This is a genomic window from Methanomicrobium antiquum, assembly GCF_029633915.1.
Taxonomy (GTDB): domain Archaea; phylum Halobacteriota; class Methanomicrobia; order Methanomicrobiales; family Methanomicrobiaceae; genus Methanomicrobium; species Methanomicrobium antiquum.
The window spans coordinates 1-230686 of sequence record NZ_CP091092.1 but is presented as its reverse complement, the minus strand read 5'-3'; the positions used below and the strand labels follow the sequence as shown (position 1 = coordinate 230686).

Below are 230686 nucleotides of genomic sequence, written 5' to 3'. Positions count from 1 at the left end.
AATCGGCGTTTCAATATATCCTTCAATAAAAACTCCAAAAAAACTTTTTGACCTTGGTGTATGTGAGGTAAAATTCAATCTTGAAACGGCAACTGATGAACTTTTTGAGGAGATTTGCAGGCCTTCAAAAGGGAAAAACAGCCCTGACAGAACTGATCTTATAAAGGCACTCTCTGACTCTGTTTTAATCTTTGGAAAAAACCGGGTTTTTTCAAACGTAATCCTGGGCCTTGGTGAGACCGACAATGAAATGGAATCCTGCATCAGAATGCTTTGCGAAATGGGAGTGATTCCGGTAATAAGACCCCTTACACCATCAGGAGAGCTTGCAGACTATAAAAGACCATCAGCAGAGAGAATTTTAAAAATCTCAGCTTTTTTAAAGGAAGAACTCATAAAAGCCGGCCTTGACACTACAAAAGCGCTTACAATGTGCACCAGATGCACAGGATGCGATCTTGTGCCGGGGAGGGATTTGTAGATGAAAGGTGAGATGATTCTTGCAGAAGCGGTAATAAAAGGCTCTGATACATGCTATGGAGTTCCCGGATACCCTGTAACAGAATTATGCAGATATTCACGTGCGGAATACACAGTGAATGAAAAAACAGCTCTTGAATATGCTCTTGGAGATTCACTCTCAGGGCTTAGATCTGTTGTAATCGTTAAAAACGCAGGCATGAACGCACTATGCGACCCGCTTGTAAATGCAACAACCCAGGGTCTTTTGGGAGGTGTAGTGATAATTGCCGGAGATGACACAGAAGTTGTTGCATCACAAAACAGACAGGATTCAAGATATTTTGCTGAAATATCCGAGTCCCCACTGATTGAGCCGGATGAATCAAACTTATCATCAGCAGTTGAATCTGCAATGCAGGCATCAGAGCGGTTTTCAAGAGTCTGCATAATTCATGTTGCATCAAAAATTCTTGAAGCCTGCATCGAAGATGAACATTTTCCTTTTAGAAAAAATGGAATTGGAAACCTCACACCTCCAAATCTTACCATGAAAGGGCGGTGTGAATACGCTGATAATCTGACAAATGAGATGTATGAATGGTCAAAACCGCCGTTTATCTGGCCGCCCTGCAAAGATTTAGTAAAATTAAACTCACCCTGCAAAACAACAGAGCAGGATTATTCAGGAAGGGATTTTTTAAGCGAACATCAGACTGCCTGCCCGCCAAAGATAACAAAAGACCCTGAGACCTGCGAAAAACGTAAGTTTTCCCGGACACTTTGCAAAGAATGCCCCTTTAAAACTCTTTTTGAAATCATAACAGATTCAGGTGAAATGGCAGTTATTGATACAGGATGTTCACTTCTGGCAAAAAATCCGCCATACGGATTTGGACTTGCAAACTACGGACTTGGATCATCTCCTGCTGTTGCGGCAAAGAGCACAAAGATTGCACTTATAGGAGATTACGCAGTTTTGCATTCGGCAATCAACGCATTATTTGATATTTATGATAAAGAAATTTCACTTCTCTGCATTGTCATCAATAACAAAAAAATGGCAATGACCGGCGGACAGAGCATTCCTGACATCACAAGATGGCTAAAACCATTTTGTCCTTTAGTAACAGACGCAAATGACCCTGCATTAAAAAATATTGTCAGTTGTGCAATTGAAGAGAAGAAAGACTGTTTTAAAATTATTGTTGTAAACGGCATCTGCCCAAAAGGTTGTGAGCATGAAAAAATTAAATGTTGAAATCTGCGATGTGACACTTCGTGACGGCGAACAGACACCCGGAGTTACATTCACATGCGATGAGAAATGTGCGATTGCAGAAAAGTTAGACGGAATTGGTGTTGAAGTAATAGAGGCTGGTTTTCCAAGCGTTTCTGAAAACGAGAGAAGAAGTGTAAGGACAATTTCAGAACTTGGGCTTAGTGCAAAGACATGCTGTCTTTCACGCTGTGTCAAATCAGACCTTGATTCTGCAATCGACTGCGGAGTTGACCTTGTAAGCATCTTTTTTGCAACATCACCCCTTCACATCAGAATTAAGTACAAAAAGACAAGGGATGAGATGCTTTCTCTTGCACTTGAAATGGTTGATTATGCAAAAGATCACGGAATTGCAGTTCGCTTCTCAGCCGAAGATGCGTCAAGGACAGAAATCTCGTTTTTAAAGGAGATGTTTAAGAAGGGGGCTGAAAGAGGCGCATCCTACAGCAGTTTTGCAGACACTGTCGGATGCATGACTCCGGTTGAGATGTATGAAACTGTTCTTGAACTGAAAAAAGATTTAAAAAATCCCCTCTGTGTGCACTGCCACAATGATATGGGATTTGCATCCGCAAACACCTTTACAGCCGCACAGGCAGGCGCATTTCAGCTCCATACAACTGTAAACGGAATCGGAGAGCGTGCAGGAAATGCAAGCCTGGAAGAAGTCCTTGTAGCCCTCCGGATGAAAGGAGGCGTTGACCGCTATGACCTTACAGGCCTTAAGGAGATTTCAAAGCTGGTTGAAAAAACATCAGGAATCTGTGTTTCAAGAACAAAGGCTGTTGTCGGCGAGCATGCTTTTTCACACGAGAGCGGAATCCACATCGCCGCTATTTTAAAAGACAGAAACACTTACGAATTTTTCCCGCCGGAGATGGTCGGAGGAGAGCAGAAGTTTCTTTTGGGAAAACATACCGGAAGAAAAGGGCTTGAGCATATTCTAAAGAGTATTGGTTGTGAATTAACATCTGATCAGGTAACATGGACTCTTGAGAGAATAAAGACAATCAGCGAGGGAAAATGCAGTATAACACAGGATGTTCTGATGTCTGTTATAAAATCCGCAAAGCAGGAGAAATAAATGAACCGGACAGTTAAAAAAGAAGACCAGACGCTTTCTGAAAGAATACTTGGAGATACGCCAGGATCATATGTTGACAGGACAGTTGACAGGGCTTTTGCACATGACGGTACAGGCATTCAGGCACTTGTTGCATTAAAAGGCTTTAAGAGTCAGAAAATTGCAGACCCTGAAAAAGTTTCAATCATATATGATCACATTGCGCCTGCAAACAACACAACAACCGCAAACCTCCAGCATTCACTTCGTGACTTTTCACTTCGTGAAGGATTCACATTTTTTGATATCGGAGAAGGCATCTGCCACCAGATAATGAGTGAGGGAATATGTATGCCGGGCGAAATCGTTGTCGGTGCAGACTCTCATTCATGCACAATGGGTGCACTTGGCGCTTTTGCAACAGGTGTCGGCGCAACAGACATGGCAGGCATCTGGGCGACAGGTGAAACATGGTTTCGTGTTCCTGAGACGATTGAAATATCTCTTTCAGGAGAGCTTTGCGGCTTTGCCAGTCCAAAGGATGCCGCTCTTATGTATATAAGAAAGCTTGGAATGGACGGTGCAACATACAAGGCACTTGAATTCACAGGCGAAGGAGCAGGCAATATTCCTGTTTACGGTCGTCTTACAATGTCAAACATGGCAGTAGAGACAGGTGCAAAGACAGGGCTTTTTTACTCAGATGAAAAAACAAGAGAATACTTAAAAAGCTTTGGAAAGGTGGCTGAAATTCAGACTCCGTGTGACTGTTCATATGAAAAGTCAGTTGATATTGACTTATCAGACATTGTTCCAATGCTCGCTGTTCCACACCGCGTTGACAATGCAGTGCCTGTTACAGATTATTCAGGAACAAAACTGGACCAGGTGTTTCTTGGAACATGCACAAACGGAAGATATGAGGATCTTTTAAGTTTTGCTAAGATTGTTTCGAAAAACAAGGTACAAGTCAGAACAATTGTAGTTCCGGCATCAAAAGATGTTTTAAAAAAGGCTGTTTCAACCGGAATTATATCAGATCTAATTGAAGCAGGATGCACAGTCTGCCCGCCCGGATGCGGGCCGTGCCTTGGCGCACATATGGGTGTCCTTGGCGAAGGTGAGGTTGGTATTTCGACTGCAAACAGAAATTTCAAGAACAGAATGGGCGTTGGGGCAGAATACTACCTCTGCTCTCCTGCAACCGCCGCCGCAAGCGCAATTAAGGGAGAGATTACATCGCCGGAGGAGATTTTATGAAACAGTCAGGCCATGCCGTAGTAATAGGCAGTGATGTTGATACTGATATGATAATTGCCGGGCGCTATCTCAGGACAACAGACAAGTCGGTCTGGGTTGAGCATGCGTTTGAAGACTATGACAAAACAATCGCAAACAGGCTCAAAGGCTCGGTTATCATTGCCGGAAACAACATTGGATGCGGCTCATCACGCGAACAGGCGGCAACAGCACTTAAGGAAGCGGGTGTTTTGGCTGTTGTCGCACCATCATTTGCAAGAATATTCTTTAGAAACTGCGTTAATTTGGGTCTTTACGTGTTTGAGTGCGAAATCCAAAACTGCAAAGACGGTGATATCATCTCATTTGATCCCGAATTATCATATGTCGAGGCAGGAGATGAAAGATTTGAGGCCAGGCCTCTTTCTGATAAGATGAAGAAAATCTTATCAGCAGGTGGTCTTGCAGGTTACCTTGGTGAGAAAAAATGATTTTTCCGCGGCAGTGCAAGGAAGTAGGATTTGCAGACAAAAAACCTTTTGGCGACCTTGTTTATTTTTTAAGCCGCTATTTAATCAAAAAAACAGACTCCGGTTTTGAAGTGCTTGAAATAGAAACAAAAGAGGGTAAAGGCCTTCTTAGGGAGATTGAATCAACAAAAAAGCTTGCAAAAGAGGAAGAAACATACCTGTACCCAAACCCTGTCCTTCTTTTTGACCGCACAAACCTGATTAAGCTTGCAAAGGAGTCTTTTGATAAAACTGGCAGACGATGCACAATATTTCGGGGGTTTGACGAGCATATGACATTTGTAATCGATGCTGACTTGTCTTTGCTTCTGAAGATTTATGTGTATGACGCAATGCCCCCGTGGCCAAATCTTTCAGAGATTATAAAAAATCTTGAAAAGACCGGCATTTTTGGTGAACTTGAGGTTGAATTCGAACATATCGTAAGAGACATCCGCGATTCTGAAGCATCGGTTTACCCGTGCAGGGCAGGAGGATTTGATATTACTCTTGACGAGGACAGACTCAACGGCGGTGAAAAAGTCGCCGGATGCCTAACTGCGAGGCAGTTTTTAGCTGAATGTTATCAGGGCGATTTTGAGATTGAAAACATATGTCCGGCTGACAGGGCGGCACTTGAAAATAAAAGCCCGTATATTGCAAGATGCTGCCGGGCGGAAAGGTGCGGGCCGGTGACAGAAAAAAACCAGACAGGATTTATTGTTCACTGGGGGGCATCTCCTAAAATAATATCCGATGCTGTATATTCGCTCTGCCGGATTTACAGGGAAAAGCAGTGGAAATAAATATATTTCTTGTTGAATTTTAATAAACGCAATTAATTAGGAAATTTTGATAAAATACAGATTTAGAGGTAAATATGAAAATCGCAGTATGTGAGGGAGACGGAATAGGCCATGAGGTAATTCCCCCTGCAAAGGAAGTTTTGAAGCACTTTCTGCCGGATGCAGATTATTTTGATGTATTTGTCGGATATGACAAGTGGAAAGAGACCGGGGAGTCGTCATCAGATTCAGATATAGCACTGTTTAAGAGTTCTGATGCTATTTTGTTCGGCGCAATTACAACCCCGCCTGTTCCCGAATATAAAAGTGTAATTCTAAGAATCAGACAGGAACTTGATCTTTACGCAAATCTGCGTCCGGTTAAGGGAAGCATATTTGGGCAGGATTTTGATATAATGATTGTCCGTGAAAACACAGAAGGCCTCTACTCGGGAATTGAGGAGATTGGAGAAGAAAGGTCAACAACACTTCGCGTGATTACAAAGCACGGCTCAGAGAGAATTGCAAAGATGGCATGCACTCTTTCAATAGAAAGGGGGCATAAAATGCCGCTTGTAATAGGAAACAAGGCAAACGTTTTAAAATCCGATGTTTTATTCAGGGACTCCTGCATTAAAACCGCAGGTCTGATGGGAGTAAAGACAAAACCGATGTTTATTGACGCTCTTACTTTTGATGTCCTGATGCATCCGCTCTCTTATGATGTCATTGTTACAACAAACCTCTTCGGAGATATTCTGAGTGATGCCTGCGGTTATTTAACAGGCGGCCTTGGGATGCTTCCAAGCGCAAATATTGGTGAAAAAAACGCATTTTTTGAGCCGGTTCACGGAAGTGCTCCTGATATTGCAGGACAGGGAATTGCAAACCCTTCAGCCGCAATCCGTTCAGCCGCAATGATGCTTGACTATTTTGGAATGAAAAAAGAGGCAGGAATTGTAGAGGATGCTGTAATAAAAGTCATTTCATCGGGCGTCAAAACCCCTGATCTTGGTGGTAAAAACTCTACAAAAGAGGCAGGGGAAAAGATATTAGAATATATAAAAAAGATTGATTCTACATGAAAGTTACTTCGTAGCTTAACTGAAACTGTTGCATGATGAATGCGTTTTTCATCACACAAAAACAATGAAAGTTTATCCTAAATCTTAACTTTCACAGCAAAATCAGGGAGGGAAAAATACGCCGGAAACAATAAAAGACGAAATAAAAAGAACAGATGTTATAAATCCTGCAACAGGAGAAGTTTTGGGAAGCATTCCTTTATTTTCACCTGATGATGTGAATGCCTCTGTTGAATCTGCAAAATATGCATTTTCAAAATGGTCAGAGAAAAGCGCCCGGGAAAGAAGTATTGTGCTGTTTAAAGCCGCATCTTTGGTAAGGGAAGAACAGGACAGACTTTCAAAACTTCTGACATCAGAGCAGGGCAAAATTCTGCCGGAGGCAAAAAACGAGATTCAGGGTTTTGCAAACGTTCTTGAGTTTTATGCTTCAATAGCAGGTGCCGTTTTTGGTACAGCCCTTCCAAAGTCAGACTACGGATATTCCTTTACAAAAAAAGAGCCTATTGGAGTCTGCGGAGCAATAATTCCGTGGAACATGCCTGTTCTAATCATGGCATGGAAAATCGGTCCTGCAATAGCATCGGGATGCTCAATTGTCTTAAAGCCCTCACAGAAAACTCCTCTTACAACGATTGAGATTGCCGGCATTATGAAAAGGGCAGGACTTCCAGACGGCGTTTTGGAGATTGTCACCGGAAGGGGGGATATTGTCGGAGGTGCGATTGCAAAGAGCAGGGAAATTTCAGCACTCTCCTTTACAGGCTCTGCATCAACCGGCGCTGAGGTGGAAAGGCTCTCCTGCGGGACGAGAAAAAGGCTAACACTTGAGCTTGGAGGAAGTGACCCAATGGTTGTCTGCAGTGATGCCGATATTGACCTTGCCGTATCAGGCGCTGTTTCAGGACGCTTTTACAACTGCGGGCAGACATGCACGGCGGTAAAAAGACTCTTTGTCTTTGAGGATATTTATGACTCATTCCTCTCAAAGCTAAAAGAAAGAACAGAAAAAATTTCAGTTGGAAACGGACTTTTAAAGGGAGTTATGATGGGGCCGTTGAACAGCAGGGAAGGCCTTTTATCGATTGAAAAACTTGCAGATGAAGAGGTTGGAAAAGGTGCAGATATTATATCAGGCGGAAAAATTATTTCTGGCGGGGATTTTGATAAAGGAAATTTCTTTGAGCCTACAATAATCGCAAATCCGGACTTTCAAAGCCGCCTATTAAGAGAAGAAGTCTTCGGACCCATCCTTCCTGTTGTGCCGGTAAACTCTCTTGATACTGCAATTGAATATTCTAACAACACGGAGTTTGGTCTTGGTGCGTCAGTCTGGACAAAGAATCTTAAAGATGCATATGCCTTTTCAGAAGGCGTTGATGCAGGAATTGTCTGGGTAAATAAGCACTTGAAAATTCCTCCGGAGGTTCCTTTCGGCGGTGAAAAGTCAAGCGGCACTGGAAGGGAGAACGGAATCTCTGCACTTGAACATTATATGCGTGAAAAAACAGTTATCATTTCGCCTTAGAAAAATGACCTCATTGCTATGAATTCTGGATTATGATGACCTCATTACAATGACAGAAATGTTATTAGTGAATTGTTTAGACAGGATTATGAGTATCTGATTATTATTACCGGATTGTAAGAACAGGGTTACAATGACAGAGATATATGATAAAGTTACAGAAAAGGTCAAAACCTTCATTGAAGACTCAGAGGCTTCAGTCTTCGGATTCTGCGATCTTGGGAAGATCAACAATCTTCCTTTTCCTAAATTAACAACAGGAATATCTCTTGGAATCAGTTTAAATCCAAAAATTGTTCTGTCCTTGAAAAACGGACCGGATAAGAGTTATGTTTCCGAGTGGGAATCGGTCAACAAAAGACTTCACTATCTTTCCGAAAGTATCTGCCAATTTTTAAGAGAGGAGGGCTATAATGCAGATTTTATACCGGCTTCAAAAACGATTAATGACCCGGACAATCTTTTTGCCGAATTTCCCCATAAAACAGCGGCAACCAATGCCGGCCTTGGATGGATAGGAAAATGTGCCCTTCTGATTACAAAAGAGTACGGACCGGCATTAAGGCTGATTACAGTTTTTACCAATGCCCCTTTATCCTGCGGCATTCCGGTTACAAAATCATATTGTGGGGATTGTGAAGAGTGCAAATTAGCCTGTCCGGCAGGTGCTGTTTCAGGAAAAGAATGGTCACCGGAGATTTTCAGGGATGAATTCTTAGACAGCCACAGATGTTTTGAATACAGCAGAACAAGAGGAGAAAGTGCAGGCTTTAATCACGGAATCTGCGGAATCTGTGTTGCTTCATGCCGGTGGACAAACAAATATCTTAAAAGAGAAGGTCTTCTTTAATTAAAAACGTCCATGAAACTATATTTCATACAGCAGTTTCATGTCAGTTACGAACTGACTTTAATTTAAAAAAAGCATTTTCAGAATTTGAGGAGTTTAATGAGTTTAAATGCAGGATGCCATGTTTCAATCGCAGGCTCACATGAAAAAGCGGTTTTAAGGGCAGAAGAAATCGGATGCAGTACATTTCAGATTTTTACAGGAAACCCACGCGGCTGGAGTGCAAAAGAAATAGATTCAGATTCAGCTGAAAAATTCATTTCGGCTGTAAAAGTCTCAAAAATAAAGCCTGTTGTAGCACATATGCCATATCTTCCAAACCTGGCAACACCAAAGCCTGATCTCTACAAAAAATCCGAAGATGTCTTAAAACGGGAAATAAGACGCTGTGGTCTGCTTGAAATCCCGTATCTTGTTACACATCTTGGAAGCCATCTTGGAGAGGGAAGAGAAGACGGGATAAAAAGAACTGTTGATGCTTTAGTATCGGCGCTTGAATCAGAAGATAAAGACGTTTTACTTCTCCTTGAAAACACATCAGGAACCAAAAATTCAGTAGGCGGAACTTTTGAAGACATAGGAGAAATTCTTGATAAATGCAGTAAATTCGGTTTCAATAGTGATAGAATCGGGACATGCTTTGACACATGCCATGCCTTTGCCGCCGGATACAACCTTGCATCAGAAGAGACTTTTTATGAGATGATTGATGATTATGAGAGCTTAATCGGCCTTAAAACTCTGAAAGTCATTCACTTAAATGACACCAAAAGTGAGTGCGGAGGAAGGCTTGACAGGCACGAACACATCGGCCTTGGAAAAATAGGAGATGAGGGCTTATCAAGGGTTGTAAACCATCCGAAACTCTCAAAACTACCTTTTATTCTTGAAACTCCGGTTGACGATCGGCGTGGGGATAGGGAAAATGTCGCTCACGCAAGGGAGCTTGTGGGTGATATTTATTGATAAATATTGATAATTTTTAACGTTTTTATCAGATTTAATTGAAAAAATACAACCCTAGCATCTAGTTTTTTTAATAAATCACTAATGAAGATAAATAAAATTTTGATAATTATTAAAAAAAATTAAAGGTATTCTCATTAGATCTGATAACCCCTATAAAACTTCAAAAATGAAACATGTGGATGATTTAACATGCAAAAAAGCTGATTTAAGACGGAACAAAATTATAAAAGTTGAAAAGTTCACACCCTTATTCAGACTATAAATTAAAATTCTCTTCAGACTATAAGATATATTAATCAAAAGGTGCGGACATGAAACAGGTTGACCCAACAAAAGCAATTCTCACAAAAGAGGAGGTAATATCAATTCTGAAAAAAGAGATGCCTTACTTAAAAGAGCACTTTAACGTCTCTGAAATTGCTCTTTTTGGATCATATGCAAGAGATGAAGCAGACATTAAAAGTGACATCGACATTCTGGTTACATACTCCAAAACACCGGGAATGATATCCTTTATGAAACTTGAAAATTACTTAACAGATCTTTTCGGTGTCAAAGTCGATCTCGTCCTAAAAAATGCACTCCGCCCAAATATTGGAAAATCTGTTTTAAATGAGGCGATGTACGCTTGAGAAAAGAGAGAAATCATCAGGATTATTTAGATGACATTCTCCAGACTATTGACAAGATAGAACTTTTCATCAGAGATATGGATTTTGATTCTTTTTCTAATGACGATAAAACAATTTTCGCTGTTGTCAGAGGCCTTGAGGTAATAGGAGAGGCTGTAAAAAATATTCCTGAAAATTTCAGAAAAAACAATCAATGTATTCCATGGAGCGAAATTGCCGGAATGAGAGACAAACTTATTCATGCATATTTTGGAGTGGATGTATCAGTAGTCTGGATGACAGTCACATCTGATCTCCCTGATTTAAAAGAAAAAATTGAAACTCTCAGGAAATAATCCTGAAATATAATATCACCCACTCACTCATCCATTCCGGCTTTTTAAGCTTAGAGAACAAAAACAGAATTGAAATTCATAACTATCATTCCCTAAAAGCATTCCTGCCACATACAAGCAATCCTAATCACAATTTTAAATTTCAAAACTGTCCTTTTTTAAAAGATCCAAAATAAGCATAAAGCAATAAAGCCTAATATAATAGTAAACATCCAAAAATATGCCGGATTATATTCTGCAAAAAATTTTGACTTTTCTTTGAAAGCCAAAGACTGCAGTTACATATTTAATCCACGGGTTATGTAAATCTCGGAATATAAAAGATAAAAAAATCAGATAAAAAGAGCAATACTGTGATTGGTAAATTAGAAGGTGAATGGATAATCTTAAAAGATGATGAAATTTCCCTGTATGAACATGGAGGATACGGAAGGCCTGAAGGCGAAACCTTAAAACTTGCACCCGAAGAGGCACTGTATCTAATAGGAAGAAACAAAATAAAAGTTGAAAATTATACATTTACAAGTCTTTTATCATTATTCTGTAAAAATTCCGCATTTCTGCGAAAGTTTCTCGTCTACCGTGACATCCGCGAAAGAGGATTTGTCATACAGGCAGGGCCGCATGATTTCAGGGTTTTTAAACGCGGTCAAAAACCGGGAAAAGGAACATCCTACTACTTAATACGGGTTTTATCCGAGCGTGACATCGTCAACTTCGAACGAATTATTCAGGAAGCTAAAAGTGCACACAACATGAGAAAGATTTTTTTGCTCGCAGTCGCCGATGACGAAGAAGAAATTACCTACTACGAAATAAAAATAAACACTCCTCCTGACGGCGGAAAACCTGAAATAAACGAGAAAATAAAAGGCACAGTCTATGCAAACACCGTTTTAATAAAAGCTGAGCCTGACTCAGTATTTGAATCATCACTCTACGGCAAGAGATTTGATAAAGAACATCGTGCATTATCTTCGGTTGAATCACTCTACCTCATAAAAAGAGGCATAATTGAACTTGAAAGCAAAAACGCATGTGAAGAATTTTACAGATGCGCCTTAGACTCAGATCACGAACTTAAAGAAAAACTTGCCGTATATACAGACCTTCGAAACCTTCATAACATTCCAAAGACAGGCTACAAATTCGGGCATCATTTCAGGGTTTATTCAGGCGGAAAAATGCATTCAGAGGTTTTGGTACATGCATTAAGAGAAGGTGAAACAATGCCGATGAGTGTCATATCACGCTCAGTCAGGCTTGCACACAGCGTTCGCAAGAAGATGCTTTTTGCCTGTGTAAATAAAGACTCTATACAGTACATCGAATTTGCAAGAATGAAATTATAAAATATACGTTTGGGAAAAACATGCAGTCAGAGATTAATCCATGGTCCGCAGGCCGAAATATTGATGCAGAAAAATTATATAAAGAATTTGGCATAGAACCTGCAACACCGGTAACAGAAAAAATAAAAGATAAACCTGCATTTTTCAGAAGAGGCATTGTCTCCGGCCAGAGAGATTATGCGGCTATCGCAGATGCAATTGAAAAAAAAGAGAAATTTTATGTGATGACCGGCTTTATGCCCTCAGGACACCCTCACCTTGGTCACCTGATGGTCATGAAAGAGGTTGCCTGGCACACTCAGATGGGAGCAACAGGCTCAATTTCTATTGCTGACAGAGAGGCTCATGCAGTACGCGGCATCTCATGGGATAAGTGCAAAGAGTTTGGAAAAGAATACTTAAAATGTCTTTTTGCACTTGGATATGACGGTAAATACTACTACCAAAGCGAAAACAACGCACTAAAAGACCTTGCATTTGAAAGTGCAATAAAGATTAATTTCTCTGAATTATTCGCAATATATGGATTTTCCCAGGAGACTGCACTTGCACATGCAATGAGTGTTGCAACTCAGGTCGCAGACATATTATATCCGCAGACACAGTACGGCCCTGCACCAACAATAGTTCCTGTCGGAATTGACCAGGACCCGCATATCAGGCTCACACGCGATGTCGCAAACAAAATGAGGATGTTCACCGTCCTTAAAACTCCGAAGGGCGTTAGCATCCGCTCCAAAAATGCACCTGAAAAGGCAATGGATAAAATATGCTCTGCATTTAAAAACTGCAAAAGATATGAAGGGCACATAGATGTCGAAGGAATAAGTGTCACAGAGGCAGAGGAGACTGTCAGAAAAATAGAGACTGAATGCGGCGGATACGGCTTTTTCCTTCCGGGTGCAACATATCATACATTTCTCCAGGGGCTTCAGGGCGGAAAAATGTCATCATCTATTCCTGAAAGCCTATTTTCGTTTGACGAATCGGAAAAGGATTTAAAAAAGAAGATCATGAACTCCCTGACCGGTGGACGTACAACACTTGAAGAGCAGAAAAAACTTGGGGGAGAACCTGAAAAATGCTCAATTTATCTTCTCAACCTCTTTCACATGACAGAGGACGATGATGAGTTAAAGGAAATGTGCCGTGCCTGTAAAGCAGGAGAATTAATGTGTGGAACCTGCAAAAAAGAGACTCTTGAAAGGGTCAAAGAATTCTTAAAGGACTTCAATGAAAAGATGGATGAGGTATCACATAAAGTGGAGGAGTGATAAAATTGGAGCTTACATATAACGAAAAAAGACTGCTTGCGGTTTTAAAACCGCTGAAAGATGCAGAGAATGCCAGAAAAAAAGCGCTTGAGCCAATAAGCGAGACTGTAGCTGTCATTAGGGAAAATGACAGTCTGGGAATAAATCCCCTCCGTGACATACTAAGCATGCTTGAGGAGACAAAAAACATCGCCATAACTCCGGTTAAAAAAGCACTTGCACTCTTAGAAGAGGCCACCGGCGATGCAATTGAGCCTTTGTTTGATCTGGACAGGCCCGATGTCAAATATCTCGCAAAGATAATGGACACAACAGAAGAGGCAGTCGTTCAATATGCAGGACTTCTTCAGACAAGAGGTCTTGCAGACCTCATAAAAAAGACCACAAAGCATTACATATTAACAGAAGAAGGTAAAAAATGTGCAAAAGAAGGCCTTCCTGAAAGAATACTTTTTGAATCTTTTGAAAAGAATATCCCAATAAAAGAGCTTCAGGCACACCCGCAGGCAAAGCTTGGAATAGGATGGCTCAGGAAAAAAGGCTGGATTACAATAAAAGACGGAATCGTTGAGAAAATCTCAGACGCACCTTTAGGTGAGGATGAAATAGCACTTAAAAAACCTTCTGCAGGCAGTCCCGGAATTGACGAGCTTCTAAAGAGAAAACTCATTGAAGAAAGAGAAGATACAGAGTTTCGTATCGCAATAACAACAGAAGGTGAGATGCTTGTATCAACCGGACTTGATCTCAGAATAGAGGCCGGCACACTTACATCCGAGCAGATAAGAACAAGCGAATGGACTTCCCTGAAACTTAGAAAATACAATGTAAACACTCCTCCAAAGCGTATTTTCGCAGGAAAAAAACACCCATATCAAAGTCTCATTGATGAGATGAGAGAGATTCTGATAAGCATGGGATTTACTGAGATGTACGGCGGAATTGTCCAGAGTTCATTTTGGAATTTCGATGCACTCTTCCAGCCCCAGGATCACCCTGCACGTGAGATGCAGGATACCTTCTTTTTGGATAAAACAGAAGAGCTCCCTGATAACTATGAGGCAATAAGAGATATACATGAGTTCGGCGGAGATACATCCTCCACCGGATGGGGAGGGGAATGGAAAAAAGAAAAAGCTGAGCAGTGTGTTTTAAGAACACACACAACTAGTCTTTCAATTCAGTATCTAAAAGACCACCCGGATGAAGCTTTAAAGGTGTTCTGCATAGGGCGTGTATATCGCCGTGAGGCAATCGATCCTACACACACTCCTGAATTTGAACAGCTTGAAGGAATAGTAATGGACACAGATGTATCATTCAGACACCTGATGGGATTTTTAAAGGAATTTTATCACAGAATGGGATTCGAAAACGTAAGATTCCGCCCTGCATACTTCCCTTACACCGAACCGTCAGTTGAACCTGAGGTCTATGTCGACGGCCTTGGATGGGTTGAACTTGGAGGTGCGGGAATATTCCGCGAAGAGGTTACAGCGCCGTGGGGTGTGAAATACCCGGTCCTTGCATGGGGTCTTGGCGTATCACGTGTTGCAATGCTTAAGATGGGCTTAAAGGACTTAAGACAGCTTTACAAGAGCGATGTTGACTGGGTCAGAAATTACCCGGTTTACAGGAGGGAGGATTAAAAAAATGGCAATTATTACACTCCCCTATAAATATCTTGAAGATCTGACCGGAGTTTCAAAGGAAACTCTTATAGAAAGACTTCCGATGATAGCGGCTGATATCGAAAGATATGAGGAAGAAAGTTTTGATGTGGAGTTTTTCCCTGACAGGCCGGATATGTTCTCAACAGAAGGCGTTTCACGTGCAATGAGAGGTTTTCTTGGAATTGAAACCGGTCTTTGCAGATATGAAGTGTCTCCATCCGGAATTGAGTTTTCCATTGATGATAATTTAAAGGATATCCGCCCGATTTTAGGATCTGCTGTTATCAGAGGGATTAATTTCACAGAAGAGTCGATACAGAGTCTGATGGGCCTTCAGGAGGCTCTTCACTGGGCAGTCGGACGCGGCAGAGGAAAGGTTGCAATAGGTGTTCATGACCTTGACACTGTAAAAGCTCCATTCTCATATATTGCATCAGAGAGAAGCAGAAAATTTGTGCCACTTGATTTCGACTATGAAATGACAATGGATGAAATTCTAACCGAACATCCGAAAGGCCGCGATTATGCTCATCTTGTAGAGGAATTTGAGAGATTCCCGCTTATTATTGACGCTGATGACAATGTACTTTCATTTCCGCCCATCATAAACGGAGAACTTACAAAAGTAACAACCGATACCAAAAATATCCTCCTTGACTGCACAGGAACAGATGAAAAGGCTGTAATGGTGGCTGTAAACATTATCACAACGGCACTTTCAGAAGCAGGAGGAAAGGTTGAGAGCGTTTGTGTGAACGGACAGGACATGCCTTCACTTACACCGTCAGAGCGGACAGTAAGTGTTTCTGAGTGCAACCGCCTGTTAGGATTTTGCTTAACTGCAGAGGAGATGGCAGGGATGCTTGAAAAGATGCGTTTTGGCGCCGAGCCTCTTTTAGAAGACAAACTTAAAGTCCAAATACCCTGTTACCGTGCGGATATTATGCATGACTGGGATGTATTTGAGGATGTAGCTATTGCATACGGATTTGACAATCTTGATGCAGAGCTTCCCGATACATTCACAATCGGAAAAGCACACCCGCTTCAGAAAAATATGAGTGCTGTAAGGATAATTCTTTCAGGACTTGGTTTTCTTGAGATGATGCCATTCACACTTTCGAATGAAAGAGTAATGTACAAATTCATGCAAAGGGAAGTGCCGGACTATGTTCTTCCTGTAATGCATCCGATATCTGAAGAACAAACTGTTGTCAGAACAGATATTCTGCCTCTTATGATGGAAACCCTAAAGATCAATCAGCACAGGGAATGCCCCCAGAGGCTTTTTGCAGCAGGTGATGTTGCACACAATATAGAAACATTCCAGAAAGTTGCCGGGGTATGTATGCATACAGATGCCGACTTCTCTGAGATTTATGCTGTCTTTGACGCATTTATGCATGAACTTGGATTAAACTATACTGTAAGGGAATCCGATGACAGGGCCTTTATTGAAGGACGGCGTGCTGATATATATGTAAATGATATCTATGCTGGTGTTTTTGGAGAGATTCACCCACAGGTGATTTTAAACTTTGAGATGGATCTTCCGGTATCAGGCTTTGAGCTTGATTTAAGAGTTCTTCTAAAGGATAACCAATAATATTTTAATTTTTATAATATCTTTTTAAAAAGGTTTTTTTGAGTTTTTTTTAATTTCTTGTGACACTTTTTTTTGATTTCCCCGTTTTTCCAATTTTTTTTTATGTTGTTTTCCAAGGTTGTTTTCCAAGGTTGTTTTCCAAGGTTGTTTTCCGGATTTTTTTGGTGTTACCTTTTTGTAAACAGGTATTATTAAAGGCAATAAATCTCTTATTATAATATGCGGAAAGAAAAAATATGACTGAGATTACACCGATAGGAATTGTTCGTTCGCCTTACAAAAAACATGGAGATGCACCAAGGCAGGGCCGCGAAAACGAAGATAATGAGATGGAAATAGAAATTTATGAAGAATATTCAGCAGGAATTGGAGATTTTTCAGGAATCAGCCACATAATTATTCTTTTATGGTTTGACAGGGCTGACAGAAAAAGGCTGTTTGACACACCCCCCGGAACTAATAAAAAACGGGGTATTTTTACAATAAGAAGCCCTAACAGACCAAACCCAATCGGGTTTGACATTGGAAAAATAAAGTCGGTTGAAGGTAATAAAATAATTGTAAGCGGACTTGACGCACTTGACAACACACCGGTTGTTGACATAAAACCATATGTTCCGTCAATTGACTGCGTACCTGATGCAACTGATTTAAGGGACAGATCAAAAAAGGCAGATTTGAAAAATTAAATAAAACCAAAATTAAGAAAAACATTTTCTTAAAAACGTCCATGATAATTTTTTTCATGCACTGGTTTCATGTAAGTTACGAAGTAACTTTCATGTAAAACGCACATGATGAGCTTTTTTCATCACACAAAAAAGTGATGATAAGTCTATCAGGGATTTTAGATTTCATAACAATTCAGGTTATCTTGTCTTTATAACTGTTCATCAATGGATAATATTTTGTCTGTACCGGTCAACAAATTAGACATACAGGTATCAGAATGAAAAGAAATACTTTTTATGCAATTGTATCTTTGATTGCCATTGCTGTAGCACTCATATTCTGGTGGGGTGTAAATTATAACAGGCCGCCCGGAATGGAGGTAGTTACAGGTTCAATTATCATCGCGGCTTTTGCAATATATCTTCTCAGACAGAAAATAGATGATGCTGTTATATCCGATGAGATGATCTCTAAAATCAATGAAAAATCTGCTCTTAGATCTCTTCAAATCTTCTGGGTAGGCTTTTTTGCCTTCACAATCTCCGGACTTTCGATGGCTATGGGTGTTGACAACCCTCATATGAGAGATATGATGATTAAAGGCTCTGTTTCACAATTGATATTTCTGGCATCTATTCTTCTGATTTATGCGATATTCCGGATATACTATTCTGATAAATACGGAGGATATGAAGCAGATGAAGAATCGGATTAAAGTTTTTCGTGCAATGCACGATCTTACACAGGAAGCGCTTGCGTCCGAAGTAGGTGTTACAAGGCAGACTATCCTTGCAATTGAAAAAGGGAAATATGATCCTTCACTTGAACTTGCATTTAAAATTTCAAGGCGATTCGGAGTCATGATTGAGGATATTTTCACATATGAAAATTAAATTCTTAAATTTTCGGTAATTTTATCTTTTGCAGGAGATTAAGCAATATAAGATATATACATCAATACAACAAATGTTTACCATCTCGGAATTTTTTGTTTTTTCATTTCTAATCGGACTTACAGGCGCTCTTGCCCCCGGACCTACACTTATAGCCACAATCAGATCATCGATTGAAAAAGGGTGGACAGCAGGGCCTGAAATCACACTGGGGCATATGGCAATAGAAGCTTTTTTTGCTATTGTAATCATATTCGGACTTTCGGGACTATTTTCTTCATACACAAAAATAATTGCACTAACAGGGGGAACTGCACTTCTTTTTTTTGGAATATTAAATATAAAAGAGGGATTTAACGCTCCATTTAATGTTTCAGGTGGAAGGGTTTCAAAAAGCCCCATCGCCGCAGGGATAATCACTTCTGCGGCAAATCCCTATTTCTGGCTATGGTGGCTTACAATTGGAAGCGGATTTTTGCTTGACGGAATAAAAGGAGGTATTTTAATGGCCGGAGCATTTTTGGCAGGACACTGGCTTGCAGATTTTTTATGGTTTTCTTTTGTCTCTTTAGGTATTTCAAAGGGAAGGACAATAATGCCGGAGAGAATTTACAGAAAAATTATATCAGGATGTGGTGTATTTTTGGTAATATTCGGGATTTACTACATAGTTTCTGTAACAGGATTCTATTGAGAACAAAAATGATGGAATTACAGATCTGACGAAAATAAAAAAAACTAAAAGTGCATCTGTTTACTTCATCCATATAACCGGTTTGTTATATCCTCGTATCCTAAGCATTTAATTCATTTATATATGCACCGGAGAAATTATTATTCAGAGTGTCAGAAAAAACAATTCGCTTATTCTGATAAAACCAAAAAGTTAAGCGGGTTTTTTCATGGCATTTCAAAAAGACATGAAACAATTGTTTCATATAAAAAAGCATTCCAAAAACCTCCTAAATAAAATTAACCCCTGGCCGAAACGACAATTTCAGATAGCATCCTTCATCATACAGTGCAGACGAAGAACTCCAAAAAATTCTGGTTAACACGACAAGCCCAGAATCAGACAAAATTCAAAATATCCATGTGAAAGTCAGGTTTGATTAAGCCAGTTGAAAATTTAATTGAGAGAATATCCAAAAAAATCCAAAAAATCAAAAAAAACATTTTAGAGAAAACATTCCGAAAAAACGTTAATGAAAATATCTTTCATCAACGTTTTTTTTATGATAAATATCAGTTATAAAATCTGAATTTTACAATTTTTTTAATTTTTTTTCCCATATCTATTTATTTAATTCCATTTTATCCTCTTTTCATTTTCTTGTCCGGTTTAACCATCCGGTTATATTCATGTATGCGAAACATTTTACTCATTTATATATGCACCGGAGAAATTATTATTCAGAGTGTTAAAGGTGAAACCATTCGCTAATTTCAGATAATTAAGCCAGATAAAATTATCGGGGAATTTGAGGTTTTCTTTAGCATCTCGAAGATATTCAGGCAGAATATACATTTTCTGTCAGAATTGCCAGTTTAAAATCATTGGAAATCTCCAGAAGAACTCCTGAAAAACCCGGATACTACCACAAAACCGGAATTATATCTGCATAAAAGTTACTTTTTAACTTTGTAACTTTGTAAGAAAACTTGTATGAAATATAATTTCAGGAACGTTTTCATATTAAATGCAGGTTGAATAAATCTTTCATAAAAAATAGATGACCAGAATAAAGACCAAAGTATACTCCTAACCAGACACAAAAAGAATAAAAAAGAATAAAAAAATCAAACACCAAAAAAAGGTTAAAACCAAAAATTAAAACCAAAAATTAAAACCAAAAATTAAAACCAAAAAATTAAAACCAACCCTAAAAAAACCTGAAAAACCAACATCCAATCCTAAACAGGGAGACTATTTGGAAAATATCTCCCTGATAACCAAACCTATAACCACAAAACTTTCATTTTTTCTTTCTTTTATCATATTTGTACTGTCCTGTGTTTTATCATATTTTTTATTCTCAAATTTTTTTTGGCTCTTCGCTGTTTTGAATGAGTGATATTTAATAAGTTGGATCAGCAATTCAGCCAGAAATCCCAGGAAATTGATCAGTTAGATTAAGGAATGCGTTATAATCCTGCTGAAAAATCGTGTGATTCAGTAGAAGTTGTAATAACTACCCACACGATCTGACGAAGAACCTTTTTTTTCTTACTTTTCTTTATTTTCTTTTTTTTATTTTCTTTAATTTCTTTAATTTACTATATTATCTTCTTTATTTACCAATTCTGTCTTTAAAAGCAACAAACAGACTTTAAAAATATATCTACATAATTTGCACATTATAAACAACAACATATAAATCATAATTAAATTCAGAGATAAATACTGAAAAAAAGGAAAAGAAAAATTACTTTTTCTGTAGTATATATGCACTATACACACGGAGGAATCGGATTGGGAAAAAAAATTAGTTCGGCAGAGGCTGAAAAAGAAAATGGAAACCACATAACATCGCCTGAAATCTCATTTGAGGTGATTGTTCTTTTTGTCTTTGGTATAATGATGCTTCTTTTCGGAGCACTTCTTTTTAAAATTCATACAGGCGAACTACCATATACTCCTGACAGCACTTACGGTCTGTTTCTTGTAATTGTATCCCTTCAGATAATTGCGCTTGGAAGAACACCTTTTGGTGATTTTAAGCGCTCATGGATTTTAATAATCCTCGGAATTTTCACAGCCGCCATAGGGATGACAGCGTGCTTCATCCCCGGATACCTCTCGAATATGGTAAGGATTCTTGCAGGATTATTACTTTTTACAGGCGGAATTGCACTTCTTCTTCAGCTTTTCATATCAAAAGAAAAAGCAAAAATCTGGATTAATGTTTCAGGAGTGCTTAGGCATCTGACTCTTTCATCAGCCCTTGTATATTTCTTATCAGCCGTGCTTGGATTTATAACACTTTTTCCATTATTTACAACAGACACACTTACTGCTGTTATGCTCCTGATATACGGACTATCATATTTTTACCTTGCAGTCTGCATACACAAAACGAACATAAAATACAAAAAAGAGATTCAGGAAATAAAAATATCTGATGAAAACAGTGAATTTAAGAGAAAAAGCGGTGTTTTTTCCGAGGCTGAAATCCCGCTTTCGGTTGCAGTTATAATTCCGGTTGGATTTTTGCTTTTACTTCTTGGATTTTTATTATTTCCGGTTAGTACAGGATTAATTCCATTCTCCCCTGACGGACAACTCGGTCTTTTGATGGTTGTAATGGCAATTCAGATGCTTGCCCTTGGCGAAACTCCTGCAGGGCAATTTCAGCGTTCCTGGCTTTTAATGATAATCGGAGTAGTATTTGCCACAATAGGAATTTTCTCATGCCTGGTACCGGGGATTCTTACAGGAATACTTCAGGAATTAATAGGTGTATTAAATATCGCGGGTGGTGTTATACTTCTTCTAAAGCGGTTTGGCCCTGCCATATCAGCCGGAATTAAGGGGAGGCGTTCAAAGGTGATATCAGAACCTCTTCCACCTGTTCTCAAAAATCTGGTTATTATTCAGACAGTCCTGAATTTTGTATCCATCGGATTTGGTGCTTCAATGTTTATGCCCGGAATCGTGCCCGGTGAAGTAATCGCCGCAATACTCATAATTAACGGAATTTTAATCTTTGCACTGGCATCTCTGGTTTTGAAAATAGATAAAATTCAAAAATCAGGTGCTTTTTAAGACTTAATAAGAATAAATTGCAGATAAAAGATTTCTCCGTTTTTTATCCACATTTTAATAAATTTCTTTTCCACAAATTCCTTTGCTCACCATGTATGTGTACACGCATGTGTATAGCTTTATTACCAATAACACACATTTAAATAATTATGTGTGGTGAAAGCAGGCATATGATGCAGAAATGCCCTCTTAGCCTTTGCCATGTACCATGCAGTCATAAAAGCACGAATCAAAAAGAACTATCATGCAAAACGGCATCAGAGTCTTTTGTTTATCACTGCTTTGACTTTTTCTTTAACTTTAGCTATTACTTTAGCTATCAGTTCTGGTTTAGACAGTAGTTTTTCTGCACCAGATTGATTTTTCTATAAATTGCCTGACTTTTTAGAGGGAAGCTTTTTGGTGCAGTGAAAACTCTGTAATTTTACTTAAATCTCAGTTAAAATTTTTAAAATTCTAAAATAGCATCCGAAAAAGAAACAAAAAAAACAAACCCAAAATTAGCATCCAAATTAATCAGCATCCAAACCGGATGAAAAAATCATAAAAAAAGAAAATAAAGAGAGTTAAAATGCGAGGAAAAGAGATAAGACTTGAACGTATAATGAAGCGTGATACATCAACGACAGTAATCGTCCCAATGGATCACGGAGTATCGAGCGGGCCGATTCCAGGATTAATCGACCTTGAAAGAAGTGTTGACCTTGTGGCAAAGGGCGGTGCAAATGCAGTAATCGGTCATATGGGACTTGCAATGCACGGACACAGAAAGGGAGGGCCGGATATCGGACTTATCCTGCATCTTTCAGCAAGCACTGACTTAGGGCCTGATCCAAACAACAAAGTCATGATAAACACAGTCCAAAACGCACTTAAAATGGGTGCTGACGGTGTATCTATCCACGTCAACATAGGGGCGGAAAACGAGGCCAATATGTTATCCGACCTAGGAAACGTCGCAATAGAATGCATTGAATGGGGTATGCCTCTTCTTGCGATGATGTATCCGAGAGGCAAAAAGATAAACGGTGATAACTTAACAGAATCAGTAAAACTTGCCGCACGTGTGGGATCAGAGCTTGGAGCAGATATCATAAAAACGATTTACACAGGAGACCCTGATTCATTTAAGGAAGTAACACAAGGATGCCATGTGCCGGTTGTAATCGCCGGAGGCTCTAAAACAGACATCCTTTCAACAATGGAGTTAATTGAAGGTGCAATGCAGGGCGGCGCCGCCGGTGTTTCAATTGGAAGAAATGCATTCCAGCACAAATACCCCGATAAATTCGTTAGAGCGGCTTGCATGATAGTTCATGAAAGAAGAACGGCACAAGAGGCAATTGAAATTTTAAAAAACGGAGATTAAAAAAATAAATTTGAGGACAGGTTTTCGAAATGATTGGAAAAGCAATAAGACTTGAGCGTATAATGAACAGAAACACCGGAAGAACGGTAATTATTCCGATGGATCACGGATTTACTCTTGGACAGATTGAAGGGCTTGGAGATATGCCAAAAATTATCGGCGAAATCTCAGACGGAGGTGCAAATGCGATTGTTCTTCATAAAGGAATGGTAAAGGCAGGCCACAGAAAGCACGGCCGCGATATCGGGCTTATTGTGCATCTGTCTGCAAGCACCGCCTTAAATCCCGACCCAAACGACAAGGTGATTGTATGTTCGGTTGAAGAGGCAATTGCGCTTGGCGCCGATGCAGTCTCAATTCACATTAATTTAGGTGCACCGCAGGAGTCAAAGATGATTGAAGAGGCAGGGAGAATATCAAAGGAATGCACTAAATGGGGAATGCCTCTTCTTATCATGATTTACCCGAGAGGAGAAGGAATCGACCCGCGGTCTCCTGTTGCAATAGGCCACTGTGTAAGAGTTGCAGAGGAAATTGGAGCAGATATAATAAAGACATCTTACACCGGAGACCCTGAAACATTCAAAAAAATCACTTCAGCATGCTCAGTTCCTGTAATTGTCGCAGGCGGAGAGAAAGGAGATGACATAGAGACATTAAAAAGTGTCCGTGATGCAGTTAAAGCGGGATGTGCAGGCGTTGCTCTTGGAAGAAATTCATTTCAAAGAGAAAATCCAAAGGAATTCATAAGAGCATTATGCAGTGTCGTCCACGAAGATAAAAGTCCAAAAGACGCACTCAGAAAATAGAAAGAAAAGGTCATGTTTGAAGTTGAGATTTTAAAAAAATCTGAATTTCAAATCAGGATTGTGCAGATCTGACTTTTTAATTCTGGATCTATGAGTATTGATCTGAGAATTCAGGTATTTGATTTGTGATTTAAGATTTAAGATGAAAATGGAAAAAATATGAAGAAAGAATTCTGGGTAGATCTTCGTGACTACGATAAGGATGCCGCAACAACTGCTATAGAAAGCGGCGCTGATGCAATAATAACTGATGACGGTGAAAAAATCAGAAAACTTGGGCGTATAAAAACAATTGGAAAAAACGGCGACCTCATCATTGGAAAGGACGTATTTGAGATTGAAATAAAAGACAAAAAATCCGAGGATTCTGCTGTAAGCCTCTCAAAAAAAGGATACGTCATAGTAACAACCACTGACTGGACAGTAATTCCCTTAGAAAACTTAGTTGCTCAGTCAGACAGAATAATTGCCGGTGTGGAAAATGAAAAAGAGGCGGCAATGGCACTTGGAGTCTTAGAAAAGGGTGTTTTTGGAATTGTTCTGAAAAGCAAAGATCCAAAAGAGATTAAGGCAGTATCAAAGCTTGTGAAAGAAACATCAGGGGAGATGGAGCTTTCAGTATTTACCATAAAGTCTGTGTCGCCGGCAGGCATGGGTGACAGGGTGTGTGTTGATACATGCTCTCTGATGCATGACGGTGAAGGCATGGTTATTGGCAATACATCCTCATCATTCCTATTAGTGCATGCAGAAACTCTAGAAAACCCATATGTTGCTCCAAGGCCGTTTCGGGTAAACGCCGGCGCAGTCCATGCATACGCCATGATGGCTGACAGAAAAACCTCATATCTCTCAGAGATAAAATCAGGCGACCGTGTATTAATTGCAGATGCAGATGGAAAAACAACCGAAGCTACGGTTGGAAGAGTCAAGATTGAAAGAAGGCCGCTTCTTTTAATTGAAGCAGAATCCAATGGAAATACATTGTCACTTGTTCTTCAAAACGCTGAGACAATAAGGCTTGTTAAAGAAGACAAAAAGGCAGTTTCAGTTGTTGACTTAAAACCAGGTGATAAGGTGCTTGGACGGATTGAATCCGGCGGACGCCACTTCGGCCATGCGATAAAAGAGACCATACTTGAGAAATGATTTTTTATGAACAGCGGAATTGTTGCAGGAATAATCGGCGGTTTTGGCGGAATGGGCCGACTCTTCTCAGGGGTTTTTGAAAGAGCTGGCTTTGAGGTCATATGTTCGGGCAGAAACACTCCTATAAAAAACGAGGATATTGCGGCAATGTGTGATATCGTCATTGTTTCTGTTCCAATCCACGATACTGTCAGAGTAATAGAAGAGATTGCACCGATTATGACAAATGAACAACTTCTCTGCGATTTTACATCAGTCAAAAAAGCTCCTGTTGATGCAATGCTTAAATCATCTGCAAAAGTAATCGGTCTTCACCCGATGTTTGGCCCTTCTGTTTCAGGAATAAAAGGCCAGACAATTATTGCATCGCCAAAACGCTGTGATGAAAAGACAAAAGAGATGCTCTTTTCAATTTTCAGAGGTGAAGGTGCGGCGATATGTGAAATGGATCCTGAAGAGCATGACAAAGTAATGTCTGTTGTCCAGGGGCTTGTTCATTTCACAACCCTTTCAATTGCAGAGACGATAAGAAACACACAAATTCCACTTGAAACACTCATCCCGGTTATGAGTCCGGTATACAGAATGGAGATGGGATTAATCGGGAGAATACTTGGGCAGGACGCATCTTTATATGCAGACATTCTTCAGATGAATCCTGAGAATGAAAAGATAATTTGTTCATTCTCAGAATCTGTTGAAAAATTAAGAGAGATTGTAATGTCTAAAGACAAAGAGAAATTTGGTGAATTTTTCAGCAAAAATACCAAAGCCTTTGAATCCTACATCCCAAGAGCAACAGAAGATACAGACCTTTTGATAGAAGCTATGGTGAAGAGAAAATGACTCTTGCAGTGCTTGGACCAAGAGGCACATTCTCATGTGAGCTTGCAGAAAAAATAAAAGAGGCTGATGAAGAGATTTTACTCTGCTCTACTATCCATGATGTCTTTGTTTCAGTAACAGAAAATCAAATAAGAGGGATTGTTCCGGTTGAAAACAGTGAAGCAGGAGGAGTTGGCGAGACACTTGACGGCCTTATGCAGACTGACTGTAAGATTACAGCAGAGTATTACATGCCAATCAGGCATTTTTTTGCATCCGAATATGGCTTTGATGAGATAGAGGTTGTATACACTCATCCACAGTCGCATGAACAGGCATGTGAATTTCTTCGAAGTCTTAGAGATATCAGCATAATTCACACAAGCAGTAATTCACAGAGTGCAAAAGAGGCAAAAAAAGCTTTAAATTCTGCGGCAGTTACCACCGAGAGTGCGGCGAAGTTATATAACCTGCCTCTTCTAAAAAAAGATATACAGAATTCTCAAAACAATATAACAAGATTTCTTGAAATTTCATCCGGCATTATTTTACCGGACAAGCCAGATAAATGCAGTATTGTCATCATTCCAAAAGAAAATCGTCCCGGCCTATTATATGGAATTCTGGAGATTTTTGCAAAAAACGGGATAAATCTTACAAGAATTGAATCCAGACCTTCAAAAGAGGGTATCGGAAGATATGTCTTTTTCATTGACTTTGAAACAGACAGAGGATGGCAGGACATGGTGAAAAATCTGAAAAAGATTACCGGCATAAAAGAGCTTGGATGCTATAAAAACAGGAGTTTAACAGAATAATGGATATTAATATCAAAAAAACAGGCAACATTTCAGCAGAGTTTACAGCACCTCCTTCCAAAAGCTACACACACAGAGCTTTGATTGCCGCCGCACTCGCAACCGGGATTTCTGTTATAAGAGAGCCTCTGATATCAGATGACATTCTGGTCACTATTGAGGCTCTGACAAAGCTGGGTGTTGAGATACAAAAAGAAAACAATATAATTACAGTTAAAGGAACGGCAGGTGTTTTGCCCGATGTTGGAAATGTCACAATAGACTGCAGAAATTCAGGAACATCACTTCGCCATATGACAACCTTTTCTCTGCTATCTCCTGGAAAGATTACACTTACAGGCTCAAAAAGGATGATGGAGAGACCAATTGACGGTCTCTGTGATGCTCTAAAGCAGGCAGGTGCAGAGATTGAATTTATTGGAAATGAAGGTTTTCCTCCCTTCAGAATATCCGGTGAATTTGAAGGCGGAAGAATTGCCGTTGACGCCTCAAAAAGCAGTCAGTTCATATCATCAATCATGATCTGTGCTCCGTATGCCAACGCACCTGTTGATATTTTACCAAAGGGAAGTGTTGCATCACGCTCTTATGTGGATATTACAACTGATGTTATGAGAAAGTTCGGCGGGGATGTATATCTTACTCCTGACAAGACGTGGCATGTTTCCCAGTCTGTTTATGATGCAATAGATTATACAGTTGAAGGTGACTATTCATCTGCCTCTTATTTTTTTGCAATAGCGCCCATATGCGGAGGTAAAATCAAAGTAAACAACCTAAATCCTAACTCTGTTCAGGGGGACAGGGCATTTTTAATTGCATTGGGAGATATGGGATGCAGTATTGTAAAGGATGATAATTCAGTCACGGTTGAATGCACAAGAGATATAAACGGAGTTGAAATTGATATGTCATCTTGTCCGGACATAGTACAGACTCTTTGTTCCGTTTCAGCATTTGCCAAAACAAAAACTATAATCAGAGGAATTTCACACCTGAAATATAAAGAAAGCGACAGAATTAAGGCAATTGAAAATGTGATTACATCTTCCGGATGTATTTTTGACAACGGAGAGAATTCTCTTTCAATTACACCAAAAGATCTTCGCGGATTTGTTTTAGAACCTCACGATGATCACAGAACAGCTATGTCTGCCGCAATTATTGGTCTTGGAACGGGGGATGTGACAATTAAAAACTCAGAATGCGTCTCAAAATCTTTCCCGGAATTTTGGGAGGAGTTAAGGAGGGCTGGGTTATTAGAAGATTAGTTCTTACAGGATTTCGTGGCTCAGGTAAAACAACGGTTGGAAAAATACTTTCTGACAGGCTAGGTACAGAATTTTTTGAAACCGATCTTATGATTGAAAAGTCCGCCGGAATGGACATTCCTGATATTTTCTCCAAATATGGAGAGTCTCATTTTAGAGAGCTTGAAAGATGTGTCATAAAAGAGCTTCCCATTTCAGACTGCGTTGTATCAACCGGCGGAGGGGCTGTTCTTGATGATGAAAACGCAAAAAATCTAAGGAAAGACTCCTATGTAATCTTCCTTGATGTTGATACAAAAACATCTTTTGAGAGAATTTCAGGAAGCACACGACCTTCGCTTACAGGCTATGATCCCCACGATGAAGTAAAGATTCTGATTAGGGAGAGATTTCCACAATATGCCAGAACTTCTGATATCTGCGTTGATGCCGCAAAAAAACCTGATGAGATCTGCACTGAGATAATAAGCAGACTTTGTCTGAAAAAGGGAATAGCAGATTGCGAAACAAATGATGATAATCTCCATTTAAAAACAATCAAAGAAGTTTTTTTTGATGTTTCAATGCCAGACAGGAAAAAAGAAGAGCTTTTTTCTTTTGTTGAGCAAAACCCGGCAGGGCATATCTGTGCAATTGCCGGAAATCCTTGCAATCACAGTAAAAGCCCGATTATTTATAATGCACTTTTCAAAAAATACGGAATATGTGCACACTATACATTTCTTGGGAAAAATTCTGCAAAAGAAACAGCCGATGCCTATAGAAAAATAAACCTTCGGGGATTGAGTGTTACAATTCCCTACAAAGAAGAGATTATTCCATATCTTGACAGACGCGGAAAACATGCAAAGGCGCTTGGTGCTGTAAATACGGTTGCAAACTGCTGTGGATACCTGCTTGGATGCAATACCGACTGGGTTGGTGTTTTAAGGCCTTTGCAGGAGGCCGGCATAAATCCAAAACGGGCGGTTATTCTCGGTGCAGGAGGTGCGGCAAGAAGCGCTGTTTATGCTCTTAAACGAACAGATGCTGAGATTTATATTCTTAACAGGACAAAAGAGCGGGCAAAAATCCTTGCAGAGGAGACAGGATGCAGATATAATACACCTGATAAAATTTCATCAGTAAACCCTGATCTTATTATAAACGCAACCTCTGTTGGAATGAACGGAACTGACAGTCCGGTTGCTGACAAATCAGTTTTAAAACCGGAGATGACAGTCTTTGATCTTATCTACACACCGCTTGAGACACAGCTTTTAAAAGATGCCAAAGAGGCAGGATGCCGTGTTATTTATGGAGATGAAATGTTTATTCACCAGGCCGCAGAGCAATTTTTCAGAATGTTTGGAATAAGGATTTCTTCATCAGAAATTCGGGAGATTTTGAAATGAACACTTTTGGCAGGTACTTCAGATGCACTTCATTTGGAGAGAGCCACGGATGCGCACTTGGAGTTATAGTTGACGGATGCCCCCCTGGTGTTTTCTTTTCAGAAGAAGACCTCCTGCCCCTTCTTGAAAGACGAAGGCCGGGTTTAAGCCCTCTTTCATCACCAAGAAATGAACCAGACAAACCGGTTATCCTTTCCGGAATTTTTGAGGGTAAAACTACCGGAATGCCGGTTGCAATGGCGGTTTTTAATACCAATCAAAAGAGCGGGGATTATGATTCAATAAAAAATCTCTTCCGACCAGGCCACGCTGATTATACCTTCCAGGCTAAATACGGCATTCGTGACAGTCGTGGCGGAGGCAGGAGTTCGGGAAGAGAGACTGTTTCAAGGGTGCTTGCCGGCGGGCTTGCAATGAAGTATCTTTCAGGTTCTGGAATTTCATTTAAAGGAAAGATTCTGGAAATACATGGAAACAACAATCCTGAACAGTTCGAAGAAGAGATTTTGTCTGCAAAAAACAACGACAATTCTGTCGGTGGAATTGTAGAGATTACAATTTCAGGATGCCCTCCCGGACTTGGAAGTCCTGTCTTTGAAAAAATGGATGCTGTCCTTGCATCAGCAATTATGTCAATAGGTGCTGTAAAAGGCGTTGAGATTGGAGACGGATTTTTGTCTGCAAAAAAATATGGAAGTGAAAATAACGACTGCATGGGAAAAGACGGATTTTTATCAAATCACGCAGGGGGAATTTTAGGCGGAATCACAAACGGCGAAGAGATAATTATACGATTTGCAGTAAAACCAACACCTTCAATTAAAAAAGAGCAAAAAACAGTCTCACTCACAGGAGAAGAGACTTTAATTTCAACACATGGAAGGCATGACCCGTGCATTGTTCCAAGAATTGTTGTTGTTGCAGAGTGCATGGCCGCAATTTCAATTGCAGATGCTTTACTTGCACAAAATGCTATAAAAATGCAGTAAATTCAACCGGGATTTACCAAAAAACGTTCATGAAATCATATTTCATGCAACTTTTCATGTAAGTTACGAAGTAACTTTCATGTGATATTTTAAACAAAATTTTATTCTGCCCCGCAAAAAATTGTTTATTCTCCTCTTTTCCTGTAGATTACATGCTCCATTATAAGAACAGTAATTACACCCATCACAAATCCGTTTGCTAAAACAGGCTGCAAAAATAATGGAAATTCATCTGCTATATAACGTGGTAAAGCTGATGCGATAGCACCTATAATTACCGGAAGGCCTACAATTATTCCGGAATCAAAATCAAATAAACCTGCCTTCTGACTTTTAAAAAATACATGAACTGAAGCGGAAAACTGGGCTGTCAGAACATATATTAAGAGGCATCCGATGACAACCAGAGGAATTGCGCAGATTACTGATGCGGCCTGAGGAATTATCCCAAGAATAATCAGAATTATAGCCGCCGGAATCAGCGTCCACCGCGATGCTGACCGATTGTCAAGAATAATTCCCGCACTTGTTGAATAGTTCACTCCGCCAATAACTCCTGATAATCCGGAGAGTGCATTTACAATTCCGGTTGCCAAAACACCTCTTTTTATCCTGCTACCAATCCCTGTTCTGCCATTCTTTAAGGAATCAGAGCCTAAAACCTCAGACACTCCCTGAATCGAGCCAATATCGTTTATCAACAGTGCAAAATAGCATACAATAAAAGAGAGCAAAACTCCTGGCTCTATTTCAAATGACCCGATAAAACCTGTAAATACTCCGGTCTCAGGTAAAGATGAGATAATTGAGAATTCATGCGGAAACAAGAGAAAATGAAGACCTGTCCCTAAAATTATAACCCATAATAAAAGAGTGGTCCTGAAAAATCCCTTCAGAAAGTGATTTGCCGTAAAAATAATAAATACCAGGGCAATTGCAAAAAGAACAGATTCAAGCGGAGTTGTTCCCTGACCGGCGGCGGTTAAAAGACCTGTTAGTGTCGGAATCATTGTAAAGACGATGAGCATTAAAACAACCGCGACAACACGCTTTGTAAACAGGCGCACAACATGAGACAAAAGACCTGTTGTTCCAAGAATTATACCTATGATACCTCCGATTGCAATTGAAGTATAAACTGAGTCTGTGGAAAATGACTGCGAGGATATAATTCCAATCAAAAGAACTGTTGCCGGCCCGAATACCGCAGGAAGGCGATGTCCGGCAATTACCTGGATGAAAACTGCAAATGCAGTTAATAAAAGAAGTTTCTGGACATAGTAAACCTGTTCTGAAAAGTCTGTAAACTGAAGCCCGGCAACGACCGTTCCTATTATTACAACATATGAAAGAAGTACAGCTGCCCACTGAATTCCGGATGATACCATATAATTTTTTGGCGGCACCTCTTCAGGCCCATATATAAAATCCATCTCTGCCTTTTTTATTAGTGATTTTTGCTCTGATAAGTTTGCCGCTTTTAACTGTTAAAAACAGATTACCTGACCGATTAAATTATGTCTAATTATATCAGATCTTATCAATTTAGTCTGATTTAATTAAAGATAGAACAATATGGATTTTCCAAAGACAAAGAAGAGAAATGATTTTGTTTGTGATTCTGTTTTTGTTGGGATAAAAAAGAAATAAAAAGATTTATGCAGATTTATTATTCTGCCTATTATTCTGCCTTTTCGCCACCCAGCATTCCTTTTACTGTAAGACCGGATATTATCAGAACAATACCCCATGCCATGTTAAAAAGTGCAAATACCTGGATTACAACTTCGGTTGCCATCAGCGGATATACAAGGACGTAAAATCCCAAAATTACTGCAATAATACCTGCAATAAGAAGAAGAATCTTGTAACCCGTTCCTGCATTTCCTGAAAATGCCATGAATATGTTTGAAAATCCCGTAATAAATGCCCATATGGCTATTAAATATGTAACCAAAAACCATGCGGAAAGAAGACTTGAGATTACAAAAAAGCCAATTATTACTCCAAGTATTCCAAGAATAATAAGCGCCGCAGATGCACCTGCACCTTCCCTGCTTTTTATGCCCTGAATTATTGTTATAATACTGTATATTATGACCATAATTCCGATGAATTCACCTACAAACAGGACAAAAAACGGCGTCCAGGCAAATGCAACAAAACCCAGAACTATTGCCAAAAGCCCCAACAGGACGAAAGTCCACCATTGAGGTGTGAAATTTGTGGCACATCCTAAAAATGAACCCTCAACAATTTCCTCACTCATATTTTTTACCTCCAAATCCGGTATTATTCCGGATAATCATGATTATTAATCATCATCATAAAAAGACTTTCGTACATAAACTCTCAAAAATCAGCCTGTTTTAAAAAAGATTCATGAAAAGCCTGCTTAACTGACTTTGGCGCATAAAAGTCTTATGAAACTGCGAACAAAACAGTTTTGAGGATATTTTTAAAAGTTGCAATATCCCGAAATTATTTGACACCCAGATCATTCATTATTACCGGATTGAATTCTTCAAAAGAAATTTACTCAATATAATATCCGTAAATTCTTTGCTTGTGACCGGAATCAGTTTGTCCCATAAAAGAGCCGGAACTGTCATAAACATCAGGAATCTCATCTTCCAGTACATATTCATTATTGTCATACAAAACAAGCTCCCCTTTATTTGTCCACACTTCTTTTGGATAAACCAGATATAATTCAACGTAAAGCGAATTGGGAGGCTCAACAGGTAAAAGCGGCCCGAAAACCCTTATTTCCTGAGAAGAGTTCTCATAAATATTTCCAACATTTATTGTTTCTTTCCATGAATCAGAATCAAATCTGCTGTATTCCCCATAAGCTCCGTCAATATTTTTCTTAATTGTAACATCTGCCAAAACATCAAATTTAACATTTTTTAAGGAGTGTCCGGCGTTGTTTAGCAGTAAAAGATCAAAATAAAACCTGTCACCTTCTATTTTTAAATCAGGAGTGTAATACGATTCATATTTCTCCAGACTGAGAATTGTATCTTTATCTGTGAGTTTGTAGCCTGAATTTAAATCAGAGAGATAGTCATTTGGTATTATCCATTCTCTGTCTTCTTCTGAATATTTCACTTCAGGCCCGTAATACTCATGACCAGAGATAACCCCCGGGGAATAAGCATAAATTGTATCCATAGGATGAGCCCTGATGAGCGGTCCGCAGGCCCTGCAGTAGTTGTCAGGAAGTGTTGCCTGAAGAATTATACTTCCGGCAACAAAAAACAGGACAAGAACAAACAGAATCTGAATTAATGATACCTTATCAGTGATTTTTTTCATGAATCAGTCCTCTCCCGTTATGTATGTAAAAAGATAGCCCCCGTCAGAGGTCTGAAGAATTTTTACATCCTTTAATCTGCCCTTTAAAATTCTTACCGAATCTGAGCATCCAGAGCCCATATTGGATTCGCAACTATCATATCCGCATCTTTTCATCAAAACTTCCCTGTCATCTGATAAGAAGCAGTCAGAGATAGAGAATAAAGTGTATCCTCTTCCTGAATCGTCAAAAACCACCTGCTTTATGTGGTCATCTCCGCCAGATATATCACAGTATTCACCGTTTTTACGATATATTCTGTAATACTGTTCATAATCATAAGGGCGGTCTTCGAATCTTAAAACATCGTCGGTGATTATCACCGGATTTTTGTCAAATTCTGATAAGGAGACAAATGTGCCATGAGTGCTTCCGATTATCTTTTCACTGATAATTTCCAGATTTTCATCAAGAGTTACGGCCATTAATTCTCTGGATGAGCTGTTTTTAACACAGATAAGATAACCTCCTCCGGACTCATCTGAAAGGCTTAAAATTCCGGATACAAAAACCCTGTACGGACTGTATGTATAACCGGAATCTCCATAAGAGTGAATTTCAGAGAAACTGCCATTTTGAGTCATCATGCAAAAATATTTTCCAAAACGCAGGAATACAAAATCTCCGCCTGAGTATATCATCTCAATTGGGCCTGAATAACGCTGATATTCTTTTGGAATTTTATAGTGTCCTGATACGTTTCCTGAATAATCAACTTTAAAGATATTGTTCAATTCATCAGAGAGAAAAAATCCATATCCGGGTATTTCTGCTGAATGAGCAATGTATGCATCGTTTCTTAAAAATGGAGCAGCTGTTTGAAGATGACCCTTTTTACCAAGATATGCTAATTTCAGATTGCTTCCGTGTCTTGAGGGCTCAAAACTTATTACTGCAAAACTTTTGTTTTCCATCTCATGAACATAAAACGCCTTATCAGCCGTTGTTAAAAGAGGCTCTGTTTCCCATTCGATATTTCCAAGACTGTCGGTTTTTATAAAGGACGCTTTATTCTCATCAAACTCGCCGTATGTTATCACCTCAGGCTCAATGAGATGAACTGCTGAAAAGCTGAAAAAAAGTGGAACAAATAAAATTAAAAGTGCTAAAAGTCCAAAAGCCAGTAAATCCTTTTGAATTTTGGATTCTGATTCATCAGTATTCAGTCTGATTTTTTTAATTTCCAACAGGGCAGTATAAGAACCAATAAATCCGCATATAACTCCGATTATTGCAAAAGGAACAAAACTTCCAAGTGCAATCGAAAGGGTACGGAAATATCCAAAAGAACCAAAAGCCGTTAGTGTGATAATAAAAACAGGAAGGAATATTATAAGTCCGGCTGTAAAAATTCCGCTTAATGCTCCATAATAACTTATTTTTTCAGAACTGCTTATTAAATCCCATTCTGAATCAATATTATCCGGATTTTCAGATTTTTGTCCGGAATATTTTTTGTAAACAGCAGTCTGCCCGAAATATCCTGCGGAAAAGTGGAAGAATATTACCAAAACCCATGTCTGGATATAAAAAATGCCGTATAAATGATAAAGGGTTGGAGAATTCCAAAACGCCATTGCCAATATATAAAACAATACAAGAGATAAAAATCCGTAAAAACCCCATTTAAACGTTGTTTTGATGACTCCGGATATTGGGAGAGTGTTATTTAAATTTTCATTTTCCATTAGAATTCCTCAAATCATTAAAAAACCTTAAAACTCCAGTTGCCTTCCCTTTCAAAAAGGGAGTCGATTTTTATTGTACAACCGCTGCAGTCTGCCGGCAGTGGATCTGTTTTAAGACTGAATCCAACCGCATCCCCGTCCCATCTCCGGCCACAAAATTCAGATGTGAAATTCTCCGGGTTTCTTCCGCAGGCATAAACTTCCCCTATTGCCAGAGGGTCAGGAGGTATGTTTTTTACTGCTTCGGGCGTTGCCGCATCTTTTATGAACATTGCATGGACAACAAAATAATAAAGCGAATATTTGCTGTTGAATTCAACTGATTCCAGTTTAACATTCAAATCACCGTCTCTTACAGAAACAGACGGATAAAAGTTTTTCACAAGCGCCCCTATTTCTTTCACATCATCAGGGCGGGTGTCATTTAACATTTCAGGAAAAACCGGCGTTACCATTGCACCACCAAACATTCTGTGATAATATAAAGATCCGTTTTCAGCGACAACGACTGTAACTGTCTTTCCTGCCCGCCCGGGCGGGTCTTCGAGCATAAATACAAATTTGTAGAGTCTGGTTTTGTCCTCCCTCGTTACTATTTCAATTTCGGGAGCCATTAACTCTTCATCTTCTGACTCTTCAAGAAGAAGCGGGTCATTAAGAGCAATTACAAGTGCTTCATCCTGTGTTACCTGAGTATCGCCGTTTTTTATTTCTGAATTGCCGATACATCCGGAGGTTATAACTCCTGATATAATGAAAAACACTCCAATAATTAAATAAATACCTGAATTATTCAATAAAATACTCCCTATATCCCCTTTTTCAACCTAATCAGTAACTCTGGTTTTTATCTTATTTTATATATGCTATTTTTATATGAAATTAGTATTATTTCGACTACTGTTTATTCTCTTCAGTCTGAAAGACTGATGGCGTGCCGGTTTTTCTAAATTTTAATTTTCTTTTCAGATAAAACGAACAAATTATGAACCCTCTCTTTTGAGCCCCATCTGTTTACCATACAAAAACCGCATGGTTTTCGTAACAACCATTGTATGAAAGTCAGATCCATGTCGGATTTTTATCATCAGATTTATGTGCTTTTAGGTTTTACACATTTAATAGTTTAACAAAAGTAAAACTGGATTCAATAAATATTCAATAAAGAAGGTAAACATAATGAAATATTCGGGGATTTATTTTGTATTTTTATTTATAGGTGTAATTTCAGCTCTTTTTACCTGCCCTGTAATAGCAACCGACATTGCGGAACAGGGTGTGAACCAGGCGGCAAAAGTATCAATTGACACTTTAAGTAATGGAACTTCATGGAATGATTATAATATACTCTCCTATAATGGGTCTATTACAGGCGCTTCAGATACACTTGAGTGGGATTTTGGCGACAGTACCTCTGCCTCAGGTACGTCCGGTTCACATACATATTCAATAGCAGGCACATACACAATCACTCTTTCAGCACAAAGCAACAGCTCTGCCACAGATACAGAAACAATAACGATTACAGAGCCTGAGCTTGTCGCCTCAATGGAATACAAATGGGATGGAAAAACCAACAAACTCACATATAACAGTACAACAACCGGTGCAACATCATGGTCATGGGATTTTGACGATAGCAGTACTGATTCAACAACAGAAAACGGAATACACACCTATACCCAGCCGGATGAATACGTAATAACACTGACTGCAAAAAGCCCTGCGGGAAAAACAAGTTCATGCACAGAGACAATTGACTTAAGAAAAGTAATGGCTTATTTTGAGCCGGATAAGACAAGCGGCAGTTCGCCATTAACTGTTAAATTCGAGGATGACTCTACAAGAAATCCAAAAACAAAGGATGATATCTTAGAATGGGTATGGGACTTTGATGACGGAAGTTCAGATGTTATAATAAAAAAGGGATCAGACCCTGATGTAGAGCATACATTTACTAAAGAAGAGGAATATGAAGTTAAACTTACAGTCGATGACGGAGAAGATACAGATTCATACTATGTTCTAATCAAAGTCGATGATGACTCTGCACCGACAGCCGATTTTGAATTATACAGCGATGATTATGATGATGAGGGAAAAGCACCCCATATAGTCAAATTCAAAGATATATCAAAACCCTCAAAAAAGACAAACAGTACTATTGATGAGTGGGACTGGGAATTCATCAATGAAGACGGAAAAACCGTTTACGATTCATATTCACAAAATCCTCCTAGCTATACTTTTAATCAGCCCGGAAAATACACAATAAAACTTACAGTTACAGATAAAGACGGAGCTTCAGACACCGAGATAAAAGAAGACTTTATTGAAGTAACACTTGGTCTTTCAGCAACATTTTCAGCAATAACAACTTCCGGATACAAGCCCCTTACTGTCGCCTTTACTGCATCTCCAGGAAGCGACAATGATTATGCAATATCAAAATATTACTGGGAATTTGGAGACGGATATACCGATTCAACAACATCGAAGACTGCATCGCATACATATACAATTGCAGGAACATATACTCCAAAGCTGACAGTAACAGATACCAAAGGCTATACATATACATACAAAAAGGATAATTACATCACGGTAAAAGACATATCACAGATTACTGCGGCAACCACACAGGCAACAGCTGCACCAACAGAGAGTCTGACGGAACTAACTGATAATTCAAACGGTGAAAAAATATTCGGACTTCCAGGAACAGAATATTTCAGGGATGAAATGGAGAGATTTTATAGCTTTTATGAAGAATACCTAAGCCTTTTTGCAGGCATTTTTGGTATGAAATAAAGCACTTATTAAACAAATTTTAATCCAAACTTTTTTTTATAGTCACTAACTGTTTTTCATATAAATATTCTTCATATAAATATTATTTCCCGATTTAATTTGAGATTTAACCCGCAATTAAATTAATGAACAGATAATATAATAATAAATTATACCAGAATAATGAAATCAAATAGAGTTTTTTTAAAAGCGGCAATCTGATTAAAAGGTACCTTTAAACCCCAGCCAGATAACAGAGTGTCTAAAGACAATGACCATTAAATTACAGGATATTCAAAATGAGAGATAAGAAATACTTAAAATACATCGCTTTGGCGTTAGCTTTAATCTTTTTAGCCTTATTAGTGGTTGCGGTTTTAATTCCAGCCACCAGCATCTATCAGGAGAAAACTGACAAATCACCTGAAAAAAATCTCACAGATATTTCAGAAAACTCCGGTTTTTGTGGAAAAATAAATATTCTGGCAACGCCTGACATCCACAGTCATTTATTCTCAATGAGTGAAAATGACACAGGTTCAAGAATTGGCCGGATAAGTGCTCTTGCAGACAAACTCGGCGAAGATAATCCTGATACGCTCTACCTCTTCGCGGGCGATTTGGGAGAAGGGAATTTCTACAACAAATATAATGGAATTCCGGAGATTACTGCCTATACTATGGCCGGCGTTGATGCGGCTGTCCCCGGCAACCATGCCTTTGACTATTCAGCGGATTTTTTTAAATTCTGGGCTTTGAACTCCTCATATCCTTTAATCTGCGCAAATATTGATTTTTCAGATACAGCTTTAAATGAAACAGTAAAGGATTACACAATAGTAAATGCAGGATCTGCAAAAGTAGGAATTTTTGGAATAATTACACCACAGCTTGAAAAATATGTGACAGACACGGACGGAATTTTTCTGTACAAAGATACAAAGGATTTATCAGAATCGGTTGTAAAAAAGCTTCAACACGAAGGCTGTGATGTAATAATTGCCCTAAGCCACCAGTACGGCGATGAAGATGAAGAACTGGCAAAAAGTGTTTCAGGAATCAGCCTGATTGTCGGCGGCCACGATCATTTGTCATGGAATAAAACTGTTGAATCAAGAGACGGAAATCAGACTCTTATTGTTCATTCAGGAAAATACGGCGAGGAAATATCCAGGATTTCGATTTCGTTTGAAAACGGCACTCAGACGAATACCAATATTGAAAGATATGAGATTACAGAGGATTTGCCGGACGATTCTTCTGTAACATCTTATGTCATGCCATATTATTACGAATACACAGAAAGCCTCTCAGAGCCGGTCGGTATAACAACAGTTCCACTTGATGCAACATATGAGACTTTAAGAAACGGAGAGTCAAATGCAGGTGATTTCATTACCGATACTATTACAAAAAACATCTACGGTTCAGAGATTGCACTTATTAATTCAGGCTCAATACGTGGAGACTACACCATTCCGGCAGGTGAAATATCATACCTTACCTTAACAACCCTGCTTCCGTTTGAAAACATGATTGTAAATCTTGAAATGTCAGGCAGTGATATAAAAGATACTCTTGAGAGGTCTGCATCAGCACTAAAAGGTCAGAATGATGAGTTTGAAAGCGATGAGAGGACACCCAAAGGGGGTTTTTTACAGGTTTCGGGTGTGCATTTTTTAATAAATACAAATTCTGAGCCTTTCAGGTCAGACCCGGTTAACGGCAGTGTGTTATCATATGGAAACAGGATTGAAAACTTATCTGTTGTTACTGATGAGGGCATAATTCCAATTGACTTAAAAAAGACATATACTGTTTCAGTAAACAATTATCTGGCCGGCGGCGGTGACGGTTACTCAAATCTTGCAGAAATTGCCGATGACAGAAAATACAATACGGAGATTAACTTAATTAACCTTCTCGCAGATGAGATTGGGACAAATTCACCAATTACCCCTGTGACTGACGGGAGGATTGTTGTTTTTTAGGATTATTTTTTTCTGAATCTCCCCTGATTACCATATTTTTTTCGAAATATATTAAACCTTTAAAAATTAAAATGAAGAATGACAGAGGGGAGTAAGGCTATGATAACACCGGAGGCAAAAGCAAGGGAAAATATTGATGAAATGCTGAATGCCGCCGGATGGGTTATTCAGGACAGGGATGAGTTAAATCTTAGTGCAGGTACAGGTGTTGCAGTAAGAGAGTTTCCCCTAAAAGAGGGGTTTGCGGACTATCTGCTTTTTGCCGGCAAAAAGGCGGTCGGTGTTATTGAGGCAAAAAAAGAGGGAACAACTTTAAGCGGGGTTTCTGATCAGTCACAGAAGTATCTTACAGGCAGACTTGACAATATCCCGAATGAACTCGGATTTTTACCTTTCGGCTATGAAAGCACCGGAAAGGAGACTTACTTTCGTGACCTCAGAGATCCCGAGCCGCGTTCAAGAAGGGTATTTTGGTTTCATAAGCCCGAGACACTTCTGGAATGGATGAAACAGGAGAAGACCCTTCGTGCAAGGATGAGGGAGTATCCGCCTCTTGTGAAAACAGGTCTTCGCGAATGCCAGATTGAGGCAATTACAAACCTTGAACACTCTTTTGCAGAGGATCATCCCCGTTCACTTATTCAGATGGCGACAGGTTCGGGAAAGACCTTTACCGCTGTCTCGTTTGCATACCGGCTGATTAAGCACTGCAACGCAAAGCGTATTCTGTTTCTCGTTGACAGAACAAGTCTCGGCACCCAGACACATAAAGAGTTTCAGAAGTATGTGACACCTGATGACGGGCGGAAATTCACCGAGCTTTACAATGTTCAGCCTCTTTCGGGGAAGAATATTGATGATGTTTCAAAGGTCTGCATCTGCACAATCCAGAGGCTTTATTCACTTTTAAGGGGCGATGAGGGTTACGATCCGGAGTCGGATGAATTTTCATCGTTTGAGCAGGGCTTTTCAAACGGAAAACCTAAGGATGTCGGTTATAATTCTGAAATTCCGATTGAGACCTTTGATTTTATTGTGACTGATGAGTGCCACCGCTCGATTTACAACCTGTGGAGTCAGGTTCTGGAATATTTCGATGCACACCTAATCGGACTTACTGCAACTCCCTCAAAGCAGACGCTCGGGTTTTTCAACAAAAATCTGGTGATGGAGTACGGATCAGAGAGAGCGGTTGCAGACGGTGTCAATGTCGGGTTTGACGTATTCAGAATTGTTACCGAGATTACAAAGGGCGGAAGCTCGGTTGATGCCGACCTCTGGGTTGAGAAGAGGGAGAAGCTTTCGAGGGATAAGAAATGGGAGCTTTTGGATGAGGACTTTTCATACACCGAAAAGCAGCTTGACCGCGATGTTGTTTCTTATGATCAGATAAGAACTGTAATCAGAACTTTTAAGGAGAATCTGTTTACAAAACTTTTTGTGGGAAGGAGTGAGATTCCAAAGACGCTTATCTTTGCCAAGAGCGATTCGCACGCCGAGGATATCGTTGAGATTGTCAGAGAGGAGTTCGGACGCGGAAACGAGTTCTGCAAGAAGATTACATACAAAACCGGCAGAAAGCCTGAGGATATGATTCGTGAGTTTCGAACCTCTTATAATCCCAGAATTGCGGTTACGGTTGACATGGTGTCAACAGGGATTGACATAAAACCGCTTGAGTGCCTGATTTTCATGCGGGATGTGAAATCTCAGGTCTACTTTGAGCAGATGCTTGGCCGGGGCACAAGAACGGTTGACTTAACCGATCTCCATCAGGTGACAACCGATGCACCGCCTAAGGACAGATTTATTGTTGTGGATGCGGTCGGCGTCTGCGAGTCGTCGAAGAATCCGGCGGTTGTAATTGACAAGAAGCCGGGAATTTCGTTTAAGAAACTCCTTGAGGCGGTTGCGGTCGGAAACCATGAAGACGATTTGATAACAACGCTTGCGACAAGGCTTGCAAGGCTTGACCGCCGGATTTCCGACCGTGAACGTGAGGAGATTTTTGAGACTGCAAATCTGCCGGTGAAGTCCATTATAAACTCACTTTACGCATCGGTTGATCCGGATGAGGTCACAGGCCATGCAATGGAGATGTCTGCGACAGAAAATCCGACAGAATCCGAGATTGCGGGTGCAAAAGAATCTCTTGTATCGGCGGCCTGCGAGCCGTTTGACAACCCGAAGCTTCGGACACTTCTTATCGATCTGAAGACAAAATCCGAGCAGATTTTAGATAAGGTATCAGAAGACCGTGTGATTGAGGCGGACTTCTCAACGGATGCGAAGGAAAGAGCAGTTATAACGGTTGCAAACTTCAAGCAGTTTATTGAGGATAACAAAGATACGATTACAGCACTTCAGATTATATACAGCCGTCCGAAATCCGAGAGGCACTTAACCTACGCACAGATAAGAGAGCTTTCCGATATTCTTTCAAGACCTCCGTACGGGTTTACGCCGGACTCCGTCTGGAAGGCGTATGAGCAGGTTGAGAAAAACCGCGTCAGGGGAGCAACTCCCCAGAGGATGTTGACAGACATAATATCGCTTGTAAGATTCACCCTCGGATGCGACAAATACTTAGAGCCGTTTTCTGAGACGGTTGAACACCGCTATGAGAGATGGCTGAGAGAAAGAGAAGAGGACGGCCAGAAATTCTCAGACGAACAGATTGAGTGGCTCAATATAATTAAGGACCACATAAGTACAAGCGTTGAAATCGGCCCGGACGACTTTGAATACAACCAGAGGCTTATGCAGAAGGGCGGTCTTGTCTCTGCATACCGGGCATTCGGGGACGAATTAAACAGTATTATGAGCGAGATGAATGAGGTTTTGGGGGTATAGATTATGGGTAACAAAAAAGGTTTAAATTATTCAAACTGGTCTATTGACGAAAATTTAGAAGGAATGAAATTTTTCGCAGAGATCCAAAATGAAATGTTATTTCACTACACTATTGATTCATACAGAGCATACACATTCAATTCACATACACTAATTAATGAATTAAATGATGTCCTAAAAGAAGTAATAAATGGATTTATCGATGCAAAAGCCCTCATTCCAATAATAGAAGAAATTAATAATTCAACAAAAAATGATTTTGTAATCAGAGCAATTCTTAATAATAAAAGTAATGTCCTTTCAAAATTATTAGAGACAATTAAAAATCTGGCATCTGAATCAAACCGTCAGGATTACTACAAATTTGAAAAATATGTTGTGGAGTTGGAGAGTTTCTGCTCATTTTTAGATTATCGATATTTTGCTGAACTTAAAAGTCAAATCGTGAATATAATGCAAAACCCTAAGGAAAAAGATAAAATTATTCAATTATCGCAATATTTAATTCCGGAACTAATTTTCGCAGGTTTTTCAAAAGAATATATTTATTCAAAAAATAAGGATTTTTTCTTTGGCCAAAACTCAATAAATAATATTTCACAGATTAAAGATTTTATAAAATTTTTTGAAAATCAGGATAAATATTACGAAGTCTCTTTCAAAGTAAACTCTGACTTTTGTAACTTTACAGATAAGTTGCTTGAAGGATTTAAAATATATATATCTAAAGAATGCCCTAAAGTAAATACTCCTACATGGCATTATAATGAATTTACGAGATTGAATGAGGGATATTCTCATTTTCTGACAATCAAAGAAATTATAGCTAAAGATCCATATTCTGCTCGTACAGATGGAGAAAAATATCTTGATCAACTTTTTGATTTTATCAGATATTTTATTCATGACTCTAAATGTTCTTGGGATAACTATGGACTATGTATTTTTCATGAAATTAATGATGAAGAAAATAAAGACTTTTTTGTCGCAAGGCCTTCAATTTCTCCGATGTTAAAAATAAAAGATGATAAAGATACTAATGAAGCCCTAATGAAAAGTATCCGTTTGTTTGTACATTTGGATAGTACCTCAATATATCGTTTATATAATTCATTAAATCTCCATTCTTGTGCCATTTCTTCAGAAACGCCAGAGAATCAATTAATAAGTTTGTGGACTGCCTTAGAAACACTACTTCCACCTCCAGGAAACAGTAAAGCAAGAATTACTCATTTTGTTTCCACAATGTATCCTATCCTCGGAAGAGATTACATAATAAAACTAATAACTGATTTAATTAGAAATATCTACCTATACTTGGAAAAAGATAAAGTCCAAACTTTATTTTCTTTAGTTGAGACAAATTACCCAGAACTATATAGTGAACTGCAACCTGTTGAAAAATGTTCCCTCCTCATCATTTTGTACAATAACGATTCCAACATAAAAAAAGAAATTAACGAAGTAATAGGCGACAATGTCTTATTGAGAAACAGATTTTATGCAATTTCTCAAATTCTAAAAGATACAAATTCCATTAAAGAAAAAATTGAAAGTCATAACAATCGAGTAAAATGGCATTTACAAAGAATATACCGTGCAAGAAATTTAATAACTCATAAAGGGGAAGGACTGGCATATGTCTCTGACTTACTTGAAAATACTCATAATTATTATCATACAATAATTGATCTCATTATAAAAACACAAAAAGAGCACAATAATCAATTCAAAAATATTGGATCTATTTTTAATTTTATTAAAATGGAACATGAATTACATCTTGATTCTCTAAAAGAAAAACAAGATATCACCAAAGAAAACTATAAAAAATACGTCCTTGGAGAAGAATGAGGTTCTTTCGGCATGAGTGATAACATCCAAATAAAAATTCCTCTAAATTGGGAATTAATAAGCATAAAAGAATCTATAAACAAATATCCTTTAACTGGAAAAAAATTAAACCAGAAAGAATATGAAAAAGAAGGTCTTTTCCCAGTTATTGATCAGGGCCAATCATACATAGGAGGATACTCCAATAGAAATGACTTGATCATTTCATCAGAAAATCCATTTATAATTTTTGGAGATCACACTCTTAAAATAAAATTCATCAATTTTGATTTTATTGCAGGTGCAGACGGAGTTAAAGTATTTCAGGCGAAGAAATTTTTTTATCCAAAGTTGTTTTATTACTTTTCCCAAGCAGTAAAATTTCCACACAAAGGATATGCAAGGCATTTTCAATTTTTTGAAAAGGCTGAAATCCCCCTCCCCCCTCTCGCCGAACAACACCGCATAGTCGAAAAAATCGAAGAGGAGTTCACCCGGCTTGACGCAGGCGTCGCGGCTCTTAAACGTGCAAAGGCGCTGATACCAAAATACCGGCAGTCTGTTCTGAAAGCTGCGATGTGCGGCGATTTGACAAAGGAGTGGCGGGCGCTGCATCCGGATGTTGAGAGTGCGGAGGTTTTGGTTGAGAAAAAAAGTAAAACATATGGATCTAATCAAAATTTATCTGAAAGAAGTAATAAATTTGACATTAATAATAAATTACCAAATAAGTGGGTATTAGCAAATTCAAAGGAAATTGGAATAATAAATCCAAAAAAGAATCTAAGTAATATTAAAGATTCAGATATAGTGTCATTTATTCCAATGAAATGCGTTTCAGAGTTAAGTGGTGAAATTGATCTTTCAGAACAAAAACGATTACAGGAAGTAAAAAAAGGATATACTCAATTTATCAATGGCGATATTCTTTTTGCTAAGATAACTCCATGTATGGAAAATGGTAAAGTTGCTCTTGTAAATGATTTAATTAATTCAATTGGTTTTGGATCTACTGAGTTTCATATATTCCGCTTTAATTCAAGATTAAATCGAAAATTCTTTTTTTATTATTTAATTCAAGAAGGTTTTAGAAGAGATGCTAAAAGAAAAATGACGGGATCAGCAGGTCAATTAAGAGTACCAAAGTCCTTTTTGGAAAATATTATGTTCCCGCTCCCCCCACTCGAAGAACAGCACGAAATAGTCTCTGAGATTGAGAGGAGGTTTTCGATAATTGATGAGATGGAAAGGGTTGTTGAGGAGTCTCTTCTGAAGGCTGAAAGACTCAGACAGTCCGTTCTCAAGAAGGCATTTGAGGGAAGGCTTGTAGAACAGAGTCCTGATGATGAGCCGGCGGGTGTTCTTCTTGAGAGGATAAAGGCGGAGAAGGAGTTGCGGGCGGCTGAGGGGAAAGCTAACGGGAAGAAAAAATCAGCCGGGAAGAAAAAGATAAAAAAGAAAGAATCAGAGTGAGAATTTATGAATGAAAAGTTTTCAGTCGTTTTTGAAGAGGACGGATGTTTTGTTTCAAAATGCCCGGAAGTCGGAACAGTCAGTCAGGGAAGAACCAGAGAAGAGGCTTTAAAGAATTTAAAAGAGGCAACAGAGCTTTACCTTGAAGAGTTTCCGGCTGAAAAAAAGTGATCTTTACTGATTGATGCTTCTTAAAAAACGTTCATAAAAGATTATTAAATTCTTCAACGCTAAGCCCGGCGTCTTTTATAAGTTCCCTTTCAGTACCTTTTGAGACAGGGTTGTGATTGGGAATGATAAGAATATCCTCACCTCTTGACATTACAATATGACTTCCTTTCTGCCTGTCAATTTGATAACCTATTTTAGAAAAAACCCTGATCATATCCTTTGCAGAGACAGGAAGAAGCCGTTTGGTTGTCATACCGCAATATCAACAACTGTGGTCTTTGGCTGGTCAATCAGTTTTCTGGCTTTTTCATTCGCAACTTCAAGATAAAGGCCAACTGCCTCATGGATATTATTAATTGCCTCCTCCCTTGTTCTCCCCTGTGAATGACATCCCTTCAGGGCAGGACAATGAACAGAATATGTGCCGTCATCCTCTTCTTCCAGAACAATTTCAAGTTTCACTTTGATTCACCTGTACTGGTATTAAGTTTTTAAAAATAATATGATTTTTGCTCCCGACGGAAAAATAAAAGAATGCTTTTTCAGGATATGTTCGCAGGGACGAACAAATGTTCGTATATACGAACAATAATCAGGGCTTTATCAGAGATTCTGGACAATAAATACAGCATTAATACAATAACCATTTACCATCAGATGATGACAGAGAGTTCTTTTTTTTATCCGGATTAAATCAGGATTAATTAAATGCAATAATTATTTTAAAAATTGAGTGAAATTTAGTTATTTTCTGAGAATCTCTTTTGCAGTCTCAAACGTCCTGCCGGCTGTATCAACTACATCCGCTGCTGCATCCTTATCATATGTTGAGTTGTAATCAGCAGCCTCCCGAACCCTCATTGCATTTGAAAAACCTTCCGTCACATCAGAGTCAATTAAACCCTTATCAAGTAAAAGAGCCTCTGTTGCAGAACGAAGACAGGAATGACTCTTTTCACGATACCCTTCTGCAAACACAAGAGCTCTTAAAGAGTGAAACTGTGAGTAATAACCCTGCACAATAGCCCACTTGAAATTCTCTCTCTCAAATGAATCCCTTGCAGATTCAAGATCCTTTTTTGCCTCTGCTATCTCCTTGGATACAAGAGCAGGATCTTTTTTAATCCTCACTATCTTTCCGGTTTCAAGACATCTTTCAAATCGCGATCTCATCCTCATCCTTCCTTAAAAGAGTTTTTCCCTGCATCACCCTCTCATAAAACGGCTTATCATTTCTTTTAAGCGCCCGGAATTCATCAGGTGACAGAATAATTGCTGAAAGCTTTCTCTCTCCGATGAACTCAAAACGATTCACAACCGATGATACAGCTTCTTTCTCATCAGTCTCAATTAAAAGATCGATATCACTCTCAAAGGTATCATCACCCCTTGCACAGCTTCCAAAGAGAATTACCCGCAGGGCGTTTTCTTCAAGCCCGGATAAAAGTTCGCGCAACTCAAGAAGTGTAATAATTATTTTCATCTCACGCAGAACAGAACTTTCCATATTTGCCCGGTAAGTAACCATTCTGCCTTTTTCTTTTCTAGTTAAGATACCTTCACATTCAAGTTCCTTCAAGGTCTCGCTGACAGGACCAAGAGACAGATTCAGCTCCTTTGAAAGCTCCCTTACATAGAAAGACTCATTATATCGTCTTCCAAGAAACCTGATAAGTATGAATGATTTTTCCGAACATATGTTCGCCATAGAGAACATTTGTTCGTATATACGAACAATAAATATAAGAAACTATCCTGCAATAAAAATATAAGATAATAATATCCGGATGATATCAAATCCGGCACCATAAAGCATTCACAAAATACAAAATAGTCAGGGAAATATGGCATCCGAATCTTCCGCACTTGTGCAAAAACTATGGAATTACTGCAACGTACTAAGAGATGACGGCGTAAGCTACGGCGATTATGTCGAACAGCTCACATACCTTCTCTTTTTAAAGATGGCAGACGAGCACAAAAAGCCACCTTTTAACAAACCCTCAACAATACCGGATGAATACAGCTGGGAGACGCTTGCATCAAAAGACGGCGATGACCTTGAGATTCACTACCGGCACATCCTTGAAAATCTCGGAAAAGAAGCAGGACTCCTCGGCGTTATATTCAGAAAATCACAGAACAAGATACAGGATCCGGCAAAATTAAAGCGGCTTGTTGATCTAATCGGAAAAGAGACATGGGTCGGCCTTGACATGGACGTCAAAGGTGAGATCTACGAAGGACTGTTGCAGAAGAACGCCGAAGACACAAAAAGCGGTGCAGGCCAGTATTTTACTCCAAGGTCTCTGATTCAGGCGATGGTTGAGGTTACACAACCAGAACCATGCCAGACTATAGCAGATCCCGCATGCGGAACGGGCGGATTTTTTCTTGCAGAACGGGATTACCTCGTTAAAAACTATAAACTCGACCGGGAACAGTCGGTTTTTCTGAAAGAGGAGACATTCAGCGGAACCGAAATTGTTGACAGCGCCGCCCGACTCTGTGCAATGAACCTCTACCTGCACGGAATCGGGACAGACAAAAGCCCTGTCAGTGTCGCAGACTCACTTTTATCAGAACCGGATGACCACTACGACCTCATCCTCACAAACCCCCCCTTTGGCAAAAAGAGCAGCTACACTGTGATCAACGGCGACGGCAAAGCCGAAAAGGACAAGCAGACTTATGAGAGGGATGATTTCTGGGCGACAACGTCAAACAAGCAGTTGAACTTTCTTCAGCATGTAAGAAGCATGTTAAAAATAAACGGAAAGGCGGCTGTTGTTGTTCCTGACAACGTCTTATTTGAAGGCGGTGCGGGTGAGGCAATCAGAAGAAAGCTCCTTGCCGAATGCGACGTTCACACACTTCTCCGGCTTCCCACAGGAATCTTCTACGCTCAGGGTGTTAAGGCAAACGTTATTTTTTTTGAACGAAAAGCCGGACGCGAAGAGCCCTGGACAGACACTCTCTGGATATACGACTTAAGAACAAACATACACTTCACCTTAAAGGAAAATCCGCTATCCTTAGAAGACTTAAAGGACTTCATAAAATCCTACAACCCGAAAAACCGTCATGAACGAAAAGAGACAGAACGGTTTAAACCGTTCAGATATGAAGACCTGATAAAACGCGACAAGGTCAGCCTTGACATATTCTGGATAAAGGATGAAAGTCTTGAGGATACCGAAAACCTCCCCGAACCTGACATCCTCGCAGGCGAGATTGCAGAGAGTCTTCAGACCGCAATAGAACAGTTCTCAGGAATATATGAAGACCTAAGCGAATAAAACTAAAAAAATACTTTTTTCCAAAATCTGACAGGAGAATTCTGTTTATCTGATATTTATCGGGGATTAATAACCCCTGTAAATTTTACTGCGATGCCCTGCCTCAATCACATGAATCACCATAACATTGTCCTCAATGTTCAGAATGACCCTGTAACTTCCCACACGAAGTGAATAAAAAGGGGGATTTTTATTACCTTTTAATTTTTTAACATGATTTTTTGGATTATCTTCAAATGACAGAGATTTTAATTCAAGACAGATCTCTTTTGCGTCATTTTTAGGAAGCTGTGCGAGGTTTTTCTTCGCATGGTTTGTGACAAGAACTCTATAAACCATATCAGTTAAGTCCCAGTTCTTCTGCGACCTCTTCAAGTGAATAAACCCTCCCTGCCTTAATATCAGCCAGGGATTCTTCTATTCCTCTTATTGTCGCGTCGCTTAAAGGCTCATCATCCACTGCGGTCTCCACAAGGCGCCTGATTACATCCTCATACGACTCCTTAGGATGCACCTTTAAATCTGTAAGTCTATCCCTCATATCCGTACTGACCCGGATTGATGTAACGCCAGACATATCCAAATATATTCACACATACATAGATATAACTAACTGCCATATATAAGAAAACTGCACTTTTCAATATAATCTATAACAGCTATCCGGCCGGTTGAGAAATCACAGGAAAATTTCATGTTAAACCATAGAAAAGAAAGTGATTTAAAAATTCAGTCTAAAGTTTTGAAATACATCCTGTGCCTTTGCATTCAGGACATATACCGGAGCCAGTAATATCACTTCTTCTCCCTGTCCCGTTGCAGGACATACAGCTTAGATAAGGCGTTTTTACCTTAACCCCGCCATTACCCTTACAGACAGGACACCTCCCTGCAATCATATCATTCCCGGGAGATATTCCTGTCCCTTTACAGTAATTGCATATTAATATCTGGCATAGCGCCTCCGGTTCCTTTCTTTTCCCTAAAACACCAGGTACCTGCCCGATATCACGAATTAAAGGCAGGCCACATGCAGGACAGATACTTTCATTATGGGCAATTACTCTTCCGCATCCGGGACAATACAACATAACTTATCAAATTTATCTGATGGTTTAATACAAAATAATTTTTTTTATTTTTGCATCTCCAAAATATCAAAAAAAAAGATTATGGTTTATTATTAAATCCGGGGCGAGACGTACATATCAGCACCTTCTTCGTCAGCTACAAAAGTGTAAATGACCCCGTCTTCCACCCAGCCGTTGTAATAATAGCCGTTGTCCGTGTAAAAGACAGAATTGTCCGGGTACTGTTGTAAAAATCCTATATCAGTTCCATTATTGACATTGATGTATATGCCGTTGCCCGTCTTAAGAAGAGACCAGGCATAATCAGAGTAGTCTTTCACAAATCCATCAGCAGAAATTTCGGCATAATACTGATCTTTATAGTCACCTGAAATATCCGCAAGCTCAGGAGAAACGGACTCTGAGACAGTTGTTCCTGATATTACATAAACATCAGTAAATGCCCCGTCCTCATTAATCCAGTTCCAGACAAGTTCTTCCCCGGATACTGCAATCTTTCCAAAATCGCCTTCTTCATCATAAGAGACAGCATACAAAGCATTTTCATCAACAGCATATGCAGCACCGACAAATTCGTATTCGGTGAGGACATTATCAGCCATAAGGCTGTAGCTGCCATAGAAGACCGGACCGTCCATCTTTACAATAGTCATATTCTTTGAACCGGATTCAGTCCGGACAACATCCCAGGTGCCTGTAAGATCAGGATATGAAACAGAGGATGCTTCTTTGCCGTCCTTTACAATAGCATATGAATCTGCATAAAGAGAACCATCCAGGATACCGGCAAATGCCATCCTAATCTCCGAATCAGAAATAATCTGCCCGTAAATCTGCCAGGGTTCCGTGGAATTTTTTGCAGAATATGATGTCAGCATTGATCCTTTTTTGTTATAAACAGCATAATATGACGTTCCGAAGCTGTCAGTCAAAGCAAACAGACGATCATTCTGACCGGAGATAACTGCTTTATCACTGAAAGGCTCATATGAGAAACCATTATTTTTAGAATATTCCACAAAAGAGACTATCGAATAATTGCCGTTGAGATTGTAAGATAAAGATTCTGCAGCATACAGCCCTGTCATATTCAAAAGGTCTTTTTTATCCTGCACCTGTTTGGTATCTTCAGTTATGCAGCCGGCTGCAAGAACAGAGGCAGTCACTAAAAATACAATTGTAAAAAATAAATTTTTTCCCATAGAAAAATACCACCATCACCAAAGTGATGATTACTTATCAATCATTTTATGATAAAAACCCATTGGACTGGCTGTTTGTAAAAATTTTACCTTTCGGAGATGAGGATAGCTTATTACAACTGTAATTCAAGGCTAATGTCTGTTCATCCTGTTTTTTTTAAAATCTGAATCAGATAACCCATACGCTACATTAATTTCCAAAGAGTCCCCTAAATAAAACAAATGGCACTAAAAACCCTGATAATAACTCCCGCCGGAGAAGACAAAATCTGGGACAGGGACGCAAATTTAGATGCAAATCGCCATATAAAAGCAGAGAATGCATTTACAGGCAGATTTGCACAGAGATGCCACGAATATTCAATAAAGTTCTACCCCGAAGACAGAGTAATATTATCTCCCAAATACGGATTTGTTCTTCCACATGAAGAGATTTTAAACTATTCTGAAAATACATTCAAAGAATCAAAAATTGAATATGACACAATCGAAATAAATGCCGAGTCAGACGGCCTTTTAAATTATGAAAGAATCATTTTTCTTGGAAACCGAAAGGAGCATTCAGAATACATACAAATTGTATCAAAAATCTTTTCTGATAAATGGGTTGAATATCCGCTCTTAGACTCAGAAAATACAGAAGAAATGCTCGGACGCTTAATTGATTCAATAACGAGAAATTCACCATTAAGATTCAACAGGATAAAACCTGAATACATAGAAATTACAGGTCTTTTTGGAAAATTCAATCACAAAATACCAATAGACGATTCAGAAAACATCTCGATTATAACAGCACCAAACGGATATGGAAAGACAACAATTCTAAGGCTTTTGCGTGCAGTCTTTCTTGGAAATCTAAGAGAAATTAAAGACATCCCATTTGAGAATTTAAAAATCATATTCAGCCTGGATGAACAAAGAAAAAAACAAAAATCAGGTGAAGAATCAGTTTTATCAGATCAAAATTCACCCCAGACAAAGCCCGCCTCAACAGGACTGTCTCAAAACATCCCTTCAGTGGATATTCAGTCAGATAATAAAAAACGCACACTGTCCATCAAAAAAAGCCTTGGAAAAATGATAGGAAAAAAACTTCCTCTGGGAGATATGTGGTCACTTCATTTTATTTCTGAAACACCTGACGGAGATGAGATTGAATACACTGTAAATCCGGACAACTTCGATGAAGAAGAGACATCATGGGAGCTTTCAAGAATAATTCCTCCCGTTCCTGTTAAATTCATATCAGCTCAGAGATTGTGGCAAAACGCCGAGAGCTGTGAAGGACGCGAGGGAGATCTTTTGGCATGCCATGCCGGCGGCGTCAGGCGAAGCTATGAACTCACAATTCTAAACTATTCAGAGGATATTATGCGGCGGATTCAGGCGATGCTTAGCGATTACGCCGCAAGCACCCAGCAGCTTGATGCAACATACCCCTCCAGATATATGGAACTGTGCTATAAAATGGAAAGAGAAATCCTTCCTCCTGCACGGACTATAACTGAAAAACTTCTAAAAATCCGGCTTGAACAGAAAAAATTAAAAGATCTTGGATTTTTGTCATACAATCCAAAAGTCTGGGATGTTTCTGAAATCCCGGAGGCAGACATTGAAGGCGACACAGGCGTTTTAGCTGCTCTTAGCCTGTATATTGATGACACCGAGAAGAAATACCTAATCTTTAGTGACCTCGAAAAGAAAATCGACCTTTTACTACAGATAATAAACTCGCTCTTCCTAAACCTTTCATTTGAAATACGTGCTGACAGGGGCTTTTATTTTATGGTATCAGACCATGAGCAAATAGCGCCTGAAAGGCTTTCCTCCGGTGAACAAAATCAGCTTGTGATGTATTACGATCTTATATTTTTCACAGATCCCGGTACTTTGGTACTTGTTGACGAGCCTGAAATTTCACTACACATTGTGTGGCAGAGACTTTACCTGGAATACATCAAAAAAATTACAAACATCACAGGCTCAAATTTCATGATTGCCACCCACTCGCCTCAGCTTATTCACACAAACTGGGAGTATACCGTTGATCTCTCAGGAGAAGACGGAGAAGGAATTGATGGTTAGAGATAAAAGAAGATTTGGAAAGACCGCCAATAACTATAAACTCGAAGACATCTGGGCAGATTCAGAGGAAATAAGCGGCACAATCCAAAAGATGGAGACTAACTATCCAACACTTAAGAAAAAGATATTTGTCATCACAGAAGGGCCATATGACTATGAATTTTACTCAAGATTCTTTTCAGTCGACATATGCGAGATCAGGTTTGCAAACTCCAAAAAAAATGTAATCAGTATCTTAAATAAAATCAATGAAAATATGCCAAATAAAGCGTCTGACTCAATTATAGGGATAGTTGACAGAGATTTTTCTTTTTTCACAAACAACTGCGAACAAAAAATGGAAAGTGAAAAAGACCCCTCCTTTTTTATTGAAAATCTGTTCATGACAGATACTCACGATATTGAAACAATGATAATCTCAGAAGACTTAATAAAAAAAATCCTTGACTATTACAAAACAAGAACAGCAGGAGGCAGTTTTCAAAGGAGCATGCTTTCTGCTGTAAGGCAAAAAGACATCTTAACACAGCTTGTCGAATCCTGCCGGCTTTTAGGCCTTTCACTTTATGTAAATGAAAAATACGGCCTTAACATGACATTCAAACACATAAACTGCAAGAAAAAAAATGCCTTTTTAGAATTTACAGACACTTCTGATATTAGATTTGACGAGGAGAAGTTCTTATCTTTAATTTATAAAAGAAACACTGACAAATTTGATAAATTTAAAACTGCACTTTCTGCCGAGCTTTCCGGAGATACCGACTACTTCAGCCATCCTATGCAAATCTGCCGCGGACATGACTTAATTTGTGTTCTTTTGGCTGACATAAACGCAAACTACCCTCAAATTTCAGGTGAAAAGGTGCGCTCAAGGGATTTGGAAAGGCTTTTTCGGAATTTTTATGACAGAAATGAATTTTTCAGGACAGAATTGTTTAAAAAAATAAAGAAATGGGCAGATGATAATAAAGAAGATATAAGAGAGCCTCTTTTCAGGAACAGCGAAAAAAAACTGAGAGAATATTCCTACTCCTGACAGGTTTAAATCCTCTCACACAATTCTGTCAGGAAAATTCAAAAACCAGGCAAAAAGTTTTTTTCAGATTAAACCGTTAATCTTTTATGGGATTTTGGTTTGCGTCACTTATAGGATTTATTGCAATGGTCATCTTCTCAACATTTCTTGGACACTACGGAGGAGCTTTTGGCCTTGCAGGACCATTAATCGGAGGGTTCACCGCCGGCATTCTTGCAGGTGAAGGTGTATCAAACGGTGCAAGAGCTGGATTTTGTGCAGGAATTTTCGGCGGAATAGTAATATCTCTGTTGATTTTAATATTTGGAACAGTTCTATTTGGATTTGCAGGATTTATGGCAGGAGCATTAATTGATCTTGTAATTTTAATTGTGCTTTCAGTGACTCTTGGAATATTAGGACTTATTGGCGGCTTTATAGGCGGCCTGTTAAACAAAGGATAACAAAAAATTGTGATCTCTCCTAAGAGGATTATTACAATACAAATCTTTTTTAAAGAAAAAGGATATGATTAGCATATACACGATATGCTTCCAACAAAAAAGGATTTAAAAGAATATGCAAACTGCGACAATCTCAGATTCGTTGTGCATGAAAAACAGGCTAAATCCAACAAATTTGTAATAAGGCTTGAAAAAGACGGAGTTTTAAACTGCTGGACCCTTCCGTCAGGCATGCCTGAAAAAGCAAGTGAGAAATGCATCGCAGTAACAGACAGTGAATGCAAAACACAGATGCTTTATTTTGACGGCGAACAGGAAGGTGCAAATAAGACACCTGCGAAACTTTCAATAAAAGACTATGGAAAATATGAAATTCTTCTCTGGGATGATTTAAAAATTGAAATCTTACTTGAAGGAAAGGAATTTTATGGAAGATATATTCTTGTTAAATTTGAAAAAGCAGGGCCAAAAACATGGCTTATTATGAAAGCCAAATAAATTTCGATTTTTTTATTTCTTTTGGTTTTTATATTCCGACCATCCGCACTAAAAATCCACACATTTCACAATATTCGACCGCAAGATCCTTGTACTTTGAGGGAATAACCTACAATATGCCCTTCATTGACGGTTTTGATGACGAATCAATCCTTTCCGTTGGCCATCTTGGCATCGTAGCCGGAGCCTACGACTCTCTTGGTATCGCGAATATAATCGACAATGCAATACCCAAGACCCGAAACCATAATCTCACCCATTCTCAGGCCGTGAAAGCTATGGTGATCAATGGTCTTGGATTCATCGAACGCCGTCTTTATCTTTTTCCGGAATTTTTTGATGATATTGCCGTTGAAAGACTATTTGGGGAGGGAATTTCCCGAGAACAGATAAATGATGATGTATTAGGCAGAACACTGGATGCTATTGCAGAATATGGTCCAACTGAGTTATTCAACGATATCGTAGCAAATTGCCTTATTCCAACAGAATATGGCTCGCATTGCATTCACGTCGATACCACTAACTTTAGTGTGACAGGCGAATACGAATCCGATTTCAACACAGAAGGAATTCAGATTACCTACGGTCATCCGAAGGATGGCCGATGGGATCTCAAGCGTTTTGTCCTTGGCATGGCATCAAATCAGCATGGTGTACCATTATTTCTCCAGACTTTTTCCGGGAATGAATCGGATAAAGAGACACTCCGAATCATTATTGAAAAACTTCAGAACAGTCTCAAATCAGGCGAAAAAGTCTATCATGTAGCTGATGCTGCATTTTATACCGAAAAAAATCTCCAGACTTTAGGTCAGCACACTTTCTGGATTAGTCGTGTACCGGTTATCATTAAAGAGGCTAAGGAACTGGTCAAATCAGATTGTCAGTTCATACCGTGCGATGATAATCGCTATTCATATAGTGAATCTTTCAGTGAATATGCAGGAATCAGACAGAAATGGGTGATGTACCATTCAAAACCAATGCATGAACAACAGAGTAAAACGTTTGATAAGAATCTGGTAAAAGAACTGGAAAAAGCCAAAACATCTCTTCGAAAAGTCTGTGCACAGGAATATGCATGTGAACCTGACGCACGCATTGCAGCAGAGAAATGGTTAGAAAAAAATCATAAGTATCAGTTTAGCGAGCTTGAAATTCTCATGATTCAAAGGAAAGAAGAGAAAAAACGAGGTAGACCAAAAGCCGGTGAACCATTAGTTAATTCATATAAGATTACTGCTGATATCGAATACAATGACAGCGTAGTCGAGCAGGAACGCCAAAATCTTGGACGTTTTGTTCTGGCAACGAATGACACTGAGATGTCTGCCGATGAATTGCTCAGGAATTATAAAGCTCAAGGAACAGTTGAGAGAGGATTTAGGTTCCTGAAAGACAAGTCGTTCCGGGTTGCTGAGGTCTATTTAAAGAAAAATTCGCGGATTCAGGCTTTGGCTATGATCATGGTATTGTGTCTTTTTATTTACTCTATGACTGAGTTTCGGCTGAGAAAGATGCTGGTACAGTCTGGTGAAACAGTCACCAGCCAGACAAAAAAGCAGACACAAAGACCGGCATTGAAATGGACATTTTTCCTGTTCAGGAGGGTGAGGGAGTTCTCATTTGTTGAGGGTGATAAAAGAATAAAACGAATTACAAATCTGAATGATGAATTGAAAAAGATATTGCGGTTATTGGGGGGAGAGTATGAAAAATACTATTGTTGAAGAAATACCTGCGGAAAGTCGGATATTGGTTTTTTTGGATCTTTTATTTTATATCTGGTTTTATCTTTTGTTATCTCTAACAGCATAATTATTTCTAAAAGCACAAATATCCATGAGAAAATAAAGAATTGGTTCATTTAGTTTTTGTAAACGCTTCATGAACGTTTTTATAAAACATAATAAATAGACTTTTGATTCAATAACAACAATTAATATCAACAAATTATGCACACCTTAAAAAACAGAAAAATACATTTTGAAACATACGGCTGTACATTTAATTTTGCCGACACTGAAAAATTAAAGGAAATTGCCTTAAGACAGGGCTGTAGTATTACAAAAGACGAAGATAATGATTTTGATACAGTAGTCATCAATACCTGCACTGTTGTTGCTCAGACTGAAAGAGCAATGCTAAAAGCAATAAATGCATATCCCGACCGTGAAATATACGTAACCGGATGCATGCCGGTTGTTCAAAAAGAGCTTTTGTTATCAGTAAGACCAGATATTCACATAATTCTTCCGGAAGATATTTATAAGGAAAATGACCGTGCAGGCGCAATCGCTGATAAAAACACAGGAGTTCTTCAAATTGGAACAGGATGTCTTGGAAGATGTGCATATTGTATAACCCGAAAAGCAAGAGGACCGCTTAAAAGTTTTGATGAAGAAAAAATTTTAAAAGAAGCAGAAAATTTAATTCGTGAAGGTGCAACGGAAATTCAGCTTACAGGACAGGATGTAAGCGCTTATGGATTTGATAAAAAGACAAATCTTTCAAAACTCTTATACAGTTTAAATGAACTTGACGGAGACTTTTTTGTACGTGTTGGAATGATGAATCCCGCAACTGTTATTCCAATTTTACCAGAGCTTGTTCCGCCATTCAAACTTGAAAAAATCTACTCTTTCGTCCACATGCCGGTGCAGTCGGGATCAAACAATGTTTTGATGACAATGCAGCGAGGCTATACATCAGCAGAGTATGAAGGTATTGTATCTAAATTCAGACGTGAAATTCCGGATGTGAGGATTTCTACCGACTTCATTGTCGGATATCCGACTGAAAGAGATGATGATTTTGAAAAGACACTTGATCTTTTATACAATACTCTGCCGACAAAGGTCAACATCACCCGCTTTTCAGTTCGTGAAAATACCCCTGCCGCATTGTACAAAGACATGCCTGACTGGATAAAAAAGAACAGGTCACGGGCTCTGACAGATGCCGCAAATAAAATATACGATCTTCAAAACAGCAAAATGATCGGAAAAAAAATGTCTGTTGCAGTAACCGAGAAAAAAAAGGAAGGAACAGTTATTGCAAGAGACAAATCATACAATAATATAGTAATAAAAGAGGACATTCCCCTTGGAAAAACGGTGAATGTTGTCATAAAATCCCACAACAGGCACTATCTTATTGCCGAACTGATATGATAGAGGCACTAAAAACGTCCATGATAATTTTTTTCATGCTAACTGTTTTATGTAAGTTACGAAGTAACTTTCATGTAAAACGCACATGATGAGCGTTTTTCATCACACAAAAAGTGATGATAAGTCTATCAGGGATTTAAGACTTTCATAACAAATTAACAAAAAACATCCCGTTTCATCTCTTCCTTTTTTTATATTTTAAACGCATACATCTATTCCAATGGATATAATAGAGCAGGGTTTTGAAAAAATTTTAGCAGAGATTGAAGAGCAAAAATCAAAAAAAGAAGAGTTTTCAAAAGAGATTCTTGCAGAAAAAACTGCCCTTCTTGAAAGGATGGGACAAAAAGCCGCACCTCTTGCAAAAACTCTTGGAATAAATATTTTAGTCCAGGCCAAAATAGATGCACACGGAGAGTTATTTGAAAAAGTCTTTACAGACAAAAAAATGTTCATCCTTGGAAAAACAGAACCAATGCCTTACCGGCCTGACGATATGACAAAAAAAGTGGACAATCAGTTCTGTGTTTTATCAGAAGATGGCAGATTCTACGAGATAATGTACTCAAACACAGAAACCATAACAGATGCCTACACTCAGGAGATAAAACCTAAAGAGGCACTTGACATTTATGGCACTGAAATTATTTTTATGCTTTACAAAGCATTTCAGCAGTACTTAACTGAAGAAAGAGAGCTCGTATCTGCGCTTGAGAAAACAATTGTGTTTATTTTCAGCGACAAAAAAGAGTGAACGTGGAATTTTATTCTTTTTTTTCTGTCTTTTTCAAAGAGAAAAATAAGCAGACGGGAACTTAAACCCCATAATTATTCCTTTTATCTTTATTTACTGAATCATGTATATAACCATACGGTTAAATGATGGTATTTATTTTAACTGGTTCATATATATGCTATTTTATCAAAAACTCCACTGCAATACTGCCAGAACCGGTGTAATTTTGAAAAAAATTGTTTCACTCCAAAAAAACTTTCAAAAAAAGATTTGAAAAAATGAATTTGAAGAAAAATATATGTACAGATATATATTCATGAATTCAGGGCATCAAAGTGATTTTTCACTTAAGTCACACCCGTGATTTGGTATGAAAGTCAAAATTCCTGATAAACTTATCATCACTTTTTGTGTGATGAAAAAAGCTCATCATGGGGCTTTTACATGAAAGTTACTCTGTAACTTACATGAAACAGTTAGCATGAAAAAAATTATCATGGACTTTTTCATAGCAAAACACTGATTTTCATAGCACATAACATTAAAAAAGGCAGTATAGAGCAATTCTGTGTGAAAGATATGATTGAGATAAAAAATCTTGTTAAGGAATACAATGGTGTAAGGGCCGTTGATGAATTATCCATAAATATCTCCGGAGGGGAGATATACGGACTTTTAGGTCCTAATGGCGCCGGAAAAAGTACGACAATCCTGATGCTTACAGGACTTATCCTGCCGACATCAGGTGAATGCAGAATCGACGGGGTTGAGGTTTCAAAAAACCCAATTGCTGTAAAGAAAAAAATCGGATATATGCCTGAGGATGTAGGCTTTTATGCAAATCTCACTGCATTCGAAAACCTATCGTTCTTTGGAAATCTCTATGGTCTCCCGCAAAAAGAGCTTGAAGACAGGTGTGATGAACTGTTAAAACAGGTTGGTCTTTACGGTGTTTCAAAAACGGTTGGAGGATATTCAAAAGGGATGCGTCAAAGACTTGGAATTGCAAAGGCACAGTTAAACGATCCAACAGTAGTAATACTTGACGAACCAACTGCAAACCTTGATCCACAGGGCGTTTCTGATTACAGGAGAATTATAAAGAACATTGCAAAACAGGATAAAACAGTCCTTGTATCGTCCCACATTCTCTCTGAAATCTCCAAAGTATCCACTAAAATAGGTATTCTTCAGAAAGGCCGCCTGGTAAGGGAAGGCTCATGGGAAGATTTTTCATCAGGAATCGAGATGATGAATCTCTCAGAAATAAGGATAAATGTTGAGACAAAAGACCCGATGCCTGAAATCTCACATCCGAAAATAATCTCTGCAGAGTACAAAAACGAGAATAAAACTGCATTAATCACTGCAAAATCAGATATTCGTGAGGATATATCCGGATTTTTGTATGACAAAAAAATCATTCTTAAAAATCTCTCACTTGACTCAACAACACTTGAAGATGCAATTCTTACCTACTACAATACAGGAGTGTCTGAATCATGAAGAAAGATGCTAAATCAAACGGACTAATTGCAATTTCAAAAAAAGAGTTCAACGATCATATCAGAAGCAAAAAGTTTTTGATAATCTTTGCAGTTATTATGATTGCGACAATTACAGGGATGGCAAGCGGCGCTGTAAGCTACAATGAACAGATAAAATCATATTCTGAGAATATGGCAATATCTGAAGATTCAGCATATTTAAGCTCATACTGGTGGTCAAAGCCATCTGTGATGACAATATTCAACAGTGTCGGAGCAATTGTCGCATCGTTAGGAGCAGTTCTCGGTATTGCGATGGGATTTGATCTAATCACTCGTGAAAAAGAGAGTAAATCACTAAAAATTCTTCTGTCGCACCCTATATATCGTGACGAAGTAATAAACGGAAAAGCTATTGGAGGAATTACAGCTCTTGTTCTGGCACTTTTAATAACATTTGTTGTTTCTATAGCACTTCTTTTGATATTCAGTATTATCCCTGATTTTACAGAGATTCAATACATTATGCTCTTTGGAATATCGGCATTTCTAATGATAATCTCATATTTTGCGATCTCGCTTTTCATGTCAACAATATCAGAGAACAGCGGAAATGCACTTGTATATACTTTAATTATATTCATTGTCTTAACAGGCCTTTTCCCGATGCTTATGTCAGGTGCAGTAATGGACATAATTGCCGGAGATTCGCCTGAACCTCCGACTGAATCTATGATAAAAATGAGAAGTACACATGTATCTGGTTCAGGTTCTTCTTCAGTTGTTGTAACATCAAAATCAGAAAGTGTTGAAAGCTCTGTTGAATCATCAGATTATTACGATCCTTACGATACAGAAGAATGGAGAAATTACGAAGAGGAACTTCAAAATTACTGGCAGAAAAGACAGGCAATATCCGACTTTTTCAACCTGTTGTCGCCGACTAACAACTTCCAGTACATCTCAACATATGTGACATATCCACAAATTTACAAAAACATGTATTCAATGAGTTCAATAAGAGTTGATGAGGGAGGAGCAGAGCCGGAAAAGGCAGGAATCGGAGATCTATTAAGCGATCTTATGAAAAACATAATTGCACTGATTGCATTTCCGGCAGTGTTTTTGGGACTTTCCTATGTAAAGTTCATGAGAATGGACATCAGATGAGGAATTTTAAGGAGAGTTACTTCAGGCGAGACTAATAATCCTTCCAAGGGTGAATTTATGATATTTAACAAAATAAAAAATAAAACCAATTCCTTAAAAAGGAAAAACCTTTTTAAAAGCTCTGCATCAGCACTTCTGATTCTGATGCTCTTTTTAACAACTGTACAGCCTGTCGCGGCAGATGAATCGGAATCCACATACCAGGGAAATTTTCAAATCACATGCAAATTCCCCGGAAAGGTGATAGAGGCAGGTGAAACAATAAAATACGATCTTACAATATCAAATATTGCCGGCACTGATTATGCCAAAAAGATTCGTGTAGATACATTCAAAGGAGAAGAAGACTGGGAATTTAAGTTTCTTTCAGGGGATGTCGAAATTGACAGAATTGCACTCTCAAAGGGTCAGTCAGAGACTATCCAGTTAGAGGTTAAAACTGCAGGAGATACTCCTGTTGACACATACCAGTTTCGTGTTTCAATAGATGATGCAAAAATCTGGCTTTATGTAATTATTGACAAAACCCATGCCGGCGAAGACGGGGTATTAAAGCTAGAGGTTGTAAATGAGCAGGGCGAAAAGATAAAAGGAGCTAAAGTATCGGCATTTTTAAAGAGAAGTTCAAGTCCGGAAACATCTGTTTATTCAACTGCTGACGGACAGGTGCGAACAGAACTTGATCAGGGAACATACAGGCTTGTTATTGAAAAAGACGGATATTTAACACGTGAGAAAGATGATGTCCGGATACAAAGCGGTTACACTGAGGATGTTGGAACACTGATGCTTGAGAGGAAAAATTACGGTCTTGACATTGATGTGAAAGCTCCGGTAGTAACAGCACCGATTGGAGATAAGCCTCTTTTTGAGATTAAACTTTCAAATGTCGGAAAAAGCGATGATTCTTTTATGCTCTCATACGAGGATATGCCGGACGGCTGGTACGGACGATATAAAGAGACATCTGATTCAAAAAGCGAGCTTTCAGAAGTATTTATCAGGGCAGGAGAAGACAAAACAGTTTTCTTTGAGGTAATTCCGCCCTACTCTGTAACAAAAGGTGATTATGAATTCAGCTCCTCTATCAAATCTTCAGATGGATCTGTTTACGAAACAGGACTTAAATCAACAATCAAAGGAAGCAGTGATCTCCAGGTATTCTCTGACAAATATCTCTATGAGGTAACTAAAGGAGATACCATCGAAATTCCGGTTAAAATCCTAAATAACGGAAACGGAGTTGCGCTTACAAATATTAAAGTTGAGGTATCGACTCCTGACGGCTGGAAGGTTACAACATCGCCTGAGACAATCCCCGGAATTTCTCCGGGAGAAAGAGAGGTTGTAACACTAAAAGTAGTTCCTCCATCAAACATTGCCGCATCGGAGTACAAAATAACTGTAAAAGTGCTCTCTGATCAAGAGGAGGTTTCAGACAGTATAAGAGTGGTTGTAAAAGAAAGCTCTTTAATTGGTGTTCTTGGAATTCTTATGATAATTATTGTCGCAGGCGGAGTATTTTACATGTACAGAAAGCATGAAAGAAGATGAGATATAAGCGATAACGGATATAAAAGACAAAAGATAACTGATAAGACGCTGAAAAACTAAGACACTAAAACCAGAGAAATCAATTAAATCAATTAAATCAATTTATAGAATCTATAGAACAATAAATTTAAAATCAGGTAAATAACAGGGTTTTTCCTAAAAAACCCCCACCTATAAATTCATAATTTTTTTTCTTCACCTTATTACTATTCATATTTGTACAATCTCCATTTTTTACTTTTTTTCCAAAAAAACGGATGATTAAAAAAATGTAAAAAAAAGGATGATTAAAAAAAATGTAAAAAAAAGGATGATGCAAAATAACCAGATGTGAAATGAATGAAACCTGAAATGTCTAAAGAATAATAAAAACACTCTTTTAAAAACGGTTATGGGCCCGGTGCGACTCGAACGCACGACCTCCCGGTTATCAGCCGGGTGCACCACCGACTATGCTACGGGCCCTCTAATGCTGTTGCCTAAATAAGTTGACTTTGGGTGTTATTATATGTTGTGGAATTGTTTTACTTAAACAAAGAGATGAGAAGACAAATCAGACTTAATTTTGCAAAGTATTAATTTCGCACCGCACGGGTTTATTTATTATATAATTCTAAAATTAGAGATAATTATAGATTTGATTCAGAAAAATTGTAATTTTGTAATTTTTAAAACGGTCATTTGTCCTTCATTTAAAAATCAAAATTCTACATTTTAACGCACAGGGAGCGCAAATATCAGATGAAAATAATACATACATCAGACTGGCATCTTGGAAAAAAACTCTATGGAAGAAGCAGATATGAAGAATCAGAACTCTTTTTGGAGTGGCTTGTAGATACAGTTGAAAAAGAGTCTGCAGATGCGCTGATAATATCAGGAGATATTTTTGACACAGTATCCCCCTCAAACCGTGCACTTGGTCAGTATTATAATTTCTTATACAAAATCTCTGCTTCATGCTGTGAAAATGTTATAATAACGGCAGGAAATCACGATTCACCATCCCTTCTGAATGCGCCAAAAGATCTCTTAAAAGCTTTTAATGTTCACGTAATCGGAAATGCGGCGGATAATTTATCTGATGAAATAATAGTTCTGAAAAATAAAAACAATATTCCTGACGCTGTTGTCTGCGCAGTTCCTTATCTTCGCGAAAAAGACCTAAGAATGGTAAATCAGAATGAAAGCACTGATGATAAATCTATTAAGATGCTAAACGGAATCAAGGAGCACTATTTTTCAGTGGTTTCACTGGCAGAAGAAGTTTGCAAAAGTAAGTACAGTCAGGAAAAAATCAAAAAAGACGATAAAAAACGTCTGCCTCTAATAGTCACAGGCCATCTTTTTGCATCCGGCGGTGTTACCCTCTCAGGCGATGGTGTCCGTGAAATTTATATCGGCAACCTTGAAAGGGCCGGATGCGACATATTTCCAAGCGGAATTGATTATCTTGCACTTGGACACCTTCACGTACCACAAAAAGTGTTTGGGTTTGACAACAAAAGATATTCAGGATCACCTGTTCCGGTCGGATTTTCCGAAGCAAAACAGAAAAAAATGATAATATCCGTTGAATTTGAAGATGATAAACAGGTAATAAAAGAAATTTATGTTCCTAATTTCCGAAGACTCCTTACAATCTCCGGAAACCTTGATGAGATAAAAGATGAAATTCAAAGCCTTAATTTTTCATTATTTTCAAATTCAGACCCTAAACTCACACATTCTAATATAACACTTAAACCATGGGCTGAGATAATTTATACAGGAAACACAGCATCCGGAGATATTCGCGAGGAAATACTTGAGATAACAAATGAATCCTCAATAGAGGTTTTAAGAATCAAAAATGAAAGTCTTTCAACCGGAATTTTAACAGACAATTTAGAAGGAGATTCTCTTGAAAGCCTGACAGAGCATGATGTTTTTCAAAAGTGTCTTGAAACATCCAAAACTCCGGAAGAACTCTGGCCTGAATTAAAACAGACATTTTCTGAGGCTCTTTTACTTCTGCATGAAGAGGATTTATTCAAAGATTAAGGAGATTTATCATGAAAATACTAAAACTTCGATTTTCAAACTTAAATTCACTTTACGGAGAATGGAATATTGATTTTACCGAATCTTCCTATTTAAATGATGGAATCTTTGCAATAACAGGCCCGACAGGCTCAGGCAAAACCACTATCATGGATGCCGTCTGTTTAGCACTTTACGGAAGAACTCCAAGACTTGGCATAATTTCTCAGGGCACAAATGAGATAATGTCGAGAAAAACAGGAGAATGCTTCTCAGAAGTTCTCTTTGAATCATCAAAAGGAAAATTTCTGTGCCACTGGAGTCAGAAAAGATCATATCTTAAGCCTGACGGAAACCTTCAGACTCCAAAGCATGAGATCTCAGATGTGTCTTCAGGAAAAATATTAGAGTCATCCTCTAAAAGAATGGTCTTAAAGGCTGTTGAAGAGGTGACAGGAATGGATTTTGAGAGGTTTACACGCTCTGTAATGCTCGCCCAGGGAGGTTTTGCTGCTTTTTTAGAGGCAGAACCGGCAGAAAGATCTCCTATACTTGAACAAATTACCGGAACAGAAATCTATAGCAAAATTTCTGTAAAAATCCATGAAAAGACAAAAGAGGAGAAGGACAAACTTGCAGTCATCAATGCCGGAATTGATGCAGTCGCACTTTTATCTGATGAAGAGAGGGAACTTCTCCTACATGAAAAAGCAAATAATTTAAAAGACGCAAAAGAGGTTTCAGAAAGGATTAAATCTTTAAATGAATCCTTAAATCTGATTTCAAAGATAAATGAACTTAAAATTGAGCTAAATCAACTTGAGATAAAAAAGGCAGATGCTTTAAAAGAGAGTGAGGAATTTGAGTCAGACTTTTTAAAGCTTAACAGGGCAAAAAAAGCGGCAGAGATTGAAGGTGTCTATCAGAATTACAGGTATGCCGCGGAACAGGCGGAAAAAGCTAAAACTGAATATGAAAAAGCACTTCGTGAGACTGATAACCTAAAAAAAGAGATAGAAATATTAACAAAAGATCTAAATTCCGCCGAAGATACCTTGAATTTAAGCAAAAAGGAATTTTTATCTGAAAAAGAAAAAATTGAAAGAGTCAATTCTCTTGATAATAAAATTTCAGCAGAAGAAAAGGCATACTCAGATTATAAAAGAAGATGTGAAAGCTTAAGAGATAAAAAAGAATCTTCAAACGAAGCTATAAATAGACTTAAAAAGTCTCTTGAAGAAAAAAATAAACTTCTTTTAAAATGTCTTGATTATCTTCAGACAAATGCCCGTGATTCAGAAATATCAGAAATTTTAGGCACCATAAAAATAAAATTTTCAAATCTGTCAGATTACAGTAAAAAAAGAGATGAAGCAAAAAAACGACTCTTTGAGATAATCGCCAATAAGAAAAAATGTCTTTCACTTTTAAAAGAACATACAGAAGCACTTGAAAATCAAAATAATGAATGCCAAAAAGCAAAGGAAACAATAAGAGAGCTTGAAGAAAAACTAACCGATATTTTATCCGGCAAAGATGCAGATTCAGTTCAAAAAGAAAAAATTGAGCTTGAAAGGATATTGTTCTCAATAAACAACCTCTCAGAGCTTAAAATAAAAGAGAATAACTGCATATCACAGATTGATAATCTGAAAGATAAAAACAAAATTCTTGAATCAAAGAGAAATACCATAGTTGCATCTTTAGAAAATATTGAAAAGAGTATTTCAGCAGAAGAGAGAATACTAAAAGAGCTTGAAGATAAGCGGGTTTTAGCTGCTAAAATTGAAAGTCTTGAAGATGAGCGAAAGAATTTGAAAGAAGGCACACCCTGCCCTCTCTGCGGCTCAAAAAAACACCCCATTCTTGATAATTCAACAGAAATTCCTCTCATTTCATCGGATGAATTCAAAATACAAAAAGAAAAAATATCCTCTCTTAATGATTCATATTTAAAGGCAAAAGAAGAGACTGCAAATATAAAAGCAGAGATTTCTCAAAACGAGAACAGAATTTCAGAATATGAAACCCTTATTGCAGAGATTCACTCAGATACAGATTTGGAAATTTTAAAGTCCGGAGATTGCCATGACGATTTGCGTGACAAAACTTCAGAATATTATAATGAAATAAGTGAAGGAATTTCACAAAGTCTTCAGCTGATAAAATCAAAAATTGAGAAATCAGAAGAACTCAAAAAACTGCTTTTATCTTCGAAGGAGAATTTGTCGTCATTAAAAGACTCATATTATAAATCAGAACGAGATTACAACAGTGCAAAAAACAGTTTTGAGGCTCTTGAAAAAGAAGAAATTTTCATCTCAGATGAAATTAACCGGTTAAAGGAAGAAATTTACAAAGAATCAAAAAATTTAACTGCTCTTTTATCAGGATTTATCAGACTTCCACAGGTAAACTATTCTCCTGAAGAAGACAATAACTCTTTTGGGAGCAAAATTGAATTAAAAACCAAAAAATCTGAGAAATATGATTTAGAAAAATCTGATTCAGATAAATATGAGTATAAATCTGAATCTTTTTACATTTCTGAATCTGAAAATTTCACTTTTAACGATTTTTTAGCTTATTCATTGGATATTTTAAATCAGCTTGAAGAAAGAAAAGAAAATTACAAAACCAAAACTTTTGATAAAGAAACCCTTTCAAAAGAGATTCTTATTCTTGAAAAAGAGGCTGAAAATACATTAAAACTGCTTGAAGATACAAACGAGGAGATATCAAAAGTCTCAGACGTTTTTTTAAAGACGAAAAAAGAACTTCAAAATCTTAGAAATCAGCGTGAGATACTTTACGGCACCAAAGATCCAAAAGAAGAAGAGATAAAATTCTCAGATAAATTACAGAATGCACAGGAATCATTTGATAATATTAAAGGTCGCATCCAGACACTGCAGGGCTCACTTAAATCAAAAGACAGGCAGAAGGACGAACTTTTTACTGAAAAGACAAGGTATTCCTCAACACTGATGGCAAAAGAGATGCTCTTCTCAGATGCTGTATCGGATGCCGGATTTGAGACTGAAACGGAATTTTCAAAGGCTCTATTGCCACACGAAGAAATAAAAAATCTTGAATTAAGAAGAGATGAGATTGAAGGAAAGAAAAAAAGTATTGAAACAATGCTTTCTCAAAGGCAAAAAGAGCTGATAGATAAAGAAAATAATAACAACACAGAACAAAGTTTTGATGAGATTTCAGCGGAAAAATCCTCTGCTGAAGAAAATTACAAAAATTTGCTATCAAAAACCGGAGCAATTGATTCAAGGATCTCTGAAAACGATAAAAAAGTGGCGGAGCTTTCAGAAAAACTATTGATCAAAAACAAGCAAAAAGAGATCTGCAACAGATGGGAGCGTCTTCATTCACTAATAGGCTCTGCTGACGGCAAAAAATTCAGAAATTTTGCCCAGGGGCTTACCTTTGAGATAATGATAAAAAATGCAAACCGCTGTCTTGAGTCTATGAATGACAGGTACCTCCTCATCCAGAATCCTGAAAAAAACCTTGATCTTTGTGTCATTGACAACTACCAGGCAGGAGAAATCCGGTCAACCAAAAACCTTTCAGGAGGTGAAAGCTTCATAATCAGTCTTGCACTTGCACTCGGACTTTCAAATATGGCAGGAAGAAATGTGAAAGTTGATTCACTCTTCTTAGACGAAGGTTTTGGAACATTGGATGATGATTCGCTTGAAACTGCAATTGACACTCTGGCAGGACTTAAACAGGATGGAAAATTAATAGGGGTTATTTCACATGTTTCTGCAATAAAAGAGAGAATCCCCACAAAAATTGAAATCTCAAAGAAAAACGGCGGAAAGAGCACCCTGAAAGGCCCGGGATGTCAGTCACTTTGAAAAATCGTACATATCAATTAAATAAATCAAAATTAATCATTCTTTTATGCCCGCTGAACTTATGCTGGAGACTGATGCATATTCTCTTTTGAGATCTGCAGATATTGACGTTCCAAAACATCGCCTCGCAAAAAATTGCACTGAGGCGGTTGAAGCTTCAAAAATTACCGGATTTCCTCTTGTTATCAAGATATCATCTTCTGATATTGCCCATAAAAGTGATGTAGGAGGAGTTGTAACAGACATCTGCGATGAAAAAGAGCTTATTTTTGAATACAACTCCCTATTAATGAGAGTTAAAGAGCAGGCACCAGACGCACATATAAACGGGGTTGTTGTTGCCGAGCAGATTTCAGCCGGGACTGAGGTTTTCATTGGCGGGACATTCGATCCATCATTTGGAAAGGTGATTTCGTTTGGAACCGGTGGAACTTTAGTTGAACTTTGGAAGGACGTCTCATTCAGGCTGACTCCCCTAAATGAAAATAAAATAAAATCAATGATTGAAGAGACAAAAATCTCCGCTGTTTTGCACGGATTTAGGGGCACAGCACCCTTAAACATGGATGCTCTTATAAAAATTATAAAAAATCTCTCAAAGCTCTTTGAAGAAAATGACAGCATTATTTCATTTGACATAAATCCGGTTGTTCTTAGCACTGAGCGTGCAGTATGTGTTGACGCACGCTTTATAACTGACATAAACTCCAAAAAAAAGGAGAGAATTTTGCCTGCAAAACCTCTCCACGCTGATGTTTTCAAACCAAAATCAATAGCAGTTGCAGGTGCATCTCCGGTTGCCGGAAAAGTCGGATATTTTGTGATGCAAAATCTTTTAGAATTTAAAGGAGAGGTATTTCCTGTAAATCCCGGCCGTGAGGAAATATTTGGGATGCGGGCTTTCAAAAAAGTTTCAGACATAAAAAAGTCGACCGGGAAAACTCCTGACTGGCTGATAGTTGCTGTTCCTGCAGTGGCTGTATTGGGTGTAATTGAAGATGCAGGAGAAGCAGGTGTTAAATTTGCAGTCATAATATCTGCAGGGTTTAAGGAAACCGGAGAAAAAGGCGCTAAACTTGAAGAAGAAATTATTAAAACGGCTAAAAAATATAACATGCGCATTGCAGGACCAAACTGTCTCGGAGTAATGATTCCTGATATGAACCTTAATGCAACATTTGGTCCTGCACTTCCAAAACCAGGCCCTGTCGGATTTATATCTCAAAGCGGAGCTATAATATCTGCTGTCGCCGATAGGGACATCACCGGAAATGTAGGGCTTTCTGCCATAATATCAGTTGGAAACCAGTCAGATCTTTCATTTTCTGATTACATGCATGCACTGGCAGAAGACGGGAAAACAAAGGCTGTTGTCCTCTATATAGAAGAGCTTGTCTCAGGACGGAGATTTTTGGAGGACGTTCAAAAAATAATCCATAAAATACCTGTTGCCGCAATAAAATCAGGGAGATCAAAGAAAGGAAGCGCCGCCGCCCGTTCACATACAGGCTCGCTTGCCGGAAGCTGGGAAGTATATAAAGAAGCCTTCAAAACTGCAGGAATCGTAACTGCTCCATCAATTACAAGAGCTTTTCAGACAGCCGGACTTTTAGCATCGGAAGGATGGCCAAAGGGAAACCGTGCAGTTGTTGTTACAAGTGCCGGAGGGTTTGCGGTACTTTCTGCCGATTACGCAGAAGATAACAATATCGAATTAATCGAACTTGACAATTGTCTAAAATCCGAATTAAACGCTGTTTTACCCTTTGGGTGGAGCGGAAATAATCCTATTGATATGGTAGGCGATGCAGGTGATAAAAGATATGCCCAGACACTTGATATTTTAATCCGACACCAGGATAAATGGGATATTGCATTTATTGCCGCGGCACCTGTAACCTCAATCGATCCTGTAAGGCTTTCAAAAGAGATCGTCAGGTTTTCAAAGCAGACTGAAAAAATGGTTGTAGGCTGTTTAATCGGCGGAGACAGTATAAAACCGGGACTTAAAATTCTGAATGAATCAAATGTTCCTAACTTTTCCGAGCTCTCAGATGCATTTTCAGCAACAGGAGACTGTATCAAAGCCGCCCGTGAGGCCGGATTTTTCTCTAACGAAGATATTTAAAACCCAGATAATTATGCATGAAATCTTAATCTAAAAATCAAATTTATTTTTCATACCAGATGTTCTTAAGAATTATCTTCAAAGAATTCAATTATAAAATTTCATTAATAAAAATAAGATTAAGATAAATTATTGAAAAGATAGTTACATATAAAGATACACATAATCCGGACATATGGTTTTATCCTGATGTCCCATATTTGAAAAACTTAAAAATACATATATATCATTGTATTTGTCAATATCCTCCAGGATTATTTTTAAAATTCAGGGTGAGGAATAAACTAAAAAGGAGGGGTCGTAATTATATCACAGACTAAAAAGGACAAGAAAAAAATACTGATTGTTGAGGATGACAATCTGATTGCCTCATTAATTGAGAGCTTTCTTGTCAAAAAGGACTATGCTGTCGTTGGAAAAGTCTCAAGTGGAGAAGATGCAATTAACATGGCAATAAAGCATCTTCCAGACCTGATTTTAATGGATATTCAGCTTGATGGAAAAATTGACGGAATTTTAGCAACAAAATATATATCCTCAATGTTTAAAATTCCAGTGCTCTTCGTATCCGGCGAGGAGAATGAACAGACTTTTTCAAAAGCCGCAGAGGCATCTCCTGCCGGATATATCATAAAGCCCTTTACTGCAAATGACATCTACTCAAACATTGAGATTGCCATAAAAAATTCAAGACTAAAAAGGACTTCAAAAAGCAATTACGAACTTCCTGCGATTCTAGCATACAAATCGATGTCAGAAAACGATGCTTATTTCCTGTTGGACGATAAAGGACGCATAATTTTTTTTAATCCATATGCAGAGCATATGATTAACAAGACAATATCCCAGGTTGCCTTAAGTTCGATAAACAATTATCTTGCATTTTATGATATCCAGACCCGTGAACCTATACCGGACACTTTCAAAAACGCTGTCAGAGAAAGCAACTTCTTTGGAAGAAAAACAAAAATTGCAGTCAAACTTGCAAAAGGAAATTTCCGCCCTGTTGTTGTAAGCTCATTTGTAGTAAACGATTCTTTTGAGAATCATCTTGGTACTTTGTTTAAGGTTCACTTAAAGGCAAGAGATGAGATGTAAATAAATATAAATATAGTTGAAAACTATTTTTAACTAATCATGTTTTTTGAAAATTTCAGTGATAATGGAATTTTGACTGACAAAAAAGGTCAGAAACAAACTTTTCTATTATCACTTTTTGTAATGCTTATTCTGATATGTGTGCCTGCATCTGTTATGGGATGCACCATATTTGTTGTAACGCCGGATGCATCGACAGATGAAACAGTGTACATTGGCCACACAAACGATGGTGTCGGAAAAGACTGGAGAAATATAGATGATGTGGTGTTAACCTACATTCCTTCAGCCGACCACGAAGCCGGTAGCAAAAGGATTGTCTACTTTGATCCAAACAGCGGCTCTGATGCCGCCGGAAACAAAGGAGATAATTCTGATCTAAGCGTACTTGGCTCAATTGAACAGGTTCCCCATACTTATGCATACTACACCGCATCATACGGTATGATAAACGAGAAAAACCTGATGAGCGCGGAATGCACAGATTATGCAAAATATGAACCAAATGCTTTGGAAAACAAGAGGATGTTTTATTCATCCGAGCTTTCAAATGTCGCACTTGAAAGATGCACTAAAGCTAAAGAGGCAGTATCACTTGTAGGAGATCTTATCGACAGATACGGCTACTACGGAACAGGTGAAACTCTGATTTTTGCTGATGAAAAAGAAGCATGGGTCATAGAAATGTGCGGAAATCCTGCCGAAGAAACAGGGGGTCTTTGGGTTGCTGAAAAAATCCCGGACGGAGAAATATTTGTTGCCGCAAATGAATTCAGGATTCGTGAGGTTAAGAAAAACAGTCCTGACATGATGTATTCAAAAAATCTCTTTTCTGCGGCAGAAAAGGCAGGATGGTGGAGTCCGGCCGATGGGGAATTAGACTGGCTTAAAACTGTAAGCTATGGAGAGTACTCACACCCTTACTATTCTCTTATGAGAGTATGGAGACTTGAAGACAAGCTTGCACCATCGCTTGAATTATCTCCATATGTTGAAAATTCATACACAAAGGATTATCCGTTTTCGATAAAGCCTGATGAAAAAGTAGACTTTAAAACCGCCATCAACATGTTTCGTGATCACTATGAAGGAACAGAATTTGATTTAACAAAAGGCGATGCCGCAGGGCCTTTTGGAAATCCCTACCGCTATCTCGGACCACATGATGCCCATACAGATTTTCAGAATGAAACAGAAATGGAAGTTCGTCCGGGTGCAAATGTAAGACCGATATCAGCAATTTTCTGCTCATACAGCTATGTTGCACAGATAAGACCTGACCTTCCTGATGAGCTAAAAGGCGTTTTGTGGTTCGGACCTGCGGTTGCATACGAAACCGTATATGCACCTATATATGCCTCCTCAGAGGGTGTTTCTGACTCATATACAAAAGGTAGTCGTCTTAATTACAATTACAACACTGCCTACTGGACATTTGATCTCCTGACAAACTGGGCGATGCTGAAATACAATGCTATGACAGATGATATTTCACAAGAGCAAAAAAGACTTGAAGAGGAATCATTTGCGAAATTAAAAGATACAGATGAATCAGCTAAGAAATGTCTTGAGAGCGGCGATTCTGACGGTGCAACAAGTGTAATATCAAATTTCACTGTAAGCCGCGGCGATGAAATCATCTCTGACTGGAAAGCATTAACTGCAGAAATGATTGTAAAGTATTCAAACGGACTTGTAACAGACCCGGTAACTGAGGATGTTTCTGAAGGAGGTTATCCTGATGACTGGTACAATGAGACAGGATACCAGTACGGGCCAAGAGTCTATCAGTTTGATGAACTTAAAGAAACTGACGGCCTTTCATATACAAACAAAAGTGTATGGGTAAAAAAAGACTCCACGTTTGAAGAGATTTTAGAAGACATCTAAGTTTGGAAGAGTTTAAACAAACAAATTAATTTTTTCATTTTTTTTTCTATTTTTTTAATCTTTTTTTTTCAATTTTGATAATTTTTTTTGGTTTTTATACCATTCTTTTTTTATTTTCCAGTATTTCTTTTTTCAAATTTTTTGGTATCTGTCAGATTTTTTTGACTTTTATCCCGTTCTTTTTTATTTTATTCAGCCTGTAATTTTTTTCAATTAAAGCTGAATCCGGATAAATCTTAATCCGGATAAAGCTGAAAAATGAAACTATTTTTAAAATGAAATATTCTTAGAGATTGCCGGATAAAAAACCGGTTATATCTTCTTTTAGGTGAGTTTTGAAGTACAAAACTGCAAGAATTGAGACAATTATTGATCCTGCAAGGACAAACATCATATCAAGCATCGTATCATCAAGTCCGTGCTGCATTGGCCCTGCAAATGAACCTCCGGTAATTTTGTCAACCAGATATTCATATATCTCCCAGAATCCTGCAAGAGCCATCCCGAATATTATTGTAAATCCGACTATAAACAGCGTCCTAAGATTCATATTCCAGTATTTATCGAGGAAGACCACTCCTAAAAATCCAAGCATGGCAACCGCAGTTCCGGATACAAGATGTGCAATTTTATCATAATACGGATAGAATGTGATGTAATATCCCTGTATGTATCCTGCTGTGTGAAACCAGAGAGCCATTGCAATTAAAAGATAAACAAACCAAGGAAATGTTACATTTTTCCTTCTTGCAACAACATAAGGTATCAAAGTTAAAAAAAACATCAAAAGTCCGGTAAACATAGCCTCATACTGACCGGAAAAAAAAGCATAAACTACATTTATTCCAATCAAAAGCTGAAAAAAATAGGCAAGATACATTCCGTATTTTTCATTCATAAATCATTATTTTACAGTCCGTCTTAATGAAGATTATTAAAAACATAAAAACATAAAAACAAGCCTGAAAATTAATTCTTATATTTAAATCGTAAAAATAAACCAGAATATTAATTCGTATATTTAAATCGTAAAAATAAACCATATAATTATCTTTAAAATTATATTTTAATTAATAAGGATAATTCTGCCCGGCACTTTTTTTTAAGATTATCAAATCTTTCTCATCTCATTAAATTCATATCATCTCATTTTTACATAAATTTGTTATGAAAGTCAAAATTCCTGATAGACTTATCATCACTTTTTTGTGTGATGAAAAAAGCTCATCATGTGCGTTTGCTATGAAAGTCAAAATCCCTGATAGACTTTCATCACTTTTTGTGTGATGAAAAAAGCTCATCATGTACGTTTTACATGAAAGTTACTTCGTAACTTACATGAAACAGTTAGCATGAAAAAAATTATCATGGACGTTTTCAATAAAGAGAATTAATGAATAGTTGTTTTTTAACCATAATAATATCATATATTTGTTTAAATGCTGATTCAACCACAAATTTAAAAGCAATTTGAAGATAAAAATAATTTAATGGAAGATTTTTTAATTTGCCGTCTTTTTGAAGGCATTCCAAGACAGGGACCGGGGGACAACGAACACACAGAAAAAGCATTCCGGATGATTCCTAAATTTCCAGAAAATGCAAAAATACTTGACATAGGCTGTGGAAAAGGAATGCAGACAATAGCACTTGCAAAACTCTGCCCGGAATGTCATGTAACAGCGACAGATATTTACCAGCCGTTTTTAGACGCACTTTCGAAAAATGCCAAAGAAGAGGGCCTTTCAGAGAGGATAACAACAATTTGTGCTTCAATGGATAACCTGCCGTTTGAAAAAGAAGAATTTGATATTATCTGGGCGGAAGGTTCAATATTTATAACAGGGTTTGAAAACGGAATTAATTACTGGAAGAAATTTTTAAAGCACGGCGGGTATATGTCAGTTTCTGACCTTGTCAAATTTAAGGAGGTCCTTTCAAAAGATGTAACTGATTTCCTAAACCAGTGTTCACCTGACATTTTAAATGAGGAAGAGACACTTTTGACCATTAAAAAGGCAGGACTTGAGACAATTGCAATGTTTAAACTTCCTGAAAATGTCTGGCATGAAAGTTTCTACAATTACATGAAAGAAAACAACAAAATTCTAAGAGAAGAGTATAAAGACAATCCTGATGCACTTTCAATTATTGATTTCAATGATCTCGAAATTAACGTTTATTCAAAACACGCCGATGAATACGGCTATACTTATTTCATAATAAAAAAACCCTAAAATTTTGTGATAAAGACGACTTTATCACAAAAGAGCTGACTAAATTAAGAATCTCTCTTTTTTAGAGCAAAAAAGGATATTCTTAGAACTTTTGGACAAATTGTTTTTCTCAATTTTTGCATAAAGAATCATCAGTCACATTAAATGCCACCAACTTACAAAACATTCTTCAGGTTATGGTTACGCGTTACATGCTTGGAAACGAGGCAATAGCACATGCCTGCTGTGAGGCAGACCTTGATTTTGCAAGCGGATATCCGGGTACGCCCTCCTCTGAAGTCATAGATACATTAAGGATTCAGAAAGAGCGTGATTTTTATATTGAATGGTCGGTCAATGAAAAAGTTGCCCTTGAAAATGCACTTGGGGCTTCATGGACCGGGGTCAGATGCCTTGTCACAATGAAGCATGTGGGCTTAAATGTCGCCGCAGACCCTCTTATGACAAGCGGCTATACAGGGATAAAAGGCGGAATGGTCATACTCTCAGCAGATGACCCTTACGCTCACAGCTCCCAGAACGAACAGGATTCAAGAAATTACGCAAAATTTGCAAAAATAATCTGTCTTGATCCTGCAAACGTCCAGGAAGCTCATGACATGATGAAAATATCTTATGAACTCTCAGAGGAGTTTTTGCTTCCTGTCCTTTTCCGCCCGACAACAAGAATATGCCACTCAAAGAGCAATGTAGAACTTTCCCCATCCGGAGAGGAGCACAGAACAGGACAATTTGAGAAGAATCCGGCCCAGTATGTGGTAATTCCGGTGCATACAAGAGTTCTTCACAAAAAACTCAATGAAAAACAGATCTCACTCTCAAAGAGGCTTTTGGAATTAAACCTAAACTTCGCCGAAATCAGAGGTAAAACTGCTGTTATCGCAGGCGGAATTGCCGCAGAGTATGTAAAGGAAATTATTCCGGATGACGTTTCATTTGCAAAAATAGGCGCATACCCGATAAACAGGGAATGGCTTTCTGAATTTGTAGAAAAACATGAAAAAGTCCTGGTAATAGAAGAACTTTCTCCCGTAATTGAAGAAGAGACAGCACAGGTTGCATGCAACGCGAAAATATTTGGAAAAATAAACGGTTGCGTTCCACACGAAGGTGAACTTGATCAGGCATCTGTTGCGCTTGCATTTGAAAAAGCAGGAATTAAATCAAAGAAATCCTTTGATGGAGAGATCCAGCCGGTTACAGGGCTTCCTCCAAGACCGCCGATTCTTTGTGCAGGATGTGCACATCGTGCGACATTTTATGCAATGAAAAAAGTCTTTGGCAAAAAGGCAGTTTATCCATCCGACATCGGCTGTTACACACTTGGAATCCAGCTTGGAACAGTTGATACAACTATATGCATGGGTGCTTCAATAACGGTTGGAAGCGGAATTGCACACTCAGGTGATGATTCTGATGTCGTGTGTACAATCGGAGACTCAACTTTCCTTCACACCGGAATTCAGGGTCTTTTAAATGCCGCATACAACGGGGCAAACATGACTGTTGTTATTCTTGACAACAGAATTACTGCGATGACAGGCCATCAGCCAAATCCCAATACAGGACTTACAGCAAAAGGTGAGGTTTCTCCTGTAATCTCAATTGACTCCATATGCCGTTCATGCGGCGTCTCATTTGTCGAAACAATAGATCCTTATGACTTAACAGCGATGCTCAACACTTTCAAAGCCGCAAAAGAGACAAAAGGAGTAAAAGTAGTTATTTCACGTCAGCCCTGTGTCATTGCGGCAAGAAGGCAGGGAATAAAAAGAAGAGCCTTTTCAGTAAATACAGAAGCCTGCATCGGATGTGGTGCCTGTGTTAAATTTGGATGCCCTGCAATTGAGTTTTACGATGAAAAGGCATCTATAAATGAGCTTTGCTCAGGATGCGGAGTCTGTGCAGACATATGTCCGAAAGGTGCTATAACACAGGAGGTTTCAAAATGACCAATAATCCTGATGAAAGTTTTGATTTAATGATTGTGGGAGTTGGAGGTCAGGGAACAATTCTTGCCTCAAATGTTATAGGAGAAGCATGTCTTATTGAAAGGCGCGACGTTCGTTCTGCAGAAACTCATGGAATGGCACAACGTGGAGGTTCGGTTGAAACCCACATCAGAATTGACGGGAAATACGGGCCGCTCATATCTTTCGGATGCGCTGATCTAATTATCTCCTTTGATCTTTTAGAAGCCCTCAGATATCGCCACTTCCTAAAACCAAATGGTACAATAGTCTCTGCCGAAGGAATTGTTGTTCCTGTGTCAGCCTTTCAGAACAATCTTGAGATTTTATCTTCTGACCAGATTAAAGAGAAGTTATCAGACGTAAAACTAATAACAATTGATGCAGAAGATACAGCACTAAAAGCAGGAAATATTCTTACCAGAAACATTGTTATGCTTGGCGCCGCATCAGGTTTTATTCCCTTAAAGAAAGAATCACTTCTTGAGGCTGTAAGAAGGCTTGTTCCAAAAAAGACAGTAGAAATCAATGAAAAAGCATTTATTCTCGGTTGTGAAACAGGAGAGAGATTAAAGTAAAAGATAGAGGGGCTTTTTTTTAAAAAACGTTTATGAAACCAGTGCAGGAAATATAATTTCATGGACGTTTTCAGGGAAATTTTCTTTATTTTTTACAAAAAGGCATAAAAATAAAATTTAATTTCTATATTGTTGAAATACAGAAATAATCTTTTATAATCATATAGATTACAAACGCTTAAAAAAGAGAATACAAATATAATTCTTTACGAAAAAATGTCAGAAAAATTAGTTTATGGAGGAGCAATTCTTTCCGGAGGAAGTTTAATAATATCAGGACTGCTCATAGCACTCATGATCCTGGTAAAAAATGAAGGCAATAGTCCGGGAGATTTCATATATATTCTGCCATTAATGGCATTACTTTTAATAGCAGGCGTTGCTGCAATAATATATGGTTCACGCGATGAAAATACAAAACCCTAATCAATCAACTCAAATACTCAGAAAATGTCCATGAAACAAATGTTTCAGAGAACTTTTCATTTAAAACATTTATAAAATTATATTTCATGTAACCGTGCATGAACTGAGAATTTCAGGAACGTTTTTTTGAAAAAAAGCAATCAGGCAGTTTTTCTTTAAAAAAATTTAGGTAATTAATATATAATATCTGCAGTTATTTTTTATAATGTCTGTATTAAAACTCTGTCTGGCCCAGACAAATCCGGTATGGGAAAAACCGGAAAAAAACCTGTCAAAATTTTTAAGCTATACAAAAGAAGCATCAAAAAACAATGCAGATATAATCATTTTTTCCGAACAGGCCGCAACAGGATGGAATCCGCTTTCAGATAAAAACATATCAGATGAAAACGGACCAATTCCAAAGGCATTCTCCGCCATTGCATCTGAATTTAATATCGGAATACTGGGTGCTTTTCGTGAAACAGGTAAAGATTTAGAGAAGCCAAAAAACACATCTGTCTTTTTTTCAGATTCCGGAGAAATTCTCTCAAAATACTCTAAAATTCATCTTTTCAATCCGGGAGGTGAAAACAAATGCTTCTCACCGGGAGATGTTCCCTCTTCTTTTACTTATAAAGGAGTGAAATTCGGTCTTTCTATCTGCTATGATCTCCGGTTTTCTGATCTTTTTACATACTATGCAAAAGAAGGCTGTGGATGCGTTTTTGTTCAGGCAGCATGGCCAAAACTCAGAATGGATCACTGGAGAACTTTCATTCACTCAAGAGCAATTGAGAATCAGTTCTTTATTGCTGGGATAAATACAACAGGCAAAACACCGGTAGATGAATATTGTGGAGGCTCAACTTTAGTCGGACCATCTGGAGAGACTGTTTTGGAGGCTGACGAAAAAGAAGGGCTTTTCTATGGAGAAATTGACACACAAATTGTTTTGAATAAAAGAGATATTTTTAATTCACTTTCAGACCGCAGGGATGATTTATACATAGAATGGCAGAAAAAATAGATCTTTAATTATTATGAGAGGTGAGCAGCATGTATTTTACAGCCTCCTTTCAGCAGTAATTTTTCTTCCCCTTATTGCAAAAACCGGTGATCCTTTATTTCTACTGCTGATATCAATCGGAATTTTTATAGGCTCACTTGCACCTGATGCAGATGCGGCAGACTCTGCAATAATGCACGGGCTTTCAGGCGGACGCGGAAATATCAGGACATTAAGGCGGCACACTGTTCTTGTGCTTCCGTTTTTTGGATACCTCATCAGATATTTTATTTATTTTCCGGTATCGCTGTTTGTTTATATAGTTACATTCGGAAGGGTAAAGCCAAAACACAGAGGACTTTTACACTCGCTGTTTGGGATTATCACTGCATCTGCTCTTCTTCTTATTTACATAACAATAATTTCCGGCCTTTTTTCAAATCTTCTGGAGCTTTTTATCAGGGGAGGTTTTTCAGACACAAATGCGGGTGCCATAACAGGCATAACAGGCGGTGTTTATGAAACTTCTCCTGGAGATTTTTTTTCCAGCAGGCCAGAGGCAGTTTTTTGCACTGGAATTTTAGCCGGCGCTTTTCTTCATCTTCTTGAAGATTCGTGCACCCACAGCGGAGTTTTTTGGCTTTTTCCATTTAAAAATACGAAAATTTCAGGCACAATAATCCCAAAATCCAAACGAAACTGGCTGATTGTTTTAGTCCTTGGAACAGCCGCTTCAGCGTCTCTTTTCGCAGGTATTAACTATCAAAGCCCTGAGCTCTATTTAAAAATACTTCCGGCATTAATCTTTATTCTGGCCTGGATAGTTGTCCTTTTTATCTCCGGTTCACTTAAGAGATAAACAGGTTTTATCCATCATCTATAACTTCTCTAAAAGCACAAATTCATAATCATGTTTCGTCTTGTCTGTGTAAACTGTGGCGCAGAATACGACCAGAATGAGATAATATACAGATGTAAAAGCTGCAATCATCTGCTGACCGTAAAATACGACCTCGATTCACTTGAAATATCCCGCTCCGAATGGGAGAAAAGACCGCTTCGTCTATGGAAATACAAAGAGCTTCTGCCTGTTCAGGGAGAGCCTGTTTCACTTCAGGAGGGTGGAACGCCACTTTACCATCTCAAAAGAATTGGTGAGGAATTAGGACTTAAAAACCTCTATGCAAAGCATGAAGGAATGAATCCGTCGGGTTCGTTTAAGGACAGAGGTATGACAGTCGGCGTTTCAATGGCGCTTCAGCTTGGAATGAAAACTGTTGCCTGTGCCAGCACAGGTAACACCTCCGCAAGTCTTGCTGTATATGCGGCGAAGGCCGGAATACCGGCTGTTGTTCTTTTGCCGGCAGGAAAAGTGGCTCTTGGAAAAGTAGCGCAGGCACTTATGCACGGCGCAAAAGTCATTGCAATCAGAGGAAACTTTGACCGTGCACTTGAGATGGTGCATGATCTCTGCATCTCTGAAGGCCTGTATCTTCTAAACTCAGTAAACCCCTATCGTCTTGAAGGTCAAAAGACCATTGGTTTTGAGGCAGTTGATCAGTTGGGCTGTGTTCCGGACAGATTTGTACTTCCGGTCGGAAACGCAGGAAACATATCAGCGGTTTACAAAGGTCTTTTAGAGTATCAGGCTTTAGGATTTACAGATTCACTTCCAAAGATGACCGGAGTCCAGGCAGAAGGATCAAGTCCTGTAGTTGAGGCTATAAAAAAGAACCTTGATGTGCTTATTCCGGAAAAAAACCCAGAGACAATTGCAACCGCAATAAGGATTGGTGCACCTGTGAATGCTGAAAAAGCATTAACTGCAATAAGGGCTACAGGAGGCTGTGCACTGTCTGTCACAGACGATGAGATTCTTGCAATGCAGCGTGACCTTGCAAGAAAAGAAGGAATAGGCGTTGAACCTGCATCAGCCGCATCTGTAGCCGGAATTAAAAAGATGGCAGAAGAAGGCCTTTTAGATGCTGACGAAAAAATAGTATGTGTGGTTACAGGACACCTCTTAAAAGATCCTGAAACTGTGATAAAACAATGCGAACCTCCAACCGAGATAGATCCAGATTTAGAGTCGCTTCTTGCAGTATTGCGCTGATATTATTATCAGCCCTTCTGGTTTTTTCCGCATCCGGACTGAATGCCTCATATTTTGTATATGATAATGCAACAGGCTATCATGCCGCTGTTGAAATAACTGACTCAGAAAGGCATGATTTTATAAAACCCGGAATTTTGGGAGAAAAAGTGCCTCTGGAAGTGTCAAACATTACACTTCTTTATGAAAACCAGACTTCTGCAGAATTTAAGAATATCGGGAGGAGCATTTCGTTTGAAAAGGGAAATTATACCGTTGTTTTTGATGCAAAAGTGTCTAACAAAAATTTCCAGGCTCTATTCGGGACGAATTATAATATAACGCTTCATCTTCCGCCGGGTTATGATGTGAGAAATCCGCTTCTTGGAATGGTCAGCAGTGGAGGCAATGTTGAAACATCCGAATTAAACGGAAATGAAACAATAATTATCGAATGGACTAAAAAGACTTTTTGTGAGGCCAGGTTTTACGATGATTTCCAGTTAGAGCTTTTAATAATATTTGGTACATTCTGGATGGCCATTGCTGTTATATTCCTTGTTCCTTACATTATGACACGTAAAAAAGAATAAATATCCTGAATTTTTTCCCCTAAATTTTTTAAATTTCCTTTATAATCAGTCCTCGCCCGTATAATCAGTTTTAAAAAAATTTACAGACTTTAGATTTTTTTAGTCTCAAAAATAAAAATCAATAGTTATATTTACTATTCTTTTTACAATAAGTATGTATGGATATTATTAAAGGTTCTTTTCGTATTACTATCCTTACAATAGTGCTGATTTGCATTACAGCTTTTGCAGGCTGTGTTGACAATTCAAAAGAAACATCAGGTGATATTTCAGGAAATAGTGATGTTATATCAGTTACTGACAACTTTGGAAGAGAGATAGTTGTCCCTTCAGATGTCAAAAGTGTCTTGTGCTCGGGTTCCGGGTGTATGAGATACCTTGTATACCTGCAGAGTCAGGATCTGGCAGTCGGTGTTGACAGCATTGAAAAAGAATGGAGAGAGATAGAAGGAAGGCCTTATGCTCTTGTACACAGGGAAAAATTGTATGAACTTCCGCTCTTTGGCGAATATCGCGGCAAAGACGATCCTGAAAAGGTTATTGACATCTCACCAGACCTTGTATTCAAAACAGGCTCAACCGGCACATCCTATGGAACAAGCGGTGCCGAGGCAGACACACTTTCAGCGAAAACAGGCATTCCTGTTGTGGCATTTCCATATGGATCACTTAAAAATCAGGCTGAAAAGGATGAGTTTTACTCCGGTCTTCGCCTCATGGGAAAAGTGCTTGGAAAAGATGAGCGTGCAGAGGAGGTAATTTCTTATATAGAGGATATAATGGCAGATCTTAAATCACGAACCAAAGGAATACCTGAGGATGAATTTAAAAGAGTATACGTTGGCGGAGTTTCATCTGCAGGGGCTCATGGAATTATATCAACCGAACCTGCATATCCGCCGTTCTTATGGGTTAATGCAGATAATGTCGCATCCGGCCTTGGCTCAGCACACGTTGATGTTGCAAAAGAGGCAATAATTGACTGGGACCCGGATTACATATTCATAGATGTCTCAACAATCCAGATGGAAAACAGCGGTGCAATAGGTCAGCTGAAAAACGATCCTGCACTAAAAGGCCTCACTGCAAAAAAAACAGGTAATGTGTACGGTGTTCTTCCGTACAATTTCTACAATGCAAACTACGAAACAGTATTTTCTGATGCTTACTTTATCGGAAAAATACTCTACCCTGAGCGTTTTTCAGATATAAATCCTGAAGAAAAGGCAGATGAAATCTACACATTCTTCGTAGGCGAGCCTGTACTGGATGAACTGAATTCACAGTTTAACAATACCGGCTTTTCAAAGATTGATATCTGACAAGAACGATTAAGAGCTTTAAAAGCGGAATAAAGAGCTTTTACTCTTAAATTTTTTTGATTTCAGAGTTTTTGATAAACAATAAGTTTCATAAGGATTTAGAAATAAGTAATTTTATTTATTTTAACATAGAAAATAGATCAGAAATAGTATGATAAAATAAAATTTTCGTAACCATAGCAAAAATTCAGATATTAATTTAAATGATACCAAAATAATCCTGAAATTTCAGGAAAATTCGAAACGGAGAGAAATCAGCTTGCATCTTGACAACGGAAAAATCCCTGAGGATTATTTAAGATATACCCATAAAAAATTGTGCTGGATAATCGGAGGGATTGTCACATTATTCTTCCTTTTGATAATTTCAATATCACTTGGAGCAGTATCCATACCACCAATAGAGGTCATTATGACACTTCTTGGTCAGAATCCGGGAACAAAGGCTGATTCAATCATATGGCATGCACGCCTCCCACAGGCCTTAACAGCTATAGTTGCAGGAGCAGGTCTTTCAGTTGCAGGCGTTGCCATGCAGTCGATTCTCAGAAACCCGCTTGCATCACCTTTCACTCTTGGAATCTCAAACGCCGGTGCATTTGGTGCGGCGTTTGCAATAATTTTCCTTGGCACAGGAACACTCACCTCAACCACTGCAGGTGCAGTCATAATAAACAATCCATATCTTACAACAATTTCAGCTTTTGTCTTCTGCATGCTTGCAACAATTGCAATTATTGCGATTGCAAAGATTAAGGCATCATCTCCGGAGGTTGTAATCTTATCAGGTGTTGCTTTGTCTTCTTTGTTCACAGCCGGCGTTATGTTCCTTCAGTACTTCTCTGATGACTCACAACTGGCGGCGGTTGTTCACTGGACATTTGGTGATGTTGGAAGGGCAGGCTGGCCTGAATTCTGGCTGATGTCTTTTGTAACCTTTGCTGCATGCATCTACTTCATCTTAAACCGCTGGAACTACAACGCCATGGATGCCGGAGATGAGACAGCAAAGGGTCTTGGTGTAAATGTTGACAAATTAAGAAACGCAGGAATGATTGTCGCCGCACTTGTAACTGCAATACTTGTTTCTTTTCTGGGCGTAATCGGATTTGTAGGGCTTGTCTGTCCGCATATGGTCCGCCGCATAATCGGTGATGAACAGAGATACTTAATCCCGGGCTCAATTGTTATGGGAAGTCTTCTTCTGCTCGCATCTGATACTGTAGCCCGCCTTATTATGGCGCCATACGTCCTTCCGGTTGCAATCTTAACCTCATTTCTGGGAGCGCCGGTCTTCATATATCTTCTAATAAAGGGGTATCACAGATGATTCTATCAGTTGACGAACTTCAGTTTATGTACAGGAACAAAAATGTGCTTGACAACATAGCCTTCTCAATAACAGAGGGCGAAATTGTAGTCATTTTAGGACCTAACGGTGTCGGCAAAACAACGCTTTTAAAATGCCTGAACAGAATTTTAGTTCCAAAGCAGGGCGTTGTAAAAGTAGCCGGCGACTGCATATCCTCGCTTGAGGTTATGGAGATTGCAAGGCGCATCGGATATGTTCCCCAAAGGGTTGAAACCGGAAGGCTTACCGGATTTGATGCGGTTCTTCTTGGAAGAAGACCTCATATCGGATGGGACATAACCGATAATGACTTGAAAATCGTTGATGCGGCGTTTTCAAAGTTCATGATTGACCACCTCAGGCTGCACTACATTGACGAAATGAGCGGTGGTGAGCTTCAGATGATTGCAATCGCCCGTGCATTTGTTCAGGAGCCAAAGATTCTGCTCCTTGACGAGCCGACAAGTGCACTTGATTTGAAAAACCAGGTGGAAATTTTAGATAAAATCAGAAATATCGTGACAGAGCATAATATTGCGGCTGTAATGACGATGCATGACTTAAATACCGCTCTTCGATATGCCGACCGGTTTATCTTCCTAAAAGACAGATCGGTTCACGCCTACGGCGACAGAAGTGTTATAACAGAGGCTGAAATAGAAGCGGTTTACGGACTTCCTGTGTCAATCGGAGAACTATGGGGAGTGCCGTGTGTAATCCCGCAGTACCTGTGCAGTGCAATTCCTCCTGACAAAACTGATGAATTTTCAGAAATCAACCCGTATGAGAAAAAAGACGGCGTTTTAATTTGAAATTTCTTTAATACCCTTATAAGATAGCCGTAAAAATTAATTTTTCTGCTTTTGTACTGAATAAAGGCAGTGAATAATCCCGTTTTCTTTGCACTCAGTCTTTAAAAGCTCAAACTCCATAGAAACTGTCACATTTTCAAAGAGTTTTCTATAATTTTCTCCGGCAATTTCAGGATATATCAGAAGGCTTAACTTTGACGGGATGCCTTCGTTTATCAAAACTCCGTTTAAGATGCTTCCACTATCAGATATTAATCTTTTAAAACCAAACCTTTCCCCAAGTTTAACAAGAGCAGTTTTAAAGTCAATTAATGTTATCAGAATCTCTTCAGACAGAAATTTGAAAAAAAAAGATGATATTAATATATTAAATTTATTAAGACGATTCTTTGATAATTAATATTTTTCAGTGGTGATGCTCTTTTCCTTCCTTTTCCTCCCATGGAGAAAGGCCCTGCTTTATCCGGTAGTCGTTTATTGCCTTGTGGATTGCATCCTCTGCAAGGACAGAACAGTGCACCTTCTGCGGCGGAAGCCCTTCTAACGCCTCGACCACAGCCTTGTTTGAAAGCTCCCATGCTTCTTCAAGAGTCTTTCCTTTGATAAGTTCGGTTGCCATGCTTGACGATGCTACTGCCGCCCCGCATCCAAAGGTCTGAAATTTCACATCTTCAATAATGTTGTCAGAAACTTTGATGTAAATCTTCATTATATCGCCACAGGTTGGATTCCCTTCCTCTCCAATCCCGTCAGCATCCTCTATTTTTCCCTGATTTCTTGGGTTTTCAAAATGATCCATTACTTTTTCGCTGTAATCCATAAAAATCACATCTCCTAAATATTTATTTTCCTCTTGATTTTTGTTTATTTAATACTGCCTTTAATACTGCCCCGGTCAGGATTTCTGCCGAAAAACCGGATTGCTTTTTTTATTCAGTCCGAAGTTCATCAGGTGTTAAAGGCGACATATTTCTAAGCTTTTGTACAACCTCAGGAACTGTTTTCAAAACATATGATACATCATCATCCCCTGTCATATCACCGATTGTAAGCCTAAGTGATCCATGCACAATCTCCTGCGAAAGACCACAGGCAGTAAGGACATGCGAAGGCTCAAGGGATGATGAGTTGCACGCACTTCCGGTTGATGCACAGATTCCCCTCCTGTTAAGCATTAAAAGAATCGATTCTCCTTCAATAAATTCAAAGACTATATTGACATTGTTTGAAAGACGCATTTTCGGATGACCGTTGAGATGCGAGTACGGAATCTTTAAAAGGCCGTCAATTAGCCTGTCCCTAAGTTTTATCAGGCGTTTATTTGTCTCTTCCATCTCAGAAACAGACAGTTCCAGTGCAAGTCCAAGACCAACAATTCCCGGCACATTCTCAGTTCCGGCACGCCTCTTTCTCTCCTGATCGCCGCCGTGCATTAAAGCATCAGTCTTCACTCTTTTTCCGATGTAAAGCGCTCCAGTTCCTTTTGGCCCTCCGAATTTATGTCCTGACATTGAGAGCATATCGATGTTCATCGCCAAAACATCAATCGGTACATGACCTACTGCCTGTACAGCATCGGTGTGAAACAAAACCCCGTTTTCGCGAGCAATTTTACCAATCTCTGCAACCGGCTCGATAGTTCCGATTTCGTTGTTTGCAAACATTATCGTGATTAAAATAGTATCATCACGAATTGCATCTTTGACATCTTTTGGGTTTACAAGTCCGTATTTGTCAACAGGAAGATATGTGACAGAAAACCCCTGCTTTTCAAGCCAGCGGCATGTGTGTGACACGGCATGGTGCTCAATTGAACTTGTTATGATGTGCATACCCTTATCGCGGTTTGCAAAAGAAACACCCTTAATCGCCCAGTTGTCAGACTCAGTTCCGCCGGATGTGAAATATATCTCCTTTGGCTGTGCACCAATTGCCTCTGCAACCTGAATGCGGGCTTTTAAAACCGCTTCGCGTGACACCTTTGCAAGATCATAAAGAGAAGACGGATTTCCAAAGTTCTCTTTTAAAAAAGGCAGCATTGCTTCAAAAGCCTCGAATCTTAAAGGTGTTGTTGCGGCATTATCCATGTATATCATACGCTTATTCTGATCCATTTTTTTCCTTGTCCAGTTTTACTATTTATACAAAAAAATAACTTCTGATAAAATATCTTTTCTCAAACATTTTTCCTCCGGGTTTTGTAATTAAACCTAAGACCTGAAATAAAAAGATGCAAAAAAGATATTGCGAATAAGGGCATCATATCTGTCTTGCGAAAGACGGGAAATAGTGGAATACTAAAAGGAATAAATTCAAAGGCGGTAACAGAGATGATGCGAAAGATAATCAAAATTGATGAGAAGAAATGCAACGGATGCGGGGAATGCATACCTGACTGTCCTGAAGGTGCATTACAGCTCATAGAGGGAAAAGCAAGGCTTGTAAGTGATCTCTTCTGTGACGGACTTGGGGCATGCATTGGAACCTGCCCACAGGGTGCAATCACAGTAATTGAGCGTGAAGGAGAGCCCTATAATGAAAAAGTTGTTATGGAAAATATCGCACGTCAGGGTCAGGCAGTTATTAAGGCTCATCTCGAACACCTCGCCTCTCACGGCGAGAAGGATTACTACAATACAGCAGTTGAATATCTAAATCAGAACAAAATCCAAATACCTGAGCATGAAAACACCGGAATAAGCGACTTCGATAAACCTACAGCAGAGAGTTTTTCAAAAGATCAAAATATCCAAAACAGTTCATGTCCGGGCTCTTTTGAAAGAACACTGAAAAGAAATGGAGCTGTCAGTTCTGTTAAAAAAACTTCACAGGAAAAAATAAATTTTGCTGAATCAGAACTTCGCCAGTGGCCGATACAACTGAAGCTTTTAAATCCGTCATCAACATTCTTCGATTCCGCCGATCTTTTAATAGCCGCCGACTGTGTATCTTTTGCATACGGCAGTTTCCACCCTCAGTTTTTAAAGGGAAAAATTCTGATAATATTCTGCCCGAAACTGGACTCAGATATTGAAGGATACATTGAAAAACTTGCAGAAATATTCTCAACTCATGAGATAAAATCAATAACAGCTCTTCACATGGAAGTTCCCTGTTGCAACGGCATCCGGATAATAATCGACAGGGCTCTTAAAAAGGCAGGAAAAACGATTCCAATAGAGGATATTACAATAAATATCAACGGAAGTATCAGGGATTAAACCAATAGGCAGTCTTAAAGTTTAAAAATGAATTCAACAGCAAAGGAAAAATACGAATTTTTAAAGAAAATTCTAAGCTCAAAGGAAAAAATCGCCGTTGCATACTCAGGCGGTGCTGACAGTGCACTTTTATCTGCAATCGCCGCATCACTTCCGGGGACTGATGCAGTCGGAATATTTCTAAATAGCCCGCTTGTTCCAGAAAGAGAATATGAATCTGCAATAAAAACAGCAGAAGAGATAGGAATTTTGCTTATTGTCGTTGATTTTGATCCTCTCTTTATAGATGGATTTTCAAAGAACCAAAAAAAACGCTGTTACTTATGTAAAAAAGAGATGATGAAAATAATTAAAGGTACAGCAGAACAAAACGGGATTTCTGACATTGCCGACGGGCTTAATGCATCTGATATTTCAGAATTTCGCCCCGGAATCCCGGCATGTGAAGAAGAAGGTGTCTGGCATCCCTTTGTGGACGCTGATATCACAAAAAAAGACATCAGGGAAATATCACGCTCACTTGGATTTTCCTTTGCAGATAAGCCTTCATCAGCCTGCCTTGCATCAAGGATTCCCTACGGCGATTTGATTACGGCTGAAAAACTTAAAATTATAGAATCTGCTGAAGAAGTACTCTTCAGCCTCTGTCTTTCAACTGTAAGAGTAAGAGCTCATGGCGATATTGCAAGAATTGAAACTTCTATTGATGACTTTGAAAAAATACTTAAAAACAGGGAATTAATAGCAGGAGAATTTAAAAAGCTGGGCTTTTCCTACATCTGCCTTGATGTTGAAGGATTCAGAAGCGGAAGTCTGGACAGACCTTAGTTTTGTTATAGCCGGACTTTAACATTATATCACTCTCTATCGCTTCATATTACCTGATCTTCATATTACCTGATATTTGTAATTTCAAGGGTTACTTTTTTTTGAGTTTCTGAATTTTTGCAACTCATCGCAGAATTCACCAAGATAATCATCCATTGAAAGACTGCCCTCCTGGAATGTGCAGTCCTCTTCTTCAATAACCCTCTGAATTTTTTCAACAGAGGGAAGAATCAGGTCAATTGGAACACCCGACTTTTCAGCGCCTCTTATCATTGACTCTCTAAAAAGCCCGAGACAGTAGGCAACACGGTATTTGTAGACATCTTTTGTTTTTTCAAGGTATGCGGCAACCCTGTCGGTCTCGATTCTTAAAAAATCATCCCTTATTTTTTGATCATTGACTTTTCCAAGCATGTATTTGTAGTGGGCATAAGGATACATCTCCTCAAGCTCGCCGGGTATTACTCCGCATGTTCCAAAGACAACAATGTGATACATTTCAGGCGGCAGAACCTGCGATATTATCATCCGGATTAACTTATGACTCGGACTCTGGCTGTATGGTTTTTTTACAGCACATGGCAGAAAGATTGCAATGTCTTTTTTTTCAACCTCATACTCATCAATAATAAACCTGTGCGACTTTTCAAATTCAGGCAGGTAAAAGGGAGGATCGGTTAGTAACGGCTTTTTATTATCGCCATCTGGTGTAGATGTGCTCGTTTTCGAATTGTGATTTCCTGATTCATCCCGTTTCATATATGCTCCTTTATCATTTAGCCTGTCGTTAAAATAAATCAATTCATGAAAAAAGCTTTTGCAGTAAAGACAACTCATAACATTGAAATTTTTTTACAAACTGCTTTGAGACTCGTATTAATGACTTATGAAAACAAATAGATAAACCACCATAATACAGGATACTGACAAAGCATGAAAAAGACCATAATTACCGTTGTCGGAAAAGATGCGGTTGGAATAATCGCAAAAGTCTGCACATATTTAGCAGAAAACCAGATAAATATCGAAGATATCTCACAGACGATTGTTCAGGGGTATTTTAACATGATGATGATAGCAGACGCTGAAAAATCCACAAAGTCATTTGATGAGATGTCATCAGAACTGGAAAAAATCGGCGATATGATCGGTGTTAAAATCAGATGCCAGCACGAAGATATCTTCACAAAAATGCACCGCATCTGAATATCTGAAATTAACCAAAATTAACAGGAAATTATAACAGGGGATTTTAAATGGTCAATATTTTCGAGGTCTATGAGACAAACAAGATGATTGAGCAGGAGAAGCTTGACGTAAGGACAATTACGATGGGAATCAGCCTTCTTGACTGCATCGACTCTGACCCCGACACCCTAAACAAAAATATTTACAACAAAATTAAAGGCAAAGCAAAAAACCTTGTCTCAACAGGAAGGGAAATTGAACGCGAATACGGAATTCCGATTGTCAACAAAAGAATTTCTGTAACCCCCGTCTCCCTTATAGGAGCAGGTGCCTGCAAAACACCGGATGATTTTGTAGAAATTGCAAAAACGCTTGATAAAGCGGCGGCAGACACCGGAGTTAACTTTCTCGGAGGCTACTCGGCGCTTGTCTCCAAAGGAATGACACTCTCTGATGAAAACCTGATACGCTCAATTCCAAAGGCGCTATCATCCACAGAGAGGGTCTGCAGTTCGGTAAACATCGGCTCAACAAAAACAGGAATCAATATGGATGCCGTAAAGCTGATGGGAGAGATAATTAAAGAGACTGCTGAGGCTACAAAGGATACTTATTCATTCGGGTGTGCAAAACTGGTTGTGTTCTGTAACGCTCCTGACGATAATCCGTTCATGGCAGGAGCATTTCACGGCGTTACAGAAGGAGACGCTGTAATAAACGTAGGTGTATCAGGCCCTGGTGTTGTAAAGCGTGCACTTGAAAAAGTCCGTGGAGAAAACTTTGAGGTTTTGTGTGAAACTGTCAAGAAAACGGCGTTTAAGGTAACCCGTGTCGGCCAGCTTGTAGCACAGGAGGCATCTGAAAGGTTAAATGTTCCTTTTGGAATTGTCGATCTCTCCCTTGCGCCGACACCTGCGGTTGGTGACAGTGTTGCAGAAATCTTAGAGGAGATGGGCCTTGAATCAGTCGGCGCTCCTGGAACAACCGCCGCACTCGCACTTTTAAACGATCAGGTGAAAAAAGGCGGAGTTATGGCAAGCTCTTTTGTCGGCGGACTTTCTGGTGCTTTTATTCCGGTTAGCGAGGATCAGGGAATGATTGACGCTGTAAACAGAGGAGCATTAACACTTGAAAAAATGGAGGCCATGACATGTGTATGCTCGGTAGGTCTTGACATGATTGCAATTCCCGGAAGTACTTCGGCATCGACAATATCAGGCATAATTGCAGATGAGGCTGCAATCGGGATGATAAATCAAAAGACAACTGCAGTCAGACTTATTCCGGTTATCGGGAAAGACGTTGGAGATACTGTTGAATTCGGAGGTCTGTGGGGGCATGCACCAATACAGAGTGTAAACAGATTTGACTGTTCTGACTTCATAAACCGCGGCGGAAGAATTCCTGCACCGATTCACAGTTTCAAAAATTAATTTTTTTTAAAACCTGTTTTGGTATTCATACAGTTTCTGCTATCTTAAATCTCATTCATTGTGCCGGATGAATCCGGCAGTGCCAAAATAATTTGATTCTGATTTTGGCAAAAGCCCTCTGAAATGCCAGAATATGACCGCAATTATAATGTAGATTACTGCACAGGCCCAGCCAAACTCTCCAAGCATCATCTCAGAGGTCTGTGTAGGAATTGTTAATGCAGGATAGAAAATCTGAATGAAATAATTCCATAACCCATGGAATAAAATTGCAGTGAAAATACTGCCTGACTTCAGTCTGAGCCACGCAAGAATCAGCCCGGCACCCATAACAGAGGGAACAAAAACCATAACTGAATACCATAAAGGCCCTGCACCATTGTATGTTGAAAAAAATATGAGCGGGAAATGCCAGACAGTCCATATTGCGCCGGATATCAGTGCAAGTTTAGTAAACCCTGTGCATTTGGCCATTTCAGGAACAAGAAGACCTCTCCATCCAATCTCCTCTCCTGCGGCCGCAAAGAGATTGAATAAAACTGCAGTGAAAAAAACCGGAAAAAACCCTGTGCTAAAGATAATTACAAAATTATCATAGTTAAACTCTGCAACAGAAAAAATCCATGCAGAGCCAAACATTAAAAGTCCTGCACCTATTGGAAGTACAACTGATAAAACCAGCCAGACAGGTTTTCCAGTGCAAAATCCAAAACCTTTCAGATCACGCTGAAAAATAAGACGCGTTGCAATTGCAGAGATGCCGGGACACCACATTGTAAATATTGTGAAAAAGTATGCATTCTGGTAATTTCCGGCAGAAGTATACAAAGTAGTAAAGTACCATCCAAAAGTGCTTAGAATAAGAGTTAAAACTAAAAAAAGAATGATTTTTTTCTTTGCACTGCTCTCAAAAGGATATTTATCTTTGAATGAATCTGCTTTTAAAACTGACATAATCCTGATTAGAAATATGAACCCTTGTTTTCGAAGGCTTCTCTTCGTTCATGAGCCATTTTAAAAAGATGCTCTTCAACTTCATTGCTTCCCAAAACATATCCTTTCCACATTTCCGTGTAAGGCTCCTCCGGCACAATTATGATTCCCTTTTTCTCTGAAACACGGTCAAGAATATAAGATGCCGCTTTGTCTGCCGGATATGCATCATCAGGTATTCTTAATTCCCCACGGGCTACTCCGTCAACTCCCTTGTTGAATATTGCGGTTGCAATATTTGCCGGGCAGATTACGGAGAAGAAAAGGCCTTTTTCGGCATATTCATACTTTAAGCACTCAGTCATTCCTGTAACTCCGTATTTTGTTAAAGAGTATAATGCCTGAAAAGGAGGCGGAACGATTCCTGCAATAGAGCCTGTATTGACAATGTGACCTGAACCCTGTTTAAGCATATAAGGTACTGCTTCTGAGACACCATAGATGACACTCCAGATGTTGACATCTATTATTTTTTTCCAGTCCTCATATGTTGCCTTATCAAACGGCATTGTTCCTCCGACACCTGCGTTGTTGAACAAAACATCTATTCGTCCGGCTTCTTTTACAACACCTGAAATTCCTGTTTCAACATCTTTTTGGACTGAAACATCCATGATAAGCTCTCTGGCCCGATCTCCGTATATTGAGAAGTCATCTTTTGCTTTGGCAATTTTTTCAGGACTTCTTCCTGCCAGATAAACAATTCCGCCTCTTTTTAAAATTTCGGCTGATATTGCATAGCCGATTCCTGAATTTGCACCTGTTACAATGCAGATTTTATCTTTGAAATAATCATTGTCTGTCATAATATACCCTCTTTCCTTAACTTCTATTGCTCTTTTTTTTAATTCCGGTCTGATTTTGATTTTTCCGGTTTTTTACTCAATCACTCTTGCACCGGTTGCATGCAGGAAGGTATCTCCTTCAAACAAAACCGAATTTATTATCTTTTCAACCGGAAGAGCCGCAATGCTGTTTATGATGTAGTACTGCGAAGGATTTTGCATAGGAGTCAGGCTTGTCCATTTCAGGCTTCCTCTTCCTTCGATAGCACTCTCGACCTTCATTCCCTGCGGATAAAGGATAAACTGACTGAGTTCTGCACCGGGCGCTCCGACTTTGGGGATATATCTCCAGCCTATTGTGTTTAGTGACGAAAATTCTTCTTTTATGGCATCCAGATTTTCGCCCTGAATCTCTTCTTCTGCTAAAAAGTCAAGATTTAAAAAAGTATTTCCCTCATAACTGGCATTTGTGGCATAATGGGGCTTTTGTATGTGGAGATCCTCAATATCGGCATAAATTTTAGGAATGCCTGTCTGTTCACGTCCGCCAAGAATCGGTGCTGTTTTGTTCTCCCATACAACAAGAGTGTATGAGCCTTCAAGAGTGTCTTTTTTGCCTGTGAAACGGACAGGCGATGCAATGTTAATTAGGTTGTACATTCCACCCTGCATCCAGTCAATCTCTGTAAATTTGCTAAAGACAACCTGCACTTTTGGCGACAGAAGCTCAAATTCCTCTGGAATATACTGTTCAAGAAGTTTTTTTTCGGTTTTGTAGGTAAGTGTAAGGGTTGTTGTTCTCTGATGCACAACCCTTTCCGGGTCAAATCTGCCGCCTCCAAAATGTGCAGGCATAAGATATGTTGAATCATTGCGCAGTTTGAACATGATATAATATGAAAATATAATTTAAATAATATATAGTTTTTTGATTGTTTTTAGTTCCTGAATTATTGTTTTGGGTTTTGGTTTGGAAGTTATTTCGCTTACAAGAACTGTTATCAGCGATCTGCAAAAATTAATGTCTGTAAAGACTTAAGTTTCATCATATGTATGAACAAAAAGAAGCAGAGCCGGCATCTGATTTTTTAGCTGAAGACAAATTTGCCTGCGAAGCAGGTATTGAATTAATAAAAGCAGAAAATGGCATTGCCCGTGTTTCAATGAAAATTGAGGAGAAGCACAAAAACAGTCACGGAACAGTCCACGGCGGTGTTGATCAGTGTCGTGCGGCAATTGACTTTGCAGGCTCTGATTTCAGGCTTCTATCAGTCTCCCGCCCGGGATTCCTCGGTACACCGCTTGAAAGCGGAAAGTCTCTTGATGAACAGGCAGATCTTTTTGCAGCAGTTCTCGACGAGCTTGGGATAGATAAAGTTGCGGTATTCTCAATATCTGCCGGCGGTCTTGCAGCATACACCTTTGCAGCCCGCCACCCGGACAGGATCTGGGCTCTTATTACAGCTGATTCAATAAGCGGTTATTATGATCTGCCGGAAACAGCAGGACCGGTTGCCCAGATTATCTTCCTTTCCGATCCCGGACAGAAACTCCTGCAGAAGATGACAAAAGCAAAGCCTGATTCATTCATAAAAGAGATCTTCAGGAGCGAGGCGTATTACACAAAGGAGCAGATGAAAAAACACCTTGATTTTGTCTTAAATGACCCGTATGCACACGAATTCGTTACAGCTTTCATGAATACAATGTATCCCTACAAGCCCCGCAAAGCAGGCACGATGAACGACGTAGATATCAGCCGGACTATCCGCCACCTGCCTGTTGAAAAGATCAAATGCCCGACACTTGTTGTACACGGAACACATGACGCAGACGTAAAGTTCTATGACGGCGTCTATGCCTATGAACATATCAAAAATGCAGAGCGTATCTGGGTTGAAGAAGGCTCCCACCTTTGCTTCTGGATAAACCCTAAGTCAAAAGAGGTACAAAAATACGCTCTTGACTTTCTAAAAAGAAATATACCCAAATAATTTTTAAAATTAAGTATACCCCGGTACTAATATCCCGGGCATACCAGGGGAAATTTTTTGCAGGCTCTATAAAATCACTGCTAAAATTTACCCGTTATAATGATGGAAATCAAAGGTCTTTTTAAGATATTCCTGTTTTCGATGCTCGCTTCCCTTAACAGGCGGCTTTAAGTAGCCTGATTCAGGGGTTTGTTTTGCAGGGCAAAACGGGCACAGAGCAGAGTCAACATCGCCGGATTTATCCCTTACAGGGCAGTAATACACACCATCTAATAATGAAACGGCATCACCGCCAGGAAACGGCATTCCAACAGGATGCGGCGGAACTTCTAAAACATAAATTGAAAATCCGGCAAGAAGATATTTTAAAAAGCGGATGCGGCAGATTTCCGGATTTACATCACAATTTTTTGCACATTCACGGGCAGTCATCACCCAAAATTCTCCTGCCTTTTTAGAAAGTTCATCTTTCATCGGCGAAAATCCGCCCTGCTGGCTTAACAGGCGGATTTTTTCCCAGGTTTGATACAGATACTCCCTTATTGTTTTTTCAAGCTTTTTTTTGTAGGAAACATCTATACCCCGGACACTTTCAGAAAAGTTCCACTCCATCCGTTTAAGATCTCGCTGAGTGTAGTTTTGAACAATTTTGGAAATCCCCGTGCCTAATTCGCCGCGTGTGTGAAGGTTTGCAAGCTTTCTGCACTCATCACTGATGTTTAAGTCAGCCATATCTTTTGCTCCGTAAATTAAAGTAAACGAAAATTTTTAGATTCTTAAGGATTTTTTTTAAATTACCCGGTTACTCATTTTTTAAATTTAAAATAATTTCTTATATCTTTTTTAGATTTTACCTTCTGACTGAAATATTTTTCCGGAGATTTGAACTGATAAAATTAGCGGGAAACTAACAACATAATTTCCTTATTTTTTTAAAGAATTATCCTTTGCATCTGAAAATTTGTCTCTGAAACAAAAATTGATAAATCCTGTTTTTTTAGACATTATCTTTTTTTGCACCTTCAATCAGGTACCTTTTGGATAGTTACAGATGAATGATACTTTATGGCCGGTATCTTGTGTGCGGTATCTTTTTCGTCTCGGACGTTTACAGATTGGACATGGACATATTACTTCGCGACAGATTCACTGAATCGTGGGAGAAGTATTTTCCCGGTTCAGATCTTCCGGTTTCAATTGAATTTAAAGACAATGCAGATGATGGCGAACTTGTAGAGACTCCCCGCGGGTGGAGGTGTATAATCTGCCAGATTGCAAAGGCAAGAAGCGGGGATTCAATTGTATTCACAGAAAAATCAATAACCTGCGGCGGCGGTCTTCGGTATTCAGGATATTCAGATTCGATTCATTTAAACTTCAGGTATTTCCTCTCATACGGAAAAAAAGGCATTGTAGATGGTGAAAGATACAAACAAACGCCTGAAATTGTCGATGACTGGGAAAAGCAAATCCCAAAATATCCGCCGCATAAAAAATACCTTCACATAAAGCGATGGGACAAACTAAAAGAAAACGACAATCCCGAAGTTATTGTATTTTTCGCCCGCCCTGAAGTTATGAGCGGTCTTTTCACACTTGCAAATTATGACCAGTCGTCACCCTTCGGTGTAATCTGCCCGATGGGTTCCGGCTGTAGTTCAATTCTTCTCTACCCCTGGCTTGAACAGCAAAAAGACGAGCCAAAAGTCGTTTTAGGGATGTTTGATCCCTCTGCAAGAAAATGTGTTCCAAATGATATATTCACAATGGCTTTTCCAATGAAGAGATTTGAGACAGTAATCGGATTTATGGATGAGAGTTTCTTAATAACTCCTCAGTGGAAAACCGTTTTGAAAAAGATTCAAAGAAGTACAGAGATTAACAATAAAAATTGAGAATTTATTACTTTTTAAAAAAAAGGCTTTTATCAGAATTCCTCTTTTTGAAAAAGAACACATCCTCCACCGGAATCAGTTAAAATACCGTTATTCTCCCTTATCTTTCGCAGAAGTTCAGAACCTAAAGCCTCAGTTAATGACACTTCCTTAAGATTTGTGTCTGAAAAAGGAGCCGCAGGGCATGCCTCAAGACTCCCATCCGGACTTACGTGTAAAAAACCGCCTCCGGCGGCAAGACACATGCCAAAATTCTCCTCATCTCCGGGAAAACTAATAAAGACAGCAGGAAACATCTCCGAATACTTCCTGATTTTTTCGCCAAGAAGTGACTTCTGATCTTTTGTTAAAGAAAGATTTTTTGTTTTGTCATCTATTTGCGCATACTCAACAAAAACAAAAGCCAAAACGCCTCCTGAAACCATATCTCTGATGAAATTTTCATCTGTTATAGAATTAATATTTTCTGCTGTTACAGTCAGAGAAGAACCAAAAAACATTCCTCTTTTGGAAATACTATGACAGGTATCAATGAGCTTTTTATATTCTTCTGTTCCACAAAAAACGTTACTTTTATCAGGAAAATCCTCAAGACACAGCATGGGAACGATATTTTTACACTTTCCAATTATTTTTGCCGCTTTTTCATCTATTAAAAGACCGTTTGTGAAAACCAAAAATAAAATTTCCGGATTCATCTTTGCAAGCTGAAGGATTAAAGGAAGTTTAAGCAATGGTTCGCCGCCTGAAAATAAAACGGCTGAGACACCAATTTTTTTTGCCTGAGATATTGTGCTTATAATTTCATCATCAGTCATATCCGACCTTTTTTGGAAGGAGTCACATTCATTAATATTGCACCCCTTACATGTCAGATTGCACCTCGACTGAAGTGAGAACATAATAACACCCGGGACGACAACACCCTTTTTTTCATATTCAGCACGTATGCCTGCCGCTCTTTTCTGGTGATATGCTATCTTCGCACCGGTCAGAATAAGGCCCGGATTTTTTGAGGCAATTTTTTGAGCGTTTTTTATTGTTGCCTCAATAACCCCGTCAAAAATCTGCCTATATGATTTATTATTTTTTGAGTCACTCATTTCTTAAAAATTCCTTTATATTTTTTTATTATCTGGTAAAAGTTTTAATCAGGTCCTTTTTTTAAATTCCGGTAAAAAATTTGTTTTTATCTTTGTTTTTACTTTTTTAAACCTTTTTTTACTAACCATCATCTGTTAAGAAGGATATTTAATGCATCAGGATTTGGCTTTTCACCTAAGAAATTCTCAAGAAGGACATCTCCGTCCTCCATATTTCCCCTTGCAAGAATTTCTTCTCTAAACTTCATGCCGGTTGTCCTGTTTGTCATGCCGGATTTTTTGAACTCATCAACAATATTCATTGAATATACCTTCGACCAGAGATATCCGTAGTATCCGGCATCATAGTCTGCCATTACATGACCAAATGATGCTGAACTTCTGATTCCGTCAGGAAGTTTAAGACCGTTAATGTCCTCATATATTTCATATGACATTTCCATTGTGTTAACCGGCCCTTTTGTTGTATGGAATTTCATATCCCTGAATGAATCAGCAAGAACACGTGTGTAGGTATTGACATTTTCAACATTTCTTGTCGAAACTGCATCTGCTAAAAGGGCGTCCGGGATCTTTTCAGACGAATTATTATAATGCCCTGAGATTGATTTTAAAATTTCAGGATCATATGCCCACTCCTCCATTGCCTGTGACGGAGTTTCAACAAAATCCATCTCAACCCCAAATCCTGAAAGTGATCTGTAAGGCGTATCTGTCAAAAGGAAGTGCATTGCATGGCCTGTTTCGTGAAAGAGTGTACTTATCTCATCAATTTTCAAAAGTGACGGCTTATCTGAACCGGGACTGTTGAAATTTCCGATTATCAGTAATACCGGCGGATTATAAGAATCACCTGAAACACTTCTGCCTTTTAACCCGGCCGCACAAAAATGATTATATTTTAAATCACGCGGGAATAAGTCAAGATAAAGATACCCAATTACATTTCCGCTCAGCTCATCTGAAACCTCATATACATAGACATCAGGATGCCAGACATCAATATTTTCTGATTTCCTGAAATTTACACCAAACAATTTTTCATAGGTTGCAAAAATTCCGTCTAAGACTCTGTCAAGCGGGAAATATTCCCTGACCTTTTCTTCATCAAATGAGTAATCCTCCATCTTTTTGATGTTTAAAAGATAGTAGACATCCCACGGGAAAAGTTCTTCTGAATCAGGAAACGTCCGCTTTTTAATCTCCAGAAGTTCGGAATTTTCATTTGCGTTCTTTTCTTTTAAGGTATCTTTAAGGGCATTTAAAAATTCCATGACATTTGATGAGTTCTTAGCTATCCTGCCGTCTGTTTTATAATCAGCCCAGGATTCATATCCAAGCTCTTCAGCGATATTCTGCCTTAAGACAAGCGCCTCTTCAAGAAGTAAAGTATTCTCCTCTCCCTGCTTTGTGAAGTATGATTTATACATTATAAAGCGTGTATTTTCAGAGTCCGCATAAGTCATAACTGCATTGTAATCAGGAGACTTCATTGTGACAATGTAATCTTTGGCAGGCGTTTTTTCAAAGGATGATAATGATGACTCGGGAACACCTTTTAATTCTTCTTTTGAAAATACAAGCTTTGTATCATCGTTATTTAAATTAGCACTAAATCGTAATTCAAGAGTTGAAAGCTCTTTTCTCATCTCTGTTACATGTGCAAGTTTCTCATCTGAAAGGAAAAGTCCGTTCTTCTCAAACTCACGGATTATAACATCATACAGCCGTTTTTCATCGGAGTTTGACGGTGTGACGCTTTTTAGAGCATCATAAAGATCACGCCGGCTTGAAACATTAGTCAGGAATCTGCTATATCTCTCTTCACACTCCATCCCCTCCCCTGAAATTTCAGAGTCAGGATAGACGTACCCCATTATATTAAGCGGCTGTACACAGTCATTAAAGTCAGAAATTGTTTTTTCATAAGCAATCATTGTATTTTCAAACGTTTTTTTCTCAGGCGGAATCTCTACAATTAAATCCAGGGATTGTTTGGTTAAATCCTCAGCGGAATTGTAAAAAGATGTTATTTCACCCGGGTTATAATGTGCCTTCACCGGATTTTTTATACTTTCATTCATCAGATAACCTGCTGTTAGAGAATCAGTTTCGTTATTGCCCGGTGCATCAGTGCATCCTGCCGCAGAAAATATTAAAAATATTACAAATATTGCATATAATGTCGCTTTTAATTTGGATAACTTCTTCATAAAAGTCATGAATTCTCAACATTATTCAATTGATTAATAAAAATATAAAGAGATGCAGTCTTGCAAAAGATGAATTTATTGTGAAAATACGGGATTTATTTTCTCTTTAGAGAAAAATACAGCTTTTTTTAAAAAAACGTTTCATGAAACTAAGGTTTCATGCAACAGTTTCATGTAAATCACAAAGTGATTTTCATAGCAAACGCACATGATGAGCTTTTTTCATCACACAAAAAAGTGATGAAAGTTTATCAGGAATTTTGGCTTTCATAACAAATCAGATGCCGCCTGCTGATTTTATTGCTGTGATAAGCTCATTTATTTTGGATTCATCTTCTACATCATCTTTGTTAAAGACAATTTGTTTTTTAACTATTACACCTTTTTTTGAAAGTGCTTCAGATAACTTTGTAAGGGTCTCACCCTCCTTACCACCGCAGGTTGCAAATATTACAGCCGGCTTTTCACTACAGCCAAAAAGCGCCTCAACCGCGGCATTAACAGCCGGAGTTGCACGAAATGCCCAGACAGGTGTTCCGATTACAATTACATCTGCATCAGATACATCTATTGTTTCAGACTCAATTAAATCACATTCGCCCTTTCTTGCCCGCATGCACCCGGTAGTGTATGCAGAAAGCTTTGAATAGTTTTTAACCGGCTTTACTTCCACAATATCGCCGCCGACTGCCTCATGCACTTTTTCAGAAACACCCCGAGTGATGCCTGAGTACGAATGATAAATTATTACCGCCTTCATAGTTTAACCACTTTTTTTTATTTTTATAATTTCATCGGCAATAAATATATAGGATGAGTCTGGATGAAGTTTTCTTCATCCTAGTCATACACTTTTACATGAAAGTTACTTCGTAACTTACATGAAACAGTTAGCATGAAATATAATTTCATGGACGTTTTTAGTGATAAACAGAACAGATTTTCAGAATGAATTTGGCATATCCTGAATGAATCTGAAGATATTTTTATATACCTGTTAAGTTATTATAGGTCTTAAATGTGCATTTTCAAAATTCATTCTTCTTAAAGTCTGAACTATTGCACATGACAGGGGATTTTTTTATGGACACAATTATTGATGAAAAGAATAAAAACAATCTGTTTATTCTTGACAACACTGCAAATCCGGCACCACTCGGACTTTGTGCTTTTGGAATGACTACTATTCTTTTAAGCGTTCACAATGCAGGAGTGACTGCACTTTCAAGTGCAATTGTTGCTATGATGCTTATGTACGGTGGTCTTGCACAGGTCATTGTCGGAATTATGGAATGGAAAAAGGGAAACACATTCGGCCTTATAACTTTCACAAGTTTCGGATTGTTCTGGATAACATTTGCGATGATTTTGATATTGCCTCTTTCAGGTTTTTCGGCTGCACCGACCCCCATTGACCTTGGCGTATTTCTCGCGGCGTGGACAATTCTGGTTTTAGGGCTTTTTATATGCACATTTAAGATGTTTATGATTCTTAGAATGACATTTGCACTGCTTTTAATTGTATTTATCCTGCTAGCTCTTGCAAACTTTACAGGAATTACGTACTTCCATCTCTTTGCAGGATTTTTGGGTATAATTACAGGCATTCTTGCGATGTATTTGGGAATTGGTGCAGTGATAAACGACATTTTTGGAAGAAGGATTCTTCCGGTTTAATCAATTTTTTTAACTTTTTCTTTTGAAATATAATTGCTGATATTGCGTCTTTTAAAAAAAGGATTGAAACTGGTATAATATTATTAAAGGCTCTCAGAATAAATTCCGGAACCTACAAGCCATTCATCACCGACAGGCTCAACATAGCAGAGTTTTAAAGCGTTTTTGCCGGTATCAGGATTTAAGTACTCAACATAAACAAAACCCCCGCCGGATTTTGCCTCAGATATTTCCCATTGTATTATTTTTACACCATAGGTGTCTTCAAAGTCATACCTGTTTTCGCCGATTAATTCAGGCTGATGCGGCAGAGCAAGTGTTTTTCCGGAATAGTCGTATGCGAAGATGTAGTTTTTACCGTCAGCGAAACTCATGTTTAAGTCGTTGAAATCAGCTGTGGCTTTTTCGACTCCGTTTTCAAGTGCATAATCACGAGCGGCTTTCACACGCTTTACAAGCTCGTCTTTTTCCGTATCATTGAAACTGCATGGAAATTCCGGCATGTAAATCCCGGCTCCAAGGTACCAGTCATCACCGGCTGGAAGCACATATGCAATCTTAAACTCCTCTTTGTATCTGTGAGATGGATTCTGATAGACATAATAAAGTGATCCTCCGCCGGATTTGGCGATTTCTGCCGATGCATCTATGAATTTAACGCCGTTTGAATCAGTAATTCCAAAACGCTTTGTTCGAAGTAGCTCCTTTTGGAACGGAAGTGCAATTACAGTTCCATCATATTCGTATGCGAAGATGTATAATTCACCATCAACAAAAGAGCCTTCCCTGTCGTTGAAATCCATAACTGCCGAACCTTTTTCACTCTCTTTTGCATGTCTGGCTGCATTTTGGACAAAGGATTTCAGGTTTTCAAATCTCTCACTTATATCTTCTGCAACTGCTGTCTGCTCTGCAGTCTCTTCAAGACCTGAGTATGTCACAACAACCCTCCACTCTGCACCGTCAATTCCGGCCGTTGTCCATACAGCTGTTTTTGAAACCTCCTCTTTCCAGTCGCGATCAGAAAATGTGTATTCACAAACTCCTGTCTCTTCAGATAAGATTCTCTTTAAAACAGACTGAAGAGTGGAATTGTTGTAGATTTCATCTGTCAGGAGATTGTTTCCGACTTCCTCTTCTTTTGTATCGTAAATGAGTGTCCCGTCAGCCTGTGAAACCCATACATCATAGGGCTTTTTACCAACAGCGGGCTTTACCTGCCTTAATATGAATTCATAGGGGCTGTATGTGATGTCAGTGTAGCCTACATATCTTCCGGACGGTGAAAATACCGGAGCACTTTGTGATATGCCTGTAAATCCTTCAGCCATTTCAAAGACATCGCTAACTATTGGCGTCTTTTTTTCGTTTGCTGTCAAAACCTCTTTTTGCCAGCTTAAATTCATCCCAACAGTCTCAGCATAATTTTTGGGAACGGCTGTTAAAACAACACCTTCATCTGATATGACAAGGGACGAAAATGCCCAGGGGAAATTTAAAAGATTTTTTAAAAGCGCTTTTTCAGCCACATCCCCTGTTAAGCCGGTTTCTGTAAGAGTCTTTGAATTATTTAAGATACCTGACCTGAGATCTATTAGCCCTTTATTAATTGATGACGAAATCTCCTCAGAGACTGCTTTCATATCATCTTCAACAGCATTTTTTGTTTTTGAATCTGAAACATCCATACTTAAATCCTGCCCGGTGCATCCTGAAAATACCGCAAAAACAGCAAGAATAAAAACTGCCGACAAGACAGCCATAAAATTAAATTTTTTCATAAAACCACTCCACCCGGATTAATTAACCAGACAAATAACGAATAATTATTATCCAGCGTTGTTGTAATATCTGAATTTTACTGATATAATATTAGCTGATATCTTTCTGATTTTTTTTGGGGATTTAAAAAAGTCAGATTCAAAAAAATAATCTTAAAAAAACAATTGGAAATTTAAGCAAAATGCCAAATTAGGCACATTTGCTTTACAAGGAATCCGCTTCTGAACTGTTTAAAGAAATGGCAGGACCTGTGTATATTCCAGAGCCCAGCCACCATTCATCATCTATTTTAACCCCGTACACCAGTTTTGATTCAAGTGTTAAGTTATGTTCCGGATTTAAATAATTAATAGTATTAAACCCGCTTCCGTTATTTACGGATTCGATACATTCTTTTAGAAATATTCCTGTATCTCCCTCATCCAGACGGTTTAATCCCACCTTTTCGGGATTTACCGGGTGTGCAAGAGTTGTACCATTAAAGGTATATGCGTAGATGTAGAGTTCGCCGTCAATAAACGAGCCGTTTGGATTGTTGAACTCTGAAAGTGCCTCTTCTTTGCCGTGTTGTTTTACATATTCAGCCGCACTGCAAACGAAGGCCACCAGTGTTTCATTTGACAGATATTTCTCAGAATTGTAGGTTTCAGAACTTCTATTTTCATCAGTTTTTATGATAACTTCGCTTTTAGGAGAATCAGTCCCTGTGCAACCAGCGGTTATCAAAAACAGGCCAAAAAGTAAAATTGAAATGCATAAAAATGCCGTAATTTTCATTATAATATATGGATTTTTTCTGGAGATAAAAACAGATCATTCTTCACTCTTTTTCGCAATTTTTAATCGTGATTTAAAGAGGATTGTGCAAATTAAATCTCATTACGCGGCTTATCTTTCATCTTTATGTAACAGATCAAGTGAAAAAAATAGTTCATACCGGGGGATTTGGTTTTGAAGTGTTTTTTTTATACCCGCTTAGTAACATTTATCGTATTTGTGATGAATGATTCAATAAATATGTGGGGGGCAATAAAAATATGTCAACAAATCCTGTTGGAATAAAAGGATCAGCCATGATTGAAAAGCTTGCTCAGGCGGGTTATTTTTTCATTCTTCCTGATCGAGATTACATTCCACTAATCGTAACAAAAGCAAAAAATAAAAATGATCATCCTGAAATTCTGGGCCCTGTTACTTCATTTGTAAAGAATCCAAAGAAAGAACTACCCTTTATTCGAAAAGATGAACCTAAATGGAACATTGCTGACTCTTATGAGGACAAAGATAAGGCTTCAATCGAATTGTCTACAAATGAACTACTCAGTAAAGTTCTTAAAAGCGTTTTAGGAATCAATATTACTGCCAAATATTCAGGATTTGATTCCGTTAAAATTTCTTTTAACAAAGTAACATCTGACAGTATATATCAGACAGAATTAATGGATTATTTAAACGAAGGATTAGTGACAGATAACCAAAGTATTAAACGATTATGTGATAAATCCGGCAAATGCTTTGTTATTTATGATACATTAAAAGCTCAGGATTTCTCAATTAGTTTCATAAACAAAAAGAAGACTGCGACAGATAATGAAATAAATCTTTTTCTGAAAAGTGCAGGTGTATCCAGTCTGGGCGATTTTTCAGAGATATATAACGGTTCAATTATTTATTCAGGAACAGAGCCTCAGACATTCGCTTTTAAGGGGATTGGATTTTTTTTAATTAAAAATTTTTTATCTTCAGGCCATCATGTTGAATTCAGGAAGAGAACAAGAGGTCTTTCTGAAGAGATTGAAACTCCAAAAGAGACTTCAGCTGACTCTTTTATGCACAATAAAACTAACAGGGATAATTCAGGCATTCCTGCACAGGAATCTTATAAAATTAATACTGAGCCAAAAATTAATTTTAATGCATTTGAGTTCATATAATTCATATAATTCATATAATAAAGACCTTATAAGTTCCAAAAATTTTTGACCAAAAAACTACAAAACCCCTCTCTCTTTCAATTCAAAAAAACAGCGTGCACATGCTCTCACATCAGCACCGGCATCGTGTGCACCGTCAAAGGACTCACCAAAGAGTATCTCATGGAGTTCGGAAAGCCTTGGTACCTTATACCCCCCGTTCTTCCTTGGAAGTGCACAAAAGTCCTTAAAGGGATGTTTTCGCCATTTTTTCCTAAGAGGGTATTTCATAATTGAATACTACTGCTTTTTTCTCATTTATTAGATTTGAAATGTCAGTCTTAAAAGAATCGTTGATGTAATAATGAACCCTTGTTCCCACTCTTTCTTTTTTTAGAATATTATCATTGGTAAGTCCTGTTATATACCAGCTCACAGATGGTGCGGAAATTTTTATTACCCCGCTGAGCTCTTTTCTTGTAATTCCCGGATTTTCATGAATTATTTCAATTATTCTTTTTTCGGTTGGATTTTTGGAATGCATATAAACAATCTTTTCTTTCAACGAATATGTGTTTGAATTCTGAAAATAGCCTTTTCCTCTGGAAGTTTGTTTGTACACAATCAGACTATAACTGAGAAGTTTTTTTATATGATATTCAGAGTTTTTGTTAGTAAAACCAGTCAGTTTTTCAATTTCACAAAGCTGAATGCCAGGATTTTGTAAAATTGTATCATAAACTTTTCTTCGTGATTCATTCTCCAGGATATCTTTCTTTTTTATTTTGGAAAGCCCATATATAAACGAAATTTTCCCTGATAAAAATAATTTAACAGTATAAAAAATGGATGAGATTAATCCTATAACAATAAGGATAAGGATAATCATAATCGGAAGTTCCCAGTACCCAATCTTCTCCGGTCCGGGGCCTTGCAGGAAGTCATAATCGCCCGACAGATCTCCAAAATATATATTAGTATAATCCGGCGAAATTCCATACGCCGGTTCGACGACATATCCTCCTGTTTCTATTGCTGAGACGACTCCGATAAATCCTGTAATAATTATTAGCAGAATTCCTGTAGTCAAAATCAAAGTAATTTTTCTTTCCCTGCCTCTCATGTGAACTACCTTAATACATTAAATAAATAAACGGCTGTTTATCTTCTGTTTTTTCGGCTTCTATAACGACATACCATTCTCCGCTTTCGACACCTTCAGGTCTTGAAATTCTGAGGAATAACCTGCCGTTAACCAATCCGTCGGATTCGTCATAATACGGCCCCATTATGCCGTCAGGTGCAAAGATTGTTAGTTTAAGCCTGCTTTTAGTATTCATCCAGTTTAGATCTATCGTGAAATTTTCGGTTTCGCCAGGCATTTGTTTATAGAAAGGGATCGATTCGCCTTCTCCTATCTCATTTTTCATGTAACCGAGGACGACATAACCATTGCCTCCTATAAGAGCAGATTCAAGCCCGTATTTCTTTTTTTCCGATTTATTCAGTGCACTAAGATTTACAGGACCGTTTTCGTCCCAGATGTTTGCGCCGTATGGAAGCCCGGGATATTCGTCTCCACAGTATTTTTGCAGATTATAAATTTCCGTGGTTGTTATATTTTTTTTACAGAGTTCTTTTATTGTCAAATTTGGCTCATCTCCACCTCCTGTCAGTTTTTCTGCTGCCACTGCATAAGAGAGGAGCATAACTATGACAATAAATATGGAGAACCCTGTTTTTACCGATTTTCTACTGATAAATATCATTTGCATGCCCTTTTAATTTTTTTTGGAGAATAATGCCTTCAGTCTGGTTGTCATATATAATAAGAGATATTTATAGTGCGGGTTATATATAGGCATTATTCCGAAACAGTCTACATTATAATCTCAAACTGTTTTTTCCTTTAGATCTAAAAAAAGTTGATGAGGATTCTGTCAGGCGACAATCCCCATGAATTCTGTGAGGCTTTTAATCAATTCTACCGGGACTTTGAAAGGTGAATTATCATATATTCCTGCGGCCAGGCCATTGAGGAAATTTTCCCCGCTGACATCTCCATAGCTCTCAAGCCTCTCTTTTGCTCCTTCGGCATCGTTGTTGAAACCGAGAATGATATAACCGCTGTCATCGACGATTACACCTTCAAGACCTAATTCATCTTTTTCTTCTTCGCTGATTTCATTGAGGTTTACCGGTCCGTTCTCATCCCACACATTCGCTCCGTACGGAAGTTCAGGGTGGTCATCCCCCCAGTATTTCTCCATCTTTGAGAAATTTTCAAATTCTTCAGGTGAAAAATTTTTCTTTAACATTGCATACTCTTCCGGAAATACCAGTTCCCAGAATTCCCCCTCAGTCATCTTCTGCCCGTATATCTCCTTTATTAACTCCAGCTGACTTTCGTTTGCATCGGCGGATACAGAAGATGCACCTGCGGTTCCTGATACCACCCAAATCAGTAGCAAAAACGATATCGCTGCCGTTATTTTAATTCCCATATTTTTCATAACTCTTCATCTCCACTTTTTGACTTCTGAATTACCTGCACACAAAATGCCTGTAATTCTCAATCCTATAGTAGGACAGGAGCTTAAATATGCATTATTCCGAAAGTGTCTACATGCTTTCTGAATTAAAAAAAAGTAAAGATTATTTTTTATTTTTCCCGGGAGGCTGTAAGAAAAAGACACCTGCTGTTAAAAGTGCAGATATAGGAATTACAGAAGACAACGGAGTTTCAGCCTTTCCTGAGTCATTATCATTTGAGTTAGTAATCTCAGGTTCACTTTTCTCAACCGGATTTATGTATGAATTGAGATCAATAAACCAGATCTCGTATTTTGACGGATTGTATCCCGTATATTCTTTCGGGTATGCCCTAACCAAAAGCTGACCTTCATCAAATTCAACGATATCACCAACCGCAAATTCATCGTTTCCAGAGATCCTGACCTCTTTCTTTTCTCCGGTTGGAATCTCATACAGGAAGATCCTTTCTTCATTCTTGTAGATCAGATAATCGCCATCGACGGCATAAGAATACAGCCCAAATGATAGGTCAGCTTTGGAGTCTAAAGCAGTATTTTCAAGCGTACCCAGATCGGTTGCATAAAGAGTACATTGGAACTTATCTTTATCAACATCGGTTGTTTTTATGCCCTTGGTCCAGACAAAATAATTATCCGAGAAACAATCCTGATCCACATTTATCTGTTCATTTGAAGAGATGTCGGTTGCGTCAGGAATCTTAATCTCTTTAACAGGCCCTCCTGTAAGTGCAGGTTTAAGATCAAAGACTGCAATGCCATCTTTTTTAATTCGATCACCGGGCATATGAGAATACAGACTTTGGGCAAGAGTTACAACTTTATATTTTCCGAATCCAATCAGATCGCTGATGTCGGTTCGGTTATCAATTGCAATTAATTCATCACTGTCACTAGAATAGATACGTAATTTGTCTAAAACTGAAAAAGATTCCGGATCATACCATGAATCCTTCATCAGAACCAGATTATTATCAGCAAGCAGATCATCAATACAGTGATCTGAGAGATACTCAACATTTTCATTTTTTAGACCATCATATCTGAATAATCCTTTTGGAGAAGCACTGGTACCTGTAGTTGTGGTTTTATGTATGTTTAGAGAATAATAAGCAATTCCATTTGAAATATCAAGACACTGGATCTCCATCCAGAAGGAGATCCAGTTATCATTTTCTTCTGCAATCTCTGTAGTATCAAATGATTCTATTTCCCCGGTTTCACTATTCCATATATATACAAAAGGATCTTTGTCTTTACTGTATGCAACCTCTCCTTTACTAAGTCCCAGATGAGAAAATTGATCGGTTGAAGGATAAGTGAAAACATCACATGTACCAGCGTCGATATATGTGTAGCTTGTGTTAATTACTGGGTATTCCTCTGCACTGACGGGAATTGCAATAAAAAAAAAGAGAACTACTATTGAAAACATAAATGTAATATAATTGCAGTGCACCTTTTGGGATACTAAATTTTTTTCATGAAATTTAGACACTTTTATCATCTGTTGAATGATATGTTTCCCTTTTATATACTGTTTATTCCGAAAGTATCTACACAAAATGGCCATTTTGAAATACAATTCCTAATGGCATAATATTTACATGGGAAAGCAGTTGTCAAAAATAAAAATATTCAGATCCTCTGAAACATATATTTTAATAGTTATGGAGGACCTATGTGGCCCTCCATTCTATTTCAATGAACTATGCTTCAATTGAGCTGTTTCTAAAGACATTCAGTTTAACTGCATGCTTTATTTGCTCAAGATTTTTTACTGGTTCTATGGTTCATATTCAAAATGGCCAAAGTCTTCCGGGAGACCAGGTGAAACCTGAGTATGATGGATTACTTGATGACCCAGTTACTTTTGACTGATACAGCGTACCGGTTTGTGGATAATTGAATGTATCAATAAGAGATTTCGTTGATTCTCCTACACCAGTCCATGAATTACTAACTGAATCCACAAGACTGCCATCTCCATATAATCCAACTGTAAGGGACAGTGTTGTAGATACGGTTCCTCCAATTACTTTTCCAGAACCTCTATATCTAATTGAAGATCCAAGATTCTGAAGATCATATGCATAAAGTTCAAGTCCACCCTTACTTTTCAGAACTGAAGAAAGCTTGCCTAGAAGATATTCAGGATTATCTAATCCCTGTATGACATATCCACTTTTATCTGTCTTCAAGTCTTCAAGCCCGAATCTGCTCTTCTCTTCATCTGTGAAAGATGTCAAAGAGACGGGGCCTTTTTCATCCCACACATTCGCTCCGTACGGAAGTTCCGGATGGTCGTCTCCCCAGTATTTTTCCATATTACTGAAATCTTCAAATTCTTCAGGTGAGAGATTCTCTTTTAGCTTAGCATACTCTTCAGGGTACACAGTCGCCCAGTATTCACCTTCAGTCATTTCCTGTCCGTAGATCTCCTTTATTATCTCAAGCTGTTTTTCATCTGCATGGGCAGATATGGAGTATGCACTTGCAACTCCGGTTCCTGCCACTAAAAGAAAAAGAAGACAGGCAATAAAAGAAAATTTAATTGTTCTTGTATTCATTTTTTTCCTCGCTTATTTTTTACCTAATATCCATGAATTCTGCAATTTTTGATCACATTCACCCAGCAGGATTTTAAGAAATCTCTAGTCTTTTTTTTCATTTTTAGGATTCATGATATCGGTATAAGTGTGAATCACACCTGCGACGGGCAATCTCTTATTCTCTAATAAAAAGAGAACTGATTATCACCCTTTTTGCATAAAAATTTGATTTTTATAAGCAGTGCCGGGTATGTGGTCTACGTTAATGCGATAAGATATAGATTACAATAAGCATTATTCCGAAAGTGTCTACATGCCTGCAAAATCTTTTTTTCTCTGTAGAGACTTTCGGAATAAAGGATATATAAACTGAAAATATTACTTTACCTAATGAAGATATTCAAAATTCCAGTTGACAAATATAATCCCCCAAAAAAAGGGTTTATCTATTTTAAGTTAATTTTAATCTTGATTACTATAACTTTTTTATTGACTGCGCTCCCTGCAACAGTCAGTGCAGAGGAAAACCCGGTAATCAACACCAGTTACTCATATGTCGACAAGGATGTCTGCAATGTCTTTAATTACCCTTCTCTTGACAGGATTTCTCATATGGGGCTTAGCAAAGGAGAGGTTGCATACAGTAAAACTGATAATGATCCTTTTGTTTACATCTGGAACAGCACTACAGGAGAAACAAAGACATTTGACACCGCAGTAATTGCAGAAGAAAAAAAGAAAGATGACTGGATTTCATTCTGGATGGATATTGATTGTCTTGACATATCGAATGGTGTAATATATTACTCTCTTGCAACACATACAACTACACCTAACGGCACAGCAGCTATCACCGAAGGGTTATTCAGCTTTGACGGGACGGATAATCTGAAAATAATCTCCAGACATTATATTCTGGATATACGGGCAGATAATGATCTTGTTTTGATCAGAGATCTATCATGGTACGATTGGGAAGAATTCACTGATCTACACCGTTTGCGCATATATTCAAAAGATGACAAAAAAATAACAACCATCTATGATAAAAGTACTGATAATGCTCTTGGATTTGAAGATTACAATATTGCAGTAGCTGCAATGAGTTTGGATTATGATTTACCAAATGTAAGAATTCCCGAAGATGGAATAACAGTCTTCAGATTGTCACCTAATTTTACAGAAGAATCCGTAAAGTCAGTTACTATTCCATCATCGACAAATTATTCGTACCTGGAAGGAAACATGGGAATTAACCAGGACTGTTTTTCAGGAGATATACTAATATGGCCCAAATACATCAGGGGGTCGGATGAATATGGTCAGAGCACCCTTTATGCAACTGATATCAACACACTTGAAGACACTTATATTGACGAAAAACAGGGGACATTCGAAGCCTATTCATACGCCGTTGACGGGAATTACCTTGTTTACAAAAATGATGGCCAAATCTTCCTCTACCACATCCCTGATGGAAATAAAAAAGAGATCATAGTCTCCGGGAATGACGAATTTGAGGTCGGTGACATCGTTGAATTCGATGAAGGGCAACTTCTTGTGAGAGCATACCCGAAAGAATATACAGGATATAATCCGTCAAAATACGAGATCTGGTTTATTGATCTTAATTCATACATAAATCCGGTTGAGGAAAGTGAGACAGGAACTATTGCACAGGATAATAAAGGCAATGCAGAAAAAAGACAGAGCCCAATTCTTCTTATATTACCGATATTTGCGATATTTGTAGTTTGTTCAATCTTTGTTAAATCATTTAAGAAAAATTAACAAAAAACTACAAAACCCCTCTCTCTTTCAATTCAAAAAAACAGCGTGCACATGCTCTCACATCAGCACCGGCATCGTGTGCACCGTCAAATGACTCCCCGAACAGAATTTCGTGCAGTTCGGAAAGCCTTGGCACCTTATACCCGCCGTTCTTCCTTGGAAGTGCACAAAAGTCCTTAACCGGTTTCGGCCTCATTGTGCAAATCCCTGTCTTTTCTGAAATTTCGTTCTTCAGACCATAACGAAAGAGTTCTGCACACACAACCGGATAGTCAAAAGAGAAGTTATGGGCAACAAGGCACTCTGACTTTTTTGCTTCAGCGTTAAAAGAAGCGAAAACCTCATTACCGGGAAGTCCTTCCATAAGTGCCCTTTTCTTTGTTATTCCGTGAACCCTTACAACATTCAGAGGAATCTCAAAGTCCTCCGGATAAATAATCCGACTGTAAGAGCTTATCTCTTCTCCTTCTTCTGAATATCTTGAAAAGGCAAGCTGAACAACCCTCGGCTGAACAACCTGATTTTTTAACGGCCCCTGATAACAGCGTCTTGGAAGACCGTTTGTTTCGACATCGAAGAAGAGGTACATTTGTAGTTTATTCTATGGTGTTAAGGGTATTGTAGGTTTTTGTATAAAAAGAGGGTATGATTTCCTGGCATAAAAAACTCATTTCAGGATACTACACATCAGAGCCTGCATCGAAATTTTAAAAAACAATTGGATTAAACAGGCGATGAAACTTTTAATCAGACTTCATCTTTTTAAAAAACTGAATAGAAAAATAGGTATCCGTTTAATTAGGAGTGTTGGTTGATAAACCGGATAATTTTACTGTTATTTTAGAAGAAAAAGACTGTGGTCTTTTTCATAGACCCGCATTTTCACTATGGTATTGTAGCGGTTTTAAAGGACTTCTTTATTTTTTAATTCGGTCATTAAATGGTGTAAATGCTCATCAAGATTTTTCAGGTGGGCCCCAAGTTCATCAATGTCCCTTCCAACATGCTCAAGGTCATCATGAATGTGTTGTGCTTCCTCACTGATATGCTCAAAGATCTCATTTGTCATAACTGATCCTCCATGAATTTTTAAGATAATTCACTCATCTTTTGTCTGCAACAGATTTTCTCTTTTTCCTGTCACAATACCATATTTCAAGTTTGGTCAATTAATATTGGCTCCTAAAAATTTTAGGAAAATGAAGATAATTTAAAAAATCTTCACCAACTCATTTACCCATGAATATCATGGATATAGGGAAAAATTACTCCCAGTTCTCCCCACTGAGATCTTCTGTAAATAAAGGATATGAATTATCAGGAACAACGGATTTTGTTCTTTCAAATGCCTCATGAACAGAATTATGGATGACTAAAAGATTAATATCGAAAGGGTACATCTTTGCAAATCCGTTTTGAATATTTTTGTGCAGTCTTGGAGGTATGGTATCATAGCTATACTGATTATTCTCCAAATCTGAGTGGGTCGGCAGGAGAATACCTAAGAGTCCGGAGCGGGGATTTGATTCTGTCTGACTGATGCTCGCCTCAATTTCAAGGTCAATATGCTTCTTCTTCCAGGTATCTTTTCCAACTAAAACAACAGTAACGACTGAATCCTGTAAGATTTCATCCCGTATTTTTTGTCGGATTGCATCGGCAGCGGCATTAACATCAGCTCCATTATCAACATCCGAATCAATATTTTTTTTATCAGTTATATCGGATATATCCGTTATCGGAGCTGAATCAACGGTTGAAATTTCTGAACATGCTATTATTCTTTCAAATTCATCCCGGTATTTTTGATCATTTTCATGGTCATAGCTTACAAAAATTTTGTAGTCCTTTATTGCCATCAGTTAGAATTTATGTTTTATAATTATTATATTGCTCAGCCGGATGGGTGTTTTTTAGAGATAAAAAACTTCAAAACTTTCTGTACACACTGCTTCTATGACCTGCCTCAACAACATAAATTACAAGTAAATCGTCAAGAACAGTCATGACAGCCCTGTACTGGCCTGCCCTGAGAGAATAAAAATGCGGGTTTTCAAATCCCTTTAGCTCTTTTAAATAGAGTCTTGGATCATCCTCTTCCGATAAAGCCTTTAATTTAGAAAGAAGCATGAATACTGTTTCCCGTGGCATTTTTTTAAGTGAATGCCCTGCTGATGATGAATAACGAAGCTTCCAGACCATCAGGCGTCCTTCTCTTTTTTCGTTTTTTTGCCGGTGGGGTATTTTTCTTCCGGCGTTTCGCAAACGCCTGATTCCAAAGTGGTTTCGGAAATACCGAGGTCTGCGAGGATTTCTTCATGTGTATAGTATATTCCTTCCCTGTATTCTTTAAGCGATTTTTCAATCGCCTGTATTGTCTCTTCACTTAAAGGTTCGTCATCGGCATTCGCATCAATAAGCCTTGTTATAACATCGTCAAAAGACTCCCGGGGATGCTTTTTCAGCCTTGAGAGACTCTCACGGGTCTTCTGTTGAATCCTGATTGATGTTGACTGCATACATATTACCACACATGCATACAGCATATAGTTTTGGTCTGCATAATAACAGCAGAAATTAAACACAGAATTTAAATATGGGGATTTTGGCATTTTTATCGATGAAAACCTTCCTGAGTTTGTGACATAGCTTTTTAACATATTTCAGAAAGTCACTTTCATTGAGATTTATTTTTTCAGGATTGATCCGGCAAATAAATCATGGAAGTGGCGGGAATTAGAAAGAGAAATTTGGTTCAAATCAGGAGAGATAATTTTCCGGTAAAAGTTTCAAACTGGTGAAAACGTTTCAGAAAAATTTTATTTACTCTCAAAATAGATTTCCCCACAAACACAGGGGAGGTGAAAATCTATGGGAAAAGGAGGCGGTGGAGGCCGCAGTGCAAACGATGACCGGTCTGATTCTATGAATCCAAATAACGATGCATACCATGCAGCAATGGACAATCATTCCGACCAGTTAAACCCCAACAATGAAAGATACCAGGGGGATGATGAAAAAGAGGTTTAAAATCTTGACCTTTTTTTAATGAACATATTATATTATAATGTGAATAAAATTAATGAAAAAGAGTTATTATTTCAGATATTTCTTAAAACACGGATAACAAACAGGCTTCTCATAAGAACTCTTATGGGATGGAACATCTTCTCCACAGATATGACAGAACTTTTCAGCATATTTTTTATCGCTATATTTTGCCCAGACAGGGTAGCACTTCTCACATAACGGTTTATCCGAATTAAAAGGCATCTCTTTTCCACAACGAATACAATAGCCTTTTTCAGGCATTACATTCTTTTTTTGTGCTGACTTTGCCGATGTGGACTTGGGTTTTTCACTCTTTTTTACTATTTCAAACTCATATTCATGACTTTCACGATGAATTCTTTTTGCCATTTCATCAATCTGCATGAACAATTCAGGATCATCTTCCTTAGTAACGAGAACACCAATCTCTGTATTATTTACCTGAGAGTAGGCATATAGATTCATCGAACATATTATCGCAGATTTATGATTTAGATAGCACTTTGCATGTAGATTTGGAAGTGTCCATAATGTAACTCCAGTCATTTCCTGCAAAAAGCTTACATCCTGAGGATTGTGATTCTCACCCTCCCGGACAATCACTGTAATTGGTGTTCTGAAATTCACCAAATCCTGAATATCAAGCTTAAACTGGTTTGCAATCTGAACATACGGAGTGATGAGCAGCAGTTTTTCTTCCTTGCTTCCCCTAATCAGTTCCTGAATTTCACTTGTTATCTTTGCAGTTGTATCGAGTAATTTTACCATGATTTTCCCCTTAATTATTAGTTATATATGTGAGGTTTACTTATATCAGGCTTAAACGTATCTAAATAAAAAAAATTAAAGTTGAATTGGATCTACTTATAAATTCTCCACTAATTTCCCATTTTCTTTCAATTTTTTTATAAAAAAAGAATATTTTCCAAATAATTGTGGATTTTGTTTTTTTGTAAAATAAAATCCAGGATTTTCACTTCTTTTTTCCATATATGGAAGATAGTGAGAGACAAAAGCTCTCGAATTTTGAGATTCATCTTCCACAAAATCTAAAAAAACGCCATTTAAAAGAGGAATGTAATTATAGGTATATAACTCCATCTTACCTAAATCACTACTTTCATTTAACTCTTTGATAATTATTTGTAGACTTTCAATACTTAAATGAACTTTATTGATAATATCATCATTATCAGGAGTACAGTTTTGATAAGCTGATGCAGATTCAGACTCTGGATCTAGTAAGTATAATTTTATATTTACTCCTTTTTTCATAAGACTAAGAATAGGTATTTTAAATTTTGAATCAGGAACTGAAGAGAATTTAGTTGTAAATGAATGAAATGTAGCAGCCACTTCGATAATTTCCTTTTCCGCTTCCTGATAAAAATTTAATTTTTCATCAGGAGGCCTACGACCATCCTCATAAAAAATAATCCCTGATTTAACTATTTCTGGAATTTTTTCCTCCCAAATCTGGATCAATTCTGTCTTATAGAATTCCTGATCATTTTTCTTAAAAATAATCTCATAAATTAATTGAACTGCGAAAACCGTAGAAATAAAAATACCCAAATTATAAACTATATCTCCTAAATCACCTGATAACGGAGCAAGCCAATAAGCAATTGCAAATCCAATTACAATAATGATGATCAATAATAAAATTTCAAATTTCTTCCAAATTTTTTTAGCTTCTTTATAATAATCCATCAATTCCACAAAGAATATATTTCATCCTACAAAGATATAATTATTATATTAGATGTACTCGGACGAATATTCCAGTAAGCAAGTTATTGTTCTATTAAGCGGGGGTATAGATTCAATGGCCTGCGTGCATTATTACATCAATAAAGGTTTTAACGTCACAGGTTTTTTTGTTGACTATGGACAAGCGGCAGCCAAAAATGAATTAAAGTGTTGCAATCAAATTGGATCTCATTTCAATATAAAAATCAAAAAAGCTAATTTTGTCCATGAAACTGCTTTTGAATCTGGGGAAATTAAAGGTCGGAATTGCTTTTTAATAATTGCCACATTATTATCTTTTAAAAATTTTACAGGACTCATTTCAATGGGAATACATAGTGGTACTTCTTACTACGATTGTTCAATTCAATTTGTTAATGAAATCCAGACAATTATTGATGGTTATTCAAATGGTACTGTAATTCTAGACATTCCGTTTCTAGAATGGAACAAAAAATTGATTATTGAATATTGTAATCTTCATAAAATACCACTAGAAATGACTTATAGCTGTGAATCTGGGGGAGATAACCCCTGTAATAAATGTCTTTCATGTTTAGATAGGTTGAATTTTTATGAAAACAAGAATTTTGGACATTAATTGGAATGGTCTTACAATTGGAACAACTCCATTACTTGTTCCTTCATTTTCTAGCCAAGCAGGTACCATTGATTCAAAAAAACCTGAGGAATTACAAAATTCAATAAATAATTCTTTATCATATATTTCGGATGGCCTTTTAATAAGTGCATACGATCTTCATTCATTTTATGATCATCATTCATCTGATGGCCTTGAAATTGATTTTTCAAATTTAGATTTTGTGATTATTGACAGTGGAGGATATGAATGTTTATCTGAAAATGATAGTACAGATAACGGAACTCAGAAAAACCTTCCAAATGAATGGAATGATATATTATTTACCCATACTGTCGAAAAATTTCTAAAAAATATTGAATTAATAAAATCAAAAATTCCTGTTATTCTTGTTAGTTTTGATCATCCAAGTATTCCAAATGAGGAGAAAACATTCTTAAAACAGATATATAATGCTAAAAATTCATTTAAAGGAAAAAATGTTGTTAAAAATTTTCTAATCAAATCTGAAAATAATGATATAATTGAAATTGACAAATTACTAACATATTCTGATGAGTTTCAATATTTTGATATCCTTGGATTTACTGAAAAAGAACTTGGAACTTCAACACTTCAAAGAATGTGTAATATTGCAAAAATTAGAGAATGCTTAGATAAAAAAGAATTAAAGATACCAATACACATTTTTGGAAGTCTGGATCCAGTTACAACACCATTATATTACATGGCAGGTGCTGATATTTTTGATGGACTTTCTTGGCTCAGATATTTCTATTATCAAAATTATTCAGGATATAATCACAGTTTAGGACGTTTAAAGTGGGGTATTGAATATCCTGATAATAATTTGATTTATGAATCGCGCAAAGAGAATTATGCTTATTTAAAAAATTTAGAATTAGTTTTAAGAAGATTGCATAAAACTCAATCTTTTGAATCTTTTAATGAATTAAACATGGATCCTAAATTTTTTGAGGAAAGTTGTAAATTATTTAAATCTAAAATTACAAGGTGATAATTATGGGTGGCGGTGGAAATTCATATAATCCGGGAAAAAATATCAGTAATGGAATCAAGAAAACAAATGAACAAACAGATAACAATGATTTTGAAAGGCAAATTAATGAATTAATTAATGAAAAATTAAAAAAATATAATGACCGTGATTCTCAAATTGTTAATGAACATCTTGATGAAATATTCTCAATAATTAATTCAGAATTTGATGGATCTATCAAATTAAAATTTGGAGGATCTGTTAGTAAACATACATATGTTGAGGGTCTAAGTGATGCGGACATACTTGTACTAATTAATAATTCTGAATTATCCGATTATTCACCTAAACAAGTAATACAACTTATAAAAAGCAAATTATCTTCTCATCTATCTAATGTTCAAGAAATCAGAGAAGGAAAGTTGGCCGTTACTGTTAAATTTCAAGATGGTACTGAAATACAATTACTACCAGCTCTTCAAAGCAGAAGTGGATATAAAATACCAGAAAGAAATGGAAAATGTTGGTCAAATGTTACACGTCCGGATCAATTCGCTTCGAAATTAACCCAGATTAATCAAAAATGTGGCAATAAAGTGATTCCTGTAATTAAACTTATCAAAGGAATAAATGCAAATTTACCACCTAATCAACAATTATCAGGATATCATATTGAATCCCTTGCAATTGAAATTTTTAAAAATTATCCTCGTGACCAACCCAATACTCCAAAAAATATGCTAAAATATTTCTTTGAGCAATCTCAGAAACGTATTATCACGCCAATTAAGGATAAAACAAATCAGTCTATTCACGTAGATGATTATCTGGGAGAAGCAAATTCCAATAAAAGATATGAGTCAAGTTATGTGTTAAAAAGAATTCATAGTAAAATCTCTCGTGCAGATTCATCAAAATCAAAGGCTGAATGGGAAGATATTATTGGAGATGTATAATGGATTCGAATTTAGTAAAAAAATATTTTTTTGTAAAAAAAATTGTTATTGAAGAAGGATATAATGATGAAATTATTTGGCAAAAAAATATAATATTCCAACAAATATCTGAAAGTGATTTTTTACGTGAGATCAGCTGGGTCATTCTATCCTCAGGCATGAGAGAGAAAGTTATTTCTAAATATTTCCCAATTATATCAAATTGTTTTTATAATTGGATTTCAGCCGAAAAAATCACTATTAATAAAATTTCATGCTTGGAAGAAGCATTAAAAATTTTCAATCATAAAAAAAAGATTGCTTCAATAATTGCTGCCGCTGAATTAATTTTCAAAAGAGGATTTGATTGGTTTAAAAATGAAATTGTGAAAGATCCAATAAATAAATTAAAAGAATTTGACTTCATTGGACCGATTACAGTATTTCATCTGGCAAAAAATATTGGTCTAGATGTAGCAAAACCGGATAGACATCTAGTAAGAATTGCATTAAACGAAGGATTTGATGATGTTCAAGAGTTTTGTAAAAAAATATCAAAAGTGAGTGGAGATAGTGTTCCTGTTGTTGATGTAGTATTATGGCGATATGCAACAATCGAACCGAAATATCTGGATATTCTTAAAAAAATAAGGTTTGTTACATAATATGAATGAAAATGAAAAAATCCTTGCTGAATGTGACAAAATTAGCAAAAAGGCTGAAATTAATAGAGAAATACTATCTAGAAGATACATTCATTACAATAATCTAGACAATATATTCACATTTTTAATAATTACTTTATCAGCATTAATTGCAACAATAGCAATGATTGATACAGAAATAATCTGCTTATTTATAAAAATCGATACAGCAATTGCCTTGAGACAAATTATTGTGATTTTAGGATTATTCATTTTAATTTTCACATTATTAGATAAAATATGGGATTTTAGAGAGAGAAAAATTACATCTGAGAAGGGAATTGACTTACTTACAAATTTCCTCAGAGATATTCACCATTTTAGGAAAACTAAATGTACAGATTGTGAAGAGGAAAAAGCTCAAAATGAAATGAAAAAATATATTGAAAGATATTCTCAAATTCAACAATATTTACCCATATTGGAGGATGGAGTTGAATTTCTCAAAGCTAAACAATATTATATGCTAAAAAAAGAAGCAAGCATAAAAATTGATGAAAATCCTGAATTAGATTTGAGTACATATCACAAAAAACTTAAAAAATTAATGAGAAGATGGTAAAAAAGATCTAAAAATATTTTTTTCTTTTTTATTTACTAAATTCAACAACTTTAGAACTTTCTCAAACCCCATCCCCGACAACCCTCAAAACTTCCCTTGCATCCTCCTCCTTCTGGGAGAACGGATGCTCCTTTAAAAAACGCGTCAGACGCTCGAAAGACTCACCCGAAATCTCCCCGGCAGTCCTTGCATCCTTCAAAACCCGTCTGTAAGTCCTGTTCGGGTAGTAAATTCCCGATGCAGTCCTGATTAAAATATCCCGCTCGTCTCCGGTGATAACGCCTCCCCGGACTGCTCTTTCAAAATTAATCCTCATATCAACAAGTGCATCTGAAACAGCCTCGTTTGAAAAAGGATCGCAGGCAAGTGCCACTTCGTCATCACTCTCAATAATTCCGTCACGGTACATCTCATAAATCCTTCCCACACCTACCATTCCAAAGCTGTCAAGCTCGCATGCCCGAAGAGCACCCATCGAAGATGAGCCGTAAACATAAATCTTTGACTTTAAAGCCGCCATAATTTCGCGGTGGCCCACAGAGCAGTCCTGGAAAAAAAGGCCGTCAATAATGCAGATTGCCTTTGGTCTCTTTGCTACTGCAACTGCAAGGTCTCCACGCTTAACAGGCGGCCGGTATTCAGCAACCGACTCCGGCAGAATCCTCTTTGCCTTTTCAATGCTCAGGCTTGGACCTAAATACACGATTACGTCTTGCATTTCTACACCTCTCACCAGCCCTTTCGCTGTCAATTGAAAATGTCTCAAGGCCGGGGACTACCACACGTACAACCTTAATGTCAGCATCAACAATACTTAAGTCACTTACAATAATCCTAGAAACTCCGCTCTTCTCCTGAAGCTTTTTTGACACATAACTGATATCTGTTAAGAAATCATCAGATTCAAACATTGGCATCTCTGAAAAATCCTTTGACTCTGAAGTCTCAAACCACTTTTTGTTAAGCCGCTTTGTCCTGTCATATCCAAGCTTCTTTCGAAAGTCAGCATCGGTTGTATCCTCCCGTGCACCGTGAATTTGTGTCGCACGGGACTGGGCCACCTCTGTAATCGCCCTTAATGCGGCAACGACAGGGGAAAGACTTGTGCCCATTCCGATGCATAAAAGAGAGGGATCTTTTAGCTTTACGTCATCCGAAACCGCCGCAATTGTAGGAATGCCATTATCAGCCGTAATATCCCTGAGAGTGACTTCAACGCCGTTATCCTCAAAGAGTGAAATTACTTTGTTAAGATTTGGATCTGTGATATTTTTAAGAACCGGCCCGGAAAAACCTGATGCCTCAGCAAGAGACCAGGCATCTCTTTCTATAACCTCACACAATCCATGAAGCACCGCTTCTTCAGGAGTATTTCCAGATGCAATACCGTTTGTGCTTGTCCTGAAAAAACGGACAGCACCATAAGGCACCGGATGAAATACGGAATGTGCAGGCACCAAAACATCCTCTTCTGATATTATATCAAAACCCTGATACCATGGAATTTTTGAATCAGGGTCAACGCCGGCAGGAAGAATCAGAGTGGACGGATTTACAGCCTTTTTCTCTCCAAGTGAACTGAATCTTTCATAGACAAGTTCCCTGTCATTAATCTCTGCTGAATACCTCTCAATTCCCTCCATAATTGCAGAAACTCTTGCAGAACTCTCAGTCATCCCTTTTCCGTTGTACACCGATATTGCACCATCGGCGGCTCCGGGTCTTATGCATGAAAATACAAAAATTCCAAGCCTGTCAAGACCGGTTATATCTGCAACCCTTGTAATACCGCATTTTTTTGCAACAGGCTGAATAATCTCAAGTGTCTCTTCAGGCTTTCTCGCCCTTTCGCTCTCGCCGGAGTATCTTTTTTTGCAGTTTTCAAGCCTCATGCGTGCCATTGCTCCCCTCCGTCTTTTATGATGTCTTTTTTCCATATTGGGACATAACGCTTGATTTCTTCGAGAATATACCTGCATCCGTCAAATGCTTCTGCTCTGTGGCCTGCACCTGCAACAATTACAAGAATTGTCTCTTCCACCTTCAAAAGGCCGTTTCTGTGAATAATATCAACGGAAGTTAAGGAAAACTTCTTTTCAGCCTCATCTGCGATATTGTAAAGATCAGATAAAGCCGCCTCATCAAAGGACTCAAAATCAATCGCCTCTATTCCGTCATCACGGACAGTTCCGACAAAAACAACAAGACCTCCGGTCTGTGGCCGCTTTGCGTCAGAAATAAGCTTTGCAATATCTATATCATCTTTTGTTATCGCAATAACCATTTTTTTTATCCTCCTGAAACAGGCGGGTATAATACAATACCATCCCCATCCTGAATTATAATATCATCTGCATCGCCGGCTGAAATCCTCTTTTTGTTGTGCATCAAAAGAACACTGTCAAGAATTTCTTCATCAGAGTCAAACAAAACCTCATATCCCCCTTCTGTCTCAGAACAAAGCTTTAGAAGTGCATCTTTTACTGAAAAATCCCTACATTTATCTTCTGATATCTCAAGCTTTCTTAATCCCCCAAAAGTCTCCTTAAATCTTGCAAAAACAGTAATTTCTATTGACACCATATTTCTACATTACTTTAGTCCTGAGCAGACATGACATTTTTCATTTCTCAAAAGCGGAATCTGATCAACAGATGCAGTCCGTCCATCCCATATCAGAAGCTTTCCTCCAAGAGAGGGCTCATATCCTGCCAAAATCCTTACAGCTTCATTTGCCTGAATACTTCCTATAACACCTGCTGTTGTTCCAACAATTGGAAAATTTCCGGATGGTGTTTTGTCGAAGGGAAATATGCACTCATAACAGGGTGTTTTTCCAGGCATTATCGTTGTTGCCTGACCGTCCCATCCTGAAACTGCACCATGAATCATAAAAATGCCGGTTCTCACTGCCTCGCGGTTTAAAACCCGTCTTGCCTCAAAATTGTCAAGGCAGTCAATAATAAGACTGCAGTCTTTTGTAATTTCAGATATATTATCATCAGTAACCGCTTCAAAGATCCCTTCAATCTCAACATCAGGATTCAGACGATTTAGTGTATCTCTTGCAGAATCTGTTTTTATATCTCCTAGTTTTGATAAATCATGCAGAAACTGCCGGTTTAAATTTGAAAGAGAGACTGTATCATTGTCTGCGACAACAATTTTCCCGACACCTGCAAGTGTAAGATATACCAGGACCGGACTTCCAAGACCGCCTGCACCGGCGATGAATACTTTTGACTCATAAAGCCGTTTTTGTCCTTCTTCTGATAAAAGCAAAACCTGCCTTTCATACCTTTCGCTGATCATCGGGATTTTCCTTTATTCATTCTTATACCGGAACAGGAATAATTTTTATCATCCGGACTTTCATGTGAAACGTCCATGAAATAAAAACATCCATCAAAAATATATTTCATGCAACAGTTTCATGTAAGTTACGAAGTAACTTTCATTTAAAAGCATTCATGAACTAAAAGATGAAATAAAAATTCCAGCCACTGTTTCAGGAAAATTAAAAGAGTAATATTTCATTTCAACGGAATTTGGTTACAACTGCAATCTGTTATAGCAATTTATTGTAGAATTAATTATAGCAGTCATAATATTTCCTGTATATGCTTGAGTACTTCATTTAACTATTCCCATCTGCAATAAATATATATCTTATATGCCTTGATGATATGTATAAATCAGGCAGATTTATTTATGTTTAAAAAAATTAAAAAGATTATATCATAAACTGCCTTTTTGGATGTGAATAAACAGATGTTCCACATTTCTACAGTATATTTTCTTGCCGGTATCCTGGGTGCAGTTTTGGTCCTTTTGGTACTGACTAAAAATACTTCCAAAAAAGTAATACCATTTATAATTCTGATTTTTGTTGCATCATATTATTCAATATTATATGGAATTGAGCTTACACTTCAAAGCCCCTTACTAATACTTTCTGCAATAAAATTTGAATACATAGGAATAGCACTAATTCCACCATTATGGTTGATATTTGTCATTACTTACATAAGGCGGGATAAAATGCTGAAATTGCCGGTTTACGCCGCGTTATTTGCAATTCCTGTAATTGTAATACTGGTTTCACAGTCGCCGGCGATGATTCCGCTCCTTTATCAGAATGTTGGTTTTGCATTTTATAAGGATCTTTTGCTGATATCAATAACCCCGGGTCCTATTTATCTTTTGAATTTTTCATACTTTGTGGTTACTTTCCTTGCCGGGATTCTGATGCTTTTTGACTATTCAGGTCATGCACATGGAATAATAAACAGGCAGATAAAAATTATAACATTAAGCGGCCTTGTTATACTATTTGCATTCATATTCCAGGTGTACTGGTTTGGACCGGCATACAATCTGGACGTTACCCCGCTTGCCTTTTTATTTACACTGCTTATGGCTTTTGTAGCCCTTTTTCATTACAGGCTGTTTTCTCTTGTTCCGGTTGCATACGATTCTGTGTTTAAAAAGCTCCCGACAGGTCTTATTATAACAGATAATTTAGGAGTTGTTGTTCAGTCAAATGAAATTGCTAACGAAATTCTAAAATCCGGGAAAAATCCAGTTGAAGGGAAAATTTTAGGCGAAGTATGTCCTGAATGGGATGAATTTACCACATTCATAAAAGGGGCCTCAGAAGAGACATCAAAAGATTATGAAGATGAAATAATCCAAAAAACAGACAAAAAAAACAGGATATTCCATATCCAAAGAACAAACCTTCAGGACAGACGTGGAGTTACTGAAGGCTCAATTATTACACTTTATGACATAACAACTCAAAAGGAAGCTGAGATTACAATTAAAGAGAGTGAAAAAAGATTCAGGGAACTTTTTGAACAGTCACCTGTAGCATATGTGGCGCTTGACATCGATGGGCGAATTACCGATATAAACCCGGAATTCACCCATATGACAGGATATACAGAGAAAGACATTATAAATAAATATTACAACAAATTTGTTCCCGAAAAAACATATGAACAATTAAAAGATCAATACTATCAATATCTGGATACCGGATATATCTATCTGGATTTGGAAATTTTTTCTAAAGATGGTAAAAAACTGATAGTTTTTCTTTCATCCCGAATCCAAAAGGACATAAGTGGAAAACCTGTCAGAATTCATGCAATTTTGCATGACATTACAGAGAGGAAAATGACAGAGACTGCACTTTCACAGGCAAATAAGAAGTTGAATCTTCTCTCAAGCATTACACGCCACGATATTCTAAACCAGATTACGGTATTAAAAGGGTATCTTGAGTTAACAGATGATTACATTAAATCCTCTGATAATCCGGACCCTGTTCTTGTTAAATACACACAAAAAGAAGCAGATTCAGCAGAAAACATATCACAGCAGATTGAATTCACTGCTGATTACCAGGATATAGGAGTCAACATGCCAATATGGCAAAATGTCAGCCAGACATTCAGCGACTCTCTTACAGGTTTAAACGTAAAAGATAAGCAGATATCTGTAAAAACAGGAAAATTGGAGATATATGCTGATCCCCTTCTTAAGAAGGTTTTTTACAACCTCGTTGAAAACACTTTAAATTACGGCGAAAAAGTTACTAAAATAAATTTGTCTGCTGAAATAATCAACGATGGATTGATTTTGAAATACACTGATGATGGCTCAGGTGTTCCTAAAGAGGAGAAGGAGAATATTTTCTTAAGGAAATACTTCAGGCATTCAGGACTGGGACTCTTTTTATCAAGAGAAATTCTGTCCATCACAGAAATAACTATTAAAGAAACAGGTGTTTTTGGAGAAAATGCAGTATTTGAGATATTTGTTCCAAAAGGCAAATACAAATATGAATAATAAAACACAGGCACCTCACAGGTAAAAAAAAAGGCAAGCATGCAAAGATTATAACAAATAAAAAAAACAGATTTTTCAACAAATTCTTTTTTTAGAGTTTTTTTAGTTTGAACATTTATATACTGTCCCAAACATCTTTCCTGCCCTGATTTTTTTATTCATTTCCTTTTCATCCGGACTGTTTTTTCTTCTCTTTCCTGAGACAGAACTCATTAAACTAAAAATCCAAAATATTCTATTTGTTAAAAGAAACTCATGAGAATAACAATAAATAATGCAGATGTTACTTTGAGAAATCACTGTATTGCAAATGTATTATTATCACCAATAGTCATACTAAGTAAAACCGACAAAATCGGATGCGTGATAATTATGGAATTAAAAAAGAAATCTAAAAATGTTAATAAAATCAAAACCAAGCCAAAATTTGCCAGACTGTTCATTCCGGCAATTTTGCTAATCCTGACAATCCTTGCCATATCGCCTGCAAACGCGGCGATAAATCAAATTTATAAGGGAGATACGGTATTTATCGGAGAACAGGGTCTTTTTTTAAACAGCGGTGTATTCTACTCATCCGGAGGAGTGACTGACACACAGCTTGCATATTTCAAATCCGGCAATCCGGCAACAGATTCGCCAGAATATACATTAACGCCGTCTCCAAACAGCTTTTATGTCTCACCTGCTGATTTCAGGGGAAGAGAAGGCACCTGGTATTCATATCCAAACGGCTCACTAAACAGTCATTCGGCAATCTATGTCCAGTACCCAAGTCTTGGTCTTAAACTTTATGCGTACCGGCCCGGCGGGGAGAGTTTTGATATAACATATGGAAAAATCGTCTCAGGAGAAGCACTCGACTTCAGGATTGATTCAAACCTATATCCAATTTTTACAAGACAGGGTGTAACTTCGTCTGACAAAGGAGTTGATGTGAAAGTAAAAACACCTGATGGCGCAACTCTCACATCACTTTATGACTGCTCTAAAAATCTTGTGAAAATTACCGGAATTCACCCGCAAACATCATCTTACTTCGCACCGTCCGGAACTCTGACCTGTGTGTGGGATACTGGAAATTCAGCATACAACACCGGAAGTTACACAATATGGGCGGAGTGCAACGTAAACGGTATGATGGACAACTTAGGAGAAATTACAGGTGCAACAATTACAAGTCCGATAGGAACTGTTCAAAAGACAGAAACTGTAGAGGCAGGATTTACAAAAACACCAACCATGACACAGACACCTTCTCCTACAAAAACCAAGACTCCTGAAAAGACAAAGACTCCGACACCAGTTCCTTCTGCAAAAACTCCAACGCCAACAATAGAGAAAACAGCTGAGCCAACCGCTGTACAGACTGAAATTACTGAAAAGACTGAAACTGCAACAGATACTAAAAAGCCCGGAGAAACAGCACAACTTCCACAGACGCCGCTTGGACTTTTAGGAGTTTTTTCAGCCTTAATTATAATATCAGCAATTGAAATTTTAAAGAGAAGATAAATAAAAAAGAAAACTGAATGAAAAATTTGGTTTCTATTTCCTTTTCTTTTTCTTTTCTGTTATATTTCTGTTATCTTTCTGTTATTTTCAAAAATGACAGGATGCAGGTATTATTTTCGTCCATAAACTTTAAGTTGTCACCTGTAATTCTATAATATTTAACATCTTCAAGATGACCAAGATACGCTGATTCTGTTTCCATAACACCTTCTTTAGTGCAGTGCATCTTTGTTGAACCAATACCTGAAAAACTGATTTCTTTAAAGGTTTTTATATCGTTTACTTCAGTCAGACTCATAAAGTATCTGTTGCATCCGGAATTTCCACCTGCAGTATCATTGTCAAACAAAAGTGTAACAGAAATGTTTTCTGGAATTTTTCTGAGAGATTCGTTTGAGAACATTGAATCAAGTTTCCATTCGTAATCTTTTATGCTGAATTTTTCAAAGATCAGTATTTCCATATTTTTGTTATCAAAGAAGGCAAGAGTGTCTTCATTGCATTTAAAGACAGAAATATTCTGTAGATTTTTTTTGAAAACCGACTCTGTATATGCGACATTATCATCAAGAGCCCTCATCATAGTTGTTGTATAAAGACCTGGAACTATTTTATCATCATTAATTTCATATTCCATTGAGAAGGAGTTGCATCCTGAATTTCCGTAAAACATCTCTTCATCTGCAGATATTGTAACAGATACATTTTCGGCTATTACTTTTTTGTTCAAGTCAGAATCATAAAATGAAGTTAAAATCCAGTAATTATCAAAAAGTGCTGTTTTATTCATAAAGTCTTCTTCCAGGAATTTTTCATCAGAAATTAGAGTTTCGTTGTTTTTGTTATCATTATTACTTCCGCTTTCAATACATCCGGCAGTTATTATTAAAACGATAACTAAAGCAAAAACTCCTGCGCATTTTATTAATTTTGAAGTATTGCGATTATCGGTTTTTTTGATTTTATCTGTTTTATTATCTCTTTTATTTTCGAAAACAAATTTTAATGCATTTGAAGTTTTAAAGACACTTTTTTTGTCAATTTTTTTGTTAGTGTCCACATCCTTAAGGATATATTTTTCTTTCATATCAATCAGTATGAGATATGATGTTGTATATTAAATAAAGAACTTTGACTTCAAAAATTTTCGCAGTTTATAAGAGCTAATTTTACAAAAAAAGCCCATAAAGCAAATTTACGAATTTGTGGCTTATAAATTTTCATCACAGGTATCTGACACTGTGTTATCTGATACAGGCCGGATGATAACGCAAAATATGCAGCTAATATCAGGACATTATTCCTGAATTATGGAATTAATAAAATTTAATCAAATTAGCCAAACCTTGGGATTTGCTATAAATACAATCAAAATAATTTTCATCTGATGAATTATGGGATTAAGTATCCAGATAATTGAGAAGATTGCGGCACTTATGACAGCCGCTTTTGGACTTGTTGCCGCTCTTGCATGGAACAGCGCTATTCAGGCATTTTTTAAAGAGATTTTTGGAGACACAAGCAGTCTTATTGCAATGTTTACCTATGCAATAATTGTGACAGTAATTGCTGTTATCGCGGCAATATGGATTGGAAAGCTGGCTGAAAAAGTTAAAGAGGAAGAAAAAGCTGAAGAGAATACTGTTTAGGACAACTGATAATCAGCCGGAAAAACTCAAAAAAAATCAAAAAAAGGAGATTTAGAAAAAAAACGTTCATGAAAAAAAAGTTTTCATGCACCGGTTTCATGTAAGTTACGAAGTAACTTTAATGTAAAACGCACATGATGAGCTTTTTTCATCACACAAAAAGCCTGATAAGTTTATCCGGAATTTTGACTTTCATAACAAATCAGAGATAAAAATAAAATTTGGAATTGAGATTGCTATTTAGCTTTGAGGTTTAGCATTTTGAGTCAGCTATTTAGTTTTGAGATTTAGATATTTAGCATTTTGATTTCTAATATCTAATTTTCTCTTCTTTTAAAGATCGCTATTAAAACCGCAGATATTCCAAAAACGGCTAAAAATGGCGTCATCGGAGACTCCTGCGGATTTATGGCAAGCATCTTTTCTGCTTTTTCCTTACTCGCAAGCGCCAGGATATTTTCCGGATCAATCTTTAATGCCTCTTCTGAGGCTTTTAATTGTTCTTTATAGTCACCAAGTTTTTCATATGCAGTTGCAAGGTTAATCCAGGCTTCAAAGTAATTTTTATCAATCTCAAGCGCTTTTTTGGCAGAATCAATTCCCTCCTCATATCTTCCAAGCGAAATTAAAGCACTTGATTTGCATACCCATGCGTCAGCCTGATTTGGATTGAGTGAAGTTGCAGTCTCTGATGCCTCAAGTGCTCCTGAAATGTCTCCTTTAACCAGCAATATTCCGGCTTTTGATACATATGCAAGAGTAAATTCAGGGTCTATTTCCAATGCCCTGTCAAGCATTACGAGAGAATCATTGTAATTCCCCTCATATGCAAGATCAGTTGCCTGATTGTAGAGTGCAATTTTATTGTCTGCAATATTCTCAATAGAGATAGCTGTTTCATTTTCTGCCGTTGCAAAGCCGCAAAGTGCGGATGAAACTATTAATGCAAGTATCAGGTGTTGTATTTTCATATGACTTCTCCATTAATTATTTGCCTCCCTTATTGAAAAAAATAAGTGTTTTAGAAATATTGAGTGAAGTAAAGTTCATTATAAATTCAGGAAAAAAGAAAATCAGGGGGATTTTTGTATTCAACTTTTCTTTTTAATATTATATTTTATTTTTATAGTTTATTATGCCGGTTTTTTTGTTTAATTCTTTTAAATTTTTTAAATTTTTAAAATTATTTCTTTGGTTTGATATCTATTCCATATTTTTCAGCGTTCTTATCAGCGATTGCCTGAATCTTTGCAATCTCCTCTGTGTTTACCTCAGGCCTGAAAAGATGGCGGAATCTTTTCTGTGCTTTTAGGTAATCATCGACAGGAACACGTTTTACCTTCCTTGATTTTTCAAGTACGCCGTCAACAATCTCATAGTTTACCCACAGACCACTGTTCAGCGCCATCTTTCCAATCTCCATTGTCTTACAGCCGTCAAAGCCCCAGCCTGTACAGCATGGTGTATGAACCTGAATGTAACAGGGTCCCGGAGTTGCGATTGCACGTTTTACCTTGTCCATTAAATCCTTTGGTGTTGAAACAGAGGTTGTTGCAACATACGGACTTCCATGTGCGACAAGAATTGCAGGAATATCTTTTTTAGGTCTTTTATTTCCGGTTGAATACTTTCCTGCCGGGCTTGTTGTAGTATCTGCATCATATGGTGTTGCACCTGAACGCTGAATGCCGGTGTTCATGTATGCCTCGTTATCATAGCAGATATATGTGACATCATGACCACGTTCAAACAAACCGCTTATGCATAAAATTCCGATATCAAAAGTAGCACCGTCACCGGCGATAACCACTACTTTTTCATCATCTCTTCCCTGTCTTTTAAGCGATGCCTCAATTCCTGATGCAACCGCCGCAGAATTCTGGAAGAGCGAATGTATCCATGGTGTCTTCCATGCTGTCTCCGGATACGGTGTTGAAAAAACCTCCATACATCCTGTTGCTGTTGCAATAATTGTCTTGGGACCTGCCGCACGGGTTATCAGCTTTGCGGCAAGTGCAGGACCGCATCCTCCACATGCACGATGTCCGGAATCAAAAAGTTCACAGGTATTTTCTGCCATTTATAACAACTCCTCACGAAGACCAAAGAAACAGTCATTTCTGCCCTGGCGTGCCCATTCAGCAAGCTGTTTTATATCCTTTTTCCTTATGTCACGACCGCCAAGACCGCCTACATATGAAAATACAGGTGTTCCTGACTTATAGACTGCATCCTTTATCTCAAGGCCGACTGCGCCGAGCATTCTTGAACCGATGTTTAAATTCTTCTCAAGAACAGCTATCTGGGAAACGCCTTTTAGTGCTTCTCTTACATCCTCTGCAGGGAACGGGCGGAATGAACGAATCTTTAAAAGACCAACCTTTTCACCTGCATCTCTCATCTCATCAATTGCATCCTTAATTGTTCCGCAGATAGAGCCCATCGCAACAATTGCAGTATCTGCATCCTCAAGCCTGTAGCCTTCCACAAGACCTGAATAGTCACGTCCAAACTGTTCCTTAAACTCGCGTCCTGCCTCACGAAAAGCTTTTTTTGCCCGCACCATTGCCGCGTTTATCTCATATCTGAACTCCTGATAATAATCAGGTGTGGCATACATTCCAAATGACATAGGATTTTTGCAGTCAAGCTTGTAGAGCGGATCAAATGCCGGAAGATATGCATCAATCTCTTCCTGGGAGGGGATATCAACAGGCTCAAATGTATGAGACAGAATAAATCCGTCAAAGCAGACAAATGCCGGCAGAAGAATATCATGCTTTTCTGCAACCTTATATGCAAGGAAATGAAGATCAGATGCTTCCTGTGCATCTTCCGCATAAAACTGCATCCAGCCGGAATCACGCAGGAATAACGAGTCCTGCTGGTCATTCCAGATGTTTAGGGGTGCTCCCATTGCACGGTTTGCAATGGTCATTATTACAGGCTGTCTCATACCTGCAACATTGAATACAACTTCAGCCATAAATGCAAGACCCTGTGATGTTGTTGCGGAGTATACCCTTGAGCCTGCGGCGGCCGCACCAAGACAGGATGAAAGAGCGGAAAACTCACTTTCCACACAGATGTATTCGCCGTCAAGGTCACCTTCTGCAACCATCTCTGCAAGCCGCTCAACGATATGTGTCTGCGGTGTAATCGGGTATGCAGATACCACCTGCGGGCGGCAAAGCCTTACTGCCTCTGCGACAGCGTGTGATCCTTCTGTTATCTGAAGCATTATTTCTCCTCCTTTTTCATCTCAATTGCATCTTTAGGGCATTCCTCTGCACAAAGACCACATCCTTTGCAGTAGTCATAGTCAACAACAGGATAACCGTCCTTATCCTCATCAATACATACTTCAGGGCAGAGAAGCATGCATGTGCCGCATTTGTTACATTTTTCGTTGGAAAACTCCGGTTTGAACACACGCCATGAACCAGTTTTATTATCTCTTGCACGACCTGGCGCGCTGGTTGCTCCGGGATTAAGCGGCATTATATATCTCCTCCCTTTACTTTGTTGTAGGCTGTTTCCGCGGCTTTAATATTCTTTTCAGCGAGAGCAGAAGGGAATCTTTCCTTTAATGCCTCTTTTAATGCGTCTAATTCTATCTCTCCGGTTGCGGCGGCAAACGCACCCATAAGAGTTGTATTTTCAATAGGAAGTCCAAGGACTTCAAGCGCAATTTTGGTTGCGTCAATCTTTATGACCTTAATTCCCTCAGGAATGTCAGGAATATCTTTTTCTGTATTGATTATTGCAATGCCGCCTTCTTTTAGGCCGCCAAAGACATCCACGTCCCTGATTAACGTGCTGTCCTGAACAATTATGTAATCAGGCTCATATATCTGGCTTCTAAGCCGGATTTTTTTGTCATCAAAACGGACAAATGCTGTGACAGGTGCTCCTCTTCTTTCGACACCAAACGCAGGAAAAGCCTGCGAATATATATTACTGTTGAATGCAGCCGTTGCTATGAGCTCAGCAGCTGTTACCGAACCCTGACCGCCTCTTCCATGTATTCTAAGTTCTCTCAAAAAAATCCCCATTTAATTTATAATGATTATTTATTAAGAATTTTCGTTATGTCGAAAATAATTTTTTAGAAAATACGATATATTCAAAGACTATTTAAAAAACAGCACTTATATTTTCGTTCAATGACGAAAAAAAGCTTTCTTCTAAAAACTTTTATTATTATGACAGCAATGATTAAACAATGGAATTGAGTACAGAAAGATGTAATCCTGAAATCAGCAGGGTTTCACCTCTCACAAGGAAAGAAATACTTGAATATCTGAAGAAAGTTCCCGGCTGGACGGTTGTTGAGAACAGACTGCAACGCACATATGAACAGGAAGATTTTGACGGATGTGTTTCCTTCATAAACGAGCTAAATGATCTCTGCAAGAGAGAAGGCCATTTCCCTGACCTTAAAATTGAAAAAGAATCTATACTTACAATCTCATGGTACACCTACTCAAGCGGGGGCATCACAAAAAATGATTTTATAATGGCCGCAAAGATAAATCACAGCGAGAGATTCAACTCAAAATGATTCGTAAAATTAAAATGCAAACTTGCATGCAATAAAGATATCAGTCACATATAGGGCATGTATAAGGCATATTTTCTGCCTGTGTGAATAAAAATCGGGATTGAAATATCCGAATTAAAAAATTCAGTATTAAAATATTCAGTATTAAAATATTCAGTATTAAAATATTCAGTAGATTTTCAAATTCAATTCAAAATTATCAATTTTATCTAATATTACTCAATTTACTCAATTTACTCAATTTACTCAATTTACTCAATTTTGCTTTTAAAAAAATTCAGAGAGAGAGAGAGAGAGAGAGAGAGAGAGAGAGATAAAGAAATAAAGAAATAAAGAGAATCTCGATAATAAAAAAGATTCGATAATAAAAAAGATAGAAAAATGATATTAAAGCTGAAATGCCGAGATAATTCTCGCTTTAAGATTCTCTTTTGGATATGCGCCTGCAAGCCTGTCACAAATTTCTCCGCCGGAGAAGAAAAGCAGAGTTGGAATCGCAGTTATCATTAATTCATTTGTGATAGAAGGACTTTCATCAGTATTGCATTTTGCAAATGAAACCTGACCACAGAATTCCTCAGAAAGTTCCTCAATCACAGGTGCAACCCTTCTGCACGGCCCGCACCATTCCGCCCACATATCGACAACCACGTGTTTGTTAATCTTTACAAACTCTCTGAATGTGAGGTCATTTATAGAAGTGACACTGCAATCCTCATCTTTCATAAGTCTTTTTTCAATATCCAAAAGCCTCTGTTTTCGAAGTTGTGATAATTCATCATCCAAAATATTTGTATCCTCTGCATCATCTGCAAAATTATTGTCTGCCATTATTATCTGATTGGTAAAATCAATTTAAAATGTTTATGAATGCATCTCATTCAGACTTTGAAAAAAACTGACTCAATAGCCTATATTCATAAAAAACTGATTAAAAACGCTGAATCTCCCATACAGTAATATCACAAATTATATACGTTTTGGATACAACCTAATATAGCACACGAAGCGAGGTGGGGTAGTCAGGAAATCCCGGCGGGCTCATAACCCGTAGATCGATGGTTCAAATCCATTCCTCGCTACTAAAAAGTGGCTTTTTTGTTTGAGTTTTTTAAAAGTTTATTTGAGCATCGTTTGTTTAACCATTCATTTGAGCAGTTATTGTTTTTAATCACAATGTTGCAGGAGTCTATAATGGCAATTATGATTTTATCACAAATGTAGCCAATTATGGTTTTACATCACAAAAGTTACTATTTTTGATACATTTTTCAATGCACTCTTTTATCACTGTCTCATGTAAAACCAGTAAATGTTACAACAGGCAATAGCACAAAAAATATTGAGAACTCTTTTTTTTAATTTTTATTTTACATGCCAAAAAATATCTGATTTTTCATGTAAGTTACGAAGTAACTTTGATGCATAATAAAAATGTATAATAAATTTGGATTTTTGTAATTAGTTTTTAATCAGAACTGCGATAAAAGATACGAATTAGCTTCTTTGTATCCTCATTCAGCTCCTCCGGAATATCTGTCATTACAAGTGCAGGGAGAGCACTACTGCGCGCATAGTTCTTTGCCCCCACCTCAATCAGAGAAACTGCTGATATATCTTCATATTCTGCTGTAACAACAGCTGTTCCAATATTAATCGCAGTGATAGTTCCAAATCCGTCAATTATTGCAACTGTTTTATTAGAAATACTCCATTTTGGATTTATCAGTCTTGTCTGTCCGGACGAATCCTTAGCCGCCGCAACAAACTGCATGGTATCACCGGGGATAAAACCTGCCTCATTTGGAACAATCATTAATTCTTCAAGAGGATACTCCGATATTTTCGACTGGATTACACCATATTCAGTCTTTATGTCCTCAGCATAACGGTTTGAAACCTTAAGGCTCACATCATACATTCCCGGCTTTTCGTAGATATGAACAGGATTCTGCTCTGTTGAGAATGTTTCATCACCGAAATACCATAGCCAGGAGTCAGGATCTCCGGATGAAGCATCCATGAATTTTACAACCGGATGTGCATCAGTTGAGGTTTCATCATAGCTGTAGACAAACGCCGCACCAGGCGCTCCACCCACATCAATCAGATTCTCCTTTATCTCTGTGACTTCACCGTATTTGTTTGAAAGTGTCAGGCTTACTGTGTATTGTCCTGCATACCTGAAGATATGATACGGATTTCTAAGAACAGAGCCTGTTCCATCACCAAAGTCCCACATCCTGCTTTCAATATCACCTGATGAAACCTCGTGGAATCTGGTTGTAAACGGATACAGGCCTTTTGTCTCTTCAAATGTGAAATCAATCTTTGGTAGTTCTCCGATTATTATACAGTCAGGAATTGTATAGAGATCTGTTCCAAATTCGTTTGTGACCGTCAGTGAAACATTGTATTTCCCCGGATTCATGTAAGTATGAACCGGCGCTGCTTCTTTTGATGTTTGCCCGTCACCAAAATCCCAGAGATATTCAACAAAATATCCGGGAGTCAGTGTCGATGCTCCAAAAAACATAACCTCCAGAGGGGCAAGACCGTCTGTCACCGAATCTCCGGTAGAAAACGAAATTTCAGGCTCAGCGTGAGAATCAATAACAAACGAATTTATATTTGAGCATGAAAATGCTTTATCAGTCCAGATTAAATTATATCCGTCTATTTTTGGATATACCTGATCTCCCTGTTTTTTGCACACCACTGCTGATGTTTTGGTGATTAAATCATAGAGATATATATCAGAATCACCTGACCTGCAGTCTTCATATACAACAATATCACCGGAAATATACGGATGCTTTATGTCCCACCCGTTTCCTGATAAAACAGTCTTTTGCCGGCTTTTTATATCAAGAATAACAACGACTAAAAAGCCATTCCTCTTCTCATCCCAGACGATTTTACCATCAGAGACACAAAAGTCTGAATTGAAATTTTCCTCCAATTCTTCAGGCACTCCTCCGGAGACTGCTCTTTTGTATAACACGTCCTTTTCCACCCAGAAGACATATCCGTCATTTACCTGCAAAGATTTCTTGTCACTCGTCTTAGACTCCCAAAAAAGACCCTCGCCACCGTTTTTTACGTTTTTCAGAAAAATATTTGTAAACCCAAAGTAGCGCCCGTCAAGCCATACAAGATAATCACCGGATAAATCCGGCATTCCCTGATTTGCCGGATAATATGAGGCATAAAGATATTCTTTGGAAGAGAGATTATACATCACAATCTGTGAAGGGGAATTGATTGTTGTCTTCGTACTCCAGACTAAAAATTCGTCTGACATTGAAGGCAAAAACTCAGTATATCGTGATTTCGATATTTTTGTATCATCACCCATTTTAAGATTATGTAAAACAAGCGTCTGGTAATATCCGTCTATTTCAACCCATGCGGCGTTGTTTCCAGATATTTCGGTATTTCCGCGGATTGTGCAGTCCGTTGTTATATAACCAGTATTTCCGGGCACTGAATACTCAAGTGCAAAACTGTGCGGCACGATGATGCATATAGATATAAGCAGAAGAAAGAGGCGTAATACTGATCTGGTTTCTGGCATTTTTATACTGCTCCGGATGAATTCTCTGAAACTCTGAAATTATGAATTTTATAAATTATGAATTTTATAAATTATGATTGTTGAATTTTTATTTTTGATTCTTTTATAATTTTGAATCTTTTTGAATTAATAATTATTTTCTTTTTTACAATTCCTGACTCAATTTGAAAGTTTTCATAATCAAATAGGATTTCAATATCAGGCAGTTGTAGATGTATTCTATAATTATACACCTTTCTCTATAAAACATTCATGAAAAAATGTGCCCGTTTCCTTTTTTATGAAAACGCTTATGAAAACATAATATTTCATGCCTCATTCAGATAAAAAAAGTTTTAAAAAGATTTATGAAAGTTTTTCTGAAAGATTTATATCCGGGTTTATCATCTTTTCAACCTGATATAAGTCTATTTTATTGTCTCTTCCTTTCCAAAAGTCTTTAAATCAGACTGATATGTTCCTGAGATAAAATCTATGTGTCTTGTGCATGCTTTTTCATTGCCAATCTTTAGAGGATATACACCTGTCAGGCATCCTGTGCAGAGATCTTCAGGTGCATGTCCTGTTGCACGGATTAACGCTTCAATTGAGATATGGTGAAGAGAAGTTGCACCTATTTTTTTGCAGACCTCATCACATGAATGATTGTGTGCAATAAGCTCCTCTCTTGTTGGCATATCAACGCCAAGATAACACGGCGCTTTTATAGGGGGTGAACCAACTCTGATATGAACCTCTTTTGCACCATTGTCCTCTACAAGATCAATAATTCTTCTTGAGGTTGTTCCTCTGACAATTGAATCATCGACAAGGACTACAGACTTATCTCTCAGATGCTTTTTTACAGGATTCAGTTTGATTCTGACTGCGTTCTCCCGGGCCTTCTGATTAGGCATAATAAAAGTCCTGCCGATGTAGCGGTTTTTGATTAAACCCTCACGGAAAGGAATACCTGAACTTTCAGAATATCCCGTTGCATGTGCTGTTCCGGAATCAGGCACAGGAGATATAATATCAGCATCAACAGGAGCTTCCAGATGCAGGGATTTTCCAATCCTTCTTCTTACATCATAAACAAGTTGTCCGTCAATTACAGAATCAGCACGTGCAAAATAGATATATTCAAAGATACAAAAACCACAGCAGGATGCCTGCGCAATCTGGACACATTTTATTCCTTCCTTTGAGATTGTTATCATCTCTCCGGGTTTTACATCACGAATAAACTCGCCATTTAAGGCATCCACTGCAACTGACTCAGAGCATACAATATAGCCTTCCGGCGTCTTACCAAGACAAAGCGGACGTATTCCCAGCGGATCACGAAATGCGTATATCTTGTCATCTATTAAAACGACAACAGAATAAGAGCCTTCAAGCCTTTTCATGCATGCCAAAACAGCGTCCTGCATGCTACTGGAATGCCTTAATTCGTCAACGATTATGTTGCCTATAACCTCGGTATCTGTAGAAGTGCAGAATATCTGTCCTCTTTCTTCAAATTCACGCCGCAAATCCTGAGTATTGGTCAGATTTCCATTGTGTGCAATGGAGATTTTTTTCTTTTGAAACGTAAAATTGAAGGGCTGAATGTTTTCCGGTATTTTTTCACCAGTTGTCGGATAGCGCACATGGCCTATGCCTGCATTACCCAAAAGTCCTGATAAACTATCAACATCGAAAACTTCGGCAACAAGCCCCTGAGCCTTGTGTTTATGAAGAGCTTTGCCGTCAAAAGTGGTAATTCCCGCACTTTCCTGCCCCCTGTGCTGAAGAGCATAGAGGGCATAATACAGCGGGTAAGAGACGCCGCCAGCATCGACAATGCCAACGATTCCGCACATAATTTTAGTGGGTTGGGTTGATTGATTTCTTGGTTACCCAGTTGTACTTGCGCATTTTGCTTGATCTGCCAAAGCCACATGCAGAGCATACCTTATGGCGTTTGTGGTATGACATCTTTCCGCATCTTCTGCAGACAATGTGTGTCTGTGTCTGCCTTTTTCCCCTTGAGGGAGTTCCTTTGCTCATTTTTTATCACCTTATTTTAAAAAATCCGAGTGTATTATCAGTTTACTGATGGTGAGATGTAAATTACATTATCACCGCGGACAATGAGAGTGCCTGCTTTTGAAGTAACACCCTCAAATTCCTCTTCTGCGTTCTCAAGTACAAGATTCATATGAATATCGTAGCCCTGAAGGACTCCACGGATTTCTCTGCCGCCTTTCAGGCTTACGATAACGGGCTTTTGATTAAGAGCCTTATCTAAAATTTCCAACGGTCTTTGTGTCATGAGATTCCCTGCTTTGTTTGATGAGGATTACTATAATTGCGAGTGTAACATAAATAAATATAGCGCATCATAAAAAAAGAAGGAATGGCTTTGGGAATTATTATTCCTTTAATGCCTTAAAAAGGAGAGATTAATGGGTAAAATAACTGTCAGAAAAAGATACGCTGTCAGAAAGTCAAAATTATCGAAAATTTACGGGAATCTTTCAGAAAATATTGGGGACTCCGCAGATCTTTTCAGGTCAGACAGAGTTGAGATTGTTGAGACAACAGGTGATGCTGTAATCTACCTGGTGGACAAAAAACCACATCTGATGGAGATAGAAGGCGAAATTTTTCCAACACTAAAGGGGTGTGTTGAAAAACCGTTTCCTGAAAGGCATGCTGTGGTAGATACCGGCGCAGTTGCATTCATGGCAAAGGGTGCTGATCTCATGCGGCCAGGTATTGTAACGGCAACTGAGGACATAAAAGCGAATAAACCTTTTGTGATAGTTGATGAGAATCACAAAAAGCCTCTGGCAGTCGGAATCGCACTCATGGACTATGCCGCAATGATTGCTATGGAGAGCGGAAAAGTAGCCAAAAACATCCACTATGTCGGTGACGACATCTGGAATATCGAAATCTGAAAGATTTTTTATCATATTATATCATCATCAATCTGTTTTTGATGCATGAATTTGCCTGACAATGGATACAGTTAAATAAATTCAATCCACAAATTTTTCACATGGTAAAAATTTCATCGCTCTTCAAAAGGAATAATCAGGCTGATGAATCAGACTACATGGAACTTGATCTTGCATCTATTGAAACTTCAAATTCCAGCGGTCCTGCTTCAATGTACGTCAAAATAGCGACAATAAACGAAATTCGCGACACTCCAAGAATTAAGGACGAAGTGTACAACGGAAACATAGTAATTGTGGATATCGGACGCTTAAAGATGGATAAAATCACCTATGAACGTGTTTTAAAGGATTTAAGAGAAGTTGCAGCAGATGTTAACGGTGATATTGTAGGTCTTGGAGAGCAGAAATACGTTGTAGTAACCCCGATGTCAGTTAAAGTCTCCCGTGAGAAGATTGGAGGAGCCTGAAATTGCGGCGCGTGATAGTCGCACCCTGTCCACTTTGTAAAAAAGATATTCATTATATATACCAGACAGAAAGAATTCCATATTTTTCAGAGGTTTTGCTTGCAAACGCCGTCTGTGACTGCGGATTTCGTTCTGTTGACACTTTTGTAATTGGTGATGGCGAACCTGTCAGGTATACCTTTAAAGTTGAAGAGCCGGATGACCTTTTTGCCCGCGTTATCAGAAGCAGTACTGCATCAATGGAAATTCCGGAATTTGGGATTTCAGTTGATCCCGGACCTTTGTGTGAGGCATTCATATCAAATGTTGAAGGAGTGCTGATGCGTTTTGACGGTGCACTTGACACTATTTTTTTAAGTGCGGATGAAGAGGAAAAAACCAAAATAAACGCATTAAAGAAAAGAATTGCCGATGCCCGCGAGGGTAATGAAATATTTACACTAATTGTTCAGGACCAGGATGGAAACAGCGGAATTGTGAGCAAAAAGGCTGTTAAATCAAAACCAGTTCCGGATGAATGAACTGTTAAAAATAAATAAATAAAAAAAATAATTTATAATAAAATACTTCTGCAAAGGTGCTTTTTTATGATCCCCCGCTTTTTTACAAAAGAACTCCAGGAAAAAATTGAAACTCTTGAGAAAAGAACTGCAGAGCTTGAAAAGGAGAATGAAAAACTCAGAAAGCGGCTCTTTAAAAGAAAGGAGAAAATAGAATCCCAACCGGCCTTATACCAGGAGACTGCTGAAGAGCTAAAGCGGGCAAAGACTGTAATTGAATCACTGGAAAATAAGATACAGGCTCTTACAGATGAAAAAGACAATAAAAACCAAAAAACATCCATTCAAAATTTTTCTCTTTCAAAAAAGGAGTCCCTTGACTTTTTAGAGAAAATTCAGACGATAAAAAGTCAAAGCAATACATTTTATTCTGTATATCTTACTCCAAACGAAACAGAACTTCTCAGAAATTATGCAGGCGGAGATATTTTTGGAGATGAGATTATAGATTTTGCAGACGGGATAAAGTCAGAGACCGGACTCATCGGTTTTTTTGACTCATCACCCTTATCAGTTGCCTGTTTTTTTTCATCGCCGCCATTTCCTCCAAAAAAATCAGAGATCTTTAAGGACAGCATTTTTCTGACAAAACAGGCAGAGGATATTTTTTCAAAAAACCGCCAGACTGCCTTTATACTTGCACATGCAGGTGAATCAGTCATCGGAATTGCATCAGAGTCCGGACTTATCAAGTCTGAGCTTATAAAAACCGGCGTTAAGGAGAAGCACTCAAAAGGCGGATGGTCACAGAAACGTTTTGAACGCTTAAGAGAAGAGGATATCCGCCGCCACATTGAAAAAGCTGGAGAATCATTCAAAGAGCTCCTAGCAGAGTATAAAGGGATAACTGACGAGATTATAATTTCAGGCGATAAAAAAACCGGTTTTGATATTGCCGGATATTCAGGAGATGAATTCAAGGATATTAATCGAATTTACAGGCATTTTGATACAAAACCGGACAGATATGCAGGAGAAAAACTTGCAAAAGATATTTGGTCGGCAAGATGGTACAGGCTTTGAATCAGGAACTTCTCAGAACTGTTGTAAACCATATACAGGTTTATATAAGATATTTGTCCTGAGATAAATCACTTCTTTTCCTAACTAAACGTCCGGATTCTTACAGGATGAAAATTGAAGTTTTAATTAAAAACGTCCATGAAATTATATTTCATGCAACAGTATCATGTCAGTTACGAAGTAACTTTCATTTAAAATAATAGATGAATTTTAATTGAACAGGTTTTAACTGAAAGGTTCTCCTTTAAGCCAGATTCCTTCTTCTTCCCTTATTTTTCCAACAACCTTTGCATCAGATACAATCTTTAAAACCTTCTCAGCTTCAGATTCAGGAACAACAAAAACATACCCCATTCCCATATTGAAGGTCCGGTACATCTCATGGGAATCGACATTGCCTGCCTCCTGCATCCATTCATATACAGGCTGGGGTTTAACCGGACTTGTTATGTCAAACCCGAATTTTCCAAGACGGGTTAAGTTTCGAAGACCACCGCCTGTGATATGGCACATGCCGGAAACCTCACATTCTGCAGTTACCTTGAGAACTTCGCTGTAAATCCTTGTGGGTGTTAAAAGCTCCTCACCAAGAGTCTTTTTCCAGGGCATCATCATATCATATGAACCACAGTCCTCAACAATTTTTCTTGCAAGCGTAAGACCGTTTGAGTGAATACCGCTTGAAGGAACTCCGATTATAAGATCTCCCGGCACAATTTTGGCGCCGGTTATTATTTTGTCCTTCTTTTGTATTCCAAGGCATGTTCCTGCAAGATCAAGCCCGTTTACAATTCCCTTAAGTGTTGCAGTCTCGCCGCCGATAAGATTCATATTGGAAAGCCTTGCACCCTCATTTAAGCCCTTTCCAATCTGTTCCATCTTAAATGTCTCCACATGTTCGGTTGCGATATAATCAACAAATGCAACAGGCTCAATGTTCATCACATAAAGATCATTGACATTCATTGCAATGCAGTCAATTCCAAGCGTTGACCAGTCCTGCATGACATCCGCAATAAGCATCTTTGTTCCCACACCATCAACTGCAAGAGCAAGAGCATAATCCCCAAACTCAACAAGACCGGCAAAGTGACCAAGATTACTGCACATCTCAAAGCTTCCCTTTCTGCGGAATGTAAGCATTTTGACAAGTGCTTTTACACCGTCAGCCTCCAGGTCAATGTCAACTCCTGCATCACGATAGGAATGACCAGCCTTAGGCTTTTCCTGCACATCTTTTACATATTCACTCATTCTGAATCCTCCGAAAGCATAAATTCGTCATGAAGAACACGGAGGGCTTTTCTTCCATCATCATGCTTTACGACAAATGATATGTTTACTTCAGATGAACCCTGCGATATCATCATGAGATTTACTCCTGCCTTTCCAAGTGCTGTAAAGACTCTTCCGGCAATACCGGGAGCGCCTGCCATTCCAACACCTACAACCGCAACAGCACTGACATCACGGTCATATGTGACCTCACGTATATATCCGCCCTGCTGAACGCGGTTAAGGGCAGTAAGTGCGTTATTCAAGTGATCATCATCCACAATTAACGAGATATTTGACTCTGACGATCCTTGTGATATCATCATGACATTGACCTGACTTTCAGCAAGTGCTGTAAATATCGAACGTGCAACACCAGGTCTTCCAAACATCTGTGCACCGGCGAGATTAATGAGTGATACCTTGTCGATGAAGGTAATTGCCTTTACAACTCTTTCATCACGATGCTTATCAGAAAGTACACAGCTTCCGGGCAAATCAGGTTTGAATGTATTTTTGACTCTTACCGGAATTCCTTTCTGCATTGCAGGCTCGATTGTTCTTGGGTGGAGCACTTCCGCACCAAAGTATGAAAGCTCCATTGCCTCAAGGTATGAAATCTCAGGAATTACTCTTGCATCCTCAATTATACGCGGATCAGATGTCATAATTCCGTCAACATCAGTCCAGATCCATACCTCATCCGCATCAATTGCGGCTCCGACAATCGCCGCAGAATAATCAGAACCCGATCGTCCAAGAGTTGTAACAATACCCTCTCCGGTGCATCCCATATATCCCATTATAACCGGAACTCCGTCCTGCATCAGAGGAACAACCCTTGACTTGATTCTCGGACTGCTCTCAGGAAGAACATGGGCGCATCCATGGTTTGTGTTTGTCAGTATTCCTGCTTCACAGCCATTTAAGGGAACGGATGAAATTCCCGCCTGCCTTAAAGCCGCACTTACAATCTGGGCGGAAAGCCTCTCTCCAAACGATATGATATAGTCTTTTGAACGCAAAGTGAGCTCGCGCAGGTTGTGTACTGCTGTCAGGATATTTTTGAGATTTTCAAGACTTTTGTCAATCTCTTTCATGACAGACTCAGACTCGTCTTTTGCAACCGCATCAAGGACTTTTTTGTGTTTTGACCTAAGGGAGTTGACAAATGCATCAACAGGCGGATTGTCTGATGACTTTTCAACTTCTGATGCAATGGCATGGAGCTGATCAGTAACTCCTGACATTGCAGAGACTACAAGGGCAATTTCATTGCCTTCACTGCTGTATTTTTCTATTATTGACACAACTCTGCCGATGATTTTGTCATCACCAACAGATGTGCCTCCGAATTTCATTAAAATTCTCAATTTAACTCACTCTGCCACGAATATATTCTTGATTTTTGCATACCAAACACACATGAAACATTACCTTTTTTCACGAACAGTGAAAAATCACCTTAGATGAAACACAATTACATGAAGAATTAGTTTCATGAACATTTTCTTATAATAGTGTACTTTTACAGTATTAATGTAGGTATCCGCAGTTTCATTATGAAACAGATTATGAAAAATTCCAGAACAAAAAATGAAAATGAAGATTTATCCAAAGGTCTGATTTCACTCTTACTCTCACCATTTATTTATCTTATTCCAACTCTAATCTTTCATTAATTATGCTTGCGGATAATATGACAGACTGTCATGTCCTTGTAATAGGAAGCGGTGGTGCGGGTGTCCGTGCCGCAATTGAGGCATCCAGATACGGAGAGACCATAATTGTATCAAAATCCCTTGCAGGAAAGGGCGGGTGCACGACAATGGCTGAGGGGGGCTATAATGCAGTTATTAACTGTGAAGATTCCTGTCCGCTTCATGAAGAGGATACACTAAAAGGCGGCGGGTTTTTAAACATTCCAAAACTTGTTGAAATCCTTGTAAAAGAAGCACCTGAAAGAATTGCTGATCTGGTCAGCTGGGGAGCTGTTTTTGATGTAACACCTGAGCGTATGCTTGCCCAGCGTCCTTTCGGCGGGCAGAAATTCCCGCGTACCTGTTTTGCAGGGGACAGAACAGGACATGAGATGATGATGACTCTGATTGAAAGGGTAAGACAGGGCGGCATTCAGATCATGCAGGAGATTACAATAATTGATCTCTTAAAAACCGAAGATGACGGTGGACGAGTCTGCGGTGCAGTCGGACTTAACAGGCGCGGAGAGATGGTAATAATAAGGTCTGATGCCGTGGTTTTGGCAACAGGCGGTCTTGGCCAGATATATGATGTATGCACAAACTGCGCAACAGGAAACGGGCAGGGCTATTCTATTGGATACAGAGCCGGCGCAGAATTAATAGACATGGAGATGGTCCAGTTTCACCCAACCGGACTTGTATATCCGTACGATGCAAGAGGACGACTTATTACAGAGGCAGTTCGCGGAGAAGGCGGAATTTTAAAGAATATAATAGGCGAGCGCTTCATGAAAAATTACGACCCCAAAAGGATGGAGCTTTCAACAAGGGATATTGTTTCAAGAGCGATTGCAACAGAAATTCTGGAAGGCAGAGGAACAGAAAAAGGCGGCGTTTATCTTGATGTTTCGCATCTTCCTGCAGATGTGATAGAAGAGCGCCTGCCTCTTATGCTTGAGCAGTTTCTAACCATCGGTGTGGATATTAGAAAAGAGCCAATGGAGGTTGCTCCAACCGCTCATCACATGATGGGAGGTATCAGAATCAATACAGACTGCCAGACATCAGTTCCCGGTCTTTTCGCATGCGGAGAGGTCACAGGAGGCATTCACGGGGCAAACCGTCTTGGAGGAAACTCCCTTGCCGATACACAGGTGTTTGGAAAACGTGCCGGAGAATTTGCCGGAAAATCACCTGTACTTGAAAAATCAATAAATCCAACACAGATTGAAAAGGAAAATAAAAGACTCAAAGGCTTCCTGAGCGGAACTGAAAGTATTGCCGTGATTAAAAAAGCCCTGAAAAAGACAATGTGGGAGAATGCAGGCATTTTCAGAACAGAATCAGAACTTAAAAAAGCGCTTTTGGATATTGAAAACTTAAAAGGGAAGATGCCAAAAGCAGTATCTAAGGAAAATCTTGCCGATGCCTGCGTACTTGAGGATATGCTGACATCCGCAGAGCTTGTTGTAAAAGGCGCACTATTAAGGGAAGAATCCAGAGGAGCCCACGTTAGAAAAGACATAAAGACAGAATGGACACCGGACAAATCACCTTTTGGCCATACTTATCAGTCGCTTAGCAGATCAGGGATTGAAAAAAAGGAGGTTTTTTAGATGAGTGACCCAAAAACAAAGGATATAACTGTTTTTGTATCGCGGTTTGACACCTGCAGGGATGAAAACACACTGCCTGTACTTAAAGAGTACACCGTATCTGTACACGAAGGGGCAAGGGTTTTAGACGTTCTTATCGCAATCCGCGACACAATTGATTCCACACTTTCATTTCGGTACTGCTGTGGTGCAGGCCAGTGCGGAAGCTGTGCTGTTCGTGTAAACGGCGAGCCGAAACTTGCCTGCATGACAGAGGCAAAAGACAAAATGAAAATTGAACCTTTGGATCTTCCGGTTGTAAAAGATCTTGTTGTGGATATGCCGGCGTTTTTAAATGAGATGCCGGGCCTTGTTCCCTCCAAAACAAAAACACTTCCATCAAAAGAGGATATTGATAAAATAAAGCCCATTCGCGACTGCATCGAATGCCTCTGCTGTGTTTCAGTCTGTCCTGCAATGGATGTGACAGAATTTGAAGGCCCTGCATTTATGCGTCAGGAGATGAGGCTTGCACTTGACCCGCGTGATGAAAGAAACAGAATAAAGCTCTGTGTTGAAGAAGAAGGTCTTTTCACCTGCACCAGCTGTCAGGCATGCTGGAAAGTCTGTCCAAAAGACATAGAAATTCCGGGAAAAGCTATTGAAAAACTGCGTGAGCTTGCAAACAGGGAAGGCCTGACACTTCCCCGCCACCAGGAGGTCGCAAAGCTTGTTGAGGATACGGGAAGAAGTGTTGAAAAGATAAAACCCTCTTTTTTTGAACAGGTACCAAAGGTAATCGAACCTTACGGGGATGTAAAAGCTGAGATCGGCTTTTTTGTCGGATGTATGTACAACTTAAGGCTTCCGGATACAGCCCTTGATGCAATTGAAGTTTTAAGACGAAACGGAATCAGGGTCATCGTTCCAAAAGAACAGGTCTGCTGCGGGTCGCCTTTAATCCGTACAGGCCAGACATCATATGTCTCCGAGCTTAAAAGGAAAAACATCGAGTGCTTTGAGAAGAGAGGAATTAAAACTGTCCTGACAATGTGTGCCGGATGCGGCTCCACTCTAAAAAACGATTATGAAACACCTTACAGGGTTATTGACATAAACGAGCTCTTAACAGAATATGAAATCGAAAAGCCTGAAAAACTTGATATTAAGGTTACATACCATGACCCGTGCCACCTGATGAGAGGTCAGGGGATAACAAAAGAGCCCAGAAAAGTTTTGAAAATGGCTGTAAAAGAGTTCATAGAGATGCCCTCTAAATGTTGCGGGTCAGGAGGAGGAGTAAAATCAGGAATTCCTGAAGAGGCAAAGGCTCTTGGAGATGAGAGATCAGATGAGATTGACAAAACCGGATGTGATGTTGTAATAACATCATGTCCGTTCTGCGAGTTTCATATTCAGTCATGCACTGATAAGCCTGTAAAAAACATAACAACCCTTCTGCTGGAAGGCTACAAAAAGAAGGATGAATTAAAAAAAGCAAAAAATAAAAATAATAATTAAATTAACGAACCCCCGGATAAATGAACCTGATTAAAACTCAAAAACAGATCCGCATCCAACTTCAGTGACACTCAGATATTTCAAAAGCGCTGCTTTTGCAGTAAAATCAGTGCAGTGACAGGGATGAATATTTCTAATCCCTGACTTTTTTAGAAATTCACCGGTTTTAGAAATCCTTTCATAACCGGCATCAAGAAGATGAAATCCGCCGATTATATCAATAAAATCATCTCTTCCGGAGACCTTTTTGCCCTCTTTTAAAATCGAGCATATTCCACTGTGAGAACAGCCTGTAATTACAGATAATCCGTTTTCGCCAGAATAAAGAAGGGCTGAATCGTCAGGTGAGAAGTCAGGTGTTAAATTTCCGGATGAATCCTTTGAAACACCTGCATATGATAAAGGCTCAAAGGATGTTTTTTCGTTTATCTGACCGAGAAATAAAAGATTTTCCGTCAGCTCATATGGTTTTTCTGTAAGAATTACATCTGAAAACTGAGAAGCAGTCTCCTGTTTCAAAGGCGAGCCTATATTTCCAGACGGCTCTTCATAAACATTGCGGAATAAAAGCGGATGTGCAATCAAAGTAGGTTTTTTAAATGAAAATCCTTCTTCTTCTGCTTTTTTATACATCTCTTTTAAGTGAACCAGTCCGCCAGTGTGATCGATATGTCCGTGTGAGAGAACAATATAATCAGTGAATAAAAGGTTGATTCCAAGAGCTTTTGCATTCTTTATAAAAACATCCGAATAGCCGGTGTCAAACAAAATTTTTTTGCCTGAATCCTCAATAAAAAACGATAATGCAGGCTCTCCTGTCAGATAAACATCTGTTATTGTATTATTATCGCAAAGTACTGTAAGCTTCATGACAAATATCTTCTAATTTTCTTTTTTTAGAGTCACTCTTCTGTTAAACTGCCGTTTTCTTTTTGAATGGTCTCGTTTTCAATTCTCTCCTGGAGGCCTTTTGTTGCATAAATGGACTGAATTATCGATGAGAACTCATCTGAATATTTATTGTCCCCAAGATTTAGCTCATACTGGAGAAGTGGAACTGCCGGCTCTCCTATTTTTATAAGAGCAATTGCCGCAAGCTCTTTTGAGTTTTTGGTGCCGGTTTTTACTTCTTCAATAAGGGCAGGTACAGCTGTTGTTCCAAATGCGGAAAGTGTATTGCCTGCCCATTTTGTCTCCTCATCATCTCCGGATGATAAAAGCCTGATAAGCGGGTCAACCGAAGGCTCGCCGATATACAGGAGTGCTACTGCCGCCCATGTGGATGCTGTCTGATCCCCTTTTGAAAAGACTTTTGTAAGCGGAATTACAGCAGGCTCACCTTCTGCTATTAAATTCTCAGTTGCCTTTTTTTTATCATCAGATGTGCCGGAAAAAAGGGAACTGATGTTTTCTGATATAGGAGTATTTGCATCTTCAGTTCCTGTGCATCCGCTAAGGCATACAAAAAGGGCCAGAACAGTTACACAGAATATTGCAGTAAATCTGAAATTCATATTTATCATTAAGAAATTTTGCCTTTGGCAATAATAAACCAGTGGTCATAACCCGTAACTGTAAATCCTGTACCTGTAAATTTCTTACAGGGAGATTATGATAAGTGAGGTTATGATAATTTAAGGAGAAGATACAAAGAATTCCGGTTTAACCAAAAGGTTATATCCTTACACCAAAATGATAGTGAATATTAATATGAACTCAGAATAAAATGTGAGCATTATATCCCCAATGCTTCTGACTGCGAAAATCAGGTTTCAGGTTTATATCAGCAGTTCTAAAGGAATGGTAAAAGTCTATGGATTACAGTGCTGTTTCAGTTGCCGGAAAAAGAGTTTACAACGAAGATTCATACATCGCGGCGCAGATAGGCAAAGGATATCTTCTTGCAGTCGCAGACGGCCTGGGAGGTCATGCGGCAGGAGATGTTGCATCAAATATTGCAGTGTCAACCATTCGCAGAATTTTTTCAGAGAGGTATTTTGAAGGGATGGATGCTGATGAAAAAAAAGAACTTTTAATTTTCGCATTCAAAGAAGCGGATTTGGAAATAATCAAAAATGCAACAGGAAATCAGAAGGGCATGGGAACAACACTTGTTGCGGCCTTTGTTGAGAACGACTGTGTTATTGCCGCAAATACAGGTGATTCCAGGCTTTATCATTATGATTTTGGGTTAAAACAGATAACTATTGATCACTCGGTTGTCCAGGATCTTGTTTCAAAAGGACTTGTCGAAAAAAGTGCGGCAAGATTCCACCCAATGAAGCATATCATCAATCACTCCCTTGGCGGCGATTTTACCGTTGATACATTCTGCTTTAACATAAAAGAAGGTGATGTTTTACTTCTTTCAAGCGATGGTCTGCATGACTATATCGACTGTGGTGATATTGAGAAGTTATTACAGAAAAAATCAGCCAACACAATTGCAAAAGAGCTTATAAAGTCTGCTATGCTGACTTCAGATGATAACATAACTGCCGTTGTAATGATGATATAATAAAAACATCCATGAAAATATATTTCATGCAACAGTTTCATGTAAGTTGCGAAGTAACTTTCATAAAAAACATAAAAAAAGTAAAACATAAAAAAGTCCATTTCAAACAGATATAAATTTTCAACGGTTAAATACCTGATATTTACAGGATCCAAAAAAATGTTTGAAAAAAAATCTTAAAAAAAATGAATGAAATAACCACTCTGTTAATTGTTTCAGGTAAAGATTCGGCAGGAGATACAAATGACTAATAACCAAAATGAGAATACAATTGCAATTTCAAGCGATCCGGATTTTTACGAGGATCTGTCTGATTACTTAAACGTCCTTTCAAATCCGACACGACTTCGGATTTTAAAGTTAATTGAGCATCACCCAAAAGAAGTCAGAGAGATTGCAAAAGAGATTGACACAAGCTACGAGAATACAAAAAAACATCTGGATAAGCTTTTAAACACCGGCGTTATTAAAAAAGAGGCAGGAATGGGCAGACAGACTTCAAAAGGCTCACTTCCGGTATGGAAATACTCTTTAATTCCCGGTGGAATGGAAGGAATTATCAGAAATTTAAGCATATTCAGCAACATTGACATAAGACTTGGAGAGGATGAACTAAACTCCAAGTTAAAATCAGTTCGAAGCATGCTTGAAAGTGAAAACAAAGGAAATATTCCTGTTGTTATTATTCTCGGAGGCGATGATGACGGTAAAGTATGGCCACTTAAGGAAAAAGAGATTAGAATCGGCCGTGAAGATACATCTGCACCTGAAATCCTAAAGACTGCAAAAGAAGACTCTGTCATTCTCTCATCCGGTTATGAGGCTGTAACAAGGGTCACAAAGCCTCACGGGAAGTTCATACAGAGAGGAAATAACTGGTTTTACGAAGACTGTAAAAGCACCGGCGGAAGCTACATAAACAACAAAAAAGTCCAGCCGGGAGGCGAAAATCAACTTAAAAACGGCGATATGCTGGACTTGGCGAGAGGCGCAAAAGGTGCACGTATGATCTTTAATTTTACCTGATATGGGAATTATTTTTGCCTGAAATGAAAACTTTGAACTTAAACCAAAACACATCTAAACTTTTGAGGCAGAGTATAATTAAAAGCCCTGACAGGTCAGGAGGAAAGAATAATGACTTCGCAAAATTCAGCGGTTGCTATCAACACTTCAGTGACAATAAGGCTGATTTTGCCGTTCTTTTTTCTTTTTTTACTTCTTTTATCATCACTTGCAGTACCGGTCTTTGCAGGCGAAATAAGAGTTGGTCAGAATATCTATCCGACACTTCAGGACGCAGTTGATTCTGCAGAACCGGATTCGACAATAATTGTCACAAGCGGCGAATATTTTGGAAATATCGTAATTGACAAACCCGTTTCTCTTATCGGAGTTGATTCAGACGGCAAAAAACCTGAGATAATAACCACCGCCGGCGAGTCAGGAATCAGAATAAATGCTGACGGAACAACTATCGAAGGTTTTGTAATAAGAGGCGATTCAGAGTGCGCAATCCTCGTAAATTCTGATAATAACATCATAGCTGACAATGAAATATTAAAAACACCTGTTGGAATTACACTTTTTTCATCAGCAGGAACCTCAGTTTCAGGAAATACAATAAAAGGGCACAGAATCGGACTTTTCATCGATGATTCCGCAGATTGCGGAGTTTATCTTAACAATTTTGAAAACACAATCAACGCAAAATCCCTGTCCCGCTCAATTAGATGGTCAACTTCAAGCATGATTTACATCTATTCAGGAGAGAATTTTACATCATCGCTTGGCAACTACTGGAACGACTACTACGGAAAAGATGAGAATAACAACGGAATCGGAGATTTAGTCTATAGTCCTTACAACAGTCAGTTATCCGGCGGTACACAAAATCAGCTTTTTTTAAACAGCATCAACCTTCAGAACCTTGCAACAGGTGGAAGCAATTACTGGCAGAATTTATTTTATACATCAAATTTCCTGACGGACGAATACCCGCTTATTGAACATAATTCAAATTACAATCCTCTTGCACCTGCCGGAACAGCCATAGGAACATTACCAACAGATTCACCTGTACCTCCGGTAATCACTGATACGAATATAAACAACACGCAAAATAACACTCACATCCCACATATCCGCCCCCCTTCTCCGGCAGAATTTCCTGAGATGAATCTGACAAACAATACAGCACCTCCAAAACCCGGTTCTCTGGTCCAGCCGCAGAATGTCTTTTCACTTCAGTCGCCATTTGAAGTTGTATTTTTAATGCTGATAATTTCCGGTGTCGCGGCCGGACTTTTAGCCTTTGCAGGCGGGTTTGGAACACTTTATCCTGTCAGGAGAACAAGAAAAGTTGAGCTCTTTTTCTTTGAGGGAGGATACTTTGCCCTTGCAACAGCTCTTTTGTATACAATTATATCATATACTTCAAAGCTGATTTACAACAATGTTGATTTTGGCTACATTCAGATTATATTCATTCTGATGACAGCGTTTTTGATTGCATCGTCAGGAATTATATGTCTCGGCATTATAAGATCTAAAATGCCGGTTTTCTTAAACAGGCTTCACCCAAAATTTGCCGCTGCAACAACTTTTATGTTTTTCATCTCGATATACACTGCACCGCTTGATCTTGGACCAATTACATCAATTGCATATCCTGCGGCTCTGATTCTTTCAGTATTCCTGCCTGTCGTTTTCAGCCGGCTTTTCAAGGACTCTGAGAGCCTGTGGGTGAAAAACTATGATGACAGCTATAAAATTTACGGAAACGATAAGACAAAAATCTCTTCAATAAATCAGGATTCAACTGTAATATTTCCGGATGAAGACTCAATACTCTCATCAGGTCTTGGAAGTTCATATTTTCCTGATTCATTAAAAGAGAGATACCAGGATGTTGAATTCATAGGAAAAGGCGGTATAGCACGGGTATTTAGGGCTAAGAGACGGTCTGACGGGAAAGTTGTCGCAGTTAAAGTGCCGATTAATTTTGATGAGATAACAGGCCGTCTTTTTATGAAAGAGATGAGAATATGGGAGGATTTATCGCATCCAAATATCGTTAAACTATATTCGGTAAACATCCTTCCTGTTCCTTTTGTTGAAATGGAATATGTATCACGTACAGTCTCTGATTTAGATCTTCCATTATCACAGAAAAAATCACTTGAGATTATATACGGAATTGCACAGGGTCTTTTGTATGCACATGCCAGAAATATTATCCACAGGGATATTAAACCGCAGAATGTCCTGATTACAGAAGAGGGTATTCCAAAAATTACTGACTGGGGTCTTGGAAAAATCCTTGGAGACGGAAATGACACTACAACTATAGGATTTTCCCTAAATTATGCAGCTCCCGAACAGATTTCGCCAAAGAAATTTGGAAAGCCGGATAAGAGGACTGATATATACCAGATGGGAATCCTCTTTTATGAGATACTTGTTGGACAAAGGCCTTTTTTTGGCGTCGGCGTTGCAGAGATGAGTGATGAGATATTATACAGGACACCTATGAAGCCGTCAGAAAACAGAGAAGAGGATTTTATTTTTGATGATACAATAATGAAAATGCTTGCGAAAAACCCCGGCGAGCGCTATAACGACATACATGAACTTTTAAAAAGCCTTGAGGAAATAAGAAACAACCTTAATCGTGAGGAGTAATCCAAAAAGGAATTATATTATTGGAATAATCTTCATAGGAAAAGATTATCAACAGGGAGATTCTCCTTAGTAATTATTGAGCTGCTGTGAAAGTCGGGATTTCAGAAAGATTTTCATCTTTTTTTGTGTGATGAAAAAAGCTCATCATGTGCGTTTTACATGAAAGTTACTTCGTAACTTATATGAAACCGGTGCATGAAAAAAAATATCATGGACGTTTTTAAGAGAAATAAAGAAGACAATAACCTCTTTTTTTGTTAACCTTTACTGATATATAACCCGGTGGTTATACGAATGAAAGATTACCATTTTATCCTTTTATATGGACATGAATTGATTTTGATATAAGGATGGCAAGGGAGCATCTGACAGATGTTTTCCCAATGACCCGTCTGAGAAAAATGTGTGTCGGCAGAGCATAATGCCGGGCACTGATTCAGGAAATGGCAGAATAGTCGTCCTGAATTATCAAACCGGAGGTGATGCACAGACATTGAAATCGAAAGAATCATCAAATCAAATTATTGCAATTGATTCGACAGACCAAAATCAGGTAGGATCACAATCCAAAATCACCAGACATAATACAACCGACGCGGATGTAATCTAAAACCGCTCCTATAATATAAAAGTCTCCTGCAAATTAAAATTTAAAACCAGGCTAAAAACTCGACTCCAGAAATGCATGAAGAGATTCATGCAAAAAAACCAGGCAGATTTTGCAGGAGATTTAAATCCAATAAACCTGATAAAAACAGCTAAATGATAAGAGCCATAAAAACCAGAAAAAAGCCAGATTAATTTTCATAAACAAAAAAACAGTGATTATAAATTTGTCCATTAATCAAAAAAAAATTAAAAAAACAAAAAAAGAAATCCAAATCTTTTTTTGTTCAGAGTAAAAAAGAATTTAAACCTCTCTTCTCTAAAACTTTAAAAATCTGTTGAATATGATTTAATCTGACTAAAAAGCCACTTTATTTATCAGGATTTTCTTTTGTTTAGTATTTAAATTGTTTAATATTTTTTCTATTTAACCTGCCGGTTATACGAATGAATAAAATCCATATATTTCATTTATAACGTTTATCCACAAAGAAAAGACACAAAAGTCAATAAAGATTTTTAAAATTTGAAATAAAGTCAGAATAAGATTTAAAAAAATCAGACATAAAGTCTTAAAAATTACTTAAATTTTAAAAATTACAAAAAAAGGTTTAAATTAGTGAAAAATATGTGCATCAAAAAAATAGTAAAAACAGGATTTCTGCTGTTTCTCATATCAGGGACAGTTATCACTTCAGGGTGTACAGATAATGCACAACAGGCGTTTTCGAAGACTAACAGTCAGCAACTAACACCTTCACCGGATGAAATGCCCGATACCGACTATGAAATTTCTTTTATGAAATATGTCTTAAATGAGATGAGAAACCATGGAAAAGACATCAGCATTCCTCTTGAAACCTACCGTATAGCAAAAGCACAGGTAAGAACAAAAAATTATGAAGGATTTTTGGATTCAGTTCATCTCTTTTATGAACAATGCAATCTGATAATGGCAGATGCATACGAGATTGAGAATTTAACATCCCAAAAACAGTCAGACTGAGATAAATTAGGAAAAAGGATAAATTAAAATATTATATCCGATTTAATCTCATTTTTCGTCTTTTTTTCTGGTTTTTAGTATTGGGATTTAAGTTTAGTATTGGGATTCAATTATTGACTGACGAGATATGTATATGCACTTAAAGCCGCCTTAGCTCCTTCTCCCGCCGCAATAATAATCTGCTTTCCTTCAACATCAGTCACATCACCTGCCGCAAAGATACCGGTTCTCGAAGTTCTTCCGTTTTTGTCTGTCACAATCTCGCCTGAATTATTGAGCTCGATAAATCCATCTAAAAAATCCGTGTTTGGTGTATTTCCGGCCGCGATAAACATACCTGTAATTTTCAGCTCTTTTTCTTCGTTTGTATCCCTCTCTTTTATCACAACAGACTCTAAGCTTTTATCGCCGGATATTTTTGAGACCACATAATTTTTGTATATGCGGATATTGTTTATATTTTCAAGCTGTTTTATGTAAGTCTCATCTGCACGTATTTTGCTTCTAACTATCAGGCTGACGTCTTTTGCGATTTTACTCATCTCAATTGCGGTTGTTAAGGCATGATTTCCCCCGCCTACAATTGCCACATCTTTTCCCCTGTATAAAGGCCCGTCACAGGTTGCGCATACACTAATTCCCCGGCCGATGAACTTGTCCTCATTTTCAACGCCAAGCCAGCGGGGTTTTGCACCAGATGTCAGAATTACTGCTTTTCCCCTGAATCTCTTATTTGATGATGTATCAACTGTAAATATTTTATCCTCATCAACAATTCCTGTAACACTTCCAAGCTCAATTCTGACATCACTTGTCTTTATCTGCTCCTCAAATTTCTGCATGAGATCTCCGCCTGTTACCACCCTAAATCCCATATAATTTTCAACTGACCATGATTCAAGCGCCTGCCCGCCGATGTTTTCCGTAATAATCATACAGGACAAAAATTTTCTTGAACAGTACATTGCCGCAGTAAGACCTGCCGGCCCGCCGCCGATTACCAAAACATCATATGTGTCGGGTGCATCTCCGCTTCCGAAAATCTCATTTAAACGCTCAGTATCAAAACCAATTATGACCTCACCGTCAATTACAGTTACAGGAACACCATACTGACCTGTAAGCTCAATCATCTCCTTAGCCGCGTTTTGATCTTCGCCAACATCAATACTCTTATATGAAATGTTGTGCCTGTCTAAAAAGGCCTTTAAAAGGCGACAGTACTGACAGGCTTTTGTCGAATATACTTTTACATCTGTCATGATACTGCTATAAATTTCAATATTATTTAAAGATGGCTTATCATTTTTTATTCCGGAATTTTACATATCTTAAATTTTCATGTCTTAAATTTTCATGTCTTAAATTTTCATGTCTTAAATTTTCATGTCTTAAATTTTACATACCCTTAAAATTGACATCCGAATATTCAGGAGAGAATTTAGGAGAATGTTTAGGAGAAGATTTTGATTAGGATTTTTGTGAAGGATTTAAGAGAATCCACGGAATTATCTAAAAAACCCGGTTTTGTAAGTAATAAAAATGACTAAATTATTAATAAAAAAATTAAACAGGAAGACTCTTCGCCATATTTCTGATCACCCTAATTTGGAATTGATTTGTCGCGATGTACACAACATCCCCGGGAGCCGGAGGGGCCTAGCCCCCCTCCGGTGACCTATCGTAAGCGGGGTGGGTTTAAGGGAGGGGCCTGTCCCCTCCCTTGCTAATAATCGATTAGCTTTGATTGTCTTCCAGTCAAGACCAGTAACCTAAGAAACTGATGAAATCTTCCAGATCAATAATCTTAAAGCCCACAAATGAAAACATAGATGTGAATGTAGAGATACATTCCCTACATTTGTAATGTTTATTGGACATATCATCACAATTTGAGGTTATTCTCTAAGTTGTTTTTCTTTTTGGATAGTCCTAACTTTAAGAAAAATGGAGAAGAACCAACAGGAAAAGGATAATTTATTCAATTTCCTTAAACATTCTTGCAGGAACACCACAAATCGGGCATTGCTCAGGAATCTCATCGAATTCAATATTTCCACATACAGGACAGAGGAATATCTTTTTGACCTTTAAATCATCACCGTTTGATACAGCCTCAAGAGCCTCTGTGTATTTTTTGGCATGTACTTCTTCTGCCTTCATTGCGTGAGTAAATACAGTCTTTGCTTCAGATTCTCCTTCTTTTTCAGCCATCTCCACGAATGACGGATACATTGTCTCAAACTCATCTGTTTCCCCTTCAACAGATCCTTTCAGATTCTCTTCTGTTGAGCCAACCTTCTGCATCACAAACAAAAGTCTCTTCGCATGAATTGCTTCTGCCTCTGCCGCGGCCTTAAATAGTTTAGAAACGTTTGTAAAACCTTCTGCAGCAGCTTTTTCTGAAAAATTAGTGTATTTGCGGTTTGCCTGTGACTCACCGGCAAATGCATCTTTTGCATTATCCATTGTTGTCATTTATTTTTTCACCTTTTATTACGAGAAATAAGGATTTTATTCTATAAATGATTTTACATGAAAGTTACTTCGTAACTTACATGAAACCAGTGCATGAAAAAAATTATCATGGACGTTTTACCTAAAAAAGAGGTTCATACAGCAATTGTTTCATGAAAGCTTATTGATAAATATGAAAAGGTGTGCTGTAATGATGAGATAATTATTTATTTCAAAGGAGTTTTTCATTAAAAATATGTTGGAATTTAAAAGATTTTTGGAGGTTAAAAGAGGTTTGGAGTTAAAAATGAATCTGAAGATTTGTTTTAATCCTCCAGAGTTGAAAGATCTCCCGGATCTACTCCCATCTCCTGTGCTCTTAAAACACGCCTCATTATCTTGCCGCTTCTGGTCTTTGGAAGTGACTGTACAAACCGGATGTCAGACGGCATTGAAATCGGGCCAAGCGTCATCCTGACATGGTATTTAAGCTCGTTCTCTAACTTTTCACCTCCGGTAAAACCCTCTTTTAGTATTACATATGCAACAATCAGGTTTCCTTTCAGATCGTCAGGAATGCCTACAACCGCAGACTCAGATACAGCCTTATGATCAACAAGGGCTGACTCAACCTCGGCTGAACCAATATTATGCCCGGACACAATTATGACATCATCAGATCGGCCGATAATCATAATATAGCCATCTTTATCCTTAACAGCCATATCACCAACCGTGTAGCATCCGGGAATGTCATTCCAGTAATGCTCATACCTTTCCCGGTTGTTCCAGACATCTCTCATCATCGAAGGCCATGGCGCTTTAATTACCAGTTTTCCTTTTTTGCCCGGCTCTACAGGATTTCCCTCATTATCTACTATATCTGCAACAACTCCGGGAATCGGTTTTCCGGCAAATCCGGGCTTCATAGGCTGGCCTACAATAGTTGTTATCATATGCATACCCGTCTCGGTCTGCCACCATGTATCAACAATTGGAAGTTTGCTTTTTCCAATGACTCTGTAAAACCACTCGAAAGCCTCAGGATTCAAAGGTTCTCCAACAGAGCCTAAAATTCTCAGACTTTCAAGATTATATTTGTCAGGCCATGATTCTCCATACTTCATAAACATCCTGATAGCTGTTGGCGCAGTATAGAGGATGGTAACACCAAAATCCTCCACCATCTCCCACCATACTCCAAGATCAGGATAATCAGGAGTTGTTTCAGAGAACAATATCGTTGCTCCAACTGCGAGAGGTCCGTAAACAAGGTAGCTGTGTCCTGTAATCCAGCCCGGATCTGCCGTGCACCAGTAGACGTCAGAATCTTTTATATCGAATACGTACTTTGAGGTGTAGTAGGTGCCGACCATGTATCCACCGCAGGTGTGCAGGATACCTTTTGGTACTCCTGTTGTGCCGCTTGTGTAGAGGATAAACAGCGGGTCTTCTGCATCCATAATCTCAGGATCGCAGTGAAAGCTCTCACCTTTTATCAGGGAGTAATAGTCAAGCTCCATCTCGGCGTAAAGTTCGATTTCAGGCTTTGTTCGTCTGTAAACAATAATACGCTCAACAGACGGCGCATTTACTATTGCCTCATCAACAATGCTTTTTAAATCGATTCTTTTACCGCGTCTGATGCTGACATCGGCTGTTATCACCAGTTTTGCCTCGGAATCAACAATTCTCTGATGCAGGGAATCAGATCCAAATCCGGCGTAAACAATTGTATGAACAGCACCTATTCTTGCACAGGCAAGAATTGCAATTATGTGCTCAGGAACAAACGGCATATAAAAGCAGATACGATCTCCTTTTTTTATACCAAGCTTTTTTAAACCGTTTGCAAACCGCATTACCTCCCGGAAAAGCTGACGATATGTAAAAACCCTTTCACACCCGTCATCTCCTCTCCAGATAATGGCTACTTTGTTTTTTCTACTGTTGTTTACATGCCTGTCAAGACAATTTGCCGTAATGTTTAATTTTGCTCCTGAAAACCATCTGGCATCGGGATAATCCCATTCCAGAACATTATCCCATTTTTTATCCCATTCAAGCTCTCCTGCTATGTCTTCCCAGAACTTTTCAGGGTTTTCTACAGACTCCCGGTATACCGTCTCATAATCCCCCATCCATCTGTAATCACGGTATGAGGAATCAGGGATATACACCGGGGCCTTAAGGTTTACTTTTTCTTCATTCATTGTTTGCTCCCTCATAACCGCATAGTGGTTTTTACACTATTAATCATTAAGAATTATATAGTTTACGGTCGAATAACTTTTCGTTAAATGTCGAAGAATATAGGTTTCACTGAATATACTGATTTTTCTTATCGTCTCAATCAGGCGTATTTCAGATTGATTTGATAGCTTTAAAGCCATAAAAATACCTTGTTTAAAATCATACACAGGACAATACATTAACAATTCTTACAGCTTTTATTAAATCCCGGAGGATAAAATCGTTAAAACTAATAATAATAGAGAAGATATCAGAATTTCAGAGAATCCGGGGTAGATAATGCCAAGAATAAAAACAATAAAAGACACACTCGAACAGGACAGACCCCGTGAGAAGATTTCAAGGCTTGGCCCGCAAAGTCTTAAAAACCGGGAACTTATTGCCGCTATAATCGGACGCGGCATTCCCGGAAGAGATGTCAATGCAATAGCATCAGACATTGAAAAAGTACTTGACGAAACCGATGGAAAACCGGACTTGCAGGATCTTTTAAACATCGGCGGAATGGGTCTTTCAAAAGCATCACAGATTGTTGCCGCATTTGAACTTTTCCGCCGTTACTCTGATGAAAAGATAATCAAAGTGACATGCCCTGAAGATGTGCTTCCAGCCGTTAACTACCTTAAAGGAAAAACGCAGGAATATTTCATCTGTATGACATTAAACGGCGCCGGAGAAATAATCAAAGACAGAATCATAACTGTAGGACTTTTAAATCACAGTCCGGTTCATCCAAGGGAAGTATTTGCCGATGCAATAACTGACAGATGTGCTTCAGTGATTCTTGTTCACAACCACCCTTCAGGCAATCCTGAGCCCTCATCACAGGATATAGATGTTACAAAAAGACTCTGCGAGGCCGGTGGAATTCTTGGAATAGAAGTTTTGGATCATCTGATTGTTGCAAACAGAGGATATGTAAGCTTTAAAAAAAGAGGGCTTATTTAAGACATAGATTTTAAATAAAAAGGATTTAGACTTTTTTATTCATTCAAAGGCTGATATTTATCCTTGTCGGTTATTATTGCAGAGCACATCTCAAAGGCTGTATCATATGCCGCCTGCAAAACTTCAGGACGTGTTGTTATATCCTTAATATTATCCATATCATTTTGAAGAACCTCACCATAAAGCGGAGCGTCAATTATATCACAAAATGCATCCATTGTAAGCTTTATTCCATCAAAATCGTTTGGAATATTCATCCCGCCAATCGAAAGAAGAAGTGTCTTTCTCCATTTTTTCTGCTCCTTTGTAATGACAGGCATATGGCGCACATATTTTGCCATAAAATATACCTGAAATCTGTCCATAAATGATTTCAGTGCACCGGGAACTCCCATTGTCATTACAGGCATTGCTACAATAAAGCCGTCAGCCCCTTTAAATCGCTTTAAAAACGGTGAAAAGTCATCATTTATCATACAGCCCTCATTTTTTTCACAGTAAAAATGCTCCATACAGGGTGAAAATTTAAGAGAGGGAACATCAACCCTTACAACATTGCATCCGGCGTCTTTCGCACCGGAAATTGCTTTTTCTAAAAGTTTCCCACAATTTCCATCCGGAATCGGACTTCCCATAAGTGCAATAATCTGACAGGTCATAATTATTTTTATCAGAATCTTGAAGAATTTATAATTAACCCGATTTTTTTGATCTGACAATCCAATCGTATAATTATACTATAAAACTGACAGGGTCAAAACAAATAAATAGATACAGCCTAATGAAAGTCTAAGGTGAGAACGATGAGTGAAACACCAAAACAAGTTAAAGCCGGAGACAAAGTCGGCAAAGGTAAGTACGTTTGTGTAGACTGCGGTCTTGAGTACGAAATAAACGATTCCCAGCAGGATTTACGAAAATGTCCGGCTTGTGCATGCGAAATGTACAACTGCTTCCCCATCACTCATATAAGAACAGACATCAAAACACCGGAAGATGCAAAAAATCCTCCAAAAAGATAAATAAAATCTTACTTTAAAACAGGGGGTATATTGATGACGAATGTAAGTCAGGAAGGCGAAATTTTTGTCTGCGAAATTTGTGGGAATGTAGTTGAAGTAAAAGAGGCCGGCGGCGGCGAACTTGTATGTTGCGGCGAGCCTATGGTTCTTGAAACGGAGTGATCAAAAAATGTGTGAAGGAAGTATGGATGAACTTGGAAAAAAGATTGGAAAAGTGCCTGTTATTTTCAAAGAGCTTGAAAAAACAGATCCTCTGATGCATGAGAAAATTCTTGCATTTGACCATCTTGTATGGGATGACGGAGCACTTACAAGACAGCAGAAAAAGATAATTGCAATCGCAATTGCCGCGGCACTACGTGACGAGCATGCTGTCTATGCACAGATTGCCGGTGCAAAAAATCTCGGTGTCAAAAAAGAAGAGATAGATGAAGGTCTTCGAGTCGCATTCCTCCTTGCAGGAATGCCTGCGTATGTATACGGCAAAACAAAGCTTGAGGAAGCTTATAAATAAATCTAAAATTTGACAGAGGGAAGGGAAATGTGTATGGATATGGAATATTGTGAATGTGCAGAAATACGCTCAATGCCAATCATAGGTGAGCCTGCACCTGATTTTGAGGCAGTAACCAGTCAGGGTCCAATCAAACTTTCAGATTACAAAGGAAAATGGGTTGTTTTATTCTCACACCCGGCAGACTTTACGCCGGTGTGTACAACAGAGTTCATGGCCTTTGCAGAGATATATGATGAACTTGTAGCATTAAACACTCAGTTAATCGGACTTTCGATTGACAGCGTTCACTCTCACATTGCATGGGTCAGAAACATAAAAGAAAAGATGGGTGTCGATATAAAATTCCCGATAATTGCAGATTTGAGCATGAATGTCGCAAAACTCTATGGAATGATTCATGAGGCACAGAGTTCAACTGCGGCAGTCCGTGCGGTATTTTTCATCGATCCTGAAGGTAAGATGAGGGCAATGATTTATTATCCGCTCTCAAACGGAAGATACATGCCTGAGATTGTAAGAATTTTAAAGGCATTCCAGACAAGCGATGAGCACCATGTTGCAACACCTGCAAACTGGCAGCCGGGCGACAAGGTAATTGTTCCTGCACCTGCAACCCAGAAAGAATCTTATGAGAGGCTTTCACAGGGCTACGAATGCAAGGACTGGTATCTCTGCTTTAAAAAGGTTTAGTTACAAAAAAAATTGAAAAAAAAATACCAAAAAAAATACCAAAAAAAAAATCGTTTTTCATAGGCATTTTCATGAAAAACGTTCATGAAATTATATTTCATGTAAACAAATGATTTTTTTTATGCTTTAGATTTTGTTTGCCCTTCAGACTTCACAGATATCTGCTAATTTCAGACTTTATACATCTGAAGTTTTTCCGGTGCTTTTTCACCAGACATGCGTGGAATTATGTGGATGTGCATATGCATCACTTTCTGCCATGCGGCATCTCCGGCATTGATGATTATGTTATAGCCGTCAGGAGAGTATTCTTTATCCAAAATTTCCCTGCATAAAGATACCATATCCCACATTGAATCACGCTCGGATTTTTCTGCATCAAAATAATATGAAAAATGTCTCTTTGGAATTACCAGAACATGACCTGGAAGAACCGGAAAATCATCTTTTTTTGCATAACATAATTCTGACTCAGCAATGACTGATGCCGGGTCAGGACTGCAGAAAGGGCATTTGAAATTACTCTCTGGGATATTTTCGGGAGTCTTTTCCAGGACATTTTCTGAAGGTTTATGATTTGAGTTTTCTGAATTTTCTGTTTTTTTAGACAATGCCTTATTTTCCTCAATTTTATTTCGATTCATCAGTTATTTCCCCAGTTTTTATCAGTGTCAGAATTTTGACTTTCATAACGGAAAAAAATTATTATTGCATAAAATTTTTTTAGGATTATTTGATTTTTACATGCCAAAACACATTTGAAAATGAAATATCACTACTCATCAATGTATTTATATTAATATTTACTAATTAGCAAACTGGTTATGAAAATAAAAGTTCTCGGATTTGCAACAAGTCCAAGACGGCATGGAAATTCTGAGGACCTGTTGGAGTTTCTTTTAGAAGCAATGTCAAATGAATCAGATGTAATAACTGAAAAAATAGCTTTGTCTGATTATGACGTAAAACCATGCCGCGGATGCAATGCCTGCGAAAAAAAAGGAGTTTGTGTAATAAAAGACGACATGCCCGCACTTCTTGAAAAAATAAAAGAGGCTGACATTGTTGTTTTATCAGCGCCGATTTACTGTATGAGTGTTTGTTCGCAGGCAAAAGCCTTAATAGACAGGATGCAGGTTTTTCGCTCGATTAAATATGTACTTAAAAAGCCCGTTGTCCCTCCGGAAAATAAAGGAAAAAGAATGGGGATTTTTTTATCAACAGCAGGACAGGACTGGGACACTGTTTTCGATGCCGCAATTCCGGTTGTAAAATGCTTTTTTCATCTCTGTGAAATCACTGAAAAGAACACAGAATATCTCATGATTAACAGTGTTGATAAAAAAGGTGAAATAAAAAAGCACTCTGATGCAAAGATTTTAGCGGAAAAATTAGGAAAAGATGCAATTTTAAAAATCAGGGATTTAAAGGTGAAATAAAAATGGTTAAAGTAATAGGAATTACAGCAAGCCCGAAGACTCATGGGAATACAGAAAAGCTCCTTGAAAGCTTTCTTAGAGGAGCAGAGAAAGAAGGAGCAGAAACTGAGAAGATAAAGTTAAAAGATCTTTTATATACAAGCTGTCAGGGATGCAATAAATGCCACAGAACAGGAAGGTGCGTATTAAACGATGATCTAAAAATACTTCTTAACAGAATCGTGACAGAAGCAGACGTTCTTGTTCTGGCATCCCCGATTTATTCTATGACAATTACTGCCGAGATGAAGGCATTCATCGACAGAGGACAGTATATGTGGGCAAGAAAATTTGTGCTGAAAAATCTCTCATTTGATGAGGAGCACCTAAAGACCCATAAGGGAGTTTTTGTATCAACCGCCGGTATGAACAGAAAAGATGTCTTTGATGCTGCATTTCCTGTTGTAAGAGCGTTTTTCAACGATGCAGGATATGAATACACAACAAATATCACTGCAGAAGGAATGGATAACTTCGGCACGATTGAGCAAAGACCGGATAAATTAAAAGAAGCAGAAGATGCCGGGCGGGAAGTGGTATTAAGCCTTAAAAATGCAGTCAAAAATTAAATAAAATCCTTAATCATAATAAAGAAAATTATTAGATAAAATCCATAACTAAACTAAACAAAATCTTTCATAAATAAAATAGAAGATGAATTTAATAAATAAACAAAATGAAATTATGGATAAAATTCAAAAATAAAATTTACACCAAACATCTTTTCAGGCGCTTTCATTATTTACAGTACTTTTTATATATCAAATCTAATGATAATAGATTATTTAATTCAAATAAAAGACTCTTTAAAAAACGGGTCCGATTAAAAGAGGAGTGTGAATGAAATGAAAGTAAAACGAGTTTTAAAAGACAGGTACATGATGATTTTTCTGCTGGGAGTCTTTATGCTGACAACCGCAGTTTTACCGGCGGCGGCAGAATCAGATACAACAACTATTGCAGGCATTGTTGAAAAAATAAATCCGGATGAAAATACAATTGAGATAAAAACTGAGCGAATCTGGAACGGCGAGTCCTGGACAGGTGTTTCTGTAACCTTCGTTACAAAAGAATACATCACAGGAACAGTTCCCGATAAAAGGATATTTGATCTCATTTTAAAAGGAGATCCTGTTCAGGCAACTTTCACCGGCAATGAAGATATTTTGGTTGACTGGCTGTGTATTGGAGCTGTTTCAGCAGGCGGTTCTACAGGAAAATACTTGTCATACGCTGTTGGAGACCCAAAATATGTCATATCGCCGTTTTTCAACAACTTTAAAATAAACTATGATACATTTGCTGACTGTAGCGACTGTTCAGGTATGGTATGTGATTCAAATTACGCTGATCTAGAAGTCTCACAGGGATGGAATGAGAAAAATTATGCATATGACTATACAATTACAACAGGAGAAAGGCATGTTTTTACAAGCCCTGAAGGATGTGAATCCGAGTTTTCAGTGACGTTTGTATCAGGCGAAGCCTCAGCGGCTAAATGCACCAGTTACCCTGCATCTGGAGACAATGTGCCAAAATCGGTTTTTATACTTGAAGTGGTTCAGAAAGGAACAGTTTTTGATATGAAACCAACACCACAGATAACACCGACTGAACAGACAACTGTTCCAACACCTCTTCCAACACAATCTCCGGGACTTATGGCACTTACAGCACTCTTTGGAATCTTTGCCGCAGTTATTTTGACTGCAAAATACAAAAAATAAAAAATTAAAGATAAAAATTACAATTTTTTTTTGCTTCTTTGCTTTTTTTTCTTTTTCCCCGCTAATTTAAAAGCCCCAAATGGTCTGCTCTTTTAGTTTTTTAGTTTGTTCTGTGGGTATGTTCTTTTAGTTTGCTCTTTTGGTTTTTACCGGTTTTATTCTTTGATTTGTTATGAAACAATCCCTGAAAAATTTGTTTCATGAACGTTTTGTAAAAAAAAAAGATGATGAAAAATTAAAATAAAAAATCTTTCTGGAATTTTTCTGACCAAAAATTTTACTTTACAGAATAAAGTTTAAAATTGTGTCTAAAACTCCCCCATAGTTGTATGAAACAAGAAGTATTGCAAGTGATATAATTATCATAACTGCAAACACCAAAGGATTCCACGACAAAACCTTTCGCCCGTCAAGGATGCTCACAGGAAGAAGGTTGAAGAATGCAATCATAGAGTTTACAGAAAGACCGATTGTTCCTGTGATAAACAAAAGAAATGCCAGAATACTGTCTGTACCTGCATTGTATCCAAGAACCGTTCCTGCAACAATCAAAATGAAGAATGGAATGCACAATATGAGATTTGTGAGCGGACCTGCAACTGAGATCAAACCATCCTCCTCTTTTGTCATCGTCCTTCCCGGCTGGGAGTAAATAACAGTTGCACCAGGTGCTGCAAATACAACTCCGACAAGCGCCGCTAATGCAACTGCGACAAGAAGCATCTGATTATCTTTGTGAAACTCCGCCCAGTAGCCATATTTCATCGCCATGAACTTGTGGGCAAGTTCGTGAAGCAAAAAGCCAACTCCTACTGTAAAGAGCGAAATCCCAAAAAATAGCAGAAATGTAAACGGAGTTATTTTTCCGCTGCGGACAAATATAAGAGTGAATGCAATGCCTATTGCAACCCACCCGATAATTAGATCATTTCTCTCCCTTACAGGAATTTTGGATAGTATTGTCTGACTCATCTATAATTAATATTGAAACTTCGGCATTCTTAACTCTTGTTGGATGACTTCACAGAATAATTATGAAATTTATTATGTTGACTCTTCGCCATATTTCTGATCACCCTAATTTGGAATTGATTTGTCGCGATGTACACAATATCCCCGGGAACCGGAGGGGCCTAGCCCCCCTCCGGTGACCTATCGTAAGCGGGGTGGGTTTAAGGGAGGGGCCTAGCCTCCCTTGCTAATAATCGATTCTCTTTGATTGTCTTCCAGTCAAGGCCAGTAACCTAAGAAACTGATGAAATCTTCCATATCAATAATCTTAAAAGCCCACAAATGAGAACATAGATGTGAATGCAGAAATGCATTCCCTCCATTTGTAATGTTTATTGGACATATCATCATATTTGGAGGTTATTCTCTAAGTTGTTTCTCTTTTTGGATAGTCCTAACTTTCAGAAAAATGGAGAAGAACCATTATGTTAAGAACAATTCTAAGCCTTAATATCTCGAAGAAGTCAGATGATTTTAAAAGAAGCCATACAAAACCATATCAAACTACATAATCTCCCTCAATCTTTTTTAAGTCGCAGATGAGAATAATTCAGCAATGAATCTTAAGAGTGCACGCGAAGAGATAGAAAAAATAGATCTGGAGATTATCAGTCTGATAAAAAAAAGAGAGGAATGTGCTCATCTAATCCACAACGCAAAAAAAGCTGATAATATTTCTGTTGTTGATAAGAATCAAAGAGAGACTGTATTAAAAAGAGCAGAAGAAAAAGCAATAACTGAAGGTCTAAATCCCATTTATGTCAAACAAATCTTTTCCGTTTTAATTGAAATGAACGAAGAAAAGCAAAAAAGTCTCTAAAGACGTTTCATATTTCTGATGCTTCGCATCTTAATCATCATATCTTCATATCTTCATATCTTCATATCTTCAATCGTGCAGTTATCAAAATGTCATTGTTTTCAGAAGAACTGCTCTTTAATTCACCTTTTCCCAAAAAAACCGCAGATATAACAATTTCTTTTTTTAAACTCTCCGAAAACTCCCATAAAACCACAAAATCTAAAACTGATCCGTCCTTTCTAAGGGCTGTAAAAAAATCATCCCGTATCGGACATTTTTTCCATACAACTGCAAAAAGCTCTCCTGAAATTTTTTCCCGGTCAAGCGAAAATAGTTCTGAAAAGCTTTCATTTACAAGTTTTATCTCAAAATCAGGATGTGTCAAAACACACATTCCAACCGGGTTTTTAAAAAACAACTCTCTGAATATGGCACAACCGTCATTTCTCCCCGAAAATACCCCCGGGATTAGTCCTGGCATGAAAAAAGATATCGACCTGCTTAAATTAAGACTTTTCCACTCCATATTCAAAATAACTTCTAACTTAAGAATAAAACGGCAGAGATCTGCCAAAGAAAACACCTTGAAAAATTACAATAAAAACCTCCATGAAATTATATCTCATGCAACAGTTTCATGTAAGTTACGAAGTAATTTTCATGTAAATTGAAATGAAATTTGAAATTTCTACGTTAAATGTAAAAATTTAGAATGAATAAAGTAAATTTCAAACACACACAAAGTCTCAAAAAGTAAAAAATTTAAGAATCATCTGTTTTTTTATGTTTCACCCTTATGAATCATCGTTCCGATGCCTTCGTCAGTAAAAAGCTCTAAAAGAAGAGTATGATCCTTGTTTCCATTAAGAATATGTGCATGTTCAACGCCGTTGGCAAGACATTTTAAGCATGCCTCAAGCTTTGGAATCATACCGCCAACAATAACTCCCTCATCAATGAGTCTGTTTGCCTCATCAACTGTCAGCCGGTGGTATGTCCTTGTTCTCTGGGCATTCATAACACCGTCAATATCAGAGAGATTGACAAACTTATAGGCATTAAGGGCAATTGCAATATCTCCTGCCGCTGTATCTGCATTGACATTTAATCCGTTTCCTTTCCTGTCAATTGCAATCGGAGATACAACAGGGATATATCCTCTGTCCAAAAGACCGATAAGAAGTTCAGGATTTATCTCCTCAATATCTCCGACATAACCTAAATCAACCTCTTCCTCCTTATCGCCGACAAATATCCTCTTAAGACCGGTCTTTTTGGCAAACATCAGATTCCCGTCCTGACCTGCAAGACCGACACCTTTCCCGCCAAATTTCGCAATCAGTGATACAATCTTTCCCCTGATTTTTCCAACCAGAACCATCTGGGCAATCTCTAATGTATCATTGTCTGTTATGCGAAGACCGGCTACGAATTTCGGCTCTTTTCCCATTGCCTTCATCTTGTCTGTAATCTCAGGGCCGCCGCCGTGGACCAGAACAACTCTTAGCCCAACGTAATGAAGAAGAACAGTATCCTGAATAACTGTATCAAGAATATCAGGATCTATCATCGCATGCCCGCCAAGCTTCACGACAATTGTCTTCCCGTGAAACTTTTGGATATAAGGCAATGCCTCCATCAAAACATCAGCGCGTTTCATGTGGTATACTTCCCATTGATTTCTACATATTTTTCTGTCAGATCGCATCCCCACGCAAGTGCAGACTCAGAACCACAGTCAAGGTCAATTATTATTTTTATTTTTTTGCCCTGCATCATACTCTTTGCTTTTGCAAGCGCTGAAGGATATTTTTTGTCATCAGCAAGTATTTCTCCCCTGCTTGCAAGAACTACAGTTTCATCTCCGTCTGATATGCTTACAGAAGCATGATTTGGATCAAATAAAACTCCTGCACGACCTGCGGCGGCAATAAACCTCCCCCAGTTTGGATCTTCTCCATAAACTGCTGTTTTTACAAGCGGCGATCCAACAACCGTCTTTGCAACATCAGCCGCATCTTTTTCAGAGGGTGCGTTTACAACCGATACCTCAATAAACTTTGATGCACCTTCGCCATCCTCTGCAATCTGCTTTGCAAGTGAGATGCAGACCTCTTCAAGCGCTTCGCAAAATTCTTTAAAATCAGCCTTTCCGCAAAGACCGGTTGCAGTTAAAAACGCACAGTCATTTGTTGATGTATCTCCGTCAACCACAACACGGTTAAAGCTCCTCTCAGTCGCAACTGTTAAAGCCTTTTGTAACTCCTCTTTTGATAATTCAGCATCGGTGTAGATGAATGCAAGCATTGTTCCCATATTTGGGGCAATCATCCCGCTTCCCTTTGCAATACCGGCGACTGTAAACCCGGGTTTTTTGCATATCGCAGATTTTGGGAAAAGATCAGTTGTCATTATAGCCTTTGCGGCGTTCTCTTCAGCCTTCTCATCACCTGCAATCTCCGGTGCAATCCTTTTGCACTGGTTCTCTATAATATCGATGTGCATGAATCGTCCGATAACGCCTGTGCTTGCAACGCCAACCCTTTCAGGCGCTGTATTAAATGCCAAAGCCGCAATCTCACACATTTTCTTCGCATCCGCTAACCCCTGCGTGCCTGTATAGACGTTTGCATTTCCTGAATTTACGATGATGCCGTCTAAATAGCCATTGTTCATTCTCTCACGCATAAGAATAACAGGTGCCGCCACAAGGAGATTTTTGGTGAAAACCGCTACAGCTGTCCCCTTTGCTTTTATTAAGGCAAGTCCAAATTTGCCTTCTTTAATTCCTGCGGCAGACACTCCTTTAACTGCACAGATACTGTTCACTTTTAATCACTCTCTTAATTTAATCCCTTAATCACTATCTTCTTCTGACTTTGACCTTTTCATGCTGATTCCACGTATAATATCCTGTCTTGTCACAATTCCGACAAGCCTGTCGTTGTGCATAACCGGAAGACGTGCAATACCCTCATCAAGCATTAATTTAGCACCTTCTTCAATATCGGCACAGTCTTCTATAGATACAACATCACTGCTCATAATTTCAGATACCGGACTTTCACCAATATCAGAGAGTGCTTTTTTGGTCTTCTCCCAGTTTACAAATTCCCTTATAGGAACTTCGATTATCTCAAGCGGGGATGGAAGCCACAGATCATCGCTGATATCGCCGGTTTCAAGGAGTGATAAGATATCGGTTTCAGTCACAACACCGACAACACGTTCATCCTCCATTACCGGAAGACCTCCTATTCGAAACTTTCTTAAAACTCCTGCGGCCTCACTAATTTTTGAATCCAGCTTCACAGTGACGGGATTTGGGGTCATTACATCTTTAATCTGCATAAATTTCAGTCTCCGGTTCATTTTTAAATCCTTTTCAGGTGGTTTTGAATTTTTTTTCATCGTTTTGTTTGATCTGATTTGTTATGTTGGATTTTCTGGTTTTTATCAGGTTTTGTCTTTTTGTGTTTTTCTGTTTTTTATTTTCTGTGTTTTTGATCTTGTTTTTGTTGGTGTCTTTTTCAGTTTTTTTGTGTTGTTTGTTTTATTTGTAGTGTTGTTTGTTTAACGGATTTTATTTACCGGCAATTAATATCTCCTGTAAAGAAAATCCCTTGCAACACATCCTGCAATCTTATTCTTATATCCGATGAAAACTTTAAAGGAAACTCCAAAGAACTTATTTCACGGGCATAAAGGCGCTGTCAAAAGGCCGTCTTTTTCATCAAATCCACACATTATATTCATGTTCTGTATTGCCTGACCGCTTGCACCCTTAACCAGGTTGTCTATTGCAGATACTGCCACAACTCTTTTTCCATCACACTGGACATTTACATCGCAGAAGTTGCTTCCGCGAACTCCTGCAAGAGTCGGGTTTTGAATCCTGACAAAAAACTCATCTCTGTACATGTCATTATAGAGCTTTTCGACCTCTTCCTGCGACATCGGTTCGTCAAGAAGTATGTGTGCGGTTGTCAAAATCCCTCTGTTAACAGGCAGAAGGTGCGGTGTAAAATAGCAATTTGCTTTTGAGCCAAGACCTGCCGCCTCCTGTTTCATCTCCACAAGATGCCTGTGATTTGTCCATTTGTAAGCTGAAAATGTGTCTGCTACATTGGTGTACTGGTTTGTGGAAGACGGACTTGTCCCTGCACCCGAAACTCCGGTCTTTGAATCATATATTATTGTATGTGCGAATTTTGCAACCGGTGCGGCCGCAAGTGTTGCGCCTGTAGGAAAACAGCCAGGATTTGCTATGAAATCTGCTCCTTTTATCTCATCTCTGTGAAGTTCACAAAGACCATATGGTGCTTTAAAGTATGCAGTATGTGAAACACCATACGTCTTTTCATAAACATCCTTTAAAAGACGGTAATCAGCACTTAAGTCAACACATTTTATTCCTCTCTCTTTTAGAATACCTGCATAGTTCATTGCCGCAGTATGAGGAACTGCAAGAAATACAAAATCCGCGTCAATGTCATTTACATCAGGGTTTGTAAATGAGAGAGAGCATAAACCTTTCAGACCGGGATGAAGGGAAGTAAGCGGTTTACCCTCCTCCTTTCTTGATGTAACTGCCGTTACTTTTGCTTTGGAGTGACTAAGCAGAAGACGGACAAGATCTCCTCCGGTATAACCGGATGCACCGATGATTGCAATATCCATAGAGAATAGTATTGTAATCTGTCTGAATTAATCCTTTGTGCCGAAACGCATGTAAAGCCGGTTTGCAAGCGTTTCTATGGTTTCGCGGTTGTAAAGGCCAAGCACCAGGTCTTCATCAAGACCGGATGCGCCATACCGGGCACCAAGCCATGCACCGCATATAAATCCGATTGTGTCGGTATTTCCCCCAACACTTACTGCAATATTTAAAAATTCAGGATCATCTCCAAAACGCTCAATTAGGTAATATGCCATAGGAAGTGTCTGATAAACAGATACATCATTTCCAATTATTGATAATGCAGATTCAGGCCCTAATTTTTCTTCTGCAATCCTGAGTGCGTTTCCGGTCTTCATTCCAAGGTCGTTGTCCTCTAAAAAGGCATTTTTCTGCGCCTCATGCATCGGATTTTCATTGCCGTCAATTACGGAGCGTATAAGTGTTGCAAATGATATTGCCGCGGCATGTGCCGCCGGGCTTGTATGAGTTACAGCACACGCTTTTACAAGCTCTTCTCTTAACTGCACAATATCTGAATATACAAGTGCAAAGGAAAGCCCAAGGGAAATACAGCCGGAGGTTGTCGAGTTGCATCCGGAAACCCTCGTTTTGTCAGCCATATGCCGGCATGCCGTATAGACTGTACCATCAACAAACCCAAGCTTTTTTTCATCACAAAGCTGTTTTAATTTTGAAGCATATTTTTCAGGAGTGAAATTTCCGCTTACGAAAAGCTCTCCGGCCAAAAGTGCAATACGGGTGTCATCTGTATATTCTCCGGCATTTAAACCGGCATTAGGATGATTTTTTGGAGCTTTTTTAAAACCATAACGTCTGCGCCCGACTGCAGGCGGTGTTGTTTCATACGGCATTCCAAGGGCATCTCCGATTGCAGCACCAAGCATGGCACCCCTGTATTCATTTTGCATTGATTTTATTATTGAAAATAAACAGAGATTAAATCTTCTAAGAAATTCTTCATGAAACTTATCTGAAAGACATTTCACGATTTTTTTGCGCAATAATGTTTGCACATACATATTCTTTACAATATTTTCCAATAAAATTCAAAATTTTAAAGAATTTCGTAAATTTTCGAGAAATTTTCATGCCATAATGAATTTTTCAATTATTTAATGGCATAATTATGTATATAATTGAAAAAAAGATCTAAGTGACATTCTGAAATTTAAGAATATATTTAATTACAATAAATATGAGTAAAAAATTGATCTAATTTACAATTGGTATGATTGGAAAATTTATGTAATTTAAAATTAATGTAAATAAAAAAATAATATAAATTAAAATTAATAAACTTAAAAATTCACATTCCCGGGTCTTATTTATGTTACATATTCTAATGGTTGATGAAGAACCTGAAATTCTGGAGCTTGCTTCAATATATCTTCCAAAATACGGGAGTTACTCTATTGACAAAGCATACTCCGTAAAAGAGGCGCTTTCTTTTCTTAGTCATAATTCATACGATGCTATTATCTCTGATTATGAAATGCCTGAAACTAACGGACTTGAATTTTTAAAAATAATCCGTCAAATTGATCAGTCAGTTCCGTTTATCATATTTTCAGGAAAGGGCAGGGAAGAAGTAGTAACAGAAGCCTTCAGAAGCGGAGCTGACGGTTACGTTCAGAAAAGCTCAAATCCATGGTCGCAATATGCCGAACTTGATCACCAGATTGACATTGCATCCAAAAAGAGAAACGCCGAACAGGAACTCCGGATGAAAGAATATGCAATAGAGATGTCCTTTAACGCCATTATGATGTTTGATGAGGAAAAAAAGATAATTTATGCCAATAAAGCCGCAGTAAAACTTCACGGTTATGATTCAAAAGATTCTGTTATCGGAAGAGACATTGAAGAGCTGTTTTTCTTCGGAGAAGAAGAAGGAGATACAGGATTTTTCTCTTCTCTTCAAAACAACAGATGGTATTTTGGAGAACTGGAAGGCAGAAAAGGGGACGGGAAGAGAATTAATATCGAATTATCGGCTGTAAAAATCTCAAATGAGATTAAAAAAGAAATTTACTACTTCATCTCATATGTTGATATAACTGAAAAGAAAAAAGCAGAAGACGCGCTTTTGCAGTATTTAACAGAAGCCGCAAGGAGGCTTAAAGAACCCTTAAATCACATTTGTAGAAACATCCTTGAAACAATTGATGAAATTGATAAAATAGATGAGGTGAATCAGCCTGAAAAAACAAAACTGAAACTTTCTGTTCAAGTCAAAAACACCCAGCAGATAATTGAAAATTTAAAGGAGCTTAATAAAACAATTTCCAATGGTTTTGACTCAATTCCAGAGGATTTTAAAGACTTTATTTCAAGGTGAAAATTGTCAGATCTAAATAGTGCAATGGATAACTGCGGCAAAGGCCGTATAATCCTCTCAATGACTTCGGCGGAAAAACTCACAGATGCAAGCTATGATATTGTTAAAAATGCAGTTAATGCCGGACATCGCACTATTGTAATTACTGTAAACAACCCATCGCCCCTGATAAAGGATCAATACAGAAAACAAGGACTTGACATATCAAACATCTTTTTCATAGACGCAATCACAAAATATGCCCTTGGAAGCCTCCCTGAAGATATTGACAATGCTGTTTTTGTAAGCAACCCTTCAAATCTGACAGATATTGGAATAATACTTACAGAGATGCTTAAGGGAAATGCGGACGAAAAAACATGTGTTGTTGTTGATTCAATAAACACAATGCTTATCTATCTGCCGACACCTACACTCACCAAATTCATACATTTTCTCTCAAGCAAATTAAGACTCATGAAGTGCTGCGGATATTATCTTACTGTAAAAGACGGAATAGATCCAATGCTGATGATGCAGTTAAAAACATTCTCTGATGAAATTATTGAGATTTAATCATAAATCAATTAATAAAAAGTTGGTTTGTCAGATTCTGTTTATATTTTCAATTCTTTTTTATTTTTTATTCTGTTTATGATTCCTGCTCTTAATCTTCCTCTTCTTCTATGGCATCAAACTTTTCCTTCTTTTCCTTTTTCTCCTTCTTTAATGCCTTTTCAAAGCACTCTGACGCTTCTTTGTATTTTCCAAGTTTTGTAAGGCAGATTGCTTTTCTGTAGGATGAGGCAGTATCGTTTGAATTTAATGACAAAACCTTATCATAAGACTCAATTGCAGATTCATGCTTTCCTAGATGCTCAAGTGCAAGGCCTTTTCCATACCAGCATCCGGCGGAATCTGCACCATACTCTATTGCACGCTCAAAGGATTTCCCGGCGTCATTGTACCTTCCAGTGTTTATCAGAAGCATCCCGCGTGCACTCCAAAGGGCATGATTTTTATGATCTGCACGTATTGCCTCTTCATACCCTGAAAGTGCCTCTTCATACTGTCCGATACGCTCATGGGCGGTGGCATTCAAAAGAAGTGCTCCAGAAAGCTCCGGTTTTTCTTTTAAGACACGTCCGATAAATCTTATAGACTTGTCATATCCGCCCATGTGCATCTGGGCCTGTGCACACTGGAAGAAACTTTCGACGTCGCCTTCGGAGTTTTCAAGAACCATTGAATAATTCTGAAGACTCTCTTTGTATTTTCCGGCGTTTATGAGAGACTCCGCACATAAGATACGGGTTGCCTTGTCATTTGGCTCAACCAGAAGCGCTTTTTCATAGCTTTCTGCAGCATCAGAATATTTGCCAAGCCTGAAGAGCAAATCCCCTTTTATGCGGTTTGCTATATAATTTTCAGGAGAGAATGCAATTATGTTGTCGCATGCTTCAACGCCGTCTTCATATCTTCCCATAAGAGACAGAATTTTGGCAAGTTTTATCCATGTGCTAAGATCTTTTTCATTATCTTCTAAAACGGCGGCATAATGTCCTGCAGAGAGCTCAAAATCGCCGGTCTTTTCGCATAACGATGCAATTTCAAGCCTTGCGGAAATATCATTCTCTTCTGAATCAAGGAATTTTCCAAATTCTTTGATTGCCTCCTTTGTTCTTTTAGCGCCTGAAAGAGAAAAGGCATATCCGCGCCTAGCAACCTTGTTTTCAGGTTTAAGCTCAAGAACAGATTCAAAAGCATCACATGCACCAGTGAAATCTCCGATTTCAAGTAGAAGAAGAGCCTTGTCCAGAAGAATGGCACTGTCATCAGGACTAAGCTCTGATGCTTTCACAAAGGATTTTTTCGCCTTTTCATAATCTCCTGATCTCCAGAGGGTTATTCCAAGTTCTCTCCATCCAAGTGCATCTTCGCGATTTGCCCTTACATGATGCTCAAAAGCTTTTGCGGCCTCTTTGTATCTTCCAAGAAGTTTTAAACCGTTTGCAAGCGAAAGTGCAATCTCTACTCTTTCAGGGTCCATCTCATATGCGGCATTATATGCATCCACCGCACCTTCAGAATTTCCGGTCTTCTCATAGATTTTTGCCTTCTGGCACAAAAGGAAAGAGTCTGCAACATCTGCATTTTCAAGGTTTTCTATTGCAGAGACAGCATCCTCATATCTTCCTGTCTTGTCAAGGATTGTGATGAAATTTCTCCATGCATTAACATCACTTCCTCCTTTTGCCATTATAGGCTCCAAAACTTCAAGTGCAGAGTCATAATCGCCGGCCATCATCAAAATATCAGCTTTCTGCGACCTTGTTGAATCATCGTCAGGTGCAAGTGACAAGATGTTGTCCATTGCCAAAAGTGCTTCTTCGAAGAGTCCGAGTTTTAGTTTTGCTTCAGTAATCTTCTGCCAGACAGATACATTTGAAGGATCTTCAGAAAGTACCTTCTCAAAACACTCAATTGCCTTTTGGTTTTCTGAAAGGTGCATTAGAGCCGTTCCTTTCTTTTCCCAAAGCGAAATTTCGTCAGGGAATTTTTCAAGCACATGAGATATGGATTCAACAGCACCGCCATATTCACCAAGGCTTAAAAGGGTATCTGTACGGTTTCTCCATGCGTTCATGTTCTCAGGATTTGTTTCGACAACCTTTTCAAAGCATAAAAACGCATCCTCAAATCTGCCCAGATGCATAAGCGCCTCACCCTGCATCTCAAGCATCCTTGTCTCCCTTACATCAATATTTAATTTTGATTCAATCTCTGCGGACTGTTTTTCAAAGAGACTTAGGTCAATGTTATTGTTTATCCAGTTTACACTTCCGCCGCCTGCACCTCTTAGTACATGGCTAAAGCTGTTCATCGCATCTGCATATTTTCCAAGTTTTGAAAGACACATTCCTCTCTGATACCAGGCTTGAGGATTATCTGGTGCATATTTTAAGATGTTTTCAAAACAAAATGCAGCTCTTTCGTACTCACCCAGATGCTCAAGAGAAGTTCCCATCATGTGCCATGCGGAAATATCGGCAGGATTTTTCTTGACAACAAGTTCAAAGGCATATACTGCCTCTGAGTATGCTCCGCTCCACAAAAGATTTACAGCACGGTTGTAGCCTGAGACAGCATCTCCTGATGTCTCAATGCCGATATTTCTGTATATTTCTGCGGCTTCCCCGTATTTTCCAAGCCTTTCACAAAGTGAGGCTTTGTGATATATTGCAGAGATGTCAGAAGGGCTTGTCTTTATAGCGGCATCATAAAAACCAAGTGCATCTTCAAACTTTCCAATTTTTTCAAGCACTTCTCCGGTTTTTATCATAACAAAAACGTTTGAGGAGTCAACTGCAAGCACCTTTCCGAATGAATCAATTGAGTTGTCAAAATCCCCAATCCTCATATACAAAAGACCGAGTCTTTCACGAACAGAATTGTTGGAACCATCTGCCAAAAGTATTTTTTCACAGCAGTCTGCCGCACCGGAGAAATCGCCCAGATTTTCAAGAGAATCAGCTTTTTTGTATAGTATATCAACTATTGAGGGGTCTGACCCAAGTATTTTATCAAAACACTGAACAGCACTTGTAAAATCCCTTGCATAGTAAAGAGAATTGCCAAGTGCCTGCCAGGCATTCAAATCATCCGGTGATGCCGCAACGGCTCGTTTAAAAAATCTCTCTGCGTCATTGTACTTTGCAAGATACATTAAGGCCATTCCGGCTTTGAAGCACAATTCTCCATTTTCGGGTTCAATTTCAAGCGCCTTTTCATAGCCTTTGAATGCTTCCGAATACTTTCCCTGGTCAAAAAGGTTTGAAGCCTTTTCAATCCAGGGATTTGGATTGGTCCCCTGTCCTATTATTTTGTCAAAGATTGCCATATTTAAGTGCAGACTCCTTAAAGTTTTTTTATCTTCCGGATTTTATCATTGTATTTTAGGCAACATAAATATTGGCGCCCAAAATATATGCTAAGTGTTTATTCTTATGAAGAAAAATAACTTGCCTTAAATATTTCTTTTTTTGGATGATATAATATTTATAAAACAGATTTTTAAAAAGACTAAAAATGTTTTTAAAAAGAAATTTAAAGAGAATGGGATTTTTAAGTGTTAATATTCGGGATGGATATTATATTTTAAACATTCATTAACAAATTTACCATGAAAACTATCATGAAACAAATGTCACACACAATTTTTTATGTAATTCACAATGTGATTTTCATACCAGATGCGTAAATTAAAAGCATAAACAGGCAGGAACAGACATAAATAAAAATTTTATCAAAATCTTATCAAAGTTTTATCAAACTCTTAAAACTGAGCCGTGCCATGATGGATGTTTGCCGGAAAAAAGAGGCCTGTCCGGGGGGAATTAGAAAGACCTCTTTTTAGGGGGGGGGGAATAACCGGCACCATTTAAATTTTTATCATCAGGATAAAGTTTCTTTTGAATTAGTGAACCTAAAAATCCATTAATTGATGATGGGGTTTTGGGGGGGATTGATCATAAGGGATTAACGGACTATTGTTATTGTGGTCAATTCAATCTCAGATCCTGAAATGATAGAAATGGCAACATCCTCATGCACGGAAATAATGTTGATCTATTAATATATAATATTTGCCAACATGATAATCTCTGCAGAAGATCAACATTGAATCAGAACATATAAAGGAAGCTTAACATTATTTATTTCATAATTAGAATAATATATATCAAATATCTTTATTTAATCCTAAACTGATTGCAGTCAACGATATAATTGTAACAATAATATAATACTTAAATTCCGCATTTTTATATAAACGTTAATAAAATATAATTTCATAAAATTTATATTTGAAAATCACGCTTTGGATCTAAAAAACGTCCATGAAAATCAAATCATGATTTTCATTAAACATTGCATGAAAAATTTGTTTCATGAACGTTTTTTGATAATAAAGGTTCATCACAAGTTTTTTCATGCACCTGTTTGCATTGAAACAGCCTGTGAATATAATATTAGAGATGAGACGAATTTGGAAGAATAACACCATTTAAGAACTTAGCATCACAAACGACCTCACCTTTGGTGCTACAAATGAGACGAATTTAGAAGAATAACACAATTAAGAACTATTATTGTATTAGCCGGGAGATATAATGAAAGATATAGCATCAGTTGGGAGATGTTTTTTTAATGGACTGGCACGGCAAAAACCTAAAAGAGATTCTTGACCAGACAAAAGAGTCGAATCACTTAAACGAGCTTTTAGTAGCACGCTCAAGAAACAAAAAAGGTGCATCGGCAGATGAACTCTTAAACAATGTAATTCACCCGACACTCGAAGATCTTGAGTTTTATCTCAGGTATTATATTAACAGTGATACAGATGAGGCTGAGATGAAGAAATTAATCTCCTCATGGATAAAAGGACAGCTGAAAAAAGAAGAGAGCGGTTATCAAAATTAGTTCGTTTGCTAAAAAATTTTGATTTATTATTAGATCCGGTTTGTTATTTTCATAGATTTAATTTTTCATGGATTTAATTTTTCAGGGATTTTAATTATCATATAACGTGCCATAAGCATAATCATACCAGAAATCAGATTTTTCGGATCTTTTTTACTTTTAATCAATTTTTAGTATTCAGGCTTTTTTCAGAGTTACAGTGATTTTTAAACCTTCACTGAAATCATCAGAATTTACATCCTCTGCTCTGATGCTTCCACCATACATATCTGCAATAAGCCAGCAGGTTGGAAGACCAAGACCTCTTCCTTTTCTGCTGTTGCCCTCAGGCTGAAACCTCAAAAACAGGTTTTGTTTTTTGTTGTCCGGAATGCCCGGGCCGTTGTCTTTTATTGATATTTCAACAGATTCATCCTTAACTTCAGAAGAAACGTCAATCTTTAAATTGTCTTTTTTAAATGCAACGCTGTTTTCAAAAACATACAGGAATAAAAATTCCAGAAATTTTCCCCCCAAAACTCTATGACCACCGGGCTGATAATTAATATCCGCGTCAATCTTTGATGCCGCTTTTTTTATTACCTCATCGAGGCTTTGTGCAAAGAAAGTTTCATCATTTCTGTGAATGTCTCTAATAAGTACGACTTTGTCAATTATACTACTACTCTGTTTTATTCCGGCCATCATCTTCTCAAAATATGGCCTGTCCTCGTCAGAAACTGTGTCATACAATAATTCTGCAAATCCCTGTGCCGCAGTATTTGCATTGTTGATGTCATGCGCAAGTATATCGATGTAAAGATTAGCCTCCTTATTTCCCTCTTTTAAGGATTTATTAAGCTCAAACAAGTCGTCTGCAAATTTTTTCTCAGAGGTTACATCAGTCAGATTTATAACAATTGTACCGTCAGGAATTTTTGATGCAGAAACCAGTGCATGATATACTTCTATTCCGTCAGGAGAAAGTATAAATTCACGATTTTCAATTGTTTCTTTTGAATCAAAGATACTTAAAAACCTTTTACAGTCCTCATCTCCTCCACAAACAGAGGATATATTTTCAATAGATTCAGAAATATCCCAGTCCTTTAGTATATCCTTAAACTTATTGTTCATCTTGAGAATTTTTCCGGATTTTTTTTCAGCGACACAGATTCCGCTTTCCGAGTAGTCAAAAATGCTTTGGAATTTTTTCTTTTCGTTTCTGATTTTGTCAGATATTATTGATACTACAATTGCAACTGATATGAATACATAAAACTGCATTGTAGCAGAAAGTATGGCATAAAAATCCGGATATACAAGAGAATATGTAAGAATCAGATATAATGCGGAGATTAATGTTGCAATTATAGTTCCTTTATTCGGATAAAAAAATGCTATTAAAATTACGGGAAAATAAAAAATATGTGAAAGAACCATAACCGTGCTTTCAAAGATTATCTGAAAGGTAACCTCCATTATCAAAAAGAGCACAATTACAATAATTACCGAGATATATTCTGCAAGTTTTTCATTAAGAGAAAACCGTTTTAAAAAAATCTGATTGTTATTCCCGGATGCCATTTTAATAATCTATATTTCTCCCATATGAATATAAGTTTTGCACAACTGAAAAAAATAAAGCGATGAATGCATTTACCATGAAAATCGAATCATGATTTTCATGAAACATTACATGAAAAAATTGTTTCATGAACGTTTTTTGAAAAAATGCAATAACAGCCCATTTTTTCATCTCAGCCATCACTCGTGCATTTAGGATTTATTGGATTCTTCATCAGATTCCGCATATTTAATAAGACTGCATATTCCGTCTGTTGAAGGATGAATCTCCAAAAAACTGTCAAAGTCTGATGTTTTAAGATTTCTTTCCATTAAATATGCAATATAGGCGGCAACAACAGATGATGAAGGAGCACCAAGATACATTCCCTTAACAGAGCCTGATTCACCATCAACTCTTATCATACTTTTCCCTGTGTTTTTGTCAGGAACTGACCAGAACGAACCAGGCCCTGCAGGTGTCGGAAATACAATATCTTTTAAATTTCCAAAATTTATTCCTTTATTTTCAGCATTTTTGCCTTTTTCATCATCAGACTCCTTAAAGCAGAAAGAATGCTCATAAAAAAGCTTAACCGACTGAGGAAGATATTCTGGAATTTTTGGAATTTCTTCGCCAAGAATTGATTTTGCGGCGCAAATCCCCTGCATTCTGGCAAAAGGCGTTAAAAATACCCTGCCTGTAACATCTCCCGCCGCAAAAACTCCCTTAACATTTGTCTCGTAATTTTCATCAATTATTATCTCTCCTCTACTGCCAATAGAGAGACCTGAAATTTCCTCAGTTCCGGGTATAAGGCCGGCGGCAAACAAAACCGCAGAACACTTAACCTCGTAGCGACTGCCTCCGTTTTCAAGCACAACAGAGGTAACTTTTCCGGATTCGTCACCTTTTATCTCCCTTAAAAGAGTGTATTCGCGTATTTTGACTCTTTGTAAATCTTTTAAAACTCCCTTTCTAAAGGGTTCAGGCTTATCTCTTAGAAACTCACTTCTTGAAACTATTAAGACGTCTGATCCAAATGAAGAGAAAATATAAGAATATTCAGAAGAGATAACGCCTCCACCAACAATAACTATTCTTTTTGGAAGCTCACCCAGATTCATTATTGTATGAGGAGTATATACGCCGGATAAGTTGTTTCCGGGAATTTTTGGCATAAAAGGGACAGAGCCTGTCGCAATAAGAACACTTTCAGACTCTAATTTCCGGCCGTCAACAAAGACTGTTTTTCCCTCTATTACAGCTTCACCGGTTACTATCGAAATTCCGAAATCTTCTGTTTCCTTATCAATTATTTTTGAAATAACCGACTGAATTTTATTCATCTCAGACCAGACCGCAGGAAGGTTAACTTTTGGTGCAGTATCAATGACTGACAGTTTTTGAAGTTTTTCGGACTCTTCAAGAAATTTTGCACAGTCGTTTAAACCGCAGATAACCATACAGCCCTGATGAAGGCACTGGCCGCCAAGACTGCCCCTTTTTTCAATCAGGCGCACTTTTTTTCCTGCTTTTGCAAGATATATGGCGGCAAATCTACCTGCAGGGCCGCCTCCGACAACAGTTATCATGTAATTCTTATTTTAGCCGTAATTTTTTTGGTTTTTCTTATGCATTTTTTTTATGCATCCTTATGCCGCTTCAGAGAAGTTCTACTCCATCATCCAGAGGTTCTCTTAAAATTTCCCCGGAATATGCCTCAATCTCAATTATTCTGTCTCCCCTTATCTGTATTACAGGAAGATAGACCAGTTCAAGACTGATGTTTATGTTTTCGCTGTCAGGTGCCACTTTAATATCCTCATAGGATATTGTATCTCCTTCAGATTTGCTAACGCGGACCATCTTTGTCAGTTCTTCTGATATCCTGTTTTTTATTGAATCACGAAGATCATTTTTCTTAACACCTGCGTCAAGGATTTTTGCTCTTCCCGGCACATTCTTCCTCTCTGGTGTAATTTTTTCAAGATCTTCTGATTCAAAATCGGCTTTTTTACCGGATAATGCGTTTATAAGGCCGGTTTCTGTCAGGTTGAAATCAATGACATGAGATTTGAAAACCTTCTCGCCGGTGCTATTTGCAGTGTAGAGATAATGCGGGATATAGACATTTCTTATCTCACCTCTTATTCCGGAGATCTGCTTAGCCCTCTCCTCAGAAATTGTCTGTGGAATGCACAGGAGTTCAGGGCCCAAATCCTGATTAGATGATTCATAAACACTTCTTTTATCATCTCTTACTTCTCCTTCGTAATCAGGGACACTGAAATCAAGTGCAAGCGTCTCTCCAAGAATGTCTGCAACAGTTGCCTGTCCGGCATATTTTGCAAGTTCAATATGCCCCCAGATTGTACAGTTCTCAACCGGCTGACAGTTCTTCATTGTAAAAAGCAGTTTGTGACAGTTTGAGACTGTATCTTCAAGCTGAACCTTGAATTTCTTCCTTAAAAAAAAGTCAATTTCTGAAGAATCATTTGAACAGAGAACAACCAGGCATTCATTTCCCCTGTATGCTGTAAGATCTATGCCGCCGTTACCAAAATCAACATCAAATGAGGCGGTCTTAAGAATTTTTTCTACTGCACATAAAGCCCTTTCTTTTATCATCTGAATAATCTATAAGATTTTATAACTGAATTATATTTTCTATACAAACGTTCATGAAATTATATTTCATGCAACAGTTTCATGTAAGCTACAAAGTAACTTTGATGTCAATCTAAAAAAATAATCTAAAAAAACTCTATTAAAATTATGCTGAACTAAGCCATGCCCATATTTCAGAGAGTTTTTTCAGATCTGAAAAATATATAGAAAGGTATCGAATTTTAAAGAATTATACAGGCAGATATAGATATTTATGCAGATATTTTTTCTTTTTTCTGCAGGCTCTCAAGGTGTCCTGAAATGAATTCACGATAAGATAAGAAGAACTGGACAAATCCATATGATTCAGAATAAAGGGCAGGAGGATTAAAAGAAGCTGAATCTAAATCTGCGTCTGAATCCATTATTAAAAGAACTTTTTTCTTATCAATTATATATACTCCGGATGCACCGTTTTTAGTGCCCCTGCTATAGCTGTTAAACTCCTTAAAAATCTTAACCGAAGCATTGGGAAAAATGCCGGGATATCCGTCTTTATCCCAGTTGCTTGTAATAATCTCAATTTTTACATCAGGACTTACACTTTCTGTTATATCTGACAGTTTGTTTTTGATAAAATCCCACCTGGCGGCGAAAAAAACCTCTTTTTCAGCACTGCTTAAAGCCTCCTTTAACTTAAGAAGAATATTCTCTTCTCCTGTTATGCTCCAGATGTATTCCTGTTTTCCAAACGGGCGCTCAGGTCTTGATTCATAAAGCTCATTTAAAGCTTTTAAAGCATTATCTGCATCTTTTTTAATTTCGCCAAGCATATTTTTAACAGCGGCTTCAGGCGGTGTTGCACTAAACCTTTTTGGGGTTGTATTTGATGTGCTGACAAGATTTTTTGAGATCAGCTTATCAATAACAGGATATACTGATGCGCGGGGCACTTTTGATATTTCATGAATTTCTGTCGCTGTTGCGCCCTGCACCTGCAAAAGAGCCATATATACAAGTGCCTCGTATTTTGTAAGTCCAAGAGACTTTAATGAATCGTAAATTCTGTCAGGTTCTGGTTGTATTTCTCCCATTGGCATACAAATATATATCCGCAGGTTTAATAAATGTTGTCACAAAAACAACAACACAAAATTGAATGACTATACAACAGCATATAATGAGAAGATAACCATGAAAATCGCAAATATTTTAGCAATATTTCTGATTTGCGCATCATTTGCAATTCTTCCGGCATCAGCAGGAACAAAGTACATGTCAGGAGAGCCTGAAATGAGCGTTGCGATATCAGGAACAAATGAATTTGAACCAGGTGAGGATATATCCCTTACAGTCACAATTCAAAATACCGGAACATCAACATTCAAGATTATTCAGTCTGACATTGTTGACCGCGATGACAAACCTGATACGGCAAAGCTCGTAACAGTTGCCCTTGATGACGGGAATGCACCGGTCAATATCAAAACTGACCCGCAGATGATAGGAGATGTTGATTCAGGAGCGTCAAAGACAGCAACTTTCAATATGAAAGTGGATAAATACGCCGCACCGGGGATGTACAATCTTGTTGCAACATTAAAATACAAGCATCTTTATTATGCAGAACAGACAGGCACTGATTCAATAAAATACATTTACAAAGATGTTGAACTGCCTCTCAATCTTCAGATTAAAATAAAGCCGGATCTCCAGATTGAAGTTTCAGATATAATCTCTGATTCACTTAATGTTGGAACTGAAGGCTACATCACTATGAATGTTAAAAATGTCGGCCATGAAGAAGGGGATAATGCAATAATTAAGCTTTCAAAAGCTGAAGGAAGCGCAATTGTTCCAACAGACTCAAGTGTTTTTGTCGGCAAATTTATGCCAGGTGAGACTAAATCAGTGACTTTTAAGGCATCTGTCTCAAACGATGGTGAAGCAAAGAACTATCCAGTCCTTGTATCAGTTGATTACAAGAACTCAGACGGCGATCAGGTCTCATCCGATGCTGAGACAGTCGGTGTTGATGTAGGTGGAAAGATAGAATTTGAGATTGTATCAGATTCTACTAAGCTTCGCCCGGGTCAAAAAGGTGAAGTTGTGATAGTCTATAAAAACACAGGCGCAACAACTGCATACAATTCACAGGCACGCATCTCTGCTGTAGATCCATTCACAAGCAACGATGACACAGCATTTTTGGGTGACATTGAGCCAGGAGAAACTGTTAAAGGAGTGTATGAAGTCTCGGTAAGCTCGGATGCAACAATTAAGACATACGGAGTTGACACTGAAATACGCTACCGCGATTCTCTTGACAACAGCCAGATCTCTGATTCAATGAAGGCTCAGATAGAGGTTTCAAAGGCATCAGGAGTATCCATATTAACAAATCCAATCCTCATTACAATAGTTGTCTTTGTAATTTTGGGGGCAGGGTATTTTGTATGGAAACGTCGTAAGAATTAAGGATGAATAAATTCTGGGACGGCCCGCTTCCAAAGCCAAATGAGCGGACGGTTGAGGATATGCAGTGCGTTCTTGCAGAAAGTTCTCTTCCTGCAGAAAATAAAACACTCTATTTTATGTACAGAAACCTCTCAAAAAATGAAGAGGATTCAATGTGGCTTTCAAATAACAATCTCAGATTTGACATTACTGTAATTCCTCCGGGAGTTATTGGAGATGAGTTTGTAAAAACAAAAGGCCATTACCACCCGGAAGCACCATGCGGACTTGGTTATCCTGAGATTTATCAGGTTCTAAAAGGAAAAGCCCACTTCTTATTGCAGAAAAAAGATATTCTGGATATTTGTGTTATAAAAGCAGAAAAAGGAGATATTGTGCTTATAAAACCGGGATATGGGCACGTCACAATCAATCCTTCAGATGAAACCCTTGTTATGGCAAACATTGTCTCTGATAATTTTGAGAGCGAATATGGAAATTACATAAAGATGCATGGCGCCGCATACTATGAATTTAAAGACAAAGGATTTGTTAAAAATTTACATTACAAAAATATTCCTGAAATTAAAATAATAAACGCCTCTCAATGCGAAATTCCGGGCATCTCAGAGAAAGGAAAAAATAAAAGTCTTTATTCATTTATTGGAGAAGAAAAAGTCCTTGATTTTCTAAACAACCCATCACTTCTGGAATAAAACCAAAAAAAGGGAATAAAAAAATTCGGAATGCAAAGAAAAAGCTGTTTAAAATTTTTACATTAAAATTACATTTTGATTTACATAAAAACCGTTTCTATGAAAAAAAATCATGAACATTTTTTATTACCAATATTTTTATCAGCCTTAATTTTCTTTTAAGAGATTTGGAGGAGCACACCTTTTATGAGAAGCCTTCTCTACTTTCTTTAAAATCTCGGCTTCTGTCTCATTTTCAGGTTTAAACCCGTTTGAAATAAGATTTTCAAGGGCTTTGTCAATCTCCTCATATGAAAATCCAATCTCTTCCTCATCACTCTGTCCGGGGTAAAGACCTGCTGATGGGGTTTTATTTATGATTGAATCAGGAACTTCCAGATATCCGGCAAGAATATACACCTCTTTTTTTAAGAGATGTAAAAGCGGCTGAATATCGGCGGCATCATCGCCGTGCTTCGTTGAATACCCAAGATAATATTCACTTTTATTGGATGTCCCACAGACAAGGGCGTTTTGCTGGTTTGCGAAATAGTAAAGTGTGGTCATCCTGATTCTGGCCATTAGGTTTCCCTTAAGATATGGTGATTCTGTATATCCCGGAATACTCTCATACTCTTCCAAAATGCCTGTGATTGGGACAACAAGATAGCTGATTTCAAACTTATCACAAAGAGCCTTTACATCATCCATATCAGCCTCGGGAGTTACAGAAGATGGCAGAAGATAGCCCAAAACATTAACAGATCCTACTGCACGTGAGCATAATACAGCCGCAAGAGAGGAGTCAATTCCGCCGGAAAGCCCGATTACTATTTTTTCCATCCCTGATGACCAGAAAGCATGCCTAATCATCTGTTCTATCTTTTCACATTCACAACCAACGCATAATTCGTCACTGCATACTTCATTCATATCAGTTTCTCATCTCCGGACAGGATTTTTATAAGTTTTTGAAGAGGTAAAAGTTTACCAAAGGCAATTATATAATCACCCTCCTTTATAGTTTCTTCTGAATTTAGTCTGATTTTTGAATCATAATCATTCCCGACAGCTATTATCACAGCGCCTGTCATAGATTCAAGCCTTCTAATTTTCATCACGGATTTTGCACTGTTTTTAATTTTCACTGCCTTTTTGTCAGAAGGTAAATCCAAAAGAACACTAACAATTCCTTCAAGAATAAATCCGGCCAGAATATGCCCGCTTATTGCAGGAATAAGTTCAACATAATCAGCACCGGCACGATACATTTTTTCAACCGAGCCTGGTTTTTCTGCTCTTGATATAATGTATATATGGGGATTTAAGCTTCTTGTGATAAGTGTTGTGAATATATTTGCATCATCGTCATCTGCTCCGGCAATAAAAATTCCTGCATTTTCAATACCGGCCTGCCTTATTACAGATTCATCATTAAAACCACCCTTTATGAAAAACTGACTCTCAGAACCTGAATTTTCAGTCTCTGAAATTATATTTAACTTAACACCTGCGGCTTTAAACTCAGAAGCGATAACTTCTCCAAGTTCATCATATCCTGCCATCACTGCAAGGCTTCTTCGTTTTTCAACACATGCAAAGACATTATTTTGAAAGAGAGTTATGTCACTTTTTTTGCCAATCAAAAAAACAATGGATGAAGGACGAATCTTTCTGTCTTTTCCCTCCTCAAATGTGAAAAAGACACCCCTGTCAATCATAAACACAGGCTCAATATTATATCTTTCAAAGAGTTCAAGCTCATTTAATGTTTTTCCAATTGCAGGACAGCCCTCAGGAAACATCATATGAATGAATTTAAGAGGGTCTTTTTTTGAAAAGTCTGAGTGTTCAGATTCCAGATTTTTTGAATATGAGTTGTTATCTAAATTTTTAGAATCTGAGCTGTTTGAATCGGGGGTTTTAAAATCTGTTTTTGAGACAAAATTATTTATTTTTCGATAATTCTGATTTCTGAGATTTTTTGATGCATCAAAGATTATATCAGCCTCCGGTTCTGATAAAAGATGTCTTGAAATTGTCATTCCGGCGATGCTTTTTGGAGAGATTATGTTATCTGCTCCTGCATAGCTGAAGTATTTTTTATGCTTAATATCATCAATTACCGCTGTAATTTTTGCATCAGTCATTTTTCTTATTCCAAGAATTATTGATGCGGAACGCTTGTCATTATCATTTTTGTCAGGTTCACAAACAATTACCCCTCTTGCTGATGAGACATTTACACTCTGCCATGTTTCATCATCGTCATATCTTCCGGAGATTACACGAACACGCTTTTTGAACTTTTTAAACTGCTCCATAGCCAAAAGGCCGGTTTTTTCATTCTCTTCCAATATAACAATCATTAAATCTGATAACAGGAGGCTTTTTATCAGGGAGGCTGAAATTTCGCTGAAGCCTGCAACAATAACATGACCTGAAATATTTCTATGTAGACTTTTTGGCGGTGCCGGGCGAAATATGTCCTGAATATGTGGAGTTAGCACTGCAGGAATAAGTAGTAAAAATGTAAAAACGCCTGTTATCATTATTGCAATTATCAAAATAAGAGTCAAAGGATTATCAGCAGGAAAAAAAGTCTCCAAATCATATCCGACAGTAGTCATTGTCTGCAGGACAAACAAAAGAGAGTTAAGCCAGGATATTTCACATCCTTCAAGATGAGGTATGAAGTAATGAATTACTAATGAATATACTACAATCTGAAAGATAAGAAGCTGGATATAGAAGGTTATTCTGTCCTGAAACATATATTTTAATAGATCACTTAAAAAACCACTCCGCTTCATAATCAAAACTCCCCTTATAACTCCTCTTTTAAATCCTCATCTAAATTCTCTTTAAAGATCTCTTTTAATTTCTATTTTAATTTCTATTTTAATTTCTTTTAATGCCGGTTATCTCATGTAAAATCCGGCATGTACCACACTCTCCAAATACAGGTTCTCCGCAGACTTCACAGGTTCTTAACTGTGTGCTGTCCTCTTCTAAACCCTCTTTTAACTCTTCTCCAAGGTTTACAAGGGCGTATTTTGTTGAAGGGTGGCGGTAGTTGTAGTCGTTTATCATCTCACGCACATCTGCACGCAGAGCATTATGTGAATAAGGGCATCCTCTCTCTTCAAAACCTTCAACATAAAGATTTGCATATAAAGCAACTTCGCGTTCAGGAAGATAGATAAAAGGTCTTATTCTTGGAATCATACCTTCTGCAGGCTTTTGTCTTCGAAGAAGTCTTTCCAAATCACCTCTTAACACATTCATCATAACAGACTGCGCCTCATCATCTAAATTAAAACCCATCGCAATCTTTGTTGCGCCAAGTTCTCTTGCAAAGCCGTTTAATATCTGTCTTCTCAAAACACCGCAGTATGAGCATGATTTCCTGTCGCCTTTTTTTTCAACAATCTCATCCAGAGTAAGACCAAAATGCTCATAGAATGACGTTATATAGCATTTTACATCATAACGCCCGGCAATTTTTTCGACAGCCTGCGGGTCACGGTATCCTTTTATCCCCTCGTCAATAGTAATGGCAAAAATTTCAATATCAGGCCTCTGCCCGAATACTTTTTTCAGAAAATACAAAACTGCACTGCTGTCTTTTCCCCCGCTCATTGCAACCGCTATTTTATCTCCGGAGGATATCCATCTGTGCTGTCTGATTGCCTTTTTGGCACGGCCCTCAAAGTCTTTTGTAAAGTGTTCAGGGCAAAGGTGCATACCTGAGTATTTCTGAAAAATTATTGCATCCTTATTGCATTTTGAGCATTTCATATTTTTACAACCAATTCTTTGTCATCACACATTTACATGCAGATAATTACATGCATATATTGTGCAGGAATCTAATCAGTTATATCATCTCCTACAAATAAATTGTTTACAGATTATGCCACTTTCTCCTGAAGATATCAAAAGCCTCCATAAGTACGAGATACTGATACTCAAAAACATCGAAAAGCTGATGAAGAGATATACCTGGGTGCCTGAAGACGTTTTAAGAAAAGCATCAGGCCTTTCATCCCAGGAGCTTGAATATCGTCTTGGACACCTTATGGGAAGAGATATGGTAAAGAGCTCATCAGTTCCGTATAAAGGCTATCAGCTCACATTCGGCGGTTATGATGCACTTGCAATATCTTCCCTTGTAAGCAAGGGAACAATCTCGGCGCTTGGCTCTTTAATCGGCGTTGGAAAAGAATCAGCTGTATATGAGGCACTTGGAACAGGTATTCTTGTTCTTAAAATTCACAGAATAGGTCAGCGCTCTTTTCAGTCGGTCAGACTTAACAGGAGTTTTATGCCGGAATGGAAACATTTCCCATGGATCTTTGCATCGACATATTCGGCAAAGCAGGAGTTTGAAGCTTTAAAGGCACTTAGAAAGGGAGGTGTCAATGTGCCTGTACCTGTTGCAATAAACAGGAATGTTATTGCAATGACATATATCGCCGGATTAAACCTCAATCAGGCGGTTTTGGAAAATCCACAGGATGTCCTGGAGGGAATTTTGGAAAATATCAAAAAAGCATATGCCCTTGGATATATACACAATGATCTCTCAGAGTACAATGTAATGGTTGACGGAAATGAGGTATGGATTATTGACTGGCCGCAGTGGACTGAATTAACCCATCCAAACGCTGATGAAATACTAAAGCGTGATCTTAAAAATATTACAGGTTATTTCTCAAAAAAATACGGCCTTTCATACACACCTGAAAAGGTTTTTGAAATGGTGGTTGGTTGAAGGTATTTGGAATAGACATCATTAAGGGATCTGTCAGATCCAAAACAAAAAAACCTGTCTTTGCGCTTGTCAAAAGAGAAGACAATGAGGAAAAAGACACATCAGAGGTCTCTATGTTCCGGCTCAAAAAAGAGCTGGAGAAAGAAAAACCTGATATTTTAGCTGTTGACAGCATAAGAGAAATTTCATCTGAAAAAAAAGAGCTTCTTTTTTTCATGCAGTCCCTTCCTGCAGGGACAAAACTTGTTCAGGTTACAGGCGGGGAAAAACAACAGAAACTGCCCAGGATTGCCGCACAATACAATATCAGACTTTCAGACCGCTTTGATCCATTCCAGGAGGCAAAGGCATGTGCACATGTAGCAGAACTTGGCGCCGGCTGTGAAGTAATTGCATTTGAAAACACCTGTGATATAATTGTCTCAAAAAGCCGCTCTATAGGAAAGGGCGGATGGAGTCAGAACAGGTATATAAGAAAGATTCACGGCGCAGTTTTATCAAAATCAAGAGAGATTGAAGACACACTAAAAGAAAAGGGTCTCAAATACAAAAAAACAGAGGTCAAAGGCTTTGGCGGATACAAACGTGTCAGTTTTCATGTTTTCGCATCCAAAACAGAGATCTCTGTTCAGTCAGAAAGGCATGCTGACTTTCAGGTGAGGGTTATTCCAAGGGAACTTGACAAAATCAGGTATTCACCGCAGACTGCAAGAAAAAGGCCTTTAATCGTTGGAATTGACCCTGGAACAACATTTGCTTTTGCCGCTCTTTATCTGGACGGGGAAGTAGCCTCAGTTAAAAGTTCGCGCCAGATGTCTATCTCAGACTGGACTGAAGAGATTTCATCGATTGGAAAGCCGGTTTTAATCGCATCAGATGTAGTACAGATGCCATCATCGGTTGAAAAAATCAGACGCTCATTCAATGCTGTTTCATATACTCCAAAACAGGAAAAAACCCAGGAGGAGAAGGCATCTTTATGCATATCAGCAGGACTTTCATTCAGAAACGATCATGAGAGAGATTCGCTTTCAGCGGCGATTGAAGCCTACAAATCATACAAGAACAAGTTCAGAAGTGTTGAGAGGCGCATTCCGCCGGGATTTAGTCTTGACGAAATCAGAGCAGGGATAATTAAAGGCCAAAGCATTGAACAGATTCTTTCAAAAGATAAGGATTTTGTTTTAAGAGAGGATGGAGAGGAGAAAAGCGACATCAGCGTCACTGAATTTTCAGACTCTGATGGCAGAGTCTCACAGCTTGAAGGAATGATAAAAGATCTCCGCTCTCATGTATCTGAATTATCTTTGACTCTTAATGAGAAAAATGAGGAGATTATAGGCTTAAAAAACCTGCTTGCATCAGAAAGAACTCAAAAATCCGAGGAGAGGAAAAAAAGCAGAGATATTGCTGAGCGTGACTTGCAGATTAAAACCTTAAAGGCACGACTAAAAAAACAGGATAAAGATACGCGCCGCCTTTTGAAGAGAATTTCAAGATTAAAACGGTTTAACAGCCTGTGGATGGAGGGCGATTACATTCCTGTCAAGGTTTTGCCTGCATTAACAAAAGAGGCGGTAAAGGCACTTGAAGATGAATTTGGAATCACAGAGGGAGATATTATCTATGCCGCAAAAACAGAAGGCTGGGGAAAGCAAACAGTATCATACATTTCTGATTGTTATGTCTCCGGAATTATTGCTGATAACTTTGACAAAAAGCTTCTCAACTGCTTAAGAGAAGAGAATGTTCCTTTAATTTTGGCTGTGAAAGTCCCTGTTTCTCTAAGGGGAAGAACTGGCACCATAAAAAAAGATGATTTTGACAGGGCGGTTTTGGAATGGAAGGAGGAACAGATTACTTATGAAGCTGAAAAAAAGGCTGATATGATAGAGGCTATTGTAAAAGAGTATAAGAGCGAGCGTGAACTGGAGGCAAGAAAACGTGGATGACAGGGAGATTGTAAAGAGGATTTCAGAAATTATTGGATCTGATAAAACTGCCGATGACTGTGCAAAAATCATTGTTGGCGATAAAATTCTTGCAGTATCAACCGATATGCTCCATGAAAAAACTGATTTTCCTAAAGGAATCACGGACTGGCAGATTGGGTGGATGTCAGCCGCTGTTACAATATCTGATATAGCAAGTACGGGTGCAAAGCCGGTTTCACTTCTTTTAGCGGCAGGCCTTGACAATCCTGACAGAATAGAGGATATAATAAGAGGTGCTGATTCTGCCTGCAGAAAATACGGGGCAGAGTTTTCAGGAGGAGATGTCGATTCACACTCAGAGCTTACAATTGTCACAACAGGAATAGGGATTACAGATTCAGAGCATTATGTCTCCCGCACAGGTGCAAAGCCCGGAGAAATCGTCTGCGTATGTGGAAACCTGGGTCACGCACAGGCAGGTCTTTTGGGGGATATGCGCTATTTTAAGGACCTCTGCGAGCCTCAACCAAAAGTCTTTGAAGGAATGAGACTTTCTGAATGCAAAGTGTCGTGTATGATGGATATTTCAGACGGACTTGCAATATCCCTCTTTGACTTATCAGATGCAAACAACTGCGGATTTGAGATAGATAAAAACCTCGTTTCCCTATCAGACGGAATTGATTTTGAAACAGCATTTTACGGGGGCGGAGATTTTGGTCTTTTATATACATGCCAAAAAAGTCTGTTTGAGGAGAATAATCTGCCAGGTTTAAAACTGGGTGTTGTAACGGAAAAAAAAGGTGTCAGAATCAGTGGTAAAAACGCGGAAAAAAGAGGCTACTCTCATACATGGAATTAATAAAAAAACCCAATAAAAACACTTTTTTCTGCCCCGGAATTTTTTATTTCAATAATATTTCAATCAATAATTTTGAGCTAAATACATTTATACCCGGCATTTTAGGATTAATAATTTTATGCCCATTTTTTTAAGGTCAATAATTTTATGATAAATTATTTTCTGTCCGGCATTAGTTGACATCTCTCATATAAATGTTAAATAATAAAAAATATAGATGTTAAACTAAGGTGAGTTAAATGGATTTAAAAACTTTATTTTTATTAATCACAATAGCCACGGCAATATTTTCTATATCTTTGGTATCTGCCGCCGAGGAATCTGTCGGACAGTTGGATGAAGAAAATAACAAAACCATAACAGTTACTTCATCAGGAGACGGTTCATACTATGAGGGCGAAGAGATTCGTTTTTCAGGAACAAATAAAATAACAGACAAAACTTATCTCTTTGTCTGCGGGCCTGAAATTAATAAAAACGGGTGCAAACCAGACTCTCTTGAAACAATGGCAATATCCGGAGTAGAAAATACTTTTGCAAAAGCTGAGGTTTCTGCTGACGGCGTCTGGAGCTATTCTCTTGATACAAACAAGGTTGGATTCCTGCCCGGCACTTATACAATATATGCAGTAACAGAGCCTGATAATAAACAGAGTCTTTCCAAAAATACATATGACACTGTATCAATTGTCATAAAAAAGCCTTTTATTTCAGCAAAGGTATCAAAAACCAATATAAAGCCTGGTGAAAAATTAACAGTCACTGGAAATGCAGAAGGAAATCCATCTAAAATCGGAATCTGGGTTTTTGGATATGACTACTATAATGGCGCAGAATCAGGTTCGATGGTGACTGTATCTCCAAAAGATGATTCTTCATATAGTTATGTTCTTGATGAAAGCGAGACTGAAAATATGGAAAAGGGAGAATATTTCGTAATCGTTCAGCATTATATGTATGACGATAAACCAGGGATTATAACAAAGACAGGAGATAATGGAAAAACAATCTTTGCTACTAAAAACGAATTTTTGGAACAAATTTCTTATCCCGGATTGTTTGTTGTCTCCGGAGATAATGCATTAAGAGGCGCTGATGCATCAGAAGCCCTAATAGAAGCTTTAAATCTCCCTGATGTTGATGATACGTATGCTTTTTGCACTTTTAATGTTGAAAAAAATGAATTGAATAATGCAAAAACTAATCAGGATAAAACACCAAATGCGTTTGAATCACTGATGAATTACTTATCAGGCATATTTGCATTTTAATAAGTGATTTTTTACATCAACTTTTTAAAAATATTTTTTACACCAACATTTTTAAACGATTCTTTAACACAACCTCACAGGGTCAAATTTTATGAATCGGTTATATAAGAAAGATTCACTAAAATTAAATCAGGAATGCCTGAAAAAATACTCATAAAAACACCAATAGGATATGGTCTTTCGGACTCAATTGATAATTTTAAAGACGAATATAAACAAAATCCTCTGGATACAATTCTTGTTTTACCAACCGAAAGACTCTGCATCAGAGTAAAAGAGAATCTCCTCGATAATCATCTAAGTATTATTGAAAGTTCAGTTACAACACCGGATATGCTTGCTTCTGCAATTGCAGGTAAAAATAAAGAATTTAAGCTTATTTCAGAAGAAGAGGCAAAACTGCTTCTCTTGAAAGTTTTAAAGAGAAAAAAAGAATATATTGAGGCTTTATCTCCGTCAGGAGAGTATTCTTCCCGTTTTTTAAACGACATCTATACATTAATAAAAGTAATTTCAGAACAGGAAGCAGATATTGAGAAAATTTTCTCTTTAACTGATAAAAAGAAGAACCGGGCTCTTATAAAAATTATAAAAGAATATCAGGATATACTAAAATCAAAAAAACTCATATCACCCGAAAATATCTATAAATCTGCATGTGATTTTATATCCCCAACTTACGGCAAATCCTCTGGTGATTCATCTGAATTATCATCAAATCAGTTATCTGACAGTTCATACGAATTTTCTTCAGTTAATACCCATGATGATTCATCTAAATTATCATCAAATCAGTTATCTGGCAGTTCATCTGAATTTTCATCAGACTTCAAAACAATTATTTTCTCAGGCATTTTTGAGCCTTTGCCGGCACAGAAAAGATTTATTCAGACAGTATCATCGGCGGCTTTAAAATCTGTTTATTTCATGCCGTATTCTTCAAACAAAAAGGTCTGCACTGATGACGGAAGATGGTTTTTTGCAGATAAAACTGAAGAGATTGAAAATGAAAAAAAGTCTGATTTATTCCCATATGAAAATATCTTTGGAGAAGAAGAGATAAAATCAAAACCTGTAGAAGTTTATTCAAAACGCTATAAGAACTTAAAAGCTGAAATTGCCGGAATTGCCGGGTTAATTGTAAATCTTTTAAATAATAATGCAAAACCTTCTAAAATTGCAGTTGTTTTTCCTGACCCTGCCGGTGCAACAACAGTTGTAAACGAAGTTTTCTTTGATTTCGGACTTTCATATTCATCATCTGCAAAATTTCCGTTTTCACGCTCTCCTGTTGTACAGTCTGTTCTTTTGCTCACCGAAACCGTATCCAAAAATTTCTCACGCGAATCCTTAACAGAACTTCTTGCATCTCCTTATATGTCAAAACTTTTGCAGGGATTTTCAAATCCGGCATCTGCTGTTGAAACTGTATCTTTGAATGCCGGTGTTGAGGGCGGCTTTCATTCGTGGGAGAAGGGTATTAAAAAACATATAAAAAGAGAAGAAGACAGGTTAAAATCAAAAGATCTGCCTGAATACAGAAAAAAAGAGATTGAAAAAAATATTATTTTTTCTGAATCGGTCTTAAAAGCTTTGGTTTTATTAATAGAGAAACTAAACAGGCTTTCAGGCGAAAAAATTATAGCAGAGCATATAAAAAGTCTGATCTTGTTTTTAAAAGAGAACGCTGTTCCCTATATTGACGACTCCTGCGGGGATTTGATCTACAAAAGAGACATAACTGAATTTTTAAATCTCTTAAATCTTTTAACCAGTCTTTCACAGACATCCGGGATTTCGGGAGATGAAAAAATCTCATTCAATGAATTCTCAAGATTTTTTTCATCAGCTGTCGGAAACTTAAGAATTTCAGAAAAACGTGATGATACAAAGATACAGATATCCGGTATTCAGGGACTTCAGGAGATGGAATATGATTATGTATTCTTAGGAGGGCTTGTTGACGGAAAAGTGCCTGATATTCCCTCACTTCTTCCATATACAACTGAAGAGGAGGACAGGGCAATATGGCCAAACAAAAGGCGTGAAAAAGTCAGATGGGAGAGATTTTATTTTGCATCTGCTCTGTCATCTGCGAAATGCGCATTATTCTTAAGCTGTCACAGTGAGGCAGGAGGAAGACAGGAGATTCCCTCACAGTTTTATGAAACGGCTGTAAAGGCGCTTTGTGCAAAACCCCCCGAAGAAGAAGGGCAAAACGTTTCTTTTTCATTCGCAGTTAAGGAGACCGGACGGCTTCTTTTAAAAGGAAAAATTTATGAAAATTTCACTCTTCCACCGGGTGTTTCTCCTAAAAATCTGTGTGAGAGAATTAATACTGAAGGTTTTTTCAGAAAAGGCCTTTACGATTCAGTCTATGACGGTCTTTTGTCATCCGAAGATGAGATAAAAGAGGTTTTATCATTAAGATTTGATGAAAAACATCCATATTCTCCCACATCACTTGAAACTTATGCGAAATGTCCCTTTAGATTTTACCTTACACATGTTCTCGGATTAAATCCGCCTCAGGAGAAGACATTCACTCTTTCAGCCGCAGACAGAGGGGAGCTTTTGCATAAAACACTCTTTTCGTTTTACAAGGACTGGATGAAGACACACAACAATTCTCCATCTGAAAATGAGACTTTGGAGGCATTATCGCTTTTAAAATCGCATGCAAAAGCAGAGATTGAATCTTATGAAATATCCGGTCCGGCCTGGGATTTTATGACAAAGGAAATTTTAGGCGATACAGGATACGGACGGGGAATTCTTGAAAAATTCATAGAAGAGGAAACAAGGCTTTACAAAACCGGACTTGTACCAAAATACTTTGAAGCCGGATTTGGTTTCAGAGGTATTGAGACAGCATTTTCAGATGAGGCTGTTAGAGTTGAGTCCAAAAATCAAAAAAGTATATTTCTAAGAGGTTTTGTTGACAGAATTGACGTAAAAGAAGGAAAAGATGGAAAAGATGATAAAAGCCCGGATGAGTTTGTAATAGTTGATTACAAGACCGGAAGTCACCCGAAATACAATGAAATTGTCGCCGGAAAAGCACTTCAGATTCCGCTTTACCTAAAAGCTGTTGAAAATGCCAAAAACATAAAAGGCATTGGAGGCTTTTACTACAAGCTTTCCAAACGTGAGGTTTACAGAAAAGCTGAACTTTATGAACAGTCTGAAGAAGAACTCTTCTCCAATTTTCCAAAGGCGAAGACAACTGATAATACATTCTCAGAGATTGTCAAAAACTCAGTAGATTATGCATGCACATATGCAGAGAATATAAGAAATGGTGTATTTACGCCTGCAAAGGAGAATGATGACTGTTCAAAATACTGCGAGTTTAAATCAGTCTGCAGATTCTCCGAGTTTCGGCTTTTGGAACAGGAAAATATCAGTCAGAAGGAGAATGTCAGCCAAAATGAAGCAACAGATACCACTGAAAATCAGGATAAACCTTGTGAAAGAAAGGGAGGTTTCTAAATCATGCTGACAAAAAGACAAAGTGAAGCATTAAGGCATGACGTGAGCCTTTGTGTAACAGCAGGGGCAGGCACAGGAAAAACGCATGTTTTAGTCAACCGCTACATAAAATTAATAGAAGAGGCAGGTTGTCGTCCGGCGGAGATTCTGGCTCTGACTTTTACTGAAAAAGCCGCGGCTGAGATGAAGGAGAGGGTTGAGAGAGATATTTTTGAAAAGTCCGGGCCGTTTTGGGAGATGATTAAAGAAGAGATGATGTGGGCAAACATCTCGACATTTCATTCCTTTTGCTCAAAAGTGTTACGTGAGTTTTCAATTGAGGCCGGAATCGATCCCGGATTTTCAGTTCTTTCCGAAAACGAGTCCGAAGAGATAATATCAGACGCAATTAAATCTCTTTTTTCAAAAAAACCTGATGATTTAATTAAAAAAAGCCTTGATGACTGCCTCTGTGCATACGGTACATATTATCTTGAAATTTTTCTAAGAGAACTTCACAGACAAAGGCGTTATTCCGGTGAATTCTTTGAAAAGCTAAACAATAATGAGACTGAAGTTTTGGAGGAGTGGAGATGTGCACTTCTTTATGAGAAATATGTAATTTCACAAGAGTTTAAGAAGAGCCCTGTTTTAACAGAGGCTTCTGATGCACTTTTATCACTTGCAGAGAGTTTTTCCGGGGATGGCGATAAAGCGGCAAGATACTTAAAAAACATAAAAAAACCGCTTATGCTCCTTAAAAGTGACGATCCGTCAGACATATGCAAAGGACTTTTGGGAATTTTGCAAACTTCCGGTGGCTCACGCAATATGGGAAGTAAAAAAGTTTTGGGGGATTTAAAAGAGGTTTTATGCAGTTCGTATTCAGCCTTAAAAGAATATTCCGACGAACTTCCGGCAGATATTCTTTCAGCAGAAGTTTCAGACAGAAAAATTAAATGCAAAAAAAATTCTGGTGTTTTTGAAGATGAAGATAAAGAATCGAAAACTGAAAAAAACAAATCTGATGATGAAAATATAAAAAGAACCCTGAAAATCCTAAAAAGCCTTGGCGTTGTCTATAACAAAATTGAATATGATATCAGGCGTGAAAAGCATATCAGGGGCGCAATTGACTTCACCGATATGATAAACCTCACATACAGACTCTTTAAGGACTACCCTTATGTTGTTGCAAAAAGCTATGCCCGCAGGTTTAAGTTTATAATGATTGATGAGTTTCAGGACACTGATCCTGTTCAGGCAGAGATTACATCGGCAATTATTGAGATGGCAAAAGATGAGTCTGATGAAGAAACAGGAACAGAAAAAAGCAATAAAAATGCCGAAACAAACAGCAGTATAAACAGGACTCTAAAAAATAACACAAAAAGGGATATAAACAATAACATAAAATTCAGTCAAAAAAGCGATGAGGATAGCAGAAATACAAATGATAAGGTCTGTAACAGACTTTTTGTTGTTGGCGATCCCAAACAGTCTATCTATCTCTTCCGCAGTGCAGACGTTTCAGAATTTAAGCGTTCAGGAGAAATAATAAAAAATGAATACAAAGGAGAACTTGTTTCACTTGATATAAACTTCAGAAGCACAAAGGAGATATTATCTTTTGTAAACTGCCTTTTTGGAAAATTACTAAAAGATTCAGGAAAACCATGGGATTTTTCATATGAACCTGTATCTGTATGTGACGCAAGAGAAAAACACAAAGGCTCTGTTGAATTAATCATCTCTTCTGATGCAAAGAAAGCGTCAGAAAGAGCTGTTTTGGAAGCCGAAGCCGCCGCAAAAAAAATCAGGATGATAAAGGATGAAGGAAAAACTTATGTCTATGAAAAAGGAGAAAATCCCGGAGAAAGTAAGAGAAGAAAGGCATCATGGGGTGACATCTCCGTTTTAATTGAGCGGCGAAACAACCTCAAATATATCGAATATGCCCTTAAAAAATATGGAATTCCATACAGAGTCTATGGCGGACTCGGCCTTTATGAAAAACAGGAGATTTTGGATGCAAAGTCAGTTCTTTCATTTCTAAAAAACCCTGATGATGACATATCACTCTACGCCGCACTTCGCTCGCCATGGTTTGGATTTTCTGATGCAGAGCTTTTCAGAATCTGCGGAGGCTATGCAAACGGACTTTTTTTAAAATTAAAGCAGTGTGAAACAAAAAAGGCAAAGTCTGCATATGAAATGCTGTCATCATGGCTTTTGTGTGCAAGAAAAATATCTCCGTCAGAACTTTTCAGGCAAATTCTTAATGAATCCGGAATCCTGGCAGTTTATGCAGGCCAATATGACGGGGCAGGTGCGATTGCAAACCTGGAAAAAATATCTGATACTATACGTGAAAGAGAAAAGGGAGGATTTTACACACTTGACAGGCTTGTTTTAGAGCTTTCTCTCTCGGTTTCTTCAAAAGACAGGGAAGGAGAGGCAGAAGCTGAAGACATAGGAGAGGATGCGGTTTTGGTAATGACTGTTCATGCCTCAAAAGGTCTTGAATTCCCAATCGTAATTATGTCAGGGCTTTCAGAGACACCTCCTTTTGAGAACTCTTCAATTATCGTTGATAAAGAGCTTGGAACAGGCATTAAAATACCTGATTTTGAGTCAGGTGATGACTACATAAATTCACTTCCGCTCTCAATCCAGCGTTACAGGCTAAAGCAGAAGTCGGATGCCGAGTCAAAAAGGCTCTTTTACGTAGCGGCGACAAGGGCAAGGGATCATCTGATTATGTGTACATCAGAGCCGAAAAAAATTCCTGCATCTTTTGAGGCATGCAAAACAAGGACAGACTGGATTATGTTTTTCTTATTCTCTGAAATTAAGGATGAGATAAGAGACGGTTTATATGATACAGGAAAAGGCGATGGAGAGAATTTTTCATCATGCAAAATAATAGTCACAAGAGCGGAGAATCTGCCGGAGATAAAAGTTAAATCAGACGCAAATTCAATGATTCCGGCTGACATAAAAAGAATTGTTTCATCAGAGGATTTTAAATTAAATAATAGAGATTTAAAAAACTACAATTGTTCAGCTAAAAGAAAAGATTCCTCCTCAAAGGTTTTTTCTGCAACCGAGATTGAAGTGTTTCTCAATTCGCCTGCAAGGCACAAAGAGATTTATATAAATATGCACAGGGAAAACCCGCTTTTTAAGAATGATTCCAAAAAAACTGACGAAGGAAAGATAATACATGCAGTCTTTTCAGGAGAGACCTTTGATTCTTCCTTTGAAAAATACAGAGGGTTTTTAACCGGAGATGAAAATATATCTCAAAAAAAGGCTGAATTTGAGAATTTGTACAGGATATTTATGCAGTCTGATTTCATGAAGGATTCATTAAAATCATACTGTGAGGTTTCGTTTACAACCGAAATTAAAGGTTTTAGGTTTTCAGGCTCAATCGACAGACTTGTTCAAAAAAGTGACGGCTGGTACATAATCGATTATAAAACAGGCAGTGAAAAGGACGATTCTGATTATGTAGTTCAGATGGCAGTCTATAAAAAAGCGGCATTTGAAATTTTAAAAGAAGAGCCAAAGACCTTTGTTTACCACACAAAAACAGGGGAATTTACAGAAATATCACCGGATTTTGACTCTGTTGAATCAGATATTGTATCGGCGTGTGAAAAGATTACAAAGGGGAGTTTATGAGCTATGGACTGCTTTTTTGTTCCTGAAAATACTTCCTTTTCCTTATCAGAAACACTCTCATGCGGTCAGGTTTTCAGGTGGCATGAAATTAACGGGTGGTGGGAGGGGATAGCTCACGGTCGGCTTATAAGAGTCCGGCAAAAAGAGAATAAAATTGAATACTCCGGTTGTGATGAGGATTTTTTGGTTTATTACTTTCACCTTGACGCAGACCTTGAAGAAATACTCTCATCCGTTAACAGAGATGAGCACATAAACAATGCAATAAAAGAGCATTTCGGCCTTAGAATTTTAAGACAGGACCCATGGGAGTGCCTTTTGACATATATCTGTGCCCAAAACGCCAATATCCCTTTTATCGAGCGGATGCTTTCTAATATGTCACAGTTGTGCGGCGATAAAATAACAACTGAATTTGGAGAAGGCTTTGCCTATCCAACACCATATCACCTTTCAAATCTCTGCCAAAGTGATATTTCAGGATGTTCTACAGGTTACCGTTCATCATACATCTGTGAGACTGCATATGAAATTTCTAAAGATAAAAAATGGTCTGAAAAAATTTTGAAGCCTGATTATGAGCAGGCAAGAAAAGAGATTATGAAATACAAAGGCATCGGAATGAAAGTTGCCGACTGTATCCTTCTTTTCGGATTTCAAAAATATGAGGCATTTCCGGTTGACAGATGGGTTGACAGAATAATGCATGGTTTCTATGGTATAGGAAAACCGGATAAGCCGCTTTCATGTGGAGAGTATGAAAAAATCAGAAAATTCGGGCAGGAATATTTCGGGCGATACGCCGGTTATGCACAGGAGTATCTCTTCGCCGGACGGTAGTTTTTTTTTACAGGATGAATTTTCACTTTCGCTCTGCACACCTCTTATTTAAATTGAAATAACTCCAGATAATTTTTCATGGATAAAGAGCCGTATATAAGTGGAATTTACGCACAGGGTATTGATGAGTTTGATAAAAGGGGTGTAGTGACTGCCAATATTGTGATAATTTTCTGGCTTGCCCTTGGAATTTATGCAGGATTTCTTTTTAATCCGGCAGTGGGGATTGTTTACGGTCTTTTTGTTCTTCTTATGTTTACGGTTGTTATGCGAAAGGGTCTTTGCACGAAATGCTGGTATTATGGTAAAAGATGCAGTATGGGATGGGGAATTTTCACTGCAAAATTCTTTAAAAAGGATGATGTATCCAAATTTGAGGGCTGTCCTGCATCTAAGTTTGCACCAGTTCTCTGGATGACAGTGTCACTTCTTCCAATTGCCTTAATTCTTGTATCCGCTTATTTTGAATTCTCTTTCTTTAAGGTAATCATTGCATTAATTCTGGTAATTTTTGTTTTAATCAGCGGGAGCAAAAAGACACGTGAGAAGTCATGCGAAAAGTGCAAAATGAGATATATCTGCGGCGGAAGTTCGGCAAAGGACTAAAAATCAGGTTATCTTTTGGAGGAATCAATAAATATGCCGGTATATTTTGATTATAAGGCTTCAGAAAAGGATCTGATGAAAATTCCGGGAGTCGGAAAAAAGACTGCCGGAGATTTAATTGCGCTTGGATACACCTCTGTTGAATCACTTAAAGGAGAAGACCCTGAAGAAATGTACGCGAGGCTTTGCATTATGCAGGGCGGAAATTCTGACCGCTGTAATCTGTATGTTTACCGCCTCGCGGTATATTTTGCCGAAAACGAGGGCAAAAATCCAAATCCATCCCTTCTTTTATGGTGGAACTGGAAGGACTGAATAATTTTTTGACTCTTCGCCATATTTCTGATCACCCTAATTTGGAATTGATTTGTCGCGATGTACACAATATCCCCGGGAACCGGAGGGGCTTAGCCCCCCTCCGGTGACCTATCGTAAGCGGGGTGGGTTTAAGGGAGGGGCCTGTCCCCTCCCTTGCTAATAATCGATTAGCTTTGATTGTTTTCCAGTCAAGGCCAGTAACCTAAGAAACTGATGAAATCTTCCATATCAATAATCTTAAAAGCCCACAAATGAGAACATAGATGTGAATGCAGAAATGCATTCCCTCCATTTGTAATGTTTATTGGACATATCATCAGATTTGGAGGTTATTCTCTAAGTTGTTTCTCTTTTTGGATAGTCCTAACTTTCAGAAAAATGGAGAAGAACCAATTTTTTTAGTTTTTCTAATTATTCCGGCACACTTTGTGTTATATATGAATAGCACAATTATCAGAGTATAAGAGGGAGATTTTTAAAATGGATGAATTTATGAAAGCGGCAATAGAGGAGGCAAAATTAAGCCTTTCAGAGGGAGGAATCCCGATTGGTGCGGTTTTGGAAAGGGGAGGAAAAATAATCGCACGCGGGCATAATAAAAGAGTTCAGGAAAATGATCCCCTAATGCACGCCGAGATTGACTGCTTAAGAAACGCCGGAAGGATTGGGAGATATTCTGCCTGCACGCTTTATTCAACTCTTATGCCCTGCTATCTCTGTGCCGGTGCAGTAGTCCAGTTCAATATTCCTAAAGTTGTTGTTGGAGAGTCTGAAAACTTTACAGGCGCAAAGGAGTTTTTAAAAGAGCATGGTGTTTTTATAACCGATCTTGACCTTTCAGAGTGTAAAACTATGATGTCTGATTTCATTGAGAATAATCCGGATTTATGGAATGAGGATATCGGGGTTTTGTAAAAGAATCTATTAAAAAATCGATAAAAAACGTCCATGAAATTATATTTCATGCACCGGTTTCATGTAAGTTACGAAGTAACTTTCATGTAAAAAGCCCCATGATGAGCTTTTTTCATCACACAAAAAGTGATGATAAGTCTATCAGGGATTTTGACTTTCATACCAAATATATCTGTTTTTTATATTCTGATAGAGGTTAGTAAATAAACTAATAAAGTCAGTAAGTAAATCCTGATAAAAATACAGATAAATCAATAAAAAACATTTAAAGATAAATTCTGCTTTCCTTTTTATCCAGATCCTCTTTTGTTATTTTTTCAGCCGAAAGTTTGCAGGCAAAACTCTCACTCATATCGTTTATAAAAACAGCGTTATTCGGGCAGGCTGATACGCATCCGAGGCATGCAATGCATATTTTTAAGTCTGCCTTTCCGGATTTTGCATTCATGGCACCTGTCGGGCAGACATCCTCACAAATTCCGCATTTAATGCATTCCTTCTCATTTATGTAAGGGGGCTGTGTTAAAATCCTGAATCTGAATTTTTCAATTTCGTCAAGAAAATAAGGCGTATAGTCTGTTTTTAAAAAACCCTTTGGAATATTGTAATCATCTCCTGAAAACCTAAGATACGTCTCTTTAGCATACTCTTCTGCAACAGAAAAATCCCGTTCGTCCGGTCTGTTCACATTCGCCTCCCATCCTCCAAGGTTAAAAGTGTGAGCCGCTAAAAATTCGGCTGATGAAACTACCAAAAATCCTCTCTCTTCAAGAATTTTACAAGTTGTGTAATGAGCCGGATGTATCGAAAATCCCCCGTAGGTAAAAAACATCGAACATTTCCTGCCGCAACCGTCAAGGGTTTTTAACCAGTTGCGGACAATTCGCGGTGCACGCCATGAATGAACAGGCATTCCAAATAAAAAAGCGTCATATAGGCTTAAATCAGTCTTTTTCTCCCTTACAGACAAAGGTGTAATATCAAGTATTTCTACATCTGCGCCTAAATTCTTTAACTTCTCAAAAACAAAATCTGCTATTTTTCTGGTGTTTCCTGTTGCCGAAAAATAAGCAATAAGGATTTTCATAGTCAATTTTCCCCCTGAAAACTATTTTCACCAAAATTTTCAGGTTTTTCAAAAACAGCCAGGTGGCCCATCGAGAATTTTTTCATCTCTGCTGTTATAAATCCGCATATTTCCGCCGCTTTTACAGTACGATAAAATGCCTCTTTACTTACATGAAAGGCAGGTTCTGCAATAAGGTATATTCCGCCGGGCTTTAAAAGATTAAAAACCTCTCTGAACAGACAGTTCATATCAGGAACCTCATGAACCATGAAAAAAGAGAGAGCAAAATCAAAACAACTCTCATTTCCAAGATCAAGCGAATCAGAACTGCACACATGCCATTTTATCCTGCCGAAATTATCAATTCCACAAAGTTTTTTTCTGGCATATTCAATCATCTCCTCCTGTACATCACAGGCAGTAACTGTTCCTTTTGCACCTGAGAACTTTACTATTTCACGAGTCAAAACCCCAGGTCCGCATCCGATATCAATTACGTTCATGCCCGGCTTCACATAGCCTTGCAGTATTTTTTTGGGGTTTAAGAGATATCTTCTAAAACTGTTGTCAAGCATTTTTACATGCAGGGGGGAAAACCTGCAGATTCTATCCTCAGTTTCTTTTTCATTTTTTGTTTTATATTTAGTCATGATAACTCCAATATTTTGCAGATAATTGTTAAGCAGATTAACAATTTGGATTTTCAAAAAAAATTAAATCCTCTCTTTTTCGCATTCATCAAAAGTCTCTTCAACAGCTGATAAAAACCTTAAAATCAATTTAAGCTCAGAACTTTCAAGGCTACTCATTTTACTATGCATCTTTGCAAATATCTTTGCATGATGCTGTTCATGCCCAAGATATGCAATTTTTCCTTTAGGAGATAAAAAAAGCCTTATCTCTTTTTTATTCTCCGGTTCAATAAATTTCTCAATAAGTTTTTTTCGCTCAAGCTTTTTTATCATCTGTGATATGGCACTTTTTGAAATTCCAAGATTTTCAGAAAGATTAGTCACATTTATTCCGGGGTTGTCCCCTATTGCCATAACTGTATGAATCTCAGAGCGGTGAAGAAGATCTCCTGTACCAAAATCTCCGGGAGTTTTTTCTTCTGAATCAATTTTATTTAAAATTCTTATCCATTTTTCAGATATTTGTGAAAAGTCATCATTCTGAATTTTTTTACTCATACCAAATATTACCTGCCCGGTTCTGCTCCATTTTAGTTAAGCACGTTAACAATATATATCTATGCCTCGCCCGGCTTATCAGTTTCAGGCCTGTTAAATATACATCAGACACCCCTGACAAGATTTCTTCTCTGGATGACCTTTGTCAGAAGAACAAATACAAAAATCACAGCAAGAATCACTAAAATATCAAACCATGCAGGATAAAATGCACTGTTTCCAAAGGCACCGTTTAAGAGATCCACAAGATATGTAAGCGGAGATAAGGAAGATAAAACAAAAAGCCAGCCTGACAGATCGCCTAAAGGTATGAATATTCCGGATACAAAGATAAGCGGAAGCCGGATGAGACTTGAGAGCATCATTATGTTTGACGGATTGTCTGTTGTTGGCGATGCAAGAAGTGTCCCAAGCGCTGCAAAGGCGATAGAACCAAGAAGCATGGCAATTATAAGCACGATTACATCCACAACCAAAAGATCAATAAATATCATGCATATCAGAAATACAACTGTTGAGATTGCAAAACCAAAGACTGCACCTGCCAAAATGTCTCCTGCAATTATGCTTTCCAGAATTACCGGAAGAGATATCAGCCTTTCATATGTTTTTTCACGCTTCTCCCACGGAGTGATAAGAGGGCCGACAGAGGATGCCGTAAAAAAGAGCATCATCCCCAAAAATCCCGGAAAGAAAGCCTTAATGTCAAGGGAACGTCCTATGAAGAATGCTGTAAACATAAGAAACGGAAACAAAAGCCCAAATACCATTACAGGCCCTTTGAAGTAGTAAATACGCATGTTTTTTTCTGCAACGATAAGGATGCTGTGCAAAAAAACTGAAAAGTTCATATCAGTCCTCCTCTGTGAGTTTTACAAAAGCCTCTTCAAGTGAGGGGTTTGAGGTTGAAATTCCAACAAACTTTAATTTTTCACGCTCTGCAAGCGCTGACAAAAATTTAACAGTCCTGTCAGGATCGTCTGAATAGATTCGCCACTTATCCCCCCATTTTTCGGCTTTTTCAATTCCCTGATATGAGAATACCTCTTCTGAAACATTTCTGTCAAACGAAACCTCGACATATCCGGATGTATCAAAGGTTTTTTTAAGCTTTTCAGGACTTTCTACAGCGGCAATCTTTCCTTTGTTTATCACGGCAACTTTAGAACATAATGCATTTGCCTCTTCTATATTATGAGTTGTCAGAAGAATTGTGCTTGCCTTACTGTTCATCTCCCTTACAGTATCAATAACAAGCCTTCTGCTGTAAACATCAAGACCGGTTGTAGGCTCATCAAGAATCAAAAGTTTCGGTGAATGGACAATTGCGGCCGCAATCGCAACTCTCTGGCGCATTCCTTTTGAAAAAGACCGGACAAGAGAATTTTTCCTCTCAGAAAGCCCAAGGTTTTCCAAAACCTCATTTGCCCGCATTTCCCGCTCATTCTTTTTCATCCCATAGAACTTAGCTGTCAGCAACACATTCTGAAGAGCGGTTAAATCAGCATATACAGTTCCGTTTTCCGGGATTATTCCCATATTAAGCTTGGAGGTTATGGGATCTTTGTGGATGTCAGTCCCGAATATTTTCACATCTCCAAAATCCGGAATTAAAACTCCTGTTATCATTCTGATTGTCGTAGTCTTTCCCGCACCGTTTGGCCCTAAAAATCCAAAGATCTCTCCTTCCTTTATTGTCAGACTGACGTTGTCAACCGCTCTTACATCTCCAAATGATTTTACAAGATTTTCAGCCAAAACTGCGTTCATATTACCTAAGATACTAATTAATTTGAACAATTAATTTATTTTTTGGTTCTCCAAAATTTTTTTGCCTGTCACCGCTGACATGCACATTAGGATATTATTATATTACTTGGCAGTCTATATGAAAACATAAACAAAAATGTCTGAAATGAATATTCAGGAGATTATTAATTTTCTTCCAAAAGTAAAAGAGGCATCAGTTACAATTCCAAGAAGTACCGGAGGAGTCATATCTTTGGAATCGTTTGAAAAAATTGCCAAAACCGTAAAAAAATACAATATACCAATAATTAAAATCTCCTCTGATCAAAAAATCATTCTGATAGGAATCAAAGAGACAGATGTTTCGGCTGTCAAAAACGAACTTGGAATGCCTGAAGAAGAAGAAATTCTGATTTTTTAAGATATACAAAATTTTAAAATTCACCTGCCGGATTTTCCCATTTGCAATGAAAATCACTTTGTGATTTACATGAAACTGTTGCATGAAACCTTAGTTTCATGAACGTTTTTTTAAATATTATACTGAAATTATTATTTTTTTCAACCGTGGAGGGCCTTAAATCTCAGATTTATTCAGATTTTGTTTCAGGAAAACTCAGATTTGATTTCAGGAAAACCTTTATCTGATTAAAAGGACTATACCCGATTTAAATTCATAAGGAGGGATTAAAAATTAAAGAAAAGATTGAAGGAGCAATTGTTCAGAGAGACAGAGAAACATACGCTGTTGTTCCAAGAAGTCCGGCAGGAATTGTTACACCTGAAAACCTTGAAAACATTGTAAAAACGGTTCGTAAATACAACATTCCCATTATAAAAATGACATCAGGCCAGAGAATGGCGCTTGTCGGAATAAAAGAGGAGGATATTGACAAAGTAAAAACTGATCTTGGGATGCCAATCGGAGAGGCGACAGCGCCATGCCTTCACTATGTTCAGACATGCCCCGGCACTGCAGTATGTAAACTTGGAAACCAGGACTCCCTTGGACTTGGCCTTGAGATGGAAGAGCTTTATCAGAAGATGGACCTGCACGCCAAATTAAAAATGGGCGTTTCCGGATGCCCCAGGTGTTGTGGTGAAAGCTATATGAGAGATATCGGTGTTTTTGGATCAGGTAAGGGCTGGACAGTGATTTTTGGCGGAAATTCCGGCGGAAGACCAAGAATAGGAGATGTGATTGCAAAAGACTTAACAAAAGATGAGGTTTTGGACTTAACAAAAAGACTTCTTGAATACTACAAAGCAAACGGAAAACCAGGAGAGAGGACTGCACGCTTCATGGAAAGAGTTGGAATGGAGAGATTAAAAAGCGAACTTTTCCCGACAATTCCATATCTTCCGCTTAGATAAACAAAGATGCAGAATCAATTCTGCACTGCTATCATATCTATCTCTATTTTTGCGCCGCCAGGAAGAGAGGAGACTTCAATTACAGATCTTGCAGGTGCATTTGAAGGGAAATAACTCCCATATATTGAATTAACAACATCAAATCCTTCAACATCTGTAAGATATATCTTAACAGACAAAACATCTGAGAATGAAAGACCCTCAGATGCCAGAACTGCTTTTAAATTTTTCATAACCTGAATTGTCTGATCTGAAAGATCTGAAGATATTATTTCTCCGGAGGGTAAAATTCCAATCTGTCCTGCAGTATAGAAAAAGCCGTTGCATAATACCCCCTGACTGTAAGGGCCGATAGGTTTTGGTACATCCTCAGTATAGATATATTTTATTTTGCCATCATTTTTCAAATCATTAAAACTTAAAGGAGATAATGCAAATATGCAGAATCCAACAATAATTCCACAGAGAAATACAATTATAATTAAAAAAAATCTTTTTTCACTTTCCATTTGATAACAATCCCCTAAAAATTTATTTTTTTTCCTCTTTACTTTTTTTTGTTTTAGTATCCTGTTGCATAATACCAGCCGTCTTCTTCCTTAATTTTTAAAGGTACATCAAAGAGCCCTCCGATAATTTCGTCAGTTAAAATATCCTCTTTTTTTCCGTCCATAAAAAACCTGCCGTTTTTCATCAGAACAACCCTTGATATTTCTGGAATTATGTCATGGAGGTTGTGCGTTACCATAATTATGCCTGTGCCTGACTGTGCTATCTTTCTGATTGTATCCCTAAACCTGTGCAGTGCAAAAAGATCAAGACCGGATGCCGGCTCATCAAGAACAAGAGCCTTAGGTTCATGAACAAGTGCACGCCCGATTAAAAACCGCCTCTGTTCACCTGTTGACAAATTTCTCATAGGGCGGTTTTGAAGCTCACTAATGTCTAGAAAACTGATTATTTCATCAGCTTTATTGTTCATTTCTGCTGTAACATCATGATGAAAGAAAAGGCCGATGCTTGAGAAAAAACCGGATAATATGACATCGCGGCCGGTTGTGTTGCGGGTGAATGTGAACTGAAGATCGGCTGAAACAATGCCTAAGTTTTCTCTTAAATCAGATACATGCCATACCTCCTCTCCGAGGATTTTAAACCGCATGTCTTTTTTGAGTAAGGGGTAGTTTTCACGTGTTATTGTTCTTATAAATGAGGACTTCCCCGAACCGTTCGGACCTAAAACTGCTATATGCTCACCGGCGCCGACTTTTAAAGATACTGAATCCAGGACTTTTTTTTCATCCCTAAGAACAGTTATGTTGTGAAAGTCTAAGAGAGGCGGGGAATTTTGGGGGTCTGAAGGCACAGATTTTGTCATAATAATTAGATTATCCCAATAGCAGATACTGCTTACGCAGGAGCAAAAAAATAATCGACTACATATCAAAGAACGGAATAATGAAGGACAGCAGTGTTTTAATGGAATCTCCGTTTACTGATTCCGGAAGCATCTCTGAAATATTTGATATGAATGAAATTATCACAATCAGAAAGATAATTGAAACAATTAACAAAAACGCCGTTGCATAATATCAGCTACCTTTGATTTAAAAAATCCAATAAAATCTGACTTCTTTTATCAGAGCAGGGAGAAAAAATATTGTTAAGGATTTCTGCAGGAATCAGCAACCTGTTCGGAAGCATTTGGTCTTACAGGAATTTTGTAGCCGGAGATGATATCAGAGCCAAGATCGGCGAACCATTCAAGGGCGGCTACTTCTACTTTGGATTCTGTGAATTTGTAGGGAGTCATTCTTTTTTCAACCCCCTGAATATGAAAATATACTCCTTTCCTGATTTCTGTTTTAATAAATACCCGGATTTTTCGAGATGGAAGAGATCATTTCTAGCTGTTGCATAGGCTACGTGGTATGTCTCAATAATCTCTTTAATTGTTATTGGTTTATCCGGGCTTTTTATGAGGGATTTGATTATTTCTGCCTGGCGAAGATTCAGTCCGTCACTGTCCTGAAGAATTTTTAATCCCTGTATGCTTTCTCTCTGTTTTTTCTCGATATACTTCAGAATGTTGTCGACTGCGGTTTTTACTGCTGCAAGATTGTATCGGATAAAGTATGTGAGATCGTTTTCATCACTTTCCGTATACTGATATGCCATCTTGTACTGGCCTTTTGAATCCTTTATCGCTCTTGATACAGCCATATATTTAAAGAGCCAGTAATCTTTTCTGAGCAAATACCAATAAAAAATACTTCGTGCACACCGGCCGTTTCCATCATTGAACGGATGGATATATCCTATCAAAAAATGAAGGATTATCCCTTTTATAACCGGATGAATAAACTGCTCATCGTCACTGTTTGCAAACTCACAGAATTTTTCGATGAGTTCTTCAATTAGCTTAAAATCCGGAGGAGTGTGCAGGATATTCCCCCTTAAATCAAAGACTCTTATCTCATTGTTGTCCCTCAGTCTCCCTTCATCTTTTGGATCATCGAGAGTATCGCTGGTAATAGTGGTATGAATTTTAAGAATAAGTTCAGGAGTTAGATCCTGATTTTTTATTTTGATGATCTCTTTCATCGTGATATAGTTGTTAAGAATCATCCGCTCGTCCTTGTTGACTGGTTTCCTCTTTTCACGAAGCATCCTTTTTGCAATTTTTCTTGTGACTGTTGCCCCTTCAATCTGGCTTGATGCGATTGCCTCCTCCATTAATGAATTTATTATAAACTGATCCCTGTCACGGGATATCGAATCAAGGCCGGATGAAATGCTCCCTGCCGCTGATTTATCCAAAAAATGAAGCTTTTCAAGGAAATCATCGAGAAGATCGTATTTTAAATCAATTGTATCAAAGGTAAGATATTTCATATCCCTCTTTCTGAAAGCCTTCATCAGAATCCAGATATAAAGAGGGTCTGCAGGAAGTTCACGGTATTTTAGCTCTTCCCAGTGGAGATATTTTTTATTGTATTTGAAAACGGCATCAATTACATCAAATGTATCAGCATATTCCCATGCCTTTTTTGCATCTTCAATGGAATATTCAGGAATTAGAGGGAGTTTCATGATTAAATTTCATATATTTGTCTGATCCTTATTATCATTATCTATCAGTTTATTACATTCTGATAGATAATGATAATGAAATTTGATAGGGGGAAATTAAGCTGATGAAAAAAATAAAAATTTACTTAGGTAGGAATTTTAATATATTTTTTCCATCTTCTGTGATAAAAATTCGTGCAGCTCTCCCTTTTCCTTTAATTTCGATGAATTCTTTTTTACGAAGTGGTTCAAGATAATTTTTATTCAGCTGTGAATATTTGGCAGATTCTGTATATTCATTTAAGTTCCGATATCCCAGCTGGTCATGTATTTCTCCTGGTATTCGGTTAATTTGTCAATCGAAACATCAAGAGATGAAAGCTTTAATGAAGCAACCGTAATATCAATCTCATTTGGCACCTCATACACACCGCCGGAGAGCTTTTGGCCTTCGTTTTTGATGTATTCAGAACATAATGCCTGAAGTGCAAATGATAAATCCATGACCTCAACCGGATGACCCATACCTTTGGGAACGGCAAGGTTTACAAGGCGGCCTTCTGCCAAAACGCTTATTTTCTTACCCTTAATCACGTATGTGTCAATTCCGTCACGCTGTTCAAAGCCTTCCTTGTTTGCCTCAAGCCACGGGATGTCAATTTCGACATTAAAGTGCCCTGCGTTTGACAAAATTGCACCGTCCTTCATAAGAGGGAAATGCCTGCCTGTAATAATAGATGTATTTCCGGTAGTTGTTACAAAAATATCTCCAGTCTTTGCCGCCTCATCCATTGTCATTACATGATAGCCGTCCATATGAGCCTCAAGTGCACGCCTTGGGTCAATCTCAGTGACAATTACCTTTGCGCCAAGACCATGAGCCATCTTTGCAAGACCACGTCCGCAGTAACCGTATCCTGCAACAACAAACCATTTTCCACCAATTAAAGTGTTGGTCGTAATCATAACTGCTGAAAGAGCGCTCTCGCCTGTACCATGGACATTATCAAAACAGCGTTTCATAGGAGTGTCATTAACGGCAATTACCGGAAATTCGAGCTTCCCATCAGCCGCCATCGAGCGAAGGCGGTGAATACCTGTTGTCGTCTCTTCGCACCCGCCGGTGATATTGTCCAAAAGCTCGCGTCTTTCGGTGTGAAGGCGGTGAATTAAGTCCATTCCGTCATCGATTGTCACAGTCGGATTTGCGTCTAAAACCTTATCGATTCCACCGTAATACTCCTCAACACTACATGCACGCTTTGCAAAGCAGTGAACGCCATTTACAGAATTTAAGGCCTGTGCAACGTCATCCTGTGTTGAAAGAGGGTTACATCCGGTGATATATACTTCAGCGCCTCCTGCAGCAAGAGTCTCGACAAGTACCGCTGTTTTTGCCTCGACATGAAGCGCCATTGCAATTTTTGTATCCGATAACGGCTTATCAGCCTCAAATCTTTTTCTGATTTCGCCAAGAACAGGCATATACTGCCTGGCCCAGCTCATTTTAAGTTCGCCTGTATTCAAATTCTCACCTTTATAAAACTATCAAACTGCTTATTATTTTCAACCCCCAAGGTAATAGTTATTTACCATTCCGGCACACAAAATCTACAGCAGGGGGAGAGATGAAAAACAAAGTGCTTGTACCGGTTAACAAAGGTTTAAAAGAGGAACTGATACATTACGGCGAGTTTGTTCCCCGTGAATGCTATATTGATAAAAATTCAGGCACTATCTGGAGAAAAAATTCCAACGGCACTTTTTCAGATATCACAAAAGACTCAGGACGCGTAAAAACCGCAATTGAGCATTACGAGATAACAGTTGAGAAGACAAGGGACAGATGTCGTCAGGGCCGAAAGGAATGGTTCAGAGAGACTGATTCAAAATAATGCTTCAGTTAAGAAAATTAAAAATCAAATTAAACAGGTTTAGATAAAATGACACTTACCAAAAGAATAATTCCATGCCTTGACATAAAAGACGGCCGTGTTGTAAAAGGCACAAATTTTCTCGGCCTTCGCGATGCAGGAGACCCGGTTGAACTTGCGGCCCGCTACAACGAACAGGGTGCAGATGAGGTTGTATTTTTAGACATCACAGCTTCAAAGGAGAACAGAAGTGCATTAATTGACGTAATCCGCCGTGCGGCTGATGAATTATTCCTTCCCTTAACAGTCGGAGGCGGAGTTAGTTCGGTTGATGATATGCACTCACTTCTTCGTGCCGGTGCAGATAAAGTCTCCATTAACACAAGCGGAATTAAAAATCCTGACCTTATAAGACAGGGAGCGGAGAAATTTGGAAACCAGTGTATTGTATCGGCAATTGATGTCAGGCGAAATGACAACCTTTCAGATGATGTCACTATAATTTCTATGCCGGATGGAAGTGAGTGCTGGTATGAGGTTGTTATCTACGGCGGAAGCAAACAGACCGGAATTGATGCGGTTTTATGGGCAAAAGAGGCTGAAAGACTCGGCTGTGGAGAAATTCTGTTAACTTCCATGGAGACAGACGGAGTTAAGGAAGGATTTGATATACCAATTACATCCAAAATCGCATCAGAGGTTAAAATTCCTGTCATCGCTTCAGGCGGTGTTGGAAAATTAGAGCACTTCTATGACGGTTTTGTATACGGACATGCGGACGCTTGTCTTGCCGCATCAGTTTTTCATTTCGGAGAGATGACTGTAGGAGATGTCAAAAAATACCTCGCAGATAGAGGAGTTCCTGTCAGAATTTAAAATGTAATCAGACATCAGTTCTAAATCTGAACCCGGGAAAAACTATTTTCCGGATACTACAGCCTTCATATTAATGAAAAGCTCTATATACTATTTTGATAAACTCTCGACACTGGTGATTTGAAATGTTTGACATAAATCATAAAAAAATTGTTTTTTTGGCCTCAGCAGTTCTTTTTATTGCGGCGATAGTATTTGCAGGATGCACGGGCACGAACAGTCAGAAGATTGAGCAGGAAACTGCTGTGCCAACCCCCACTCCCACATTAGTTGCTGAGATTACTGAAAGCCAACCTTCTCCTGAGGATTTGGACTGGATTGTATGGCGTGAGAATTCAAACGATGTTACACTAAAAGCTCTATGGGGATATTTTGTATTCAGTCCAAATGTAAACGGACAAAAATTCAAGGCTTTAAAAATCAAAGTTACGGCAAATCATCCTATAACAGTTCTTTTCTTAAATGATAAGGAGCTTTCAAACTTCAAAAACAAGATTGCAACCAATGCAGGTGAATTTACACCAATAGAACGCTACGATGATGTGAATTATAAAGAGATTGAGGTTTATTCTGAGGAGTATCTAAACATTGTTTTGTGGAACCAGAAAGATAAAATTGTTACAGCAAATGTGGATATCTGGTATAAAAATCTGGTTTGAATAAACCTGATTAATTTCTTTTTTTTTAATCCATTCAGGATTTTGATGATAATCACTCATGAAATGATTATTTTTCACAAGGGAATAATTCCTTCATGAAAATTTCCTAACCGGCAATATATACCGAAAAACCAAAGAATATTATCAGGTTTATCAGAATAATCTTTTAATAGCATTAAATAATTCAAAAAAAAGTTATAGTTGGATTTTAGGTTTGCTTTTTTATTTTTTATTTTGGCTTTTTGGTTTCGTTTTCTTTTCAGTTACTTTCTTTTCATTTATTTTATCATCTGAAAGTCCTTTGTTTTCAAAAAATACTGCTTCAACTCTTCTTCTGAATACTATCAAAGCTACAAGCAAAACCAACCCCATAACAGAGAAAAATGCGCCTAAAACAAACGAAGATGGTTCAAATTTAAATACAACCCTATTAGTATCTGAAATTATCCCATGACCAACCATACTTACAACAGATTCTGCATCCTGTCCATTTGCTTTCCAGCCATCATAGTATGCAGTCTTTAATACAACAACATCACCTTTCTTAAAATTACCTTCTGCAATAACCTCATCAGGCGTGAATTTTAAAATATCTGCAGGAATTATTTCATTTTCCCTTACAACAAAGACATTTGACAAAATTTTTTCCGGAACAGTTATTGGCACACCATCAACCATTGCTGTGTAATTCTCATTTGCCAGTTCTCCTGTTTTCAAATAATTTGTATCAACTATATAATCCGCAATCGAATACACATTATTATCAATAGTATAGAAAACAGGAAGCATATTATTCAGATAATATGCATTGTAAGCACTCACAGAATGAATTCCATTTGTCATAAATACGTATGTATAATCCATATCTTCAAATGCCCATCCTGTAGTGACTGCCCATTTCTGGACATTATCTGTTGGCAGACTGTTGAATTCAAGGACAATATCATTTGCAGGACTTGACTCAAATCCTGGAATATTTGGTTTTACAAAAGATAATCCTGCAACACAACAAAGTATGATGTTTAGACATACCAATATGGAAATCAGATCGTATTTTTTGTCAAAGGAATTTTGTTTTAATTCGCATATTATAATAATCAGGATAACAATCGCAAAAATAAAAGCTTTTATCAAAGTCACTGCAGTAAATGAAAAATTAATAATCAAAAACGCAATGTTTGAAAATATACCTATAAGGAATAAATATACCAAAGTGTTTTTTGTCAGTTTATTGAAAAAGATAGCCGCTAAAAGACATATAACCAAAATAGAAGCTATTAAAAATTCAACAGAAGCCATTTCCTGAAATGGCAGTTCAAGAAGTTTTACAGCAATTATTATCAGCAATCCATATAAGAAATGCTTTTTTTGTGAAGAATCCAGACTGAATGATTTATCTTCCTTTATTTTTTGAGAAATAATTAAAAGTCCATACAGACTTAAAAGAATAAAAATCGGAAGTAATGAGCCAAAAATCCTCCCGGGACACCTGAATGAAGATAAAAAAGGAAGAAGATGGATAAATGAGAAGACCGTTTTACCACCATCAGCCCAAATTAATGCAAAAACAATAGAGAAAAACGATGGAACTGTAATTATTTTTTTGCCATAAACTAAAGCGATTATTGCCAGAAATACTCCAATTGCACCAATAAATATAGCACTTTCATGAAGTCCATACTGCAGACCGGTGAAAGAATAGCCCTGATTGATTGGAGTTCCAAAAATAAATGATGCCAGATTGCTCTCCAAAGACCCCCCGCCATTGAATGGATCAATTACTCCATCTATTCGTGTTATTTTATCAGAAATCTGTATTGAAGGAATGGCCTTTACCGCAGATATCAATAAAAATATTATAGTTGCTACAGCAATGGCAATTACTGCTTTAATATCAGTTTTTTGTGTTATTATAAAGTAAAGTAAAAAAATGGCCATGAAAATATATGGAAAAGCGATATAATACAATGCTCCAGTTAAAAAGATTAAAGCAGATGAAAGAGTGAAAATTACAATATTTTTAATATTAATTTCTGATTTATAAAGTATATTTGCGAATGAATAATACAAAAGCGGAGTCCAGGCAAGTGCACATATTATTAATTCATGACCTGCAAGGACCCTTAAAAGCATCATTGACGAAAATACATAACTTAATGAAAAAATTGCAAGATATGTTTTGTTTTCACTAACATGAGTAAAGAGAAGATATGAAGTGAAAAATGCTATCAAAAGGTGAAGCATGACATTGAAGTTTGCCTGCATGAATATATCTTCAAATAAAGCTGAAAAAAACAGTGCAAATGGATAATAAAAATCAGATTGAGGACTTGCAAATTCCGGAAAACCGGTTATCCATAAATTATTCCACAAAAAAAAACCTTTTTGATATATCAAATCAGTTAGATGATAATGCAAAATATCATGCCATCCCCCAAAAAATGAATTTCTTGTTATAATTATGTCATAAAATGCAACAAACACAAGAAATAGAGGCATAAAAAATAAAATAAAATTATTAACTGTTATTTTTTTAAGTAAAAAATCAAGTAATTGATTCATGCTGTCTCCTATATTCTAATTATATTTAGAGATAATTGATTTTTCTGTTTTTAAAATTTTCTTAATGATACTTATATACACATATTTTATGAAAAAAAGCATTATTAACAATCTTATAATATAAAATTTAATGATAATCAACAAACTCTTTGCATTCATTAAGAGAGTAATCAGCTAAAACAAGAAGATTTTTAAAAATAAGAGCAGGAAATCTAAAAATAAGAGAATTTTTATATAAACAGATCAATCTCTTGAAAAAAATCTATTCTATACATTTAAATTGATGCATTCTCAATGCAAATTTAAGGACAAATATGCCCATTTCAAAAGTATCCTTAAAACAAAGATTTGTTTTACCCGTTTCTGTCCAATTTACCGGAATTTCCTCAATAATATATCCTTTTTTTTGTGCAAGTACCAATATTTCAGTATCCCACGTCCATTTTTTTGAAGAAACACAAGGAAGAATTTTCATTAGCTTATCTTTTTTAAATGCTTTAAAGCCACACTGATGATCTTTTATTTCACTTCTTAACAGAAAACGAACAAGAAAATTAAATATTGAACTGGATAGGTTTCTTTTATTGTTGCGTATAACCTGGCTTCCGGCAATCATACGTGATCCAATAGCAATATCTGCATTTTTTTGTACTAACCCTACCAGATCAGGAAGATGTATAAGATCAGTCGATAAATCTACATCATAAAAACAAAAGATACTACCTCTTGAATCTAAAACTGCATCATTTAAAGCACCTCCCTTTCCTCTGCGAATGTCGCTATGATTTAAACGGATCATAGGATGACTGGCAAATTCAGTTGCTACTTCATAACTACCGTCAGTACTTGCATCCTCAACAATCAGAATTTCATATGGTACATCCATTATATTTAGTACTTCAAGAGATTTTGGTACAGCCAATTTAAGTGCCATTACATCGTTATATACGAGTATAGCCACAGTAAGAACTGGTTGAGTCATTAAGTAGGATTACTATTAGTTACTTATATGATAATAAATCAGGGTAATTAATTTAGTCAAAGGATATTATCAATTTTATTGGCATTCTGACCCTAAAATAAAAAATATAGCAATTAGATTCAATTTAACCCCCTAAAATTTTCATCAATGACATAATTTTTATTTATCTAATGTATTATTTATTTCAAATTATGCTTCTAAAATTTTCTTTTTTCATTCTAAAATCTCTAATATTTATCCTCTCCGCCACGTAAAATTCCTGTTGATAAAGAAATTCCATATAAAAGCAACAAATATTCCGGCAATATTGGACAAAATATACCATAAACCAATAAATTCAGTGAGAATGAACAAAACAGCCAGATTTATCACAACACCAAGCACCGAGACAACCTGAAACGATACAAATCTCTTCCATTTTTTAGCCATCCGACTATTATTTCCACCATCAAACGTCCAGTAGTCATTAAGTAGGAAATTTGTAATTATAGACGCTTCAATGGCAAAGATTGCAGAAACAAGGTAATAAAAGCCTATATATTCAGTCAGTGCAAACAAAATTCCGGTATTCACAAAAATGCCGGAGATTCCAACAAATCCAAATTTAATTACTTTTTTCCATTCCTTCCAGACATTGGTCTCCCTGTGCCTGAATGCATACACCCCTATGTCAGTACACTGGCCAATATAATCAAGAATTGTTGAAAATTTAAGTTTGCTCTCCCCCTCTTCCCTGTCCCTGAAAGTGAAAGGAATTTCTTTAAAATTTTCCCATCTGCCTTTCCCCAAAACCTCCATCAAAATCTTGTACCCGCGGGGTTTTAAGTCAGCATCATATACAACTTCCTTTTTTATTGCAAAAAAACCGCTTACCGGATCAGTTATCTCCGGAAACAAAACTCTTCCAAAAACTGTTGCACCAAGTGATATAATCCGGCGTTTTATTGGCCAGTTTTCAATATCCCCGCCTTTTGTGTACCTGCTTCCAATACAGACATCATATCCTTCATCTTTTATCGCACTATAAAATTTAGGGATGAGTTCAACCGGATGAGAAAAATCTGCATCTATAACCTGGATAATATCCGCTTTTGCCTTTTGAAAGCCTTCAACAACAGATTGTGAAAGACCGTGATCATCAGGCCTTACTATAAGTGAAAGTTCAGGATGAGTCTTTAAAAGTTCTCTTACACAATCTACTGTTCCATCCTTTGAATCGTCATCAACAACAAGAATTTCCCCTTCAATCCCGCTGTTTTTCAAAACACCGGATACAGCAATGATTATATTTTCAATATTTTCTATCTCGTTAAAAGTAGGGATGATTATTGTAAGAGAATATCGGGTCATTTATATGTAATCCCTAATTACTTTGATTTAAGAAGATATATTCCCATGTATTGACCAACTGTCAATGTATTTGTGTTAAGCCATAAAAGAGCATCACCCTCCGGGTTTGCCGCGGTTAGATCCCACGTAACAACATAATATGCAGTCGTGTTTCCTCTTTGCAGCTCTATTTTTCCGAGCATTTCACTATCATCCGCAGTTAACTCAATTACACCGTCAATATTACTGTCATAATAATAATCAAGCGGCTGTCTCATATATCCGGGCATTACAACAACATAGTCTCCATCTTCTGTAATGTCTGATAATGCCCCTGAAAAGCCTCTCCAGTCGTTCTTGGAATAACTTGTATAATAAGCTGTAAAATAAGGAATACTTACTATAAACAAAACAGCCATTGCCAAAGCCGCAACTTTCTTATAATCAATATCTTTGGGAACAAATCCAAAAGCCGCTCCAATTGCAGTAAAATAAAATGGAAGGATATAAATCAGATATCTTGGACTCATCGGTATTTTTGATGATAAAATAATACTGACAATAAAAGGCAGAATTAATGAAAGGATTATTAAATATGCATAGTTTCTTTTATCTTCATTGATAAAAAGATAAATTATTCCAATAACTGCAAGAACTGAGAATATTAAAGTAAGATAAATTTCACTTCCTGAAATTAATATAAGTGTGCTTGTAAAAACATCCACTCCTGAAAGACCCCACGTAGGAGCTGCTGATGTTCTTTTAAAAAAAAGCCCCACTGTCACATAAATTATAGGAAGAGCTACAATTAAAAATGATAAAAATCCGATTAAAACCGGCTTTATTGTTTTAATATCCCGAATTATTAATTCTCTTTTAACAATCAAAGCATGCAGGATTAGAATTCCTATCGCTACAAAAACATAAAAATGCGTCCAGAAAGAAAGTGCAGAAAAAACACCAAAGCAAATCCAGTCTTTATAAGAGTCTGATTTTAATGCAAGAAGATAAAAGAAGACTGCTATTGAGAAGAAGAAGAGCATTGTTGTGTATGCACGTGCATCCTGTGAGTAGAAGATGTGAAATGTTGAAAATGCCATTAAAGCGGCCGCAATTATCCCTCCCAATCTTCCTGAGATTTCCCTTCCGATAAGATACATTACAGGAACAGTAAGAGAGCCAAATAGGGCCGGCAAAAAACGCAGAGTAAATTCGCTGTCGCCAAAGACAAGCATGAAATGCTCCATATAGTAAAAAAGTGGCGGGTTGAATTCTCCTCCTGAAGTTGCGGCCCAGATACCGGATAAAGACTGCTTTGCAAAACCAAGAGTTGATCCCTCATCCAGCCATATTGAATTAAATCCAAGATTGTAGAAACGAAGCACAAATCCGGCAATGACAAGCAGGATAAGCATCTGTGCATACCGGTTATGCATTAAAACTCCTTTTAAGTTTTCTGAATTTAGATCTTTTAAGGATTTAACCTGATATTTTTCCTCACCGGAGATAATATTGCTTCTTTCTCTCCCTCCGGCCTCTTTTTTTCCACTCTTCTTACCCATTATTAATCACAAAATATCTCTTTTCAGTCAATATAAAACAGTTTGGTTTTGCCAGAGATGATACTTATATCTGGTTATCCGGCAACTAAATCAAATTCAGGGATTATTAATCCAATATTACTTCTTCATCCTCCAAACTCCACTCAGGACTTACAATTGCAAGAAAAACGAGATCTAAATCGCCTGTATTTTCAATATACTGAACATCTCCCGGTGGAATATAAACTGCCTGACCGGAACAGACTGATTCTGATTCATCTCCGATATGCATCTTTCCACTCCCTGAAAGTATGTAATATACCTCAGATGAACTTTTAAGTCTGTGAGGAAGTGATTTTTCACCACGAGGAACTATTGCATGAGCTATACTGTAGTTCATTGAGAGTTTCTCAGGCAAAGTGCCTTTTATTTTCTCAGGGTGTAAAAGTTCGCATAATAAACAGTTGTCGCCAGAACGGAAGTATTCTAAATTCTTAATGTCCTGAATAAGCAT

The 230686-nt window shown here is 38.0% G+C and carries 219 protein-coding genes and 2 tRNA genes (1 of these 221 cut by a window edge); 123 read left to right on the top strand and 98 right to left on the bottom strand.

Features of this window, described 5'->3' with window-relative positions; genetic code table 11:
• The 16 genes from L1994_RS01100 to pheT all read left to right on the top strand — a co-directional run.
• A protein-coding gene (locus L1994_RS01100) for a radical SAM protein (protein WP_278099861.1) crosses the window boundary here: on the top strand, positions 1 to 481 show its 3' portion. Its footprint begins 536 nt before the window's first position; only the last 481 of its 1017 coding nucleotides appear in the window; the start codon falls outside the window, past its left edge; its stop codon occupies positions 479 to 481.
• A complete protein-coding gene (locus L1994_RS01095; RefSeq protein WP_278099860.1) occupies positions 482 to 1720 on the top strand; it encodes a thiamine pyrophosphate-dependent enzyme in 1239 nt (412 codons plus the stop codon). It abuts the gene before it with no gap.
• A complete protein-coding gene (locus L1994_RS01090) occupies positions 1701 to 2825 on the top strand; it encodes a homocitrate synthase family protein (RefSeq protein ID WP_278099859.1) in 1125 nt (374 codons plus the stop codon). Before L1994_RS01095 ends, L1994_RS01090 begins: the two co-directional genes overlap by 20 nt.
• Positions 2826 to 4064 carry a 3-isopropylmalate dehydratase large subunit gene (locus L1994_RS01085; RefSeq protein WP_278099858.1) on the top strand — a complete coding sequence of 413 codons (1239 nt, stop codon included), beginning with the start codon at positions 2826 to 2828 and terminating at the stop codon, positions 4062 to 4064.
• Positions 4061 to 4534 (top strand): LeuD/DmdB family oxidoreductase small subunit, encoded by a 474-nt coding sequence (locus tag L1994_RS01080; protein ID WP_278099857.1) that lies wholly within the window; start codon positions 4061 to 4063, stop codon positions 4532 to 4534. The genes L1994_RS01085 and L1994_RS01080 overlap by 4 nt, the downstream gene beginning before the upstream one ends.
• Complete coding sequence (locus L1994_RS01075; protein ID WP_278099856.1) at positions 4531 to 5358, top strand: DUF7714 family protein; 828 nt, start codon at positions 4531 to 4533, stop codon at positions 5356 to 5358. Before L1994_RS01080 ends, L1994_RS01075 begins: the two co-directional genes overlap by 4 nt.
• Positions 5359 to 5432: 74 nt before the next feature.
• Positions 5433 to 6422: an isocitrate/isopropylmalate dehydrogenase family protein gene (locus tag L1994_RS01070; protein ID WP_278099855.1), complete on the top strand. Its 990-nt coding sequence runs from the start codon at positions 5433 to 5435 to the stop codon at positions 6420 to 6422.
• A 184-nt stretch (positions 6423 to 6606) separates the two neighbouring features.
• Entirely contained in the window at positions 6607 to 7950 is a 1344-nt protein-coding gene (locus L1994_RS01065; protein ID WP_278099854.1) for an aldehyde dehydrogenase family protein, read from the top strand.
• A gap of 133 nt (positions 7951 to 8083) precedes the next feature.
• Positions 8084 to 8800 carry an epoxyqueuosine reductase gene (locus tag L1994_RS01060; protein WP_278099853.1) on the top strand — a complete coding sequence of 239 codons (717 nt, stop codon included), beginning with the start codon at positions 8084 to 8086 and terminating at the stop codon, positions 8798 to 8800.
• Between the two features lie 99 nt (positions 8801 to 8899).
• Entirely contained in the window at positions 8900 to 9766 is an 867-nt protein-coding gene (locus L1994_RS01055) for a deoxyribonuclease IV (protein ID WP_278099852.1), read from the top strand.
• Between the two features lie 314 nt (positions 9767 to 10080).
• Entirely contained in the window at positions 10081 to 10401 is a 321-nt protein-coding gene (locus L1994_RS01050; protein ID WP_278099851.1) for a nucleotidyltransferase family protein, read from the top strand.
• A complete protein-coding gene (locus L1994_RS01045) occupies positions 10398 to 10736 on the top strand; it encodes a HepT-like ribonuclease domain-containing protein (protein ID WP_278099850.1) in 339 nt (112 codons plus the stop codon). The genes L1994_RS01050 and L1994_RS01045 overlap by 4 nt, the downstream gene beginning before the upstream one ends.
• Before the next feature lie 353 nt (positions 10737 to 11089).
• Positions 11090 to 12088, top strand: coding sequence for a tRNA-intron lyase (gene endA, locus L1994_RS01040; RefSeq protein ID WP_278099849.1), 999 nt, complete (start codon positions 11090 to 11092; stop codon positions 12086 to 12088).
• Positions 12089 to 12108: 20 nt separating this feature from the next.
• A complete protein-coding gene (locus L1994_RS01035; protein WP_278099848.1) occupies positions 12109 to 13362 on the top strand; it encodes a tryptophan--tRNA ligase in 1254 nt (417 codons plus the stop codon).
• A gap of 5 nt (positions 13363 to 13367) precedes the next feature.
• The gene (gene pheS / locus L1994_RS01030) at positions 13368 to 15011 is read left to right on the top strand and encodes a phenylalanine--tRNA ligase subunit alpha (RefSeq protein WP_278099847.1); all 1644 of its coding nucleotides are present in this window, start codon (positions 13368 to 13370) and stop codon (positions 15009 to 15011) included.
• Between the two features lie 4 nt (positions 15012 to 15015).
• Positions 15016 to 16641, top strand: coding sequence for a phenylalanine--tRNA ligase subunit beta (pheT, locus tag L1994_RS01025; protein ID WP_278099846.1), 1626 nt, complete (start codon positions 15016 to 15018; stop codon positions 16639 to 16641).
• A gap of 24 nt (positions 16642 to 16665) precedes the next feature.
• Here pheT and L1994_RS01020 read toward each other — a convergent pair whose 3' ends face one another.
• A complete protein-coding gene (locus L1994_RS01020; RefSeq protein WP_278099845.1) occupies positions 16666 to 16842 on the bottom strand; it encodes a hypothetical protein in 177 nt (58 codons plus the stop codon).
• Between the two features lie 35 nt (positions 16843 to 16877).
• Here L1994_RS01020 and tsaA point away from each other — a divergent pair, with 35 nt between their 5' ends.
• The 13 genes from tsaA (at position 16878) to L1994_RS00955 (ending at position 30596) form a co-directional block, all read left to right on the top strand.
• The gene (gene tsaA, locus L1994_RS01015; protein WP_278099844.1) at positions 16878 to 17330 is read left to right on the top strand and encodes a tRNA (N6-threonylcarbamoyladenosine(37)-N6)-methyltransferase TrmO; all 453 of its coding nucleotides are present in this window, start codon (positions 16878 to 16880) and stop codon (positions 17328 to 17330) included.
• A gap of 260 nt (positions 17331 to 17590) precedes the next feature.
• Positions 17591 to 18028, top strand: a complete 438-nt coding sequence (locus tag L1994_RS01010; RefSeq protein WP_278099843.1) for a DUF2178 domain-containing protein — start codon at positions 17591 to 17593, stop codon at positions 18026 to 18028.
• On the top strand, positions 18012 to 18206 hold the full coding sequence (locus L1994_RS01005; protein WP_278099842.1) for a helix-turn-helix transcriptional regulator: 195 nt from the start codon (positions 18012 to 18014) through the stop codon (positions 18204 to 18206). The genes L1994_RS01010 and L1994_RS01005 overlap by 17 nt, the downstream gene beginning before the upstream one ends.
• A 73-nt stretch (positions 18207 to 18279) precedes the next feature.
• Positions 18280 to 18900 carry a LysE family transporter gene (locus tag L1994_RS01000; RefSeq protein ID WP_278099841.1) on the top strand — a complete coding sequence of 207 codons (621 nt, stop codon included), beginning with the start codon at positions 18280 to 18282 and terminating at the stop codon, positions 18898 to 18900.
• Between the two features lie 1779 nt (positions 18901 to 20679).
• Complete coding sequence (locus L1994_RS00995) at positions 20680 to 21972, top strand: hypothetical protein (RefSeq protein WP_278099840.1); 1293 nt, start codon at positions 20680 to 20682, stop codon at positions 21970 to 21972.
• 571 nt (positions 21973 to 22543) lie between these two features.
• The gene (locus tag L1994_RS00990) at positions 22544 to 23341 is read left to right on the top strand and encodes a 2-amino-3,7-dideoxy-D-threo-hept-6-ulosonate synthase (RefSeq protein WP_278099839.1); all 798 of its coding nucleotides are present in this window, start codon (positions 22544 to 22546) and stop codon (positions 23339 to 23341) included.
• A 29-nt stretch (positions 23342 to 23370) separates the two neighbouring features.
• Positions 23371 to 24150 carry a 2-amino-3,7-dideoxy-D-threo-hept-6-ulosonate synthase gene (locus L1994_RS00985; RefSeq protein WP_278099838.1) on the top strand — a complete coding sequence of 260 codons (780 nt, stop codon included), beginning with the start codon at positions 23371 to 23373 and terminating at the stop codon, positions 24148 to 24150.
• A gap of 159 nt (positions 24151 to 24309) precedes the next feature.
• Entirely contained in the window at positions 24310 to 25299 is a 990-nt protein-coding gene (locus L1994_RS00980; protein WP_278099837.1) for a 3-dehydroquinate synthase II, read from the top strand.
• 6 nt (positions 25300 to 25305) lie between these two features.
• Complete coding sequence (locus L1994_RS00975) at positions 25306 to 26145, top strand: prephenate dehydrogenase/arogenate dehydrogenase family protein (RefSeq protein WP_278099836.1); 840 nt, start codon at positions 25306 to 25308, stop codon at positions 26143 to 26145.
• A complete protein-coding gene (locus L1994_RS00970; RefSeq protein WP_278099835.1) occupies positions 26142 to 26942 on the top strand; it encodes a prephenate dehydratase in 801 nt (266 codons plus the stop codon). Before L1994_RS00975 ends, L1994_RS00970 begins: the two co-directional genes overlap by 4 nt.
• The gene (aroA, locus tag L1994_RS00965) at positions 26942 to 28213 is read left to right on the top strand and encodes a 3-phosphoshikimate 1-carboxyvinyltransferase (RefSeq protein WP_278099834.1); all 1272 of its coding nucleotides are present in this window, start codon (positions 26942 to 26944) and stop codon (positions 28211 to 28213) included. Before L1994_RS00970 ends, aroA begins: the two co-directional genes overlap by 1 nt.
• Positions 28174 to 29607 carry a shikimate dehydrogenase gene (gene aroE, locus L1994_RS00960; protein WP_278099833.1) on the top strand — a complete coding sequence of 478 codons (1434 nt, stop codon included), beginning with the start codon at positions 28174 to 28176 and terminating at the stop codon, positions 29605 to 29607. Before aroA ends, aroE begins: the two co-directional genes overlap by 40 nt.
• Positions 29604 to 30596: a chorismate synthase gene (locus tag L1994_RS00955; RefSeq protein WP_278099832.1), complete on the top strand. Its 993-nt coding sequence runs from the start codon at positions 29604 to 29606 to the stop codon at positions 30594 to 30596. Before aroE ends, L1994_RS00955 begins: the two co-directional genes overlap by 4 nt.
• Before the next feature lie 125 nt (positions 30597 to 30721).
• Here L1994_RS00955 and L1994_RS00950 read toward each other — a convergent pair whose 3' ends face one another.
• The 5 genes from L1994_RS00950 to L1994_RS00930 form a co-directional block, all read right to left on the bottom strand.
• On the bottom strand, positions 30722 to 32029 hold the full coding sequence (locus L1994_RS00950; RefSeq protein ID WP_278099831.1) for a solute carrier family 23 protein: 1308 nt from the start codon (positions 32027 to 32029) through the stop codon (positions 30722 to 30724).
• A 248-nt stretch (positions 32030 to 32277) separates the two neighbouring features.
• Entirely contained in the window at positions 32278 to 32865 is a 588-nt protein-coding gene (locus tag L1994_RS00945) for an HdeD family acid-resistance protein (RefSeq protein WP_278099830.1), read from the bottom strand.
• Between the two features lie 266 nt (positions 32866 to 33131).
• A complete protein-coding gene (locus tag L1994_RS00940; RefSeq protein WP_278099829.1) occupies positions 33132 to 33917 on the bottom strand; it encodes a hypothetical protein in 786 nt (261 codons plus the stop codon).
• A 3-nt stretch (positions 33918 to 33920) separates the two neighbouring features.
• Positions 33921 to 35645 (bottom strand): hypothetical protein, encoded by a 1725-nt coding sequence (locus L1994_RS00935; protein ID WP_278099828.1) that lies wholly within the window; start codon positions 35643 to 35645, stop codon positions 33921 to 33923.
• Positions 35646 to 35662: 17 nt separating this feature from the next.
• Positions 35663 to 36442: a hypothetical protein gene (locus L1994_RS00930; RefSeq protein ID WP_278099827.1), complete on the bottom strand. Its 780-nt coding sequence runs from the start codon at positions 36440 to 36442 to the stop codon at positions 35663 to 35665.
• A gap of 382 nt (positions 36443 to 36824) precedes the next feature.
• Here L1994_RS00930 and L1994_RS00925 point away from each other — a divergent pair, with 382 nt between their 5' ends.
• From L1994_RS00925 to L1994_RS00900, 6 genes are all read left to right on the top strand, one after another.
• A complete protein-coding gene (locus tag L1994_RS00925) occupies positions 36825 to 38456 on the top strand; it encodes a PKD domain-containing protein (protein ID WP_278099826.1) in 1632 nt (543 codons plus the stop codon).
• A 278-nt stretch (positions 38457 to 38734) separates the two neighbouring features.
• Positions 38735 to 40426 carry a bifunctional metallophosphatase/5'-nucleotidase gene (locus L1994_RS00920; protein ID WP_278099825.1) on the top strand — a complete coding sequence of 564 codons (1692 nt, stop codon included), beginning with the start codon at positions 38735 to 38737 and terminating at the stop codon, positions 40424 to 40426.
• Between the two features lie 99 nt (positions 40427 to 40525).
• Positions 40526 to 43279, top strand: a complete 2754-nt coding sequence (locus L1994_RS00915; RefSeq protein WP_278099824.1) for a type I restriction endonuclease subunit R — start codon at positions 40526 to 40528, stop codon at positions 43277 to 43279.
• A 3-nt stretch (positions 43280 to 43282) separates the two neighbouring features.
• Complete coding sequence (locus L1994_RS00910) at positions 43283 to 45133, top strand: hypothetical protein (protein WP_278099823.1); 1851 nt, start codon at positions 43283 to 43285, stop codon at positions 45131 to 45133.
• Positions 45134 to 45145: 12 nt separating this feature from the next.
• The gene (locus L1994_RS00905) at positions 45146 to 46585 is read left to right on the top strand and encodes a restriction endonuclease subunit S (RefSeq protein ID WP_278099822.1); all 1440 of its coding nucleotides are present in this window, start codon (positions 45146 to 45148) and stop codon (positions 46583 to 46585) included.
• Between the two features lie 6 nt (positions 46586 to 46591).
• On the top strand, positions 46592 to 46756 hold the full coding sequence (locus L1994_RS00900) for a type II toxin-antitoxin system HicB family antitoxin (protein WP_278099821.1): 165 nt from the start codon (positions 46592 to 46594) through the stop codon (positions 46754 to 46756).
• Between the two features lie 31 nt (positions 46757 to 46787).
• On the opposite strand, the gene L1994_RS00895 is transcribed toward L1994_RS00900, so the two are convergent.
• The 4 genes from L1994_RS00895 to L1994_RS00880 form a co-directional block, all read right to left on the bottom strand.
• Positions 46788 to 47009 carry a type II toxin-antitoxin system HicA family toxin gene (locus L1994_RS00895; protein WP_278099820.1) on the bottom strand — a complete coding sequence of 74 codons (222 nt, stop codon included), beginning with the start codon at positions 47007 to 47009 and terminating at the stop codon, positions 46788 to 46790.
• Positions 47006 to 47218 (bottom strand): type II toxin-antitoxin system HicB family antitoxin, encoded by a 213-nt coding sequence (locus tag L1994_RS00890; protein ID WP_278099819.1) that lies wholly within the window; start codon positions 47216 to 47218, stop codon positions 47006 to 47008. Before L1994_RS00890 ends, L1994_RS00895 begins: the two co-directional genes overlap by 4 nt.
• Before the next feature lie 282 nt (positions 47219 to 47500).
• Positions 47501 to 47929 carry a HEPN domain-containing protein gene (locus tag L1994_RS00885; protein WP_278099818.1) on the bottom strand — a complete coding sequence of 143 codons (429 nt, stop codon included), beginning with the start codon at positions 47927 to 47929 and terminating at the stop codon, positions 47501 to 47503.
• Complete coding sequence (locus L1994_RS00880; RefSeq protein ID WP_278099817.1) at positions 47913 to 48464, bottom strand: nucleotidyltransferase domain-containing protein; 552 nt, start codon at positions 48462 to 48464, stop codon at positions 47913 to 47915. Before L1994_RS00880 ends, L1994_RS00885 begins: the two co-directional genes overlap by 17 nt.
• Before the next feature lie 136 nt (positions 48465 to 48600).
• On the opposite strand from L1994_RS00880, the gene L1994_RS00875 reads away from it, so the two are divergent.
• Positions 48601 to 50055: a type I restriction-modification system subunit M gene (locus L1994_RS00875; protein WP_278099816.1), complete on the top strand. Its 1455-nt coding sequence runs from the start codon at positions 48601 to 48603 to the stop codon at positions 50053 to 50055.
• A gap of 66 nt (positions 50056 to 50121) precedes the next feature.
• On the opposite strand, the gene L1994_RS00870 is transcribed toward L1994_RS00875, so the two are convergent.
• From L1994_RS00870 to L1994_RS00855, 4 genes are all read right to left on the bottom strand, one after another.
• Entirely contained in the window at positions 50122 to 50394 is a 273-nt protein-coding gene (locus L1994_RS00870; protein WP_278099815.1) for a type II toxin-antitoxin system RelE family toxin, read from the bottom strand.
• 1 nt (position 50395) lies between these two features.
• A complete protein-coding gene (locus L1994_RS00865; protein WP_278099814.1) occupies positions 50396 to 50632 on the bottom strand; it encodes a DUF7557 family protein in 237 nt (78 codons plus the stop codon).
• 157 nt (positions 50633 to 50789) lie between these two features.
• Positions 50790 to 51146, bottom strand: coding sequence for a hypothetical protein (locus L1994_RS00860; RefSeq protein ID WP_278099813.1), 357 nt, complete (start codon positions 51144 to 51146; stop codon positions 50790 to 50792).
• A gap of 92 nt (positions 51147 to 51238) precedes the next feature.
• Positions 51239 to 52348: a hypothetical protein gene (locus tag L1994_RS00855; RefSeq protein WP_278099812.1), complete on the bottom strand. Its 1110-nt coding sequence runs from the start codon at positions 52346 to 52348 to the stop codon at positions 51239 to 51241.
• A 222-nt stretch (positions 52349 to 52570) separates the two neighbouring features.
• Here L1994_RS00855 and L1994_RS00850 point away from each other — a divergent pair, with 222 nt between their 5' ends.
• The 10 genes from L1994_RS00850 (at position 52571) to L1994_RS00805 (ending at position 64539) form a co-directional block, all read left to right on the top strand.
• Positions 52571 to 54436, top strand: a complete 1866-nt coding sequence (locus tag L1994_RS00850) for an AAA family ATPase (RefSeq protein ID WP_278099811.1) — start codon at positions 52571 to 52573, stop codon at positions 54434 to 54436.
• Positions 54429 to 55475, top strand: coding sequence for a DUF4435 domain-containing protein (locus L1994_RS00845; RefSeq protein ID WP_278099810.1), 1047 nt, complete (start codon positions 54429 to 54431; stop codon positions 55473 to 55475). The genes L1994_RS00850 and L1994_RS00845 overlap by 8 nt, the downstream gene beginning before the upstream one ends.
• 86 nt (positions 55476 to 55561) lie before the next feature.
• Positions 55562 to 55918 (top strand): DUF5518 domain-containing protein, encoded by a 357-nt coding sequence (locus L1994_RS00840; RefSeq protein WP_278099809.1) that lies wholly within the window; start codon positions 55562 to 55564, stop codon positions 55916 to 55918.
• A gap of 84 nt (positions 55919 to 56002) precedes the next feature.
• Complete coding sequence (locus tag L1994_RS00835; RefSeq protein ID WP_278099808.1) at positions 56003 to 56416, top strand: DNA polymerase ligase N-terminal domain-containing protein; 414 nt, start codon at positions 56003 to 56005, stop codon at positions 56414 to 56416.
• A gap of 116 nt (positions 56417 to 56532) precedes the next feature.
• Positions 56533 to 58149 carry an IS1634 family transposase gene (locus L1994_RS00830; RefSeq protein ID WP_278099807.1) on the top strand — a complete coding sequence of 539 codons (1617 nt, stop codon included), beginning with the start codon at positions 56533 to 56535 and terminating at the stop codon, positions 58147 to 58149.
• A gap of 225 nt (positions 58150 to 58374) precedes the next feature.
• Positions 58375 to 59592 (top strand): tRNA (N(6)-L-threonylcarbamoyladenosine(37)-C(2))-methylthiotransferase, encoded by a 1218-nt coding sequence (locus L1994_RS00825; protein WP_278099806.1) that lies wholly within the window; start codon positions 58375 to 58377, stop codon positions 59590 to 59592.
• Positions 59593 to 59812: 220 nt separating this feature from the next.
• Positions 59813 to 60346: a hypothetical protein gene (locus L1994_RS00820; protein WP_278099805.1), complete on the top strand. Its 534-nt coding sequence runs from the start codon at positions 59813 to 59815 to the stop codon at positions 60344 to 60346.
• Between the two features lie 561 nt (positions 60347 to 60907).
• Complete coding sequence (locus L1994_RS00815) at positions 60908 to 61834, top strand: ABC transporter ATP-binding protein (protein WP_278100858.1); 927 nt, start codon at positions 60908 to 60910, stop codon at positions 61832 to 61834.
• Positions 61831 to 62985, top strand: coding sequence for an ABC transporter permease (locus L1994_RS00810; RefSeq protein ID WP_278099804.1), 1155 nt, complete (start codon positions 61831 to 61833; stop codon positions 62983 to 62985). The genes L1994_RS00815 and L1994_RS00810 overlap by 4 nt, the downstream gene beginning before the upstream one ends.
• Positions 62986 to 63042: 57 nt before the next feature.
• Complete coding sequence (locus L1994_RS00805) at positions 63043 to 64539, top strand: COG1470 family protein (protein ID WP_278099803.1); 1497 nt, start codon at positions 63043 to 63045, stop codon at positions 64537 to 64539.
• Positions 64540 to 64931: 392 nt separating this feature from the next.
• On the opposite strand, the gene L1994_RS00800 is transcribed toward L1994_RS00805, so the two are convergent.
• Positions 64932 to 65004: transfer RNA gene (locus tag L1994_RS00800), tRNA-Ile, on the bottom strand.
• Between the two features lie 276 nt (positions 65005 to 65280).
• Between L1994_RS00800 and L1994_RS00795 the strand changes: the two genes are divergently transcribed.
• The 5 genes from L1994_RS00795 to L1994_RS00775 all read left to right on the top strand — a co-directional run bounded on the left by L1994_RS00795 (position 65281) and on the right by L1994_RS00775 (position 75555).
• Positions 65281 to 66582, top strand: a complete 1302-nt coding sequence (locus tag L1994_RS00795; protein WP_278099802.1) for an exonuclease SbcCD subunit D C-terminal domain-containing protein — start codon at positions 65281 to 65283, stop codon at positions 66580 to 66582.
• An 11-nt stretch (positions 66583 to 66593) separates the two neighbouring features.
• The gene (locus L1994_RS00790) at positions 66594 to 70439 is read left to right on the top strand and encodes an AAA family ATPase (RefSeq protein WP_278099801.1); all 3846 of its coding nucleotides are present in this window, start codon (positions 66594 to 66596) and stop codon (positions 70437 to 70439) included.
• Between the two features lie 46 nt (positions 70440 to 70485).
• Positions 70486 to 72567, top strand: coding sequence for an acetate--CoA ligase family protein (locus tag L1994_RS00785; RefSeq protein WP_278099800.1), 2082 nt, complete (start codon positions 70486 to 70488; stop codon positions 72565 to 72567).
• A 303-nt stretch (positions 72568 to 72870) separates the two neighbouring features.
• The gene (locus tag L1994_RS00780; RefSeq protein ID WP_341275819.1) at positions 72871 to 73665 is read left to right on the top strand and encodes an ATP-binding response regulator; all 795 of its coding nucleotides are present in this window, start codon (positions 72871 to 72873) and stop codon (positions 73663 to 73665) included.
• A gap of 72 nt (positions 73666 to 73737) precedes the next feature.
• Positions 73738 to 75555: a dipeptidase gene (locus tag L1994_RS00775; protein ID WP_278099799.1), complete on the top strand. Its 1818-nt coding sequence runs from the start codon at positions 73738 to 73740 to the stop codon at positions 75553 to 75555.
• Positions 75556 to 75841: 286 nt separating this feature from the next.
• Here L1994_RS00775 and L1994_RS00770 read toward each other — a convergent pair whose 3' ends face one another.
• Complete coding sequence (locus tag L1994_RS00770) at positions 75842 to 76453, bottom strand: DUF2238 domain-containing protein (protein WP_278099798.1); 612 nt, start codon at positions 76451 to 76453, stop codon at positions 75842 to 75844.
• 592 nt (positions 76454 to 77045) lie between these two features.
• Between L1994_RS00770 and L1994_RS00765 the strand changes: the two genes are divergently transcribed.
• The 11 genes from L1994_RS00765 to L1994_RS00715 all read left to right on the top strand — a co-directional run bounded on the left by L1994_RS00765 (position 77046) and on the right by L1994_RS00715 (position 87924).
• Positions 77046 to 77792: a class I SAM-dependent methyltransferase gene (locus tag L1994_RS00765; RefSeq protein ID WP_278099797.1), complete on the top strand. Its 747-nt coding sequence runs from the start codon at positions 77046 to 77048 to the stop codon at positions 77790 to 77792.
• Between the two features lie 176 nt (positions 77793 to 77968).
• Positions 77969 to 79744 carry an indolepyruvate ferredoxin oxidoreductase subunit alpha gene (gene iorA, locus L1994_RS00760; RefSeq protein ID WP_278100856.1) on the top strand — a complete coding sequence of 592 codons (1776 nt, stop codon included), beginning with the start codon at positions 77969 to 77971 and terminating at the stop codon, positions 79742 to 79744.
• Positions 79741 to 80340, top strand: a complete 600-nt coding sequence (locus L1994_RS00755; RefSeq protein ID WP_278099796.1) for an indolepyruvate oxidoreductase subunit beta — start codon at positions 79741 to 79743, stop codon at positions 80338 to 80340. The genes iorA and L1994_RS00755 overlap by 4 nt, the downstream gene beginning before the upstream one ends.
• Positions 80341 to 80556: 216 nt before the next feature.
• Positions 80557 to 80766, top strand: coding sequence for a hypothetical protein (locus L1994_RS00750; protein WP_278099795.1), 210 nt, complete (start codon positions 80557 to 80559; stop codon positions 80764 to 80766).
• A 205-nt stretch (positions 80767 to 80971) separates the two neighbouring features.
• Positions 80972 to 81775, top strand: a complete 804-nt coding sequence (locus L1994_RS00745; RefSeq protein ID WP_278099794.1) for a nitrilase-related carbon-nitrogen hydrolase — start codon at positions 80972 to 80974, stop codon at positions 81773 to 81775.
• Between the two features lie 13 nt (positions 81776 to 81788).
• On the top strand, positions 81789 to 82613 hold the full coding sequence (locus L1994_RS00740) for a metal-dependent hydrolase (RefSeq protein ID WP_278099793.1): 825 nt from the start codon (positions 81789 to 81791) through the stop codon (positions 82611 to 82613).
• A 51-nt stretch (positions 82614 to 82664) separates the two neighbouring features.
• Positions 82665 to 83867: a threonine synthase gene (gene thrC, locus L1994_RS00735; protein ID WP_278099792.1), complete on the top strand. Its 1203-nt coding sequence runs from the start codon at positions 82665 to 82667 to the stop codon at positions 83865 to 83867.
• Entirely contained in the window at positions 83807 to 84439 is a 633-nt protein-coding gene (locus tag L1994_RS00730; protein WP_278099791.1) for a DUF5803 family protein, read from the top strand. The genes thrC and L1994_RS00730 overlap by 61 nt, the downstream gene beginning before the upstream one ends.
• A gap of 158 nt (positions 84440 to 84597) precedes the next feature.
• On the top strand, positions 84598 to 85761 hold the full coding sequence (locus L1994_RS00725) for an iron ABC transporter substrate-binding protein (RefSeq protein WP_278099790.1): 1164 nt from the start codon (positions 84598 to 84600) through the stop codon (positions 85759 to 85761).
• A 259-nt stretch (positions 85762 to 86020) separates the two neighbouring features.
• Positions 86021 to 87091, top strand: a complete 1071-nt coding sequence (locus L1994_RS00720; protein ID WP_278099789.1) for a FecCD family ABC transporter permease — start codon at positions 86021 to 86023, stop codon at positions 87089 to 87091.
• Positions 87088 to 87924 (top strand): ABC transporter ATP-binding protein, encoded by an 837-nt coding sequence (locus tag L1994_RS00715; RefSeq protein ID WP_278099788.1) that lies wholly within the window; start codon positions 87088 to 87090, stop codon positions 87922 to 87924. Before L1994_RS00720 ends, L1994_RS00715 begins: the two co-directional genes overlap by 4 nt.
• A 36-nt stretch (positions 87925 to 87960) precedes the next feature.
• On the opposite strand, the gene L1994_RS00710 is transcribed toward L1994_RS00715, so the two are convergent.
• The 3 genes from L1994_RS00710 to nifS form a co-directional block, all read right to left on the bottom strand.
• A complete protein-coding gene (locus L1994_RS00710) occupies positions 87961 to 88242 on the bottom strand; it encodes a dihydrofolate reductase family protein (protein ID WP_278100855.1) in 282 nt (93 codons plus the stop codon).
• 88 nt (positions 88243 to 88330) lie between these two features.
• A complete protein-coding gene (gene nifU, locus L1994_RS00705) occupies positions 88331 to 88744 on the bottom strand; it encodes a Fe-S cluster assembly scaffold protein NifU (RefSeq protein WP_278099787.1) in 414 nt (137 codons plus the stop codon).
• 109 nt (positions 88745 to 88853) lie between these two features.
• On the bottom strand, positions 88854 to 90038 hold the full coding sequence (gene nifS / locus L1994_RS00700) for a cysteine desulfurase NifS (RefSeq protein ID WP_278099786.1): 1185 nt from the start codon (positions 90036 to 90038) through the stop codon (positions 88854 to 88856).
• A 216-nt stretch (positions 90039 to 90254) separates the two neighbouring features.
• Between nifS and L1994_RS00695 the strand changes: the two genes are divergently transcribed.
• On the top strand, positions 90255 to 91145 hold the full coding sequence (locus L1994_RS00695) for an ATP-binding protein (RefSeq protein WP_278100854.1): 891 nt from the start codon (positions 90255 to 90257) through the stop codon (positions 91143 to 91145).
• 27 nt (positions 91146 to 91172) lie between these two features.
• Complete coding sequence (gene larE / locus L1994_RS00690; RefSeq protein ID WP_278099785.1) at positions 91173 to 91973, top strand: ATP-dependent sacrificial sulfur transferase LarE; 801 nt, start codon at positions 91173 to 91175, stop codon at positions 91971 to 91973.
• Between the two features lie 84 nt (positions 91974 to 92057).
• Here the strand turns inward: larE and L1994_RS00685 are convergent, their stop codons facing one another.
• Positions 92058 to 92732 carry a DUF5591 domain-containing protein gene (locus L1994_RS00685; protein ID WP_278099784.1) on the bottom strand — a complete coding sequence of 225 codons (675 nt, stop codon included), beginning with the start codon at positions 92730 to 92732 and terminating at the stop codon, positions 92058 to 92060.
• Between the two features lie 174 nt (positions 92733 to 92906).
• Here L1994_RS00685 and L1994_RS00680 point away from each other — a divergent pair, with 174 nt between their 5' ends.
• Entirely contained in the window at positions 92907 to 93179 is a 273-nt protein-coding gene (locus tag L1994_RS00680; protein WP_278099783.1) for an ACT domain-containing protein, read from the top strand.
• Between the two features lie 50 nt (positions 93180 to 93229).
• Positions 93230 to 94594, top strand: a complete 1365-nt coding sequence (locus tag L1994_RS00675; protein WP_278099782.1) for a PFL family protein — start codon at positions 93230 to 93232, stop codon at positions 94592 to 94594.
• 51 nt (positions 94595 to 94645) lie between these two features.
• Here the strand turns inward: L1994_RS00675 and L1994_RS00670 are convergent, their stop codons facing one another.
• The 3 genes from L1994_RS00670 to L1994_RS00660 form a co-directional block, all read right to left on the bottom strand.
• A complete protein-coding gene (locus L1994_RS00670; RefSeq protein WP_278099781.1) occupies positions 94646 to 95548 on the bottom strand; it encodes a type II CAAX endopeptidase family protein in 903 nt (300 codons plus the stop codon).
• An 8-nt stretch (positions 95549 to 95556) separates the two neighbouring features.
• A complete protein-coding gene (locus tag L1994_RS00665; protein WP_278099780.1) occupies positions 95557 to 96393 on the bottom strand; it encodes an SDR family oxidoreductase in 837 nt (278 codons plus the stop codon).
• A 72-nt stretch (positions 96394 to 96465) separates the two neighbouring features.
• Positions 96466 to 97260 carry an acetoacetate decarboxylase family protein gene (locus L1994_RS00660; protein WP_278099779.1) on the bottom strand — a complete coding sequence of 265 codons (795 nt, stop codon included), beginning with the start codon at positions 97258 to 97260 and terminating at the stop codon, positions 96466 to 96468.
• Positions 97261 to 97421: 161 nt separating this feature from the next.
• Here L1994_RS00660 and L1994_RS00655 point away from each other — a divergent pair, with 161 nt between their 5' ends.
• Positions 97422 to 98366 (top strand): alpha/beta fold hydrolase, encoded by a 945-nt coding sequence (locus L1994_RS00655; protein ID WP_278099778.1) that lies wholly within the window; start codon positions 97422 to 97424, stop codon positions 98364 to 98366.
• Positions 98367 to 98453: 87 nt separating this feature from the next.
• On the opposite strand, the gene L1994_RS00650 is transcribed toward L1994_RS00655, so the two are convergent.
• Entirely contained in the window at positions 98454 to 99098 is a 645-nt protein-coding gene (locus tag L1994_RS00650; protein ID WP_278099777.1) for a DUF2115 domain-containing protein, read from the bottom strand.
• A 389-nt stretch (positions 99099 to 99487) separates the two neighbouring features.
• Here L1994_RS00650 and L1994_RS00645 point away from each other — a divergent pair, with 389 nt between their 5' ends.
• A complete protein-coding gene (locus L1994_RS00645) occupies positions 99488 to 100261 on the top strand; it encodes a DUF169 domain-containing protein (protein WP_278099776.1) in 774 nt (257 codons plus the stop codon).
• 32 nt (positions 100262 to 100293) lie between these two features.
• On the opposite strand, the gene L1994_RS00640 is transcribed toward L1994_RS00645, so the two are convergent.
• The 3 genes from L1994_RS00640 to L1994_RS00630 all read right to left on the bottom strand — a co-directional run bounded on the left by L1994_RS00640 (position 100294) and on the right by L1994_RS00630 (position 104337).
• A complete protein-coding gene (locus tag L1994_RS00640; protein WP_278099775.1) occupies positions 100294 to 101364 on the bottom strand; it encodes a radical SAM/SPASM domain-containing protein in 1071 nt (356 codons plus the stop codon).
• 128 nt (positions 101365 to 101492) lie between these two features.
• The gene (locus tag L1994_RS00635) at positions 101493 to 103577 is read right to left on the bottom strand and encodes a M3 family metallopeptidase (protein WP_278099774.1); all 2085 of its coding nucleotides are present in this window, start codon (positions 103575 to 103577) and stop codon (positions 101493 to 101495) included.
• A gap of 277 nt (positions 103578 to 103854) precedes the next feature.
• Positions 103855 to 104337, bottom strand: a complete 483-nt coding sequence (locus tag L1994_RS00630) for a flavodoxin family protein (RefSeq protein WP_278099773.1) — start codon at positions 104335 to 104337, stop codon at positions 103855 to 103857.
• A gap of 323 nt (positions 104338 to 104660) precedes the next feature.
• On the opposite strand from L1994_RS00630, the gene L1994_RS00625 reads away from it, so the two are divergent.
• Entirely contained in the window at positions 104661 to 105254 is a 594-nt protein-coding gene (locus L1994_RS00625) for an acetate uptake transporter (RefSeq protein ID WP_278099772.1), read from the top strand.
• Positions 105255 to 105337: 83 nt separating this feature from the next.
• Here the strand turns inward: L1994_RS00625 and L1994_RS00620 are convergent, their stop codons facing one another.
• On the bottom strand, positions 105338 to 107035 hold the full coding sequence (locus L1994_RS00620; protein WP_278099771.1) for a cache domain-containing protein: 1698 nt from the start codon (positions 107033 to 107035) through the stop codon (positions 105338 to 105340).
• A gap of 205 nt (positions 107036 to 107240) precedes the next feature.
• Positions 107241 to 107762, bottom strand: a complete 522-nt coding sequence (locus L1994_RS00615) for a cache domain-containing protein (RefSeq protein WP_278099770.1) — start codon at positions 107760 to 107762, stop codon at positions 107241 to 107243.
• Between the two features lie 311 nt (positions 107763 to 108073).
• Between L1994_RS00615 and L1994_RS00610 the strand changes: the two genes are divergently transcribed.
• Positions 108074 to 108970, top strand: a complete 897-nt coding sequence (locus L1994_RS00610; protein WP_278099769.1) for a hypothetical protein — start codon at positions 108074 to 108076, stop codon at positions 108968 to 108970.
• Positions 108971 to 109027: 57 nt separating this feature from the next.
• On the opposite strand, the gene L1994_RS00605 is transcribed toward L1994_RS00610, so the two are convergent.
• The 6 genes from L1994_RS00605 to L1994_RS00580 form a co-directional block, all read right to left on the bottom strand.
• On the bottom strand, positions 109028 to 109240 hold the full coding sequence (locus L1994_RS00605; protein ID WP_278099768.1) for a 3'-5' exonuclease family protein: 213 nt from the start codon (positions 109238 to 109240) through the stop codon (positions 109028 to 109030).
• A complete protein-coding gene (locus L1994_RS00600; RefSeq protein ID WP_278099767.1) occupies positions 109224 to 110072 on the bottom strand; it encodes a winged helix-turn-helix transcriptional regulator in 849 nt (282 codons plus the stop codon). Before L1994_RS00600 ends, L1994_RS00605 begins: the two co-directional genes overlap by 17 nt.
• A gap of 10 nt (positions 110073 to 110082) precedes the next feature.
• Positions 110083 to 110718: a hypothetical protein gene (locus L1994_RS00595; RefSeq protein WP_278099766.1), complete on the bottom strand. Its 636-nt coding sequence runs from the start codon at positions 110716 to 110718 to the stop codon at positions 110083 to 110085.
• A 171-nt stretch (positions 110719 to 110889) separates the two neighbouring features.
• The gene (locus L1994_RS00590) at positions 110890 to 111462 is read right to left on the bottom strand and encodes a hypothetical protein (RefSeq protein ID WP_278099765.1); all 573 of its coding nucleotides are present in this window, start codon (positions 111460 to 111462) and stop codon (positions 110890 to 110892) included.
• Positions 111463 to 111604: 142 nt separating this feature from the next.
• Positions 111605 to 112936 (bottom strand): hypothetical protein, encoded by a 1332-nt coding sequence (locus tag L1994_RS00585; protein ID WP_278099764.1) that lies wholly within the window; start codon positions 112934 to 112936, stop codon positions 111605 to 111607.
• A 364-nt stretch (positions 112937 to 113300) separates the two neighbouring features.
• Positions 113301 to 114071 carry a hypothetical protein gene (locus tag L1994_RS00580; RefSeq protein WP_278099763.1) on the bottom strand — a complete coding sequence of 257 codons (771 nt, stop codon included), beginning with the start codon at positions 114069 to 114071 and terminating at the stop codon, positions 113301 to 113303.
• Between the two features lie 471 nt (positions 114072 to 114542).
• Between L1994_RS00580 and L1994_RS00575 the strand changes: the two genes are divergently transcribed.
• Complete coding sequence (locus L1994_RS00575; protein ID WP_278099762.1) at positions 114543 to 115844, top strand: hypothetical protein; 1302 nt, start codon at positions 114543 to 114545, stop codon at positions 115842 to 115844.
• A gap of 7 nt (positions 115845 to 115851) precedes the next feature.
• Here L1994_RS00575 and L1994_RS00570 read toward each other — a convergent pair whose 3' ends face one another.
• The 5 genes from L1994_RS00570 to L1994_RS00550 all read right to left on the bottom strand — a co-directional run bounded on the left by L1994_RS00570 (position 115852) and on the right by L1994_RS00550 (position 118363).
• Entirely contained in the window at positions 115852 to 116433 is a 582-nt protein-coding gene (locus tag L1994_RS00570) for a 3'-5' exonuclease (RefSeq protein ID WP_278099761.1), read from the bottom strand.
• Between the two features lie 315 nt (positions 116434 to 116748).
• Entirely contained in the window at positions 116749 to 116913 is a 165-nt protein-coding gene (locus L1994_RS00565) for a hypothetical protein (protein ID WP_278099760.1), read from the bottom strand.
• Positions 116914 to 117109: 196 nt separating this feature from the next.
• On the bottom strand, positions 117110 to 117703 hold the full coding sequence (locus L1994_RS00560) for a TIR domain-containing protein (protein ID WP_278099759.1): 594 nt from the start codon (positions 117701 to 117703) through the stop codon (positions 117110 to 117112).
• 70 nt (positions 117704 to 117773) lie between these two features.
• Entirely contained in the window at positions 117774 to 118046 is a 273-nt protein-coding gene (locus L1994_RS00555) for a type II toxin-antitoxin system RelE family toxin (RefSeq protein WP_278099758.1), read from the bottom strand.
• The gene (locus tag L1994_RS00550) at positions 118046 to 118363 is read right to left on the bottom strand and encodes a DUF7557 family protein (protein ID WP_278099757.1); all 318 of its coding nucleotides are present in this window, start codon (positions 118361 to 118363) and stop codon (positions 118046 to 118048) included. The genes L1994_RS00555 and L1994_RS00550 overlap by 1 nt, the downstream gene beginning before the upstream one ends.
• 352 nt (positions 118364 to 118715) lie before the next feature.
• On the opposite strand from L1994_RS00550, the gene L1994_RS00545 reads away from it, so the two are divergent.
• Positions 118716 to 118874 carry a hypothetical protein gene (locus L1994_RS00545; protein WP_278099756.1) on the top strand — a complete coding sequence of 53 codons (159 nt, stop codon included), beginning with the start codon at positions 118716 to 118718 and terminating at the stop codon, positions 118872 to 118874.
• Between the two features lie 66 nt (positions 118875 to 118940).
• Here the strand turns inward: L1994_RS00545 and L1994_RS00540 are convergent, their stop codons facing one another.
• Complete coding sequence (locus L1994_RS00540; protein WP_278099755.1) at positions 118941 to 119663, bottom strand: phospholipase D-like domain-containing protein; 723 nt, start codon at positions 119661 to 119663, stop codon at positions 118941 to 118943.
• Positions 119664 to 119759: 96 nt separating this feature from the next.
• Entirely contained in the window at positions 119760 to 120617 is an 858-nt protein-coding gene (locus tag L1994_RS00535) for a hypothetical protein (RefSeq protein WP_278099754.1), read from the bottom strand.
• Between the two features lie 43 nt (positions 120618 to 120660).
• On the opposite strand from L1994_RS00535, the gene L1994_RS00530 reads away from it, so the two are divergent.
• The 5 genes from L1994_RS00530 to L1994_RS00510 are packed head-to-tail and all read left to right on the top strand — an operon-like array spanning position 120661 to position 124449.
• Positions 120661 to 121248: a 7-cyano-7-deazaguanine synthase gene (locus L1994_RS00530; protein WP_278099753.1), complete on the top strand. Its 588-nt coding sequence runs from the start codon at positions 120661 to 120663 to the stop codon at positions 121246 to 121248.
• Positions 121223 to 122266 (top strand): hypothetical protein, encoded by a 1044-nt coding sequence (locus L1994_RS00525; protein WP_278099752.1) that lies wholly within the window; start codon positions 121223 to 121225, stop codon positions 122264 to 122266. The genes L1994_RS00530 and L1994_RS00525 overlap by 26 nt, the downstream gene beginning before the upstream one ends.
• Positions 122267 to 122271: 5 nt before the next feature.
• Positions 122272 to 123204: a CBASS oligonucleotide cyclase gene (locus L1994_RS00520; RefSeq protein ID WP_278099751.1), complete on the top strand. Its 933-nt coding sequence runs from the start codon at positions 122272 to 122274 to the stop codon at positions 123202 to 123204.
• Positions 123204 to 123848, top strand: coding sequence for a hypothetical protein (locus tag L1994_RS00515; protein ID WP_278099750.1), 645 nt, complete (start codon positions 123204 to 123206; stop codon positions 123846 to 123848). The genes L1994_RS00520 and L1994_RS00515 overlap by 1 nt, the downstream gene beginning before the upstream one ends.
• A 1-nt stretch (position 123849) precedes the next feature.
• On the top strand, positions 123850 to 124449 hold the full coding sequence (locus L1994_RS00510; RefSeq protein ID WP_278099749.1) for a hypothetical protein: 600 nt from the start codon (positions 123850 to 123852) through the stop codon (positions 124447 to 124449).
• Positions 124450 to 124510: 61 nt separating this feature from the next.
• Here the strand turns inward: L1994_RS00510 and L1994_RS00505 are convergent, their stop codons facing one another.
• From L1994_RS00505 to L1994_RS00485, 5 genes are read right to left on the bottom strand one after another with little or no spacing between them, the layout of a single operon-like run.
• Positions 124511 to 125167 (bottom strand): TfuA-related McrA-glycine thioamidation protein, encoded by a 657-nt coding sequence (locus L1994_RS00505; protein ID WP_278099748.1) that lies wholly within the window; start codon positions 125165 to 125167, stop codon positions 124511 to 124513.
• Positions 125124 to 126350, bottom strand: a complete 1227-nt coding sequence (locus tag L1994_RS00500; RefSeq protein WP_341275794.1) for a YcaO-related McrA-glycine thioamidation protein — start codon at positions 126348 to 126350, stop codon at positions 125124 to 125126. The genes L1994_RS00505 and L1994_RS00500 overlap by 44 nt, the downstream gene beginning before the upstream one ends.
• Positions 126338 to 126733 carry a molybdenum cofactor biosynthesis protein MoaE gene (locus L1994_RS00495; protein WP_278099747.1) on the bottom strand — a complete coding sequence of 132 codons (396 nt, stop codon included), beginning with the start codon at positions 126731 to 126733 and terminating at the stop codon, positions 126338 to 126340. The genes L1994_RS00500 and L1994_RS00495 overlap by 13 nt, the downstream gene beginning before the upstream one ends.
• A 5-nt stretch (positions 126734 to 126738) precedes the next feature.
• On the bottom strand, positions 126739 to 127032 hold the full coding sequence (locus L1994_RS00490) for a MoaD/ThiS family protein (RefSeq protein WP_278099746.1): 294 nt from the start codon (positions 127030 to 127032) through the stop codon (positions 126739 to 126741).
• Between the two features lie 9 nt (positions 127033 to 127041).
• A complete protein-coding gene (locus L1994_RS00485; RefSeq protein WP_278099745.1) occupies positions 127042 to 127761 on the bottom strand; it encodes a HesA/MoeB/ThiF family protein in 720 nt (239 codons plus the stop codon).
• 459 nt (positions 127762 to 128220) lie between these two features.
• On the opposite strand from L1994_RS00485, the gene L1994_RS00480 reads away from it, so the two are divergent.
• Positions 128221 to 130305: a histidine kinase N-terminal 7TM domain-containing protein gene (locus tag L1994_RS00480; RefSeq protein WP_278099744.1), complete on the top strand. Its 2085-nt coding sequence runs from the start codon at positions 128221 to 128223 to the stop codon at positions 130303 to 130305.
• A gap of 255 nt (positions 130306 to 130560) precedes the next feature.
• Positions 130561 to 131820, top strand: a complete 1260-nt coding sequence (locus tag L1994_RS00475) for a DUF3821 domain-containing protein (RefSeq protein WP_278099743.1) — start codon at positions 130561 to 130563, stop codon at positions 131818 to 131820.
• A gap of 70 nt (positions 131821 to 131890) precedes the next feature.
• On the opposite strand, the gene L1994_RS00470 is transcribed toward L1994_RS00475, so the two are convergent.
• Positions 131891 to 132907, bottom strand: a complete 1017-nt coding sequence (locus L1994_RS00470; protein WP_278099742.1) for an META domain-containing protein — start codon at positions 132905 to 132907, stop codon at positions 131891 to 131893.
• Between the two features lie 307 nt (positions 132908 to 133214).
• Between L1994_RS00470 and L1994_RS00465 the strand changes: the two genes are divergently transcribed.
• A complete protein-coding gene (locus tag L1994_RS00465) occupies positions 133215 to 133469 on the top strand; it encodes a DUF5654 family protein (RefSeq protein WP_278099741.1) in 255 nt (84 codons plus the stop codon).
• A gap of 317 nt (positions 133470 to 133786) precedes the next feature.
• Here the strand turns inward: L1994_RS00465 and L1994_RS00460 are convergent, their stop codons facing one another.
• From L1994_RS00460 to L1994_RS00440, 5 genes are all read right to left on the bottom strand, one after another.
• Positions 133787 to 134440 carry a tetratricopeptide repeat protein gene (locus L1994_RS00460; protein WP_278099740.1) on the bottom strand — a complete coding sequence of 218 codons (654 nt, stop codon included), beginning with the start codon at positions 134438 to 134440 and terminating at the stop codon, positions 133787 to 133789.
• Between the two features lie 212 nt (positions 134441 to 134652).
• The gene (locus L1994_RS00455; RefSeq protein ID WP_278099739.1) at positions 134653 to 135549 is read right to left on the bottom strand and encodes a thiamine pyrophosphate-dependent enzyme; all 897 of its coding nucleotides are present in this window, start codon (positions 135547 to 135549) and stop codon (positions 134653 to 134655) included.
• The gene (gene porA / locus L1994_RS00450; protein WP_278099738.1) at positions 135550 to 136710 is read right to left on the bottom strand and encodes a pyruvate ferredoxin oxidoreductase; all 1161 of its coding nucleotides are present in this window, start codon (positions 136708 to 136710) and stop codon (positions 135550 to 135552) included. It lies immediately after the preceding gene.
• Positions 136710 to 136970 (bottom strand): pyruvate synthase subunit PorD, encoded by a 261-nt coding sequence (porD, locus tag L1994_RS00445; RefSeq protein ID WP_278099737.1) that lies wholly within the window; start codon positions 136968 to 136970, stop codon positions 136710 to 136712. The genes porA and porD overlap by 1 nt, the downstream gene beginning before the upstream one ends.
• Positions 136970 to 137512 carry a pyruvate ferredoxin oxidoreductase subunit gamma gene (locus L1994_RS00440; protein ID WP_278099736.1) on the bottom strand — a complete coding sequence of 181 codons (543 nt, stop codon included), beginning with the start codon at positions 137510 to 137512 and terminating at the stop codon, positions 136970 to 136972. Before L1994_RS00440 ends, porD begins: the two co-directional genes overlap by 1 nt.
• 182 nt (positions 137513 to 137694) lie before the next feature.
• Between L1994_RS00440 and L1994_RS00435 the strand changes: the two genes are divergently transcribed.
• Entirely contained in the window at positions 137695 to 138033 is a 339-nt protein-coding gene (locus L1994_RS00435) for a 4a-hydroxytetrahydrobiopterin dehydratase (RefSeq protein WP_278099735.1), read from the top strand.
• Between the two features lie 387 nt (positions 138034 to 138420).
• Here the strand turns inward: L1994_RS00435 and trxA are convergent, their stop codons facing one another.
• On the bottom strand, positions 138421 to 138864 hold the full coding sequence (gene trxA, locus L1994_RS00430; protein ID WP_278099734.1) for a thioredoxin: 444 nt from the start codon (positions 138862 to 138864) through the stop codon (positions 138421 to 138423).
• A gap of 176 nt (positions 138865 to 139040) precedes the next feature.
• Here trxA and L1994_RS00425 point away from each other — a divergent pair.
• Positions 139041 to 139115, top strand: a tRNA-Met gene (locus L1994_RS00425).
• Positions 139116 to 139501: 386 nt separating this feature from the next.
• Here L1994_RS00425 and L1994_RS00420 read toward each other — a convergent pair.
• The 4 genes from L1994_RS00420 to L1994_RS00405 all read right to left on the bottom strand — a co-directional run bounded on the left by L1994_RS00420 (position 139502) and on the right by L1994_RS00405 (position 143906).
• Positions 139502 to 141610 carry a PKD domain-containing protein gene (locus L1994_RS00420; RefSeq protein ID WP_278099733.1) on the bottom strand — a complete coding sequence of 703 codons (2109 nt, stop codon included), beginning with the start codon at positions 141608 to 141610 and terminating at the stop codon, positions 139502 to 139504.
• A 407-nt stretch (positions 141611 to 142017) separates the two neighbouring features.
• Positions 142018 to 143454 carry an amidophosphoribosyltransferase gene (gene purF, locus L1994_RS00415; RefSeq protein WP_278099732.1) on the bottom strand — a complete coding sequence of 479 codons (1437 nt, stop codon included), beginning with the start codon at positions 143452 to 143454 and terminating at the stop codon, positions 142018 to 142020.
• 4 nt (positions 143455 to 143458) lie between these two features.
• The gene (locus tag L1994_RS00410; protein ID WP_278099731.1) at positions 143459 to 143641 is read right to left on the bottom strand and encodes a 50S ribosomal protein L37e; all 183 of its coding nucleotides are present in this window, start codon (positions 143639 to 143641) and stop codon (positions 143459 to 143461) included.
• A 37-nt stretch (positions 143642 to 143678) separates the two neighbouring features.
• The gene (locus L1994_RS00405) at positions 143679 to 143906 is read right to left on the bottom strand and encodes an LSM domain-containing protein (protein ID WP_278099730.1); all 228 of its coding nucleotides are present in this window, start codon (positions 143904 to 143906) and stop codon (positions 143679 to 143681) included.
• 133 nt (positions 143907 to 144039) lie between these two features.
• Here L1994_RS00405 and L1994_RS00400 point away from each other — a divergent pair, with 133 nt between their 5' ends.
• The 4 genes from L1994_RS00400 to L1994_RS00385 all read left to right on the top strand — a co-directional run bounded on the left by L1994_RS00400 (position 144040) and on the right by L1994_RS00385 (position 146590).
• Positions 144040 to 144537: an RNA-binding protein gene (locus tag L1994_RS00400; protein WP_278099729.1), complete on the top strand. Its 498-nt coding sequence runs from the start codon at positions 144040 to 144042 to the stop codon at positions 144535 to 144537.
• Positions 144538 to 144638: 101 nt separating this feature from the next.
• Positions 144639 to 145007, top strand: a complete 369-nt coding sequence (locus tag L1994_RS00395) for a cell division protein SepF (RefSeq protein WP_278099728.1) — start codon at positions 144639 to 144641, stop codon at positions 145005 to 145007.
• Positions 145008 to 145018: 11 nt separating this feature from the next.
• A complete protein-coding gene (locus tag L1994_RS00390; RefSeq protein ID WP_278100852.1) occupies positions 145019 to 145528 on the top strand; it encodes a ZPR1 zinc finger domain-containing protein in 510 nt (169 codons plus the stop codon).
• A 66-nt stretch (positions 145529 to 145594) separates the two neighbouring features.
• The gene (locus L1994_RS00385) at positions 145595 to 146590 is read left to right on the top strand and encodes a Vms1/Ankzf1 family peptidyl-tRNA hydrolase (RefSeq protein WP_278099727.1); all 996 of its coding nucleotides are present in this window, start codon (positions 145595 to 145597) and stop codon (positions 146588 to 146590) included.
• A gap of 225 nt (positions 146591 to 146815) precedes the next feature.
• On the opposite strand, the gene purM is transcribed toward L1994_RS00385, so the two are convergent.
• Both purM and L1994_RS00375 read right to left on the bottom strand, forming a co-directional pair.
• Positions 146816 to 147844, bottom strand: a complete 1029-nt coding sequence (purM, locus tag L1994_RS00380) for a phosphoribosylformylglycinamidine cyclo-ligase (protein WP_278099726.1) — start codon at positions 147842 to 147844, stop codon at positions 146816 to 146818.
• On the bottom strand, positions 147841 to 149226 hold the full coding sequence (locus tag L1994_RS00375; protein WP_278099725.1) for an aspartate kinase: 1386 nt from the start codon (positions 149224 to 149226) through the stop codon (positions 147841 to 147843). Before L1994_RS00375 ends, purM begins: the two co-directional genes overlap by 4 nt.
• A 323-nt stretch (positions 149227 to 149549) precedes the next feature.
• Here L1994_RS00375 and tfrA point away from each other — a divergent pair, with 323 nt between their 5' ends.
• Positions 149550 to 151184 (top strand): fumarate reductase (CoM/CoB) subunit TfrA, encoded by a 1635-nt coding sequence (tfrA, locus tag L1994_RS00370; protein ID WP_278099724.1) that lies wholly within the window; start codon positions 149550 to 149552, stop codon positions 151182 to 151184.
• Entirely contained in the window at positions 151185 to 152684 is a 1500-nt protein-coding gene (gene tfrB / locus L1994_RS00365; RefSeq protein ID WP_278099723.1) for a fumarate reductase (CoM/CoB) subunit TfrB, read from the top strand. It abuts the gene before it with no gap.
• Positions 152685 to 152714: 30 nt separating this feature from the next.
• Here tfrB and L1994_RS00360 read toward each other — a convergent pair whose 3' ends face one another.
• Complete coding sequence (locus tag L1994_RS00360) at positions 152715 to 153554, bottom strand: MBL fold metallo-hydrolase (RefSeq protein WP_278099722.1); 840 nt, start codon at positions 153552 to 153554, stop codon at positions 152715 to 152717.
• A 32-nt stretch (positions 153555 to 153586) separates the two neighbouring features.
• Positions 153587 to 154207, bottom strand: coding sequence for a HEAT repeat domain-containing protein (locus L1994_RS00355; protein WP_278099721.1), 621 nt, complete (start codon positions 154205 to 154207; stop codon positions 153587 to 153589).
• A gap of 290 nt (positions 154208 to 154497) precedes the next feature.
• Between L1994_RS00355 and L1994_RS00350 the strand changes: the two genes are divergently transcribed.
• From L1994_RS00350 to L1994_RS00330, 5 genes are all read left to right on the top strand, one after another.
• Positions 154498 to 155202, top strand: coding sequence for a PP2C family protein-serine/threonine phosphatase (locus L1994_RS00350; RefSeq protein ID WP_278099720.1), 705 nt, complete (start codon positions 154498 to 154500; stop codon positions 155200 to 155202).
• 243 nt (positions 155203 to 155445) lie between these two features.
• On the top strand, positions 155446 to 156228 hold the full coding sequence (locus L1994_RS00345) for an FHA domain-containing protein (protein WP_278099719.1): 783 nt from the start codon (positions 155446 to 155448) through the stop codon (positions 156226 to 156228).
• A gap of 111 nt (positions 156229 to 156339) precedes the next feature.
• Complete coding sequence (locus L1994_RS00340) at positions 156340 to 158886, top strand: protein kinase domain-containing protein (protein WP_278099718.1); 2547 nt, start codon at positions 156340 to 156342, stop codon at positions 158884 to 158886.
• 421 nt (positions 158887 to 159307) lie between these two features.
• Entirely contained in the window at positions 159308 to 159496 is a 189-nt protein-coding gene (locus L1994_RS00335; RefSeq protein WP_278099717.1) for a hypothetical protein, read from the top strand.
• Between the two features lie 615 nt (positions 159497 to 160111).
• Positions 160112 to 160498 (top strand): hypothetical protein, encoded by a 387-nt coding sequence (locus tag L1994_RS00330; RefSeq protein ID WP_278099716.1) that lies wholly within the window; start codon positions 160112 to 160114, stop codon positions 160496 to 160498.
• 110 nt (positions 160499 to 160608) lie between these two features.
• Here the strand turns inward: L1994_RS00330 and L1994_RS00325 are convergent, their stop codons facing one another.
• The 3 genes from L1994_RS00325 to acs form a co-directional block, all read right to left on the bottom strand.
• Complete coding sequence (locus tag L1994_RS00325) at positions 160609 to 161760, bottom strand: FAD-dependent oxidoreductase (protein ID WP_278099715.1); 1152 nt, start codon at positions 161758 to 161760, stop codon at positions 160609 to 160611.
• Positions 161761 to 162475: 715 nt separating this feature from the next.
• Entirely contained in the window at positions 162476 to 162976 is a 501-nt protein-coding gene (locus L1994_RS00320) for a rubrerythrin family protein (protein WP_278099714.1), read from the bottom strand.
• A gap of 305 nt (positions 162977 to 163281) precedes the next feature.
• Positions 163282 to 165168, bottom strand: coding sequence for an acetate--CoA ligase (gene acs / locus L1994_RS00315; protein WP_278099713.1), 1887 nt, complete (start codon positions 165166 to 165168; stop codon positions 163282 to 163284).
• 319 nt (positions 165169 to 165487) lie between these two features.
• Between acs and radC the strand changes: the two genes are divergently transcribed.
• Complete coding sequence (gene radC / locus L1994_RS00310) at positions 165488 to 166156, top strand: RadC family protein (protein ID WP_278099712.1); 669 nt, start codon at positions 165488 to 165490, stop codon at positions 166154 to 166156.
• A gap of 35 nt (positions 166157 to 166191) precedes the next feature.
• On the opposite strand, the gene L1994_RS00305 is transcribed toward radC, so the two are convergent.
• Complete coding sequence (locus L1994_RS00305; RefSeq protein WP_278099711.1) at positions 166192 to 166815, bottom strand: flavodoxin family protein; 624 nt, start codon at positions 166813 to 166815, stop codon at positions 166192 to 166194.
• A 144-nt stretch (positions 166816 to 166959) separates the two neighbouring features.
• Here L1994_RS00305 and L1994_RS00300 point away from each other — a divergent pair, with 144 nt between their 5' ends.
• The 4 genes from L1994_RS00300 to L1994_RS00285 are packed head-to-tail and all read left to right on the top strand — an operon-like array spanning position 166960 to position 168385.
• Positions 166960 to 167178 (top strand): hypothetical protein, encoded by a 219-nt coding sequence (locus L1994_RS00300; protein WP_278099710.1) that lies wholly within the window; start codon positions 166960 to 166962, stop codon positions 167176 to 167178.
• 33 nt (positions 167179 to 167211) lie between these two features.
• On the top strand, positions 167212 to 167340 hold the full coding sequence (locus L1994_RS00295; protein WP_278099709.1) for a desulfoferrodoxin FeS4 iron-binding domain-containing protein: 129 nt from the start codon (positions 167212 to 167214) through the stop codon (positions 167338 to 167340).
• A gap of 7 nt (positions 167341 to 167347) precedes the next feature.
• Positions 167348 to 167692, top strand: a complete 345-nt coding sequence (locus L1994_RS00290) for a carboxymuconolactone decarboxylase family protein (protein ID WP_278099708.1) — start codon at positions 167348 to 167350, stop codon at positions 167690 to 167692.
• A gap of 27 nt (positions 167693 to 167719) precedes the next feature.
• On the top strand, positions 167720 to 168385 hold the full coding sequence (locus tag L1994_RS00285; protein ID WP_422656665.1) for a peroxiredoxin: 666 nt from the start codon (positions 167720 to 167722) through the stop codon (positions 168383 to 168385).
• Between the two features lie 170 nt (positions 168386 to 168555).
• Here L1994_RS00285 and L1994_RS00280 read toward each other — a convergent pair whose 3' ends face one another.
• Positions 168556 to 169029, bottom strand: a complete 474-nt coding sequence (locus tag L1994_RS00280; RefSeq protein WP_278099706.1) for an HIT family protein — start codon at positions 169027 to 169029, stop codon at positions 168556 to 168558.
• A gap of 180 nt (positions 169030 to 169209) precedes the next feature.
• Between L1994_RS00280 and L1994_RS00275 the strand changes: the two genes are divergently transcribed.
• The 3 genes from L1994_RS00275 to L1994_RS00265 all read left to right on the top strand — a co-directional run bounded on the left by L1994_RS00275 (position 169210) and on the right by L1994_RS00265 (position 171590).
• Positions 169210 to 169824 carry a flavodoxin family protein gene (locus L1994_RS00275; protein ID WP_278099705.1) on the top strand — a complete coding sequence of 205 codons (615 nt, stop codon included), beginning with the start codon at positions 169210 to 169212 and terminating at the stop codon, positions 169822 to 169824.
• A 2-nt stretch (positions 169825 to 169826) separates the two neighbouring features.
• A complete protein-coding gene (locus L1994_RS00270; RefSeq protein WP_278099704.1) occupies positions 169827 to 170432 on the top strand; it encodes a flavodoxin family protein in 606 nt (201 codons plus the stop codon).
• Positions 170433 to 170708: 276 nt separating this feature from the next.
• The gene (locus L1994_RS00265; RefSeq protein WP_278099703.1) at positions 170709 to 171590 is read left to right on the top strand and encodes a hypothetical protein; all 882 of its coding nucleotides are present in this window, start codon (positions 170709 to 170711) and stop codon (positions 171588 to 171590) included.
• Positions 171591 to 171872: 282 nt separating this feature from the next.
• On the opposite strand, the gene L1994_RS00260 is transcribed toward L1994_RS00265, so the two are convergent.
• Positions 171873 to 172562, bottom strand: coding sequence for a zinc metalloprotease (locus L1994_RS00260; protein WP_278099702.1), 690 nt, complete (start codon positions 172560 to 172562; stop codon positions 171873 to 171875).
• A gap of 595 nt (positions 172563 to 173157) precedes the next feature.
• Here L1994_RS00260 and L1994_RS00255 point away from each other — a divergent pair.
• On the top strand, positions 173158 to 173421 hold the full coding sequence (locus L1994_RS00255) for a chorismate mutase (RefSeq protein ID WP_278099701.1): 264 nt from the start codon (positions 173158 to 173160) through the stop codon (positions 173419 to 173421).
• A gap of 61 nt (positions 173422 to 173482) precedes the next feature.
• On the opposite strand, the gene L1994_RS00250 is transcribed toward L1994_RS00255, so the two are convergent.
• From L1994_RS00250 to L1994_RS00225, 6 genes are all read right to left on the bottom strand, one after another.
• Positions 173483 to 173977, bottom strand: coding sequence for a hypothetical protein (locus tag L1994_RS00250; RefSeq protein ID WP_278099700.1), 495 nt, complete (start codon positions 173975 to 173977; stop codon positions 173483 to 173485).
• 207 nt (positions 173978 to 174184) lie between these two features.
• Entirely contained in the window at positions 174185 to 175063 is an 879-nt protein-coding gene (argB, locus tag L1994_RS00245; RefSeq protein ID WP_278099699.1) for an acetylglutamate kinase, read from the bottom strand.
• Positions 175060 to 176232, bottom strand: a complete 1173-nt coding sequence (gene argJ, locus L1994_RS00240) for a bifunctional ornithine acetyltransferase/N-acetylglutamate synthase (RefSeq protein ID WP_278099698.1) — start codon at positions 176230 to 176232, stop codon at positions 175060 to 175062. Before argJ ends, argB begins: the two co-directional genes overlap by 4 nt.
• A 27-nt stretch (positions 176233 to 176259) precedes the next feature.
• Positions 176260 to 176754 carry a CBS domain-containing protein gene (locus L1994_RS00235; protein WP_278099697.1) on the bottom strand — a complete coding sequence of 165 codons (495 nt, stop codon included), beginning with the start codon at positions 176752 to 176754 and terminating at the stop codon, positions 176260 to 176262.
• Positions 176755 to 177096: 342 nt separating this feature from the next.
• Positions 177097 to 178083, bottom strand: a complete 987-nt coding sequence (argC, locus tag L1994_RS00230) for an N-acetyl-gamma-glutamyl-phosphate reductase (protein WP_278099696.1) — start codon at positions 178081 to 178083, stop codon at positions 177097 to 177099.
• Between the two features lie 27 nt (positions 178084 to 178110).
• Complete coding sequence (locus tag L1994_RS00225; protein WP_278099695.1) at positions 178111 to 179013, bottom strand: ADP-ribosylglycohydrolase family protein; 903 nt, start codon at positions 179011 to 179013, stop codon at positions 178111 to 178113.
• 419 nt (positions 179014 to 179432) lie between these two features.
• Here L1994_RS00225 and L1994_RS00220 point away from each other — a divergent pair, with 419 nt between their 5' ends.
• Together L1994_RS00220 and L1994_RS00215 are read left to right on the top strand one after the other, a co-directional pair.
• Entirely contained in the window at positions 179433 to 180443 is a 1011-nt protein-coding gene (locus tag L1994_RS00220) for a PAS domain-containing response regulator (protein WP_278099694.1), read from the top strand.
• Positions 180444 to 180446: 3 nt separating this feature from the next.
• Entirely contained in the window at positions 180447 to 180998 is a 552-nt protein-coding gene (locus L1994_RS00215; protein ID WP_278099693.1) for a DUF7504 family protein, read from the top strand.
• A 91-nt stretch (positions 180999 to 181089) separates the two neighbouring features.
• On the opposite strand, the gene L1994_RS00210 is transcribed toward L1994_RS00215, so the two are convergent.
• Positions 181090 to 184323 (bottom strand): tetratricopeptide repeat protein, encoded by a 3234-nt coding sequence (locus L1994_RS00210; RefSeq protein WP_278099692.1) that lies wholly within the window; start codon positions 184321 to 184323, stop codon positions 181090 to 181092.
• A gap of 1307 nt (positions 184324 to 185630) precedes the next feature.
• Here L1994_RS00210 and L1994_RS00205 point away from each other — a divergent pair.
• Positions 185631 to 185903, top strand: coding sequence for a hypothetical protein (locus L1994_RS00205; RefSeq protein ID WP_278099691.1), 273 nt, complete (start codon positions 185631 to 185633; stop codon positions 185901 to 185903).
• A 177-nt stretch (positions 185904 to 186080) separates the two neighbouring features.
• On the opposite strand, the gene L1994_RS00200 is transcribed toward L1994_RS00205, so the two are convergent.
• From L1994_RS00200 to L1994_RS00185, 4 genes are all read right to left on the bottom strand, one after another.
• Entirely contained in the window at positions 186081 to 187469 is a 1389-nt protein-coding gene (locus L1994_RS00200; RefSeq protein ID WP_278099690.1) for a sensor histidine kinase, read from the bottom strand.
• 192 nt (positions 187470 to 187661) lie between these two features.
• Positions 187662 to 189044, bottom strand: coding sequence for an NAD(P)/FAD-dependent oxidoreductase (locus L1994_RS00195; RefSeq protein WP_278099689.1), 1383 nt, complete (start codon positions 189042 to 189044; stop codon positions 187662 to 187664).
• A 70-nt stretch (positions 189045 to 189114) separates the two neighbouring features.
• Positions 189115 to 190080 (bottom strand): hypothetical protein, encoded by a 966-nt coding sequence (locus L1994_RS00190; protein WP_278099688.1) that lies wholly within the window; start codon positions 190078 to 190080, stop codon positions 189115 to 189117.
• Between the two features lie 251 nt (positions 190081 to 190331).
• Positions 190332 to 191153, bottom strand: a complete 822-nt coding sequence (locus L1994_RS00185; protein ID WP_278099687.1) for a TrmB family transcriptional regulator — start codon at positions 191151 to 191153, stop codon at positions 190332 to 190334.
• Positions 191154 to 191253: 100 nt separating this feature from the next.
• On the opposite strand from L1994_RS00185, the gene L1994_RS00180 reads away from it, so the two are divergent.
• Complete coding sequence (locus tag L1994_RS00180; protein ID WP_278099686.1) at positions 191254 to 192537, top strand: COG1361 S-layer family protein; 1284 nt, start codon at positions 191254 to 191256, stop codon at positions 192535 to 192537.
• Positions 192538 to 192539: 2 nt separating this feature from the next.
• Positions 192540 to 193232 (top strand): glucose-6-phosphate isomerase family protein, encoded by a 693-nt coding sequence (locus L1994_RS00175; protein ID WP_278099685.1) that lies wholly within the window; start codon positions 192540 to 192542, stop codon positions 193230 to 193232.
• Positions 193233 to 193379: 147 nt separating this feature from the next.
• Here L1994_RS00175 and L1994_RS00170 read toward each other — a convergent pair whose 3' ends face one another.
• The 3 genes from L1994_RS00170 to L1994_RS00160 form a co-directional block, all read right to left on the bottom strand.
• On the bottom strand, positions 193380 to 194144 hold the full coding sequence (locus L1994_RS00170; RefSeq protein WP_278099684.1) for an NAD+ synthase: 765 nt from the start codon (positions 194142 to 194144) through the stop codon (positions 193380 to 193382).
• Entirely contained in the window at positions 194141 to 196024 is a 1884-nt protein-coding gene (locus L1994_RS00165) for an NAD-binding protein (RefSeq protein WP_278099683.1), read from the bottom strand. The genes L1994_RS00170 and L1994_RS00165 overlap by 4 nt, the downstream gene beginning before the upstream one ends.
• An 88-nt stretch (positions 196025 to 196112) precedes the next feature.
• Complete coding sequence (locus L1994_RS00160) at positions 196113 to 197012, bottom strand: TIGR00269 family protein (RefSeq protein WP_278099682.1); 900 nt, start codon at positions 197010 to 197012, stop codon at positions 196113 to 196115.
• A 115-nt stretch (positions 197013 to 197127) separates the two neighbouring features.
• Here L1994_RS00160 and L1994_RS00155 point away from each other — a divergent pair, with 115 nt between their 5' ends.
• The 10 genes from L1994_RS00155 (at position 197128) to L1994_RS00110 (ending at position 211895) form a co-directional block, all read left to right on the top strand.
• Positions 197128 to 197988 (top strand): RIO1 family regulatory kinase/ATPase domain-containing protein, encoded by an 861-nt coding sequence (locus L1994_RS00155; RefSeq protein WP_278099681.1) that lies wholly within the window; start codon positions 197128 to 197130, stop codon positions 197986 to 197988.
• Positions 197985 to 199940 (top strand): DUF460 domain-containing protein, encoded by a 1956-nt coding sequence (locus L1994_RS00150; protein ID WP_278099680.1) that lies wholly within the window; start codon positions 197985 to 197987, stop codon positions 199938 to 199940. The genes L1994_RS00155 and L1994_RS00150 overlap by 4 nt, the downstream gene beginning before the upstream one ends.
• Positions 199933 to 200784 carry a thiamine-phosphate kinase gene (gene thiL / locus L1994_RS00145; RefSeq protein ID WP_278099679.1) on the top strand — a complete coding sequence of 284 codons (852 nt, stop codon included), beginning with the start codon at positions 199933 to 199935 and terminating at the stop codon, positions 200782 to 200784. Before L1994_RS00150 ends, thiL begins: the two co-directional genes overlap by 8 nt.
• A gap of 239 nt (positions 200785 to 201023) precedes the next feature.
• Complete coding sequence (locus L1994_RS00140) at positions 201024 to 202055, top strand: hypothetical protein (protein WP_278099678.1); 1032 nt, start codon at positions 201024 to 201026, stop codon at positions 202053 to 202055.
• Positions 202056 to 202190: 135 nt separating this feature from the next.
• The gene (locus L1994_RS00135; RefSeq protein WP_278099677.1) at positions 202191 to 205547 is read left to right on the top strand and encodes a PD-(D/E)XK nuclease family protein; all 3357 of its coding nucleotides are present in this window, start codon (positions 202191 to 202193) and stop codon (positions 205545 to 205547) included.
• A 3-nt stretch (positions 205548 to 205550) separates the two neighbouring features.
• Positions 205551 to 209216 (top strand): UvrD-helicase domain-containing protein, encoded by a 3666-nt coding sequence (locus L1994_RS00130; protein ID WP_278099676.1) that lies wholly within the window; start codon positions 205551 to 205553, stop codon positions 209214 to 209216.
• Between the two features lie 3 nt (positions 209217 to 209219).
• Positions 209220 to 210056: a DNA-3-methyladenine glycosylase family protein gene (locus L1994_RS00125; RefSeq protein WP_278099675.1), complete on the top strand. Its 837-nt coding sequence runs from the start codon at positions 209220 to 209222 to the stop codon at positions 210054 to 210056.
• Between the two features lie 78 nt (positions 210057 to 210134).
• Positions 210135 to 210662, top strand: a complete 528-nt coding sequence (locus L1994_RS00120; protein ID WP_278099674.1) for a hypothetical protein — start codon at positions 210135 to 210137, stop codon at positions 210660 to 210662.
• A 33-nt stretch (positions 210663 to 210695) separates the two neighbouring features.
• Entirely contained in the window at positions 210696 to 210977 is a 282-nt protein-coding gene (locus L1994_RS00115) for a helix-hairpin-helix domain-containing protein (RefSeq protein WP_278099673.1), read from the top strand.
• A 483-nt stretch (positions 210978 to 211460) separates the two neighbouring features.
• Positions 211461 to 211895 (top strand): nucleoside deaminase, encoded by a 435-nt coding sequence (locus L1994_RS00110; RefSeq protein ID WP_278099672.1) that lies wholly within the window; start codon positions 211461 to 211463, stop codon positions 211893 to 211895.
• Positions 211896 to 212160: 265 nt separating this feature from the next.
• Here the strand turns inward: L1994_RS00110 and L1994_RS00105 are convergent, their stop codons facing one another.
• The 5 genes from L1994_RS00105 to L1994_RS00085 form a co-directional block, all read right to left on the bottom strand.
• Entirely contained in the window at positions 212161 to 212982 is an 822-nt protein-coding gene (locus L1994_RS00105) for an EFR1 family ferrodoxin (RefSeq protein WP_278099671.1), read from the bottom strand.
• A gap of 2 nt (positions 212983 to 212984) precedes the next feature.
• Positions 212985 to 213614, bottom strand: a complete 630-nt coding sequence (locus L1994_RS00100; RefSeq protein WP_278099670.1) for a class I SAM-dependent methyltransferase — start codon at positions 213612 to 213614, stop codon at positions 212985 to 212987.
• 63 nt (positions 213615 to 213677) lie between these two features.
• On the bottom strand, positions 213678 to 214154 hold the full coding sequence (locus L1994_RS00095; protein WP_278099669.1) for a MarR family winged helix-turn-helix transcriptional regulator: 477 nt from the start codon (positions 214152 to 214154) through the stop codon (positions 213678 to 213680).
• 104 nt (positions 214155 to 214258) lie between these two features.
• Positions 214259 to 215005, bottom strand: a complete 747-nt coding sequence (locus L1994_RS00090) for an ABC transporter permease (protein ID WP_278099668.1) — start codon at positions 215003 to 215005, stop codon at positions 214259 to 214261.
• A gap of 1 nt (position 215006) precedes the next feature.
• Positions 215007 to 215924, bottom strand: coding sequence for an ABC transporter ATP-binding protein (locus tag L1994_RS00085; RefSeq protein WP_278099667.1), 918 nt, complete (start codon positions 215922 to 215924; stop codon positions 215007 to 215009).
• A 136-nt stretch (positions 215925 to 216060) separates the two neighbouring features.
• On the opposite strand from L1994_RS00085, the gene L1994_RS00080 reads away from it, so the two are divergent.
• Both L1994_RS00080 and L1994_RS00075 read left to right on the top strand, forming a co-directional pair.
• Positions 216061 to 216324 (top strand): hypothetical protein, encoded by a 264-nt coding sequence (locus L1994_RS00080; RefSeq protein WP_278099666.1) that lies wholly within the window; start codon positions 216061 to 216063, stop codon positions 216322 to 216324.
• Between the two features lie 251 nt (positions 216325 to 216575).
• Complete coding sequence (locus L1994_RS00075) at positions 216576 to 217277, top strand: nitrite/sulfite reductase domain-containing protein (RefSeq protein ID WP_341275818.1); 702 nt, start codon at positions 216576 to 216578, stop codon at positions 217275 to 217277.
• A gap of 14 nt (positions 217278 to 217291) precedes the next feature.
• Here L1994_RS00075 and L1994_RS00070 read toward each other — a convergent pair whose 3' ends face one another.
• Both L1994_RS00070 and L1994_RS00065 read right to left on the bottom strand, forming a co-directional pair.
• Positions 217292 to 217786 (bottom strand): Rid family detoxifying hydrolase, encoded by a 495-nt coding sequence (locus L1994_RS00070; protein ID WP_278099665.1) that lies wholly within the window; start codon positions 217784 to 217786, stop codon positions 217292 to 217294.
• A gap of 53 nt (positions 217787 to 217839) precedes the next feature.
• Positions 217840 to 218655 (bottom strand): ABC transporter ATP-binding protein, encoded by an 816-nt coding sequence (locus tag L1994_RS00065; protein WP_278099664.1) that lies wholly within the window; start codon positions 218653 to 218655, stop codon positions 217840 to 217842.
• An 80-nt stretch (positions 218656 to 218735) separates the two neighbouring features.
• Between L1994_RS00065 and L1994_RS00060 the strand changes: the two genes are divergently transcribed.
• Positions 218736 to 218867: a hypothetical protein gene (locus L1994_RS00060; protein WP_278099663.1), complete on the top strand. Its 132-nt coding sequence runs from the start codon at positions 218736 to 218738 to the stop codon at positions 218865 to 218867.
• Positions 218868 to 218940: 73 nt separating this feature from the next.
• On the opposite strand, the gene L1994_RS00055 is transcribed toward L1994_RS00060, so the two are convergent.
• The 4 genes from L1994_RS00055 to L1994_RS00045 form a co-directional block, all read right to left on the bottom strand.
• The gene (locus tag L1994_RS00055; RefSeq protein WP_278099662.1) at positions 218941 to 219090 is read right to left on the bottom strand and encodes a hypothetical protein; all 150 of its coding nucleotides are present in this window, start codon (positions 219088 to 219090) and stop codon (positions 218941 to 218943) included.
• On the bottom strand, positions 219087 to 220370 hold the full coding sequence (locus L1994_RS00050) for a Fic family protein (protein WP_278099661.1): 1284 nt from the start codon (positions 220368 to 220370) through the stop codon (positions 219087 to 219089). The genes L1994_RS00055 and L1994_RS00050 overlap by 4 nt, the downstream gene beginning before the upstream one ends.
• Positions 220371 to 220491: 121 nt before the next feature.
• Positions 220492 to 220668 carry a DUF6293 family protein gene (locus L1994_RS11910; RefSeq protein ID WP_422656664.1) on the bottom strand — a complete coding sequence of 59 codons (177 nt, stop codon included), beginning with the start codon at positions 220666 to 220668 and terminating at the stop codon, positions 220492 to 220494.
• On the bottom strand, positions 220650 to 221876 hold the full coding sequence (locus L1994_RS00045; protein ID WP_278099660.1) for an adenosylhomocysteinase: 1227 nt from the start codon (positions 221874 to 221876) through the stop codon (positions 220650 to 220652). Before L1994_RS00045 ends, L1994_RS11910 begins: the two co-directional genes overlap by 19 nt.
• Positions 221877 to 221977: 101 nt before the next feature.
• Between L1994_RS00045 and L1994_RS00040 the strand changes: the two genes are divergently transcribed.
• The 3 genes from L1994_RS00040 to L1994_RS00030 all read left to right on the top strand — a co-directional run bounded on the left by L1994_RS00040 (position 221978) and on the right by L1994_RS00030 (position 223758).
• Positions 221978 to 222244, top strand: coding sequence for a hypothetical protein (locus L1994_RS00040; protein ID WP_278099659.1), 267 nt, complete (start codon positions 221978 to 221980; stop codon positions 222242 to 222244).
• A 48-nt stretch (positions 222245 to 222292) separates the two neighbouring features.
• Positions 222293 to 223099, top strand: a complete 807-nt coding sequence (hisF, locus tag L1994_RS00035) for an imidazole glycerol phosphate synthase subunit HisF (RefSeq protein WP_278099658.1) — start codon at positions 222293 to 222295, stop codon at positions 223097 to 223099.
• A 125-nt stretch (positions 223100 to 223224) separates the two neighbouring features.
• Positions 223225 to 223758: a hypothetical protein gene (locus tag L1994_RS00030; RefSeq protein ID WP_278099657.1), complete on the top strand. Its 534-nt coding sequence runs from the start codon at positions 223225 to 223227 to the stop codon at positions 223756 to 223758.
• 222 nt (positions 223759 to 223980) lie between these two features.
• Here L1994_RS00030 and L1994_RS00025 read toward each other — a convergent pair whose 3' ends face one another.
• The 5 genes from L1994_RS00025 to L1994_RS00005 all read right to left on the bottom strand — a co-directional run bounded on the left by L1994_RS00025 (position 223981) and on the right by L1994_RS00005 (position 230686).
• A complete protein-coding gene (locus tag L1994_RS00025; RefSeq protein ID WP_278099656.1) occupies positions 223981 to 226131 on the bottom strand; it encodes a glycosyltransferase family protein in 2151 nt (716 codons plus the stop codon).
• Between the two features lie 451 nt (positions 226132 to 226582).
• Entirely contained in the window at positions 226583 to 227302 is a 720-nt protein-coding gene (locus tag L1994_RS00020) for a glycosyltransferase (RefSeq protein ID WP_278099655.1), read from the bottom strand.
• Positions 227303 to 227536: 234 nt separating this feature from the next.
• Positions 227537 to 228652: a glycosyltransferase gene (locus L1994_RS00015; RefSeq protein ID WP_278099654.1), complete on the bottom strand. Its 1116-nt coding sequence runs from the start codon at positions 228650 to 228652 to the stop codon at positions 227537 to 227539.
• 17 nt (positions 228653 to 228669) lie between these two features.
• Positions 228670 to 230193 carry a glycosyltransferase family 39 protein gene (locus L1994_RS00010; protein ID WP_278099653.1) on the bottom strand — a complete coding sequence of 508 codons (1524 nt, stop codon included), beginning with the start codon at positions 230191 to 230193 and terminating at the stop codon, positions 228670 to 228672.
• 106 nt (positions 230194 to 230299) lie between these two features.
• Positions 230300 to 230686, bottom strand: a complete 387-nt coding sequence (locus L1994_RS00005) for a cupin domain-containing protein (RefSeq protein ID WP_278099652.1) — start codon at positions 230684 to 230686, stop codon at positions 230300 to 230302.

Bases quoted from the DNA above. Each gene is read 5' to 3' on its own strand.
- L1994_RS01095 (WP_278099860.1), top strand. From the start codon at position 482: ATGAAAGGTGAGATGATTCTTGCAGAAGCGGTAATAAAAGGCTCTGAT.
- L1994_RS01090 (WP_278099859.1), top strand. From the start codon at position 1,701: ATGAAAAAATTAAATGTTGAAATCTGCGATGTGACACTTCGTGACGGC.
- L1994_RS01085 (WP_278099858.1), top strand. From the start codon at position 2,826: ATGAACCGGACAGTTAAAAAAGAAGACCAGACGCTTTCTGAAAGAATA.
- L1994_RS01080 (WP_278099857.1), top strand. From the start codon at position 4,061: ATGAAACAGTCAGGCCATGCCGTAGTAATAGGCAGTGATGTTGATACT.
- L1994_RS01075 (WP_278099856.1), top strand. From the start codon at position 4,531: ATGATTTTTCCGCGGCAGTGCAAGGAAGTAGGATTTGCAGACAAAAAA.
- L1994_RS01070 (WP_278099855.1), top strand. From the start codon at position 5,433: ATGAAAATCGCAGTATGTGAGGGAGACGGAATAGGCCATGAGGTAATT.
- L1994_RS01060 (WP_278099853.1), top strand. From the start codon at position 8,084: ATGACAGAGATATATGATAAAGTTACAGAAAAGGTCAAAACCTTCATT.
- L1994_RS01055 (WP_278099852.1), top strand. From the start codon at position 8,900: ATGAGTTTAAATGCAGGATGCCATGTTTCAATCGCAGGCTCACATGAA.
- L1994_RS01050 (WP_278099851.1), top strand. From the start codon at position 10,081: ATGAAACAGGTTGACCCAACAAAAGCAATTCTCACAAAAGAGGAGGTA.
- L1994_RS01035 (WP_278099848.1), top strand. From the start codon at position 12,109: ATGCAGTCAGAGATTAATCCATGGTCCGCAGGCCGAAATATTGATGCA.
- pheT (WP_278099846.1), top strand. From the start codon at position 15,016: ATGGCAATTATTACACTCCCCTATAAATATCTTGAAGATCTGACCGGA.
- tsaA (WP_278099844.1), top strand. From the start codon at position 16,878: ATGACTGAGATTACACCGATAGGAATTGTTCGTTCGCCTTACAAAAAA.
- L1994_RS01010 (WP_278099843.1), top strand. From the start codon at position 17,591: ATGAAAAGAAATACTTTTTATGCAATTGTATCTTTGATTGCCATTGCT.
- L1994_RS01005 (WP_278099842.1), top strand. From the start codon at position 18,012: ATGAAGAATCGGATTAAAGTTTTTCGTGCAATGCACGATCTTACACAG.
- L1994_RS01000 (WP_278099841.1), top strand. From the start codon at position 18,280: ATGTTTACCATCTCGGAATTTTTTGTTTTTTCATTTCTAATCGGACTT.
- L1994_RS00990 (WP_278099839.1), top strand. From the start codon at position 22,544: ATGCGAGGAAAAGAGATAAGACTTGAACGTATAATGAAGCGTGATACA.
- L1994_RS00985 (WP_278099838.1), top strand. From the start codon at position 23,371: ATGATTGGAAAAGCAATAAGACTTGAGCGTATAATGAACAGAAACACC.
- L1994_RS00980 (WP_278099837.1), top strand. From the start codon at position 24,310: ATGAAGAAAGAATTCTGGGTAGATCTTCGTGACTACGATAAGGATGCC.
- L1994_RS00975 (WP_278099836.1), top strand. From the start codon at position 25,306: ATGAACAGCGGAATTGTTGCAGGAATAATCGGCGGTTTTGGCGGAATG.
- L1994_RS00970 (WP_278099835.1), top strand. From the start codon at position 26,142: ATGACTCTTGCAGTGCTTGGACCAAGAGGCACATTCTCATGTGAGCTT.
- aroA (WP_278099834.1), top strand. From the start codon at position 26,942: ATGGATATTAATATCAAAAAAACAGGCAACATTTCAGCAGAGTTTACA.
- L1994_RS00955 (WP_278099832.1), top strand. From the start codon at position 29,604: ATGAACACTTTTGGCAGGTACTTCAGATGCACTTCATTTGGAGAGAGC.
- L1994_RS00950 (WP_278099831.1), bottom strand. From the start codon at position 32,029: ATGGATTTTATATATGGGCCTGAAGAGGTGCCGCCAAAAAATTATATG.
- L1994_RS00945 (WP_278099830.1), bottom strand. From the start codon at position 32,865: ATGAGTGAGGAAATTGTTGAGGGTTCATTTTTAGGATGTGCCACAAAT.
- L1994_RS00940 (WP_278099829.1), bottom strand. From the start codon at position 33,917: ATGAAAAAAATCACTGATAAGGTATCATTAATTCAGATTCTGTTTGTT.
- L1994_RS00935 (WP_278099828.1), bottom strand. From the start codon at position 35,645: ATGGAAAATGAAAATTTAAATAACACTCTCCCAATATCCGGAGTCATC.
- L1994_RS00925 (WP_278099826.1), top strand. From the start codon at position 36,825: ATGAAATATTCGGGGATTTATTTTGTATTTTTATTTATAGGTGTAATT.
- L1994_RS00920 (WP_278099825.1), top strand. From the start codon at position 38,735: ATGAGAGATAAGAAATACTTAAAATACATCGCTTTGGCGTTAGCTTTA.
- L1994_RS00915 (WP_278099824.1), top strand. From the start codon at position 40,526: ATGATAACACCGGAGGCAAAAGCAAGGGAAAATATTGATGAAATGCTG.
- L1994_RS00910 (WP_278099823.1), top strand. From the start codon at position 43,283: ATGGGTAACAAAAAAGGTTTAAATTATTCAAACTGGTCTATTGACGAA.
- L1994_RS00905 (WP_278099822.1), top strand. From the start codon at position 45,146: ATGAGTGATAACATCCAAATAAAAATTCCTCTAAATTGGGAATTAATA.
- L1994_RS00900 (WP_278099821.1), top strand. From the start codon at position 46,592: ATGAATGAAAAGTTTTCAGTCGTTTTTGAAGAGGACGGATGTTTTGTT.
- L1994_RS00895 (WP_278099820.1), bottom strand. From the start codon at position 47,009: ATGACAACCAAACGGCTTCTTCCTGTCTCTGCAAAGGATATGATCAGG.
- L1994_RS00885 (WP_278099818.1), bottom strand. From the start codon at position 47,929: ATGAGATCGCGATTTGAAAGATGTCTTGAAACCGGAAAGATAGTGAGG.
- L1994_RS00880 (WP_278099817.1), bottom strand. From the start codon at position 48,464: ATGGCGAACATATGTTCGGAAAAATCATTCATACTTATCAGGTTTCTT.
- L1994_RS00875 (WP_278099816.1), top strand. From the start codon at position 48,601: ATGGCATCCGAATCTTCCGCACTTGTGCAAAAACTATGGAATTACTGC.
- L1994_RS00870 (WP_278099815.1), bottom strand. From the start codon at position 50,394: ATGGTTTATAGAGTTCTTGTCACAAACCATGCGAAGAAAAACCTCGCA.
- L1994_RS00865 (WP_278099814.1), bottom strand. From the start codon at position 50,632: ATGTCTGGCGTTACATCAATCCGGGTCAGTACGGATATGAGGGATAGA.
- L1994_RS00860 (WP_278099813.1), bottom strand. From the start codon at position 51,146: ATGTTGTATTGTCCCGGATGCGGAAGAGTAATTGCCCATAATGAAAGT.
- L1994_RS00855 (WP_278099812.1), bottom strand. From the start codon at position 52,348: ATGGGAAAAAATTTATTTTTTACAATTGTATTTTTAGTGACTGCCTCT.
- L1994_RS00850 (WP_278099811.1), top strand. From the start codon at position 52,571: ATGGCACTAAAAACCCTGATAATAACTCCCGCCGGAGAAGACAAAATC.
- L1994_RS00845 (WP_278099810.1), top strand. From the start codon at position 54,429: ATGGTTAGAGATAAAAGAAGATTTGGAAAGACCGCCAATAACTATAAA.
- L1994_RS00840 (WP_278099809.1), top strand. From the start codon at position 55,562: ATGGGATTTTGGTTTGCGTCACTTATAGGATTTATTGCAATGGTCATC.
- L1994_RS00835 (WP_278099808.1), top strand. From the start codon at position 56,003: ATGCTTCCAACAAAAAAGGATTTAAAAGAATATGCAAACTGCGACAAT.
- L1994_RS00830 (WP_278099807.1), top strand. From the start codon at position 56,533: ATGCCCTTCATTGACGGTTTTGATGACGAATCAATCCTTTCCGTTGGC.
- L1994_RS00825 (WP_278099806.1), top strand. From the start codon at position 58,375: ATGCACACCTTAAAAAACAGAAAAATACATTTTGAAACATACGGCTGT.
- L1994_RS00820 (WP_278099805.1), top strand. From the start codon at position 59,813: ATGGATATAATAGAGCAGGGTTTTGAAAAAATTTTAGCAGAGATTGAA.
- L1994_RS00815 (WP_278100858.1), top strand. From the start codon at position 60,908: ATGATTGAGATAAAAAATCTTGTTAAGGAATACAATGGTGTAAGGGCC.
- L1994_RS00810 (WP_278099804.1), top strand. From the start codon at position 61,831: ATGAAGAAAGATGCTAAATCAAACGGACTAATTGCAATTTCAAAAAAA.
- L1994_RS00805 (WP_278099803.1), top strand. From the start codon at position 63,043: ATGATATTTAACAAAATAAAAAATAAAACCAATTCCTTAAAAAGGAAA.
- L1994_RS00795 (WP_278099802.1), top strand. From the start codon at position 65,281: ATGAAAATAATACATACATCAGACTGGCATCTTGGAAAAAAACTCTAT.
- L1994_RS00790 (WP_278099801.1), top strand. From the start codon at position 66,594: ATGAAAATACTAAAACTTCGATTTTCAAACTTAAATTCACTTTACGGA.
- L1994_RS00785 (WP_278099800.1), top strand. From the start codon at position 70,486: ATGCCCGCTGAACTTATGCTGGAGACTGATGCATATTCTCTTTTGAGA.
- L1994_RS00770 (WP_278099798.1), bottom strand. From the start codon at position 76,453: ATGAATGAAAAATACGGAATGTATCTTGCCTATTTTTTTCAGCTTTTG.
- L1994_RS00765 (WP_278099797.1), top strand. From the start codon at position 77,046: ATGGAAGATTTTTTAATTTGCCGTCTTTTTGAAGGCATTCCAAGACAG.
- iorA (WP_278100856.1), top strand. From the start codon at position 77,969: ATGGTTACGCGTTACATGCTTGGAAACGAGGCAATAGCACATGCCTGC.
- L1994_RS00755 (WP_278099796.1), top strand. From the start codon at position 79,741: ATGACCAATAATCCTGATGAAAGTTTTGATTTAATGATTGTGGGAGTT.
- L1994_RS00750 (WP_278099795.1), top strand. From the start codon at position 80,557: ATGTCAGAAAAATTAGTTTATGGAGGAGCAATTCTTTCCGGAGGAAGT.
- L1994_RS00745 (WP_278099794.1), top strand. From the start codon at position 80,972: ATGTCTGTATTAAAACTCTGTCTGGCCCAGACAAATCCGGTATGGGAA.
- L1994_RS00740 (WP_278099793.1), top strand. From the start codon at position 81,789: ATGAGAGGTGAGCAGCATGTATTTTACAGCCTCCTTTCAGCAGTAATT.
- thrC (WP_278099792.1), top strand. From the start codon at position 82,665: ATGTTTCGTCTTGTCTGTGTAAACTGTGGCGCAGAATACGACCAGAAT.
- L1994_RS00730 (WP_278099791.1), top strand. From the start codon at position 83,807: ATGCGAACCTCCAACCGAGATAGATCCAGATTTAGAGTCGCTTCTTGC.
- L1994_RS00725 (WP_278099790.1), top strand. From the start codon at position 84,598: ATGGATATTATTAAAGGTTCTTTTCGTATTACTATCCTTACAATAGTG.
- L1994_RS00715 (WP_278099788.1), top strand. From the start codon at position 87,088: ATGATTCTATCAGTTGACGAACTTCAGTTTATGTACAGGAACAAAAAT.
- nifU (WP_278099787.1), bottom strand. From the start codon at position 88,744: ATGGATTACAGCGAAAAAGTAATGGATCATTTTGAAAACCCAAGAAAT.
- nifS (WP_278099786.1), bottom strand. From the start codon at position 90,038: ATGGATCAGAATAAGCGTATGATATACATGGATAATGCCGCAACAACA.
- L1994_RS00695 (WP_278100854.1), top strand. From the start codon at position 90,255: ATGATGCGAAAGATAATCAAAATTGATGAGAAGAAATGCAACGGATGC.
- larE (WP_278099785.1), top strand. From the start codon at position 91,173: ATGAATTCAACAGCAAAGGAAAAATACGAATTTTTAAAGAAAATTCTA.
- L1994_RS00685 (WP_278099784.1), bottom strand. From the start codon at position 92,732: ATGAAACGGGATGAATCAGGAAATCACAATTCGAAAACGAGCACATCT.
- L1994_RS00680 (WP_278099783.1), top strand. From the start codon at position 92,907: ATGAAAAAGACCATAATTACCGTTGTCGGAAAAGATGCGGTTGGAATA.
- L1994_RS00675 (WP_278099782.1), top strand. From the start codon at position 93,230: ATGGTCAATATTTTCGAGGTCTATGAGACAAACAAGATGATTGAGCAG.
- L1994_RS00670 (WP_278099781.1), bottom strand. From the start codon at position 95,548: ATGTCAGTTTTAAAAGCAGATTCATTCAAAGATAAATATCCTTTTGAG.
- L1994_RS00665 (WP_278099780.1), bottom strand. From the start codon at position 96,393: ATGACAGACAATGATTATTTCAAAGATAAAATCTGCATTGTAACAGGT.
- L1994_RS00660 (WP_278099779.1), bottom strand. From the start codon at position 97,260: ATGTTCAAACTGCGCAATGATTCAACATATCTTATGCCTGCACATTTT.
- L1994_RS00655 (WP_278099778.1), top strand. From the start codon at position 97,422: ATGTATGAACAAAAAGAAGCAGAGCCGGCATCTGATTTTTTAGCTGAA.
- L1994_RS00650 (WP_278099777.1), bottom strand. From the start codon at position 99,098: ATGGCTGACTTAAACATCAGTGATGAGTGCAGAAAGCTTGCAAACCTT.
- L1994_RS00645 (WP_278099776.1), top strand. From the start codon at position 99,488: ATGGACATATTACTTCGCGACAGATTCACTGAATCGTGGGAGAAGTAT.
- L1994_RS00640 (WP_278099775.1), bottom strand. From the start codon at position 101,364: ATGAGTGACTCAAAAAATAATAAATCATATAGGCAGATTTTTGACGGG.
- L1994_RS00635 (WP_278099774.1), bottom strand. From the start codon at position 103,577: ATGAAGAAGTTATCCAAATTAAAAGCGACATTATATGCAATATTTGTA.
- L1994_RS00630 (WP_278099773.1), bottom strand. From the start codon at position 104,337: ATGAAGGCGGTAATAATTTATCATTCGTACTCAGGCATCACTCGGGGT.
- L1994_RS00625 (WP_278099772.1), top strand. From the start codon at position 104,661: ATGGACACAATTATTGATGAAAAGAATAAAAACAATCTGTTTATTCTT.
- L1994_RS00620 (WP_278099771.1), bottom strand. From the start codon at position 107,035: ATGAAAAAATTTAATTTTATGGCTGTCTTGTCGGCAGTTTTTATTCTT.
- L1994_RS00610 (WP_278099769.1), top strand. From the start codon at position 108,074: ATGTCAACAAATCCTGTTGGAATAAAAGGATCAGCCATGATTGAAAAG.
- L1994_RS00605 (WP_278099768.1), bottom strand. From the start codon at position 109,240: ATGAAATACCCTCTTAGGAAAAAATGGCGAAAACATCCCTTTAAGGAC.
- L1994_RS00600 (WP_278099767.1), bottom strand. From the start codon at position 110,072: ATGAGAGGCAGGGAAAGAAAAATTACTTTGATTTTGACTACAGGAATT.
- L1994_RS00595 (WP_278099766.1), bottom strand. From the start codon at position 110,718: ATGATATTTATCAGTAGAAAATCGGTAAAAACAGGGTTCTCCATATTT.
- L1994_RS00590 (WP_278099765.1), bottom strand. From the start codon at position 111,462: ATGAAAAATATGGGAATTAAAATAACGGCAGCGATATCGTTTTTGCTA.
- L1994_RS00585 (WP_278099764.1), bottom strand. From the start codon at position 112,936: ATGTTTTCAATAGTAGTTCTCTTTTTTTTTATTGCAATTCCCGTCAGT.
- L1994_RS00580 (WP_278099763.1), bottom strand. From the start codon at position 114,071: ATGAATACAAGAACAATTAAATTTTCTTTTATTGCCTGTCTTCTTTTT.
- L1994_RS00570 (WP_278099761.1), bottom strand. From the start codon at position 116,433: ATGTACCTCTTCTTCGATGTCGAAACAAACGGTCTTCCAAGACGCTGT.
- L1994_RS00565 (WP_278099760.1), bottom strand. From the start codon at position 116,913: ATGACAAATGAGATCTTTGAGCATATCAGTGAGGAAGCACAACACATT.
- L1994_RS00560 (WP_278099759.1), bottom strand. From the start codon at position 117,703: ATGGCAATAAAGGACTACAAAATTTTTGTAAGCTATGACCATGAAAAT.
- L1994_RS00555 (WP_278099758.1), bottom strand. From the start codon at position 118,046: ATGGTCTGGAAGCTTCGTTATTCATCATCAGCAGGGCATTCACTTAAA.
- L1994_RS00550 (WP_278099757.1), bottom strand. From the start codon at position 118,363: ATGCAGTCAACATCAATCAGGATTCAACAGAAGACCCGTGAGAGTCTC.
- L1994_RS00545 (WP_278099756.1), top strand. From the start codon at position 118,716: ATGGGAAAAGGAGGCGGTGGAGGCCGCAGTGCAAACGATGACCGGTCT.
- L1994_RS00540 (WP_278099755.1), bottom strand. From the start codon at position 119,663: ATGGTAAAATTACTCGATACAACTGCAAAGATAACAAGTGAAATTCAG.
- L1994_RS00530 (WP_278099753.1), top strand. From the start codon at position 120,661: ATGTACTCGGACGAATATTCCAGTAAGCAAGTTATTGTTCTATTAAGC.
- L1994_RS00525 (WP_278099752.1), top strand. From the start codon at position 121,223: ATGAAAACAAGAATTTTGGACATTAATTGGAATGGTCTTACAATTGGA.
- L1994_RS00520 (WP_278099751.1), top strand. From the start codon at position 122,272: ATGGGTGGCGGTGGAAATTCATATAATCCGGGAAAAAATATCAGTAAT.
- L1994_RS00515 (WP_278099750.1), top strand. From the start codon at position 123,204: ATGGATTCGAATTTAGTAAAAAAATATTTTTTTGTAAAAAAAATTGTT.
- L1994_RS00510 (WP_278099749.1), top strand. From the start codon at position 123,850: ATGAATGAAAATGAAAAAATCCTTGCTGAATGTGACAAAATTAGCAAA.
- L1994_RS00505 (WP_278099748.1), bottom strand. From the start codon at position 125,167: ATGCAAGACGTAATCGTGTATTTAGGTCCAAGCCTGAGCATTGAAAAG.
- L1994_RS00500 (WP_341275794.1), bottom strand. From the start codon at position 126,350: ATGGCACGCATGAGGCTTGAAAACTGCAAAAAAAGATACTCCGGCGAG.
- L1994_RS00495 (WP_278099747.1), bottom strand. From the start codon at position 126,733: ATGGTTATTGCGATAACAAAAGATGATATAGATATTGCAAAGCTTATT.
- L1994_RS00490 (WP_278099746.1), bottom strand. From the start codon at position 127,032: ATGGTGTCAATAGAAATTACTGTTTTTGCAAGATTTAAGGAGACTTTT.
- L1994_RS00485 (WP_278099745.1), bottom strand. From the start codon at position 127,761: ATGATCAGCGAAAGGTATGAAAGGCAGGTTTTGCTTTTATCAGAAGAA.
- L1994_RS00480 (WP_278099744.1), top strand. From the start codon at position 128,221: ATGTTCCACATTTCTACAGTATATTTTCTTGCCGGTATCCTGGGTGCA.
- L1994_RS00475 (WP_278099743.1), top strand. From the start codon at position 130,561: ATGAGAATAACAATAAATAATGCAGATGTTACTTTGAGAAATCACTGT.
- L1994_RS00470 (WP_278099742.1), bottom strand. From the start codon at position 132,907: ATGAAAGAAAAATATATCCTTAAGGATGTGGACACTAACAAAAAAATT.
- L1994_RS00465 (WP_278099741.1), top strand. From the start codon at position 133,215: ATGGGATTAAGTATCCAGATAATTGAGAAGATTGCGGCACTTATGACA.
- L1994_RS00460 (WP_278099740.1), bottom strand. From the start codon at position 134,440: ATGAAAATACAACACCTGATACTTGCATTAATAGTTTCATCCGCACTT.
- L1994_RS00455 (WP_278099739.1), bottom strand. From the start codon at position 135,549: ATGGCAGAAAATACCTGTGAACTTTTTGATTCCGGACATCGTGCATGT.
- porA (WP_278099738.1), bottom strand. From the start codon at position 136,710: ATGCTTCAGATAACAGAAGGATCACACGCTGTCGCAGAGGCAGTAAGG.
- porD (WP_278099737.1), bottom strand. From the start codon at position 136,970: ATGCCGCTTAATCCCGGAGCAACCAGCGCGCCAGGTCGTGCAAGAGAT.
- L1994_RS00435 (WP_278099735.1), top strand. From the start codon at position 137,695: ATGGAATTGAGTACAGAAAGATGTAATCCTGAAATCAGCAGGGTTTCA.
- trxA (WP_278099734.1), bottom strand. From the start codon at position 138,864: ATGGCAGACAATAATTTTGCAGATGATGCAGAGGATACAAATATTTTG.
- L1994_RS00420 (WP_278099733.1), bottom strand. From the start codon at position 141,610: ATGCCAGAAACCAGATCAGTATTACGCCTCTTTCTTCTGCTTATATCT.
- purF (WP_278099732.1), bottom strand. From the start codon at position 143,454: ATGTGCGGAATCGTTGGCATTGTCGATGCTGGCGGCGTCTCTTACCCG.
- L1994_RS00410 (WP_278099731.1), bottom strand. From the start codon at position 143,641: ATGAGCAAAGGAACTCCCTCAAGGGGAAAAAGGCAGACACAGACACAC.
- L1994_RS00405 (WP_278099730.1), bottom strand. From the start codon at position 143,906: ATGACACAAAGACCGTTGGAAATTTTAGATAAGGCTCTTAATCAAAAG.
- L1994_RS00400 (WP_278099729.1), top strand. From the start codon at position 144,040: ATGGGTAAAATAACTGTCAGAAAAAGATACGCTGTCAGAAAGTCAAAA.
- L1994_RS00395 (WP_278099728.1), top strand. From the start codon at position 144,639: ATGGTAAAAATTTCATCGCTCTTCAAAAGGAATAATCAGGCTGATGAA.
- L1994_RS00385 (WP_278099727.1), top strand. From the start codon at position 145,595: ATGATCCCCCGCTTTTTTACAAAAGAACTCCAGGAAAAAATTGAAACT.
- purM (WP_278099726.1), bottom strand. From the start codon at position 147,844: ATGAGTGAATATGTAAAAGATGTGCAGGAAAAGCCTAAGGCTGGTCAT.
- L1994_RS00375 (WP_278099725.1), bottom strand. From the start codon at position 149,226: ATGAAATTCGGAGGCACATCTGTTGGTGATGACAAAATCATCGGCAGA.
- tfrA (WP_278099724.1), top strand. From the start codon at position 149,550: ATGCTTGCGGATAATATGACAGACTGTCATGTCCTTGTAATAGGAAGC.
- tfrB (WP_278099723.1), top strand. From the start codon at position 151,185: ATGAGTGACCCAAAAACAAAGGATATAACTGTTTTTGTATCGCGGTTT.
- L1994_RS00360 (WP_278099722.1), bottom strand. From the start codon at position 153,554: ATGAAGCTTACAGTACTTTGCGATAATAATACAATAACAGATGTTTAT.
- L1994_RS00355 (WP_278099721.1), bottom strand. From the start codon at position 154,207: ATGATAAATATGAATTTCAGATTTACTGCAATATTCTGTGTAACTGTT.
- L1994_RS00350 (WP_278099720.1), top strand. From the start codon at position 154,498: ATGGATTACAGTGCTGTTTCAGTTGCCGGAAAAAGAGTTTACAACGAA.
- L1994_RS00345 (WP_278099719.1), top strand. From the start codon at position 155,446: ATGACTAATAACCAAAATGAGAATACAATTGCAATTTCAAGCGATCCG.
- L1994_RS00340 (WP_278099718.1), top strand. From the start codon at position 156,340: ATGACTTCGCAAAATTCAGCGGTTGCTATCAACACTTCAGTGACAATA.
- L1994_RS00335 (WP_278099717.1), top strand. From the start codon at position 159,308: ATGCCGGGCACTGATTCAGGAAATGGCAGAATAGTCGTCCTGAATTAT.
- L1994_RS00325 (WP_278099715.1), bottom strand. From the start codon at position 161,760: ATGACAGATGTAAAAGTATATTCGACAAAAGCCTGTCAGTACTGTCGC.
- L1994_RS00320 (WP_278099714.1), bottom strand. From the start codon at position 162,976: ATGACAACAATGGATAATGCAAAAGATGCATTTGCCGGTGAGTCACAG.
- acs (WP_278099713.1), bottom strand. From the start codon at position 165,168: ATGAATGAAGAAAAAGTAAACCTTAAGGCCCCGGTGTATATCCCTGAT.
- radC (WP_278099712.1), top strand. From the start codon at position 165,488: ATGCCAAGAATAAAAACAATAAAAGACACACTCGAACAGGACAGACCC.
- L1994_RS00305 (WP_278099711.1), bottom strand. From the start codon at position 166,815: ATGACCTGTCAGATTATTGCACTTATGGGAAGTCCGATTCCGGATGGA.
- L1994_RS00300 (WP_278099710.1), top strand. From the start codon at position 166,960: ATGAGTGAAACACCAAAACAAGTTAAAGCCGGAGACAAAGTCGGCAAA.
- L1994_RS00295 (WP_278099709.1), top strand. From the start codon at position 167,212: ATGACGAATGTAAGTCAGGAAGGCGAAATTTTTGTCTGCGAAATTTGT.
- L1994_RS00290 (WP_278099708.1), top strand. From the start codon at position 167,348: ATGTGTGAAGGAAGTATGGATGAACTTGGAAAAAAGATTGGAAAAGTG.
- L1994_RS00285 (WP_422656665.1), top strand. From the start codon at position 167,720: ATGTGTATGGATATGGAATATTGTGAATGTGCAGAAATACGCTCAATG.
- L1994_RS00280 (WP_278099706.1), bottom strand. From the start codon at position 169,029: ATGAATCGAAATAAAATTGAGGAAAATAAGGCATTGTCTAAAAAAACA.
- L1994_RS00275 (WP_278099705.1), top strand. From the start codon at position 169,210: ATGAAAATAAAAGTTCTCGGATTTGCAACAAGTCCAAGACGGCATGGA.
- L1994_RS00270 (WP_278099704.1), top strand. From the start codon at position 169,827: ATGGTTAAAGTAATAGGAATTACAGCAAGCCCGAAGACTCATGGGAAT.
- L1994_RS00265 (WP_278099703.1), top strand. From the start codon at position 170,709: ATGAAAGTAAAACGAGTTTTAAAAGACAGGTACATGATGATTTTTCTG.
- L1994_RS00260 (WP_278099702.1), bottom strand. From the start codon at position 172,562: ATGAGTCAGACAATACTATCCAAAATTCCTGTAAGGGAGAGAAATGAT.
- L1994_RS00255 (WP_278099701.1), top strand. From the start codon at position 173,158: ATGAATCTTAAGAGTGCACGCGAAGAGATAGAAAAAATAGATCTGGAG.
- argB (WP_278099699.1), bottom strand. From the start codon at position 175,063: ATGAAACGCGCTGATGTTTTGATGGAGGCATTGCCTTATATCCAAAAG.
- L1994_RS00235 (WP_278099697.1), bottom strand. From the start codon at position 176,754: ATGCAGATTAAAGATGTAATGACCCCAAATCCCGTCACTGTGAAGCTG.
- argC (WP_278099696.1), bottom strand. From the start codon at position 178,083: ATGGATATTGCAATCATCGGTGCATCCGGTTATACCGGAGGAGATCTT.
- L1994_RS00225 (WP_278099695.1), bottom strand. From the start codon at position 179,013: ATGCAAAATGAATACAGGGGTGCCATGCTTGGTGCTGCAATCGGAGAT.
- L1994_RS00220 (WP_278099694.1), top strand. From the start codon at position 179,433: ATGTTACATATTCTAATGGTTGATGAAGAACCTGAAATTCTGGAGCTT.
- L1994_RS00210 (WP_278099692.1), bottom strand. From the start codon at position 184,323: ATGGCAATCTTTGACAAAATAATAGGACAGGGGACCAATCCAAATCCC.
- L1994_RS00205 (WP_278099691.1), top strand. From the start codon at position 185,631: ATGGACTGGCACGGCAAAAACCTAAAAGAGATTCTTGACCAGACAAAA.
- L1994_RS00200 (WP_278099690.1), bottom strand. From the start codon at position 187,469: ATGGCATCCGGGAATAACAATCAGATTTTTTTAAAACGGTTTTCTCTT.
- L1994_RS00195 (WP_278099689.1), bottom strand. From the start codon at position 189,044: ATGATAACTGTTGTCGGAGGCGGCCCTGCAGGTAGATTTGCCGCCATA.
- L1994_RS00190 (WP_278099688.1), bottom strand. From the start codon at position 190,080: ATGATAAAAGAAAGGGCTTTATGTGCAGTAGAAAAAATTCTTAAGACC.
- L1994_RS00185 (WP_278099687.1), bottom strand. From the start codon at position 191,153: ATGGGAGAAATACAACCAGAACCTGACAGAATTTACGATTCATTAAAG.
- L1994_RS00180 (WP_278099686.1), top strand. From the start codon at position 191,254: ATGAAAATCGCAAATATTTTAGCAATATTTCTGATTTGCGCATCATTT.
- L1994_RS00175 (WP_278099685.1), top strand. From the start codon at position 192,540: ATGAATAAATTCTGGGACGGCCCGCTTCCAAAGCCAAATGAGCGGACG.
- L1994_RS00170 (WP_278099684.1), bottom strand. From the start codon at position 194,144: ATGAATGAAGTATGCAGTGACGAATTATGCGTTGGTTGTGAATGTGAA.
- L1994_RS00165 (WP_278099683.1), bottom strand. From the start codon at position 196,024: ATGAAGCGGAGTGGTTTTTTAAGTGATCTATTAAAATATATGTTTCAG.
- L1994_RS00160 (WP_278099682.1), bottom strand. From the start codon at position 197,012: ATGAAATGCTCAAAATGCAATAAGGATGCAATAATTTTTCAGAAATAC.
- L1994_RS00155 (WP_278099681.1), top strand. From the start codon at position 197,128: ATGCCACTTTCTCCTGAAGATATCAAAAGCCTCCATAAGTACGAGATA.
- L1994_RS00140 (WP_278099678.1), top strand. From the start codon at position 201,024: ATGGATTTAAAAACTTTATTTTTATTAATCACAATAGCCACGGCAATA.
- L1994_RS00135 (WP_278099677.1), top strand. From the start codon at position 202,191: ATGCCTGAAAAAATACTCATAAAAACACCAATAGGATATGGTCTTTCG.
- L1994_RS00130 (WP_278099676.1), top strand. From the start codon at position 205,551: ATGCTGACAAAAAGACAAAGTGAAGCATTAAGGCATGACGTGAGCCTT.
- L1994_RS00125 (WP_278099675.1), top strand. From the start codon at position 209,220: ATGGACTGCTTTTTTGTTCCTGAAAATACTTCCTTTTCCTTATCAGAA.
- L1994_RS00120 (WP_278099674.1), top strand. From the start codon at position 210,135: ATGGATAAAGAGCCGTATATAAGTGGAATTTACGCACAGGGTATTGAT.
- L1994_RS00115 (WP_278099673.1), top strand. From the start codon at position 210,696: ATGCCGGTATATTTTGATTATAAGGCTTCAGAAAAGGATCTGATGAAA.
- L1994_RS00110 (WP_278099672.1), top strand. From the start codon at position 211,461: ATGGATGAATTTATGAAAGCGGCAATAGAGGAGGCAAAATTAAGCCTT.
- L1994_RS00105 (WP_278099671.1), bottom strand. From the start codon at position 212,982: ATGAAAATCCTTATTGCTTATTTTTCGGCAACAGGAAACACCAGAAAA.
- L1994_RS00100 (WP_278099670.1), bottom strand. From the start codon at position 213,614: ATGACTAAATATAAAACAAAAAATGAAAAAGAAACTGAGGATAGAATC.
- L1994_RS00095 (WP_278099669.1), bottom strand. From the start codon at position 214,154: ATGAGTAAAAAAATTCAGAATGATGACTTTTCACAAATATCTGAAAAA.
- L1994_RS00090 (WP_278099668.1), bottom strand. From the start codon at position 215,005: ATGAACTTTTCAGTTTTTTTGCACAGCATCCTTATCGTTGCAGAAAAA.
- L1994_RS00085 (WP_278099667.1), bottom strand. From the start codon at position 215,924: ATGAACGCAGTTTTGGCTGAAAATCTTGTAAAATCATTTGGAGATGTA.
- L1994_RS00080 (WP_278099666.1), top strand. From the start codon at position 216,061: ATGTCTGAAATGAATATTCAGGAGATTATTAATTTTCTTCCAAAAGTA.
- L1994_RS00070 (WP_278099665.1), bottom strand. From the start codon at position 217,786: ATGGAAAGTGAAAAAAGATTTTTTTTAATTATAATTGTATTTCTCTGT.
- L1994_RS00065 (WP_278099664.1), bottom strand. From the start codon at position 218,655: ATGACAAAATCTGTGCCTTCAGACCCCCAAAATTCCCCGCCTCTCTTA.
- L1994_RS00060 (WP_278099663.1), top strand. From the start codon at position 218,736: ATGAAGGACAGCAGTGTTTTAATGGAATCTCCGTTTACTGATTCCGGA.
- L1994_RS00055 (WP_278099662.1), bottom strand. From the start codon at position 219,090: ATGACTCCCTACAAATTCACAGAATCCAAAGTAGAAGTAGCCGCCCTT.
- L1994_RS00050 (WP_278099661.1), bottom strand. From the start codon at position 220,370: ATGAAACTCCCTCTAATTCCTGAATATTCCATTGAAGATGCAAAAAAG.
- L1994_RS00040 (WP_278099659.1), top strand. From the start codon at position 221,978: ATGAAAAACAAAGTGCTTGTACCGGTTAACAAAGGTTTAAAAGAGGAA.
- hisF (WP_278099658.1), top strand. From the start codon at position 222,293: ATGACACTTACCAAAAGAATAATTCCATGCCTTGACATAAAAGACGGC.
- L1994_RS00030 (WP_278099657.1), top strand. From the start codon at position 223,225: ATGTTTGACATAAATCATAAAAAAATTGTTTTTTTGGCCTCAGCAGTT.
- L1994_RS00020 (WP_278099655.1), bottom strand. From the start codon at position 227,302: ATGACTCAACCAGTTCTTACTGTGGCTATACTCGTATATAACGATGTA.
- L1994_RS00015 (WP_278099654.1), bottom strand. From the start codon at position 228,652: ATGACCCGATATTCTCTTACAATAATCATCCCTACTTTTAACGAGATA.
- L1994_RS00010 (WP_278099653.1), bottom strand. From the start codon at position 230,193: ATGGGTAAGAAGAGTGGAAAAAAAGAGGCCGGAGGGAGAGAAAGAAGC.
- L1994_RS00005 (WP_278099652.1), bottom strand. From the start codon at position 230,686: ATGCTTATTCAGGACATTAAGAATTTAGAATACTTCCGTTCTGGCGAC.